The organism is Streptosporangium pseudovulgare, from assembly GCF_014648055.1.
GTDB lineage: Bacteria > Actinomycetota > Actinomycetes > Streptosporangiales > Streptosporangiaceae > Streptosporangium > Streptosporangium pseudovulgare.
Genome location: NZ_BMQJ01000005.1, coordinates 57414 through 285619, shown reverse-complemented (window position 1 = coordinate 285619; position 228206 = coordinate 57414). Strand labels below are relative to the sequence as shown.

At 73.3% G+C, this 228206-nt stretch carries 196 protein-coding genes (2 of these 196 cut by a window edge); 120 read left to right on the top strand and 76 right to left on the bottom strand.

What is annotated here, in order from left to right:
- Positions 1-141: the 3' portion of a DUF885 family protein gene (locus IEZ10_RS13050; RefSeq protein WP_189246758.1), read on the top strand. It extends 1374 nt beyond the left edge of the window; 141 of the gene's 1515 nt are visible here — the last part of the coding sequence; its start codon lies off the left edge, out of view; it ends in the stop codon at positions 139-141.
- Between the two features lie 227 nt (positions 142-368).
- Positions 369-1919 carry a glutamine-hydrolyzing GMP synthase gene (guaA, locus tag IEZ10_RS13045; protein WP_229811221.1) on the top strand — a complete coding sequence of 517 codons (1551 nt, stop codon included), beginning with the start codon at positions 369-371 and terminating at the stop codon, positions 1917-1919.
- A 123-nt stretch (positions 1920-2042) separates the two neighbouring features.
- On the opposite strand, the gene IEZ10_RS13040 is transcribed toward guaA, so the two are convergent.
- A complete protein-coding gene (locus tag IEZ10_RS13040; protein WP_189246756.1) occupies positions 2043-2408 on the bottom strand; it encodes a nuclear transport factor 2 family protein in 366 nt (121 codons plus the stop codon).
- 196 nt (positions 2409-2604) lie between these two features.
- Between IEZ10_RS13040 and IEZ10_RS13035 the strand changes: the two genes are divergently transcribed.
- The gene (locus IEZ10_RS13035) at positions 2605-3879 is read left to right on the top strand and encodes an acyltransferase family protein (RefSeq protein WP_189246755.1); all 1275 of its coding nucleotides are present in this window, start codon (positions 2605-2607) and stop codon (positions 3877-3879) included.
- Here IEZ10_RS13035 and IEZ10_RS13030 read toward each other — a convergent pair.
- A complete protein-coding gene (locus IEZ10_RS13030) occupies positions 3783-4667 on the bottom strand; it encodes a polysaccharide deacetylase family protein (protein WP_189246754.1) in 885 nt (294 codons plus the stop codon). The genes IEZ10_RS13035 and IEZ10_RS13030 overlap by 97 nt on opposite strands.
- Positions 4668-4967: 300 nt before the next feature.
- On the opposite strand from IEZ10_RS13030, the gene IEZ10_RS13025 reads away from it, so the two are divergent.
- The gene (locus IEZ10_RS13025) at positions 4968-6506 is read left to right on the top strand and encodes a hypothetical protein (RefSeq protein ID WP_189246753.1); all 1539 of its coding nucleotides are present in this window, start codon (positions 4968-4970) and stop codon (positions 6504-6506) included.
- A 111-nt stretch (positions 6507-6617) separates the two neighbouring features.
- Here IEZ10_RS13025 and IEZ10_RS13020 read toward each other — a convergent pair whose 3' ends face one another.
- The 3 genes from IEZ10_RS13020 to IEZ10_RS13010 form a co-directional block, all read right to left on the bottom strand.
- Positions 6618-7760 carry a glycosyltransferase gene (locus IEZ10_RS13020; RefSeq protein ID WP_229811220.1) on the bottom strand — a complete coding sequence of 381 codons (1143 nt, stop codon included), beginning with the start codon at positions 7758-7760 and terminating at the stop codon, positions 6618-6620.
- Positions 7761-7816: 56 nt separating this feature from the next.
- Positions 7817-10696, bottom strand: a complete 2880-nt coding sequence (locus IEZ10_RS13015) for a CDP-glycerol glycerophosphotransferase family protein (RefSeq protein WP_189246752.1) — start codon at positions 10694-10696, stop codon at positions 7817-7819.
- A 181-nt stretch (positions 10697-10877) separates the two neighbouring features.
- Complete coding sequence (locus IEZ10_RS13010) at positions 10878-12368, bottom strand: NAD(P)/FAD-dependent oxidoreductase (RefSeq protein ID WP_189246751.1); 1491 nt, start codon at positions 12366-12368, stop codon at positions 10878-10880.
- Positions 12369-12766: 398 nt separating this feature from the next.
- On the opposite strand from IEZ10_RS13010, the gene IEZ10_RS39915 reads away from it, so the two are divergent.
- The 4 genes from IEZ10_RS39915 (at position 12767) to IEZ10_RS12990 (ending at position 19301) form a co-directional block, all read left to right on the top strand.
- Positions 12767-16180, top strand: a complete 3414-nt coding sequence (locus IEZ10_RS39915) for a bifunctional glycosyltransferase/CDP-glycerol:glycerophosphate glycerophosphotransferase (protein WP_189246750.1) — start codon at positions 12767-12769, stop codon at positions 16178-16180.
- Between the two features lie 210 nt (positions 16181-16390).
- The gene (locus IEZ10_RS13000) at positions 16391-17218 is read left to right on the top strand and encodes a CDP-alcohol phosphatidyltransferase family protein (RefSeq protein ID WP_229811219.1); all 828 of its coding nucleotides are present in this window, start codon (positions 16391-16393) and stop codon (positions 17216-17218) included.
- Positions 17219-17243: 25 nt separating this feature from the next.
- Positions 17244-18254: a sulfotransferase family protein gene (locus IEZ10_RS12995; protein WP_189246748.1), complete on the top strand. Its 1011-nt coding sequence runs from the start codon at positions 17244-17246 to the stop codon at positions 18252-18254.
- 3 nt (positions 18255-18257) lie between these two features.
- Entirely contained in the window at positions 18258-19301 is a 1044-nt protein-coding gene (locus IEZ10_RS12990) for a sulfotransferase family protein (protein ID WP_179819597.1), read from the top strand.
- A 73-nt stretch (positions 19302-19374) separates the two neighbouring features.
- Here IEZ10_RS12990 and IEZ10_RS12985 read toward each other — a convergent pair whose 3' ends face one another.
- From IEZ10_RS12985 to IEZ10_RS12975, 3 genes are all read right to left on the bottom strand, one after another.
- Positions 19375-20541: a glycosyltransferase gene (locus IEZ10_RS12985; RefSeq protein ID WP_189246747.1), complete on the bottom strand. Its 1167-nt coding sequence runs from the start codon at positions 20539-20541 to the stop codon at positions 19375-19377.
- Positions 20538-23732 (bottom strand): bifunctional glycosyltransferase/CDP-glycerol:glycerophosphate glycerophosphotransferase, encoded by a 3195-nt coding sequence (locus IEZ10_RS12980; RefSeq protein ID WP_229811218.1) that lies wholly within the window; start codon positions 23730-23732, stop codon positions 20538-20540. The genes IEZ10_RS12985 and IEZ10_RS12980 overlap by 4 nt, the downstream gene beginning before the upstream one ends.
- Before the next feature lie 113 nt (positions 23733-23845).
- The gene (locus IEZ10_RS12975) at positions 23846-24364 is read right to left on the bottom strand and encodes an SgcJ/EcaC family oxidoreductase (RefSeq protein WP_189246746.1); all 519 of its coding nucleotides are present in this window, start codon (positions 24362-24364) and stop codon (positions 23846-23848) included.
- 66 nt (positions 24365-24430) lie between these two features.
- Here IEZ10_RS12975 and IEZ10_RS12970 point away from each other — a divergent pair, with 66 nt between their 5' ends.
- The 6 genes from IEZ10_RS12970 to IEZ10_RS12945 all read left to right on the top strand — a co-directional run bounded on the left by IEZ10_RS12970 (position 24431) and on the right by IEZ10_RS12945 (position 29006).
- Positions 24431-24889 carry a MarR family winged helix-turn-helix transcriptional regulator gene (locus IEZ10_RS12970; RefSeq protein WP_189246745.1) on the top strand — a complete coding sequence of 153 codons (459 nt, stop codon included), beginning with the start codon at positions 24431-24433 and terminating at the stop codon, positions 24887-24889.
- A gap of 94 nt (positions 24890-24983) precedes the next feature.
- Positions 24984-25538 carry a GNAT family N-acetyltransferase gene (locus tag IEZ10_RS12965; protein ID WP_189246744.1) on the top strand — a complete coding sequence of 185 codons (555 nt, stop codon included), beginning with the start codon at positions 24984-24986 and terminating at the stop codon, positions 25536-25538.
- Between the two features lie 132 nt (positions 25539-25670).
- Positions 25671-26264: an RNA polymerase sigma factor gene (locus IEZ10_RS12960; protein ID WP_189246743.1), complete on the top strand. Its 594-nt coding sequence runs from the start codon at positions 25671-25673 to the stop codon at positions 26262-26264.
- Entirely contained in the window at positions 26264-27217 is a 954-nt protein-coding gene (locus tag IEZ10_RS12955; RefSeq protein ID WP_189246742.1) for a CU044_5270 family protein, read from the top strand. The genes IEZ10_RS12960 and IEZ10_RS12955 overlap by 1 nt, the downstream gene beginning before the upstream one ends.
- 113 nt (positions 27218-27330) lie before the next feature.
- Positions 27331-27870, top strand: a complete 540-nt coding sequence (locus tag IEZ10_RS12950; protein ID WP_189246741.1) for an RNA polymerase sigma factor — start codon at positions 27331-27333, stop codon at positions 27868-27870.
- The gene (locus IEZ10_RS12945; RefSeq protein ID WP_189246740.1) at positions 27867-29006 is read left to right on the top strand and encodes a CU044_5270 family protein; all 1140 of its coding nucleotides are present in this window, start codon (positions 27867-27869) and stop codon (positions 29004-29006) included. The genes IEZ10_RS12950 and IEZ10_RS12945 overlap by 4 nt, the downstream gene beginning before the upstream one ends.
- A gap of 137 nt (positions 29007-29143) precedes the next feature.
- Here the strand turns inward: IEZ10_RS12945 and IEZ10_RS40400 are convergent, their stop codons facing one another.
- The 8 genes from IEZ10_RS40400 to IEZ10_RS12905 all read right to left on the bottom strand — a co-directional run bounded on the left by IEZ10_RS40400 (position 29144) and on the right by IEZ10_RS12905 (position 36888).
- Positions 29144-30445 (bottom strand): SRPBCC domain-containing protein, encoded by a 1302-nt coding sequence (locus IEZ10_RS40400; protein ID WP_373287392.1) that lies wholly within the window; start codon positions 30443-30445, stop codon positions 29144-29146.
- Between the two features lie 305 nt (positions 30446-30750).
- Positions 30751-31635, bottom strand: coding sequence for an FAD binding domain-containing protein (locus tag IEZ10_RS12935; RefSeq protein WP_189246739.1), 885 nt, complete (start codon positions 31633-31635; stop codon positions 30751-30753).
- Complete coding sequence (locus IEZ10_RS12930) at positions 31632-34157, bottom strand: xanthine dehydrogenase family protein molybdopterin-binding subunit (RefSeq protein ID WP_229811235.1); 2526 nt, start codon at positions 34155-34157, stop codon at positions 31632-31634. The genes IEZ10_RS12935 and IEZ10_RS12930 overlap by 4 nt, the downstream gene beginning before the upstream one ends.
- A gap of 53 nt (positions 34158-34210) precedes the next feature.
- Positions 34211-34732 (bottom strand): (2Fe-2S)-binding protein, encoded by a 522-nt coding sequence (locus tag IEZ10_RS12925; RefSeq protein ID WP_189246737.1) that lies wholly within the window; start codon positions 34730-34732, stop codon positions 34211-34213.
- Between the two features lie 102 nt (positions 34733-34834).
- Positions 34835-35263, bottom strand: coding sequence for a nuclear transport factor 2 family protein (locus IEZ10_RS12920; RefSeq protein WP_189246736.1), 429 nt, complete (start codon positions 35261-35263; stop codon positions 34835-34837).
- A complete protein-coding gene (locus IEZ10_RS12915; protein WP_189246735.1) occupies positions 35260-35451 on the bottom strand; it encodes a ferredoxin in 192 nt (63 codons plus the stop codon). Before IEZ10_RS12915 ends, IEZ10_RS12920 begins: the two co-directional genes overlap by 4 nt.
- Positions 35448-36401, bottom strand: coding sequence for a pyridoxamine 5'-phosphate oxidase family protein (locus IEZ10_RS12910; RefSeq protein ID WP_189246734.1), 954 nt, complete (start codon positions 36399-36401; stop codon positions 35448-35450). The genes IEZ10_RS12915 and IEZ10_RS12910 overlap by 4 nt, the downstream gene beginning before the upstream one ends.
- A gap of 43 nt (positions 36402-36444) precedes the next feature.
- Entirely contained in the window at positions 36445-36888 is a 444-nt protein-coding gene (locus IEZ10_RS12905; RefSeq protein ID WP_189246733.1) for a VOC family protein, read from the bottom strand.
- Between the two features lie 320 nt (positions 36889-37208).
- Between IEZ10_RS12905 and IEZ10_RS12900 the strand changes: the two genes are divergently transcribed.
- On the top strand, positions 37209-37916 hold the full coding sequence (locus IEZ10_RS12900; RefSeq protein ID WP_189246732.1) for a hypothetical protein: 708 nt from the start codon (positions 37209-37211) through the stop codon (positions 37914-37916).
- Between the two features lie 188 nt (positions 37917-38104).
- Here IEZ10_RS12900 and IEZ10_RS12895 read toward each other — a convergent pair whose 3' ends face one another.
- From IEZ10_RS12895 to IEZ10_RS12885, 3 genes are all read right to left on the bottom strand, one after another.
- Complete coding sequence (locus IEZ10_RS12895) at positions 38105-38770, bottom strand: CGNR zinc finger domain-containing protein (RefSeq protein ID WP_189246731.1); 666 nt, start codon at positions 38768-38770, stop codon at positions 38105-38107.
- A gap of 166 nt (positions 38771-38936) precedes the next feature.
- Positions 38937-39143 carry a hypothetical protein gene (locus IEZ10_RS12890; protein WP_189246730.1) on the bottom strand — a complete coding sequence of 69 codons (207 nt, stop codon included), beginning with the start codon at positions 39141-39143 and terminating at the stop codon, positions 38937-38939.
- Positions 39133-41067, bottom strand: coding sequence for a PspC domain-containing protein (locus IEZ10_RS12885; RefSeq protein WP_189246729.1), 1935 nt, complete (start codon positions 41065-41067; stop codon positions 39133-39135). The genes IEZ10_RS12890 and IEZ10_RS12885 overlap by 11 nt, the downstream gene beginning before the upstream one ends.
- A gap of 143 nt (positions 41068-41210) precedes the next feature.
- Here IEZ10_RS12885 and IEZ10_RS12880 point away from each other — a divergent pair, with 143 nt between their 5' ends.
- Together IEZ10_RS12880 and IEZ10_RS12875 are read left to right on the top strand one after the other, a co-directional pair.
- Positions 41211-42428, top strand: a complete 1218-nt coding sequence (locus IEZ10_RS12880; RefSeq protein ID WP_189246728.1) for an ATP-binding protein — start codon at positions 41211-41213, stop codon at positions 42426-42428.
- 64 nt (positions 42429-42492) lie between these two features.
- Complete coding sequence (locus IEZ10_RS12875) at positions 42493-43131, top strand: response regulator (RefSeq protein ID WP_179819578.1); 639 nt, start codon at positions 42493-42495, stop codon at positions 43129-43131.
- A 257-nt stretch (positions 43132-43388) separates the two neighbouring features.
- On the opposite strand, the gene IEZ10_RS12870 is transcribed toward IEZ10_RS12875, so the two are convergent.
- The 3 genes from IEZ10_RS12870 to IEZ10_RS12860 form a co-directional block, all read right to left on the bottom strand.
- Complete coding sequence (locus tag IEZ10_RS12870; RefSeq protein WP_229811217.1) at positions 43389-44993, bottom strand: heparinase II/III domain-containing protein; 1605 nt, start codon at positions 44991-44993, stop codon at positions 43389-43391.
- A 234-nt stretch (positions 44994-45227) separates the two neighbouring features.
- Positions 45228-46124, bottom strand: a complete 897-nt coding sequence (locus IEZ10_RS12865) for a CU044_5270 family protein (protein ID WP_189246727.1) — start codon at positions 46122-46124, stop codon at positions 45228-45230.
- Positions 46117-46728 (bottom strand): RNA polymerase sigma factor, encoded by a 612-nt coding sequence (locus IEZ10_RS12860; protein ID WP_189246863.1) that lies wholly within the window; start codon positions 46726-46728, stop codon positions 46117-46119. The genes IEZ10_RS12865 and IEZ10_RS12860 overlap by 8 nt, the downstream gene beginning before the upstream one ends.
- Positions 46729-47070: 342 nt before the next feature.
- On the opposite strand from IEZ10_RS12860, the gene IEZ10_RS12855 reads away from it, so the two are divergent.
- The 4 genes from IEZ10_RS12855 (at position 47071) to IEZ10_RS12840 (ending at position 51138) form a co-directional block, all read left to right on the top strand.
- A complete protein-coding gene (locus IEZ10_RS12855; RefSeq protein WP_189246726.1) occupies positions 47071-48540 on the top strand; it encodes a glutamate-cysteine ligase family protein in 1470 nt (489 codons plus the stop codon).
- Positions 48541-48851: 311 nt separating this feature from the next.
- Positions 48852-49544 carry a neutral zinc metallopeptidase gene (locus IEZ10_RS12850; RefSeq protein WP_189246725.1) on the top strand — a complete coding sequence of 231 codons (693 nt, stop codon included), beginning with the start codon at positions 48852-48854 and terminating at the stop codon, positions 49542-49544.
- A gap of 306 nt (positions 49545-49850) precedes the next feature.
- A complete protein-coding gene (locus IEZ10_RS12845) occupies positions 49851-50114 on the top strand; it encodes a WhiB family transcriptional regulator (protein WP_189246724.1) in 264 nt (87 codons plus the stop codon).
- A gap of 247 nt (positions 50115-50361) precedes the next feature.
- Positions 50362-51138, top strand: coding sequence for a CPBP family intramembrane glutamic endopeptidase (locus IEZ10_RS12840; RefSeq protein WP_189246723.1), 777 nt, complete (start codon positions 50362-50364; stop codon positions 51136-51138).
- Here the strand turns inward: IEZ10_RS12840 and IEZ10_RS12835 are convergent.
- Positions 51128-51847, bottom strand: a complete 720-nt coding sequence (locus IEZ10_RS12835; RefSeq protein ID WP_189246722.1) for a PIG-L deacetylase family protein — start codon at positions 51845-51847, stop codon at positions 51128-51130. The genes IEZ10_RS12840 and IEZ10_RS12835 overlap by 11 nt on opposite strands.
- Before the next feature lie 142 nt (positions 51848-51989).
- Here IEZ10_RS12835 and pcrA point away from each other — a divergent pair, with 142 nt between their 5' ends.
- Positions 51990-54248, top strand: a complete 2259-nt coding sequence (gene pcrA / locus IEZ10_RS12830; protein WP_373287394.1) for a DNA helicase PcrA — start codon at positions 51990-51992, stop codon at positions 54246-54248.
- A 131-nt stretch (positions 54249-54379) separates the two neighbouring features.
- Here pcrA and IEZ10_RS12825 read toward each other — a convergent pair whose 3' ends face one another.
- The gene (locus tag IEZ10_RS12825) at positions 54380-55138 is read right to left on the bottom strand and encodes a hypothetical protein (RefSeq protein WP_189246721.1); all 759 of its coding nucleotides are present in this window, start codon (positions 55136-55138) and stop codon (positions 54380-54382) included.
- 235 nt (positions 55139-55373) lie between these two features.
- Here IEZ10_RS12825 and icmB point away from each other — a divergent pair, with 235 nt between their 5' ends.
- The 5 genes from icmB to IEZ10_RS12800 all read left to right on the top strand — a co-directional run bounded on the left by icmB (position 55374) and on the right by IEZ10_RS12800 (position 61324).
- Positions 55374-55781, top strand: coding sequence for a coenzyme B12-dependent isobutyryl CoA mutase small subunit (gene icmB, locus IEZ10_RS12820; RefSeq protein WP_179819570.1), 408 nt, complete (start codon positions 55374-55376; stop codon positions 55779-55781).
- A 333-nt stretch (positions 55782-56114) separates the two neighbouring features.
- Complete coding sequence (sucC, locus tag IEZ10_RS12815; RefSeq protein WP_189246720.1) at positions 56115-57296, top strand: ADP-forming succinate--CoA ligase subunit beta; 1182 nt, start codon at positions 56115-56117, stop codon at positions 57294-57296.
- Complete coding sequence (gene sucD, locus IEZ10_RS12810; protein WP_189246719.1) at positions 57296-58171, top strand: succinate--CoA ligase subunit alpha; 876 nt, start codon at positions 57296-57298, stop codon at positions 58169-58171. The genes sucC and sucD overlap by 1 nt, the downstream gene beginning before the upstream one ends.
- A 230-nt stretch (positions 58172-58401) precedes the next feature.
- On the top strand, positions 58402-60150 hold the full coding sequence (locus IEZ10_RS12805) for a cell division protein PerM (protein WP_189246718.1): 1749 nt from the start codon (positions 58402-58404) through the stop codon (positions 60148-60150).
- A 208-nt stretch (positions 60151-60358) separates the two neighbouring features.
- Entirely contained in the window at positions 60359-61324 is a 966-nt protein-coding gene (locus tag IEZ10_RS12800) for a hypothetical protein (protein WP_189246717.1), read from the top strand.
- Positions 61325-61510: 186 nt separating this feature from the next.
- Here the strand turns inward: IEZ10_RS12800 and IEZ10_RS12795 are convergent, their stop codons facing one another.
- Positions 61511-61921 carry a hypothetical protein gene (locus IEZ10_RS12795; RefSeq protein WP_189246716.1) on the bottom strand — a complete coding sequence of 137 codons (411 nt, stop codon included), beginning with the start codon at positions 61919-61921 and terminating at the stop codon, positions 61511-61513.
- A 112-nt stretch (positions 61922-62033) separates the two neighbouring features.
- On the opposite strand from IEZ10_RS12795, the gene purN reads away from it, so the two are divergent.
- From purN to IEZ10_RS12775, 4 genes are all read left to right on the top strand, one after another.
- Positions 62034-62621, top strand: a complete 588-nt coding sequence (gene purN, locus IEZ10_RS12790; protein WP_229811214.1) for a phosphoribosylglycinamide formyltransferase — start codon at positions 62034-62036, stop codon at positions 62619-62621.
- Between the two features lie 82 nt (positions 62622-62703).
- On the top strand, positions 62704-64248 hold the full coding sequence (gene purH / locus IEZ10_RS12785) for a bifunctional phosphoribosylaminoimidazolecarboxamide formyltransferase/IMP cyclohydrolase (protein ID WP_189246714.1): 1545 nt from the start codon (positions 62704-62706) through the stop codon (positions 64246-64248).
- 264 nt (positions 64249-64512) lie between these two features.
- The gene (locus IEZ10_RS12780; protein ID WP_179819563.1) at positions 64513-64695 is read left to right on the top strand and encodes a hypothetical protein; all 183 of its coding nucleotides are present in this window, start codon (positions 64513-64515) and stop codon (positions 64693-64695) included.
- Positions 64696-64738: 43 nt separating this feature from the next.
- Positions 64739-65596 (top strand): bifunctional methylenetetrahydrofolate dehydrogenase/methenyltetrahydrofolate cyclohydrolase, encoded by an 858-nt coding sequence (locus IEZ10_RS12775; RefSeq protein ID WP_189246713.1) that lies wholly within the window; start codon positions 64739-64741, stop codon positions 65594-65596.
- A gap of 7 nt (positions 65597-65603) precedes the next feature.
- On the opposite strand, the gene IEZ10_RS12770 is transcribed toward IEZ10_RS12775, so the two are convergent.
- Positions 65604-66257, bottom strand: a complete 654-nt coding sequence (locus IEZ10_RS12770) for an FHA domain-containing protein (protein WP_189246712.1) — start codon at positions 66255-66257, stop codon at positions 65604-65606.
- A 180-nt stretch (positions 66258-66437) separates the two neighbouring features.
- Here IEZ10_RS12770 and IEZ10_RS12765 point away from each other — a divergent pair, with 180 nt between their 5' ends.
- The 3 genes from IEZ10_RS12765 to IEZ10_RS12755 all read left to right on the top strand — a co-directional run bounded on the left by IEZ10_RS12765 (position 66438) and on the right by IEZ10_RS12755 (position 69258).
- Entirely contained in the window at positions 66438-67559 is a 1122-nt protein-coding gene (locus IEZ10_RS12765) for a citrate/2-methylcitrate synthase (protein WP_189246711.1), read from the top strand.
- Positions 67560-67626: 67 nt separating this feature from the next.
- On the top strand, positions 67627-67911 hold the full coding sequence (locus IEZ10_RS12760; RefSeq protein ID WP_189246710.1) for a DUF3017 domain-containing protein: 285 nt from the start codon (positions 67627-67629) through the stop codon (positions 67909-67911).
- A 129-nt stretch (positions 67912-68040) separates the two neighbouring features.
- On the top strand, positions 68041-69258 hold the full coding sequence (locus IEZ10_RS12755; RefSeq protein ID WP_189246709.1) for an NADP-dependent isocitrate dehydrogenase: 1218 nt from the start codon (positions 68041-68043) through the stop codon (positions 69256-69258).
- Positions 69259-69517: 259 nt separating this feature from the next.
- Here the strand turns inward: IEZ10_RS12755 and IEZ10_RS12750 are convergent, their stop codons facing one another.
- On the bottom strand, positions 69518-71059 hold the full coding sequence (locus tag IEZ10_RS12750) for a sigma factor-like helix-turn-helix DNA-binding protein (protein ID WP_189246708.1): 1542 nt from the start codon (positions 71057-71059) through the stop codon (positions 69518-69520).
- 312 nt (positions 71060-71371) lie between these two features.
- Here IEZ10_RS12750 and IEZ10_RS12745 point away from each other — a divergent pair, with 312 nt between their 5' ends.
- Positions 71372-73726 carry a serine/threonine-protein kinase gene (locus IEZ10_RS12745; RefSeq protein WP_189246707.1) on the top strand — a complete coding sequence of 785 codons (2355 nt, stop codon included), beginning with the start codon at positions 71372-71374 and terminating at the stop codon, positions 73724-73726.
- 10 nt (positions 73727-73736) lie between these two features.
- Here the strand turns inward: IEZ10_RS12745 and IEZ10_RS12740 are convergent, their stop codons facing one another.
- Positions 73737-74276 carry a PadR family transcriptional regulator gene (locus IEZ10_RS12740; RefSeq protein ID WP_189246706.1) on the bottom strand — a complete coding sequence of 180 codons (540 nt, stop codon included), beginning with the start codon at positions 74274-74276 and terminating at the stop codon, positions 73737-73739.
- Between the two features lie 55 nt (positions 74277-74331).
- On the opposite strand from IEZ10_RS12740, the gene IEZ10_RS12735 reads away from it, so the two are divergent.
- The 3 genes from IEZ10_RS12735 to IEZ10_RS12725 all read left to right on the top strand — a co-directional run bounded on the left by IEZ10_RS12735 (position 74332) and on the right by IEZ10_RS12725 (position 77915).
- Complete coding sequence (locus IEZ10_RS12735) at positions 74332-75855, top strand: MDR family MFS transporter (RefSeq protein ID WP_229811213.1); 1524 nt, start codon at positions 74332-74334, stop codon at positions 75853-75855.
- Between the two features lie 40 nt (positions 75856-75895).
- Positions 75896-76873: a malate dehydrogenase gene (locus IEZ10_RS12730; RefSeq protein ID WP_189246705.1), complete on the top strand. Its 978-nt coding sequence runs from the start codon at positions 75896-75898 to the stop codon at positions 76871-76873.
- Between the two features lie 199 nt (positions 76874-77072).
- Positions 77073-77915 carry a DUF11 domain-containing protein gene (locus IEZ10_RS12725; protein ID WP_189246704.1) on the top strand — a complete coding sequence of 281 codons (843 nt, stop codon included), beginning with the start codon at positions 77073-77075 and terminating at the stop codon, positions 77913-77915.
- A 17-nt stretch (positions 77916-77932) separates the two neighbouring features.
- On the opposite strand, the gene galE is transcribed toward IEZ10_RS12725, so the two are convergent.
- The gene (gene galE / locus IEZ10_RS12720; protein WP_189246703.1) at positions 77933-78892 is read right to left on the bottom strand and encodes a UDP-glucose 4-epimerase GalE; all 960 of its coding nucleotides are present in this window, start codon (positions 78890-78892) and stop codon (positions 77933-77935) included.
- A 122-nt stretch (positions 78893-79014) separates the two neighbouring features.
- Here galE and IEZ10_RS12715 point away from each other — a divergent pair, with 122 nt between their 5' ends.
- From IEZ10_RS12715 to IEZ10_RS12705, 3 genes are all read left to right on the top strand, one after another.
- Positions 79015-80382 carry a hemolysin family protein gene (locus tag IEZ10_RS12715; RefSeq protein WP_189246702.1) on the top strand — a complete coding sequence of 456 codons (1368 nt, stop codon included), beginning with the start codon at positions 79015-79017 and terminating at the stop codon, positions 80380-80382.
- Between the two features lie 14 nt (positions 80383-80396).
- Positions 80397-81401, top strand: coding sequence for a tryptophan--tRNA ligase (gene trpS / locus IEZ10_RS12710; protein ID WP_189246701.1), 1005 nt, complete (start codon positions 80397-80399; stop codon positions 81399-81401).
- A 158-nt stretch (positions 81402-81559) separates the two neighbouring features.
- The gene (locus IEZ10_RS12705) at positions 81560-82624 is read left to right on the top strand and encodes a YihY/virulence factor BrkB family protein (protein WP_373287391.1); all 1065 of its coding nucleotides are present in this window, start codon (positions 81560-81562) and stop codon (positions 82622-82624) included.
- A gap of 79 nt (positions 82625-82703) precedes the next feature.
- Here IEZ10_RS12705 and IEZ10_RS12700 read toward each other — a convergent pair whose 3' ends face one another.
- A complete protein-coding gene (locus tag IEZ10_RS12700; protein ID WP_229811212.1) occupies positions 82704-83918 on the bottom strand; it encodes a D-alanyl-D-alanine carboxypeptidase family protein in 1215 nt (404 codons plus the stop codon).
- Between the two features lie 87 nt (positions 83919-84005).
- On the opposite strand from IEZ10_RS12700, the gene IEZ10_RS12695 reads away from it, so the two are divergent.
- Positions 84006-84269, top strand: coding sequence for an SCO4848 family membrane protein (locus IEZ10_RS12695; protein WP_189246699.1), 264 nt, complete (start codon positions 84006-84008; stop codon positions 84267-84269).
- On the opposite strand, the gene IEZ10_RS12690 is transcribed toward IEZ10_RS12695, so the two are convergent.
- Positions 84228-85574 (bottom strand): peptide ligase PGM1-related protein, encoded by a 1347-nt coding sequence (locus IEZ10_RS12690; RefSeq protein WP_229811233.1) that lies wholly within the window; start codon positions 85572-85574, stop codon positions 84228-84230. The two genes, IEZ10_RS12695 and IEZ10_RS12690, sit on opposite strands and share 42 nt — an antisense overlap.
- A gap of 732 nt (positions 85575-86306) precedes the next feature.
- On the opposite strand from IEZ10_RS12690, the gene IEZ10_RS12685 reads away from it, so the two are divergent.
- From IEZ10_RS12685 to IEZ10_RS12650, 8 genes are all read left to right on the top strand, one after another.
- Positions 86307-87557 (top strand): amidohydrolase, encoded by a 1251-nt coding sequence (locus IEZ10_RS12685; RefSeq protein ID WP_189246697.1) that lies wholly within the window; start codon positions 86307-86309, stop codon positions 87555-87557.
- An 880-nt stretch (positions 87558-88437) separates the two neighbouring features.
- Positions 88438-88671, top strand: coding sequence for a hypothetical protein (locus IEZ10_RS12680; protein ID WP_189246696.1), 234 nt, complete (start codon positions 88438-88440; stop codon positions 88669-88671).
- A gap of 339 nt (positions 88672-89010) precedes the next feature.
- Positions 89011-90081, top strand: coding sequence for a BMP family lipoprotein (locus tag IEZ10_RS12675; protein ID WP_229811211.1), 1071 nt, complete (start codon positions 89011-89013; stop codon positions 90079-90081).
- 223 nt (positions 90082-90304) lie between these two features.
- Positions 90305-91753, top strand: a complete 1449-nt coding sequence (locus IEZ10_RS12670) for an ABC transporter ATP-binding protein (protein ID WP_229811232.1) — start codon at positions 90305-90307, stop codon at positions 91751-91753.
- The gene (locus tag IEZ10_RS12665; RefSeq protein ID WP_229811210.1) at positions 91750-92898 is read left to right on the top strand and encodes an ABC transporter permease; all 1149 of its coding nucleotides are present in this window, start codon (positions 91750-91752) and stop codon (positions 92896-92898) included. The genes IEZ10_RS12670 and IEZ10_RS12665 overlap by 4 nt, the downstream gene beginning before the upstream one ends.
- Positions 92895-94184: an ABC transporter permease gene (locus tag IEZ10_RS12660; RefSeq protein ID WP_189246694.1), complete on the top strand. Its 1290-nt coding sequence runs from the start codon at positions 92895-92897 to the stop codon at positions 94182-94184. The genes IEZ10_RS12665 and IEZ10_RS12660 overlap by 4 nt, the downstream gene beginning before the upstream one ends.
- Entirely contained in the window at positions 94184-94582 is a 399-nt protein-coding gene (locus IEZ10_RS12655; protein WP_189246693.1) for a cytidine deaminase, read from the top strand. Before IEZ10_RS12660 ends, IEZ10_RS12655 begins: the two co-directional genes overlap by 1 nt.
- A 2-nt stretch (positions 94583-94584) precedes the next feature.
- On the top strand, positions 94585-95865 hold the full coding sequence (locus IEZ10_RS12650; protein ID WP_189246692.1) for a thymidine phosphorylase: 1281 nt from the start codon (positions 94585-94587) through the stop codon (positions 95863-95865).
- Positions 95866-95986: 121 nt separating this feature from the next.
- On the opposite strand, the gene IEZ10_RS12645 is transcribed toward IEZ10_RS12650, so the two are convergent.
- Both IEZ10_RS12645 and IEZ10_RS12640 read right to left on the bottom strand, forming a co-directional pair.
- The gene (locus IEZ10_RS12645) at positions 95987-97165 is read right to left on the bottom strand and encodes a hypothetical protein (RefSeq protein ID WP_189246691.1); all 1179 of its coding nucleotides are present in this window, start codon (positions 97163-97165) and stop codon (positions 95987-95989) included.
- Positions 97162-97500 carry a PadR family transcriptional regulator gene (locus IEZ10_RS12640; RefSeq protein WP_229811209.1) on the bottom strand — a complete coding sequence of 113 codons (339 nt, stop codon included), beginning with the start codon at positions 97498-97500 and terminating at the stop codon, positions 97162-97164. The genes IEZ10_RS12645 and IEZ10_RS12640 overlap by 4 nt, the downstream gene beginning before the upstream one ends.
- Before the next feature lie 169 nt (positions 97501-97669).
- Here IEZ10_RS12640 and IEZ10_RS12635 point away from each other — a divergent pair, with 169 nt between their 5' ends.
- The gene (locus tag IEZ10_RS12635) at positions 97670-98395 is read left to right on the top strand and encodes an ABC transporter ATP-binding protein (RefSeq protein ID WP_189246690.1); all 726 of its coding nucleotides are present in this window, start codon (positions 97670-97672) and stop codon (positions 98393-98395) included.
- Positions 98392-99033, top strand: coding sequence for an FtsX-like permease family protein (locus tag IEZ10_RS12630; protein WP_189246689.1), 642 nt, complete (start codon positions 98392-98394; stop codon positions 99031-99033). The genes IEZ10_RS12635 and IEZ10_RS12630 overlap by 4 nt, the downstream gene beginning before the upstream one ends.
- Before the next feature lie 23 nt (positions 99034-99056).
- Here IEZ10_RS12630 and IEZ10_RS12625 read toward each other — a convergent pair whose 3' ends face one another.
- Positions 99057-99476: a MarR family winged helix-turn-helix transcriptional regulator gene (locus IEZ10_RS12625; RefSeq protein WP_189246688.1), complete on the bottom strand. Its 420-nt coding sequence runs from the start codon at positions 99474-99476 to the stop codon at positions 99057-99059.
- Positions 99477-99562: 86 nt separating this feature from the next.
- On the opposite strand from IEZ10_RS12625, the gene IEZ10_RS12620 reads away from it, so the two are divergent.
- The 5 genes from IEZ10_RS12620 (at position 99563) to IEZ10_RS12600 (ending at position 104178) form a co-directional block, all read left to right on the top strand.
- Positions 99563-101002, top strand: a complete 1440-nt coding sequence (locus IEZ10_RS12620; protein WP_229811208.1) for an MFS transporter — start codon at positions 99563-99565, stop codon at positions 101000-101002.
- Positions 101003-101121: 119 nt separating this feature from the next.
- Positions 101122-101766, top strand: a complete 645-nt coding sequence (locus IEZ10_RS12615; RefSeq protein ID WP_189246686.1) for an AMIN-like domain-containing (lipo)protein — start codon at positions 101122-101124, stop codon at positions 101764-101766.
- An 89-nt stretch (positions 101767-101855) separates the two neighbouring features.
- Positions 101856-102209, top strand: coding sequence for a cupin domain-containing protein (locus IEZ10_RS12610; RefSeq protein WP_189246685.1), 354 nt, complete (start codon positions 101856-101858; stop codon positions 102207-102209).
- A gap of 144 nt (positions 102210-102353) precedes the next feature.
- A complete protein-coding gene (locus tag IEZ10_RS12605) occupies positions 102354-103433 on the top strand; it encodes an adenosine deaminase (RefSeq protein ID WP_189246684.1) in 1080 nt (359 codons plus the stop codon).
- 28 nt (positions 103434-103461) lie between these two features.
- Positions 103462-104178, top strand: coding sequence for a PH domain-containing protein (locus IEZ10_RS12600; RefSeq protein WP_189246683.1), 717 nt, complete (start codon positions 103462-103464; stop codon positions 104176-104178).
- Positions 104179-104277: 99 nt separating this feature from the next.
- Here IEZ10_RS12600 and IEZ10_RS12595 read toward each other — a convergent pair whose 3' ends face one another.
- The 4 genes from IEZ10_RS12595 to IEZ10_RS12580 all read right to left on the bottom strand — a co-directional run bounded on the left by IEZ10_RS12595 (position 104278) and on the right by IEZ10_RS12580 (position 109032).
- Positions 104278-105744: an ATP-binding protein gene (locus IEZ10_RS12595; RefSeq protein WP_189246682.1), complete on the bottom strand. Its 1467-nt coding sequence runs from the start codon at positions 105742-105744 to the stop codon at positions 104278-104280.
- Positions 105745-105911: 167 nt separating this feature from the next.
- Positions 105912-107606 (bottom strand): phospho-sugar mutase, encoded by a 1695-nt coding sequence (locus IEZ10_RS12590; RefSeq protein WP_189246681.1) that lies wholly within the window; start codon positions 107604-107606, stop codon positions 105912-105914.
- Between the two features lie 74 nt (positions 107607-107680).
- A complete protein-coding gene (locus IEZ10_RS12585) occupies positions 107681-108484 on the bottom strand; it encodes a purine-nucleoside phosphorylase (RefSeq protein WP_189246680.1) in 804 nt (267 codons plus the stop codon).
- Between the two features lie 95 nt (positions 108485-108579).
- Positions 108580-109032 (bottom strand): gamma-glutamylcyclotransferase family protein, encoded by a 453-nt coding sequence (locus tag IEZ10_RS12580; protein WP_189246679.1) that lies wholly within the window; start codon positions 109030-109032, stop codon positions 108580-108582.
- Between the two features lie 141 nt (positions 109033-109173).
- On the opposite strand from IEZ10_RS12580, the gene IEZ10_RS12575 reads away from it, so the two are divergent.
- Positions 109174-110568: an NAD(P)H-quinone dehydrogenase gene (locus tag IEZ10_RS12575; RefSeq protein WP_189246678.1), complete on the top strand. Its 1395-nt coding sequence runs from the start codon at positions 109174-109176 to the stop codon at positions 110566-110568.
- 33 nt (positions 110569-110601) lie between these two features.
- On the opposite strand, the gene IEZ10_RS12570 is transcribed toward IEZ10_RS12575, so the two are convergent.
- Both IEZ10_RS12570 and IEZ10_RS12565 read right to left on the bottom strand, forming a co-directional pair.
- Positions 110602-111576 carry a pentapeptide repeat-containing protein gene (locus IEZ10_RS12570; protein ID WP_189246677.1) on the bottom strand — a complete coding sequence of 325 codons (975 nt, stop codon included), beginning with the start codon at positions 111574-111576 and terminating at the stop codon, positions 110602-110604.
- Between the two features lie 120 nt (positions 111577-111696).
- On the bottom strand, positions 111697-113649 hold the full coding sequence (locus IEZ10_RS12565) for a beta-galactosidase (protein WP_229811207.1): 1953 nt from the start codon (positions 113647-113649) through the stop codon (positions 111697-111699).
- 172 nt (positions 113650-113821) lie between these two features.
- Between IEZ10_RS12565 and IEZ10_RS12560 the strand changes: the two genes are divergently transcribed.
- The 13 genes from IEZ10_RS12560 to IEZ10_RS12500 all read left to right on the top strand — a co-directional run bounded on the left by IEZ10_RS12560 (position 113822) and on the right by IEZ10_RS12500 (position 128966).
- Positions 113822-116110: a TIM-barrel domain-containing protein gene (locus IEZ10_RS12560; protein WP_189246676.1), complete on the top strand. Its 2289-nt coding sequence runs from the start codon at positions 113822-113824 to the stop codon at positions 116108-116110.
- 203 nt (positions 116111-116313) lie between these two features.
- Positions 116314-117327: a LacI family DNA-binding transcriptional regulator gene (locus tag IEZ10_RS12555; protein WP_189246675.1), complete on the top strand. Its 1014-nt coding sequence runs from the start codon at positions 116314-116316 to the stop codon at positions 117325-117327.
- Positions 117328-117416: 89 nt separating this feature from the next.
- A complete protein-coding gene (locus tag IEZ10_RS12550; protein ID WP_229811206.1) occupies positions 117417-118256 on the top strand; it encodes a carbohydrate ABC transporter permease in 840 nt (279 codons plus the stop codon).
- A 1-nt stretch (position 118257) separates the two neighbouring features.
- Entirely contained in the window at positions 118258-119076 is an 819-nt protein-coding gene (locus IEZ10_RS12545) for a carbohydrate ABC transporter permease (protein ID WP_189246673.1), read from the top strand.
- An 81-nt stretch (positions 119077-119157) separates the two neighbouring features.
- A complete protein-coding gene (locus IEZ10_RS12540) occupies positions 119158-120465 on the top strand; it encodes an ABC transporter substrate-binding protein (protein WP_189246672.1) in 1308 nt (435 codons plus the stop codon).
- Complete coding sequence (locus IEZ10_RS12535) at positions 120465-121424, top strand: ADP-ribosylglycohydrolase family protein (protein WP_189246855.1); 960 nt, start codon at positions 120465-120467, stop codon at positions 121422-121424. Before IEZ10_RS12540 ends, IEZ10_RS12535 begins: the two co-directional genes overlap by 1 nt.
- 38 nt (positions 121425-121462) lie before the next feature.
- Entirely contained in the window at positions 121463-122434 is a 972-nt protein-coding gene (locus tag IEZ10_RS12530) for an ADP-ribosylglycohydrolase family protein (RefSeq protein ID WP_189246671.1), read from the top strand.
- Positions 122431-123603, top strand: coding sequence for an ADP-ribosylglycohydrolase family protein (locus IEZ10_RS12525; protein ID WP_189246670.1), 1173 nt, complete (start codon positions 122431-122433; stop codon positions 123601-123603). Before IEZ10_RS12530 ends, IEZ10_RS12525 begins: the two co-directional genes overlap by 4 nt.
- On the top strand, positions 123600-124964 hold the full coding sequence (locus tag IEZ10_RS12520; RefSeq protein WP_229811205.1) for an ADP-ribosylglycohydrolase family protein: 1365 nt from the start codon (positions 123600-123602) through the stop codon (positions 124962-124964). Before IEZ10_RS12525 ends, IEZ10_RS12520 begins: the two co-directional genes overlap by 4 nt.
- On the top strand, positions 124961-125836 hold the full coding sequence (gene rbsK, locus IEZ10_RS12515) for a ribokinase (RefSeq protein WP_189246669.1): 876 nt from the start codon (positions 124961-124963) through the stop codon (positions 125834-125836). The genes IEZ10_RS12520 and rbsK overlap by 4 nt, the downstream gene beginning before the upstream one ends.
- Before the next feature lie 199 nt (positions 125837-126035).
- A complete protein-coding gene (locus tag IEZ10_RS12510; protein WP_189246668.1) occupies positions 126036-127208 on the top strand; it encodes a CaiB/BaiF CoA transferase family protein in 1173 nt (390 codons plus the stop codon).
- Entirely contained in the window at positions 127208-128020 is an 813-nt protein-coding gene (locus IEZ10_RS12505) for an HpcH/HpaI aldolase/citrate lyase family protein (protein WP_189246667.1), read from the top strand. Before IEZ10_RS12510 ends, IEZ10_RS12505 begins: the two co-directional genes overlap by 1 nt.
- Positions 128021-128099: 79 nt before the next feature.
- Complete coding sequence (locus IEZ10_RS12500; protein ID WP_189246666.1) at positions 128100-128966, top strand: aldo/keto reductase; 867 nt, start codon at positions 128100-128102, stop codon at positions 128964-128966.
- Between the two features lie 67 nt (positions 128967-129033).
- Here IEZ10_RS12500 and IEZ10_RS12495 read toward each other — a convergent pair whose 3' ends face one another.
- Genes IEZ10_RS12495 through IEZ10_RS12485 form a run of 3 tightly spaced genes read right to left on the bottom strand, consistent with a single transcriptional unit; the run spans position 129034 to position 132639 of the window.
- Positions 129034-129933 (bottom strand): carbohydrate ABC transporter permease, encoded by a 900-nt coding sequence (locus IEZ10_RS12495; RefSeq protein WP_189246665.1) that lies wholly within the window; start codon positions 129931-129933, stop codon positions 129034-129036.
- Positions 129930-130952 carry an ABC transporter permease gene (locus IEZ10_RS12490; RefSeq protein ID WP_229811203.1) on the bottom strand — a complete coding sequence of 341 codons (1023 nt, stop codon included), beginning with the start codon at positions 130950-130952 and terminating at the stop codon, positions 129930-129932. Before IEZ10_RS12490 ends, IEZ10_RS12495 begins: the two co-directional genes overlap by 4 nt.
- Positions 130945-132639, bottom strand: coding sequence for an extracellular solute-binding protein (locus tag IEZ10_RS12485; protein ID WP_189246664.1), 1695 nt, complete (start codon positions 132637-132639; stop codon positions 130945-130947). The genes IEZ10_RS12490 and IEZ10_RS12485 overlap by 8 nt, the downstream gene beginning before the upstream one ends.
- 212 nt (positions 132640-132851) lie before the next feature.
- On the opposite strand from IEZ10_RS12485, the gene IEZ10_RS12480 reads away from it, so the two are divergent.
- From IEZ10_RS12480 to IEZ10_RS12470, 3 genes are all read left to right on the top strand, one after another.
- On the top strand, positions 132852-134057 hold the full coding sequence (locus IEZ10_RS12480) for an ROK family transcriptional regulator (RefSeq protein ID WP_189246663.1): 1206 nt from the start codon (positions 132852-132854) through the stop codon (positions 134055-134057).
- Between the two features lie 162 nt (positions 134058-134219).
- Positions 134220-137093 carry a glycoside hydrolase family 3 protein gene (locus tag IEZ10_RS12475; protein ID WP_189246662.1) on the top strand — a complete coding sequence of 958 codons (2874 nt, stop codon included), beginning with the start codon at positions 134220-134222 and terminating at the stop codon, positions 137091-137093.
- A gap of 145 nt (positions 137094-137238) precedes the next feature.
- On the top strand, positions 137239-138243 hold the full coding sequence (locus IEZ10_RS12470) for a LacI family DNA-binding transcriptional regulator (protein WP_189246661.1): 1005 nt from the start codon (positions 137239-137241) through the stop codon (positions 138241-138243).
- A 227-nt stretch (positions 138244-138470) separates the two neighbouring features.
- On the opposite strand, the gene IEZ10_RS12465 is transcribed toward IEZ10_RS12470, so the two are convergent.
- A complete protein-coding gene (locus IEZ10_RS12465) occupies positions 138471-139841 on the bottom strand; it encodes a hypothetical protein (protein ID WP_189246660.1) in 1371 nt (456 codons plus the stop codon).
- A 137-nt stretch (positions 139842-139978) separates the two neighbouring features.
- Positions 139979-141733, bottom strand: coding sequence for an acetyl/propionyl/methylcrotonyl-CoA carboxylase subunit alpha (locus IEZ10_RS12460; RefSeq protein ID WP_189246659.1), 1755 nt, complete (start codon positions 141731-141733; stop codon positions 139979-139981).
- A gap of 362 nt (positions 141734-142095) precedes the next feature.
- On the opposite strand from IEZ10_RS12460, the gene IEZ10_RS12455 reads away from it, so the two are divergent.
- The 3 genes from IEZ10_RS12455 (at position 142096) to IEZ10_RS12445 (ending at position 143588) form a co-directional block, all read left to right on the top strand.
- Complete coding sequence (locus IEZ10_RS12455; RefSeq protein ID WP_179819513.1) at positions 142096-142368, top strand: WXG100 family type VII secretion target; 273 nt, start codon at positions 142096-142098, stop codon at positions 142366-142368.
- A 125-nt stretch (positions 142369-142493) separates the two neighbouring features.
- Entirely contained in the window at positions 142494-142748 is a 255-nt protein-coding gene (locus IEZ10_RS12450; RefSeq protein ID WP_189246658.1) for a hypothetical protein, read from the top strand.
- A gap of 117 nt (positions 142749-142865) precedes the next feature.
- Complete coding sequence (locus tag IEZ10_RS12445) at positions 142866-143588, top strand: YqjF family protein (protein ID WP_189246657.1); 723 nt, start codon at positions 142866-142868, stop codon at positions 143586-143588.
- 140 nt (positions 143589-143728) lie between these two features.
- On the opposite strand, the gene IEZ10_RS12440 is transcribed toward IEZ10_RS12445, so the two are convergent.
- Positions 143729-148492, bottom strand: a complete 4764-nt coding sequence (locus tag IEZ10_RS12440) for a type VII secretion EssC family protein (protein ID WP_189246656.1) — start codon at positions 148490-148492, stop codon at positions 143729-143731.
- Between the two features lie 769 nt (positions 148493-149261).
- On the opposite strand from IEZ10_RS12440, the gene IEZ10_RS12435 reads away from it, so the two are divergent.
- The 12 genes from IEZ10_RS12435 to IEZ10_RS12380 all read left to right on the top strand — a co-directional run bounded on the left by IEZ10_RS12435 (position 149262) and on the right by IEZ10_RS12380 (position 160633).
- Positions 149262-149969 (top strand): CpaB family protein, encoded by a 708-nt coding sequence (locus IEZ10_RS12435; RefSeq protein ID WP_189246655.1) that lies wholly within the window; start codon positions 149262-149264, stop codon positions 149967-149969.
- A gap of 1 nt (position 149970) precedes the next feature.
- Positions 149971-150726 (top strand): CpaE/TadZ family protein, encoded by a 756-nt coding sequence (locus IEZ10_RS12430; protein WP_189246654.1) that lies wholly within the window; start codon positions 149971-149973, stop codon positions 150724-150726.
- A complete protein-coding gene (locus IEZ10_RS12425) occupies positions 150723-152024 on the top strand; it encodes a TadA family conjugal transfer-associated ATPase (RefSeq protein ID WP_179819507.1) in 1302 nt (433 codons plus the stop codon). Before IEZ10_RS12430 ends, IEZ10_RS12425 begins: the two co-directional genes overlap by 4 nt.
- A complete protein-coding gene (locus tag IEZ10_RS12420) occupies positions 152021-152905 on the top strand; it encodes a type II secretion system F family protein (protein ID WP_189246653.1) in 885 nt (294 codons plus the stop codon). The genes IEZ10_RS12425 and IEZ10_RS12420 overlap by 4 nt, the downstream gene beginning before the upstream one ends.
- Positions 152902-153837 (top strand): type II secretion system F family protein, encoded by a 936-nt coding sequence (locus IEZ10_RS12415; RefSeq protein ID WP_189246652.1) that lies wholly within the window; start codon positions 152902-152904, stop codon positions 153835-153837. Before IEZ10_RS12420 ends, IEZ10_RS12415 begins: the two co-directional genes overlap by 4 nt.
- Before the next feature lie 2 nt (positions 153838-153839).
- The gene (locus IEZ10_RS12410; protein WP_229811202.1) at positions 153840-154103 is read left to right on the top strand and encodes a hypothetical protein; all 264 of its coding nucleotides are present in this window, start codon (positions 153840-153842) and stop codon (positions 154101-154103) included.
- A 106-nt stretch (positions 154104-154209) separates the two neighbouring features.
- Positions 154210-154668, top strand: coding sequence for a TadE family protein (locus tag IEZ10_RS12405; RefSeq protein ID WP_229811201.1), 459 nt, complete (start codon positions 154210-154212; stop codon positions 154666-154668).
- Positions 154665-155213 (top strand): TadE/TadG family type IV pilus assembly protein, encoded by a 549-nt coding sequence (locus IEZ10_RS12400; RefSeq protein WP_229811200.1) that lies wholly within the window; start codon positions 154665-154667, stop codon positions 155211-155213. Before IEZ10_RS12405 ends, IEZ10_RS12400 begins: the two co-directional genes overlap by 4 nt.
- A 116-nt stretch (positions 155214-155329) precedes the next feature.
- The gene (locus tag IEZ10_RS12395; RefSeq protein ID WP_189246651.1) at positions 155330-155731 is read left to right on the top strand and encodes a pilus assembly protein TadG-related protein; all 402 of its coding nucleotides are present in this window, start codon (positions 155330-155332) and stop codon (positions 155729-155731) included.
- Positions 155732-155865: 134 nt separating this feature from the next.
- On the top strand, positions 155866-158859 hold the full coding sequence (locus tag IEZ10_RS12390; RefSeq protein ID WP_189246650.1) for a BTAD domain-containing putative transcriptional regulator: 2994 nt from the start codon (positions 155866-155868) through the stop codon (positions 158857-158859).
- A gap of 173 nt (positions 158860-159032) precedes the next feature.
- Complete coding sequence (locus IEZ10_RS12385; protein WP_189246649.1) at positions 159033-159710, top strand: hypothetical protein; 678 nt, start codon at positions 159033-159035, stop codon at positions 159708-159710.
- Positions 159707-160633 carry a hypothetical protein gene (locus tag IEZ10_RS12380; protein ID WP_229811199.1) on the top strand — a complete coding sequence of 309 codons (927 nt, stop codon included), beginning with the start codon at positions 159707-159709 and terminating at the stop codon, positions 160631-160633. Before IEZ10_RS12385 ends, IEZ10_RS12380 begins: the two co-directional genes overlap by 4 nt.
- Positions 160634-160751: 118 nt before the next feature.
- On the opposite strand, the gene IEZ10_RS12375 is transcribed toward IEZ10_RS12380, so the two are convergent.
- The 5 genes from IEZ10_RS12375 to IEZ10_RS12355 form a co-directional block, all read right to left on the bottom strand.
- Entirely contained in the window at positions 160752-161264 is a 513-nt protein-coding gene (locus IEZ10_RS12375; protein WP_189246647.1) for a methylated-DNA--[protein]-cysteine S-methyltransferase, read from the bottom strand.
- Complete coding sequence (locus IEZ10_RS12370) at positions 161261-162772, bottom strand: DNA-3-methyladenine glycosylase 2 family protein (RefSeq protein ID WP_189246646.1); 1512 nt, start codon at positions 162770-162772, stop codon at positions 161261-161263. The genes IEZ10_RS12375 and IEZ10_RS12370 overlap by 4 nt, the downstream gene beginning before the upstream one ends.
- Before the next feature lie 195 nt (positions 162773-162967).
- On the bottom strand, positions 162968-163909 hold the full coding sequence (locus IEZ10_RS12365; protein ID WP_189246645.1) for an NYN domain-containing protein: 942 nt from the start codon (positions 163907-163909) through the stop codon (positions 162968-162970).
- A gap of 100 nt (positions 163910-164009) precedes the next feature.
- On the bottom strand, positions 164010-164207 hold the full coding sequence (locus tag IEZ10_RS12360; RefSeq protein ID WP_179819495.1) for an acyl-CoA carboxylase subunit epsilon: 198 nt from the start codon (positions 164205-164207) through the stop codon (positions 164010-164012).
- On the bottom strand, positions 164204-165796 hold the full coding sequence (locus IEZ10_RS12355) for an acyl-CoA carboxylase subunit beta (RefSeq protein WP_189246644.1): 1593 nt from the start codon (positions 165794-165796) through the stop codon (positions 164204-164206). The genes IEZ10_RS12360 and IEZ10_RS12355 overlap by 4 nt, the downstream gene beginning before the upstream one ends.
- Positions 165797-165928: 132 nt before the next feature.
- On the opposite strand from IEZ10_RS12355, the gene IEZ10_RS12350 reads away from it, so the two are divergent.
- The 3 genes from IEZ10_RS12350 (at position 165929) to IEZ10_RS12340 (ending at position 171201) form a co-directional block, all read left to right on the top strand.
- The gene (locus IEZ10_RS12350) at positions 165929-166708 is read left to right on the top strand and encodes an ABC transporter ATP-binding protein (protein ID WP_189246643.1); all 780 of its coding nucleotides are present in this window, start codon (positions 165929-165931) and stop codon (positions 166706-166708) included.
- Positions 166684-168357 (top strand): hypothetical protein, encoded by a 1674-nt coding sequence (locus IEZ10_RS12345; protein WP_229811198.1) that lies wholly within the window; start codon positions 166684-166686, stop codon positions 168355-168357. Before IEZ10_RS12350 ends, IEZ10_RS12345 begins: the two co-directional genes overlap by 25 nt.
- Positions 168358-168531: 174 nt before the next feature.
- Positions 168532-171201, top strand: coding sequence for a phosphoenolpyruvate carboxylase (locus IEZ10_RS12340; RefSeq protein WP_189246642.1), 2670 nt, complete (start codon positions 168532-168534; stop codon positions 171199-171201).
- Between the two features lie 24 nt (positions 171202-171225).
- Here the strand turns inward: IEZ10_RS12340 and fdhD are convergent, their stop codons facing one another.
- Positions 171226-172164, bottom strand: coding sequence for a formate dehydrogenase accessory sulfurtransferase FdhD (fdhD, locus tag IEZ10_RS12335; protein WP_189246641.1), 939 nt, complete (start codon positions 172162-172164; stop codon positions 171226-171228).
- 170 nt (positions 172165-172334) lie between these two features.
- Here fdhD and IEZ10_RS12330 point away from each other — a divergent pair, with 170 nt between their 5' ends.
- The 7 genes from IEZ10_RS12330 to IEZ10_RS12300 all read left to right on the top strand — a co-directional run bounded on the left by IEZ10_RS12330 (position 172335) and on the right by IEZ10_RS12300 (position 179300).
- Positions 172335-173159 (top strand): biotin--[acetyl-CoA-carboxylase] ligase, encoded by an 825-nt coding sequence (locus IEZ10_RS12330; RefSeq protein WP_189246640.1) that lies wholly within the window; start codon positions 172335-172337, stop codon positions 173157-173159.
- Positions 173160-173356: 197 nt separating this feature from the next.
- On the top strand, positions 173357-173938 hold the full coding sequence (locus IEZ10_RS12325) for a PH domain-containing protein (protein WP_189246639.1): 582 nt from the start codon (positions 173357-173359) through the stop codon (positions 173936-173938).
- A gap of 221 nt (positions 173939-174159) precedes the next feature.
- Positions 174160-175137 carry an adenylate/guanylate cyclase domain-containing protein gene (locus IEZ10_RS12320; RefSeq protein WP_189246638.1) on the top strand — a complete coding sequence of 326 codons (978 nt, stop codon included), beginning with the start codon at positions 174160-174162 and terminating at the stop codon, positions 175135-175137.
- A gap of 191 nt (positions 175138-175328) precedes the next feature.
- A complete protein-coding gene (locus IEZ10_RS12315) occupies positions 175329-176414 on the top strand; it encodes an S-(hydroxymethyl)mycothiol dehydrogenase (protein WP_189246637.1) in 1086 nt (361 codons plus the stop codon).
- Positions 176411-177052, top strand: a complete 642-nt coding sequence (locus IEZ10_RS12310; RefSeq protein ID WP_229811197.1) for an MBL fold metallo-hydrolase — start codon at positions 176411-176413, stop codon at positions 177050-177052. The genes IEZ10_RS12315 and IEZ10_RS12310 overlap by 4 nt, the downstream gene beginning before the upstream one ends.
- A gap of 301 nt (positions 177053-177353) precedes the next feature.
- On the top strand, positions 177354-178022 hold the full coding sequence (locus IEZ10_RS12305; RefSeq protein WP_012888073.1) for a response regulator transcription factor: 669 nt from the start codon (positions 177354-177356) through the stop codon (positions 178020-178022).
- 3 nt (positions 178023-178025) lie between these two features.
- Complete coding sequence (locus IEZ10_RS12300) at positions 178026-179300, top strand: ATP-binding protein (protein ID WP_189246636.1); 1275 nt, start codon at positions 178026-178028, stop codon at positions 179298-179300.
- A 99-nt stretch (positions 179301-179399) separates the two neighbouring features.
- On the opposite strand, the gene IEZ10_RS12295 is transcribed toward IEZ10_RS12300, so the two are convergent.
- Positions 179400-179879: a GtrA family protein gene (locus IEZ10_RS12295; protein ID WP_189246635.1), complete on the bottom strand. Its 480-nt coding sequence runs from the start codon at positions 179877-179879 to the stop codon at positions 179400-179402.
- Positions 179880-180331: 452 nt separating this feature from the next.
- Between IEZ10_RS12295 and IEZ10_RS12290 the strand changes: the two genes are divergently transcribed.
- The 3 genes from IEZ10_RS12290 (at position 180332) to IEZ10_RS39910 (ending at position 182507) form a co-directional block, all read left to right on the top strand.
- A complete protein-coding gene (locus IEZ10_RS12290) occupies positions 180332-181489 on the top strand; it encodes a 5-(carboxyamino)imidazole ribonucleotide synthase (RefSeq protein ID WP_268246302.1) in 1158 nt (385 codons plus the stop codon).
- Positions 181490-181586: 97 nt separating this feature from the next.
- A complete protein-coding gene (purE, locus tag IEZ10_RS12285) occupies positions 181587-182090 on the top strand; it encodes a 5-(carboxyamino)imidazole ribonucleotide mutase (RefSeq protein ID WP_189246634.1) in 504 nt (167 codons plus the stop codon).
- 291 nt (positions 182091-182381) lie between these two features.
- Positions 182382-182507: a hypothetical protein gene (locus IEZ10_RS39910; RefSeq protein ID WP_268246301.1), complete on the top strand. Its 126-nt coding sequence runs from the start codon at positions 182382-182384 to the stop codon at positions 182505-182507.
- Positions 182508-182691: 184 nt separating this feature from the next.
- On the opposite strand, the gene IEZ10_RS12280 is transcribed toward IEZ10_RS39910, so the two are convergent.
- Both IEZ10_RS12280 and IEZ10_RS12275 read right to left on the bottom strand, forming a co-directional pair.
- The gene (locus IEZ10_RS12280) at positions 182692-182853 is read right to left on the bottom strand and encodes a hypothetical protein (RefSeq protein WP_189246633.1); all 162 of its coding nucleotides are present in this window, start codon (positions 182851-182853) and stop codon (positions 182692-182694) included.
- Between the two features lie 422 nt (positions 182854-183275).
- Entirely contained in the window at positions 183276-183830 is a 555-nt protein-coding gene (locus tag IEZ10_RS12275) for a hypothetical protein (protein ID WP_189246632.1), read from the bottom strand.
- Between the two features lie 606 nt (positions 183831-184436).
- Here IEZ10_RS12275 and IEZ10_RS12270 point away from each other — a divergent pair.
- Entirely contained in the window at positions 184437-184670 is a 234-nt protein-coding gene (locus IEZ10_RS12270) for a DUF397 domain-containing protein (RefSeq protein ID WP_189246631.1), read from the top strand.
- Positions 184671-184836: 166 nt separating this feature from the next.
- Here IEZ10_RS12270 and IEZ10_RS12265 read toward each other — a convergent pair whose 3' ends face one another.
- Positions 184837-185655: an alpha/beta fold hydrolase gene (locus IEZ10_RS12265; RefSeq protein WP_189246630.1), complete on the bottom strand. Its 819-nt coding sequence runs from the start codon at positions 185653-185655 to the stop codon at positions 184837-184839.
- 284 nt (positions 185656-185939) lie between these two features.
- On the opposite strand from IEZ10_RS12265, the gene IEZ10_RS12260 reads away from it, so the two are divergent.
- Positions 185940-186629: a hypothetical protein gene (locus IEZ10_RS12260; protein WP_189246629.1), complete on the top strand. Its 690-nt coding sequence runs from the start codon at positions 185940-185942 to the stop codon at positions 186627-186629.
- Positions 186630-186782: 153 nt separating this feature from the next.
- Here IEZ10_RS12260 and IEZ10_RS12255 read toward each other — a convergent pair whose 3' ends face one another.
- Positions 186783-186941 (bottom strand): hypothetical protein, encoded by a 159-nt coding sequence (locus IEZ10_RS12255; RefSeq protein ID WP_189246868.1) that lies wholly within the window; start codon positions 186939-186941, stop codon positions 186783-186785.
- 216 nt (positions 186942-187157) lie between these two features.
- Here IEZ10_RS12255 and IEZ10_RS12250 point away from each other — a divergent pair, with 216 nt between their 5' ends.
- Positions 187158-187466 (top strand): antitoxin, encoded by a 309-nt coding sequence (locus tag IEZ10_RS12250; RefSeq protein WP_189246628.1) that lies wholly within the window; start codon positions 187158-187160, stop codon positions 187464-187466.
- Between the two features lie 160 nt (positions 187467-187626).
- On the opposite strand, the gene IEZ10_RS12245 is transcribed toward IEZ10_RS12250, so the two are convergent.
- Complete coding sequence (locus IEZ10_RS12245) at positions 187627-188946, bottom strand: UDP-glucose dehydrogenase family protein (protein ID WP_189246627.1); 1320 nt, start codon at positions 188944-188946, stop codon at positions 187627-187629.
- Positions 188947-189093: 147 nt separating this feature from the next.
- Here IEZ10_RS12245 and IEZ10_RS12240 point away from each other — a divergent pair, with 147 nt between their 5' ends.
- Positions 189094-190257, top strand: coding sequence for an acyl-CoA dehydrogenase family protein (locus IEZ10_RS12240; RefSeq protein WP_189246626.1), 1164 nt, complete (start codon positions 189094-189096; stop codon positions 190255-190257).
- 296 nt (positions 190258-190553) lie between these two features.
- Here IEZ10_RS12240 and IEZ10_RS12235 read toward each other — a convergent pair whose 3' ends face one another.
- The 4 genes from IEZ10_RS12235 to IEZ10_RS12220 all read right to left on the bottom strand — a co-directional run bounded on the left by IEZ10_RS12235 (position 190554) and on the right by IEZ10_RS12220 (position 194792).
- Positions 190554-191021: a hypothetical protein gene (locus tag IEZ10_RS12235; RefSeq protein ID WP_189246625.1), complete on the bottom strand. Its 468-nt coding sequence runs from the start codon at positions 191019-191021 to the stop codon at positions 190554-190556.
- 362 nt (positions 191022-191383) lie between these two features.
- Complete coding sequence (locus tag IEZ10_RS12230) at positions 191384-193015, bottom strand: pyruvate, phosphate dikinase (RefSeq protein WP_189246624.1); 1632 nt, start codon at positions 193013-193015, stop codon at positions 191384-191386.
- Positions 193012-193629 (bottom strand): transcriptional regulator, encoded by a 618-nt coding sequence (locus IEZ10_RS12225; protein WP_189246623.1) that lies wholly within the window; start codon positions 193627-193629, stop codon positions 193012-193014. The genes IEZ10_RS12230 and IEZ10_RS12225 overlap by 4 nt, the downstream gene beginning before the upstream one ends.
- On the bottom strand, positions 193626-194792 hold the full coding sequence (locus IEZ10_RS12220) for a TetR family transcriptional regulator (RefSeq protein ID WP_189246622.1): 1167 nt from the start codon (positions 194790-194792) through the stop codon (positions 193626-193628). The genes IEZ10_RS12225 and IEZ10_RS12220 overlap by 4 nt, the downstream gene beginning before the upstream one ends.
- A gap of 365 nt (positions 194793-195157) precedes the next feature.
- On the opposite strand from IEZ10_RS12220, the gene IEZ10_RS12215 reads away from it, so the two are divergent.
- Positions 195158-195502 carry a hypothetical protein gene (locus IEZ10_RS12215; protein WP_189246621.1) on the top strand — a complete coding sequence of 115 codons (345 nt, stop codon included), beginning with the start codon at positions 195158-195160 and terminating at the stop codon, positions 195500-195502.
- A gap of 119 nt (positions 195503-195621) precedes the next feature.
- On the opposite strand, the gene IEZ10_RS12210 is transcribed toward IEZ10_RS12215, so the two are convergent.
- Entirely contained in the window at positions 195622-196350 is a 729-nt protein-coding gene (locus IEZ10_RS12210) for a helix-turn-helix domain-containing protein (RefSeq protein ID WP_189246620.1), read from the bottom strand.
- Positions 196351-196654: 304 nt separating this feature from the next.
- Here IEZ10_RS12210 and IEZ10_RS12205 point away from each other — a divergent pair, with 304 nt between their 5' ends.
- The gene (locus IEZ10_RS12205) at positions 196655-197638 is read left to right on the top strand and encodes an ArsR/SmtB family transcription factor (RefSeq protein WP_189246619.1); all 984 of its coding nucleotides are present in this window, start codon (positions 196655-196657) and stop codon (positions 197636-197638) included.
- A 110-nt stretch (positions 197639-197748) separates the two neighbouring features.
- Here the strand turns inward: IEZ10_RS12205 and IEZ10_RS12200 are convergent, their stop codons facing one another.
- Positions 197749-198108 carry an STAS domain-containing protein gene (locus tag IEZ10_RS12200; RefSeq protein ID WP_229811196.1) on the bottom strand — a complete coding sequence of 120 codons (360 nt, stop codon included), beginning with the start codon at positions 198106-198108 and terminating at the stop codon, positions 197749-197751.
- A gap of 56 nt (positions 198109-198164) precedes the next feature.
- Positions 198165-199718, bottom strand: coding sequence for an LCP family protein (locus tag IEZ10_RS12195; protein WP_189246617.1), 1554 nt, complete (start codon positions 199716-199718; stop codon positions 198165-198167).
- A gap of 71 nt (positions 199719-199789) precedes the next feature.
- Here IEZ10_RS12195 and IEZ10_RS12190 point away from each other — a divergent pair, with 71 nt between their 5' ends.
- Entirely contained in the window at positions 199790-200821 is a 1032-nt protein-coding gene (locus IEZ10_RS12190) for a glycosyltransferase family 2 protein (RefSeq protein ID WP_189246616.1), read from the top strand.
- A 180-nt stretch (positions 200822-201001) separates the two neighbouring features.
- Here IEZ10_RS12190 and IEZ10_RS12185 read toward each other — a convergent pair whose 3' ends face one another.
- The gene (locus IEZ10_RS12185; protein WP_189246615.1) at positions 201002-202795 is read right to left on the bottom strand and encodes a CDP-glycerol glycerophosphotransferase family protein; all 1794 of its coding nucleotides are present in this window, start codon (positions 202793-202795) and stop codon (positions 201002-201004) included.
- 177 nt (positions 202796-202972) lie between these two features.
- On the bottom strand, positions 202973-204385 hold the full coding sequence (locus tag IEZ10_RS12180) for a bifunctional cytidylyltransferase/SDR family oxidoreductase (protein WP_189246614.1): 1413 nt from the start codon (positions 204383-204385) through the stop codon (positions 202973-202975).
- Positions 204386-204540: 155 nt separating this feature from the next.
- On the opposite strand from IEZ10_RS12180, the gene IEZ10_RS39905 reads away from it, so the two are divergent.
- From IEZ10_RS39905 to IEZ10_RS12150, 6 genes are all read left to right on the top strand, one after another.
- Positions 204541-206457 carry a CDP-alcohol phosphatidyltransferase family protein gene (locus IEZ10_RS39905; RefSeq protein WP_268246300.1) on the top strand — a complete coding sequence of 639 codons (1917 nt, stop codon included), beginning with the start codon at positions 204541-204543 and terminating at the stop codon, positions 206455-206457.
- Between the two features lie 91 nt (positions 206458-206548).
- A complete protein-coding gene (locus IEZ10_RS39900; RefSeq protein WP_268246299.1) occupies positions 206549-207181 on the top strand; it encodes a DUF5941 domain-containing protein in 633 nt (210 codons plus the stop codon).
- A gap of 104 nt (positions 207182-207285) precedes the next feature.
- The gene (locus tag IEZ10_RS12165; protein WP_189246613.1) at positions 207286-208020 is read left to right on the top strand and encodes a phosphocholine cytidylyltransferase family protein; all 735 of its coding nucleotides are present in this window, start codon (positions 207286-207288) and stop codon (positions 208018-208020) included.
- A gap of 5 nt (positions 208021-208025) precedes the next feature.
- A complete protein-coding gene (locus tag IEZ10_RS12160) occupies positions 208026-209066 on the top strand; it encodes an iron-containing alcohol dehydrogenase family protein (RefSeq protein WP_189246612.1) in 1041 nt (346 codons plus the stop codon).
- Positions 209044-209811 carry a CDP-alcohol phosphatidyltransferase family protein gene (locus IEZ10_RS12155; RefSeq protein ID WP_189246611.1) on the top strand — a complete coding sequence of 256 codons (768 nt, stop codon included), beginning with the start codon at positions 209044-209046 and terminating at the stop codon, positions 209809-209811. Before IEZ10_RS12160 ends, IEZ10_RS12155 begins: the two co-directional genes overlap by 23 nt.
- A gap of 239 nt (positions 209812-210050) precedes the next feature.
- The gene (locus IEZ10_RS12150) at positions 210051-210932 is read left to right on the top strand and encodes a glycosyltransferase family 2 protein (protein ID WP_189246610.1); all 882 of its coding nucleotides are present in this window, start codon (positions 210051-210053) and stop codon (positions 210930-210932) included.
- Positions 210933-211023: 91 nt separating this feature from the next.
- Here the strand turns inward: IEZ10_RS12150 and IEZ10_RS12145 are convergent, their stop codons facing one another.
- The gene (locus IEZ10_RS12145) at positions 211024-211350 is read right to left on the bottom strand and encodes a hypothetical protein (RefSeq protein ID WP_229811195.1); all 327 of its coding nucleotides are present in this window, start codon (positions 211348-211350) and stop codon (positions 211024-211026) included.
- A gap of 162 nt (positions 211351-211512) precedes the next feature.
- A complete protein-coding gene (locus IEZ10_RS12140; protein WP_189246609.1) occupies positions 211513-212265 on the bottom strand; it encodes an SDR family NAD(P)-dependent oxidoreductase in 753 nt (250 codons plus the stop codon).
- 117 nt (positions 212266-212382) lie between these two features.
- Between IEZ10_RS12140 and IEZ10_RS12135 the strand changes: the two genes are divergently transcribed.
- Positions 212383-212769 (top strand): VOC family protein, encoded by a 387-nt coding sequence (locus IEZ10_RS12135; protein WP_189246845.1) that lies wholly within the window; start codon positions 212383-212385, stop codon positions 212767-212769.
- Positions 212770-212788: 19 nt separating this feature from the next.
- On the opposite strand, the gene IEZ10_RS12130 is transcribed toward IEZ10_RS12135, so the two are convergent.
- A complete protein-coding gene (locus IEZ10_RS12130; RefSeq protein WP_189246608.1) occupies positions 212789-213946 on the bottom strand; it encodes a sensor histidine kinase in 1158 nt (385 codons plus the stop codon).
- Positions 213947-214013: 67 nt separating this feature from the next.
- The gene (locus IEZ10_RS12125; protein WP_189246844.1) at positions 214014-214670 is read right to left on the bottom strand and encodes a response regulator transcription factor; all 657 of its coding nucleotides are present in this window, start codon (positions 214668-214670) and stop codon (positions 214014-214016) included.
- A 172-nt stretch (positions 214671-214842) separates the two neighbouring features.
- Here IEZ10_RS12125 and IEZ10_RS12120 point away from each other — a divergent pair, with 172 nt between their 5' ends.
- On the top strand, positions 214843-216288 hold the full coding sequence (locus IEZ10_RS12120) for a hypothetical protein (protein ID WP_229811194.1): 1446 nt from the start codon (positions 214843-214845) through the stop codon (positions 216286-216288).
- Here the strand turns inward: IEZ10_RS12120 and IEZ10_RS12115 are convergent.
- From IEZ10_RS12115 to IEZ10_RS12095, 5 genes are all read right to left on the bottom strand, one after another.
- Positions 216285-217022 (bottom strand): acetoacetate decarboxylase family protein, encoded by a 738-nt coding sequence (locus tag IEZ10_RS12115; RefSeq protein ID WP_189246607.1) that lies wholly within the window; start codon positions 217020-217022, stop codon positions 216285-216287. The genes IEZ10_RS12120 and IEZ10_RS12115 overlap by 4 nt on opposite strands.
- 177 nt (positions 217023-217199) lie before the next feature.
- Positions 217200-218318, bottom strand: a complete 1119-nt coding sequence (locus IEZ10_RS12110) for a glycosyltransferase (RefSeq protein WP_189246606.1) — start codon at positions 218316-218318, stop codon at positions 217200-217202.
- A 49-nt stretch (positions 218319-218367) separates the two neighbouring features.
- A complete protein-coding gene (locus IEZ10_RS12105; RefSeq protein ID WP_189246605.1) occupies positions 218368-220437 on the bottom strand; it encodes an acyltransferase family protein in 2070 nt (689 codons plus the stop codon).
- Positions 220438-220751: 314 nt separating this feature from the next.
- A complete protein-coding gene (locus IEZ10_RS12100) occupies positions 220752-222326 on the bottom strand; it encodes an LCP family protein (RefSeq protein ID WP_189246604.1) in 1575 nt (524 codons plus the stop codon).
- Positions 222327-222482: 156 nt separating this feature from the next.
- A complete protein-coding gene (locus IEZ10_RS12095) occupies positions 222483-224024 on the bottom strand; it encodes a hypothetical protein (protein ID WP_229811193.1) in 1542 nt (513 codons plus the stop codon).
- A 219-nt stretch (positions 224025-224243) separates the two neighbouring features.
- Here IEZ10_RS12095 and IEZ10_RS12090 point away from each other — a divergent pair, with 219 nt between their 5' ends.
- The 3 genes from IEZ10_RS12090 to IEZ10_RS12080 all read left to right on the top strand — a co-directional run.
- Positions 224244-226436 (top strand): hypothetical protein, encoded by a 2193-nt coding sequence (locus IEZ10_RS12090; protein ID WP_229811192.1) that lies wholly within the window; start codon positions 224244-224246, stop codon positions 226434-226436.
- Between the two features lie 151 nt (positions 226437-226587).
- Positions 226588-227520 carry a glycosyltransferase family 2 protein gene (locus tag IEZ10_RS12085; RefSeq protein ID WP_229811191.1) on the top strand — a complete coding sequence of 311 codons (933 nt, stop codon included), beginning with the start codon at positions 226588-226590 and terminating at the stop codon, positions 227518-227520.
- A protein-coding gene (locus tag IEZ10_RS12080; protein ID WP_189246603.1) for a glycosyltransferase family 4 protein crosses the window boundary here: on the top strand, positions 227521-228206 show its 5' portion. It continues 388 nt past the right edge of the window; the window shows 686 of its 1074 coding nt (coding positions 1-686); its start codon is at positions 227521-227523; its stop codon lies off the right edge, out of view.

Here is a 228206-nt window from a genome sequence, read left to right as displayed (position 1 = left end):
ACCTGGGGCAAGCTGGAGATCCTCGACCTGCGTGAGCGGGCGCGGGCGGCCTGGGGCGCGGGGTTCTCGCTCAAGCGCTTCCACACCGCCATGCTCGACCTCGGCTCCCCGCCGCTGGGCCTGCTGCCGAACATCCTCTGAGCGTCCTCCCGGACCTCCCGGACCTCCCGGACCACCCGGAGGTCCCCGGACGTCATCTGCCCGACCGCCGCGGGCCCGCCGTGGAGACACGGCCCGCGGCGGTCCCGCCCCGTCCGGAGCCCGTACGGTTTCCGGGACCCCCGAAGCCCCCTTTTCGGGCTCGGCGCAGGTGTGCCGACGAGCGCCGATAGACTGAAGACACCGCTGTGGTTTCTTTGGGGGTCTTGGTGTCTGATTTCGACACGGTCCTGGTCGTCGACTTCGGCGCGCAGTACGCGCAGCTGATCGCGCGACGGGTGCGTGAATGCCACGTCTACTCCGAGATCGTCCCGAGCACGATGCCGGTCGAGGAGATGCTGGCCAAGAAGCCCAAGGCCGTCATCCTGTCCGGCGGCCCCTCGTCGGTCTACGCCGAGAACGCCCCCGCCGTTCCCGCGGGCCTGTTCGAGACCGGGGTGCCGACCTTCGGCATCTGCTACGGCTTCCAGGCCATGGCCCAGCAGCTCGGCGGCACGGTGGCCCACACCGGCCTGGCCGAGTACGGCGGCACCCCGCTGGAGGTGCGGCAGGAGGGCGTGCTGTTCGCCGGGCTGCCCGTCGCGCAGGCCGTGTGGATGTCCCACGGCGACAGCGTCTCCGCCGCCCCCGAGGGGTTCGTCGTCACCGCCGCCACCGCGCAGACGCCGGTCGCCGCCTTCGAGAACCCCGAGCGGGGCCTGTACGGCGTGCAGTTCCACCCCGAGGTGCTCCACTCCGAGCACGGCCAGGCGGTGCTGAAGCGCTTCCTCGACGCGGCCGGCTGCCGTCCCTCCTGGACGATGCTCAACATCGTCGAGGACGCCGTCGAGGCGGTCCGCGCCCAGATCGGCCCGGAGGGCCGGGCCATCTGCGCCCTGTCCGGCGGGGTCGACTCCGCGGTGGCCGCCGCCATGGTGCAGCGGGCCATCGGTGACCGTCTGACCTGCGTCTTCGTCGACCACGGTCTGCTGCGCAAGGGTGAGGCCGAGCAGGTCGAGCGCGACTTCGTCGAGGCGACCGGGGTCAAGCTGCGCGTGGTCGACGCCCAGGAGCGCTTCCTGAAGGCGCTCGACGGGGTCACCGACCCCGAGGAGAAGCGGAAGATCATCGGCCGGGAGTTCATCCGGGTGTTCGAGGACGAGCAGCGCGCCATCCTCGCCGACGGCCCGGTCGACTTCCTCGTGCAGGGCACCCTCTACCCCGACGTGGTCGAGTCCGGCGGCGGCACCGGCACCGCCAACATCAAGTCCCACCACAACGTCGGCGGCCTCCCCGAGGACCTCCGGTTCACGCTGGTGGAGCCGCTGCGCACGCTGTTCAAGGACGAGGTCCGCCGGGCGGGCGAGGAGCTGGGGCTGCCCCCGGCGATGGTCTGGCGCCAGCCGTTCCCCGGGCCGGGGCTCGGCATCCGGATCGTCGGCGCGGTCACCCGCGAGCGCCTGGAGATCCTCCGCGAGGCCGACGCCATCGCCCGCGAGGAGCTCTCCCGCGCCGGGCTCGACCGGGATATCTGGCAGTGCCCGGTGGTCCTGCTGGCCGACGTCCGCTCGGTGGGCGTCCAGGGCGACGGCCGCACCTACGGCCACCCGATCGTGCTGCGCCCCGTCTCCAGCGAGGACGCCATGACCGCCGACTGGTCCCGCGTCCCCTACGACGTGCTCGCCCGGATCTCCACGCGGATCACCAACGAGGTCCGCGAGGTCAACCGCGTCGTCCTCGACGTGACGAGCAAGCCGCCGGGCACCATCGAGTGGGAGTAGACGGATACGGCGCGGCCCCGCGGAAGAATCTCCTTCCGCGGGGCCGCGCCGTGTCCGCCGCCTAGAGGGCGGGGCCGCGCCGTGTCCGCCGCCTAGAGGGCGGGGCCGCGCCGTGTCCGCCGTCTAGAGGGCGGGGACCCGGTCGAGGAAGCCGTGGACCTCCCGGAACCGGCCGTCCTCGGTCAGGACCGCGACGTCGAAGCCGACCACGATGGCCTCGCCGCCCTCGGGGCCGAGGTGCCAGGTGAAGCGGGCCACGTCGTGGTGGGCGTCGACGTCGCCGGCGAGGGTGAAGACCATGCCGGGGAACTGCCCCTGGACGGCGGTGATGACGGCGTCGATCGCGTCGCGGCCGGTGACGTCGGCGAGCGGGTCCACGTAGCGGGCCTCCTCGGCCCAGATGGTGTCGATCTCCGCGCGGCGCTCGGCGGCGTCGGTCATGTTCCAGGTGGCCAGGTAACGCTCGACCAGCTTGGCGACGTCGTTCATCTCGTTCTCCTTCGTGTTTCCCGCGGTTGTCCTCGCAGGTCACCAAGTTACGGAGAACGGCGGATCGTGGAATCCGTCACGTACCGGTACTTACCGGCACCGCTATCCGTCTACCCGCCGGGCCCGTCGCCGGCCGCACTCGGGAATTGTGGGGTTTTATCCTTTTTCTGACAGGTGAGCCGGTAAGTTGGGACGGGTGTCAACGAGCGCCGCCCTTCCCCCGCCCCCGCGACCCACCTCGGGGGCCCGGCTCGCGTGGCTGGACGCGCTGCGCGGCCTGGCCGCCGTCGCGGTCCTGCTGGAGCACCTGCTGCCGTGGTTCATGCCCGCCCTGCGACCCTACTGGTTCAACCTCGGCATGTACGGCGTACTGGTCTTCTTCCTGGTCAGCGGCTACATCATCCCGGTGTCGCTGGAGGGCCGGGGTGACGTCCGGGCGTTCTGGATCGGCAGGGGGTTCCGGCTCTACCCGGTCTACCTGCTGGTCGCGGCCGTCGTCCTGGTGATGGCGGTGTGGCTGCCGGTCCGCGAGCAGGTGCCGCGCGACCTGGCGGGCGTGCTCGGGCACGCCACGATGCTGCTGGACGTGCTCCACATGGGCGGCCTGGCCGACACCATGTGGACGCTCTCCTACGAGATGGTCTTCTACCTCCTGGTCACCGCGCTGTTCACCGGCGGTCTGCACCGCCGGAGCGGGACCCTGGCGGTGGGGTTCGGCGTCGTGGCGGTGGTGGCCGGGCTGGTGTTGTCCGCGCCGCTGCTGAAGGGCTCCTGGCCCGCCTACGCGGCCGGCGCGGTGTTCGCCGTGGGGATGTTCTGCCTGATCAGCGGCAAGTTCCGGGTCGCCGCCGCCTGGGTGCTCGGCGTGACGGCCGTGCTGCTGACGGTCTTCAGCAGCTTCGTGCCGTGGCTGGGCGCGGCGATCCTGGCCGTGATGTTCACCGGGACCGCGATCCGCCGCTGGGAGCAGGGCTCCGGCCGGCTCTGGCCGGTGGCCGCGGCCACCGTACTGGTGGCGCTGGCCCCGGTGTGGTCGCCGCAGGCGGGCTGGTGGTGGGTCCAGCCCGGCGTGTGGTTCACCACGATCGCGCTCGCGGGGGCGACGTTCGCGGGCGCGATGGCCCTGCGCGAACGTCGCCTGCCCCGCTCGCTGGTCAGGCTGGGCCTGATCAGCTATTCGCTCTACCTCCTGCACCACCCCCTGCTGAAGGCCGTCTCGGCCGTCGCCGGGGACGTCCGGGCCATGCGGCCGGCGGTGCAGGTGGCGGTGTCGGTGGCGACCATCGCCGCGGCGGTGGTGCTGAGCCTGCTCACCTACCGCTACGTGGAGGTGCCCATGCAGCGGCTGGGCAGGCGGGTGGCCCGGAGATGGTCTCAGAGGCCGTCGGCGGGCGACTCGGCGTACTCGCCGCTGTCGCCGAGCGGCGCGTCGGACGAGAGGTCGTCGTCCTTCTCGCTGCCGACCGGGTAGATGTCACCGGGCTTGAGGTCCTTCACGCCGCGCATGGCGGAGACCCCCACCATGTGGTAGCCCTGCTTCTTCAGCGCCGCGAGCAGCTTGGGCATCACCGTGACGGTCTGCGGGACCCAGTCGTGCATCAGGATGACGCCGTCGCGCTTGGCGTTCTTGAGCACCTCGTCGTAGATGGCCTTCTCGTTCTTGGTGGCCCAGTCGCGGGAGCCGCCGTTCCACAGGACGATGGGGAGCCCCATCTCCTTGGCGATCTCGACCACCCGGTTGTCCAGCTCGCCGTACGGCGGGCGGATCATGGCAGGCGCCTTGCCGGAGGCCTTCTTGACGACCTCGACGGTCTTGTTCAGCTCCTCGCGGATCCGGTCCTCGGACAGCTCGCGCAGGTGCGGGTGGGTGTAGCTGTGGTTGCCGATGTCGTGGCCCTCGGCCACCATCCGCTTGACGAACGCCGGGCGGGACTTCGCGTACTGGCCCTCCAGCATGAAGGTGGCCTTGGCGTCGTACTTCTTGAGGGTGTCGAGCAGCTTGTCGGCGTACTTGCCGGGGCCGTCGTCGAAGGTCAGCGCGATGCACTTGACCTTGGCGCAGTCCACCGGCGCGGACTTCGGCTTGGCCGAGGGCTTGGGCGAGGGCTTGGCTGTCGGCGTGGGCGAGGGCTTCGGCGTGCTCGCCGGCTTCGCCGTGATGTCGGAACCGCTCTGCGTCGCGCTCCAGGCGACGGCCGGGACGGAGGTCAGGGCCAGCGCACATGACGTGGCCAGCAGCATGCGGGCGGGAGACTTCATGAGGGGAGCTCCGGGTCAAATTGACGTCGGTTGAATGGGAATCTTATCGAGGCTTCCGATGGCTTCTGGGACCTATGCGTCACGATGTCCTGTGAAAAGCCCGGTTTTATGTCGCCAAATAAGTGTTTTGTGGTGATTTGGTGAGCAGGTATGCCGGGAGACAACGGGCGGACGAGCCCGTCCCCGTCCAACGGCAAACTTGACAACTCATGCGGTCACGGCCGGGTATAACGGCCCGAACGGACCCCCGGCGTGCCCCATGATGGGCACGGCCCCCCGCCTCGACGCGCTGGGAAGACGATGACGATCACTACGGCGGGGCCGCGTCCGGCCGGGGAGAGCGGGCCGGACGGCGGCGGGGACGGCGGGGACGGCACGCCGGCCCGGGACCGGTGGTTCCCGCTCGCCTGCTACGCGACCGGCCAGCTCGTGCTGCTCGGCTGGTGGCTAGCCCTCCACCCCGGGCTGATGAGCCCCGACACCGTCTCCTACGTCCGGCACGTCACCACCGGGCCCTGGACCGCCACCCACTCGGTCGCCTACGACGCCCTGCTCCGGCTGTCCCTGAGGGTCACCGGCGACCTGTCCCCGGTGACCCTCCTGCAGACGACGGCCATGTCCGCCGCGCTGGCCCACCTCGCCGGCGCCCTCCGGCCGTACGGCCCGCGCCGGCGGTGGCTGGTCGCGGCGGTGGGCTGCGCGGCGCTGCTCCCGCCGCTCGGCGCCTTCACCGTGACCATGTGGAAGGACGTGCCGTTCACCATCTGCGTCCTGCTCGCCGCCGGGACGGCCGCCGGGATCGCGGCCCGTCCGCGCGCCGGGACCCGGCACGGAGACGGAACCCCGCCGGGAGCCACGGTCCCGGACGGCGCCCCGGCCCCCGCCCGCCCGCGCGGCCGGGCCTGGGACCCCCGCCTGGCCGCCCTGGGCGCCGAGCTGCTCGGGGCGGGCCTGTTCCGCAACAACGGCTTCGTCGTGGCGCTGGTCGCCGCCGCCCTGCTGGTCCCGCTGCTGCCGGTCGCGCGCCGGTGGACCGCGGCGGTCGCGGCCGTCGCGGTGGCGACGCCTCCGCTGCTGCTGAGCATCGGCTACCCGGCCCTCGGCGTCGCCCCGCCGCCGCGCGTCTTCGCCTACCAGACGGTCTTCGGCGACCTCGCCGTGGCCTACGCCGAGCGCCCCGGACTGTTCGACCGCGGGCAGCGGGAGCTGCTGACCGGGATCGCCCCGATCGACACCTGGCTGCGCGGGGCGACCTGCCACACCGTGACCCGCGTCTACTTCGACCCGGACTTCGACGGCCGGGAGGCCGAGCGGCGCGTCTCGGAGGTCATGGACCTCTGGCGGGGCCTGCTGGTCCGCGCGCCGGGCGTGATCCTGGACGCCCGGCTCTGCCGCGCCGCGCTCGCCTGGCAGGTCGGCTCGACCGCCGGCGAGCCCGGCGGGGAGCTCTACCGGTTCTCGCTGCGCGACCCGGTGCTCCCGCCCGGCTGGGAGGGCACCCCGGTCGCCGCGGTCATGCGCGGCCGGCCGCTCTCCGAGGGGCTGCGGGCCGCCGCGCTGTCCGCCCTGGACGCGGCCGGGGCCCACCGGCTCGAATGGCTGCTGTGGCGGGGAGCCCTCTGGTGCTACCTCTGCTACGCGACGGCCGCGTTGGCCCGGCGGCGCACCGGAAGCCGGGCCGTGGCCGCCGTGGCCGCCGTGGTCTGCGCCCAGCAGCTCGGCGTGCTCCTCACCAACACCGCCCAGGACTTCCGGTTCATGGTGACGCCGATCATCGCCGGGGTGCTGCTGGTCCCCACGTTCCTGCGGGAGGCGCGGGCCCTGCTGTCACCCCGCTGACCCCCCGCCGATCCCCCGGCCCTCGGCGCCCTTCGCCGTGCTCCGGTGATCCCCCGGGCAGCCCGCGCCCCGGTCCCCCCGGTGTACGGCACGGCCCGCGCCCCGGCCCCCTCAGCGGTCGATCTCGTCGAACAGCGCCTCCCACCGGTCCAGGACGCGCGGCAGGAGATACCCCCGCATCCGCTCCCGGCTCCGGGCCCCCATCTTCCGGCGCAGCTCCCCGTCCGACATCAGGCGTTCCAGCGCGGCGGCGAACCCCCGCGCGTCGCCCGGCCCGACCAGGAGGCCGTTGTCCCCGTCGGCCACGAGCGCGCGCACCCCGGCCGAGACGTCGCAGGCCACGGCGGGCAGGCCGCAGGCGGCGCCCTCCGCCAGCACCAGCCCCCAGCTCTCGGCGTCGCTGGTCAGCGTGACGACGGAGGCGCCGAGATACTCGGCCTCGACGTCCGCCACCTGGCCGCGGAAGACGATCCGGTCACCGAGCCCCGTGGCGCGGGCCTGCTCCTCCAGGGCGGCCCGCACCGGGCCGTCGCCGACGATCCGCAGCTCCCACGGCTCGGCGGCGGACGGGGCCGCGGCGGCGAAGGCGTCGATCAGCAGGTCGATCCGCTTGGACCTGACCAGCCGCCCCGCCGAGACGATCCGCGGGGCGCGGAGCGGGGCCGGCTCGTCCGGGAAGACGCCGACCGGGTTGGGCATGACCCCGCAGTTGGCGAGCCGGTGGCGGGTGAAGGCCGCGGCGTACTCCTCGCACAGGAAGAGGGCCTTGTCGTAGTGGGCGTAGTGCTTCCTGATCAGCCGCAGGTGCGGGGTGCCGGCCGCGTCCTCGTAGGTCTGGTGGTACTGGCCGATCATGGCGAGGTGCGGCATGGGCACGTCGGAGATCCAGTGGGCGGCCCACGGCGAGGCGACGACCATGTAGCCGCCGGTGACCTCCTCGGCCAGCCCGGCCAGCTTCCGCTTGGCGGCGGCCACCTCGTCCGGGGACCGCCGGGGCCTGCCCGCGCGCCGCGGGAACGGCAGCCGGCGGGCGGGCGTCTCCGGGGCGGGCGCGCCGTACAGCGTGACGTGCCGGTAGGCGGGGGCGGCGACGTAGGACTGCGGCTGCCGGGAGGGGTTGATGCTGACCAGCGTCACCTCGTGCCCGCGCTCGGCGAGCCCCTGCGCCAGGGTGTGCAGGACCCGCTGGGAGCCGCCCATGGAGTCCCCGTCGGTGCTGACGAAGAAGACGCGGCGCGGTCGTGCGGTGCTCATCGGGTGGCCTCCGGGAGGCGTGCGGTCCATCGAGCGGTCTGCGGTGGAGGCGTCGTTCATCGGGCGGCCTCCGGGGATCGGGGGGCTTCGGGGAAGAACGCGTCCACGACCGCGCGGGCGGCCTGCCCGTCGTCCAGGGCGCACCAGCGGGCGCGGAAGTCCGCGTAGCGCTCGCCGTACCGCTCGGTGACCGTGTCGAGCCGGTTCAGCGCGGCGACGAGCTCGCCGGGGTTGCGCAGCAGCGGTCCCGGGGCGAGCCGTTCCAGGTCGAAGCAGACGCCCCGCCGGTCCGTGGCGTAGTGCTCGTAGTCGTCGGCGTAGTAGAGGATGGGCCGGCCCAGGCAGACGTAGTCGAACATGATCGAGGAGTAGTCGGTCACCAGGACGTCGGAGGCCAGCATCAGGTCGTTGACCTCGGGGTAGGACGAGGCGTCCCGGACGAGGTGGCCGAGCGGGTCCGGCACGGTGAAGCGGTCGAAGGGGTGGGCGCGCACCAGGATCACCCAGTCGCGGCCCAGTTCGGCGGCCAGGACCTGCGGGTCCAGCCGGATCGACTCCCCGCTGAAGCGCCGTTCGTCGCGGTAGGTGGGCGCGTAGAGGATCACCCGCCTGCCCTCGGGGACCTCGAAGAACTCCCGCGTCCGCCGCGCCCGCTCGCGCTGCTCGGGCTCGTCGTGCCGGACGAGCACGTCGGTGCGGGGGTATCCGGCGTGCAGCGCCTCGCCGGTGAACCCGCTGGCGTCGCCGAAGTCGCGGCGGAAGTCCGGGCCGGGGGTGAGCAGGACGTCCCAGCGCGCCACCGCCTCGGCGTACCTCCTGGCCATGGCCGGCTGGGCGCGCAGCCGGGGGTCGTCCAGGCCCATCTTCTTGAACACCTGGCCGTGCCAGGTCTGCAGGTACCGGGTGGCCCGGCGCTTGCGGTAGCAGTACGGGAGGTTGTGGCTGTCCACCCAGTAGCGGGCGCGGGCCAGGAACCATGCGTGGCGGAAGGTGTTGCGCCTGACCAGTACGGCGTCGCGGGGGAAGTGCGCGGCGTCGCCGGTGTGCGACCAGACGACCCTGATGGGGGCGTCGCGCCGCCGCAGCTCCTCGTAGACGTAGCGGGGGTTGCCGGTGTAGGCGCCGCCCTCGGCCGACTCGAACACCGCCAGCCGCCGGTCCACCGGCGTCAGCGCGGCGGCCAGCCGGTAGAAGCGGCCCAGGTTGCGCGGGGTGGCCAGGCGCAGCGGGAGGTCCCGCCACAGGCCGGCCGCCCGCGCGAGCCGTCCCCGCCGGGGGGACGGGCCGATCCGGCGCGCGGTCAGGCGGAACGGGACGTCGGCCGACGCCTCCAGCACCAGACGGCCGGCGGACAGGGTGCCGGTGGAGGTGAACGACAGGTCGGGGAAGGCCAGCACGGGCCGGGAGCAGGAACGCCCGCCCTCGGCGAGCGACAGCTCGACCGACTGGGGTTTCACCGCGTCCTCCGGCCAGTCCAGCGCGGACAGGTCGATCGTCACCTCCCACTCCCGCGTCCCGTCAGGCGCGGATCCGTCAGGCGCGGATCGGGCGGACGCGGATCCGGCGGGCGCGGGCTCACCGTGCGGCGCGGCCGGTTCGGACGCGGGCCCGCAGCGCGGCGCGGCCGGCACGGGTTCGGCCGGGAGTGCGGCGATCGTCCGTTTCCGGCCGCCGATCCGCAGCCGGGCGGTCGGCGCGCGGCCGTCGAGCACCCGGCCGGGGTCGTAGGTCCGCAGGCGGAGCCGTACCCGGTCGCCGGACGCCTCCAGGTCGGCGAGTTCGTGCCGGAGCAGCGCGGAGGCCAGCGGCTGCTCACCCAGGTGCGCCTCGGTGACGTCCAGCTCCTCGCGGCCCCGCTCGGTCGCGGGGACCGTCTCCCCCCAGAAGACGCGGCCGCCGTGCCGGGTGACGGTCCGGGGCGGGACCCACCTGCCGCCCAGCTCGACGGCGGCGGCGGCGACCTCCTCGTGGCGGCCCTCGCGCAGCAGCTGCACGCACACCCGCTCGGCCCGGCTCGACCGCCGGACGGCCGCCGGTTCCAGCGTGTCCACGTACGGGACGACGATGTCGGCGAACGCGGCGATCCACCCCGGGTCGCGCCGGGGCAGGTCGCCGAGGTAGAGGCGCAGGTCGTGGGAGAGGAAGCGGAAGTCCTTGTCCTCCTTCAGGTCGAGGGAGCCGGTGGCGGCCAGCACCCGGTCGGTGAGCTCGGCCGCCGCGATCCGCTGCCGCACGTTCTCCAGCTCGTGCCGCCGGGAGGAGATCGACGTCGTCGCCGGGGCGGCGGCGAGCAGCCACCGGTAGACCGGCCAGGGGACGACGGCGAACAGCTTGCTGTGGCAGAACAGCTCCGTGGACCAGACGATGTCCTCGTGGTGGATGCCGGTGGGGAAGCGGATGCCGGTCGCCTCCAGGAAGGCCCGCCGGTACAGCTTGTTGGTGGCCAGGCAGTTGAACAGCAGCTCCGGCTCGGCGCGGACGCCGTGCACGACCCGGCGCTCGGCGAAGAGCCGGGGGTACCAGAGGGTGGTGTTCCCGGTCCCCTCGTCGACGCGCTCCACGGTGCCCATGACGAAGTCGGCGCCGGTCGCCTCGGCCTCCAGCAGCAGGCTCTTGCAGGCGTGGCGGGGCAGCTCGTCGTCGCTGTCGAGGAACATCACGTACGGCGCCGCCGCGGCGTCCATGCCCGCGTTGCGGGGGGCGCCGCAGCCGCCGCTGTTGGCCGGCAGCCGGATGCAGCGGACCCTCGGGTCCTCCCGGGCGAGCGCCGCGACCACCGCCGGGGTGTCATCGCCGGAGCAGTCGTCCACGACGATCACTTCGAGGTTCTTGAGGGTCTGGCTGAGGACGGATCGTACGGCTCGCGGCAGCCGGGGCGCGTCGTCGTAGGTGATGACGACCACACTGACGTCCGGAACCGTGGAACGCTGTGTCATGGATGCGAACTCCGGTCGGATGTAAGGGGGTTTGCAGGGGTCCTGCGGGCGTCCCGACGCGCGGGGCCCGCCGTCCGCCCGTCGGAAGGGCCGGGCCGGGGACGGGACGGAAGGCCCGGGACGGGCCGAAGGGCCCGGGACACGGCGGAAGGCACGGGAGGAGCCGGGGACACGGGGCGGATCACGGATGCGGGGCGGCCGTCTCCACCAGGACGGGGGCGGCGCGGCCGGTGCCCGCGGGGACGGCGCCGCCGGAGGGGCCGGGGCCGGAGCGCTCCTCGTGGTAGTCGGCGTCGACGTTGACCTCCCACACGTCGTGCCGGGCGCCGTCGGCGACGTTCTCCACGGCCAGCATCGCGGTGAGCATGGAGTGGTCCTGGTTGTTGTAACGGTGCATGCCGTTGCGGCCCACCGGGTGGACCTCCGGCCACTCCACGTCGAGATACTTCCTGATCGTCTCGACGTGGCCCGCGTAGCGGGCGTCGTAGACCGGGTACGCCTTCGGCATCCGCACCACGTAGCCCTGCCGGACCGCTCCGGGCGTGACCAGGCCCAGCCGTTCCAGCTCCCCGGTGCCGAAGGCCACGAGGTCGTCGTCGGGGGCGTCCCACAGGTCGTCGCCCTCGTTGACGAAGTACTCCAGGCCCAGGCACGTCAGGCCCTCCCGCACCAGGTAGGGCGACCAGGAGCCGTAGTTCTGCACGCGGCCCAGCCGTACCTCGGGGGAGTGGATGTAGATCCAGTTGTCCGGGAAGGAGAACCGCTCGGGCACCACCAGCGCGACCGTCAGGAAGTCGCGGTGCCGCAGCCCCGCCGCGGCCTCGGCCACGACGTCCGGCACGTCCGGGCCGAACGTTCGGACGAGGTCGCCGAGCGGCATGGAGGAGATCAGCGCGCCGCAGCGGACCTCCCGGCTGACGCCGTCGCCCACGGCGGTGACCACCAGCCCGCCGGAGCCGCGGCGCACCCGCCCGACCCGGACGCCGAGACGCACCGGGCAGCCCCGCTCGCGAACCCGCTCGGCGCAGGCCTCCCACATCATGCCCGGCCCCAGACGGGGGTAGCGGAACTCCTCGATCAGGCTGGTGACCTCGGTGCCGCCCCGGCCCGGCCGCAGCGCGGCGAGCACGGCCCGGCCCAGAGAGAGGTTCCTGATCCGCTGCGCCGCCCAGTCGGCCTGGATGCTCGCCGCCGGGACGCCCCACACCTTCTCGGTGTAGGTGCGGAAGAAGATCTCGTACAGCCGGCGGCCGAACCTGGCGGTGACCCAGCCCTCGAACGTCGACTGGTCGGCGGGCGGGCGCAGCCGGGCCCCGGCGTAGGAGGCCACGCAGCGCGCCGACTCCAGCGGGCCGAGATTGCGCAGCGCGTTGGACGCCCGGAGCGGGTAGTCGAAGAAGCGGCCGCCGTAGTGGATGCGGCTCATCCTCGGCCGGAGCAGGAAGTCCTCCTCGCCGAGGATCTCGTTCCAGAACTCCTCCACCCGCGCCACCTTCGTGAAGAAGCGGTGGCCGCCGATGTCGAAGCGCCAGCCGTCACGCTCCACGGTCCGGCTGATCCCGCCGACCACGTGGTCGGCCTCGAAGACCTCACACGGCAGGCCCCGCCGGGTCAGCTCGTAGGCGGCGGTGAGCCCGGCGGGCCCCGCCCCCACGACGACTGTCGACTCCATGCGCTTCCCCCCGCGGACGATTTCCCCGTTCCCGGCCGTTTCCGGTTCCCCGTTCCCGGTCGATCCCGGCCGTTTCCGGCGACCGGCGGCCCGGCGAGTCGATCGTGTCGGACCGGGGGGCGATTACGGAGGGTCATCGCGACTTGCTAGGGAGTGTGCATTCCCAGCCTTGACCCGTCACTGGGGAAGCGGTGCCTCTCCGTTGGGAGACGCCCGCGGCCACCCGCCCGCCCGGCGGTCCCGCCGGACCCCGCGCGCGGCCGCACGGAGACGCGAGGGACGGTCAAGACTCGGTCAGCTCGTTCCATCGCGGCCGCATTCCGGTGCCCGCCGGACTGCGGGCGCGGCCATGCTGGGCCGGGCGATTTCCGACTACCGGAGGACCGATCGTGGCCCTAGTGAGCGTCATCGTGCCCATCTACGACGTGGAACCGTACCTTGAGGCGTGCCTGGCGTCGGTGGCCGCGCAGACCTGGAGCGACATCGAGGTCGTCATGGTGGACGACGGCTCGCCCGACTCCAGCGCGGAGATCGCCGCCGCCTTCGCCGCCCGCGACGGGCGGTTCCGGCTCGTCCGGCAGGAGAACGGCGGCCTGGGCACGGCGCGCAACACCGGTGTCCGGCACGCCTCCGGCGAGTTCCTCGCCTTCCTCGACAGCGACGACCTGCTCCCGCCGACCGCGATCGAGACGATGGCGTGCGCCCTGCTGGAGAGCGGCTCGGACCTGGCGACCGGCAACGTGCTGCGCTTCAGCGGCCACGGGGTGCGCCAGTCACCGATGCACCGGGCCATCTTCACCCGCCCGGCCAGGCGGACCCACGTCACCCGCGACGACATCCTGCTCAAGGACCGGCTGGTCACCAACAAGCTGTGGCGCCGCGCCTTCTGGGACCGCAACGACCTGCGCTTCCCCGAGGGGGTGCTGTGGGAGGACATCGCGGTCGCGCTGCCCGCGCACTTCCTCGCCGAGGCCGTGGACGTGCTGAGCGTCCCCGTCTACCTGTGGCGGGAACGCGAGGGGGAGAGCACCTCGATCACCCAGAACCGGGCGCACGTCAAGGGCGTCGAGGACCGCTTCGCCGCGGTCCGCTCGGTGCGGGACTTCCTCATCAGGACCGGCCGCGCCCGCCACCTGCCCGCCTGGGACCGGATGGTCCTCGACAGCGACCTGCCCAACTTCCTGCAGGTGCTCGACCAGGCCGACGACGACTTCCGGCGGCGCTTCCACGACCTGGCCCGCGCCTACCTGGAGGAGGCCGGCCCGAAGGTCCTCGCCTCCGTCCCCGCGCCGCGCCGCGTCAAGTGGGAGCTGGTACGGCAGGACCGGGTGGACGACCTGCTGCGGGTGCTGGAGTGGGAGCGGACCGCCAAGGCGAACACCCGCGTCACCGGCGGCGGCGTGCGCGGCTACCACCTCAACTGCCCGGTGCCGCTGCCCGGGGCCGTCACCCGGATGCGCAAGGAACTGGACCTGCGCCAGCGGGTGGACGAACTGCGCCGGCAGGACGACCGGCTGGTCGTCGACGGCCGCATCTCGCCGCGTCACCTGCGTCCCCGCAAGCGGATCCAGCAGCACGTCGCCGCCTGGCTGGTCGAGGAGGACACCGGCCGCCGGGTCCGGCTCCGGGTGCGCAGGCGGCGCGGCCCGTCGCTGGTGGACACCGGCCCGCGGCGCCGTAAGGACTGGTGCGGGTTCCGCCTGGCGATCGACACGGCGGAGCTGCCCGCGGGCTCGTCGTGGCGGGTCGAGCTGCGTGTCCTGCACCGCGGCCTGGTACGGCGCGCCACGCTGGGCCAGCCCGGCCCGGCCGCGCGGCGGCCGGTGTTCGCCGAGCACGACCGGGGGACGGCGGTGTGGACGGAGTGGACGGCCGCCGACGAGCTCAGGCTGCGGGTCGACCGGCCGGCCGCCCGGGTCACCGGGCACCGGGTGGTCGACGGCAGGCTGTGGATCAGCGGCCGGTGCGAGGACGACCTGGGCGCCGGCCCGCACCTGCGGCTCACCCGCCCCCAGGGCGGGCGTGAGCGCCGCTACCCGATGATCATCTCGGACGGCGGGACGTTCGACGCGATGATCGACCTCGACGGGGTGCTGTCCGAGCGGTGGCCGGACCTGGACCCGTCGAGCCTGGAGATGAGCGCCCTGAACCCCGGGGCCGAGTGGCGCTTCGACGTCGTCCCCCAGGAGGGGCCCGCCCGGCCGCTGGTCGTCGACGACGGCGTGGAGCGCGGCCTGCACCGCCGGCACGGCCGCGACGTGGTGGTGAGCCGGTCGGCGTCGGGCGGGCTGGTGCTGCGCGAGCAGCGGCCGACCTTCCACGTCGAGCGGGTCTGGTGGAGCGAGCGGGGCCACCTGGAACTCGCCGGCGCGCCGATGCGCCCGATCGACGGCCCGGCGTGGCTGGTCGTCACCTCGCGCGGCCGGTTCAGCGAGCGGCTGTTCCCGATCGACGGCGAGCGCGTCACCGTGACCCCCGAGGCGTCCGAGACCCTCGGGGGCCGCCTGCCGCTGCCGTCGGGCGCGCACGGCTTCACGGTCCGCACCGCCGCGGGCGACATGCGGGTGGAGTTCCACCAGGCCGAGCCGCTGGAGCACGCCACCGGCAACCGCACCTTCACCTTCGACACCGACCTGACGGCGGAGGCGGTGCTCACGGTCGGCGGCGACCTGGGCGCCGAGGGGCGGCCCAAGCAGCAGCGGCTGCTGCGCGAGGAGTTCTACCCCACCCGGCGCGCCGAGCCGCCGCGGGACGCCGTCCTGTTCGACAGCCACGGCGGGCGGCAGTTCTCCGACAGCCCCCGGGCGATCTACGAGGAGCTGCGGCGGCGCGGCGCGGACCTGGAGTTCCTGTGGTGCGTCCGCGACGGCCAGGTGGAGCTGCCCGAGGGGGTCACGCCGGTCCGGCGGTACGGGCGCGAGCACTACGAGGCGCTGGCCCGCTGCCGCTACGTCGTCACCAACGTCGACCTGCCCGGCTGGTTCGAGCGCCGCCCCGACCAGGTCGTGCTGCAGACCGGCCGCGGCACGCCGCTCAAGCGCGTCGGCTTCGACGTCGAGCGGATGCCGCTCGCCCGGCCCGACCACCACGAACGGCTGACCTGGAAGGTCGCCCAGTGGAGCCACCTGGTCTCGCCGAGCCCGTGGTGCACCCCGGTGCTGCGGCGCGCCTTCCGCTTCGACGGGGAGATCCTGGAGACCGGCCTGCCCCGCAACGACGTGCTGCGGCACGGCGACGCCACCCGGATCAGGGCGCGGCTCGGCCTGCCCGAGGGCCGCCGGGTCGTCCTGCACCTGCCGACCTGGCGCGACGACAAGCTCTACGCCAGGGGCCGCTACCGGCTGGACCTGCGGCTCGACCTCCAGCGGATGCACGAGGAACTGGGCGGCGACCACGTGCTCCTGATCCGCCGCCACCCGAACGTGGTGGACCGGGTGCCCCGGGCCGGCGGGGACTTCGTCCGGGACGTCTCCGGCTACCCGGACGCCACCGAGCTGTACCTGGTCGCCGACACGCTGGTCACCGACTACTCGGCGGCGATGTTCGACTTCGCGGTGACCGGCCGGCCGATGGTGTTCCACGTCCACGACCTGGAGCACTACCGCGACGAGTTGCGCGGCTTCACCTTCGGCTTCGAGGCCGACGCGCCCGGCCCGCTGGCCCGCACGACCGAGGAGGTGACGGCGGCGATCAGGGGCTCCGCCGAGGCGGAGGCGAAGTACGCGGCGCTGTACGAGGAGTTCCGGGCGAGGTTCTGCCCGCTCGACGACGGCGGCGCGGCGGCGCGGGTCGTGGACCGCGTGTTCGGCTGACGGCGCGGGGCGCCTCCCCGCCCGGCGGGCGCCTTCCCCGCGGCGGCGGGGGAGGGACGCGGGCCGCGTGTCCGGCGGGCCGGTCCGGTCTCTCCCTTTCCCAAAGCCGCGGATCTCAACGGCGCGGGACGGTCAAGAACTGGCATGGACATCGTCCGGTAGTTACAGAGCGTAGATGTGAAGCGACCATGTGTCGCCATGCTTGGACGCATGAGGGCCTATTCGTTGAACGACGTTCACGCGACCCGCAAACGAAGAGACTCCTGGTGGACGGTGTTCCTGGTCGATCCGGTGGCGTGCAGGCTCACCCTGTTCGTCGCCAACCGCACCTCCGTCACCCCCAACGGGCTCACTCGTCTGTCGCTGGCCCTCGGGATGGGATCGGCGGCGTGCTTCGCGCTCGGACAGCTCGTGGCGGGGGCCGCGCTGTTCTACGTGAGCTTCACGGTCGACTGCATGGACGGCAAGATCGCCCGTCTCAAGGGGACGGGGACCGCCTTCGGCCTCTGGCTCGACTACGTCGGCGACCGCATCCGGGTCGTCTGCTGCGCCGGGGGACTGGCGTTCGGGCAGTACACGGCGACGGGGGATCTGGCCTACATCCTGCTCGGCGCCGGTGTCGCCGTACTCGACCTGTTCCGCTATGTGAACGCACCGCAGATGAAGCGGGTGCGCGAGGTGGTCAGGGAGAACCGGGCCGAGCGCCGGGCCGAGCTCCAGGCCGGGCTCCAGGCGGGGCCCCACCCGGTGGAGCGCCGGCCGCCCAGGTCCGCCAGGAGACCCACGCTGCGCCGCAGGGCCGACCGGTTCCTCGCCCGGCACCGGGTGCGCAGCCACCTCATCAGCGGCATCGAGTTCCACGCGGCGGTGTTCGTGGTCGCCCCGCTCATCGGGGTGGTGGCGCTGCTGCCGGTCGTCGCCGTGGCGGGGGGGCTGCTCCTGCTGAACGAGGTCTTCCTGATCCACCGAATGTGGCTTTTCGCCCGGGCGGTGCCCTCCGCGCCGCGCCCGGAGAGCATGCAGCGCGTAGCTGTCTGATCATCTTCTACGGGGGTTCGTCGTCATGCAGTCAGACCGACCTGTGTTCGTCATCGGGTGCCCGCGCTCGGGCACCACCATGCTGCAACTCATGTTGCACTCGCATCCGCGCATCGCGGTGCCTCCCGAGACGAGGTTCGTGGTGCCCGGCTACTACCGCAGGTTCGTCTTCGGCGACCTGCGCGAGCCGGGGAACCGGCGCCGGCTGGCCAAGTGGATCGTCAACGACAAGGACACCAAGTTCAAGGAGCTCAAGCTCGACGGCGACAAGCTGATCGAGGACATCGTCGCGGGCCCGCCGACGCTGGGCTCGGCGATGGGCATCGCCTTCCGCTCCTACGCCGAGCAGTACGGCAAGTCCCGCTGGGGCGACAAGCGGCCCAGCTACTACCACCACGTGGACCTGCTGCTGCGGCTCTTCCCCGACGCCCAGTTCATCCACCTGATCAGGGACGGCCGCGACTGCGTGGCGTCGCTGAAGGAGATGCCCTGGTACACCAAGGACATCTTCCACGCGGTGGTCAACTGGGCCGAGGCCATCGACTACGGCCGCCGCCACGCGAAGAACCTCCCGGCCGACTCCTACTACGAGCTGCGCTACGAGAACCTGACGGCCGACCCCGCGACCGAGCTGGCCGGGCTGTGCGAGTTCCTCGGCGAGGACTACGACCCGGCGATGTGCGAGCCGTCCCACGTGGCCCGGGTGGCGATCCCGCAGCACAAGGTCTGGCACAGCAACACCCACGGCGAGGTGACCACCGCCCGGTCCGGTTCCTGGCGGACCCGGCTGGAGCCGTGGGAGGTCTCGGTCTGCGAGACCGTGCTGGGCGAACGGCTCCAGGCGTTCGGCTACGAGCTGTCCGGCGCCCCCGAGGCCGAGAAGGCGCACGTCGAGGCGTGCGAGAAGGCGGCGTCCAAGCGGCGCTGGGCACGCCGCCGCAAGGAGTTCCGCGACCGCGTCAACCGGCTCCGCGAGCCGAGCCCGGTGGCCGCGCAGCTCACCACCCGGCAGCTCGGCGAACTGGCGAAGGTCTGACCGATGGAATCCGACCGGCCGATCTTCATCGTGGGCTGCCCCCGCTCGGGCACGACGCTGCTCCAGCTCATGACGCACGCCCACCACCGCATCGCGATCCCCCCGGAGACCCGGTTCATGGTCACCGCCTACCAGCGGCGGCTGCACTTCGGTGATCTGGAGGACCCGGCGCGCAGGCGCGAGCTGGCCGAGTGGGTGGTCAACCGCCGCCAGTCCCGCTTCCACGAGCTGGGGCTGGACGGCGAGAAGGTCGTCGAGGAGATCGTCGAGGGCCCGCCGACGCTGGGCTCGGCGCTGGGCACCGTGCTGCGCGCCTACGCGGCCCGGCACGGCAGGCCGCGCTGGGGCGACAAGCGGCCGTCGTACTTCCAGCACGTCGAGGTGCTGCTGCGGCTCTTCCCGGACGCGCAGTTCGTCCACCTGATCAGGGACGGCCGCGACTGCGTGGCGTCGCTGAAGGAGATGCCCTGGTACAACGGCACCGTCTACAGCGCGGTGGCGGCGTGGGCCGAGGCGATCGACTTCGCCCGGCACGGCGCCCCCAAGCTGCCCGCGGGCAGCTACCACGAGCTGCGCTACGAGGACCTCACCTCGGCGCCGGAGGCCCAGCTGCGCAGGCTGTGCGAGTTCCTCGGCGAGGACTACGACCCGGCCATGTGCGAGCCGCAGCGGGTGGCCGACATCGCCGTCCCGGAGCGCAAGACCTGGCACTCGCGTACCCACGACGAGGTGACCACCGCCAGGACGGGCTCCTGGCGCGACCGCCTCGACCCGTGGGAGGTGTCCCTGTGCGAGAGCGTCCTCGGCGAGCGGCTCCAGGCCTACGGCTACGAGCTCAGCGGGGCGCCCAGGACCGACGCCGCGCGGATGGTCGCCTACGAGCGCACCGCCGCCAAGCGGAAGCTGGCCCGGGTCAAGCGGGTGGCCTTCGACCGGCTGATCCGGCTCCGCGAGCCCAACCCGCTGGGCGCGCGGCTCACCTCGGCCCAGATCGTGCTGGCCGGGGTGCCGCAGCCGCGCACCGAACCCGTCTCGGTCAACGGGTGACCCGTACGGCCCGCCGCCCCGCCCGCGCCGACGGCCGCCGGGTGCCGGGACCGGACGGTGGCCGGTCGATCGGTCAACGGGTGACCTGCGCGAACAGGGCCTCCCAGCGGTCCAGGACCCGCTCGGGGCGGAACGCCTCGGCGTGGGCGCGGGCGGCGGCGCCCAGCCGCCGCCGCTCGTCCCCGGAGGTCATCAGCCGGGCGAGCGCCGCCGCGAGGGCCGGCACGTCGGCCGGGGGGACCAGCAGCCCGGTGCTCCCGTGGACGACCAGCGACCGCACCCCGCCCGACACGTCGAACGCCACCGCCGGCACGCCGCAGGACGCGGCCTCGCCCACGACCAGCGGCAGCCCCTCGTGCTCGCTGGAGAGGGCCAGCAGCGACGCGGCGAGGTACTCGCGCTCCATGCCGGACGCGGGCACCGCGCCGCGCAGGACCACCCGGTCCGCCACCCCGCACGCCGCCGCGTGCCCGCGCAGCCGTTCCCGCTCCGCGCCGTCCCCGACCAGGTGCAGCTCCCACCGCCCGTCGGCGGCGCCGCCGACCGCCGGGTCGTGCGCCGCCGTCTCGCCGTACGACGGCCCGCAGGGACGCTCGCCTTCCACGGCCCGGACGGCCTCGGCGAAGGCGGAGATCAGCCGGTCGAACCGCTTGACCCCCTCCAGCCTGCCCACCCCCAGCACCCGACGGCCGTCCAGGCCGGAGGCCCGGTACGGCCGGCCGGGCAGCGGGTTGGGGATCGCCCACGTGTTGGGCAGCAGCGCCTGCTCGGCGAACCGCCGCGCGTCGTCCTCGCTGAGGAACACCGCCGCCTCCAGCTCGCCGTAGCGGTCACCGACCGCCCGCAGGTGCCAGGAGCCCCGCGCGTGCTCGTAGGAGCCGTGGTACTGGCCGATCGGCAGCAGCCGGTCCGGCAGCACGCCGGTGACCCGGGGCACCACACCCGGCGAGGTGAGCACCGCGAAACCGGGCCCCGCCTGCCAGAACACCTCCCGCAGCCGCCGGCGCTCCCGCCGGGCGGCCGCCCGGGAGATCCGGCCCGTGCCCGCCGGCGTCGCGTGGATCACGTGGTGGCGGTAGCCGGGCCGGTCCACGTAGCGGACGGGCGCCTCGGCGCGGTGCAGCCCCACCACGTGCACGTCGTAGCCCCGGCCTGCCAGGCCCTGCGCCACCGTGTGGGTGACCCGCTGGATCCCGCCGAGCGTGTCGGCGTCCAGGCACGCGAACACCACCGACGTCATCGGCCCGCCCCCCGAAGCCACGCCCCGGCCGCCCGGAACGGGCCGCTCCGAACCGAGAGCCGCGCGGGCGCGCCGCTCCGGGCCAGGAGCCGCGCGGGGAACGGCCGGCGGGCACGCCCGTCCCCGCCGGGACCGTCCTGCCCGGGGCGGGGCTTCGGCGGGACGCCGAAGAAGGCGTCGACGACCCTCGCCGACGCGTTCCCCTTCTCCTCCGCGCACCACAGCGCGCGGAACTCCGCGTACCGGGCGGCGAACGACGCCGACACCGACGGCAGGTCCCGCAGGGCGTCCACCACCTCCCGCGTCGTGGTCAGGCAGGGTCCGGGGGCGATCGCGGGCAGGTCGTGGCGGACGCCCCGCTCCAGACGCCGGTACTCGTCCCAGTCGTCGATCAGGAACAGCATCGGCCGCCCGGTGACCGCGTAGTCGCACATCAGCGACGAGTAGTCGGTCAGCAGCGCGTCCGAGGCCAGGATGAGGTCGTTGACCTCCGGATACGACCCGGCCGGGCGGACGAAGTGGAGCAGGTGCCGCGGCACCGTGTATCGCTCGACGGGGTGCGGGCGCAGCACCACCACCCACTCGCCGGCCAGTTCCCGGGCCATCAGGTCCAGGTCGGCCCGGACCGACCGGCCGGAGAACAGGTCGTGGTCCCGGTAGGTCGGCGCGTACAGCAGCACCTTCCGCCCCGGCGGGATCTCCAGCTCGTCCCGCGCCCGCCGTACGGCCTCGTCGTCGCCGCGCACGAGCACGTCGCACCGGGGCGAGCCGTACCGCAGCACCGGGCCGCGGTAGTCGTTGGACGGCAGGAAGATCCGCTCGAACTCCGCGCTCGGCGAGACCAGCGCGTCCCACCGGGCCACCGCCGCCCGCCACCGCGCCCGCGGCCCGGGGAAGTCGGCCCGCAGGTCCGGGGCGTCGAAGCCGACCGTCTTGATGCCCTGACCGTGCCAGGTCTGCAGGTAGCGGGTGCGGGCCGGCTTGGGGAAGTCCAGCGGCATGCCGTGGCTGTCCACCCAGTACCCCGCCCTGGCCATGGTCCACAGGTGGCGCCAGCTCAGCCGCCGCACCAGGCGCGCGCCGGCCGGGAAGTTCCGCCGGTTCCGCGCCACCGACCACACCATGGTGAACGGTGCCCGCCGCCGCAGCAGCTCCTCGTAGACGTAGCGGGGGTTGCCGGTGCAGCCGGCGCCGACGTCCGACTCGAACAGCACCAGGTCCCGGCGAGGCGGGATCACCCTGATCAGGCACCGGTAGACGCCGAGCTTGATCCGCGGGTCCCCGGCCCGCCGGATCGCCCGCCGTACGGCCGCGCGACCGGCCCGCGCCACCCGGGCCGCGGGCCGCAGCGCGCTCCGCCTGCGGCGGCGCACCCGCAGGAACCCGGCCCGGCCCTCCATTCCGAGGACGACCGTGTACCAGGGGAGGGTGACGGCGACCGGCCGGGTCCCCGGGTCGGCGAGCAGCGGGCCGGCGGTGGACCGGCCGTCGGAGCGGACCACCACGACCCGCGGATCGTGGCTGAGCTCGCGGAACACGCCGAGCCCGCGGAGCCCGCCGAGTCCGCGGAGCCCGCGGAGTCCGGCGCCGGGACGGCCGCGCCCGAGCGCGGCCAGGTCGACGATCACCTCGCTGACGTGGGCGCCGTCGTCCGGCCGCGGGGACAGCCGTACCCGGCGGCCCGCGACGTCGAGGTACGCGCGCCAGCCGGGGTTGGCGGCCAGCACCCCGAACGGGTCGTAAGTGCGGATCGTCAGGGTGACCCACGCGCCCGCGCGGGTGCCCGTGCCCGTGCCCGCGTCCTTTCCCGCACGCGCGCCCGTCCACGCACGCACGCCCTTTCCCGCACGCGCGCCCGTCTCTGAACCCTCGCTCGCGCCCGTCGCCGAGCTCGCAGGGCTCACAGAGCTCACCGGGCTCACGGGGGTCACGGTCGCCTCGTGGCGGAGCCGGGAGGAGCCGAACGGCAGCTCGGCCATCCGCAGCGCGGTGATGTCCATCTCCTCCGGAGGGATCACCCCGCCCGGCTCCCGTTCCCCGGCCGGTGCGGCGGCGTCCGGTTCCCCGACCGGCACCGGCTTCCCTGAAGAAGCCCGTTCGAGGCCCCCGCCGGATGTCCCGTCCGCCCCCGGTGGCCCGAGGACCCAGTAGGTCCGCCCGTCCCGCCGTACGGCGAAGCGCGGCGGGATCTCCGGCTCGCTGAGCGACCGGGTGGCGACCATCAGCTCGTCGGCACGTCCGGTGACGATGAGACGGCAGCAGACCCGCACGACCGGGTCGATCCCCGCGAACTCCCGCGGCCCGAACTCCGCCAGGTAGGGGCCGACGACCGCGGCGAACTCCGCCGCCCACGCCGGATCGCGGCGGGGCAGCGGGTCGAGGTAGACCCGCAGGTCCTGCCGGAGGAACCGGCGCCGCCGGTTGGGCACCAGGTCGCCCAGGCCGTTCCCGCGCAGCACGTCGTCGCTGAGCCGGGCCGCCCGGACCCGGTGCCGGACGTTGTCCATGTCGGTGACGCGCAGCGAGATCGACGGCTTCCCCGGGTCGCCGGCGGGGACCCGGTGCCACAGGTAGACGACCCACGGCACCACGGCGAACCGGCGCGCCGCGCAGTACAGCTCGGCGCTGAAGACGTGGTCCTCGTAGTGCAGGTCCTCCCGGAACGGCAGCCGCCGCAGCAGCTCGGCCCGGTAGAGCTTGTTGGTGCTGAAGGAGTCGAGGAACATCTCGGGTTCGCGGGTGATCCCCTCGACGGTCCTGCGCCGGGCGAACAGGTGCGGGTAGTAGGGGCGCGTCCGGCCGCTCGCCTCGTACAGCCGGGAGATCTGCCCGGTGACGAAGTCGGCGCCGGTCCGCTCGGTCTCCAGCAGCATGCTCTTGCAGGCGTGCCGGGTCAGCCGGTCGTCGCTGTCGAGGAACATCACGTGGCGGGCGCGGGCCGCCGCCACCCCCTGGTTGCGCGGCGCGCCGCAGCCGCCGCTGTTGACGTCGCGGCGCAGGTAGCGGACCCGGGCGTCCGCCCGCTGGAGCTCGCGCGCCACCCGCTCGGTGCCGTCGGTGCTCGCGTCGTCCACGATGATCACTTCGATGTTCCGCAGCGACTGGTCGAGCGCCGACCGCACGGCCCGGGGCAGGCGGGCGGCGTCGTCGCAGGTGATGACGACCACGCTGCAGTCCGGCGGATTGATCACATTTCGAGATGTTCCCTGGACTCGGAGAGGGTTCGTCGGGTTTGCGCATTGCGCACCGGAGTTTTTACCCGCGCCCGGCCGGCGCCGTCCCGGGGCCCGCCGGGTCCGCGGGGTCAGCGCCGGCCGAGGCCGAGCCGGTGGGCGACGCGCGCCATCAGCTTGGACATCCTGGAGGGGAACGCATCGGGACCGGGAACGGTGACGGGGCGGACGCGGCCGTTGTGAATGGCGCCGATCTTCCAGCCGGCTTCTGTCCGCACCACGACGATGGTCTGCCGTGACAGCCGTCGCCTGGGGAGCGTGGATCGCCAGGGCATCAGGACGGAGGCCGTGCCGTGCACGATCGCCACGTCCGGCGTGAGGTGGCGGACCGACTCCAGGTCGCCGACCAGCGCCGAACCGGCCAGGACGCCGCGGAAGAGTTTGTCGTGGTTGTGCTGGTGGGCCCGGCGACCGCGGGCGATGGTGCCGTCGTAGGAGACGTACTCGGAGTCGTCGGTGAACAGCGCGCCGAACGCCTGGGCGTCACCCGCCGTCCAGGCCGCCATGAAGTCGGTGAAGAGCTTTTCGATCTGAGCGGTGTCGCCGGTTCGCGTGCCGGAGGCGGATCCGGTGGGGGCGGTCGAGTGCATGGTGGTACCTCCACGAGTGATATCTTCGTTTCGTTCAACGAAATGTACGATAACAGAAAGATTCGAATGTCGAAACATAATGTCATCGGAGAGATCGCCATGGAGCTCCGGCGACTGCAGCAGAGCTTCGACGCCTTCGACGAGGCGGCCGCCGCCCGGCTCGGCCTCAACCGCACCGACCTGCGCTGCCTCGACGTGGTACTGGCCGAAGGCCCGGTGCCCGCGGGCCGGATCAGCGTCGCGCTGAAGCTGAGCCCTGCGGCCACCACCACGGTCATCGACCGGCTGGAGCGCGCGAGCATGGTGGTCCGTTCCGCCGATCCGGGCAACCGCCGCCGCGTCCTGGTCGCCGCGACCGACGCCGCCCGGTCGGCCGAGGCCGAGATCTTCGTTCCCGTCGGTCAGGCGGGCGCCCAGGCGCTGCGGAAGTACGGGCCGGACGATCTGGCCGTCATCCTCGACTTCCTGCGTACCGCCCGCGGGGTCCAGGAGGAGCAGGCCGCCCGGGTCAGGGCCGTGTCCTGAATCGGGGCCGGTGACACGAGACTTCCTGCCCGTCCCGCGCCATGCCGCGCGATATCCCGTTGCCCGTGCCAGCCGGACACCGGATCATTCCGCCATGGAATTCAAGATCCGTCATGGTGTCCCGGAGGACGTGGCGGCCGTGGAACGCGTGCGGGTGGCGACGTGGCGGGCCGCCTACCGCGGCCTCATGCCCGATGACTACCTCGACGCGCTCGGGGTCGATCCGGACCGGGTGGTCCAGATGGAGCGGGGGCTCGCCGACGCCCTGGCCGAGGGACGCACGCCGCTCGTGGTCGCCGAGACGGAGGGCGGGATCACCGGCTTCGTCAACTTCGGCCGCTGCCGGGACGAGGAGATCGGCGGCGGCGAGGTCTTCACCCTCTACGTGCTGCCCGAGGCGCAGTCCGCCGGGCTCGGACGGGCCCTGCTGGCGGACGCGGTGACCCGGCTGCGGGCCGCCGGGCACGAGGAGATCGGCCTGTGGGTCGCGACCGGCAACGGCCAGGCCCGCCGCTTCTACGAGCGCTTCGGCTTCGTCCCGTCCGGCCGCACCGACACCCATCCGCTGCCCGAGCCGTACCCCCCGATCGAGGACACCCACTACCGCCTCACCCCGGCGACGCCCGGCGACGCGCCGCTCCTGCCCTGAGGACCGTCCCGGGAAGCCGTCGATCCCCGGGAGACGGGGGCCGCCCGCCGCGGGCCGGAAAGGTCACGAACCGGCACGGGGCGGGACCGGACCCGGCGAGAACCGGGTCCGGCCCATCGGGAGACAGCAGGCATGACACGAACAGAATCGGTCGAGAGGGTGGAGGAGGATGGTGATGCGGAACTCATCCGTCGCTCGCACGACGACCCGGAGTGGTTCGCCGGGATTTTCGATCGCTACGTCCGGCAGATCCACCGTTACGCGGCCCGTCGGCTCGGCACCCAGGCGGCCGACGACATCGCGGCCGAGACGTTTCTGATCGCCTTCCGGCGACGCGCGTCCTACGACCTGGCGCAGCGGCTGGCCAGGCCGTGGCTGTACGGCATCGCCACCAGGCTGATCGCCAGGCACCGGCGCAGCGAGGAACGGTTCCTGAGGTCGCTGTGCCGTACGGGCCAGGACCCGCTGCCGGAACCGATGGCGGACGCGGTCGTCGACCGTGTGGCCGCCCAGGAGAAGGACCGCGTGCTCGCGAGGGCGCTGGCGGGCCTGTCTCGGGGCGATCGTGACGTGTTGCTGCTGGTGGCGTGGGGCGACCTGTCGTACGAGGAGGTCGCCGAGGCGCTCGGCATCCCGGTGGGGACCGTGCGCTCGCGCCTGCACCGGGCCCGGAGGAAGACCAGGGCCGCCCTGGGAAATGACGATCCGACAAGACAGGACGCGTGATGGACGAGATCAAGGACTTTCGCGGCTCCGCCCCTGTGATCACCCGCCAGGCGGAGGACGCGGCACGTGCCCGGTTGCTGCGGGCGATGCGTGAGCCGGCCCCCGCACCTCGCCGGCGTCTCATGCCCCGTCCGGTGTGGCGCCTGGCCTTCGCCGCGTCGCTGTCGGTGGCCGTGGCCGTGGGAGGGGGCATCGCTCTCACGGGCGACGACGGCGGCCGATCGGCCCTCATCCCCGTGGCGAGCGTCCAGCAGCTCGGCGAGCGGGCCGCGAGGGCCGCGGCGACGAACCCCTACGAGACCGTTCCCTCTCCGGGCAAGTGGCTGTACGTCAAGGAGACGATCGCGCCGCTTCGCGAGGAACCCGAACCCGAGGTGGACCGGAACAAGCGGACCACCTTGGAGCTGTGGAACAGCGTGGACGGCAGGCAGACGGCCCTGGACGACGGCAAGGGCAGGCTCGTCATCCACGAGGCCGGTCCCGGCGTCACCGCCGCCGATCTGGCCGAGGCGCCCGTCACCCCGGAGCGGGTGCTCGCCCGGATCAGGACGGCCGTCGCCGAGACTCCCGCGCCGCCCGGCGACGACGGGCCGGACGAGCAGCGGATCGTCGAGACGATCTCCCGGGTCATGAACGAACAGGCGCTCGAACCGGAAGTGCGGGCCGCGCTGTTCCGTGCACTGCCGATGATCGAAGGCGTGTCGGTCAAGCAGGACGCGGTGGACGCCGCCGGCCGGCACGGGGTCGCGTTCTCCTACGTGGGGCGGTGGGAGCGCTTCGAGATCATCCTGAGCCCGAAGGAGTACACCTACCTGGGGACGTACGGCGAGACCGTCGCCACCCGCACCTACACCACCCCCGCCGGAACACGCGAGGTCAAGGCGGGCACCCCCGTCGTGTGGACCGCGCATCTGCGGGCCGGGATCGTCGGCAAGCCGGGCGAACGGCCGTAGAGCCGTAGAGGTGTGCGGCTGAGAACCCGGAAAGGGCTGAAAAATCCGGGAAGGGGGCGGTGGGTGAAGGGCAAGAAGAGACGTCCTGTCCTTCGGGCAAGGGAGCCCCTTGCATGATCACCGTCCCCGACGCCGCGCCGGTCGCCGACCCCGAGCGGTTCGGCGCCGTCTTCGACGCGCACTACGAGGAGATCCGCCGCTACATCGGACGGCGGCTCGACCTCGACACCGCCGAGGACCTCGCCGCCGAGACCTTCCTCATCGCCTTCCGCCGCCGCCACCGCTTCGACCCCGCCCGAGGCGGAGTCCGCCCCTGGCTGTACGGCATCGCCACCAACCTGATCGGCCGCCACCGCCGGGCCGAGGTACGGCGTTACCGGGCGCTGGCCAGGACCGGCCCGCCACCCGACGACGACGGCCACGACCAGCGGGTCGCCGACCGCGTGACGGCGGGGGTGACGGTCGGCCGGCTCTCGGGGGCGCTGGCGGGCCTGTCGAAGGGCGAGCGCGACGTGGTGCTGCTCGTCGCGTACGGCGGCCTGACCTACGACGAGGTCGCCCAGGCCCTCGGGGTCGCCTACGGCACCGTGGCCTCACGGCTCAGCCGGGCCAGGAACAAGCTGCACACGTCGCTCGGGACGGAGGTCCGATGAACGATTTCAGGCTCGTCGACGCGGTGATGCCCGACGTCGCGCCGCCCGACCCGGCGAAGGTCGCCGAGGCGAGGGCTCGGGTGCTGGGCGGCCCGAAACCCCGGAGGGTTCCCCGGTGGACCGGGGTGCTGGTGGCGGCGACCGCGACCGTCGCGGTCATCGGCACGGTCGCGGTCGTCCCGAGGCTCGGCGGCGACCCGGCCGATCCAGCCGGTCCGGCCGTCGCGGTCACGCGGGCGAGTGCCGGGGAGGTGCTCGCCGCCGCCGCCGACCGGCTGGCCCGGCGACCGGAGGCGACCGGCCGCCGGTACTGGCGCGGGGAGACGGAGCACTCCAACCGGGTGCGGATCAGCGTCGCGGGGCACACGTTCCTCGTCGAGGAACGCGGCGGACAGGTCCTGTGGGTGGGGCCGGGCCGGAAACGGGTCATCGCGGCCAGCGGGCTCGGCACCCGGCCCGTGGCCGCCGCCGACCGGGCCGAGTGGAAGAAAGCCGGCTCGCCCCGGCTCTGCGGTTCGGACACCGACTGCGAGAACGACATGCTCCCCGCCGGGAAGACGCGGTACATCGTCACCGACGCGGAGGAGGTGCTCCAGCGGGCGACCCTGGGGCTGAGCGCGCGGGAGATCCGCGACCTTCCCCACGACCCCGCGGCCCTGGAGGAGAGGCTCCTGTCGTACTGGCCCGCCGAATGGAAGGCCAGGAAGAGGGACGTGCCCGCACAGGTGGTGCGGGCGGAGGCCGCCGAGCGGGACGACTGGCTGTGGGGGATCGGTGAGAGCCTCCTCCTGGACACCCCGGCCACCCCGGGGACCAGGGCGGCCGTCTACCGCATGCTCGCCGGGCTGCCCGGGGCCCGGGTCGTGGACGGGGTCCTGGACGCCGACGGACGGGTGGGGGTGGCCGTCCTGCGCGGGGGCGGGCCCGGCGAGCCGGAGCAGCAGCTCGTGATCGACCGGGAGACGGGTGACCCGCTGGGGGTCCGGGAGGTGCCCCCCGCCCCGCCCGCCGGCCGGAAGACCCTTCCGGGGACCGGCGTGTACTCCAGGGTGGTCAAGCGACTCGGCTGGACCGACGACGAACCGGCCGTTCCGAAGGGCTGCGATCCGGACAGCGGGAAGGGGTGCCTGCGCTGAGCCGGCCGTGCGCCGTCCGGCCCGACGCGGTGGCGGGCGGTGGCGGGGCGCCCGTACGGCGGCGCCCGGCCTCCGCCGCGCCCTCCTCCACACCGTGGGAGGTGTGAAGGAGCCGGCGCGGGTGGGCGGCGGTCGGGTCAGCGGCGACGCAGGGCCCTGCGGGTCAGCCAGGCCGCGACCGCCAGGCCCGCCACGGCCCCCAGCAACGGGGCGGCACGTCTGAGCAGGGGGATGCCGGCGATCTCCATCAGATCGAGGGCCTCCTCGTCCGCGGTGAGGGAGGTCCGGGAGGTGCCGGCCGGGTGGGTGTCCCGGCCGGCGGCCCGCTCGGCCCCGGCAGGGGAGAGCTCCGTGACCGGGGCCAGGTCCCCGGAGGCGCCGGCCGTCTCCGCAGTGTCGGATCTCTCCGGCTCCTTGGAAGCCTCGGATCCCTCGGGCGTCTCGGTCGGGGAGGGCACGGCGGTGAGGTGGCGGGGCGACTCCTTCCGGCCGTCGGCGGCCCGGCCGGCCGTGCCCCGGTCGTCCGCTTCGGGTGTCCTAGCTGCGCCCTGACCGTCCATCCGAGGAGTTCCGCCTGCGCCCCGGTTGTCCGCTTCAGCTGTCCCGGCCGTGCCCTGGCCGTCCGTCCGAGGGGTTCCGCCTGTGCCCTGGCCGTTCGCTTCGGGTGTTCCGATCGTGTTCTGACCACCCGTTCCCGGTGTCCCGGCCGCGCCCTGGCCGTCCGCCCGCGGTGTCCCGGCCGTGCCCTGACCGTTCGTCTCGGGGGTGCCGGTCGTCCGGTCGGGCGGGGCCTGCGCCGGGATGGCGGGCTCCGGTGCGGGGACCGGCGTCAGGGGGACGGTGTCCGCCGTGGCGGGCCCCGCCTCGGCGGCCTCCAGCAACGCGGCGAGGTTGGCCGCGAACCTGTCGATCAGCTTGGCCCCGACCTCGCCCATCACGCCCCGGCCGAACTGCGCGGGGCGGCCGGTCACGTTGAAGGAGGTCTCGACGGTGACCCGGGTGGCCGAACCGGCCGGGCCTCCGGATTCCGCCGAACCCGCCGGACTCGCCGAACCCGCGGTTCCCTCGGAGCCCGCCGAACCCGCCGAACCCGCCGTCCCCTCCGCGCCCGGTCGCCCGGGGCCTCCGGCGTCATCGGGGCGCAGTCGCGCGGTGACCGTCGCGTTCGCCGTGCCGGAGCCGCGGGTCTCCCGGCCCGAGGCCCGCAGGGCCAGGGTCCGGGCGTTCTCGTCCACGCTCTCGAACGCGGCCTCTCCCCGGTAGGTCACCGTGATCGGCCCGACCTTCACCTTCATCCGGCCGGTGAAGGAGTCGCCCTCCGCCTTCTCCAGTGCGGCCCCGGGCAGGCACGGCGCGATCCGTTCGACGTCGAGCAGCACGGACCACGCCTGCTCGACGGGAACCGGAACGGTGAACTCGTGCTCGAACCGCATCGCCATCGATCCACTCCTCGTCGCCGGACCAACCTGGACCAACTTGGACCAACCGCACAACCACATCAACCGCACCGGCCGGATCCGCCGTTCTCCGGTCCGGTGCGGACCTTCCCGCATCGGACAGGTGGCTTCCACCCGTTTGTCTGCCCCGTCCGCCGGGAGACGAACTCCCGGCGGACGGAACGCGAACCCTCGTCCACCGGCACGCGAGCCCCACCCGCCGGCACGCGAGCCCCACCCGCCGGGAGGCGAACCCCGCCCACCGGCACGCGAACTCCCGCCCGCCGGGAGACGGGCTCCCCGGTGGCTCAGCCGAGCGCCGCTCCGACCGCCCGGCGGGTCAGCACCCGGGCCAGATGACGGCGGTAGTCGGGCCGGGCGTGCAGGTCGGCCGGGGGCGAGGTGCCGGCGTCCGCCTGGGCGCAGGCCTCCCGGAGCGGGTCGCTCCCGTTGGAGCCGGCGGGGGAGGGGGCGACGCCGCGCAGCGCGGCCTCGGCCACCCGGGCCCGCACCGGGGTCGGGCCCATGTTGGTCAGCCCGATCCGCGCCTCCTCGATCGCCCCGCCGTCGCCGCGCCGTACGGCCACCGCCACGCCGACGGTCGCCCACGCCTGGGCGGTCCGGTGGAACTTCTCGTAGTGGAAGCCCCAGCCCGACCCGAGCTTGGGCACCCGGACGCCGAGCAGCACCTCGCCCGGCCCCAGAGCCGGCTCCAGATAGTCGACGAAGAACTCCGCGGCCGGGATCTCCCGCTCGCCGTCGCTCGACCGGACGACGAACACGCAGTCCAGCGCGAGGGCGACGGCCGGCAGGTCACCGGCGGGGTCGGCGTGGGCCATCGACCCGCCGAACGTGCCGCGGTGCCGTACGGCGGGGTCGGCCACCGTGGCGGTGGCCAGCGCGACCAGCGGGACGTGCTCGCGGACGACGCCGGAGCGCATCACCTCGTCGTGCGTGGTGAGCGCCCCGATGTACACGTGGTCGCCGCGGTCCGCCACGCCGCGCAGCTCGGGCAGCCGCCCGAGGTCCACCAGCGCGGACGGGTAGGCCAGCCGCAGCCGCAGCAGCGGCAGCAGGGACTGGCCGCCGGCCAGCACCTTGACCTCGTCACCGGCGGCCTCGGCGTCGGCGAGGACCCGGCAGGCGTCCTCCACCGACGCGGGCCGGACGTAGTCGAACGGCGCGGGGATCACCGGGCGCCTCCCTCGGGTGCGGATTCGGACGTGGCCGGGGCGACGAACCCCCGGATGGGCTCGGACGCGGGGGCGGGCGGGGGCGCGGCTCCCGGCGTCGATCCGTGCGTGGGCACGGGCGCGAACCCCGGCACGGCGGCCGGGGCGGGGCCGGTCGCCGGGGCCTGACCCGGGACGGCGGCCTCCGCCTCGGCGAGCGCCCGCCAGATCCGTTCCGGCGTGCACGGCATCCGCACGTCGCGCACGCCGTACGGGCGCAGCGCGTCGGTGATCGCGTTGACCACGGCCGGGGTCGAGGCGATCGTCCCGGCCTCGCCGACACCCTTGACGCCCAGCGGGTTGCTCGTCGCCGGGGTCTCGGTGCGGCCGGTGGTGAACTCCGGCAGGTCCGCCGCGGACGGGATGAGGTAGTCGGCCATCGTCGTGGTGACCAGGTTGCCGTCGGCGTCGTGGACGGCCTCCTCGAACAGCGCCTGGCCGACGCCCTGCGCGATGCCGCCGTGCACCTGGCCCTCGACGATCAGCGGGTTCACCACCGAGCCCACGTCGTCCACGGCGACGTACGACCGGATCGCGCACCGTCCCGTCTCGGTGTCCACCTCGACCGCGCACAGGTGGGTGCCGTGCGGGAAGGAGAAGTTGTCCGGGTCGAAGGTCGCCTCGGCGTCCAGCCGGGGCTCGAAGCCGCCGGGCAGGTCGTGCGCGGCGAAGGCGGCCAGCGCCAGCTCCTGGATGGTCCGCCCCTCGTCGGTCCCGCGCACCCGGAACCTCCCGCCGTCGAACTCGACGTCGTCGGCGGACGCCTCCATCAGGTGCGCGGCCAGCTCGCGGGCCCGCTCCTTGACCTTCTCGCAGGCGGCGAGTACGGCGACGCCGCCGACGACCAGCGAGCGGGAGCCGTAGGTGTCCATACCCCGGTGCGCGACGGAGGTGTCGCCGTGCAGCACCGAGACGTCCTCGAACGGCACGCCGAGGGCGTCGGCCGCGATCTGGCTCCAGGCCGTCTCGTGCCCCTGTCCGTGCGGGCTGGTGCCGGTGACGACCTCGACCTTGCCGGTGGGCAGCAGCCGGACCGCTGCGTGCTCCCAGCCGCCCGCGCCGTAGCTGAGCGAGCCGAGCACCCGCGACGGCGCCAGCCCGCACATCTCGGTGTAGGTGGAGACGCCGATGCCGAGCTGCACCGGGTCGCGCCGCTCGCGCCGGTCGGCCTGCTCGGCCCGGAGCTCGTCGTAGCCGAACATGGCCAGCGCCTTCTCGGTCGCGGCCTCGTAGTCGCCGGAGTCGTAGGTGAGCCCGGCGATCGTGGTGTAGGGGAACTCCTCGCGGGTGATCCAGTTGCGGCGCCGTACCTCGACGGGGTCGATGCCGAGCTCGTGGGCCAGCTCGTCCACGGCCCGTTCGATGGCGAAGGTCGCCTCGGGGCGGCCGGCGCCCCGGTAGGCGTCGGTCGGCATCTTGGTGGTGAAGACGCCCGTGCAGGTGAAGTCGTAGGCGTCCATCTTGTAGATGCCGTTGTACATGAACGCGCCGAGCAGCGGCACGCCCGGCGTGACCAGCATCAGGTAGGCGCCCATGTCGGCGAGCAGCTCCACCCGCACGCCCCTGATCCGCCCGTCGCGGTCCGCGGCGACGGCGATCCGCTGGAGCTGGTCGCGGCCGTGGTGCACGGTGAGGTTGCCCTCCGAGCGGGACTCGGTCCACTTCACCGGCCTGCCGAGCCTGCGGGCCAGCAGCAGGGCGAGGACCTCCTCGGCGGTGACCTGCAGTTTGGACCCGAAGCCGCCGCCCACGTCGGGGGCGACCACGCGCAGCTTGTGCTCGGGGATGCCGGTGGTCATCGCCAGCATGACGCGCAGCACGTGCGGGATCTGCGTGGCGGAGTAGAGGGTGAAGCCGTCGCCGTCGGTGGTCGCGACGACCGCCCTGGGCTCCATCGCGGTCGGGATGAGGCGCTGCTGAACGTAGGTGCGGTCGATCACCACGGGGGCGTCGCGGAACGCCGCGTCGATGTCGCCCCCGGCGAACTTCCAGGTGAAGGCGCGGTTTCCGGCCTCGTGGACCTTCGGGGCGCCCTCGGCGAGCGCCTCGGTCATGTCGAGCACCGGGTCCAGCGGCTCGTAGTCGACCGCGATGGCCTCCAGCGCGTCGGCGGCTCTGTACCGGTCGGTGGCGACCACGCAGGCCACCGCCTCGCCGGGGTAGCGGACCTCGTCCACCGCCATGGGCGGATGGTCGGGGATGACGATGTCCTCGGTGACCGGCCAGGCGCACGGCAGGCTGCCCTGCTCCCCGGCGAGGTCGCGGCCGGAGTAGGCGGCGACCACGCCGGGCCGGGAACGCGCGGCGGAGACGTTGACGCCGGTGATCCTGGCGTGCGCCATGGGGCTGCGCAGGAACGCCACGTACAGCATGCCCGGGAGCTGGATGTTGTCGGTCCACATGGTCCGGCCGGTGACGAGCCGGGCGTCCTCCTTGCGCCTGCGCGCCCGGCCCATCTCGCGTTCGGCGGAGGGCTCGCTCATCTGGTCGCTCTCGGCGATCCGTCCGGCGACCAGGCCGGCGTCGAGTTCCTCGGTCATGACGCGGCCGCCTCCCGGTCCTCCGCGGCGCCCGGCATCCGCTCGTGCGGTGCCCGCGACATCTCCGCCGCGGCGCGCCGTACCGCCCGGACGATGTTGGTGTAACCCGTGCACCGGCACAGGTTGCCCTCCAGGCCCCGGCGGACGGCCTCCTCGGAGGGGTCGGGGTCGTCGCGGAGCAGGTCGATCGCCGCCATGAGCATGCCCGGGGTGCAGTAGCCGCACTGCAGGGCGTGCTCGGCGTGGAAGGCCTCCTGCATGGGGTGCCACCGGCCGTCCCGCGCCAGGCCCTCGACCGTGACGACCTCGCTCCCGTCAGCCTGTACGGCCAGCACCGAGCAGCTCTTGGCGCTGCGGCCGTCGAGCGTCACCGTGCAGGCGCCGCAGTTGCCGGTGTCGCAGCCGACAGGGGTCCCCGTCTTGCCGAGGCGGTCTCTGAGCAGGTGGACGAGGAGGAGGCGCGGCTCGACCTCCTCCTCGTAGGTGACTCCGTCGACGCTGACGGTGATCCGGGGCATACGTCCTCCAGGCAGCCCCTGGCGGGGCGGGAGAGATGGAAGCCGACATGAGTGAACGTACGCCCCTGTCCTGCCCGGTCAAGGTTTTCGCGAAGCCGGGGTTCACGCCAGCGGAAGGTCATCTTCTCCGGTGCGCGGGCCGCGGATGCGGCGGTCGGCCTCGTCGATCCGGACGTCGTTGATGCTCGCCTCGCGGCGCCGCATCAGGCCGTCGTCGGCGAACTCCCACAGCTCGTTGCCGTAGCTGCGCCACCACCGGCCGTCGGCGTCGTGCCACTCGTACTGGAACCGTACGGCGATGCGGTTCCCGCCGAACGTCCACAGCTCCTTGCGCAGCGCGTAGTCCAGCTCCCTGGCCCACTTGCGGGTCAGGAACTCCCGGATCTCCGCGCGGCCGGTGAGGAACTCGTCGCGGTTGCGCCAGACGGAGTCGGGTGTGTAGGCGAGCGCGACCCGCTCGGGGTCGCGGGTGTTCCAGGCGTCCTCGGCGGCCCGCACCTTGGCTCGGGCCGTCTCCTCGGTGAAGTTCACGTCTCCTCCAGGGATATCGCCTGCACGGGGCAGGCCCGCGCGGCCTCCTCGACCGCGCCGATCAGCTCGTCGCCCGGTTCGGCGACGTGAACGAGCCGGTCGTCGTCGTCCAGCTCGAAGACCTCCGGTGCGGCGAACACGCACTGGGCGTGCACCTGGCACAGCTCCCGGTCCACCACGACCCTCATCGGATGTCCCCTCTCTCTTCCGGTTCCGCCTCTCCGGGGCCCGCCGGGTCCGTCCCGGGCGCGGGGCGGACCGGCGGGTTGAAGCGGGAGTGCCTCTCGAACGTCCAGCGCAGCGGGCTCGCCCCGCGGACGTGCACGGCCCGTTCGACGTCGAACGCGACCAGCCGCTGCGCGCCCGGCACGTCGCCCGGGTCCCACTCCACGCGCGCCCGCCCGGTCAGGTGCAGCGCGTCGCCCCCCTCCCAGTCGAGGAAGAGCAGGCCGCAGGTGTCGTCCAGCTCCAGGTTGCCGAGCGTCATGAACATCGCGTTGCCCGCGTAGTCGGGCCAGACCAGCCGCCGCTCGCCGGTCACCCGGACGAACCCGGGGGCGCCGCCCCGGTGCGACAGGTCGGTGCCGAACCCGGTGGCCCGGGTGGCGACGAAGAACGTGTCGGCGGCCTCGATCCACGCCCGGTGACCGGCGGTGAGGGCGCCGGTCGCAGAGGCCTCCGCGGAGGGTCCGGCGACCTCACCGGTGACGGCCCGCGACTGGATGTACTTGGGGCAGTTGGCGTAGGTCTGTTCGGTACGGACCGTCAGCCGCCCGCCGTCCCGGCGCACCGTGCCGTTGACCCGCATCCGCCGCCGGGTGTGCGGCTCGACGGCGAGCATCCCGATCTCACCCTCCGCCAGGCCGGCCAGCGGATCGTGCCCGCCCGGGACGGCGTCGATCACGACGGTTCGGTCGTCCACGGCCCGGATGAACCCCGCCGGGCCGGTCAGCAGGGTCGCCCACGGCCGCCCGTCCCGGCCGGTCGCCCCGATGAGCAGCATCCGCTGCGCGGCGAGGAAGCCGGCCGCCACCGGCGGTATCTCCGGCCGGGTCCCGGCCGATCCCCAGTCGTCGGCGTCGACGCCGGCCCGCCGCCGCACCGCCAGCTCCCCCGGGTGTCTCAGCGCTGTTCTCATGCCCGTTCTCCCCGGTCGTCTCAGCAGGAGTCTCCCCGTCTTCTCAGAAGAATCCGCAGGTCGGGGCACCGGTGGTCGGGGCGGGGCGGTCGCCGGCCCCGTCGGGCGCGAAGATCTCCAGCCGGATGCCGTCCGGGTCCTCGAAGAAGATCCCCCCGGAGGAGGCGCCCTCGCCGTGCGGCACCACGCCGTCGTGGTGGAGCGTGGCGCCGAGCCCCCGGACCACGCTCTCGGCCCGCCGTACGGCCTCGATGTCCGGCACCTGGAAGGACAGGTGGTGCAGGCCGGGCAGGCCGGTGGCGAAGCGGCCCTCGCTCTGCTGCCAGAGGGTCAGCACGAGCGTGCCGTCGAGGCCGAGGAAGGCGAAGCGGCGGTCCTCCCGGCCGGATTCGCCGACGACCTCGAAGCCGAAGACCTTCACGTAGAAGTCCCTCGACCGGTCGAGGTCGGAGACGTTGAGGCCGATGTGGCCGGTCTGGAAGCTCATGGATGCCCTCTCTCATCTTTTCTAACGGATAATTCCGTTAGAAGTTGAGGGCAAATATAACGCATGATCTTTCATCAAGCCGTTAGAAATCGGTGATGTGAGTCACATCTCCATCGGAAAGGGATGCTCGCCTGCCGGGAGGCGACGTCGTTTTTCCTGGTGGATCAGGGGTGATCCTCTCGGCCATGGTGTCCCTGAAGAGGAGAAGGGGGACCGATGGTCATAAAAGAGAGCGGTGCTCTTGAGTCTGTCGCTCCATGGTGAGAGCATTGCTCTCGTAAAGAAGCGCCGTTCCGCCCACTTGGTCTCAGGAGCCCCCCATGAACCGTGCCCGGCTCACCGCCTCGGCCTTCGCCGCAGGCGGCGTCCTCTTCCTGCTCTACCAGGCCGCCCGGCCCTACGCCGACGAGACCACCCTGGAGGGCGCCGCGGCGATGGCCTCCCCCTCCTGGACGGCCGTCCACCTGGCCGCATCGATCGGGTTCGTCCTCGTCTCGCTGGGAATCCTCGGCCTGTACCTCGTGCTCGGCCGGGGCCGCCTCCTGCCCGCGGCGGTCGTGACGTGGCTCGGGGCGGGCCTCACGCTGCCCTACTACGGCGCCGAGACGTTCGGCCTGCGGGTGATCGGGGCGCGGGCCGTACGGGACCGGGACGTCACCCTGATCGAGCTCGTCGACCAGTTCCGCTTCACGCCCGCGGCGGTCACCCTGTTCGCCACCGGACTGGTGCTGCTCGCCGTGGGCGTCGTCATGGCCGCGGTGGAGATCCGGCGATCCGGTGCTCTCCGGCGGTGGAGCGGTCTCCCGCTGGCGGTGGGGTTCGCCCTGTTCATCCCGCAGTTCTACGGTTCCCCGGCGGTCCGGATCGCGCACGGCGCGCTGCTCGCCGCGGGCGGCCTCTGGCTGGCGTACGAGCTGTGGCGGGCCGACGACCGCGCGACGGCTCCGGCCGGGACGACGACCGGGGCGGCGGCCGAGGCGGCGGCCGGGACGGTGGCGGGGACGGCGGCCGTGGGCGCGGCCCGCTGACGGCGGCGGCCGGACGGCCCGGGTGCGGCGGAGGACCGCCGCACCCGGGCGGACGCGTGTCCGCCGGAGGGTGGGATCCGGAGGCGGGGACGAGCGGGCGGTACGCGAACCTGGCGCCGGCGATGACCAGGGTGGGATCCGGAGGCGGGGACGAGCGGGTCATGCCGCGCCCACGGCGGGGCCGCGGGTCAGTCGTCCCGGTGCTGGCGGTAGTGGCGGGCGGCGCGGGCCCGGTTGCCGCAGGCCACGGAGCACCACTCCTGACGGGCGTGCTCCTTGACGAAATAGAGCACGCATCGGGGGGCCGGGCAGGCGCGGAGCAGCTCGCGACGAGGACCGGCCAGGAACGCGATCGCCGCGGACGCGAGCGCGGCGCGGGCTCGGGCGGAGTCGTCCGCCGCCACAGCCGGGACGTTCCGGGCCGATGGCGCCGAAAGAGGTGAAAGGTCCGATGGGGCCGACGGCTCCGGCGGGACCGGAGGAGCCGATGAACCCGACGGATTCGGCAGGGCCGACGGGTCCGGCCCGGCGGGCCACTCCAGCCGGGGGGCCGTCGGGACGGCCAGCGCGGTGGCGTTGACCAGGTCGAGGGACTCGGCGAACCCCGGCAGCCGTCCGGCGTCCGCCCTGCTCGCCGGGCCGGGGGCGACGGCCCGGGCGAACAGGGCCCGTACGGCCTGCCGCAGCTCGACCAGCTCGCGGCGCACCTCCTCGGAGGCGGTGAACCCGGCGGGGAGGTCCAGCTCCGAGGAGTGCTCGCGACACCAGGCGGTCGTGCCCGCGACGTCGGAGAGCGCGTCCGTCGGCCCGGCCCGCGTCGCGCGGATCGTGCTGACGAACTCCAGGATCGGCATCCTCCAACTCTAACGCGTGGCAGCACCCGCAACCGTGAGACGGTGACCGCCGGGTCGCGGGTCCCGGCCGCGGACCGTGAGCCGCGGGCCACGGACCACGGATCGCGGGCCACGGATCGCGGTCCGCCGGGCACCGGTCCATGCCCGGGCCGCCGGGCCGCCCCGGTCAGCGGCGGATCAGCCGGGCGAGGATGGCGACCAGCCCCGCGAGGCCCAGGCCCGCCAGGACGGCCGGAAGCATGATCAGCGGCTCGACCGACGGCCGGCCGATGAGGACGACCCCGGTCACGATGAAGATCATTCCGCTGAGCAGGGCCATCCAGTCCGTGCGGTGCGCCCGCCGCCGGCGGGGCCGCTCCATCTCAGGCCGCACGTCGCACCTCCACGTCTCCGATGCCCGCGCTGACCCGCAGGACGATGGTCGCCGCGTCGCCCTTCGGCGGCACCTCCGGCTTCAGCACCCTGACGTGCCGGATGCCGGTGCCGCCCTGGACCATCTGATCGATCTTCACGTCGCCCAGTTTGGCGGTTCCCTCGACCTCGACCCGCGCCGTCGGCGGCACGATCACCAGCATCTCGCCTATCGCCACCGACGCCTCCACGAGCGTACGCGAGCCCGCCGGGAGCTGCAGCGCGCTCAGATCCACGGTGCCGTCGCCGATGCCGATCGCGTAGTCCCCGCCGCCCTTCCCGGTGACCTCCGACATCGTGGTCGGCGCCCAGTCGTAGGTGCCGAAGCGCCCCGACATCCCGGACAGCAGCGACGCCGTCAGCACGGCGATCGAGACGAGGGTGCCCGCGGCGACGAGGGCCGCGCCGCGGCCGAACCACGCGGCGACGAGGAGACCGCCGCCGATGACGACCAGCACCGCGCCGCCGGCGACCGTCATGCCGGCCGCCCCGGAGGCCGCCTGGGCCGCCAGGGTGATCCCGCCGACGATCAGCGCGAGGATCAGGGTGACGCCCGCCACGAACGACCGGGGCCGCTCGGGCCGTTCGGGCCGCTCGCGCCGGACGGACGTCTCGACCGGCCCGCCGAGCAGGGCGAGGTCGTAGGGGTCGTCGTAACCGCCGGGAGGGCCGCCGTAGGGGCGGTCGTAGGGGCGGTCGTACGGCTGCCGCCTGCCGGGGTCCAGCGGCCGGTAGGGCCCATAGGGGGAGAACGGCTCGCCGGAGGAGTCGTAGGAGGGGGTGAACGGCCCTGCCGGAGAGGCGGCGGAGGGGGCGAACGGCCCCGCGGGAGAGCCGGTGGGCGGCGGCACGGCGGGCCGGTCGTCCTCACCGGGCCACGACCCCGCGGGCCGGTCGTCCTCACCGGACGGTGACGCGGCGGATGCCGCAGCCGCCGGCTCAGGCTCCGGCTCAGATCCCGGGACCCGGGCCGGGGCCGGGTCGGCTGCGGGGAACACCTCGGTCCGCGGCTCCGCGGGGGAGGCCCCGGCCGGCGGCCCGGCGGGGGCGGCTCCGGGGGCGGCTTCGGGCGCGGCTTCGGGCCCGGAGGGCGTGACCCCGGGCGCCGGGCGGCGCTCGGTGCCCCCGGACGGGCCGGGCGTCGCCGCGGGGCGGCTCCCTGCGGGTCCGACCGGCCGGACCGGAGCTGCCGGTTCCGGCGGCGCGGTGTGCGGTCCCTCCGCGAAGGCGGCCGGCCGGGCCGGGTCGAAGACGGCCGTCCCCGCGAGGGGCCCGCCGTACGGGCCGGTGTGCGGCTCGCGGTGTTCGTCCCGGAAACCCCCGTGGGGGCCGCCGTACGGCGTGCCGGACCCGGCGGGGGCGCGGCTGCCGCGCAGCCGCTCCGGCAGGGACCGCATCGTGGCCAGTAGATCGACCCCGCGAGAGTGCGCGGCCATCAGGGCGATGGCGAAGAGCGTGCCGACCACGACCGTGCCGGTGCCGATGCCACCGGAGGACACGTTCACGATCAGGCCCAGGGTGAACACCCCGGCCAGCAGCGCCAGCACGGTCTCGCCGTCGAAGGAACGCCGGGTCCACTGCTCCATGTATCCCGGGCCGCCGTCCGGCTCCCGCATCAGCAGGAACGCCGCCACGTACAGCATGATGCCGATGCCGGAACCGAGGACCAGCATGGCGAAGCCGATGCGGAACAGCAGCGGATCGACACCGGCGTGACGGCCGAGACCGGCGCAGACGCCGGTGAGCATGCGGCCCTCGTCACTGCGCCGGAGCGGCCCCCGCCCGCCGGACGCGAGAGGGGACGACGGGCCGGTCCCGGAGGTGAAGGGAGACGACGAGCCGGTGGGGGTGCTCGCCGGGTCGTGGGCGTTCCCGGAATCGGTCATGTCACCTATCGTGGCCTTCCTGCCTCCCGGGTCGCATCCGGGACACCCCTGAGCCGTCCCCGAGGATGCGGGCCGCCGTCAGGGTCGCCTCAGGGGAACGCCTGATGCGCTGGCAGACTCTCCCATGTGACGATGCAGGCGATATGGCTGACCGAGAGACGATTCGTGACGCGGCCCCGGTGACCCCCGGAGAGCCCGATCCCTTCCCCCGGCTGGTGCGCCCCGTGCAGGGACGCCTGGTCGCCGGGGTGGCCGAGGGCGCCGCCGCCCAGCTGCGGCTCGACCCCGTCGTGTTGCGGCTGGCGTTCGTGCTGCTCACCGTCCTGGACGGGATCGGCGCGGTGGCGTACGCGGCGCTGTGGCTGTTCACGCCGCGCGAGCCGTACGAGGGCAAGGAGCCCGCCCGCGACTGGAGCCAGGTCGCCTCCTACGCGGCGGTCGGGCTGGCGTTGCTGGCGCTGGGCTGGCTCACCGGCGCCCGGACGGGCGGGATCGGCGCCTGGCCGATCGCGGTCGGCGGGATCGGCTCGCTGATCCTGTGGCAGCAGGCCGACCCCGACCGGCGGCGGCGCTGGATGAGCACGACGGTCGGCCAGGTCCGCCGGAACCGGGTGCGCACGTTCGCCGGCCTGGTGCTGGTCGTCGTGGGCGCGATCGGCTTCCTGGTGGCCACCGACGAGCTGGACGCGGCCCGGCCCGGCATCGTGTTCACGCTCGTGGTCGTCGGCGGCGTCGCGCTCATCGCGGCCCCCTGGCTGGCCGGGCTGTGGAAGGAGTTGCAGCGCGAGCGCCGCGAGCGCATCCGGCAGGAGGAGCGCGCCGAGGTGGCCGCGCACGTTCACGACTCCGTGCTGCACACGCTGACGCTGATCCAGCGCAACTCCGAGGACCCCCGCGAGGTGGCGCGGCTGGCCCGCTCCCAGGAGCGTGAGCTGCGCAACTGGCTCTACCAGCCCAAGCAGGACGCCGACGCGTCCCTGGCCGCGGCCGTGCGCCGGGTCGCGGCGGAGGAGGAGGACGCGCACGGCGTGCCGATCGAGGTCGTCTGCGTGGGCGACTGCCCGCTGACCCCCGAGCTGTCGGCGATGATGCAGGCGGCCAGACAGGCTATGGTCAATGCGGCGAAATACTCCGGGTCCTCCGTCATCTCCGTCTACGCCGAGGCGGAGCCGGAGGAGGTCACCGTCTTCGTCCGGGACCGGGGCGCCGGGTTCGACATGGACCAGGTGCCCGAGGACCGGATGGGCATCCGCCAGTCGATCATCGGCCGGATGGAGCGACACGGAGGCGGCGCCCGGATCCGGACCGAACCCGGAGAGGGCACCGAAGTCATGTTGACCATGAAGCTGGAGAAGGCGTGACCGAGCGGTCCGGGAGCGGCGGCGGCCGGTGCGGACGGCCCGCGAGGCGCGCGGGGGAGGGTGCATGAGCGCCATCAGGGTTCTGATCGTCGACGACCACCGGCTGTTCCGTTCGGGAGTCCGCGCCGAGCTGGGCGACTCCATCGAGGTGGTGGGCGAGGCCGAGGACGTGGAGTCCGCCGTCCGGGCGATCGGCGAACTGACGCCGGACGTGGTCCTGCTCGACGTGCACATGCCCGGCGGGGGCGGCCAGGAGGTGCTGCGCCGCGTCCTGGGCGCGGGCTCGCAGGTCCGCTTCCTGGCGCTGTCGGTCTCCGACGCCGCCGAGGACGTCATCGGCGTGATCCGCGGCGGTGCCCGCGGCTACGTCACCAAGAACATCAGCGGCCGCGAGCTGACCGACGCGATCCGCCGGGTGGCCGAGGGCGACGCGGTGTTCTCCCCGCGGCTGGCCGGTTTCGTGCTGGACGCCTTCGCCTCCAGCGAGGCCCCGCCGATCGACCCCGAGCTCGACTCGCTGACCCAGCGCGAGCGGGAGGTCCTGCGGCTGATCGCCCGCGGCTACGCCTACAAGGAGATCGCCAAGGAGCTGTTCATCTCGGTGAAGACGGTGGAGACCCACGTCTCGTCCGTGCTGCGCAAGCTTCAGCTCTCCAACCGCCACGAGCTGTCCCGCTGGGCCACCGCGCGCCGCCTGGTCTGATCGGCCGGCGCCGTACGGCCCGCCGCCCGCCTGGCCCGTCCCGGACCGGTCGCGCGGCGCCGATCCGCCGGCTCGCCGTACGGCGCCGGGCCGCTCGGGCCCGCTCGGATCGCTCGGATCGCTCGGGCCCGCTCGGATCGCTCGGGTCCGCTCGGACCGCTCGGACCGGTCGCGCGGACGGCCGGCGCGGTCTGGAGTCCCCGTCCTGTGCGAGCCATGCCTTGACGGGCGTTCGATCCCTGTATGTGGGTGCCGTTTCACCGTTCGGAGGGCTGGGAGCCGCCCATGGCGCCGAGCAGGGGGACGGGCACGGGCACGCCGTCCACCGTGACCAGGCCGTCACCGACCGTGACCAGCGGCTCGGTCCCGCCCGGCACGATGAGCGTGAGCAGCCGCGGGGCCTCCGGGGAGACGACGGTCACCGACTCGGCGGTGCGCAGGTGGCCGGTGGCGATCAGACCGGGCCGCACGCCCTGCCCGCCCGCCGGCCGCGGCGGCCCGGCCTGCGGGACGGCGAACTGGAGCAGTGTCACCCGCCGCTCGCCGTCGCCCAGCACCACGACGCCGTCGCGCCGGGCGAGCACCTCCAGGGACGGGTCGAAGTGCCACAGGCTCCGCACGGCGGAACCGGCCGGCACCGAGTCGAGCACCGCCATCAGGTCGCGCCGGTGCTCGACCAGCACCTCCCGGGTGCGGACCACGCCGTAGGCGTCGTCGGTGAGCCGGAACACCTGCCGCGACGGCCCCTCCTCCCGCGCGGTCAGCCGCGTGGCCGTACCCGGCCGGAAGCGGGCCCCGGCCACGACGGGCACGTTGTGCGCCTCCGGCGAGCGCGTCCACTCCACGTAGCCGGTCCGCTCGTAGGAGTGGAAGCCTCCCTCGACGAGTACGGGCCGTCCCCGCGCGTGGTAGGTGACCCCCAGGTGGTCCTCGTGGCCGTGCAGCCGCCGCCCCGGCCCGAACCTGATCGAGTAGAACGCCGCCCGGGGGTCGTCCCACGCCGTCCTGCCGAAGACGTAGCCGGCGGCGAACACGCGCACCGGTGGCTCCGCGTGGGCGAACCGGGGTGGCCGCAGGTCGGCGGGGCTGTCGCCGATGGGCGTCAGCCGCCCGTCCGGCTGGGTGGCGTGGGTGACGTACGCCTCCAGCGCGGCGCGCCGGGCGGCCAGCCGGGGCGGGACCGCCAGGCCGCTCCGCTCGATCGCCCGCAGCGCCACCCCGAGCCGCCGGTGAACGTAGTGCCCGTACCTCGGCGCCTGTTCGTGCAGCACCCCCTCCTCGTCGATCGCCAGCTCAGCGGAGGCCGTCATCCGGCGCACCGCCAGGTCGCGCCAGGCGTCCCTGCCCAGCCGGACGCCGACGACCAGCAGCGCGATGTCCTGGTCGAGGCCGTGGTTGTGGCCGTGCCGGTAAAGCGCCGGATCGGCCAGCAGCCGCCCGTGCTCCCGCAGGCTGTCCCGCACCAGCGGGGTGTCCACGTGCTCGCTCAGGCACACCAGGACGGGCGCGCGCAGGGCGACCGCGTGCTCGGCCCACGCCCACGAGCTCGTGCCCGGCCGGTCGCGCGGGTTGCGCCGGATCCAGTCCTCGACGAGGGCGGCGGCCCGGTCGAGCGGGGCCGGGTCGCCGGAACGCTCGTGGGCGGCCACCAGCCCGCCCGCCCAGCGCAGGGCGTGCAGGTTCAGCATCCATGACCGCCTGCCGTACGGGTCGGCCCGCCAGTCGACCTCCTGGCCGAGGTCGGCGGGCGGCAGACCGGCGAGCCGGACCCTGCCGCGCGTCACCTCCTCCACGTCGATCGCGGGGAAGTCGCCGGACAGGCAGACGACCGGGCCACAGGACCGGCGGGCACGTCGGAACACGCGTACTCCCTGGGGCGGCGGGCACGCCGGACACGGCGCGCTCCGGGAGGTTTCCGGGCACGCCGAAGCCGCGCCCGGTCGGATGGAGGAGATCGCGCGCCACGACGGCGCGCGGGCGCGCGAAGGCGCGCCGGGATCACGGGGTCGGGATCACGGAGCCGGGATCACGGAGGTCGGTGTCACGAGGCCGGTGTCACGAGGCCGGGTCACGGGACCGGGGTCACCGAGGCGGCGTCACGAAGGAGGGACGTCGTCGGTCCAGCCCGCGGCCAGGACGACCTCGACCCGCTCGGCGGGCGCGTTCCGGCCGCCGCCGTCCGCCCCGTCGGAGCTGGACAGCACCTGCGAGCTGACCGGGTCGATGACCAGGTGGCGTTGCGCGCCCGAGGCGTCCAGCGTGAACGCGAACAGCCGGCCCGGCCGGCCCGTCGGGTCGGTGGCGTGACCCAGATAGCGGACGTTCGGCAGGTCGGCGAGCAGCCGGTAGGCCGCGGCCCGTACGGCGGGCGGCGAGGGCTTGCTCCACAGCAGCCCGCTCACCGCGTCGGCCAGCAGCCCCTCACCGGCGCCGGGCGGCAGCAGCGCCGCGACCCGCCGCCTGAGCGCGTCCGTCCCGGTGGGCAGCCGCTCGATGTCGCGCAGCGACAGCGCCCTGCCGGCCATGGTGAACGGCTTCGTGACGGGCCGGGGGCCGGCGTCGGCGTCCGGCCCGGTGATCCAGGCGCGGCCGTCGCGCGCCGCCCACAACGTGGTGGTCTTCCCACCGGTCCGCCGCGTGACGCGCCAGTAGGCGCCCCGCGCGGCGGGGTCCGATGCCGCCGTGGTCGCCGCCTCCAGCAGGACCGACCTGCCGGCCCCCGTCGACGGGCCGGCCGTGGGAGCGCCGGACGCCGAACCGCGCCCGGCCGCGACGTCCCGCGCGGGATCGTGCGGCCGGTCCGCCCCCCCGGTGACGCCGTACGTGAGCAGCACCGCGGCCAGCGTCGCGACCGCCCCCGCGAGCGGCATCATCCACGGCGCCCGCCAACGCCGGGAACGCCGGGCGTCCAGCCGTTTCCGGACCCGCGCCCTGGCCGCCGGATCCAGCGGCGGCTCGCCGTACAGGTCGCGGACCCACTCCAGCTCATCCACGCTCGGCCTCCTCCGGCACCAGCATCGGGTTGGTCCCGCCCAGCGACGCGCGCAGCTTCCTCCTGGCCCGGCTCAGCCGCGAGCCGACCGTGCCGTACGGGATGCCGAGCGCCGCGGCGACCTCCTCGTGGCTCAGCCCGGCCAGCGCGACCAGCAGCACCACGTCGCGGTCGCGCTGCGACAGCTCCGCCAGCGCCGCGGCGAGGTTCGGCCGCAGGCTCTGCGCGCTCACCCACGTCGACACCCGGTCCTCCGGACCCGGCGCCTCGGTGTCGGCGCCGTAGCGGCCCATCGCCCGCAGCGTGCGCGCCTCCAGCCGGCGGTGCCTGGCGACGAGCTTCGTGACGATGCCGTACAGCCACACCCGCACGCCGGCGCGGGCGGGGTCGTACTGCGCGCGCTTGCGGAAGGCGACGAGAAACGCCTCGGCGACGACGTCCTCGGCGTGGTCCGGGCCGAGCCGCTGGGCGACGTAGCCGTGGATCTCGTCGAAGTGGGCGTCGAACACCTCGCTGAACGCCTCCCCCTCGGCGAGACAGCCCTTGGCGAGCGCGGCAGGCGCGGCGGATACGGCGGACCCGGGCTCCCCGGCGGCCCACGACATCACCGTCACGATGCTTCCCCCGTCATCTCCAACCTTCCGGACGCGACCAAGCGGACATCTCTTATCTCCCGATCCGCGGGATCGCTTTCACGCCCGCCGGACAAGCGGACATCTCTTATCTCCCGATCCGCCGGATCGCTTTCACGCCCGCCGGAGAGGGGCGCCGCCCCGGGTGGCGCCGACGGCGTGGTGGGTGGGGCGGCGGGGCCACGCGCTCCCAGGGATCGCCGGAGACGAGGCCGGGAAGGAGAGCGGGGGAGGACACGTCGCCGATCCTCCCCGGGGGTGATGCTGACATTCCGCCCATTTTTCAACGAGCCACCATGTGCGACCATGCGAAGTATGGGTCGTGACGTGCCCGCGATGGTGTTCAGCCGGGACGATCGGCGGCGATACCGGGAGAAGGTTCGCCGATGTCTCGACGTCTTCGCGCAGATGCTGCGGGAGTCCAGGTTCGAGTTCGACCGGCCCAGGGCCGGTCTGGAGATCGAGCTCAACCTCGTCGACGAGCGCGGCGAGCCCACGATGAGGAATGCCGAGGTGCTGGCGGCGATCGCGCAGCCGGACTGGGGCACCGAACTCGGCCAGTTCAACGTGGAGATCAACGTCAGCCCGGAGGCCCTGTCGGGGGACGGCGTCGCCCGGCTGGAGAAGGTGGTGCGCGACCGCCTCAACCACGCCGAGGAACGGGCCCGGACGGTCGGCGGGCACCTGGTGATGGTCGGCATCCTGCCCACGCTGCGCGAGAGCGACGTGCACGAGGGCACACTGTCGGCCAACCCCCGCTACAGGCTGCTCAACGAGCAGATCTTCGCGGCCCGGGGCGAGGACCTGCACCTGCTGATCGAAGGCGAGGAGGTCCTCGACGCCTACGCCGACAGCATCACCCCCGAGGCCGCCTGCACCAGCCTCCAGCTCCACCTCCAGATCAGCCCCCAGGCGTTCGCCGCCAACTGGAACGCGGCCCAGGCCGTCGCGGGCCCCCAGGTCGCGGTGGCGGCCAACTCGCCGTTCCTGTACGGCCGCAGGCTCTGGCAGGAGACCCGGATCCCGCTGTTCGAGCAGGCCACCGACACCCGCCCGGTGGAACTGAAGACCCAGGGGGTGCGGCCCAGGGTGTGGTTCGGGGAACGGTGGATCACCTCGGTCTTCGACCTGTTCGAGGAGAACGCCCGGTACTTCCCGGCGCTGCTGCCGCTGTGCGACGACGCCGACCCCCGCGAGGAACTGTCCCGCGGCGTGACCCCGCAGCTCGGCGAGCTGACCCTGCACAACGGAACCGTCTACCGGTGGAACCGGCCGATCTACGCGGTCGTCGGCAACGTCCCGCACCTGCGGGTGGAGAACCGGGTGCTGCCCGCGGGTCCCACGGTCGCGGACATCGCCGCCAACGCCGCCTTCTACTACGGCCTCATGGGGGTGCTGCCGTACGCCGAGCGCCCGGTGTGGACGCGCATGTCCTTCGCCGCCGCCGCCGACAACCTGCACGCCGCCGCCCGGCACGGCCTGGACGCCCGGCTCTACTGGCCGGGGCTCGGCGAGGTGGCCGCCGCCGAGCTGGTCCTGCGGCGGCTGCTGCCGCTCGCCCACGAGGGACTCGACCGGTGGGAGGTGGACCCCGCCGTCCGCGACCGGCTCCTCGGCATCATCGAGAGGCGCTGCGTGACCGGCAGGACCGGGGCCCACTGGCAGGCCGAGGCGATGGAGGCGTACGGCGGCGCCGACCGGCACGAGGCCCTGCGCCGGATGACCCTGAGCTACGTCGAGCACATGCACACCAACGAGCCCGTGCACACCTGGCCGTCCCCCTGACACCCGTCCTGCGCGGCCCGCTCACCCACCGGACCCGTACGACCCGCTCACCTGTCGGACCCGTACCACCCGCTCGTCCCGCCGATCCCGCTCACCTGTCGGTCCCGTACCACCCGCTCGTCCCGCCGATCCCGCTCACCTGTCGGTCCCGCTCACCTGTCGGACCCGCGCGGCCCGCTCGCCCGCCGGCCCCGTTCGTCCCACCCGCCCCACGCCTCCCGCCCGCTCCGCACGCCGTGATCAGCGGACGTGTCGGAACGTAATCGCGTGTGTACCGCGCACACCGCCACCCGCTGGGCCACGATTGGGGTATGAGCACCTTCCGCCGTGTCGTCCTCGCGCTCCTCCTGCTGGCCGTCACCGTGTCCTGCGGCAGCGAACCCACGGAGACCGGCGGGGAGCGGCCCGGCGACGACCGGGGGAGCGTCGAGGCCACGACGCCCGCCCCGCTCGGGGAGGACTTCGAGTCGGACGTCAGCCTGGCCAGGGGGCTCACCGAGCAGTACTGGAAGCAGACCTTCGCCGCCGCCGGGTTGGGCTACCGCCCCATCAGCGCCTTCATCCCCTACACCGGGCAGAACGGCCCCGCCTGCGGTGACCAGCCCGCGGTGCCGAACAACGCCTTCTACTGCCCCTTCGGGCACTTCGTCGCCTACGACGAGAGCTGGATGCGCGACCTGTACGACCGAATGGGCGACGGCTCCGTCTACGTGATCATCCCGCACGAGCTGGGGCACGCCGTGCAGGCCCAGCTGAACAACGCCGGCGGCCTGAGCATCCAGCGGGAGCTGCAGGCCGACTGCTATGCAGGCGGCACGCTGGGCGCCCTGGTCAGGGGCAACGCCCTCCAGGCCGAGCCGGGCGACAAGGACGAGCTGCTGCTCAACCTCGCCGCCGCCGGAGACCCCACCGACGACTGGCTGCGCCCCGACGCCCACGGTACGGCGCAGCAACGCCAGCAGGTCTTCGCCCGGGGCTACAACGAGGGCACCTCATCCTGCTGAGACCCGCATGGGACCCGCTGGACTGAGACCCGCATGGGACCCGCTGGACTGAGACCCGCATGGGACCCGCTGGACTGGGACCCGCTGGGACCCGCTGGGACCCGCTGGGACCCGCTGGGACCCGCTGAGCCGCCCGGCCGCGTCCGGCGCCCTCCGGCGCGCGATCGCGACGGGACGGGACGGCGGACGGAGCGGCGGTCCCGGGGGTACGCCCGCCCGGTTACCTGCGAATCCACCGGAAGGCTGATGCCGTACCACCGCACGCGGCCTACGCTGAGGTCCGGTGATCGACCAGGGGGGTGGGCCATGCGCAGGATGACGCCCGAGATCGGCTGGGCCGTACGGGGCGCCTGCCGCGCGAGCGATCCCGAGCTGTTCTTCCCGCTGACGCAGTCGGCGGAGCAGGAGGCGCGGGCCAAGGCGGTCTGCGCCAGGTGCCCGGTGCTGGCCGACTGCCGGGCCTACGCCGTGCGGAGCGGGGAACCGGAGGGCATCTGGGGCGGCCTGACCGTGCGGGAGCGGCGCGACCTGAGGTTTCCCACGGGATGGCGGCGGCCCGCGGCCGGCTGAGACCTGGGCCGGCTGAGACCTGGGCCGGGACCGGCCCGGGACGAAGGGCGTGGGAGGCGGAAGGGGAGGCATGGGCGAGGCGGCGCGGGGACGGGCGGGACGGCGTCCGGCGGGTTCCGGGGAAGGTCCGGAGACCGGCGCGGCGGACCGGAGAGCGGGCGGCGGAGGCGACGGGGCCGCGCTCGCGGGCGTGGTGACAGGCCGGAAGGCGGGCGATGGAGGCGACGGGGCCGCGCTCGCGGGTGTGGTGACAGGCCGGAAGGCGGGCGATGGAGGCGACGGGGCCGCGCTCGCGGGCGCGGTGGCCGTGCTGGTGGCGGCCAACGTGCTCAACAACCGGGTCGCGCCGCGCCTGGCCCCGCTGACTTCGGCCGCGGCCACCGGCGCGCTGCTGGCCCTGGCCCGGCGCCGCGGGATCGCCTGGGCCGAGATCGGGTTCCGCGACCCCGCCCGGGGCCTGCGGATCGGCGGGCTCCTCGCCTCGGCCGTCGCCGGCGTCTACGCGGCGGGGATCGCCCTCCCGGCCACCCGCCGTCTCTTCCGCGACGAGCGGGCGCTGTCGCTGTCGCGTGCCCGCGTCCTGGAGGAGGCGCTCCTGCAGGTGCCGTTCGGCACGGTCCTGCTGGAGGAGGCCGGTTTCCGCGGCGTGCTGCCCGCCCTGGTCGCCCGTTCGCACGGCCCCCGGACGGCGGCCGCCGTCTCCTCGGCGTTGTTCGGCCTGTGGCACGTGCTCCCGGCGGTGGACATGGCCGCCGCCAATCCCGCGCTGACCCGCCTGGCCGCCGGTGGGACGCAGGCGGGGCCGCGGCGGCCGTCCGGGGCGGAGACGGCGCGGGTGGTGGCCGGGTCGGTGGCGACGACCGCGCTCGCCGGGCTCCTCTTCGGCGAGCTGCGCCGCCGGGGCGGGCTGGCCGCGCCGGCGCTGCTGCACCTCGCCACCAACTCGCTGGGCTACCTGTTCGCCCGCCTGGCCCCCGGCGACCCGCCCGCGGCGGCTCGCGGCCGGGTCGCGGTCACTCGGTGACGACCCGCTGGAAGCCCTCGGCGTAGCTGCCCTCGGGCAGGCCGGCCTCGGCGGCGATCTGGGAGAAGCGCGACCGCAGGAACTCCTCGAAGCCCTCGACGTGGGAGGTCTGGCTCGCGTGGGCCCGCAACGCGGCGATCTTCCGGTCGAAGGTGCCGGTGACGTCGACGAAGTGGTCGGGGGAGGGGCCGCCGTTGAGCCAGACCTCCCGGACCGTCCAGGCGTCCAGTCCCTCGTCGCGCAGCAGCTCGGGGAAGGCGTACGGGTTGCGGGCGTCGGGGTAGACGGCGTCGAGGGCGCTGGCGCCGACCGCGCGGTGGTCGGGGTGGCTGGGGGCGATGAACGAGTAGTTGCGCTCGGGGGTGTGAGTGATCACCAGGTCGGGCCGTACCTGGCGGATGACCCGGGCGATGTCGCGCCGCAGCTCCAGGCCGGGCACCAGCGTGCCGTCGCGGTGGCCGAGGAAGCGCAGGTCGGTCACGCCGACGGCCTTGGCGGCGGCCGTCTGCTCGGTACGGCGCAGCTCGGCCATGCCCGTGTTGTCCAGTTCGCGGTCGAATCCGCCCGCGTCGCCGTCCGTCACGACGCAGTAGACGACCTCCACGCCGCGGTCGGTGAACCGGGCGATCGTGCCCGCGGCGGCGAAGTCGACGTCGTCGGGGTGGGCGGTCACGACGAGCACCCGGCCTATCTCGTTCTCAGACAGCATGCCTGACCCTTCCGCTGCTTTCCGGTTTCCGCTGATATCCGGCTAGTACGTGATTCTCGCAACTTCCTGCGGGCCCGTGGGCATTCCTTCGGGGCGCGGGCCGCGGTTGTCGGCCGGTCGGCCTAATCTAGGTGACGTGTCGATCCCAGCCGCCTCAGTGACCCACCCGTTGCTCGACGGGCTCAACCTCCAGCAGCGCGAGGCCGTGGTGCACCACGGCAGCCCGCTGCTCATCGTCGCGGGCGCGGGGTCGGGCAAGACGCGGGTGCTGACCCACCGCATCGCCTACCTCCTGGCCGAGCGGGACGCGCGGCCGCAGGAGATCCTGGCGATCACCTTCACCAACAAGGCCGCCCGGGAGATGAAGGAGCGGATCGACCGGCTCATCGGGCCGCGCTCGGCGGCGATGTGGGTGATGACCTTCCACAGCGCGTGCGTGCGGATCCTGCGGCGGGAGGCCGGGCGGCTGGGCTTCCCCACGAGTTTCTCGATCTACGACCAGGCCGACTCCCAGCGGCTGATGGCGATGGTCTGCCGCGAGATGGACCTCGACCCCAAGCGCTACCCGCCGCGGTCGTTCTCCGCCCAGGTCAGCAACTTCAAGAACGAGCTGATCGACTACGAGACGGCGGCCGGGCAGGCGGCGAGCCACCTGGAGCGCACGCTCGCCGAGGCGTACCGCACCTACCAGCGGCGGCTGACCGAGGCCGGCGCGATGGACTTCGACGACCTGATCATGATGACGGTCACGCTGTTCCAGCTCTTCCCCGACGTGGCCGAGCACTACCGCCGCCGCTGGCGGCACGTCATGGTCGACGAGTACCAGGACACCAACCACGCCCAGTACACGCTGATCCGCGAGCTGGTCGGCACCCCGGAGCTGCGCACCGCCGATGGCGAGCTGGTCAGGGAGGGCACGGCCGGGATCGCCCCGGCGGAGCTGTGCGTGGTCGGCGACGCCGACCAGTCGATCTACGCCTTCCGCGGCGCGACGATCCGCAACATCCTGGAGTTCGAGCGCGACTACCCCGACGCCAAGACGATCCTGCTGGAGCAGAACTACCGCTCCACCCAGACGATCCTGAGCGCGGCCAACGCGGTGATCGCGCGCAACGAGAGCCGCAAGCCGAAGAACCTGTGGTCCGACCAGGGCGCCGGCCCGAAGATCGTCGGCTATGTCGCGGACAACGAGCACGACGAGGCCATGTTCGTCGCGCAGGAGGTCGACCGGCTCTCCGACGACGAGGGCGTCACGCCCGGCCAGGTGGCGGTGTTCTACCGCACCAACGCGGCCTCACGCGTGTTCGAGGAGGTGTTCATCCGCACCGGCCTGCCGTACAAGGTGGTCGGCGGGGTGCGCTTCTACGAGCGCAAGGAGGTCCGTGACCTGCTGGCCTACCTCCGGGTGCTGGCCAACCCGGGCGACGTCGTCTCGCTGCGCCGCATCCTCAACGTGCCCAAGCGCGGTATCGGTGACCGGGCCGAGGCGATGGTGGAGGCGTTCGCCGCCCGGGAGCGGATCCCCTTCGCCGAGGCGCTCCGGCGGGCCGAGGAGGCGCCGGGGATGGCGACCCGCTCGGTCAACGCCATCAAGGAGTTCCTCGCCCTGCTGGACGACCTGACCGCCAAGGCCGCCACCATGCCGCCGTCGGAGCTGGCCCAGGAGGTGCTGGAGGCCACCGGCTACCGCGCCGAGCTCGCCGCCTCCGGCGACCCCCAGGACGAGAGCCGCCTGGAGAACCTCGACGAGATGATCTCGGTGGCGTCGGAGTTCGAGGAGGCCAACCCCGAGGGCACCCTCGTGGAGTTCCTGGAGCAGGTCTCACTGGTGGCCGACGCCGACCAGATCCCCGCCGACGACGGCGGCCAGGGCGTGGTCACGCTGATGACCCTGCACACCGCCAAGGGCTTGGAGTTCCCGGTGGTGTTCCTCACCGGCATGGAGGACGGCGTCTTCCCGCACGTGCGCTCGCTGGGCGAGCCCAAGGAGCTGGAGGAGGAGCGCCGCCTGGCCTACGTCGGCATCACCCGGGCCCAGCGGCGGCTCTACGTCTCCCGGGCGGCCGTGCGCAGCGCGTGGGGGGCGCCCGCGTTCAACCCGGCGTCCCGGTTCGTCTCCGAGATCCCCGGCGAGCTGGTCGACTGGCGCACCGACCCGGGCAAGAACGCCTGGGGCGCCGCCACCCGCCGGGATTCGCGCGCCGCCGTGCCCGCGAAGAAGCCCGGCGGCCGGCAGATCCCCAGCCTCACCCCCGGCGACCGCGTCACCCACGACAAGTTCGGCCTCGGCACGGTCGTGTCGGTGGACGGCGTCGCGGAGAAGACCAAGGTGAAGATCGACTTCGGTAGCGGCGGCGAGAAGACCCTGCTCCTGGCCTACGCGCCGGTGGAGAAGCTCTGACGGCCCTCCCCGGGCGCCGGGCGCCCGGGGAAGGCCGGATGTCTCGAATGTCCGTGATGCCGCCGGGATCGGACGTCCGGGGCCGGTGACCCGGCCTCCGGGCCGGCGGTTCGGCCTCCGGGACCGGAGGATCAGCTCCCCGCATCCCCGGGTGCGGGTGCGGGGGCGGGCGCGGTGAGGGTGACGGGGGTCCCCCAGGAGGCGAAGCGCACGTCGCTGACGCGGGTCACGCGCATGTCGCGCGGCGGCACCGCCCAGGAGGTGACCAGCCGGGCGGGGAGCCGGTCGCGGCCGAGCCACAGACGCCAGCTCACCTTCGTGGCCGCCACGGCGGCGGCGGGCCGCTTCCCGCCGAGAGAGGCGCGGTAGGACGGCGAGACGCGGTAGAGCGCGCCGAGGGTGGTCGTCCCCTTGAACGTCGACGGGCCGGCCTTCTTCCCGGCCGAGCCGCCCTTCTTCGCGGCCGGCAGCAGCGACTTCAGCGTGGCCGGCTCCAGGAGCATGACGGGGGTGAAGAAGGGGGAGGCGGCGCGGGTGGAGGACCTGACCCATTTCCTGCCGATCATTCCGCCGCTGAGGTAGGTGTCCCCGCCGACGGTGCGCGTGCGCAGCGGCGTGGCGTCGTCCCCGGGGAGGTCGGACTTCGACAGGACGTCGTGGCCCGCGACGCCGGAGGGGCCGAACTCCACGGTGCCGCGGCGTTTCTGGGCGGAGAGGAGCTCCCGGCCGGAGTAGGTCCGGCCGCTCTCGACGATCCGCACGCCGTGTCCCGCGACGAACCGTGCCTCCAGCGCGGCCACCGGGTCGGCGGGCGCGGCCTTGGCGGCGGCGGGAACGGCGGCGGTGGGCACCGCCAGCGCGGTGGCCGCCACGATGATCCATCGCTTCATGGGGGTCTTCCTCCTGAGGATAGAAGATCAGAAACCTTATGGCATGTCATGTTGAATGCAGGTATTCGTAACAATAAAAGTGGTGAAAAGCACTTTCGGTGGGAAAGATCCGCCAGAAAGCGCGGCCCCGGAGAACCGTTACGGGCACGCGCCCCGGAGCACTCCGGGCGCGGCCGTTAGGCTGCCGTCAGCTCAGCTCCCACGTCACGCGTGGGACACGGACAAGGAGGTCTGGATGGACGCCGAGCCGAGGATCCGCGTCGTCATCGCCAAGCCCGGCCTGGACGGGCACGACCGAGGTGTGAAGATCGTCGCGAGGGCGCTGCGGGACGCCGGGATGGAGGTCGTCTACACCGGCCTGCACCAGACGCCCGAGCAGATCGTGCGCACCGCGATCCAGGAGGACGCCGCGGCGATCGGGCTGTCCATCCTCTCCGGCGCGCACATGACGCTCTTCGCCAAGGTGATCGAGCTGCTCGCGGAGAACGACGCGAGCGACATCGTCGTCTTCGGCGGCGGGATCATCCCGGAGGCGGACCTGCCGGAGCTGGAACGGATGGGCGTGGCCCGGGTCTTCACCCCCGGGGCGACCACCCAGGAGATCGTGGAGTGGGTGCGGGGCGCGATCCCCACGCGGGTCTGACCCGCGGGGCGGGACGCGGCCCCCGGCGACCCGGTGGCCCCCGGCGCCTGGCATCGGGACGGCCTCCGGTGTCCGGTCGGCCCTCGGCACCCGGGCGGCTCCACCCGCCGTTTTCGCGGACGCTTCCCCGCCGCGTCCCGATATGATCCCCAGGACGTTCGCCACCCCCGCCCCAGTGGCCCCGCCCGTAGCCGTTCGCGGACCCGGTGACCTGGTCATGCGTGCGGGGGGCTAGGCTTCATTGGCGCAAAAACCGCCGGGCTCCCCTCACACCACGGAGCCGGCCCGCAGACATTTTCAGTACACCAGCCGGACAAGCAAGGACGGACCCTCGTGGACCTGTTCGAACATCAGGCGAAGGAGCTCTTCGCGGAGTACGGCATCCCGGTGCCGCGCGGTATCGTCGCGCACACCGTGGAGGAGGCGCGCGCGGCAGCCGAGCAGCTGACCGGCCGTGTCGTCGTCAAGGCTCAGGTCAAGACCGGTGGCCGCGGCAAGGCCGGTGGCGTCAAGGTCGCCGACGACGCCGCCGACGCCGAGCAGAAGGCCACCCAGATCCTCGGCATGGACATCAAGGGCCACACGGTCCACAAGGTCCTGATCGAGGAGGCCAGCGCGATCGCGGAGGAGTACTACTTCTCCTTCCTGCTCGACCGCGCCAACCGCACGTTCCTCGCCATCTGCTCCGCCTCGGGCGGCATGGACATCGAAGAGGTCGCGCACACCGCTCCCGAGAAGGTCGCGAAGGTCCCCGTGTCCCCGCTGGACGGCGTGACCCGCGACAAGGCCCGTGAGATCGCCGCGGCCGGCGGCCTGCCGGAGAAGGCGCTGGACGGCGCCGCCGAGATCATCGAGAAGCTCTGGGCCGTCTTCGTCGACGAGGACGCCTCCCTGGTCGAGGTCAACCCGATGATCCTGGCCGCCGACGGCCAGGTGAAGGCCCTCGACGGCAAGGTCACCCTCGACGACAACGCCACCTTCCGCCAGGCCGAGCACGAGGCCTACGCGGACAAGGCCGCCGAGGACCCGCTGGAGGCCGCGGCCAAGGCCAAGGACCTCAACTACGTCAAGCTCGACGGCAGCGTCGGCATCATCGGCAACGGCGCGGGCCTGGTCATGTCGACCCTCGACGTCGTCGCCTACGCCGGTGAGGCGTTCCCCGGGCAGCCCAAGCCCGCCAACTTCCTCGACATCGGCGGCGGCGCCTCCGCCGAGGTCATGGCGGCCGGCCTGGAGATCATCCTCTCCGACCCGTCGGTGAAGTCGATCTTCGTGAACGTCTTCGGCGGCATCACCGCCTGCGACGCGGTCGCCAACGGCATCGTCTCGGCCTTCCAGCTCCTGGAGAACCGCGGCGAGACCGTCAGCCGCCCCCTGGTCGTCCGGCTGGACGGCAACAATGCCGAGCTCGGACGCAAGATCCTGGCCGACGCCGCCCTGTCCGGCGTCGAGCTGGTCGACACGATGGACGATGCGGCCAAGCGTGCCGCCGAGCTCGCCGCGGTAGGTGCGTAATGGCCATCTGGCTCAACGAGAACAGCAAGATCATTGTTCAGGGCATGACCGGCGGTGAGGGCACCAAGCACACCCGCCGCATGCTCGCCTCCGGCGCCAAGGTCGTCGGCGGCGTGAACGCCCGCAAGGCCGGCATCACCCACGAGGGCCTGCCCGTCTTCGGCACCGTCGCCGAGGCCATGGAGAAGACCGGCGCCGACGTCTCGGTCGTCTTCGTGCCGCCGGCGGCCACCAAGGCCGCGGTCAAGGAGGCCATCGACGCCGAGATCCCGCTCTGCGTGGTCATCACCGAGGGCGTCCCGGTCCACGACACCACCGAGTTCTGGGCCTACGCCGTCGCCAAGGGCAACAAGACCCGCATCATCGGCCCGAACTGCCCCGGCATCGCCTCGCCCGGCGCCTCCAACGCCGGCATCATCCCGGCCGACATCACCACCGCCGGCCGCATCGGCCTGGTGTCGAAGTCGGGCACGCTGACCTACCAGCTCATGTACGAGCTGCGGGACTTCGGCTTCTCCACCGCCGTCGGCATCGGCGGTGACCCGGTCATCGGCACCACGCACATCGACGCTCTCCAGGCGTTCCAGGACGACCCGGACACCGACGCGATCGTCATGATCGGCGAGATCGGCGGTGACGCCGAGGAGCGGGCAGCCGCCTACATCGAGCAGCACGTGACCAAGCCGGTCGTCGCCTACGTCGCGGGCTTCACCGCCCCCGAGGGCAAGACCATGGGTCACGCCGGCGCGATCGTGTCCGGCTCGGCCGGCACCGCCCAGGCGAAGAAGGAGGCTCTGGAGAAGGTCGGCGTCCGCGTCGGCAAGACCCCGAGCGAGACCGCCCGCCTGATGCGCGAGATCATGCAGAACCGCTAGCCGGTCCGCGGGCCGTGCCGCGGCCCGCCCGGTCCGGTGGCCCGTCCGGCTCACCGGTGAGAGGCGCCCGCCGTCCGCGGGCGCCTCTCCCGTTTTCACGGCCCGGCCGCCCCACCCCGCCGTACGCACCACCCGCGCCGTACGGCTCGCCTTCCCGTTTTCCGTACGACCCGCGACACGCGGGGCGATGAGTCTCGTCCGCGCGGAAGATCCTGAGACCATCGGTTATCGTGACGGCCCTTCTCGATCAGCTCCGGACGGCTCCCCGTAACGTCCTCAGCCGCCTCCCCCTGCCCGGCGTCACGGGTGACGACGACGACGTCCGCCGCCCGCTTCCCGTCTCCGGGATGCTCGCCGCCGCGTGGACCCTGGGCGTGGGACTGGCGGTGCTCACCACGCTCACCCTGGTCGGCTGGGTCGCCTCCCCCCGCGGCTCGCTCGGCCCGGGGCTGCCCGGGGTGTTCCGCGCCGCGGCGCAGCTCTGGCTGGCGGCCCACCACGCCGGGTTCGCGATCCCCGGCGGCTCGATCGGGCTGCTCCCGCTCGGCCTGACGGTCCTGCCGGCCTTCCTGCTGTACCGCGCCGGGATCTGGATGGCGCGCGACGCCGACCTGCGGCTGCGGCTGCCCGCCCGGCTGCCGAGGAACAGCCCCAAGGAACAGGCCGACGCCCGCCGCCGGGCGCAACTGGTCCTGATCGCCCAGGCGGGTGTCTCGCTGGCCGCGCCGTACGCGCTGCTGGCCGGGGTGATCGCGCTGGTCACCCGGAACGAGATCACCCAGCCCTATCTCGGCGACACCCTGGGCAGCCACCTGGTGCTGGCCTTCCTCGCGGGCTCGGCGGCCGTCGCCCGGACGATCGGGCCGTGGCGGTCGATGCTGCGCCTGCTGCCCGAGCGGGTGCGCTCGGTCGTGGTGAGCTCGGCCGCGGCGCTGGGGATCATGCTGGTCGCGGGGGCCGCCCTGGTGCTCGGCGCCGTCGCGGTCAACTTCGACCAGGTCCGGGAGCTGTCGGACGTCCTCGCGCCCGGGTTCGTCGGCGGGCTGCTGCTCCTGCTGCTGCAGGGCCTCTACCTGCTCAACGCCTTCGTCTGGGGCATGGCCTACATCGCGGGGCCGGGCTTCAGCCTCGGCGCCGGCACGCTGGTCGCGCCCACCGGCGTCCAGCTCGGCACGGTGCCGAGCCTGCCGATCCTGGGCGCGCTGCCCGAGGCGGGCCCCACCCCGGCGTGGGTGATGGCGGTGATCGCGTTGCCGTTCGCCGCGGGGACGGTGGCCGGCGTGCTGGGGGTGCGGATCGCCCCCTCGCCCTCCTACGAGGGCGCGCCGCTGTGGGGCTTCGTCTCCGGGGTGGTGACCGGCGTGGCGGCCGGGGCGCTGGCCGCGCTGTCCGGCGGCTCGCTCGGCGGGGCGCGCCTGTCCGCGATGGGGCCCGCGGGCTGGGAGGTGATGCTTTCGGTGACGCTGGAGGTCGGCGTCGCGGCCGGCATCTCGGCGGGCCTGACCAACTGGTGGCTGATCTTCCGGGGGCACAACGCGGCCGTGGTCCGGGCCGCGGCCAGGGTCGGCACGGCCACCGCGCCGGTCCGCCGGGCCGGGGCCAGGCTGTTCCGGGCCGCGGGGGCGGTGGCCGGCCGGGTCGGGCTGGCCGAGCCGGACGAGCCCCGCGCGCTGCCCGGCCACTGGCTGGACGCCACCGAGTGCGACACCCAGCCGATCCCGGTGATCAGGGACGACTGGGAGGACGAACACGCCTCGGCGGCGGACCCGCAGGAGCCCGCGGAGACCACGAAACCTGTGAAGACCGCGAAGGCTGCGAAGGCCGTGAAGGCCGTGAAGCCTGTGAAGCCGGCGGAGGCCGGTCCCAGGGTGCCGCGCCCCGCGCCGCCGCGCCCGCCCCGGCGCGACATCGTCGACGAGTCGGACGACCGCGGCGGCCACGTGATCTACGTGGACCCCTACGCCTGGGACCGCGACTAGGAGGTCCTCAGCGGCCTCCCAGGGGGCGGGCACCGCCCGGCCGGGTTCGGCGACGCTCCTCCTGCCGGCCTCATGTTCTGCTTTGTTCTGATCTGTTCAGAGGGGATTTTCCGACGTACGGTTCGGTTGTCGTGTACCGGACGGTCGCCTCGCCGTACCTCCATCGATGCGCGTCCGGGGAACGAGCTGGGACGCGGAGGAGGCCGTCATGGTGTCGATGCAGGACATCGCCAAAGAGGTCAAGGCGACCGCCGAGATCATCGACACGGTGTCCCGTATCCTGGCGGACGCGTCACGCTCGGCGGTGATCGAGGTGAACAACGCGACGAGCCGTACGCTCAGCCGATTACGCGGTACCCACGCGCACGGCGCCTTCGCGAAGCTGCCCGCCGACTCCATCGGCCCCTTCCAGTCCGACGCCTTCGGCTCCAGAAGCAGCGAAGGGGGCATCGCGACGGGGACGACCGGGCTGGTCGTCTACGGCCTCGACGACGAGGGAACGGCGCTCAAGATCTCGTGGGTGGTCCCCTTCATCGGTGGCAACGAGGCCAGAGCCGAGGTGACGGGGCCGAACGCCTCCTTCTACGTGTGCCGGGGCGAGATCCTCGGCGGCAACAAGAAGGTGGCCGCTCGCTTCGCGATAGGAGAGAACGCGGCCCTCGGCCCGCGTGTCCCGGACTGGCGCGCCTGCGGAGAGTGCAAGGCGCTGTTCTTCGGGCTCGACGCCGGCCGCTGTCCGGGCAACGTGGCGCGGGGGCGGCGTCCCGCGATCGTTGTGGGCGAGGACGGGCGGCTGCTGAACGAGCCCGGGTACGGCGCCCACCAGGCCGCGGGGCTCGTCCTCTGCCTGCCGTTCGGGGTCCCCGGGCCGAACCGCGAGTCCGGATGGCGCAAGTGCGTCCGGTGCAAGGCGCTCTTCTACGACGGGTACGAGGACAGGAAGGGTGTCTGCCCGAAGTGGTCGGCGCCCCGGCCCGGTCACGTGGCGGAGGCCGGTGGGCACGACTTCTTCCTGCCGTTCGACATGCCGCTCAGGCCGCGGCAGCAGAACGACTGGCGCTTCTGCGACCGGTGCTTCGTGCTGTTCTACTGGCCGCACAACGCGGACGGCGACTGCGCGGCAGGGGGGAGACACCACCCGCACCCCTTCAACTACGTGCTCGACCATCTGTGAGCGTCCATCCCGGGTGAGGCCGTCACACGCCGTGCCAGGTGCTCCGTCAGGGCCGGACGACCTCGCGGAAGGCCCGCGATCCCGTGATCCGGCTCCGGGCCGGGCGCCGGCCCCGCTCCGGGAGTCTCCACCCGGCGGGGCCGGCGCCCGGCCCGGGGACGACGCGGACCGGGGCCGGCGGCCGGGTCAGGGGGCGATCGGCAGGTGAAGCTCGCCGGGCTGGACGAACGGGAGCTTCTTCTCCATCGCCCGCTCCAGGCGCTGCACGCACTCGTTCTGCGCGGCGACGGTGCCCGCGCCCGTGCGGCAGTCGGTGTAGGCGGCCAGCTCGTCGCGGAAGTAGAACTGCGTGGCCGCCAGCGCCAGCGCCAGCAGCAGCGCCAGGGCCGACACGACCACTCCGGTCACGCCGGTGCCCGTGGGCCTGGTCTCCGAACGGAGGGTCCGGACCGCGCGGATCGAGACCACGAGGGCGATGGCCGACATGACGATTCCCGCGAGGGGGAGCAGAATCGTCAGGATCACCGCGGCGACGGCGAGCCAGAGTGCCCGCCGTCCCGCCCCCTCCGTCGGACGTGCCTTGACCGGTGTCGTCACCTGACCTCCTTGCATAGCGGCTGCGGACAGGCAGATACCCTTGCAGCGGCGTGAATCCCCGTCCGAATGGAGTGTGTCGGTGTCATCCCAGGCCGTTCGGCTTGTGGTTCTCGTGTCCGGTTCTGGAACCAACCTACAGGCCCTTCTGGACGCCGCGGCCGATCCGGCGTACGGCGCCGAGGTCGTCGCCGTGGGCGCCGACCGCGACGGGATCGAGGGGCTGGCCCGCGCGGAGCGGGCGGGCGTCCCGACCTTCGTCGAGAGACTGGCCGATCACCCCGCGCGCGACGACTGGGACCGCGCCCTCGCCGGCCGGATCGCCGGCCACCGTCCCGATCTCGTGGTCTGCGCGGGGTTCATGAAGATCCTCGGCACGCCGACGCTCTCGGCCTTCCCCGTGCTCAACACCCACCCCGCCCTGCTGCCGGCCTTCCCGGGCGCGCACGGCGTCCGCGACGCCCTGGCGTACGGCGTGCGGGTCACCGGCTGCACCGTGATGCTCGCCGACGCCGGCGTCGACACCGGGCCGATCATCGCCCAGGAGGCCGTGCCCGTGCTGGACGACGACGACGAGGCGGCCCTGCACGAGCGCATCAAGACCGTCGAGCGCGGCCTGCTCGTCGGCGTCGTCGGCCGGATGGCCCGCGAGGGCTGGACCGTCACCGGCAGGAACTTTCGCTTCGGACGTGCCGGCCGGTGAGCCGGGCGCGCCGGAAGAGGACGACCCGGCACATGAGCCGGGCGCCCCGGACAAGACCGGAATCGATCAGGAGGACCAGGAAGTGAGCCGCATCGCCATCCGGCGCGCGTTGATCGCCGTTTATGACAAGAGCGGGCTGGAGGAGCTGGCTCGGGGGCTGGACGCCGCGGGGGTGGAGATCGTCTCCACCGGCGGCACCGCCACCAGGATCGCCTCGTTCGGTGTTCCCGTCACCCCGGTCGAGACGCTGACCGGCTTCCCCGAGTGCCTCGACGGCCGCGTCAAGACCCTCCACCCGCGCGTGCACGCGGGCCTGCTGGCCGACGGCGGCAACCCGGCCCACGTCAAGCAGCTGGAGGAGCTGGAGATCGAGCCGTTCCAGCTGGTGGTGGTCAACCTCTACCCGTTCCAGGAGACGGTCGCCTCCGGCGCGTCCGACGCCGAGTGCGTGGAGCAGATCGACATCGGCGGCCCCGCGATGATCCGCGCCGCGGCCAAGAACCACGGCACCGTCGCCGTCGTGGTCGATCCGGGCGCCTACGGCGACGTGCTCGCCGCGGTGGCCGAGGGGGGCTTCACCGTGACCGAGCGCCGCCGGCTCGCCGCGGCCGCCTACGCCCACACCGCCGCCTACGACACCGCGGTCGCCTCCTGGTTCTCCGACGTGTACGCGGCGGAGGAGGGCGCCTGGCCGCGCTACATGGGCGCCGCCTGGAGGCTCAGGACGCCGCTGCGCTACGGCGAGAACCCGCACCAGGGCGCGGCGCTGTACTCCGGCGGGCGGGACGGCCTGGCCAACGCCGAGCAGCTGCACGGCAAGGAGATGTCCTACAACAACTACCTCGACGCCGACGCCGCGTGGCGGGCGGCCTGGGACTTCGCCGAGCCCGCCGTGGCGATCATCAAGCACCAGAACCCCTGCGGCATCGCGGTCGGCGCCGACGTCGCCGAGGCGCACCGCAAGGCCCACGCCTGCGACCCGGTCTCCGCCTACGGCGGCGTGATCGCGGTCAACGGCGAGGTCACCGAGGAGCTGGCCGGGCAGATCGCCGAGGTGTTCACCGAGGTCGTGGTCGCGCCGTCGTTCAGCGCCGGGGCGCTGGAGACGCTCACCCGCAAGAAGAACATCCGGCTGCTCGCCTGCCCGGAGGGGCCGGGCAACCGTACGGAGTTCCGCCGGATCGACGGCGGCCTGCTGGTGCAGACCGCCGACCGGGTGGACGCCCCCGGCGACGACCCCGCCGCCTGGGAGCTGAAGGCCGGCCCCGCGGCCTCCCCGGAGGTCCTCGCCGACCTGGCCTTCGCCTGGAAGGCGTGCCGATCGGTGAAGTCCAACGCGATCCTGCTCGCCGCGGACGGCGCCAGCGTCGGCGTTGGCATGGGCCAGGTCAACCGGGTGGACTCGGCGCAGCTCGCCGTGACCCGGGCCGGCGACCGGGCCCGCGGCTCGGTGGCGGCCTCCGACGCGTTCTTCCCGTTCGCGGACGGCCCCGCGGTGCTCATCGAGGCCGGGGTGCGGGCCATCGTGGAGCCCGGCGGGTCGATCAGGGACGACGAGGTGATCGCCGCGGCCCAGGCCGCCGGGGTCACCCTCTACTTCACCGGGACCCGTCACTTCTTCCACTGACGTCTCCGCCCGCCGCGCCGTACGGCCCCGTGTTCCGCCCGCGGGCCGTACGGCGCGTCGGGGCGGCGTCCGGACGCCGCCCCTACGGTGCTCGTGCGATGCTCACGCGGTGCCCGTGCGGTGTCCGTGCGCGGGCGTCGCGGTTGGGGCGGCCGCGCACCGGAGACAAGGAAGTGGCCAAGAAGACAGAAACTTCTGGTCAAAACAGGTTTAGGGCGCGGCTAATGTGAAGCGATTCGTGTCGCCTGCGCGTGGAGATCGCTCATGTCGCTGCTTGCCGTCATCCTGAACGCTTTTGTGATCATGAGCGGACTCTGGCAGAGCCCCTGGCTCCTGCTGATCGTCGCCGCCGGTGCCGCGTACCTGGGCGCGAAGATCGTGGAGGTCATCCCCTTCACCCGCCGGATCATCGAGCGCCGGGAGCGGGCGGCCGACGACCTCACCTGAGGCGGGAGCGGGCCGCGGGCCGCCTCGTGGAAGGATGGGGCCCATGAGCGCGCGGACTATGGACGGCAAGGCCACGGCGGCGAAGATCAAGGCGGACCTCGCGCGGCGGGTGGCCGCGCTGCGGGAGCGGGGCGTCGTCCCCGGTCTCGGCACGGTCCTCGTCGGCGACGACCCGGGCAGCCAGATCTACGTCGCGGGCAAGCACCGCGACTGCGCCGAGGTCGGCATCGCCTCCATCCGCAGGGACCTGCCGGCGACCGCCACGCAGGCCGAGGTCGAGGCCGTCGTCGACGAGCTCAACGCCTCCCCGGAGTGCACCGGCTACATCGTCCAGCTTCCGCTGCCGCGCCACCTCGACACCATGGCGCTGATCGAGCGGATGGACCCGGCCAAGGACGCCGACGGCCTGCACCCGATCAACCTCGGCCGCCTGGTCCACACGGTGGACGCGCCGCTGCCGTGCACCCCGCACGGCATCGTCCTGCTCCTGCAGGAGTACGGCGTGCCGACCAAGGGCGCCGAGGTGGTGGTGGTCGGCCGCGGCATCACCGTGGGCCGCTCACTCGGCCTGCTGCTGACCCGCCGGACGGAGAACGCCACCGTCACCCTCTGCCACACCGGCACCCAGGACCTGGCGGCCCACACCCGGCGCGCCGACATCGTCGTCGCCGCGGCGGGCGTGCCGCACCTGATCACCGCCGACATGGTCAAGCCCGGCGCCGCCGTGCTCGACGTCGGCGTCTCCCGCGTCGAGGGGAAGATCGCCGGTGACGTCGCCCCCGGCGTCGCCGACGTCGCGGGCTTCCTCACCCCCAACCCCGGCGGGGTGGGGCCGATGACCCGGGCCCTGCTGCTCAGCAACGTGGTCGAGGCGGCCGAGAAGCAGGCCGCCGCGGGCTGAGCCGGGCTCAGGACGCGCGGCGCCCGCCGGGGGTGCCCGCGGCCTGCGACTCCGCCGCGCCGCCCGAACGCTGGGGCGGCACCACGGGGGTCGGCCTGACCAGCCCCAGGGCGACGACCTCGTTGGCCAGCCTGGTGCGCCGGTTGGTCCCCTCCGGGATGCGGAACTTCTGGTAGAGGCGCAGGAGGTGCTGCTTGACCGCCGCCTCCGTCACCACCAGGTCGTCGGCGATCTCCCGCGCGGTGGCCGGCGCGACGAACGCCTCGTCGGAGAGCGCCGGACGGCACAGCGACGTCAGCACGTCGACCTCCCGCCTGGTCAGCTCCGGGGCCGCGGCCCTGCGGAGCTCGACCTCCGGGACGAAGTCCTCGCGCGGGACCCCGCCGATCCGGCCGCGCGCGGCGCCGAAGGAGACGACGTCGCCGTCGTCGAGGACCCTCCGGGCGATCGGCCTGCCGTTCACCCGCGTGCCGTTGCGGGACAGGCCCAGGTCAACGACGTACAGGTAGGGTCCGCGCCGGACGAATTCCGCGTGCAGCCGGGACACGCTCGGATCGGTGAGCCGGATGTCTACTCCCCGGCCACGTCCGATGGTCGTGATCTCGGGGCGCAACGGGACCACCTCGCCTGTGTCCTCGATGCGTATGAACGGCCCCTCCACGGCAGTTCCTCCCCAGGTAGCCCGCCGTAACTATTCCTACAGCCTCGGCTTACCCAGACGAGGTGATGGGGAATCTCCTTTGCCAGAAGGAGAATCGGCTTTGGAATTCGTCTTGCCCTCCTGAGAGGGTTTCCCCTGCTCACAGGTAGACTCCGTACAAGATAAGCGGAGGAAACACTTATGGCGGACAAGCCCACCAAAGGCCTCGCCGATGTCGTGGCCGCCTCCACGGCGATCAGTGACATCGACGGTCAGGCCGGTCGCCTCTTCTACCGTGGCTACGACATCCACGACCTGGCCGGCCGCACCACCTTCGAAGAGACCGCCCATCTGCTGCAGTACGGCAGGCTCCCGAACGCCGGGGAGCTCGCGGCCTACGGTGCGGAGCTCGCCGGGAGCCGGAGCCTGGGCGAACTCGCCGAGTCGTGCCTCCCGCGGGTCGCCGGGCGCCAGTCGCCAATGGAGGCGCTGCGCACGCTGGTCTCGCTGGCCGGCGGCGACGACCCCGACAAGGACTCCAACGCCCCCGAGGCCAACCTGCGCAAGGCGGCCCGGCTGACCGCGCAGCAGCCGGTGCTGGTGGCCCGCTACCACGCCGAAAGGACGGGCGCCGACCTCCCCGAGCCCGACCCCGAGCTGGGGATCGCGGCCAACTTCCTGCTGCAGATCACCGGCCGCGTCCCCGACCGGCGCGCGGTGGAGATCTTCGACACCTGCCTGGTGCTGCACGCCGACCACACGATGAACGCCTCGACGTTCGCCGCCCGCGTCTGCGCCGCGACCCTGTCGGACATGCACTCCGCCATCGTGGCGGCCATCGGCACCCTCAAGGGCCCGCTGCACGGCGGCGCCAACGAGCAGGTCATGCGCACCCTCCAGGCCGTCGACCCGTCCGGGGTCGCGCGGGCCGTACGGGAGAGGCTCGCCGCGGGCGAGAAGATCATGGGCTTCGGGCACCGGGTCTACAAGACCGAGGACCCCCGCGCCACGCACCTGCGCCGGATGTCGCGGGAGCTGGCGGAGGCGTCCGGCGACGACACCCTCCACCGCATGTCGAAGGAGATGGAGGAGGTCGTCTTCGAGACGAAGGGCCTCTATCCCAACGTCGATTTCTACGCCGCCACCGTCTACCACTACCTTGGCATACCGACCGACCTGTTCACCCCGGTCTTCTCGGTCAGCCGCATGTCGGGATGGACGGCGCACGTCATCGAGCAGCACTCCGACAACCGTCTCATCCGCCCCGACAGCGAGTACGTCGGCGAGCGCGACCAGAAGTGGAAGCCGATAGGCGAGCGATGAGCCGGACGCACGTGACGACGAACGAACCGGCCGCCCCCGGACAGGGCGGCGGCCACGGGGGCGAGCGATGAGCCGAAGCAGACCGCGGCAGGAGCGGTGGGGGGCCTACCCGATCGTCCTGCTGGGCGCAGTCCTGGCCGTGGCGTCCACGGCCGTGGTCGGCGACCCCCGATGGGGCGGGTTCGCCCTCGGCGTGATCATGGTGCTGGCCGCCCTCGTCCGGCTCTCGGGTGGCGGCGGCCTCCTGGCCGTGCGCCGCAGGGCGACCGACACCCTCACCCTCGCCGTCTTCGGCGTCGCCCTGATGGGCGGCGCCGTGGCGCTCGCCTGGACGGAGCTCACCTCGCGATGAGCGCGGAAGCGGCGGTGCCCGAGCGATGGGCGGAACGCGGGGCGTTCCCGCCCGTCCGATAGCCTCAACGGCCAGTGAGCCTCAAAAGGACTTCTGGCCCGTGATCAGTTCAGAAGGGGAACCACACGCATGCCCAAGATCAAGGTAGAGGGTCCGGTCGTCGAGCTTGACGGCGACGAGATGACCCGGATCATCTGGCAGTTCATCAAGGACCAGCTGATCCTTCCCTACCTCGACGTCGACCTGAAGTACTACGACCTCGGGATCGAGCACCGCGACGCCACCGACGACCAGGTGACGATCGACGCGGCGAACGCGATCAAGCAGTACGGCGTCGGCGTCAAGTGCGCCACCATCACGCCGGACGAGGCCCGGGTCGAGGAGTTCGGCCTGAAGAAGATGTGGAAGTCCCCGAACGGGACCATCCGCAACATCCTCGGCGGAGTCATCTTCCGCGAGCCCATCATCATGTCCAACGTGCCGAGGCTCGTCCCCGGCTGGACCAAGCCGATCGTCGTCGGCCGTCACGCGTTCGGCGACCAGTACCGCGCCACCGACCTGAAGGTCCCGGGCGAGGGCACGCTGACCCTCACCTTCACGCCGAAGGACGGCTCGGAGCCGATCGAGCTGGACGTGTACGACTTCCCCGGCCCCGGCGTCGCGATGGCGATGTACAACCTGGACGAGTCGATCCGCGACTTCGCCCGCGCCTCCATGCGGTACGGCCTGTCCCGCAACTACCCGGTCTACCTGTCGACGAAGAACACCATCATGAAGGCCTACGACGGCCGCTTCAAGGACATCTTCGCCGAGGTCTTCGAGACCGAGTTCAAGGCCGACTTCGAGGCCGCCGGCCTGACCTACGAGCACCGCCTGATCGACGACATGGTCGCGTCGGCGCTCAAGTGGGAGGGCGGCTACGTCTGGGCCTGCAAGAACTACGACGGCGACGTCCAGTCCGACACCGTCGCGCAGGGCTTCGGCTCGCTGGGCCTGATGACGTCGGTGCTGATGACCCCCGACGGCCGTACCGTCGAGGCCGAGGCGGCCCACGGCACCGTGACCCGCCACTACCGCCAGCACCAGCAGGGCAAGCCCACCTCCACGAACCCGATCGCCTCGATCTTCGCGTGGACCCGGGGTCTGGCCCACCGCGGCAAGCTCGACAACACCCCCGCGGTCATCGAGTTCGCCGAGAAGCTGGAGCAGGTCTGCATCGAGACCGTCGAGGGCGGCCAGATGACCAAGGACCTCGCCCTCCTCGTCGGCGGCGACGCCCAGTGGCTGACCACCCAGGACTTCCTGGCGGCCCTGGACGAGAACCTCAAGAAGAAGATGGCCGTTTAAGGACGCGTCGGGATCCGTCAGGGTCCGTCGGGATCCGTCCAGCGCCCTTCCCGGATGCGGAGGGGCGCGGAACCACGGAGAGGGCCGCCCCCCGCGGGGCGGCCCTTCTGCGTCCCCGGCCCGGAGTCCCGTCCCGGGCCTTCCGGAGTTCCGGACCCGAACCCCCGGCGGTTCCGGTCCCCGTGGCCTTCCAGAGCCCCGGTCGGCTCCCGGACGGCGGATGCCCGGAAAGGGCGCCCGGGGAACGCCCAGGAGGCCGTCAGGAGGCCGTCAGGGCGCCGAACACGATGGGTTCCCCGTCGGGGAGGCCCTCCACCGGCCGGGTCCGGCCGGTGACGGCGTCCACCCGGTAGAAGGCCGTCCGGCCGCCGTCCTTCTCCTTCAGCCTGACGACGACCTCCCGGGTGCCCAGCCAGCCGACGACCTCGGGCTCGGCCGGCCGCTTCGCGGCGGGCAGCGGCAGACGCCTGACCACCTGCCGCGACCCGGCGTCGATGATGTGCAGGTCCCCGGCGCCCGCCCGCTCCCCGGCGGCCTTCACCGCCGCCGAGTGCCGGCCGTTGGGGGAGTCGCACCAGACGCGGTAGTTCTGCCGGAGCCACCCGGCCGCCTGGACGGTGGCCGCCCGCCGCCCGTCCGGCAGGGACGTGGACCTCCCGGTCGCGAAGTCGGTCCGCAGCCGCCGCCCGCCCAGCTCCACGATGAACCGGCGGCCGTCCGCCGAGACGCTCACCCGGGTGCCCGCCGCGACGTCGGAGGGCGCCAGCACCGGGGACAGGTACCGCTTGACCCCGGTCCGCAGGTCGTGGGCGACGTACCTGCGCTCGGCGGCGCTGAGATAGGCCACGCGGTGGCCGTCCGGGCTGACGGCCGGCTCCACCCGCAGGCCCTTCTCGCCGCCGCCCGCCAGCTCCTGCGCCGCGTCCCCGACGCGCAGCGTGGACTCGCAGTGGCCGGGCCGCCCGCACGTGGCGGACGCGAGTTCCGAGCGGCCCGCGTCGGACAGCTCCAGCGTCCAGCCGGCGCAGGTGACATCACCCGCGCCGCCCGCCGGCACGGCGCCGCCCGGGCACTTCGCGGGGACGGCGTAGCGGATCGCGAGGGGGGTGCGCGGCGGCTTCCACGGCTCCGGCGCGGGCGTGGGGGCCGCCCGCATGGTGCGCGGGGTGGGCGTGGCCGCCGCGCTCTCCCCGGCCTTCGGGGCGGAGTGCCCGCGCAGCGACGAGGTCCACGCCATCCCCGGCGGCAGCAGGACGAAGGCGGCGATCATGCCGATCGGCACCAGGACCGCGGCCATCGCCAGGAGGGTGCCCCGGCTGCGGCGGCGCCGCAGGGCGCGCAGGGCCCGCGTGGTGAGGTCGGGCACCGACGCCTCGCCCGCCTGCGTGGCCAGCCGCTTGGTGAGACGCGCCACGTCACCCTTGGTCAGGGTGTCCACCGCGTCGTCGAGCTCCTTCTCCACGGTCTCCACGGGCAGGCCGAGGAGGTCCGCCATCTCGGCGCGGGACCGGCCGTCGTGCAGGCAGGCGACGACCAGGACGCGCTGCCGGGGCGGGAGCCGTACCAGGGCGGTGTTGCCCGCCGCGCTCGGCTTGCGGAGGAACCGGCGGTACAGGGTGACCTGGGCGTGCGTGGTGGGGTTCTCCCATGGCGTGGGCGGCCAGGTGAGGCCCACGGTGTGGAAGGACCACAGGGTCAGGCGGATGGCCTGGTCGTGACTGCCGGTCAGGAGAAGTGCCGTGCCGACCAGGGAACGCTGGTCACGCTCGACGAAGTCACGATAACCGATATATCGGCGCATGGGGTTTTCTGCTCCGGCCTTGCCTGAGGGGACGGTCAACGGTAGCGATCTAAGCGGTTTCCGCGCCATCTCGGGGCGATATGGCGATCAACGGACGAGTGGTCATGCCCACACCCCCGTCCGGGGCCCGCCCGGGGAAGGGGCGACGGGCCATGACGGCGTGGCCGTCCGTCTCCCGGTCCCGGGGTCCGCGCGGGGAAGGGACGGCGGGGTCCGCGCCGGGAAGGGCGGGGAATCCTGGGTCACTTCGGGGGAGGCCCGGGACACCGTAAAGTTCAGCTGGTCGGGCATTCACGAAATCATGGGGACGGCATGCCGGAGATCGCGCCACTGGAGGCCTGGGAGCCTCGACGGCTCGGTCGGTTCCGTGTCGTCGGCCGCGTCGGCGAGGGCGGCCAGGGGATCGTCTACCTCGGCGAGAGCGAGTCGGGGGAGCGGGCGGCGATCAAGCTCCTGCACGTGAAGTTCTCCGGCGACGCGATCGCGCGGTCCCGGTTCGCCCGGGAGGCGCGCGCCGCGCGGCGGGTCTCCTCGTTCTGCACGGCCGCCGTGATCGAGGTCGACGTCGAGGGCGACACCCCCTACATCGCGAGCGAGTACATCGAGGGCAGGTCGCTGAGGGAGACCGTGGAGAGCGACGGCCCGCTGCGCGGCACCGCGCTGCAGCGGCTGGCGGTCGGCACGGCCACCGCGCTCACCGCGATCCACCACGCGTCGATCGTGCACCGCGACTTCAAGCCGGACAACGTGCTGCTGGCCGCCGACGGGCCGCGCGTGGTCGACTTCGGCATCGCCCGCATCCTCGACTCCACCGGCACGATCACCAGCCGCGCCATCGGCACCCCGGCCTACATGGCGCCCGAGCAGATCTCCGGCGACGACGTCGGCCCGCACAGCGACGTCTTCTCCTGGGGGGCGACGATCGCGTTCGCCGCGACCGGCGAGACGGCCTTCGCCGGGAAGTCGCTCGCCATGGTGCTCAACCGCATCCTGAACCACGAGGTGGACGTCACCGCCATGCCGGAGCCGCTGCGCGGGGTGGTCCGCTCGGCGCTGGCCAAGGCTCCGTCCGAGCGGCCCTCGGCCGACCAGATCCTGCTGCGCCTGCTCGGCCGCCCGGAGTCAGGGAACGTCTCCCCGGCCCTGCTCAGCAGCGGCGTGCGGGCCGCCGACCCGGTCTCCGGCCCCCTCCCGGCCACGGGGACCGGCCCGTCCCCCGCCACGGGTGCGGACGGCGGCCCGGCGTCCGGCTCGCCCGAGGGCGCGGCCCCCGGTCCGGGTACGGCGGGCGGCCCGGCCCCCGGTTCCGGTCCCATCCCGGCGTACGGCCCGGCCTCCGAGCCGGGCGCGGTGCCCGGGCCGGGTACGGGGCCGGTGTCAGGGCCGGGTACGGCCTCCGGAGCGGGTACGGCGCCGGGGCCGACGACGGCCTCCGGGCCGGGAACGGCTCCCGGGTCGGACGCCGGCTCCGGCGCCGACGAGTCCACCAGGCCCATGCGGCTGCCCACCCCGGGTGTCACGCCCGTGCCGCCCGCCGCGCCCCGGGGAGCCGCGCCCCGCGGAGCCACGCCCATGCCGCCCGCCGCGCCGCAGGGCCGGCGGGCCACCGTCCCGTCCGGCTCCGCCACGGGCCCGCCTCCCATGCCCGGCCCCGGTCCCGCCGTCGTTCCCGCTCCCGGTTCGGACTCCGGAGCCGGAGCCGGAGCCGGAGCCGGTGTCGGTGTCGGTGTCGGCGTCGGAGTCCCGGTTCCGGGCTCCGGCGGGTCCGGGCGGCCGTCCGGGCGGCGCCGGGCCGTCATCGCCGTCCTCGCCCTGGTCGTCCTGCTGGGCGGGGGCGCGGTCGCCGCCACCGCCGCCGGCTGGCGTCCCTGGGCCGCCTTCCGGACCGGGCCCGTACCCTCGTCGTCCCCGTCGCCGACGAAGTTCGCCTCGGTGGCCGACAAGGCGGCCCGGACCCGCAGGCTCTCCGTGGGGCTGCGCGACTACCTGCCGGGCATCGCGCTGAACAGCGGCGGCGGGTGGAGCGGTTTCGAGGTGGACCTCGCCGTCGAGATCGCCAGGGCGCTGGGGGTGCCCCGGGGGAACATCGAGTTCCGGGCCACGAGCCGGCAGGAGCGGCCGGCCCTGCTGGCCTCCGGCGACCTCGACCTCGTCATCTCGACCTATCCGATCACTCCGGGCGACGACGTCACGTTCGCCGGGCCCTACTACGTCGCCCACACGGACGTGCTGGTCAAGGACTCCTCCCCGGTCACCTCCGCGGCCGGCCTGGAGGGCGGGCGGCTGTGCGGTCCCGACGGCGCCGCGGCCGAGCGGGTGCGCAAGGAGGCGGGCCGGCTCACGGTCGTCCCCGCCCAGAACTACACCGAGTGCGTGAACATGCTCGCCACCGGAAAGGTCGACGGGATCGCGGGCGACGACCTGGTGCTGGCCGGGTTCGCCGCCCGGGAGAGCGTCCGCTACCGGGTGCTCGGCCTGCGGCTCACCGACGAGCGCTACGCCGTGGCCATGCGCAGGGGCGACGTGCGCACCTGCGAGGCCGTACGGGGAGTGGTGGCCGACCTGTACGGCAACGGCGCGATCGGCAAGCTGCTCGACCGGCACCTCTCACGGGTGAGGTTCCCCACCCGGGAGCGCCGCATCCCCGCCATGGCCGCCTGCCGCTGATCCCCGCTCGTCACTCCCCGCCGGGCGGGTCCCCGGCGGCGCGTTCGATCTCCGCCGCGGTCTCCTCGGCCCAGTCGCGCACCACCCGGGTCTGGCGGATGCCCAGCTCCAGGGCGTGCTCCCCGAAACCGGGCCGTTTCCACGACGCCTTCGCCGCCTTGAGCGCCTCCAGTTCGGCCAGCCGGGCGGTGTAGACCTCCGCCTCGGCGCGGAGCCGCGCGGCGGCCTCGTGCGGCTCCAGCGTGGGCAGCAGGAACGCCCGCAGCGCGCCCTCGCTGCGGATCGACCGCGACGGAGTCCCCTCCAGGAGCCATTCGCGCAGCTCCCGGCGGCCCTCGGCGGCGATCGTGTAGGTCTTGCGGCCCCGGGGGCCCTCCTCCTCCACCGTGACGAGCCCGTCGGCCGCCATCTTGTTCAGCTCCGGATAGATCTGGCTGTGCCGGGCCTGCCAGGCGTGGTTGATCGAGCTCTCGAACCGCTTCGCCAGGTCGTAGCCGCTCGAAGGGCCGGAGGTGGTCAGCAGGCCGAGGAGGGCGATCCGGAGTGACATGCCCTCATCGTACTTAAGAATTGACATGTAAAAACTGACACGTCACCATCGACGTGTGGCTTCTGACATATCCTCGCCCCCGTCCCAGGCCCCCTCTCCTTCTTCGGATCCCTCGGCCCCCGCCGCGACGGCCCCTCCGGCCTCCTCCGCCCCGGACCGCTCCGGGAACGGCCTGTTGCTGGTCGCCGTGCTCGGCGGCATGTTCCTCGCGATGCTGGACCAGACGATCGTCGGCACCGCGCTGCCCCGGATCGTCCAGGACCTCGGCGGCGGCGACCTGTACACCTGGGTCGTCACGGCCTACCTGCTGACCGCCACGATCACCGTCCCGCTGTACGGCGGGCTCTCCGACACCTACGGCCGCAAGCCGCTGCTGCTGACCGGCATCGGGCTGTTCCTGCTCGGCTCCGTCCTGTGCGGCCTCGCCCAGGACATGGGCCAGCTCATCGCCTTCCGGGGGCTGCAGGGACTCGGCGCCGGGGCGCTGCTCCCGCTCTCCCTGGCCCTGGTCGCCGACCTGTTCCCGCCGGAGAAGAGCGGCCGGGTGCAGGGCGCGCTGGGCGGGGTCATGGCGCTGAGCTACGTCGCCGGGCCGTTCCTCGGCGGGCTGTTCACCGACCACACCGGCTGGCGCTGGGCCTTCCTGGTCAACCTCCCCGTCGGCCTGGGCGTCGCCGCGATCATCGTCGCCAGGCTGCCCCGGGTCGCCGGGCAGGGGCGCGGCGTCCGCCCGGACTACCTGGGCATCGCGGTGTTCAGCGCGGCGATCGGCGCGCTGCTGGTCGGCCTCACCGAGAAGGGCGCGGACGGCCACACCTGGACCAGCGGGCCCGTGCTGTGGCCGATCGTCGCGTCCGCCCTGCTCCTGGTCGTGTTCGTCCTCGTCGAGCGCCGCGCGGCGCAGCCGATCGTCCCCCTGGCGCTGTTCCGGGTGCGGACCTACACGCTGGCCAACGCCGCCTCGTTCGCCACCGCGTTCTGCCTCTACGCCGCCGTCGTGTTCCTGCCTCGGTACTTCCAGGAGGCCCTGGGGATCAGCGCCACCGAGTCGGGCGTGCGGGTCTACCCGCTCATGCTCGGCATGGTCGCCGGCAGCGTGGTCACCGGCGCCCTGATGACGAGGACCCGCCGGTACAAGCCGTGGCTGCTGGCGGGCGCCGTCCTGATCGCCCTGGGCGCCCTGCTCTGCGGCGGGCTGACGCCCGCCACCTCCGCCCTGACGCTGGCCTGCTGGATGGGCCTGCTGGGCCTGGGCATGGGGCCCATGCTGTCGGGCCTGACCGTGGCGGTCCAGATGTCGGTCCCGCCGCGTTTCATCGGCACCGCCACCGCGAACCTGACCTTCTTCCGGCAGATCGGCGGCGCCGTCGCGCTGGCCCTGGCCGGAACCCTCTACACCGCCGTGTTCGCCGCGGAGGCGCCGATCCGCGGGATGGCCGCCGCGCACGCAGCGGCCACCGCGAGCGTGATCCCCTGGCTGGCCGCCGGCGGGTCGGTCGTGGTGCTCGCCGCGCTGGCCGCGCTGCCCGGGGGGCGTATCCGGATGGGCGCCTCAGGGCCGGGAACACTCGACGGGTAACATCCGAGCGTCACAGTTCATCCTCGAGTGGGGGAAGGTCATGGCCCAGACTCCCGTAAAGGTCACCGTCACCGGCGCCGCCGGTCAGATCGGCTACGCGCTGCTGTTCCGCATCGCGTCGGGCCAGCTGCTGGGCGCCGACGTCCCGGTCACGCTGAGCCTGCTGGAGGTCCCGCAGGCGGTCAAGGCGGCCGAGGGCACCGCGATGGAGCTCGACGACTGCGCGTTCCCGCTGCTGCGCGGCATCGAGATCGCCGACGACCCGAACGTCGCGTTCGACGGCGCCAACGTCGCGCTGCTGGTCGGCGCCATGCCGCGCAAGGCGGGCATGGAGCGGGGTGACCTGCTGGAGGCCAACGGCGGCATCTTCGGCCCGCAGGGCAAGGCCATCAACGACCACGCCGCCGACGACATCCGCGTGCTGGTGGTGGGCAACCCCGCCAACACCAACGCGCTCATCGCCCAGCAGCACGCCCCGGACGTCCCGGCCGAGCGCTTCACCGCGATGACCCGCCTCGACCACAACCGCGCGCTGTCGCAGCTCGCCGCCAAGCTCGGGGTCCCGGTCACCGAGATCAAGAAGATGACCATCTGGGGCAACCACTCCGCCACCCAGTACCCCGACCTCTTCCACACCGAGATCGGTGGCAAGATCGCCGCCGAGCAGGTGGACGAGTCGTGGCTGCGTGACACGTTCATCCCGACCGTCGCCAAGCGCGGCGCGGCGATCATCGACGCCCGGGGCGCCTCCTCCGCCGCGTCGGCCGCCAACGCCGCGATCGACCACGTCCACGACTGGGTCAACGGCACCGAGTGGACCTCCGCCGCGATCGTCTCCGACGGCTCGTACGGCGTGCCCGAGGGCCTCATCTCCTCCTTCCCCGTCGCCTCGCGCGGCGGCCGGTGGGAGATCATCCAGGGCCTGGAGATCGACGCCTTCTCCCGCGAGCGCATCGACGCCTCGGTGCGCGAGCTGGAGGAGGAGCGCGACGCCGTCCGCAAGCTCGGCCTCATCTGAGCCGCGCGACCACCTCGCCGGGCCGTGCCCGGCGAAGCCCGTGAAAGGGGCCCCGGCCGTCCGGGGCCCCTTTCGCTTTTCCCGTGATCGCGACGGTACGGCGGTTCCGTGCCGGACCAGGCCCGTGACGTGCCGAAATCCGTCCCGGCGGCGTGTCATTCCCGCGGGAAGGCGGCACACCGGCGTTAAATGATCATTGATGCTCGGGGGATCGGTGGTCATGGCGCGTGGTACGGCGGGGGTCGTCGCGGGATTCATCAGTCTTGCCCTGCTGGGGGCGTGGGGAATGACGCCGTCGTTGTCCCGCCAGGAGAAGAAGACGATCGGGGCGGACATGTCCGTCCGGCTGGTGTCGTCGCCCAAGCCGGCGCAGCCCGGCCAGATCCTGGTCTACCGGGCCGAGGTGCGCAACAACGGCCCCGAGGACGCGGTGCTGCCCCTGCTGACCGTGCGCCTGCCCCGGGGGGTGGACGTCCTGCGCGTCGACGTGGCCGAGTGCCGGCCCGGGGCCACCGCCCGGGAGGTGGTCTGCCCCTCCCAGCGCGACGTCCTGGCCGGCGAGACCGGCGGCGTGACCGTCAGCGGCCTGGTCCGCCCGGGCGCCGGCGGCCCGCTGACGGCCACCGCGACGCTCTCCTCCGAGGTCGTGGACGCCAACGAGGCCGACAACGTCGCCAGGGCGGTCACCCCGGTGGACGAGGGCGCCGACCTCGCGGTGCGGCTGTCGGGCGAGCGGCGGGCCGGGCGGCGGGTCACCATGGGCGCGGTGGTCCGCAACCGGGGGCCCCGGACGGTCCGCGACGCCACGGTCTTCTTCGACACCGGCGCGGCCCGCCTGCTGTCGGTGCGGGGCGCGCGCTGCCACCCCTCCGAGGGGCACGTCGGCTGCCGGCTGGGCGCGGTCGGCTCGGGTGAGCGGGTGGGCCTGCGGCTCGCCCTGCGCGCCGCGGGGCGGGCGCCGCGGGCCAGGGCGACGGTCTACTCCCCGCACGTGGGCGACCGCCGTCCCGGCAACAACATCGCCCGCATCGACCTTCGCTGAGGCCCATGCCGGGGTCGTCAGCGGGGCAGGGCGGCCCAGGCGTCGGCGACGATCTCGGGAAGGGTCGTGCGCTCCGGCTTCCACCCCAGCTCGCGCTGGATCTTCGCGGAGGAGGCGACCAGCACCGCGGGGTCCCCGGGCCGGCGCTCGCGGACGACCGCCGGGATCGCGTGGCCGGTGACGTCGCGGCAGACCTCGATGACCTCCCGCACCGAGAAGCCGGCGCCGCTGCCCAGGTTGTAGACCTTGTGCTCGCCCGGCGCGCAGGCGTCCAGCGCCAGCAGGTGCGCCCGCGCGAGGTCGGCCACGTGGATGTAGTCGCGCACGCATGTCCCGTCGGCGGTGGGGTAGTCCGTGCCGAACACGTCGACCGACTCGCGCCCGCCGAGCGCGACGGCGAGAACGTTAGGGATCAGGTGGGTCTCCACGGTGTGCCGCTCGCGATAGGAGCGACCGTCGCGGGCGGTGTGGGCGCCGCCCACGTTGAAGTAGCGCAGGCTGACCGCGGCCAGGCCGTACACCCCGGCGAAGGCGGTCAGCGCGGTGTCCACCGCGAGCTTGGAGGCACCGTAGGGGTTCGTGGGCCGGGTCGGGTCGCTCTCCTCGATCGGGGAGCGCTCGGGCTCGCCGTACACGGCGGCGGTGGAGGAGAAGACGATCCGGCCGACCCCGGCGGCGCGCATCGCGTCCAGCAGGGCCAGGGTGCCGCCGAGGTTGTGGTTCCAGTAGAGGGCGGGCTCGCGCACCGACTCGCCCACCAGGGACCTGGCCGCGAAGTGCAGCACGCCGTCCATGCCCGCCAGCGCGTCCGCCGCGTCGGTGATCGAGCCCTCGACGAAGCGCGCGCCCGCCGGCACCGCGTCGGCGTGCCCGGTGGAGAGGTCGTCGAGAACGGTGACCTGGTGGCCCGCCTCGACGAGCTGGGCCGCCACGACGCTTCCGATGTATCCGGCCCCCCCGGTGACCAGCAGCTTCACAGACCCTCCTGTTTGGTGGTGTTTGTAATTGTTTATTTATGTACGCCTGGTGCCAGCATATGCTGTCACATCAAATATCGGGCACAGTCGGAACGGGCGACGGTCATGATGGAGACGTACTCATGAACGGCGTCGTGGCGAACATCGCCCTGGTGCTGCTCTTCATACTGATCGGCGGCTTCTTCGCGGCCGCCGAGATGGCCATGGTCTCCCTCCGGGAGAGCCAGGTGCGCAGGCTCGACTCCCGGGGGCGCAGGGGGGCGCGGGCGGCCCGGCTGGCCCGCGACCCGAACCGCTTCCTGTCGGCCGTGCAGATCGGCGTGACCGTGGCGACCATGCTGTCGGCGGCGTTCGGCGCCGACACCCTCGCCCGGGACCTGGTCCCGGCGGTGACCGGCTGGGGGGTGCCCGCGACCGTCGCCGCCCCGCTGTCCCTGGTGCTGGTCACGCTCGCCATCTCCTACTTCTCCCTGGTGCTGGGCGAGCTCGCGCCCAAGCGGCTCGCCCTGCAGCGCGCCGAGGGCATCTCGCTGCTGGTCGCGCCGTTCCTGGACCGCATGGCCGCGTTGTCGCGGCCGGTCATCTGGGCGCTGTCGAAGTCCACCGACGGCGTGGTCAAACTGCTCGGCGGCAACCCCGAGGAGGACCGGGAGGCGATCACCACCGAGGAGCTGCGCGACATGGTGGTCGGCCACCAGGAGCTCACCGCGGACGAGCGCCACCTGATCGCGGAGGTCTTCGCCGCCGGCAAGCGGCAGCTCCGCGAGGTGATGCTGCCCCGCACCGAGGTGGAGTTCATGTCGGCCGACACCCGGCTGGCCGAGGCCGCCGTCCTGGCCGCCGCGATGCCGCACTCCCGCTTCCCCGTCTACCGCGACTCCTACGACGACGTCGTGGGGTTCGTCCACATCCGCGACCTGCTCGACCCCGTGCTGACCGGGTCGATCGAGCCGATCAGCGAGCTGGTGCCGATCCGCCCGGTCAAGCTGGTGCCCACCACCAAGCGGCTGATGGCCACCCTGTCGGAGATGCGCCGCGAGGGCCACCACCTGGCCATCGTGGTCGACGAGTACGGCGGGACCGCCGGCATCGTCACGATGGAGGACCTGGTCGAGGAGCTCATCGGCGACATCCGCGACGAGCACGACGTGGAGTACAAGCCGGTCGTGCTGCCGGCCGGGGAGGTCGAGCTGGACGGCCTGGCCAACCTCGACGTGGTGGCCGCCGAGACCGGGATCCGCCTGCCGGACGGCCCCTACGAGACCCTCGGCGGGTTCGTCATGGCGACCCTGGGCCACCTTCCGGCGATGGGGGAGCGGGTGGAGATCCCCGGGTTCGAGCTGTCGGTCACCGGCATGGACGGCCGCAGGGTCTCGCGGGTCCGCGTCAAGCGCCGCCTCCCTCCGGGGGAACCGGCGGGAGCGGCGGAACCGGCGGGAGCGGCCGGGCCGGCGGGGGCGGTGGAGGCACCGACCACTCCCGACAGCTGACAGAATTGCATGCTATGGCCAGTCCTCGTGTCCTGTCCGGTATCCAGCCCACCGCCGACTCCTTCCACCTGGGCAACTACCTGGGTGCGGTGCGGCAGTACGTCGCCATGCAGGAGGGCTACGACGCCTTCTACTGCGTCGTCGACCTGCACGCGATCACGGTGGAGCACCAGCCGGAGGTCCTGCGCAGGCGCTCCCGCGTCGCCGCCGCCCAGCTCTTCGCCGCCGGCCTGGACCCCGAGCGCTCCACCGTCTTCGTCCAGAGCCACGTCCGCGAGCACACCGAGCTGGCCTGGGTGCTGATCTGCCTCACCGGCATGGGCGAGGCCGCCCGGATGACCCAGTTCAAGGACAAGTCGGCCCGGTACGGCGAGAGCTCGGCCGGGGTCGGCCTGTTCACCTACCCGATCCTTCAGGCCGCCGACATCCTGCTCTACCAGGCCGACCAGGTCCCGGTCGGGGCCGACCAGAAGCAGCACCTGGAGCTCACCCGCGACCTCGCGCAGCGCTTCAACCACCGCTTCGGCGAGACGTTCACGATGCCCGCGGCGCACATCGTCAAGGGCGTCGAGAAGATCACGGACCTCCAGGACCCCACGGCCAAGATGTCCAAGTCCTCCTCCTCGCCCACAGGCATCCTCGACCTGCTGGAGCAGCCCTCCACGCTCCGCAAGAAGGTCATGCGGGCGGTCACCGACACCGGTTCGGAGGTCGTCGCCGACGAGGAGAACAAGCCCGGCGTCACCAACCTGCTGCGGATCCAGTCCGCGCTGACCGGCACGCCGATCCCCGAGCTGGAGGCCCGGTACGCCGGGCAGGGCTACGGCGCCTTCAAGAAGGACGTCGCCGAGGCCGTCATGGAGACCTTCACGCCGATCCGGGAGCGGACCGAGAAGCTGCTCGCCGACGAGACCGAGCTCGACCGGATGCTCGCGGCCGGCGCCGCGCGCGCCCGCGCCGTGGCCGCCGAGACGATGGCGAAGGTCCGCGACCGCGTCGGCTTCCTGCCCTCTCTCTGACCGCCTCCCCGCCCTCTCCCGGACCGCCGCCGGACGAGGGGGAACCCCGGGCGCGGCGCTCCCGCGCCCGGGAGGACGCTCCCGTACGGTGACCCGGGCGGGACGCCCGCGCCTGGTGGCGTGTCCGCGCGCTGCACCGCGGTGATCGGGGTAGGGAGATGCACGTGAAGAGCGTGCAGGAGCGGATCCGGGTGATCCGTGAGCGGGGCCGGGGCGTCATCGAGGACAACCGGATCAGGTGGCCCTGGTTCGATCACCTCATCCGGAGCGTGCAGCGCTACCAGGTGCAGTCCGGCGACCGGCTGGCCGGGGCGGTGACCTACTTCGCGTTCCTGTCGTTCTTCCCGATCATCGCGCTGGCCTTCGCGGTCTTCGGCTACTTCCTGGCGCTGGACGTCAACGCCACCGAAGCTCTGGAGAAGGCCATCGACGCCTATCTCCCCGGCCTGTCGTCGAGGCTTCCGATCAAGCAGATCGCCGACTCGCGGGCCAGCGCCGGGATCATCGGCCTCATCGGCCTGCTCTACGCCGGGCTCGGCGCGATCGACGCGCTGCGCGGCGCGCTCCGCCAGGTCTCCATGACCACCGAGCCGCCGCTGAACTTCCTGCTGGCCAAGCTCCGCGACCTGGCCGCCTTCGTGCTGATCGGCGTCACCGCGATCACCTCGGTGCTGGTCGGCGGCTTCGCCACCCAGGCGGGCGGGACGGTGGCCGGGTGGCTGGGGCTGGGAAGCTCGCCGGTCGGCTGGACGGCGGTCCGGCTCGCGGGCCTCGCGGTCAGCCTGCTGGCCGACGTCGTCCTCTTCCTGATCATCCTGCGCTGGGTGGGCCGCTCCCGGCAGCCGGCGAAGGCGCTGCTGCGCGGCGCGCTGCTGGGCGCGATCGGTTTCGGCCTGCTCAAGCAGCTCGCCACCTTCATCCTGGCCCGGACGCTGAACAACCCCATCTACGGGGTGTTCGCGGTGATGGTGGGACTGCTGGTGTGGATCAACCTGTCGGCCAGGGTGATCCTCTTCGCGGCGGCCTGGACGGAGACCGCCATGTTCGGCCCGCCGCCCGAGCCGACGCCCGTCCCGTCCGGCGCCCTGCCCGCCGGTGCCCTGCCCGGCGCCGATCAGCCCGGTGGTGATCGGACCGACGGCGAACGGTCCGGCGGCGACCGGCCTGACGGCGAACGGCCTGACGGTGAACGGTCCGGTGAGGACCCGCGGGACCGGGCCTGACGGGCGCCGGCGTCCTCTACCGGGCCTGATCCCCCTCCAGCCGGCTTCGATCCGCCCGGGACGGTCCCACGGGCGGGTCTCAGTCCGCCCGGCGCCGGCGGCGCAGGCCGTACGCCAGCCAGGCCGTGCCGCCGAGCAGGACGGCGCCCAGCGCGTACCAGAGGGCCGGGGAGGGGCCGTCCGCGGGCTCGCGGGCGGCGGCGGCCGGGGCGGCGCTCGCGCGCACCTGCGGCGCGGCCGGAACGACCGGGGTCGGAGCGGCCTCGGGGACCGGGTCCACGAGCCGCCCGACGGGCGTGACCCTGCCGCGGGCGGAGAAACCCCAGTCGAGCAGCTCGGCGACCTCGTCCCAGAAGTAGCCGTCGTGTCGCATGATCGACACGATGATCGTGTGGCCGTCGCGGCGGGCCGCGCCGACGAAGCTGCCCAGGGCCTTGGTCGTCCAGCCGTTCTTGATCCCGATCATTCCCGGGTAGCGCCAGAGCAGCCGGTTGTGGTTGCCGATCTCGTAGTAGCCCTTGGGCGCGGGGAATTTGTCGGTCTTCAGGCTGACGTAGCGCCGGAAGTCCCGGTCGGCCAGCCCGGCGCGGGCGATCAGCGCCAGGTCGTACGCCGAGCTGCTCTGACCCGGCTTGTCCAGCCCGCTGGGCGTCTTGGCCACCGTGTCGTACGCCTGCAGGCGCTTGGCCTCGTCGTTCATCTCCCGCAGGGTCTTGTCCAGCCCGCCGTTCGCCTCGGCCAGCGCCATCGCGCAGTCGTTGCCCGAGACCAGCATCAGGGCCTTGAACAGGTCCTCGGCGGTGTAGAGCGGCTTTGTGACCAGGCCGACGGCGCTGCCCTCCTGGTTCACCGCGTTCCGGCTCGGCCTGATCTTCAGTTTCTTGTCGATCTTCGGGATGAGGGTGAGCGCGGTCAGGGTCTTGAGCGTGCTCGCCGGGAGGAACCGGCCGTGGGGGTCCTTGGCCGCGAGCACCTCGCCGGTGTCGGCGTCGGCGATCACGTAGGACCGGGCGGCCGTCTTGGGCGGGGCCTTCACCCCGAGGGGCGCGATCACGCCGTGTCTGCCGAGGTCGGCGCCGCCGACCGGCCCGTTCTCCGCGCGGCCGGGCGCGGCCGGCGCGTTGTCCGTACCGGCGGCCGTGACCGGCGCGTCGCCCGTGCGGGCGGGCGCGACCGGCCCGCTGCTCGCTCGGGCCGGAGCGGCCGGAGGGGCGGCCTCCGCGTGGGCGGGAACGCCGAGGAGGGCGGTCGCCGCGATCAGCGCCCCCGCGGGCGCGGCATGTCTCATCCCCATAGTGATCTCAGGGTAGCTTCGTCCGGATTCGGAGAAGCCCACCCACGCCCTGACCAGGGGTGAATGTCGCACCGCGATACTGAAGCCATGCAAATGTCGCGAAAGATCGCCGGATTCCTGGTCGGCGTCGCCGCTTTCATGATCTTCGAGTGGATCAATCTTGGCTTCAACCTCGCCGACGGGCACCCGACGTCCTTCTACGTGGTGCACGGCGTGCTGGTGGCCGTCAACATCCTCCTCGCGCTCGTCATCGGCACGATCGGCGTACGGGGCCTGCGAGGCCCGCGCGGCTCCTCGGACCCGCGCGGACTACACGGCCCGGCGGAGGGCGTCCAGCGTCCGCAGGTGTAGCTCGGCGGCCTCCTCCGGCGAGTCGCCGATGCTGGTGAAGCCGAGCTTGCCGTACCGGGAGATCGCTCCCATGAGGTGCAGCACGTTGCCCGTGCGCCGCTCGCGGTCGAACCCCAGCCCGAAGTCGTGCACCAGCTTGACGACGTCCCCGGGGGTACGGCCCCGCAGGCTCTCGGCGTCGCAGTTGTCGGTCGCCACGTAGTGCTTGGCGCGGTCCCCGCACCGCAGCGTGCCGGAGGCCGGGTCGTAGACGGCGCCGGTGCTGAGCATCGCCGCGCCCAGGGGGTGCGTGGTGCCGCCGATGCGCAGGTTGACCTCGCACAGCAGCGCCCGGTAGCCGCCGTCGGTCTTGACCGCGAAGAAGTCGACGCCGAACAGCCCGACCACCCCGCGGGCGGCGAGGACCCCGGCGATCCGCTCGGCGCAGGCGGCCACCTCGGCGCGGTACTCCGGCCGGGCCGGGAAGACGCAGCCCTTGTAGACGTCGCCGTTCGGGCCGCCGAGAACCTGCTCGTGCGTGGCGATGACGCCGTGGTCGCCGCCCGGTGTGACCATGGCCAGGGCGCTGGGGGAGTGCAGCGGCCGGCCCTGGACGAACTCCTCGATGACAGCGCCCCGTTCGGCGATCTTCTCGGCGAACGTGGTCCAGGTCTCGTCCGCCGCCGAGAAGCTCGTGGGGCAGGCGGTGAGCGGCCGGTCGTCCTTGATGACGATCGCGTTCCCCAGCCCGGAGTAGCTGTTGTTGAGCTTGACCATCAGCTTGGAGGCCGGGGCCAGTGCGCGGGCCGCGTGCTCGACCTCGGTCAGCGACCGCAGGTCGGAGAAGCCCCGGGCGGTGGGCACCCCCGCCTCCTCGGCCAGCATCCGCCCGCCGCTCTTGGAGCCCAGGTGGGCCAGCGAGGTGGCCGGGCCGTAGACGGGCAGGCCGAGCAGCCCGGCGAGCCGTTCCTCGTACTCGCTGACCACGAACGGCACCAGGCACGCGCCGCCGGGCCGGCCGGCGGTCCGGTCGAGGATCCGGTCGAGGAGGTCGGGGCGGTCCAGCAGCGCCGCGCTCAGCGGCCGGGTGTCCGGATCGTCGAGGCTGATCATCTGCAGGCGCGTGCGGGCCTCGTCCGGGTCGTCGAGGAAACCGAGGTAGTAGTCCACGATCGCGGTGTCCACGGGCATCGAGGTGACGTAGACGATCTCGACGGAGGGGCGCCGGAGTGTCAGCAGCAGGAACAGCAGCCGCTCCTCGTAGCAGAGGGCGCCGGTGATCCTGCGCAGCTCGTCCTGGGGCAGGGACAGCGATGGGATGACCACCAAGGTCCCCTCATCCGGTTCGAAGATGCTCAATCTGGAGTGATTCTCCCCAAACGGGATGTGAGCGATCATATGCGGAGTGAAGCACGCATTCCTATCGGTAGCATCACTCCGCCGGGTTCGATCACTGGCACCTGAGGTGACGTAAATTGCCAGTTCGTTGATGTTTCAAGGGAGCCGATACGGGCCACTCCCCCCGGCGCGGGCGGCGGCCCGGCATGCCGGGGCTCTCGCCGGGGGCCGTCTCTCCGCTCCGCTTCCCCGGATCGCCCCCCTGTCACCTCCGGCGGCCGATCGCCGGAATCGCCTCCGGCACCCACCTCTCCGGGCCGCTCCCGGCGTCCCCCGGCCGTCTCCGGCGTCCAGGCACCCCCCCTCACACCCCCCGGTACGGCTACCGGCATGGCCAATACGAGTCACCACTCCTGGTTCGAACGGGTCAGAAGGTGCCCGAGAAGGCCATGGGGCGACAAAACATTTGGTCCAGATGGCGGCGAGGTGCCGCGTGGGAGGGATAAAGTCGATGTCATCGTCGGTACGCCGGTCGCCTCACACTGGCTCGCTCCTCCGTGTCGGCGTTCCTTGGTTCGCGCCGGCGCGGCCCACGCATCCACTCCGGCCCATCGGCGCGACGACCGTTTTCAGGCTGCCCGTTGGATCACATGATTCCGGGGCAGTTGTTCATGATTGCCGCGACGTTCGAAGCCGCTGACGCGGATGGGAAGGTGCACAATGCGGGGGCGTAATCTCCGGGGAGAGCTCGACGCGTTTCTCGCCGGGTCCGAGCAGGAGCTCATTGACTTCCGCCGCGACCTGCACATGCACCCGGAGCTCGCCTTCGCCGAGTACCGCACCACGCAGCGGATCGCCGACCGCCTGATCGCGGCCGGCCTCGTCCCCTCGGTGCTCCCTCGCGGCACGGGCGTGATCTGCGAGGTCGGCAGCGGCGACGGGCCCACCGTGGGGCTGCGGGCGGACATCGACGCGCTGCCCGTGCCCGACGAGAAGGACGTGCCCTACAGCTCGACGGTCCCCGGCGTCTGCCACGCCTGCGGTCACGACGTGCACACCACGGTCCTGCTCGGCACCTCGCTCTTCCTGGCCCAGCAGGCCGAGGCCGGGCTGCTGCCCGGCAGGGTCCGGCTGATCTTCCAGCCGGCCGAGGAGCTCCCCGGCGGGGCGCTGGAGGTCATGGCCTCCGGCGGCATCAGCGGCGTCGACCGCATCTTCGGCCTGCACTGCGACCCGCGCCTGGACGTCGGCAGGGTCGGCCTCAAGTCCGGGTCGATCACCTCCGCCTGCGACCGGGTCTCCATCCGGGTCAGCGGCCCCGGCGGCCACACCGCCCGCCCGCACCTCACCGCCGACCTCGTCTTCGCGCTCGCCAAGATCCTCACCGAGCTGCCGGCCGCGCTGTCGCGCCGGGTCGACCCGCGCTCGTCGCTGAGCCTGGTCTGGGGCCGGGTCGAGGCGGGTTCGGTGGCGAACGCGATCCCCGACGACGGCGTGGCCGAGGGCACCGTGCGCTGCCTGGACGAGGACGCCTGGCACGCCGCCCCCGACCTGATCAAGGGCCTGCTCGACTCGGTCGCCGGCGCCTACGGCGTCGAGGCGCACATGGACTACATCCGGGGCGTCCCGCCGGTGGTCAACGACCCGGTCAGCGTGCAGATGCTCACCGAGGCCGCCCAGGGCGTGCTCGGCGACGGGGCTCCCGCGCCGACCCAGCAGAGCCTGGGCGGCGAGGACTTCGGCTGGTACCTCGAGTCGATCCCCGGCGCCTACGCCCGGCTCGGCACCCGCACCCCGGGCTCGCCGCACCTGGCCGACATCCACCAGGGCACCTTCGACGTGGACGAGGACTGCATCGGCGCCGGGGTGCGCTTCCTCGCGGCCACCGCGCTCACCGCCCTGTGGGAGGGGCAGCGGCCCAGCAGCGGCGAGCCGCTCGTGGGAAGTGAGTCCGGGCAGATACTGCGGTAGCCGCCGCGGGCGATTCGGGGCGGCTGTCCCGGCGGCGCCACCGTGGCGCCGCCGTGGTGCCACGGCGGACGGTGCCGACGGCCGGCGCTTCGGGTGGGATCGGACGGCGTCCTCCCGCCTGAGGACGGATCGTCGTCCGCCCCACCCCGGGATTCCTCCGTCGGAAGAACTGATGACCGCACTCGACGGAACCGCCGCCCGCTCCGGCACGCCGTAAATGTGTGGAAGCGTCCATCCGGCCCGGGTGGAGTGACATTCTCCCGCGGTTTCTCCTCGCATGGGACAGAGAACCGAGGTGGGTTCCGGCTTTCCCGGTCGTCTTTCCGGGCCGGGGCATGCGTGCGAACGGCTCCCTCTCCTCCGGCCGGGGAAACGTATGTTCTCGCGCGTCATCGATCGCTCGTCACATGGTGTCGCGGCCGGCTTCCGGAGTTGATTTCGCGTGCTCGGAGGCGGTGTCCCGGCACTCGGCGACGTGCTCGCGCGGCTTGGCGCGGTCATGCGATGCGGATCGAGAGGCGTGTTTTCTCCGTCCGGATAACGGCCCTCGCCTTATGCGGAATCCGGTCTGCGCCCTTCCCGGGCGGCTCGTGACGCGTATCCGTCCGCGGCAATGGGCCGCTTCGGTTCCGGGCGAGGTCCAGGTCGCTTTTCCCGGTGCCGGAAGTGCCGCGTCGCGATCCCGGCTTCTCCTTTGCGCGGCCCCTCACAATGCATTCCCGGAGTCGTCGGGGCAGAGAGTCGGTCTCGGTGGCCCAAGTGACGGATCTTGACGTCAACTTGTCATCTATTATACGGTCAAATTGACCAGAAAATACCGCTCGGGCTATTCGAATATAGCCCGAGCGGTGTTATGTGGCCCATCGGCAAAGGAGAAGAAATGTCGTTTGCCAGGCGTATCACCGTGGGAGCGGCGCTGGCCGCGGTCGCCGTTCTGGGAGTGGCCGTCCCCGCTTACGCGGGTCCCTGGGTGAAGGTGGGTTCGGGGTACAGCTGGCTGCCCGACTGTGAGGAGCAGGGGCGCAACATGGTCCATTACCAGTCCGAGCTGTACTCGGCCTACAACTGCACCCGGGCCGTCGACGGCTACCAGCTCTGGGTCCAGCTGCGCTGACGTCCGCCAGGACCCATCGGCGAGGAGACCCCGGAATGCGGGGGTCTCCTCGCCGCCGTGTTCGCCACCGTTCGCTCATGGTTGATCACGATCACCCCTCGTCAGAGGTTTCCCGCCGGGAGGTCCGCCGGTTCTCGCCCCCGAGCCGGATCTCCGGGGGAGGATGGACGCGCAGTCCTCTCTGGTCACAGTCTCGCTTGAGGTCGGTAACAGGCAGGTTGCGGACTTGTGTGCTGGTTTGGAGTGGTCTATCCGACCAACTACATTCCGTGCAGGGTTGCCGTGCGTTTCTTCGCGCGTGCACACGACTTGGTACGGCGGAGAGACAGAGGAGTCACCTTGCTTCGCAGGCGGTTCGGCAAGATGGCAGTGACCACCGTGGCGGGAGCCATGCTCATGGCTGCGGCCGCGTGTGGCGGCAGCGGTGGTGACGAGGGGACGACGGCGAACAGCGCCTCCGGGGCGAGCGAGGCGCCCAAGGCGTCCGGCCTGAAGGTCGGGCTCGCCTTCGACGTCGGCGGTCGCGGCGACAAGTCCTTCAACGACTCCGCCTACGCGGGTCTGGAGCGCGCGAAGACGGACCTCGGTGCGGAGATCAAGGACCTCAGCCCGGCGGCCGACGGTTCGAACCGCGGTGAGCTCCTCCGCCAGCTCGCCGAGGCCGGCTACAACCCGATCATCGGCGTCGGCTTCGCCTACGGCGAGGACATCAAGAAGACCGCCGCCGAGTACCCGGACATCCAGTTCGCGGTGGTCGACTCCGCGTCCAACGGCCCCAACGTGACCGGTCTCCTCTTCGCCGAGGAGCAGGGTTCCTACCTGGCGGGCGTGGCCGCGGCGGACAAGAGCAAGACCGGCCACCTGGGCTTCGTCGGCGGTGTCGAGAACGACCTGATCAAGAAGTTCCAGGCCGGGTTCGAGGCCGGCGCCAAGTCGGTCAAGTCGGACATCAAGATTGATGTGAAGTACCTCACCCCGGACGGTGACTTCAGCGGCTTCAAGGCCCCGGACAAGGGCAAGATCGCCGCGGAGAAGATGTACCAGGACGGCGCGGACATCGTCTACCACGCCTCCGGCGACTCGGGCCTGGGTGTGTTCCAGGCGGCCGCGGCCGCCGGCAAGCAGGCCATCGGCGTCGACTCCGACCAGTACGAGACCGTCAAGGAAGCCGACCTCAAGAAGGTCATCATGACTTCCATGATCAAGCGTGTCGACGTCGGCGTCTTCGAGTTCATCAAGGCGTTCAAGGACGGCACCGCCAAGGGCGGCAGCGACAACGTCTACGACCTGAAGGTCGACGGCGTCGGCCTGTCCACCTCCGGCGGGTTCATCGACGACATCACCGCCAAGGTCGACGAGGCCAAGAAGAAGATCGTCGATGGTTCGGTGACCGTTCCGGCCAAGCCGTAAGCCGGTTCCCGTCGTTCTCCGTGAGCGATGGGAACGCGCCCGAGAAGCCCGGGGCATGCTCCGGGCTTCTCTCCATCTCCCTCCCGATCCGCGAGCCGTCCAGGCTCTCCAGGAGAACGCATTGTCGACGAGCTCGGACACCCCGGCCACGGTGCCACCCGCCGTGGAGCTCGACGGGATCACCAAGCGCTTTCCCGGTGTCGTCGCCAACCATGACATCCGGATGACCATCCGGGCAGGGTCGGTGCACGCCATCGTGGGTGAGAACGGCGCGGGCAAGTCCACCCTGATGAAGATCCTGTACGGCATGCAGCGACCCGACGAGGGCAGGATCCGGATCAACGGCGAGGACGTCGCCTTCCGCACACCCAGTGACGCGATCGCCGCCGGGATCGGCATGGTGCACCAGCACTTCATGCTGGCTGACAACCTGACCGTGCTGGAGAACATCGTTCTCGGCTCCGAACCCGGCAAGGGCGGCATCCTTGACACGGCGGGGGCCCGCAGCCGTATCACCCGGCTCGGCGAGAGCCACGGCCTGCGGGTCGATCCCGACCGCCTGGTCGAGGACCTCGGTGTCGGCGACCGGCAGCGGGTGGAGATCCTCAAGGTCCTCTATCGTGGCGCGCGCATCCTGATCCTGGACGAGCCCACCGCGGTCCTCGTGCCCCAGGAGGTCGAGGAGCTCTTCGCGAACCTGCGCGACCTCAAGGACCAGGGCTTCACCGTGATCTTCATCTCGCACAAGCTCGACGAGGTGCTGAGCATCGCCGACGCCATCACGGTCATCCGGCGGGGCACCACCGTCGCCAGCGTCGATCCCGGCTCGGTGACCGCCAGGCAACTCGCCGAGCTGATGGTCGGCAGCGAACTTCCCACTCCGGAGACCCGGGAGTCCACGGTCACCGACCGCGTCGTACTCGACGTGCGTGACGTGACGGTCCGGGGAACCGCGGGCAGGCCGCTCCTCTCGGACGTCACCCTCTCCGTGCACGCCGGCGAGGTCGTCGGCATCGCGGGTGTCGAGGGCAACGGCCAGACCGAGCTGATCGAGGTCATCATGGGCCTCCTGCCGTTCGACGAGGGCCGGATCCTGCTGGGCGAGGAGGACATCACCACCTGGTCCACACTCCGCCGCCGCGAGGCCGGCATCGGCTACATCCCGGAGGACCGGCACCGGCAGGGCCTGTTGCTGGAGGCGTCCCTCTGGGAGAACCGGGTGCTCGGTCACCAGACGAGGAAGCCGGCCCGCAAGGGCATCTGGGTGAACCGCGCGGCGTCGCGCAAGGACACCGAACGCATCGTCCGCGAGTACGACGTCCGCACACCGGGCATCGACACCCTCGCCCTGGCGCTGTCCGGCGGTAACCAGCAGAAGCTGATCGTCGGGCGGGAGATGAGCGGTGAGCCGAGGTTCCTCATCGCCGCCCACCCCACCCGGGGTGTGGACATCGGCGCCCAGTCCGCCATCTGGGACCACCTGCGGACCGCGCGGGCGGGCGGCCTCGCCGTACTGCTGATCTCGGCGGACCTCGACGAACTGATCGGCCTGTCGGACAACCTTTACGTCATCTACGGCGGGCGCATGGTCGCCCGCCTCGATCCGGGCCAGGTCACCCCCGAGAAGCTCGGCGGGTACATGACCGGGGCCATCGCGGAGGAGCGGTCATGATGCCCGCGGGTCTGCAACGCACGCTGCTGACGCTGGCGGGTGCGGCGGTGGCGGTGCTGCTCGCCGTCGCCGTGTCGAGCGTCGCGATCCTCGCGGCCGGGGCCAGCCCCGTCACCGCGCTGGAGGCGATGTTCGACTTCGGCGACACCCAGAACCAGGTCGTCAACGCCATCGCCTTCATCCTCAACCGCGCCGTCCCGCTGTTCATCGCGGGGCTCGCGGTCGCGATCGGCTTCCGGATGAACCTCTTCAACATCGGTGTCGAGGGCCAGTACCGCCTCGCGGCGATCGTCGCCGCCTTCGTCGGGTCGCAGTTCGTGCTCCCCGCCCCCATCCAGCTCACCGTCATCGTCGTCGTGGCGATGCTGGTCGGCGGTCTCTACGCCCTCATCCCCGCGGTGCTCAAGGTGACGCGCGGTGTGAACGAGGTGATCGCCACGATCATGCTCAACTACATCGCGACCAACATCGCCGCCTTCCTGGTGCGGGGCCCGTTCACCGGGGAGCGCGCGGCGGGCCAGCTGACCATCTCCACGCCGGAACTGCCGGAGTCGGCGTGGTTCCCCAACCTGAACTTCCTGTTCGAGATGTTCGGCCTGCCGGCGCCGCGCAGCGGCCTGTGGGGCTTCCTCGCCGTGGCGGTCCTGCTGGGCGTGGTCGTCTGGGTGGTGCTCGAACGCACCCGGTTCGGGTTCGAGGTCAAGGCGAGCGGTCTCAGCGCCTCGGCGGCCCTCGCGTCGGGGGTCAACCCCAAGCGCATGGTGATCTCCGCCATGGTCCTCTCCGGCGCCGTGGCCGGCCTCATCGGGTTGCCGGAGATCCTCGGCCGGACCCACTCCTACGGCTCGAACTTCACCGCGGGCCTCGGCTTCCTGGGCATCGCGGTGGCGCTGCTGGGCAGGAACAAGCCGGTCGGCATCGCCGTGGCCGCGCTGCTCTTCGGCTTCCTCGACCGCGCGGCGGCCCCCCTGCAGTTCGCCGACATCCCGCCGTCCGTCGTCGCCATCATCCAGGGCACGATCGTGCTCATGGTGGTGATCGCCAACGAGATCACCAACCGGATGTCGCTGCGGCACGAGGAACGGCGGGCCGCCCGTCAGCTCGCCGCAACCCCCAGCCAAGCAAAAACAGAGGTGGCCGCATGACCACGTCCGTGGCAGCACCTGAGGCGCGCCGGGTGCGCCGTTACCACCTGGCGCTCCTGGGCGTGGCGCTGCTGATCCTGCTCCTGTCGCTCGCCCGCGTCGTCGCGGACGCTCCCGAGCTGACGTCCTCCGGCACGTTCGGGGCCGCGCTGCTGCTGGCCGTACCGATCGCGCTGGCCGGCCTCGGCGGTCTGTGGTCCGAGCGCGCGGGCGTCGTCAACATCGGCCTCGAAGGAATGATGGTGCTCGGCACCTGGTGCGCCGGCTGGGCCGGCTACCAGTGGGGCGCCGCCGCGGCCCTGGTCGCCGGCCTGCTCGGCGGGGCGCTCGGCGGTCTGATCCACGCGGTGGCGACCGTGACGTTCGGCGTCGACCACATCATCAGCGGCGTGGCGATCAACCTCCTCGGCCCCGGCATCACCCGGTTCCTGTCGGAGGTGCTGTACGCCCAGGGCACGGCCGCCGCCGACAAGGGCGCGGGCATCACCTCCTCGCCCGGCCTCGCCTCCCAGGCGCCGAGCGTCAGCCTGCCGCTGCTGTCCGACGGCCCCGACCTGCTCGGGAAGCTGGAGGCCACGCACTGGTTCCTGCTCTCCGACGTCGCCGGAGTCCTGCGGGGCCTCACACACGACGTGAACGTGCTGGTCATCCTGGCCGTGGCGCTGATCCCGCTGACGTTCTTCATCCTGTGGCGCACCACCTTCGGCCTGCGGCTGCGCTCCTGCGGTGAGAACCCGTGGGCGGCGGAGTCCCTGGGCGTCAACGTCTACCTGACCAAGTACATCGCCACGATCATCTCCGGCGCCCTGGCAGGTCTGGGTGGCGTGTTCCTGGTCTTCGTCACCACGAAGTACGTCGAGGGACAGACCGCGGGGCGCGGCTTCATCGGCCTGGCGGCGATGATCTTCGGTAACTGGCGGCCCGGCGGCCTCGCCGTGGGAGCCTCGCTGTTCGGCTACGCCGACGGCCTGCAGCTGCGCAGCTCCCACGCGGTCACCGGCCTGCTGCTCTTCGGTGCGATACTGCTGCTCATCTACACCGGCGCGCAGGTCCGCAAGGCTCTGGCCGTGAACGGCCCCGGGGTCAGGCAGTACACCGCCGCCGCGGTGGCCGCGCTGGCCGCGGTGATCCTGCTCTGGCTCTGGGTGACCGTGGACAAGCTCCCCAACGAGTTCGTCTTCATCACACCGCACGTGCTGACGCTGCTGGTCCTTTCCGCGGCGTCGCAGAGTCTGAGAATGCCCAAGGCCGACGGCGTACGGTACCGACGAGGGGAACAGCACTGATGGACACGATCGACTGGGTGGCGCTCAGGACCGCGGCGGTGCAGGCCATGACCAACGCGTACGCGCCCTACTCCAAGTTCCCGGTCGGCGCCGCCGCCCTGGTGGACGACGGGCGGATCGTGTCCGGCTGCAACGTCGAGAACGCCTCCTACGGCGTCGGCCTGTGCGCCGAGTGCGGCCTGGTGTCGGCGCTGCAGGCGGGCGGCGGCGGCCGGCTCGTCGCCTTCACCTGCGTCGACGGGCACGAGGAGCTGCTCATGCCGTGCGGCCGGTGCCGCCAGCTGCTGTACGAGTTCGGCGGCGACGAGCTGCTCGTGGAGACCGTGGACGGTCCGAAGCCGATGGCGGAGATCCTGCCGTACGCCTTCGGTCCCGACAACCTCAGCCGGGGGGACTGACCGTGGACGCCATCGACGTCATCGTCACCAAGAGGGACGGCCGCGAGCTGTCCACCGCGCAGATCGACTGGGTGATCGACGCCTACACCCGGGGCGTCGTCGCCGACGAGCAGATGTCCGCCCTGGCGATGGCGATCCTGCTCAACGGCATGACCCGGCGGGAGATCGCCGAGTGGACCGCCGCGATGATCCGCTCGGGGAACCGGATGGACTGGTCGGCGCTGCCCGGCCGTACCACCGACAAGCACTCCACCGGCGGCGTGGGCGACAAGATCACGCTGCCGCTGGCCCCGCTGGTCGCCGCGTGCGGCGGCTACGTGCCCCAGCTGTCCGGCCGCGGCCTCGGCCACACCGGCGGCACGCTGGACAAGCTGGAGTCCATCCCGGGCTGGCGGGCCTCGCTGTCCAACGCCGAGATGCTCGACGTGCTCGGCAAGTCAGGCGCGGTCATCTGCGCGGCGGGCGACGGGCTGGCCCCGGCCGACAAGAAGCTCTACGCGCTGCGCGACGTCACCGGCACCGTCGAGGCGATCCCGCTGATCGCCTCCTCGATCATGTCGAAGAAGATCGCCGAGGGCACCGGCGCGCTGGTCCTGGACGTCAAGGTCGGCTCCGGCGCGTTCATGAAGACCCCCGAGCGGGCCCGTGAGCTGGCGACCACCATGGTCGAGCTGGGCACCGACGCCGGGGTCACCACGGTCGCGCTGCTCACCGCCATGGACCGCCCGCTGGGCCTGGCCGTGGGCAACGCGCTGGAGGTCACCGAGTCCGTCGAGGTCCTCGCCGGCGGCGGCCCCGCCGACGTGGTCGAGCTGACCGTACGGCTGGCCCGCGAGATGCTCGACGCCGCCGGTCTCGGCGGGGACAAGGACCCCGCCGAGGCGCTGAAGGACGGCTCGGCGATGGACGTCTGGCGGCGGATGATCAGCGCCCAGGGCGGCGACCCCGATGCCCCGCTGCCCGTCGCCGCCGAGACCACGCAGGTCCTCGCCCCCGCCTCCGGCGTGCTCGCCACGCTGGACGCCTACGGCGTGGGCCTGGCCGCCTGGCGGCTCGGCGCGGGCCGGGAGCGCAAGGAGGACCCGGTGTCCTTCGGCGCGGGCATCACGCTGCACGCCAAGCCGGGCGACGAGGTCCGCGAGGGGCAGCCGCTGATGACCCTGCACGCCGACGACGCCGCCCGCTTCGAGCGGGCGCTGGCGGCGCTGGAGGGCGCCTACACGGTCGGCGAGACCGCCGACCCGGGCCTGCTCCCGCTGGTCGTCGACCGCGTCACCGCCTGAGACCCGCCACCGCCTTCGGGGCCGCGCCCGAGACCCGTCACCCGACGCCCGCCGTCCGGTTCGCCGCCGGACGGCGGGCGTCGGCGTGCCCGGATCTTCCCCGAGTTCCTCGCCGGTGCGCTCAGGCGGCGCTCTCCGGCGGGGACGTGACCGCCGCGGGCGGCGGGGCGGGCATCGAACGGACGGCCAGGACGGCGGACACCAGGCCGCACAGCGCGACCGCGGCGAGCTGGCCGATGTCCACCGCCACCATCGTGGCGGTGGCCGGGTCGGGCCCGGTGACCAGGTCGAGGAGGCGGATGAGCGCCACCGGCACGGACAGGATCGCCAGCGCCAGCGGCCAGGCGGGGTTCCTGCCCGCGCCGCCCACCAGCCACATCACGGCGCGGATCAGGCTCGTGACCAGGAGCGCCAGGCAGGCCAGCCCCGGCTCGCCCCACCACGGCCAGATCCACGACCAGACCTCGAAGTCGGTCTGCGCGGCCAGCGCGATCGGGCCCAGGGCGTTGAAGGCGAGGTTGAGCACCGCCGCGGCGGGCAGCGCCCACAGGACCGGCCGCCAGGACGGCGTCCGCGGCGCGTCGCGGTGGAACCCGGACAGGAGTGCCAGCACGGGGACGAGGAGCAGCAGGAGGTGCGGAGCCGTGCTCCGGGCGAACACGTCCCAGAACAGAGCGTCCGGCGCCTGGAGGCCGGGGTCGTAGGACAGGGCCGCGGAGAGCGGCGCCAGGACCGCGGTGAGCAGCGCCGTGACCTTCGCGACGCGGGGGCGGCCCCGGACGAGCGCGACGAGGGCCGCGATCGGCAGCAGCGCGCCGAACAACCCGACGATGTCGCGGACCCGCTCCGCCGTCCCGGGGTCCCCCGGGGAGATCGGGACGGCGGGCGGCGTGCCGAAGACCCCGTACGACCTCAGCAGGTCGATGAGCCAGTCGCAACTCCTGATCGCGAAGAAGGCGAGGCCCAGCACGGCCGTCAGGCGGACCGCCTCGCCCCGGACGAGCTGCCGCGGCCCCGCGCCGCCCCCGCCGAGGCGCACCCGTACGGCCAGGGCGGCGACGCTGGCGACCTCCGACCAGCGCGGCCGGGGGTCGTCGGCGTCGGTCAGGCCGCCCGAACCCTCCAGGAAGGCGTCGACCATCTCCTCCTCGCGCTCTGCGCGGTAGGGGGCGGGCAGCAGCCGCAGCACGCGGCGGTAACGCTCTTCGAGCAGGCCGCTGTACTCGCTCACGCCTTCTCCCTCGTCGGTCGCGTTCACGGGGCCGCCGTGCCAGCCGGTTCGCTCGTCGCGCTCGCTCACGCCATTCCTCCCGCGTGCCGGGCGCGTAACCGGGTGCGGGCGGCCTCGACGTTCCCGGCCAGCCGTACGGCCTCGGCCTCCAGGGCGCGGGCTCCGGGCTCGGTGAGGCGGTAGTAGCGGCGCAGCCGCCCCCGCTCGGCCTCCTCGCGGTCCAGGGCCACCAGCTCGTCGGCGGCCAGCCGGTCCAGCACGCCGTACAGCGTGCCGATCTTCAGCTCGACCCGCCCCCCGGACAGCCTCTCGACCTCCTGGACGATGCCGTAGCCGTGGCGGGGCTCGTCGACGAGGGCGGTGAGGACGAGGAACGCGGGTTCCGTCATCGTTCGGGGACTCATGAAAGAAATCATATCTTGCCTAGCAAGATATGGGGCGAATCGATATCGAATGGCGGGGGTCGCCTGGAGCGCCGCCCCGGGGGGTGGAGGTGCCCCGGCCGGAGCGGCTCAGGGGGAGACCGGGGCGATCCCCGATGGAGCGCGGGGGCGTGCCCGGCAGGCTGGGGTCATGAATGATCATGTGGTTCTCCTCGACGGGGTGACCAGGACGTACGGCACGGGTCCCAGCGCGGTGACCGCGCTGCGCCAGGTCGGCGTCGGATTCCCGCGCGGCACCTTCACCGCCGTCATGGGCCCCTCGGGATCGGGCAAGAGCACGCTGCTGCAGTGCGCTGCGGGCCTGGACCGGCCCCAGGCGGGCGTCGTCCGCGTCGCCGGGCAGGACATCACCCGCCTGGGGGAGAAGGAGCTCGCCGTGCTCCGCCGCGACCGGATCGGAGTGATCTTCCAGGCTTTCAACCTGGTGCCGTCGCTGACCGCCTGGCAGAACGTGATCCTGCCCGGCAGGCTGGCCGGACGGCGGCCGGACCGGGCCCGTGCGCGCGAGATCATGCACCGCGTCGGCCTGGCCGGCCGGGAGGGGCACCGGCCGGCGCAGCTCTCCGGCGGACAGCAGCAGCGGGTGGCGATCGCCCGCGCGCTGCTCGGCAGGCCGGAGGTGCTCTTCGCCGACGAGCCGACGGGCGCGTTGGACCGGAGCGCCGGGCAGGAGGTGTTGGCGCTGCTGCGCGAGGCGGTCGACGAGTCCGGTCAGACGGTGGTGATGGTCACGCACGATCCGGAGGCGGCGGCCCGGGCGGACAGCGTCCTGTTCCTGACGGACGGGCGGATCACCGACGTCATGGACAGGCCGTCGGCCGACCGGATCGGCGCGCTGCTGGGCGGCCGCCGATGACGCTCGTGCTCGCCTGGAACAACGTCCGGACCGCTCCGACCGGCTTCGCCGCGTCGTTCGCGGCGGTTCTCATGGCGGTGATGCTGGTGGCCTCCAGCGGCCTGCTGGTCGCCGGGGCGGGCGGTGACGAGACGCTGGAGGGGATCATGGGGCTGCTGGTCCTGTCCGCTCTGGTCTCGGGGTTCGTGTCCGTCTTCGTGGTCTCGGGGACGCTGAGCCTGTACGTGCTGCGGCAGCGCAGGCTCTGGGGTCTGCTGCGGTCGGTCGGCATGACGCCGCGGCAGGTGCGGCGGCTGGTCACGGTGGAGGCGCTGGTGGTGGCCGCGGCGGCGAGCGTGGCGGGCTGTGCGCTGGCCGTGCCGTACGCCTGGGCGGTGGCGGCGTTGTTGCGGGCGGTCGGGCTGGCGCCCGCGGACGTACCGATAGAGGTCGTTCCGGGGCCGTTCGTCCTGGCGCTGCTGGGGACGGGCATCGCCGCCGCCTCCCTGACCGCGCTGGGGGCCGCGATGACCGGTGAGCCGTGGTTCGCCTTCTCGGTTCCGCAGTATCTGGGGCTGGTCGCGGTCTGTGCGATGAGCGGCCTGGCCGGAGGACTGGTCTCGACGCGGAGGGCGCGACGCGGTCCACTGGTCTCCTGACGCGCGGTTCGCGGGGTCGTGGCTCAGGCACGCAGGGGGGACCGCTCCTCGGAGCGTTTCCCCGGACTCCCCTCGGATGAGAAGACGGCCGACAGCACGGCGCGGTGGGTGGGCCTGGCCTCGGCGTGGCGGGCGCGGCCCTCGTCGGTGATGAGGACGAAGACGCCCCGCCGGTCGGCCTCGCACATCCCCCGGCGCACCAGCCCGGCCTTCTCCAGGCGCGCGATGAGCCGCGAGCAGGCGCTCTGGCTGAGGTGGACCGCGTCGGCCACCTCCTGGACGCGGTACTTCTCCTGGCCGCCCTCGACCATGCGCTCCAGCACCTCGAACTCGCTCATGCCGAGCCCGTGCCGCTCGGAGAGCTCGCGCTCCAGTGCGCAGGTGGTCGTGGCGTGCTTGGCCAGCAGCTCACGCCAGGCGCAGACCAGGGACTCCTCGCTCATGCGCGGATCGTACCATGCGTGAACATTTAATGCACAAGAATTTAATTCGTTTGCATTAGATGCATCTGCATGGAAAAGTGTGCGGCATGATCCATTCCTCCCCCGACGAACGCTGGGACGCGCGCCTCTGGGCCGCGCTCACGGTGCTCTCCGCCGTGGTGTTCCTCGACGCCCTGGACGTGTCGATGGTCGGCGTGGCCCTGCCGTCCATCCAGGCCGACCTGGGCCTTTCCACCTCCGCCCTGCAGTGGGTGGTCAGCGGCTACGTGCTCGGCTACGGAGGGCTGCTCCTGCTGGGCGGCCGCACCGCCGACCTGCTCGGCCGGCGCCGGGTCTTCCTGGCCGCGCTGGCCGTCTTCGCGGTGGCCTCGCTCCTCGGCGGCCTGGTCAACGACGGGACCCTGCTGATCGCCGCCCGGTTCGTCAAGGGCGTCAGCGCCGCCTTCACCGCCCCCGCCGCGCTGTCCATCATCACCACGACCTTCGCCGAGGGCCCGTCCCGCAACCGGGCCCTCAGCGTCTTCACCGCCGCGGGCGCCAGCGGCTTCTCCCTGGGCCTGGTCATCTCGGGCTTCCTGACCCAGCTCGGCTGGCGCTGGACGTTCCTCATGCCGGTCCCCGTCGCCGTCATCGCGCTGGTCGCGGCGCTGCGATACCTGCCCAGGCGCGAGGAGGAGCGGGCCGAGGGCGGCCACGACCTCATCGGCGCGATCACCATCACCGCCTCCATGCTGCTGCTGGTGTTCACCGTGGTCCAGGCACCCGAGGCCGGCTGGGGCTCGGTCCGCACCGTCGGCTCGCTGGCCGGGGTGGTGGCGCTGCTGGCCGCGTTCGTGGTCACCGAGCGGCGGGTCAGGCACCCGCTGGTACGGCTCGGCATCCTGCGGTCCGGCCCGATCGTCCGGGCCAACCTCGGCCTGGTCATCCTGTTCGGCTCCTACGTCGGCTTCCAGTTCGTGGCCATGCAGTACTTCCAGAACTTCCTGCACTGGTCGGCCCTCGCGACCGCGCTGGCGTTCCTGCCCGCCGGGCTGCTGGTGGCGGTGACCTCCACCAAGATGGGCGACCTGGCCGACCGGTTCGGCACCGCCCGGCTGATCGTCATCGGCTCGGCCGCGCTGGCCGGCGGCTACGCCTTCTTCCTCCGGGTGAACGCCGACCCGGACCTGTTCACGCTGGTCATCCCCGGCATGGTCCTGCTGGGCATCGCCTTCGCGCTGTCCTTCCCGTCGCTGAACATCCAGGCGACCAACGGCGTCGCCGACGACGAGCAGGGGCTGGCCTCCGGCCTGCTCAACACCTCCGGGCAGGTCGGCGGAGCGGTCGTGCTGGCCGTCGTGACGGCCGTGCTCACCTCGAACACGAGCGCCGACCCGCTCGACGGCTTCCGCGCGGCGATCACCGTCTCGGCGATCCTCGGGCTGACCGGGCTGGCGATCGCGCTCACCGGTCTCCGCCGTGCCCGTGCGGCCGTCCCCGCGGCGGACGGCGGGACGCCGGACGACAGGGTGCTGGAGACCGTCTGACGTGGTTCCGGAGCTTTCCCCCACCTGACCTGCGATGATCGAAGCGGTGCGGCGGCCGGTGCCGTCCACGGGGTGAACCGCCCCCGCCCCCGGGGCATCTAAGACGTAGGAGGCCCACCATGAAGCGCATCCGCGTCGCCCTCACCCTCGTCCTTCTCGGCCTGCCGGCCGCCGGTTGCGGCGCCGCCGCGCGGGACACCGGTTTCACGCCGGCCGACCCGCCGGCCGCCACGGCGACCTCGGACGCCCCCGGGGCGCCGGGCGCCTCCTCGGCCCCCGCCGCGCCGCCGTCCTCCCCGGCCGCCACATCCGCCGCGCGGCCGGGGCGGAAACCCCCGACCGGGACCGCGGAGGTCGAGGTCGAGCGCGACCTCGACGAGTCGCCGATCGTCACCGGCGCGCGGTTCGCCGAGCACGACGGGTTCGACCGCGTGGTGATCGACGTGAAGGGCGCCCTGCCGGGGTACACCGTGCGCTGGGTGCCCAAGCTGGTCCAGGAGGGGTCGGGCGACCCGATCGACGCCACCGGCGGGGCCTACCTGGAGGTCAGGATGCGGCCGGCCGTGGCGCACGGCGACTCCGGGAAACCCACCTGGACGGGCGGGCCGATCTTCCAGGCCGGGCTGGGCAACGTGCAGAACGTGGTCAAGACCGGCGACTTCGAGGGCGTGGTGGGCGTCGGCATCGTCCTGGACCACCGGGCGGGGTTCCGGGTGACGGAGCAGCGGAACCCGAACCGGCTGGTCGTCGACGTCGCCCACTGACCGCTTCCCGACCGCCTCCCGGCTGCTTTCCGCCGGCTCCCGGCCGATTCACGACCGGTTTCCGGCCGGGAAAGTGACAAACTGGTCGGATGGTACGCAGAATCGACAGCGCGACGCGGATCCCGGTCCCCGGCGGCAAGGTGATCGACGAGTACGTCGGCCGGGTCAACAGCGGTGACGAGACCCTCTCGATCGCCCACATGAAGGCCCCGGCGGGGTGGGAGGAGCCGGCCCAGACGCCGGAGTTCACCGAGTACACGCTGGTCCTCAGGGGAACCGTCGTCGTCGAGCACGCCGGGGGCACGACCGAGGTCGGCGCCGGGCAGGCGTTCGTGAGCGAGCCGGGGGAGAAGATCCGCTACAGCAGCGGCCCCGAGGGCGCCGAGTACGTCGCGGTCTGCCTGCCCGCCTTCTCGCCCGAGGGCGCCGGGCGCGAGGAGTAGGCCCGGTCCCCGGATGGCGCCTCTTCTCGTGTCCACGGCCCCACGGCTCCTCCCACGTGGGCGGGGTCCCCGCCGGGCCTTCCGGCGGGCGGGATCGATCCGCCCGCAAGATTTCCGTTCCGACCTGCGACGTAAGATGGCGAGATGAGTCAGCTACCCACCCTTGAGGAGATCCGCCGGGCTCCGAAGGTCTTGCTCCACGATCACCTCGACGGTGGTCTGCGGCCGGAGACCATCGTGGAGCTCGCCCGCGAGACGGGCTACGACCGGCTGCCCACGACCGACCCGGAGGAGCTGCGGACCTGGTTCCGCGAGGCGTCCGACTCCGGTTCGCTGGAGCGTTACCTGGAGACCTTCGACCACACGGTCGGCGTCATGCAGACGCGCGAGGCGCTGGTCCGCGTCGCCGCCGAGTGCGCCGAGGACCTCGCGGCCGACGGCGTCGTCTACGCCGAGGTGCGCTACGCCCCCGAGCAGCACACCTCCGCCGGGCTCAGCCTGGAGGAGGTCATCGAGGCCGTACTGGAGGGCTTCAGGATCGGCTCCGAGGGCCGCGACATCCGGGTGGGCACCCTGCTCACCGCGATGCGCCACCAGGCCAGGTCCATGGAGATCGCCGAGCTCGCGGTCCGCTACCGCGACGTCGGCGTGGCGGGCTTCGACATCGCCGGGGCCGAGGCGGGCTACCCCCCGACCCGGCACCTCGACGCCTTCGAGTACCTCCAGCGGGAGAACGCCCACTTCACCATCCACGCCGGCGAGGCGTTCGGGCTGCCGTCGATCTGGCAGGCGATCCAGTGGTGCGGCGCCGACCGCCTCGGCCACGGGGTGCGGATCATCGACGACGTCACGGTGACGGGCGACGGCGAGGCCAAGCTCGGCCGGCTCGCCGCCTACGTCCGCGACAAGCGCATCCCGCTGGAGATGTGCCCGACCTCCAACCTGCAGACCGGCGCGGCGCCGTCCATCGCCGAGCACCCGATCGGCCTGCTGCGGAGGCTGAACTTCCGGGTCACCGTCAACACCGACAACCGGCTGATGAGCGGCACCAGCGTCTCGCGGGAGTTCGCCAAGCTGTCGGAGGCGTTCGGTTACGGCTGGGACGACCTGCAGTGGTTCACGATCAACGCCATGAAATCGGCGTTCCTGCCGTTCGACGAGCGCCTCGCGCTGATCAACGGCGTCATCAAGCCCGGTTTCGCGCGGCTCAAGTGGCAGGCGTGAGCGGGGCTCCGGGAGTGGGGTCGGTGGTATGAAGCAGGTGTTCCGGTCGAGGGCCGCGCTGATCCTCGGCTGGGTCTGGATGGTGTTCGCCGCGCTCAACGCGGTGGACCTCGTCGTCCGCTACAGCGGGCCGGAGTCGATGGTCGCGGGCGCGGTGCTGGCGGTCATCACCGCGCTGGTCTACATCACCTGCCTGCGGCCCGGGGTCGTCCTGGCCGAGGACGGCGTGCTGGTGCGCAACCCGTTCAGGGACACGTTCCTCCCCTGGACGGCCGTGGACGACGTCACGGTCTCCCACGCGATCAAGATCACCTCCGGCGACACGGTCGTGCGCTGCTGGACGCCGCAGACCTCCGGCCGCGAGCGGGCCTCGGCCACGCGGCGGGCGCGGCCCGCCCGCACCGGCGGACGGTTCCGCACCGAGGCGACGCCCACCAAGGGGGAGCAGGCCGCGGCCCAGCTGCTGGCGGGCAAGACCCACGCGGACTGGGTGGCCGAGCAGATCGCCGAGCGGGCCGAGTCGGCCCGCCGGGCCGCCGCCTTCGCCGCCACGCGGACCGCCGGCACGGCAGGGGCCTCCGGTACGGCCCGCACGGCGGGGACCCCCGGCTCCGGTACGGCGCCGGCCGCCGGGGACACGGGGGACGCCGGGCGAGCCCCGGTCAGACTCACCTGGGCGCCGGCCGCCATGATCGCCCTGCTGGGCGCGCTCGTCGTGGTGGTCGCCGCCGTGGTGGTCTCCTGACGGGAGACACCGGGTCGTTCCGACCCGACAGGCCACGGGCGGGGACGGCCGACGTGCCGTCCCCACCCGCCGCCACGGTGCGTATGGGACCATCGCCGGTCACGTGTCGGAGACCGGTTCGCCGGGTGCCTCGGTCTTCGGTGTGCCGTCTTCGAGTCGCCATGCGCCGATCAGGTCCTCCGGGGTGATCAGCCTCACCTCGCCGGTCGTGGCGCCACTGCGCGAGACGGCCAGCAACGGGGTGGAGACGTCGGCGCCCGGGAGCTTGGACCGGTGGACGATCAGCTCGTTCAGGTCGTGCCGGTCGAACGGCCGGTTCTCCAGCCACTTGATCGACCCGACCAAGGTGATCTTTTTGGCGATCGGTTCGCGGTCCGCCCCGACGATGTCGATCTCCGGATCGTTGGTGCGGGTCCAGTAGCCGCCGACGGCTCCTGTCTGTTCGGGCAGCCCGTCCATGCGTCGCAGGGATTCCCGGATGACCGGTTCGACCGCGGTTCCTCGCCAGGACGTCCACGTCCGTTGGAAGTGGGCGAGGGCCAGGTCACCCCTGTCCCTTTCGATCTCCGGAAGCCACGGGCCGACGAAGGCCAGCCAGAATCGCAGGTGCGTGTCCGCGATGTGGTACCGGGTCTCGCGTGAGGGCCGGGTGGAGAGGGGAAGCTCCGCGGTGACCAGCCGTTTCTCCAGCAGGAGTTGCAATGCCCGGTTGAGCGAGGCCCTCGGGACGCCGGGGACCGCACGCTCTATCGAGGAGCGGGTGCGCTGCCCCGAACCGATCGCGCCGAGCACGGTCCGCGCCTGGGCGTCTGGCGGCAGCTCGGCGGAGAGCGCGCGCTCGCCGCTCACGATCAGGGACGACGTGGAGTCCGTCAGGGCCTCCCGGAGGTACTCCTGGACGGAGAGTCCCGGCTCCCATTCCTCGCAGAGCATCGGCAGCCCTCCGGACACCAGATGGGCGTCCATGGCGGTGGCCGCGGGCAGCTCCAGCTTGTCGGCCACGTCCGCCGGGGTGAGCGGATTGACCACCATCTCGGTGGCCCGCATGTAGAAGGGCCGGTCGTACTGGTTGATCGCCTCCATCATCGACAGATCGGAACCGATCAGGATGAGCAGCACGGGCAGGCGGGAGAACTCCCGGTCGAACAGCACCTGAAGGACGCTTTCGAGGTCGGGGCTGCTCGCGATCAGGTAGGGCAGTTCGTCGATGACCACGACGCTCGGGGAGTCCGGGGGGAGGGAAGCGGCCAGGAGGCGCAGCGCGGAGTCCCAGGAGTCCGGTGACTGCCCGGCCAGCAGATGGGCGGCGGGGAGGTCGGACGTGGCGGCGGCCTCGACGAACCTCCGGATCTGCTGGGCCGCAGGTCCGCGGGCGGCGGAGTAGAAGAAGTGGGGCACGCCGGCGCGTCGGATGAACTCCTCGGCCAGACGCGACTTGCCGACCCGGCGACGGCCGCGGATGAGGATGGCCCGGCCCGGCCTGCCGACGCGGCCTCCCGCCTCGACCCTGACCAGCAGCCGACGCAGCTTGCCGAGCTCTCGTGATCTCCCGATGAAACCGTCCACGACCCGATGGTCTCATTTCTGAGACACTCATTCCTGAGCGTCTCAGAAATGAGACTCTCAACTTTGAGATGCTCAGAAATGAGACCATCGTCCGCGGCGGTCACCGAGAACTCGGACGCCGGTTCCGGGGACGGAGCGGAACCGGGCCCCACGGGGGACCCCGGTCCCTACAGGCCCAGGGCGGCCGACAGGTCGGCGCGGAGGGCGTCCAGGTCGGCGGCGGCCCGGGTCCGCGCCTCGGAGACCTCCCCGGTGACCGGGACGACGACCTCCAGATAGCACTTGAGCTTGGGCTCGGTGCCCGACGGGCGGACGACGACGCGGGCGCCGCCGGACAGCCGGTAGCGCAGGCCGTCGGTGGGCGGCAGGCCGCCCGCGCCCTCGCGCAGGTCGTCGGCGGACTCGACCATCCGGCCGCCCAGCTCGGCCGGCGGCGTGGCGCGCAGCCCGGCCATCGCGTCGGCGATCAGGGACAGGTCGTCCACCCGGACCGAGAGCTGGGAGGTGGCGTGCAGGCCGTACCGGCGGGCCTGGTCGTCGAGCAGGTCGAGCAGGGTGCGGCCGTCGCGCTTGGCGCGGGCGGCCAGCCCGGCGACGGTCAGCGCCGCCCCGATGCCGTCCTTGTCCCGGACCGGCAGGCCGTCGCCGGTGCCGACGCTGTAGCCCAGCGCCTCCTCGTAGCCGAAGACGAGGTCGCCGCCCGCGGCCCGCATGATCCACTTGAAGCCGGTGAGGGTCTCGGCGTGGCGCACGCCGTACCCGGCGGCGATCTTGCCGAGCAGGGACGACGAGACGATGGTGGTGGCGACCAGGCGTTCGTCGCCGGAGGTGTTCCGGATCACGTGCTCGCCCAGCAGGGCGCCGAGCTCGTCGCCGGTGAGCATCCGGTGGCCGCCGTCCGGCAGGGGAACGCCCACCGCGCAGCGGTCGGCGTCGGGGTCGTTGGCCAGCACGATGTCCGCGCCGATCCGCCCGCCGAGCTCCAGCGCGAGGTCCATCGCGCCCGGCTCCTCCGGGTTGGGGAAGGCGACGGTGGGGAAGTCGGGGTCCGGGGCGGCCTGGGCCTCCACGACGACCGGGGCCTCGAACCCGGCCGCCAGGAAGGCGCCGGTCAGCGTCACCGCGCCCACGCCGTGCAGCGGCGTGTAGGCCACCCTCAGGTCGCGGGCGTCCCCGATCGGCAGCGCGGTGACCGCGTCCACGTAGGAGGCCACGATCTCCTCGCCCAGCGCGGTCCAGGCGTCGTCGTCGGGGGAGCCGAGCGGCAGCCCGGAGACGTCCCCGACGGCGTCGATCGCGTCGGAGATCTCCCGGTCCACCGGCGGCACGATCTGCGAGCCGTCGCCCCAGTAGACCTTGTAGCCGTTGTCCCGGGGCGGGTTGTGGCTGGCGGTGACCATCACGCCGGCGTCGGCGACGAGGTGCCGCACGGCGAAGGCCAGCACCGGGGTGGGCAGCGGGCCGGGCAGCACCGAGACGCGCAGCCCGGCGCCGGTGAGCACGGCGGCGGTGTCGCGGGCGAAGATGTCGGAGTTGTACCGGGCGTCGTAGCCGATCACGACGTGCCCGCCCGGCCCGAGCACCCGGGCCAGGCCCGCGGCGGCGCGCATGACGGTGACCCGGTTCATCCGGTTGGGGCCGGCGCCCAGCTCGCCGCGGAGCCCCGCGGTGCCGAACTCCAGCTTGGCCCCGAACCGCTCGCGCAGCGCCGCCTCGTCGCCGCCCTCCAGCAGCGCGCCGAGCTCGGCGCGGGTCTCCGGGTCGGGGTCCTGGGCCTGCCAGTCCCGCGCGCGCCGTACGAGATCGCTGTTCAACGTCGCCTCCTGCCGGCGGCGGCCCGCCGCCTCCGCCGGGTCCGTCATCGGGCCGGCCCGCCTCGCGGGCACCGCCGGGTGGTTTCTCGGCGTCCCGGCCTCCTCGCGGGCCGGGACGGGGGTCAGAGCTTGTCGACGACCTTCGACAGCAGCGCGCCCATGCGCGCGGCGGTGGCGCGGCCGACCTCCAGCACCTCGTGGTGGTTCAGCGGCTCGCCCACCAGCCCGGCGCCCGGGTTGGTGACGAGCGAGATCCCCAGCACCTCGGCCCCGCCCTCGCGGGCGGCGACGGCCTCCAGCACGGTGGACATGCCGACCATGTCGCCGCCGAGGGCCCGGCACATGCGGACCTCGGCCGGGGTCTCGTAGGTCGGGCCGCGGAACGCGATGTAGACGCCCTCCGCCATCGACGGGTCCACCTCGCGGACCAGGTCGCGCAGGCGCGGGGTGTAGACGTCGGTGAGGTCGATGAAGGTGGCGCCGGTGATCGGGTTGGCCCCGGTCAGGTTGATGTGGTCGCTGATCAGGACGGCCTCGCCGACCGCCTGCGTCTCCGGGCGCAGACCGCCCGCGGCGTTGGTCAGCACGACCGTGCGGGCGCCGGCGGCGATCGCGGTCCGCACGCCGTGCACGACCGGCTCCACGCCGCGGCCCTCGTAGAGGTGGGTACGGCCCAGGAAGATCAGCGCGATCTTGCCCAGCGCGGTCCGCACCGCGCGGATCCGGCCCGCGTGGCCCGCGACCAGGGGCGGGGCGAACCCGGGCAGATCGGTCACCGGGACCTCGGCGATCGTCTCACCGATCGCGTCGGCGGCCGGGACCCAGCCCGAACCCATCACCAGGGCGACATCGACGGACTCGACTCCCAGGGCGTCCTTGAGAGCGGTCGCGGCGTCCTCGGCGAGTGCATAAGGGTCATTCGTCACGCATCAGAGGTTACTCGCCGTCAGGACGGCGACGCCGCACCGTGGAACGGGCACGGTCCGTGCCGCCCGCGAGAGCGCTCGTGCCCTCCTACGGCTCAGCTTCCCAGGGACGAGCAGGGGCGCTCGCGCAGCGCCCGGACGTAGTCGTCGGGCGCCCCGGCCTTCTCCGCCGCCTCGGCCAGGATGCCGAGGTAGCGGGCGGAGGGCAGCCCGCCCTCGTAGCCGTCGAGCACGTAGAACCAGGCCACGATCTCGCCCTCCAGGGTCTGCACCCGGAGCCTGACCTTGTGGTAGAGGCCGGCCGCGGCCCCCTCCCACTGGTCGAGGGTGGTCTCGTCCCACTCGGGCACGTCGTAGAGGACGACGAAGACCTGCTCGCCGGCCTCCTCCACGATGGTGGCGAGCGCGCCCTCCCAGCCGAGGTCGTTCCCGCCGAACGTCAGGCGCCAGCCCTGGAGCCAGCCCGATCCCCGCATGGGGGAGTGGGGGGCCCGCTGGGCCATCTGCTTCGGGTCCATGTTGCTGCCGTAGGCGGCGTAGACAGGCACGGCACCAAACACTAATCGAAGAACCGCCCGGCGATCACGCAGGCTCGGCCGGTGTCGATTTTCCCCGCCGTCGCCGTGGGTTCCGAGGCTTTCCCGGGGTACGGCGAGCCGACCGGTCCGGTAATGCGGAAGAATAGGGATGTGACAAGGATCGTTATCATCGGCGGCGGACCCGGCGGTTACGAGGCGGCACTCGTGGCCGCGCAGCTCGGCGCACAGGTCACGGTCGTCGAGCAGGACGGTCCCGGCGGGGCCTGCGTGCTCACCGACTGCGTGCCGTCCAAGACGCTGATCGCCAGCTCCGTGCGCAAGCAGGCGCTCCTCGACGCCAGCATGCTGGGCGTCCACTACACCGGCGGCCCCGACGGCGACGCCGGCGGCGTCATCGCCGACATGCCGGAGGTCAACCGGCGCGTCAAGGAGCTGGCCCGCGCCCAGTCGGCCGACATCGCGGCCAGGCTGGCGGCCGAGGGGGTCGAGGTGGTCCGGGCACCCGGGCGGCTGGTCGACCCGCAGGTGGTCAGGGCCGGCGACCGGACGATCCGCGCCGACGTGGTCATCGTGGCGACCGGCGCGACCCCGCGCATCCTCGCCGGCGCCGAGCCCGACGGCGAGCGCATCCTCACCTGGCGCCAGCTGTACGACCTCAGGGAGCTGCCCGAGCACCTCATCGTGGTCGGCTCCGGCGTCACCGGCGCCGAGCTCGCGGGCGCCTACCGCTCGCTCGGCTCGGAGGTCACGCTCGTGTCCTCGCGCGACCGGATGATGCCCAACGAGGACGCCGACGCCGCGGAGGTCCTTGAGGAGGTCTACCGCCGGCGCGGGATGAACGTCATGGGCCGCTCCCGCGCGGAGTCGGTCAAGCGCACCGCCGACGGCGTGGTCGTCACGCTGGAGGACGGCCGCACCGCCGAGGGCAGCCACTGCCTGATGACGGTCGGCATGGTGCCCAACACCGCGGGGATCGGGCTGGAGGAGGCCGGGGTCACCCTCGACCGGGGCGGCTTCGTCCAGGTGGACAAGGTCTCGCGCACCTCGGCGCCCGGCGTGTACGCCGCCGGTGACTGCACCGGCGTGCTGATGCTCGCCTCGGTCGCGGCGATGCAGGGCCGGATCGCGGTCTGGCACGCGCTCGGCGAGGCGGTGCAGCCGCTCCGCCTGGCCACCGTCGCCTCCAACATCTTCACCGACCCGGAGATCGCCGCGGTGGGCGTCACCCAGAAGTCGATCGAGGCCGGCGAGATCGAGGCCACCGTCGTCAAGCTGCCGCTGGCCACCAACGCCCGGGCGAAGATGCAGGGGTTCAACGACGGCTTCGTGAAGCTGTTCTGCCGCCCGCACACCGGCATCGTCCTCGGCGGCGTGGTGGTCGCCCCCCGCGCGTCCGAGCTGATCCTGGCGGTCTCGCTGGCGGTGCAGCAGCGGCTCACCGTCGACCAGGTCGCCCACACCTTCGCGGTCTACCCCTCGCTGTCCGGCTCCATCACCGAGGCGGCCCGCCGTCTGATGCAGCCGATGACCCCCAGCGGCATCTGACCCCGCCGGCGGTGGTGCGGGCCGCGCCGCGGCTCAGTCGCGCCGCCGGCGCCGCCACCGGGTCCGTACGGCCCAGCCCGCCAGCAGCAGGATCATGCCCGCCGCGCTGAAGGCCACCATGACGGGCCCGACGGCGGGCCGTTCCGGCAGGAGGTTCGTCTCCGGCGGCCCGACCCGGGGGTTGGACGTCGCGGACCTGGGCCGCCGGTTCCACGGGTCGCGGAGGCCGGCCGGGAAGCCCCGGGCGCCCGCCAGGTCCACGCCGCGGGCCTGGTCGAAGGTGGTCCCCTCGATGACCGCCCCGGTGAAGTCGGCGCCGCGCAGGTCGGCCTGGCCGAGGTCGGCGCCGGTGAGGTCGGTGCCGGTGAAGGTGGCGTCGCCCAGTCCGGCCTGGTTCAGGTCGGTCCCGCCGAGCCTGCCCCGGGTGAAGTCGGCCCCGACCGCCGCCACCTGCTCCGCGTTGCTCTCCTCCAGGTTGGCGCCGACCAGTTTGGCCCCGGTGAGGTCGGCCTGCCCCAGGTTGGCGCGGACCAGTTTGGCCCCGGTGAGGTCGGCGTGCGGGAACCTCGCCTGCACGGCCTCGGCGTCGGCGAGGTACGCGCCGCGCAGGTCGGCGTGGTCGGCGCGCACCTCGCCGAGCTGCGCCTCGGTGAGGTCGGCGGCGCGCAGGTCGGCGTAGCGGAGCGAGGCCCCGGTGAGGTCGGTGCCGCGCAGGTCGGCGCCGCGCAGGATCGCCCCGGTCAGGTCCTCGTGGGCGAGGGTCACGCCGCTCAGCACGGCCCTGCTCAGGTCGGCGCAGCGCAGGCCGGCCGGGAGCGGGGCGCGGGTGAAGTCGCCGTCCCGCAGGTCGTGGCCCTCTCCCGGGCGGCAGGGACCGTCCCGGCCCCCGGGCGCGGCGGCCGCGGCGGCCGGGGGGAGCGGGGCGCAGGACGGCGTCACCGCCGCGGCGACGAGGGCGAGGGCCGCGACGGCGGTCGCCGGGGACGGGCAGACGCCGGGGACGGGCATCGGCGGCGCGGGAGCCCGGAGTCCGGGTGCCGGGGGCACGGGACGGCGACGGCGCACGGGGAACCTCCTTCGGGCGGTCCCGGCCGCGCGGCGGGCCGTCGTGCCCGCCCCGGCGCCCGCTCACCCCTGCCGCGCCCTCCGTACGGCGTAGCCGCCGGGAGGAAGCAGCGGACCGTCCGGGACCTGCTGTTCATCGTCTCCGTGGTTGACCGCGAACACCCATTCGCCACGCCGTACCAGCTCAAGGGGGGACGGTTCCAGGCCCAGCAGGCGGGAGAGGTCCGCGTCGGGGAGGCGGGTGGAGACGTAGAGGGCGGTGCCGGCGCCGTACCGGTGGCGGGTGATCGCGGGCAGGCCGTGGAGCGCGGCCCCGGCGCCCCACCCGGCGTCGTGGGGCCCGATCCCCGGGGCCGGGACGGACGCGCCGTAGCGGGCCAGTGCCTCGGCGCCCTCCAGGTGGACGTGCTCGCTCCAGAACGTCCCGGTGCCGAGGTCCTCGCCGCCGGGCCCGGTCAGGGCGAGGGCGGCGCCCGGGGGCAGCGGGTGGAACTCCTCGACCCGGACGCCGAGGAGGTCGCGCAGCGCGCCGGGGTAGCCGCCCGTCCGGACCCTGGCGCAGGGGTCGGCGACGCCGCTGAGGTAGGTGACCACGAGGGTGCCGCCGCCCTCGACGTGGCGGCGCAGGTTCGCGGCGTCGTCGTCGGAGATCAGGTACAGGGCGGGGACGAGCACGAGCCGGTACGCCGACAGGCCGGCCGACGGGTGGACGACGTCGGCGGTGACGCCGCCGCGGTAGAGCACCCGGTGCGCCCGCCGTACCTCCTCGGTGTGGTCCAGCCCGGCGGACGGCAGGCCCGGCGCCTGTAGGGCCCAGCCGGCCTCGGCGTCCCACAGGACCGCCGCCTCGGCCTCGACCGGCGCCCGGCACGCCTCCTCCAGGGAGGGCAGCAGCGCGCCGAGCTCGGTGATCTCGCGGAAGATCCGGGAGTCCTCGCCGGCGTGCGGGACCATGCCCGCGTGCCACAGCTCGGCCCCGCCGCGTGAGGCCCGCCACTGGAAGAACATCACCCCGCGCGAGCCCCGCGCGACGTGCGACAGGCTCAGCCGGGTGATCTCCCCGGGCCGTTTGGCGATCATTCGGTGTCCGGTGTAGGTCACCACCGCCTGCTCCATCAGCAGCCAGGGCCGCCCGCCGGCCCAGCCGCGCGCCAGGTCGGCGGCGAACGCGGTCTCCTGCGGCGGGTCGGCGGTGGGGTAGTGGTCGACGGCGACCAGGTCGGTCTCGGCGGCCCAGCGCCGGTGGTCCACCGGAACCCAGTCGCCGAAGACGAAGTTGGTGGTCACCGGGACGTCGGGGGTGTGCTCGCGCAGCACCGCCTTCTGCTCGCGGAAGTGCGTGAGCATCTCGTCGGAGAGGAACCGGCGGAAGTCGAGCGTCTGCGCCGGGTTGGGGAGGTACCGGGTGGCGCGGGGCGGCATGACCTGCTCCCACGCGGAGTGGTGCTGGCTCCAGAACGAGCCGGTCCAGGCGTCGTTCAGGGCGTCCAGCGTGCCGTACCGGTCCCGGAGCCAGGTGCGGAAGGCCGCGGCGGCGTGGTCGCAGTGGCATCCGGTGCCGTACTCGTTGTGCACGTGCCACATGGCCAGGGCCGGGTGGCCGCGGTAGCGGCGGGCCAGCTCGCCGGCGATCCGGACCGACGCCTCCCGGTACGCCGGCGCGCTCACGCAGTAGGTGTCGCGGCTGCCGTGGGTGAGCCGGGTGCCGTCGGCGGTGACGGTGAGCGCGTCGGGGTGGGCCAGGCCGAACCAGGGGGGAGGGGAGGCCGTGGGGGTGGCGAGGTTCACCCGGACGCCCGCCCCGTGCAGCAGGTCGAGGACCCGGTCCAGCCAGGCGAAGTCGTGGGAACCGGGTGACGGCTCCAGCCGGGCCCAGGAGAAGACCCCCACGCTGACCAGGTTGACCCCGGCCCGGCGCATCAGCGCGACGTCCTCCTCCCACACCTCCTCGGGCCACTGCTCGGGGTTGTAGTCGCCGCCGTAGCACAGTCCGCCGATCCCCTTGGGCCAGTCCACGTCACGTCCCTTATTTCGGATGGAAACTAAACTAATCCTGCTGCATTCCCTCCTCCCGCCTCAAGGGCCGGCCGGGCAGGCCGTTGACGTTTGTTGGGCTGGACGCCAAACTAATTCGCGAGCCGGAACGCGCCGACCCGCGGACCGGGAGCACCGAAGCGCTGGAGCCCCCATGCCCTACCGCCCTCCCCTGATCGCGCACGAGTACTTCGTCGCCGACCCCCCGGAACTCCCGGTGCGCGTCCGGGGGGAGGCGGGCCCGGCGACGCTGACCGCCGCCGAGGCGGTGGCGTCCGGCGACGCCTCGGTGACGCTGAAGGCCGCGACCTCCACCGGCGAGACGCTGGTGGCCCAGGTGGGCGTGGCGGGCGAGGGGGTGATCCGGGTGCGGCTCGGCCAGGACGCGGACGCGCGGACCCGGTCGGCCGCCGCGATCTCCATGGTCACCCCGGGCGGGTTCGCCGGGGCGAGGGTGGAGACCGGCGACGGCACGATCACCGTCGACGCCGGCTCGCTGCGCGCCGAGATCACCCTGTCGCCCTGGCACCTGAGGTTCACCGACGCCTCCGGGGCGACCCTGCTGGAGCAGGACCGCGGCCACACCGACATCAGCGGCCGGATGCGCACGCTGCCGTTCGGCCGCTCCAGCGCGGACGGCGCGGTGGCCGCCTACCACGAGAGCTTCGCCGCCCCCGCCGACGAGGCGTTCGGCGGGTTCGGCGAGTCGTTCACCCCGCTGGACAAGCGCGGCCAGCGGCCGGTCATGTGGAACTTCGACGCCTTCGGCGCCGAGTCGCAGCGGGCCTACAAGAACGTCCCGTTCTACCTGTCCAGCCGCGGCTACGGCGTGATGGTGGACAGCGGCACGCCGGTGGAGTTCGACGTCTGCCAGTCCACGCACAGCTGCGTGCAGATCGTGGTGCCGGACGACCTCATCGACTACTACGTGATCGCCGGGCCCGCCCCCGCCGAGGTGCTCGACCGGTTCGACCGGCTGACCTGCCGGCCGCTGCTGCCGCCCAAGTGGGCGTTCGGCACCTGGATCTCCTCGGGGTTCTTCGTCGACACCCAGGAACGGGTGCTGAACCGGGCCCGGACGATCCGGGAGCGGGGCATCCCGTGCGACGTGCTGCACCTGGACACCTACTGGCAGACCGACGGGCACTGGTCGGACCTGCGGTGGGACGCGGAGAACTTCCCCGACCCCGGCGCGATGCTCGCCGAGCTGGACCGGATGGGCTTCAAGGTCTGCCTGTGGATGAACCCGTACGTCTCCCACCTGAGCCCGGCGTTCGCCGAGGCGGCGGAGAACGGCCACTTCCTGAGGAACCAGGACGGCGAGGTCTACGTGGCCGACTGCTGGCACGGCTCCTACCCGCCCTGCGGCATCGTGGACTTCACGAACCCCGCGGCCGCCGAGTGGTTCCGGGGGCTGCTGCGGCCGCTGCTGGAGCAGGGCGTCCAGGTCTTCAAGACCGACTTCGCCGAGGGCGTGCCGCACGACGCGGTCGCCTCCAACGGGATGACCGGCGCCGACCTGCACAACGTCTACGCGCTCCTGTTCAACGACCTCGTCTCCGAGGTGACCAGGGAGGTCGCCGGGCACGGCATGGTGTGGGCGCGCTCGTCCTTCCTCGGCGGCCAGCGGCACGCGGCGCAGTGGGGCGGCGACACCTACACGAGCTATCCGGCGATGGGCAGCACGCTGCGCGGCGGGTTGTCGCACGGCCTGTCCGGCGTCCCGTTCTGGAGCCACGACGCGGGCGGCTTCACCGGCCGCCCGACCGACGACCTGTACGTCCGCTGGATGCAGTTCGGCGCGCTGTCGCCGCTGGTGCGCCTGCACGGCACCACCAGCCGGGAGCCGTGGGAGTTCCCCGAGGTCGAGGCGGAGGCCGTCGCGGCGCTGAGGCTGCGCCACCGGCTCATGCCGTACATCTACACCGCGGCGGTCGAGGCCGCGCGCACCGGGGCGCCGATGATGCGGGCCCTGTGCGTGGACCACCCCGGCGACCCGGTGGCCTGGCAGGCCGACCTGGAGTACCTCCTCGGCCGCGACCTGCTGGTGGCCCCGATGACCTCGCCGGACGGCGTGCGGAAGGTGTACCTGCCCGAGGGCGACTGGGTGGACCACTGGACGGGCGAGGTGCTCTCCGGTGGCCGGTACGTGACGGTCTCCGCGCCGCTCGACCGGATCCCGCTGTTCGTCCGGTACGGCGCGCTCATCCCCGTCCTGGCCGATCCGGGGGAGGCCGTGGGAGACGGGCCGTTCGGGGAGATCACGCTGGTCGCCTACGGGGTGGGCGAGAGCGGCGCCGTCGTCTCCGACGTCGACGGGGACACCGTGGTCACCGCCGTCCCCGAGGGGGACGGGCTGCGGGTGACCGTCTCGGGGGACGCGCGCGTCACGGGCGTCGAGCTGGTGGGCGCCGACGTCCCGGTCGTCATGACCATCGTCTAGGGGACGGCCCCGCCCACGGCGGGAACGGCCGCCGCGGCCCTGCCGGTCCGGGCGGGGCTGACCGGGTTTTTGTCCGGTTTATCCGATTGTGACTTGACGTTGCCGGAAACATGGGCGTTACATGTCCTCCATCCGTAAACGTTTTCAGAGACGTGACGCCACCAACTGAAAACGTTTACCGTCTTTGGGGACCGAGGTGGGACATGAGTGACGAGCCGACGATCACGACGATCGCCCGGCGGGCGGGCGTGTCGATCGCCTCGGTGTCACGCGTGCTCAACGGCCTCCCCACCAGGGCGGAGACCGAACGCCGCGTGATGAGCGTGGCGCGCGAACTCGGCTACGTGCCGAACTCGGCGGCGAGGTCGCTGAAGTCACGGCGCAGCAACCAGATCGGCTTCGCGATGGCCGACATAGGGAACCCGGTCTACCTCGCGATGGTCCGGGAGATCCAGCCGGTGCTCAAGGCGGCCGGTTACCGGCTCGTCCTGCACTCCACCAACGCGGACGTGGCCGACGAGATCGACGTGCTCCGCGGCCTCGGGGAGCGGTACATCGACGGGCTCATCATGATCCCGCTGAGGGTGACCGACGGGCACCTGGAGATGTTCGCCGCCGCCCGCGCGCCCATCGTGGTCATCGGCTCCGTGCCCGAGGGCACCCCGGTGGACAACGTGCGGGTCGACTCCAGGGCCGGCGTGCGGCTCGCCGTCCAGCACCTCCACGGCCTGGGCCGGCGCCGCATCGGCTTCGTGAACGGCCCGCTGGACACCGTTCCCGGCGCGGCCCGCTCCGCCGCCTACGCCGAGGCGCTGGAGACGCTCGGCCTGCCGTACGACCGGGACCTCGTCGAGGTGGGTGACTTCTACCGCGCCGACGGCGCCCGGGCGGCGGCCCGCCTGCTCGAACGCGTGCCGGACCTCGACGCGCTGCTGTGCGCCAACGACCTGATCGCCCTCGGGGCGCTCGACGTCCTGCGGCGCGCGGGACGGAGAGTGCCCGAGGACGTCGCCGTGGCGGGCATGGACGACACCGACCTCGCCACGATCGCCTGGCCGCCGCTCACCAGCGTCTCGCTCGGCTCGGCCGAGCGCGGCCGGGCGGCCGCCGAACTCCTGCTCGACCACCTGGACCGCGACGGCCGGGCACCCCGCACGGTCACCGTCGAACCCCGCCTCGTGACCCGCGCCTCGACCATGGGGGAGGAGACTCCATGACCCTGACGGCCGAAAGAACACGGGGACCCGCGGCGGGTCGCCGCGGCAGGCCCGGAAGGAGCCGGCAGGGGCGCGAGACGCTCCTCCTGATGCTGCCGGCGCTGATCCCGGTGCTGATCTTCAGCGTCGGCCCGCTGCTCTACGGCATCTACCTCGCCTTCACCGACGCCAGGTCCGGGCGCAACTCCGTGACCTCGTTCGTGGGCCTGTCGAACTTCGGTGACCTCCTCACCGACGGGGACTTCTGGGCGTCGTTCCGCATCGGCCTGATCTGGGCGGTCTCGGTCACCGTGCTGCAGTTCGTGGCCGCGCTGGGGCTCGCCCTGCTGCTCAACGAGAACCTGCGGTTCCGGGCGTTCACCCGGGTGCTCGCCATGGTGCCGTGGGCGATGCCGCCGGTCGTCATCGGGCTGATGTGGCGGCTCGTCTACCACCCCAACGCCGGCATCCTCAACAGCACGCTGCAGGGGGTCGGGCTGCTCGACCACAACGTCGACTGGCTCAACGACTTCTCCATCGCGCTCCCCGCGGTGATCGTCGTCGGGATCTGGACCGGCATGCCGCAGACGACCGTCGTGCTGCTCGCGGGGCTGCAGGGCGTGCCCAGGGAACTGCACGAGGCCGGCCACGTGGACGGGGCCACGACGTGGCGCCGCTTCTGGAGCATCACGCTGCCGCAGCTCCGCCCGGTCATCGTGACGATCACCTCCCTCGACTTCGTCTGGAACATCAACCAGTTCGGCCTGGTCTACGTCCTCACGCAGGGCGGCCCGGGCGGGCAGACCCGGCTGCCGATGCTCTTCGCCTACGAGGAGGCGTTCCGCTACGGCTTCTTCGGTTACGCCGCCACCCTCGGGGTCGCGATCGTGATCGTCGTGCTGGCCGTACTGGGCATCTACATCGGCCGCCAGATGCGGGAGGTGAGCTGACATGCGCAGGCCGCTGCAGTACCTCGCCCTCCTCGGGTACATGGTCTTCCTGGCCTTCCCGCTGCTCTGGCTGCTGTCCACGGCGCTCAAGACGTCGCAGGAGATGGCGAGCCTGACCCCGACGTGGATCCCGCGTCACCCGGTCCTCACCAACTTCGCCGACGCGTTCACCGAGCAGGACATCGTCGGCAGCGCGCTGCGCAGCCTGGTGGTCGCGGTCGCGAGCTCCGTGCTGACGGTCGTGCTCGCCCTGCCCGCGGCCTACTCCATGGCCCGCCACCGCTCGCTCGTCAACAAGATCGCTATCGGATGGGTGCTGGTCAGCCAGGTCTTCCCCTTCATCCTGATCATCATTCCGCTGTTCATGGTGCTGCGCAGCCTGGACCTGGTGAACACGCTGCCCGGCCTCACGGTCGTGCACGTCACCTTCACGCTGCCGTTCGCGCTGTGGATGCTCCAGGGATACGTGCGGTCCGTGCCGCGCGAGCTGGAGGAGGCGGCGGCGGTCGACGGCGCGGGCCGGATCCGCGCGCTGGTGAAGATCGTGGCGCCGCTCCTCGCCCCCGGTGTGGTGGCCACGCTGCTGTTCGCCTTCATCTCCTCGTGGAACGAGTTCCTCTTCGCCCTGGTCGTCCTCAAGGACCCCGACGTGGCCACGCTGCCGCTGACCCTCGTGAAGTTCACCGGAGCCGAAGGGGTCGTGCGTCTCGGCCCGCTCGCCGCGGCGTCGCTGCTCGCCACGATCCCGAGCCTGGCGTTCTTCGCGATCATCCAGAGACGGCTCAGGTCCGGCCTGCTGGCCGGCGCCGTCAAGGGATAGCCGATCTTCAAAACCCCCCGACACCAGCGGGGCGAGCCGAGCCGGACCCGGCGGAGCCGTACCCCTCGATAGGAGAGTCCGTTGCGTACCAGAACCGCACTCGTGGCGGCCGCCACCGCGATCGCCGCCCTGACGGCCGGCTGCTCATCGGGCGACGGTGGTGATGGCGGCAAGGCCGGTGAGCCGGTGAGCCTGAAGTTCCTGAGCCTGGCCTGGCAGAAGGAGTCCGTCGCCGCCAACAAGGAGATCGTCGACGAGTGGAACAAGGCCAACCCCGACATCAAGGTCGAGTACGTCCAGGGCAGCTGGGACAACGTCAACGACCAGCTCGTCACGTCGTTCGAGGCCGGTGACCCGCCGGACGTCATCCACGACGACTCCCCGGCGCTGGCCGGCTTCGCCTCCCGCGGCTATCTCCTGGACCTCTCCGGGAAGGTGCCCGCCGACCTGAAGAGCGACATCCCGCAGGCCGCCTGGGACACCGTGACCTTCGGCGACGGCAAGGGCGGCCAGGGCGTGTACGGCGTGCCGTTCCTGCAGGAGTCGCAGGTCATCATCGCCAACAAGAAGCTGCTCGACAAGGCCGGGGTGTCCGTCCCGACCCCCGAGGACCCGTGGACCTGGGACGAGTTCGAGGAGATCAGCAAGAAGCTCACCAAGGGCGACACCTTCGGGGTGGCCTGGCCGCTGAAGTCACCGGTCAACAAGGCGCTCAACCTCGCGCTCAACTTCGGCGGCACCTTCTTCCAGACCGACGGCGCCAAGGCGACGGTCAAGGTGGGGCCCGAGGAGCGCGAGGTGCTGCAGCGCATCCACGACCAGCTCTACAAGGACAAGACGGCCGACCCGTCCGCGCTCGGCATGGGCACCGCCGACCCGCTGCCGGGTTTCTACGCGGGCAAGTACGCCATGCTCCCGGCGAGCGTCTACCTGCGGCAGCAGGTCGTCGAGCAGGCGCCGTCCGGCTTCGAGTGGGTCACGATCCCGCCGCTGAAGGGCACCAGCGCTGACCAGGGAGCCGCCTCGCAGACCCTGTCCGTCGCGGCCGACAGCAAGTACCCCGACCAGGCGACGAAGTTCATCTCCTTCTTCCTCAACAGCACCAACCAGGCCAAGCTCGCCAAGGGCGACTGGCTGCTCCCGACCAGCGTCAAGGCCGCGAGCGACCCCTCCATGACCACCGAGGAGAACGGCTGGAACGTGGCGACCGCCTCCGCCAAGAACCTCGTGGTCGCGCCCTACCTCAAGGTGAACGGGTTCGACGAGTGGAAGAGCAAGGTGGCCACCCCCGCCCTGCAGCAGTACTTCGCCAACAAGATCACCCTTGACGAGGCGGCCAAGACGCTCGTCGACGAGGGCAACAAGGTGCTGGAGCGGTACAACAAGTGATGCTGACCCGCGCCCGGGGGTGCCTGCTCGGCCTCGCGGCCGGCGACGCCCTCGGGCGCCCCGCCGAGAACCTCGCCCCGGAGGAGATCGCCCGCCGCTGGGGCCGTCTCACCGAGATCGAACCCGGCAAAGGCGGCACCGACGACACCGAGTACACCCTCTTCGCGGCCTCCCTGCTCTGCCGGTACGGCGCGGCGATGACCCCCGCCGACGTGGCCAGGGAGTACCGCGAGCAGATCATCCCGGGCATCGACGGCCCGATGCGGGGCGCTGGCTTCTCCGAGCTCGGCGCGATCCAGGCGCTCCGCCGGGGCCTCGCCCCGCCGCTGTCCGGCCTGTGGCACCCGCACGGATGGTCGGACGGGCTGGCCATGCGCGCCGCGCCGTACGGGATCTTCGCCGCCGGCCGTCCCGCGGAGGCGGCCCGGCTGGTGGCGGTGGACGGCGTGGTGAGCAACAGCGGCGAGGGCGTGTACGGAGGCCAGGCGGTCGCGGCGGCGGTGGCCGTCGCGATGACCGGCGCCGCCCCCGGCGAGGTCGTCCGGGCCGGGATCGCCGCCGTCCCCGAGGACTCCTGGACCTCCCGCAACCTGCGGGCCGCCGTCGAGGCCGTCGCCACCGGCTCGGTGGAGAGGCTGTACGCGGCCGTGGTGGTGCGCCACTACCCCTGGACGGACCTCGCGCCCGAGGCGGTCGCCCTCGCCTTCGCCGGCTACCTCATGGGAGCCGGCGAGGTGGAGGAGTCCGTCGTCTCCGCCGCCAACCTCGGCAGGGACGCCGACACGACCGCGGCCATCGCGGGCGCCCTCGCGGGGGCGGGGCGCGGCGAGGCCGCCGTTCCGGAACGCTGGGCCGCGGAGATCGGCCCGGCCACGGGAAGGTGCCTCCCGGTCGTCGCCGGGCGGCACGTGCTCGACGCGGCCACCGACCTGGTGGCGGCGTCGGGGAAGGCGGCGTGAGCGTGTCCGCGGGCCGGTACGAGAAGTAGAGGAGAGACATGTCATCGGGGGACAGGATCCGCGGCGCCTTCGTCGGCCTCGCGATCGGCGACGCGGCCGGCTGGCCGGCGGCGCGGCACCGCTCCACCCTGCTGGCGCCCTGGAGCAGGCGGCTGGAGCGGGAGCTGGACGCCTTCGCCGAGGAGCACCGGGTCACCACGCTGCCCGTGCCGTTCTCACTGAACCAGCCGGTCGAGCCGCTGGCGATCGGGCCGTCCGACGACGCCGAGTGGCTGGCCTGGACCGCGCTGACGATCCACGAGGACCGGGCGGAGGCGTTCGGCAGGCTCGCGGAACGCTCCGACCTGCGGGTACGGATCTCGGTGCGCTCGGCGCTCGACAACCTGGCCGCCGGCAAGCGGCCGCCCGCCAGCGGGCACGACAACCCGCACTTCTTCGACGACGCGGCGGCGATCCGGGCCGTCGCCTTCGGGGCGGCCGGCGCCGACCCGCGGGCCGACGCCTCGGTCACCAACGCCGGGGACGGCGTCCACGCCGCCGCGGCGATGGCGGCGGCGATCGCGGAGCTCGTCGCGGGAGGGCCGATGCCCTCGGCCGTGGAGGCGGCCCTGGCCGAGCTGCCCGAGGACACCGCGATCGGCCACATGACCCGGACGGCGCTCGCGGTGGCACGCGAGGCGGGCGACCCCTTCGCGGCGGTCCCGGCCCTCGACGCGGCCCTGCTGGACCACGTCTACAGCTACGGCGTCGCGGCCGCCCAGACGGTCGCCGCCGCCCTGGCGCTCGCGGAGGTGTCCGCGGGCGCGCTGAGCGCGGCCGTGCCCGCCGCCGCGTGCCTGCCGTCGCTCGCCGACTCCGCTCCGGCGCTGGCCGGAGCTCTCACCGGGGCGCACACCGGCTACCAGGCCCTCCCGGAGGGCTGGTGCGCCGCGGCACGCACACTGGTCGGCTGCGGCATCCCCGATCTGGCCGGAACGGATCTCATCGACATCGCTGGAGGACTGGCATGACGCCGCTGGAGGACCTGCTGACCGACAAGGCCGTCGGATGCGTGACGGGCGCCGCGGTCGGCGACGCGATCGGCGGCGCGACCGAGGGCTGGACGCCCGAGCAGATACGCCGGCGCTACGGCGGCAACGTGACGGGCATCGTCCCGCCGTACTTCGAGGACTGGCGCAACGCCCGGCCCATCGCGCCCTACCACAAGGGCGACGGCCACGTCACCGACGACACCCTCATGACCCACGCCCTCATCCGCGTCTACGAGAAGGTGGGCGGTCATCTCGACGCGTACGCGGCGGCCGAGCACCTGGTGCCCGAGATGATGGGCGAGAAGCGCTGGATCCCCGAGCTGGAGGCCGAGGCGCTGCCCCTGCAGCGGGTCTTCCTCGCCGAGAAGTGGCTGGTCCTGCGCCTGCACTACGGCCATGTGGATCCGCGTGAGGCCGGCGTCGGCAACATCGTCAACTGCGGTGCCGCGATGTACATGGCACCCGTCGGCGTCGTCAACGCGGCCGACCCGGACGGGGCGTACGCCGAGGCGATCGACCTGGCCGGCGCCCACCAGTCCAGCTACGGCCGGGAGGCCGCCGGAGTGCTGGCCGCCGCCGTCGCCGAGGCCATGCGCCCGGGCGCGACCCCCGACTCGGTGGTCGCGACCTGCCTGCGGCTCGCCAAGGACGGCACGCGGACCGCCATCGAGGCCGTCTGCGACCGCGCCCGCGACCTCGACCACTGGGAGGGCTCCTTCGACGCCCTGCGCGAGGCCGTCGCCCCCTACGACACCGTCGCCGACACCTACCGCGACCAGGGACTCGGCGCCCGCCGGCCGAGCCGCCTGCACAGCATCGAGGAGCTCCCGCTGGCGCTCGCCTTCCTGCTCATCGCGAAGGGCGACTACCGCGAGACCGTGCTCGGCGGGGTCAACTACGGCCGCGACGCCGACTCGATCGCCAGCATGGGCGGCGCGATCGCCGGGGCGCTCGGCGGAGCCGGCGTGGTTCCGTCCGAGTGGCTCGATCCGGTGGCGGAGGCCAGCAGGATCGACCTGGTGGCCCCCGGCGTGTCCATCGCCGAGGTGGCCCGGCGGGTCCACGCGGACGACCTCGCCGCACGGCGGGCGCACGAGGCCGCCTTCGCCTCCCTGACCCGGGACGTCCCGGCGGGAGGGACGGCGTGACCGACCGCCTGATCCGGCTCACCTGGGTGCAGCCGGAGGACCTGGTCGGCCACGAGCTGCGTCAGGCGGCCGAGGACGGCCGCCTCCCGGAGGCCGCCGCGATCGCCGCCCGCTGGCACGCCGCCGGAGGGCACGACGCGCCGCCCAGGGCGGGCGCCTCCCCGCGGCCGGCCGGCCCGGAGCTGCGCGGCCTGGCCGGTGAGCTGCTGGACGAGCTGGCGGCGATCCCGTCCCCGCTCCCCGAACCCACCGGACTCGCCGAGATCACCCTGGGCGCCCCCGGGGGCTTCCCCCGCGTGGCCGCCGACCCGGCCCGGCTCCCCGACCGGGTGCTCGGCGCCTGGCTGGGACGCGCCGCCGGGTGCGTGCTCGGCAAACCGGTGGAGAAGATCCCCCGCGAGGGCATCAGGGAGATCGCCGAGGCCACGGGCAACTGGCCGATCCGCGGCTGGTTCACCGCGGTGGGCCTGCCGGACGAGGTGGCGGCCCGCTGGCCGTGGAACAGGCGCAGCGCCGTCAACTCGCTCGCCGAGAACATCGACGGCGTGCCCGAGGACGACGACCTGAACTTCCCGCTTCTCGGGCTCGCCCTGCTGGAACGCTTCGGCCGCGACTTCACCACCGCCGACGTGGCCGCCATGTGGCTGGACGAGCTGCCCGCGGGCCGGGTCTTCACCGCCGAGCGGGCGGCGTACCGCAACCTGCTCGACGGGATCGAGCCACCCCGCACCGCGACGCACCGAAACCCGTTCCGGGAGTGGATCGGCGCCCTGATCAGGGCGGACGTCTACGGCTGGGTCAATCCGGGTGATCCGGCGGCCGCCGCCGCGCTCGCCTGGCGGGACGCCCGCCTCAGCCACACCGGCAACGGCGTCTACGGCGCGATGATGGTCGCCGCCATGTGCGCCCATTCCCTCGTGGCCTCCTCGGTCGAGGACGTGGTCGCCGCCGGGCTCTCCGTCGTGCCGGCCGGGTCGCGACTGGCCCGGGCGGTACGGGACGCCGTCGAGGACGCCTCGTCGGAGCCGGAGTTCGAGCGGGTGGTCGACCGGCTGTACGAACGCCACGGCGACCTGCACTGGGTCCACACGATCAACAACGCGGCGCTGATCGCGGCGGCGCTGGTCCACGGGCGCGGCGACTTCACGGCGTCGATCGCGAGGGCCGTCGCCGGCGGCTGGGACACCGACTCGGCCGGGGCGACGGTCGGCTCGATCGTGGGCGGGCTGCTCGGCGCCTCCGGCGTCCCCGATCAGTGGAAGCCGGGGAACCGGCTGGCCAGCAGCCTGAGGGGCTTCGACGGCATCGGCTTCGACCGGCTCGCCGCCCGCACCCTGGCCGTCGCGGAGGAGAGGGCATGATCTCGGTCTTCGGCAGCGCCAACATGGACCTGGTGGCCTACACCCCGATCGTGCCGAAACGCGGCGAGACGGTCACCGGCCGGGCGTTCGCCGCCGTCCCCGGCGGCAAGGGGGCGAACCAGGCCGTCGCCGCGGCCCGGGCCGGCGCCGACGTCGCGTTCATGGGCGCGGTCGGGGACGACGCCTTCGGGCCCGTCGTACGCGAGACGCTCAGATCGGCGGGCGTCGACGTCGGCCGCCTCCGGGTCGTGCCGGGTTCCTCCGGCGTCGCCCACATCGTCGTCGACGACGACGGCGGCAACTCGATCATCGTGGTCCCCGGTGCGAACGGCGCCGTCACCGCCCCCTCGGCGGAGGACCTCGCGGTCATCGCCCGCTCCGACGCGCTGCTGCTCCAGCTCGAACTGCCCATGGAGGCCGTGGTGTCCGCCGCCCGCCAGGCGCGGGTCCCCGTCGTCCTCACCCCGGCCCCCGCCCGGGAACTGCCCCGGGAACTGCTCGACGCCGTGGACCTGATCGTGCCGAACGAGCACGAGGCCGAGGCGCTCACCGGCCTCGCCGATCCGCGGGAGGCGCTGGAGGCGCTGCTGGAACTCGTCCCCGAAGCGGTGATCACCCTCGGCGCGGAAGGGGCGCTGTACGGCTCCCGCGCGGGCGGGCGGCTGCGCGTGCCCGCCGTACCGGTGCGGGCGGTCGACACCACCGCCGCGGGGGACACCTTCGTCGGCGCGCTGGCCGTGGCGCGCGCCGAGGGCAGACCGCAGGAGGAGGCGCTGCGTTTCGCCGCCGCGGCGGCGGCCCTGTCGGTCCAGCGGGAGGGGGCCAGCACCTCCATGCCCGGCCGCGCCGAGATCGACGCGGCGCTCCGATGACCCCCGCCGGAGCCCGCCCGCGGCGCCCGGAAGCCCCGCCCGGACGCCGGACCCGCCGCTGAACGCCCGACCCCGCCGCTGAAAGCCCAACCCGTCGCGCTCCCGGGCCCGGACGGCCACCGGACACCGGTTCCGGCCGCCCCGGCCGGGGGACGCGCCGTGATCCTGCGTGAACCTGCGTGAACCTGGAGGAACGACAGTGAAAGCCCTGGAAGGGATCCGCGTCCTCGACCTCGCGACGCTGTTCGCGGGGCCGATGGCGGCCATGATGCTCGGCGACTTCGGCGCCGAGGTCATCAAGGTGGAGCATCCCGCCAAACCGGATTCCTCGCGGGGGCACGGACCCGGCGGCCTGTGGTGGAAGATGCTGGGCCGCAACAAGCGGACGGTCACCATCGACCTGTCGGCGCCCGAGGGACAGGACCTGCTCCTCACGCTGGCGCGCGACGCCGATGTGATCATCGAGAACTTCCGCCCGGGAACGCTGGAGCGGTGGAACCTCTCCTACGACCGGCTCCGCGAGGCCAACCCGCGCCTGGTGCTCGCCCGCGTCACCGGGTTCGGCCAGTTCGGCCCGTACGCGAGGCGGCCCGGCTTCGGCACGCTGGCCGAGGCGATGAGCGGGTTCGCCGCGATGACCGGCGAGCCGGACGGGCCGCCGACGCTGCCGCCGTTCGGCTTGGCCGACGGCATCTGCGCGCTCGCGACCGCCTACGCCGTGATGACGGCGCTCCACGCGCGCGGGTCCGGGGGCACCGGGCAGGTCGTCGACATGTCGATCATCGAACCGATCCTCACCGTGCTCGGCGCGCAGCCGACGATCTACGACCGGCTCGGGATCGTGCCACCCCGCACCGGCAACCGGTCGGTCAACAACGCGCCGCGCAACACCTACCGGTGCGCGGACGGCTCCTGGGTCGCGGTGTCCACCTCGGCGCAGAACATCGCCGAGCGGGTCATGCGCCTCGTCGGGCGGCCGGAGTACATCGCCGAGCCGTGGTTCGCCACCGGGGCGGGACGGGCCGAGCACGCCGCCGAACTGGACGAGGCCGTCGCCGCGTGGGTCGGCGCGCGCACCCGCGAGGAGGTGCTCGCCGCCTTCGAGGAGGCGCAGGCCGCGGTGGCGCCCGTCTACGACGTGCGCGACGTGCTGGCCGATCCGCAGCTCGCCGCCCTGGACGCCGTCACCACCGTGGAGGACCCCGAGCTGGGACCGCTGCGGATGCAGAACGTCATGTTCCGGCTGTCGGACACCCCCGGCGAGATCCGCTGGACCGGCCGCGCCCACGGCGCGGACACGATCGGCGTCCTGACGGAGGCGGGGCTCTCGCCCGCCGAGATCGAGGCGCTGCGCGACAGGGGAGTGGTGTGATGCTGACCTGGTTGTACGCGCCCGCCGACCGGCCGGACCTCGTGGCCAAGGCGCTCTCCGGCCCGGCCGACGTGGTGATCGTCGACCTGGAGGACGCCGTCGCCCCGGGCAACAAGGACCTGGCCAGGGCCGAGGTCGTGGCGCTGCTCGCCACCCCGCGGCCGCGCGTGCAGGTCCGGATCAACGACACCCGCACCGCCTGGGGCCAGGCGGACCTGCGCGCCGTCGGCGCCCTGGCCGCGGGTACGGCCGGCATCCGCGTGCCCAAGGCCGAGTCGGCCGGTCAGATGCGCGACGTCGCCGCCGCCGTGCCGGGCGCCGAGCTGCACCCGCTCATCGAGTCCGCTCTCGGCCTCGAACGGGCCTACGAGATCGCCTCGGCCGACCCGGCGGTGGCGGGCATCGGCCTGGGGGAGGCCGACCTGCGGGCCGACCTGGGCGTCAGCGACGAGGCGGGGCTGTCCTGGGCGCGGTCGCGACTCGTGGTCGCCGCCCGGGCCGCCGGGCTGCCCGCGCCGGCGCAGTCGGTCTACACCGACTTCCGCGACCTCGAAGGTCTGGCCGAGTCGTGCCGCGCCGGCCGGGCCATGGGCTTCCGGGGACGGGCCGCCATCCACCCGGCCCAGCTCCCGGTGATCCGCGCCGCCTACCGCCCCGGCGAGGAGGAGGTCGCGGCGGCCCGCGAGGTCGTGGCGGCGGCCGGGGCCGGCGCGGTCGCCCTTCCCGACGGCCGTTTCGTCGACGAGGCCATCGTCCGCCAGGCCAGACGTGTCCTCGACGACCAGCTCATCCATGGTGAAAAGCCGATTTAGCGGGTAACGCCCCCAGGTAGCCCTTTATAGGGCGAAAGCGATGAAAAATGCACACTTCGCTTCCTGGGGGAGACAGCATATGACCACCACGACCCGTCCCGCGGACGCCTCCGGCCGGTTCGCCATCGGGGGCGACCTCACCGTCAACCGCCTCGGCTACGGCGCCATGCAGCTCACCGGCAAGGGGGTCTGGGGTGAGCCGCGCGACCCGGAGGAGGCCGTACGGGTGCTCCGTCGCGCGGTCGAGCTGGGCGTGAACTTCATCGACACCGCCGACTCCTACGGCCCGTTCGTGTCCGAGATGCTCATCAGGAAGGCCCTGCACCCCTACCCGGACGACCTGGTGATCGCCACCAAGGCCGGCCTGACCCGCGCCGGCCCCGACGACTGGCGCCCGGTGGGCCGGCCCGAGTACCTGCGCCAGCAGGTCGAGCTGAGCCTGCGCCACCTCGGCGTCGAGCGGATCGACCTGCTCCAGCTGCACCGCGTCGACCCCATGGTGCCCCTGGCCGACCAGGTCGGTGAGCTGGCCGCGCTCCAGCGGGAGGGCAAGATCCGCCACATCGGCCTCAGCGAGGTCGGCGTCGAGGAGCTGGAGCGGGCCGGTGAGACGGCGACGATCGTCTCGGTGCAGAACCTCTACAACCTCGCCGAGCGCGCCGCCGACCCGGTCCTCGCGCGCTGCGAGGCGAACGGCCTGGCCTTCATCCCGTGGTTCCCGCTCGCGACCGGCGAGCTGGCCAGGGAGGGCGGCCCGCTGGACGCCCTGGCCAAGCGGCACGACGCCACGCCGTCGCAGCTCGCGCTGGCCTGGCTGCTGCGGCGCTCGCCGGCGATGCTGCCCATCCCGGGCACCTCCTCGGTGGCGCACCTGGAGGAGAACGTCGCCGCGGCGACCCTGGAGCTGAGCGACGAGGAGTTCGCGGCGCTGACGGACGCGGTCTGACCCGCGCCGGCGGACACGGCCGGGCCCGCCGTACCCGGAGGGGATCCCGGTACGGCGGGCCCGCGGCTCAGCCCTTGACGGCGCCCACGATCACCCCCTTGGTGAAGTGGCGTTGGACGAACGGGTAGACGAACAGGACCGGGACCAGCGCGACCACCACGATCGCCATCTGGACGGCCAGGCCGGGCGGCAGGGCCTGCCCGGGGATCGTGCCGGTCCCGCTCTGGCCGACGAACAGCGACTGGCCCTGGAGCACGTACTGCCGCAGCACGACCTGCAGGGGCCACTTGGCGTTGTCGTTCAGGTACAGCACGGCGTTGAAGAACGAGTTCCAGTAGCCGACCGCGTAGAACAGGCCGATGACCGCGGTGACGCCCTTGGACATGGGCAGCACGATCCGCCGCAGGATGCGGAACTCGCTCGCGCCGTCGATGCGCGCGCTGTCGGTCACCTCGCCGGGGATGCTCATGAAGAACGACCGCATGACCACGAGGTTGAACGCGGTGACCGCGGTCGGCAGGATCAGCGCCCAGTAGCTGTCGACCAGGCCGAGCGAGCTGACCAGCAGGTAGCTCGGGATCAGCCCGGGGCCGAACAGGAACGTCAGCAGGACGAGGAACAGCAGCGGCCGGTGCATCAGCGAGCCGGGCCGGGACAGGCCGTAGGCGGCCAGCACCGTGACGCCCAGGCTGATCGCCGTGCCGGCCGCGGTCACGCCGAGGCTGACCAGGACCGCCCGGGTGACCACGCCGCCCGCGAACAGCTGCCGGTAGGCGGCGAGGGACAGCTCGCCGGGCGCCGTGACCAGCCCGCCGGCCCTCGACACGGCCTCCTGGGTGGACAGGCTGGTCAGCACGACCATGTAGATCGGGAAGAGGACGGCCGCCACGACGAACGTGAGCACGAGTCCCTTGGCGAGCCCGCCGGCGCGGCCGGGCCGTTCGGCCCAGGGGGGTGAGGTCATCATGATCGTTTGTAGATCCCCTGCTCTCCGAACCGGTGGGCGACCTTGTTGGCGATGACGATCAGGATCAGCCCGGCCACGCCCTTGACCAGCCCCGCCGCCGCGCCGTAGCTCCACTCGCCGGTCAGCAGCGTGCGCCAGTAGACGAAGGTGTCCAGCACCTCGGCGGCGTCCCGGCCGACCGCGTCGCGCTGCAGGAAGAACTGCTCGAAGCCGACGTTCAGCGCCTCGCCCAGGCGCAGGATCAGCAGCAGGACGATCACCGGGCGCAGGCCGGGCAGCGTGACGTGCCACATCCGGCGCCAGCGCGAGGCGCCGTCCACCGCCGCGGCCTCGTAGAGGTTCTGGTCGATGGCGGCCAGCGCCGCCAGGAAGACGATCGCCCCCCAGCCGGCGTCCTTCCAGACCGTCTCGGCGGTCACCAGCAGGATGAAGGTGTCCGGATCGGTCATGATGTCGAAGCCGCTGTGGCCGTGGTCCCGCAGGATCTGCGAGAGCAGCCCGGCGCCGCCGAACATCTGCTGGAACAGCGTGACGACCAGCACCCACGAGAAGAAGTGCGGCATGTAGACGATGCCCTGGATGAACACGCGCAGGCGGGGCCGTACCACGCTGTCGAGGAGGATGGCCAGCGCGATCGGCACCGGGAAGTAGAAGACGAGCTGGAACGCGGTGATCGACAGGGTGTTGAGCGTCGCGTCCCAGAAGCCGTCGTCGAGCAGCAGCCACTGGAAGTTGGACATCCCGACCCACGGGCTGTCGGCGATGCCGACGTAGGGCGAGTAGTCCTGGAAGGCGATGACGTTGCCGAGCAGCGGGACGTAGTGGAAGACGATCAGCAGCCCGATCGCGGGCAGCGTCATCAGCAGCAGCTGCCAGTCGCGGCGCAGCCGGTCCCGGAAAGGGACACGGGCACCCGGGCTTGTCGAGAAGGCCCTTTTACCGACATGCTTGGAGGCGCCGGTGCCGGCGGGTGAGGTCAGGTCACCCGCCGGCCCGGTCCTCGGCGCGTTCCTAAGCACGGCCGTTGTCCCGCAGGATCTTCATGTAGAAGTCCCTGGCCTCGTCGCCGCCGTCCCGCCGCCACTCCGCGACGATCTGTTTGACGTCGCTCACCGGGCGCCGCCCGCGCATGATGTCGGTGAACTTGTCCTCGGTGGGCACCTGCAGGCCGGAGAACCTCGACGGCCGCTGGATCCGGATCCCGTCGAACGGGGTCTTCTCGACGTGCGGGAAGGTGGCCTGCTGCCACTCCATGTTGGCCTTGACCGCGTCGGGGTAGGCGACCCAGTCCACGAAGATGGGGCGCCCGCCGAGGAAGAGGTAGGTGGGGGCGACCTCCTTGCGGCCGAGGTCGTTCAGCTGCGGGACGTTCTTGTCGTCGCGGGTGAAGTGCTTTCCCTCCACGCCGAAGTTGGACAGCTCGTACTCCTTGGTCCCGTACGGCGCCGCGCACCAGTTGAGGATGGAGAGGATCTCCTCCACCTTCTCCTTCGGGGTCCCCTTCTTCACGAAGGTGAAGATCCCCGCCGCGTTGTTGTGGTACATCAGCGGCTTGCCGCCGTCGTGGGCGAAGACCGGGAAGGCGTCCAGCGCGAAGTCGGGGTTCTTGCCGCGGTGCTGCTGCAGCAGTTCCTTCCAGCCGCCGAGCCCGTCGCGGTAGACGGTGATCTGCCCGCCCCCGATGAGGTCCTTCTCGTTGGCGCCCTTGCTGCTCACCACGGAGGGGTGGATCAGCTCCTCGGCGAAGAGCCTCCGCATGAACTCCAGCATCTGCTCGTACTCGGGGGTCTCGTACTTGTGGACGAGCCTGCCGCCCTCGTAGCGCCACTCCTGCGGGATCCGGAAGATCGTCCAGACCATCTCGTGGATGTCGCCGAACGCCCAGCGCTTGCCCTTGGGGTCGGTGATCTCCTTGCCCAGCCGGTACAGCTCGTCGGCGTTCTTGGGCGCGGTGTTCCAGCCGTTCCTCTCGAACAGGTCCTTGCGGTAGAGCAGCGCGAAGGGGAAGGGCTCGGTGGGGAACGGCACCGCCATGAGCCTGCCGTTCCAGACCGACCACTCCCACGCGGCGGTCGGCAGGTTGGCCAGCAGGGGGTACGGCGTGACCTTGTCGCCCTGCAGGTACGGGGTGAGGTCCTCGAACGCCTTGTCGACGGCCTGGTTGAAGTCGGCCATCTTCTCGATCTCCCAACTGGGGATGACCATGATGTCCGGGATGTCGCCCGAGGCGAGGCGGGCGATCGCCTTGTCGACGTACACCGTGCCGTCGGTGATCTGGAACTCCACGGTGGCGCCGATGTCGGCGTTGGCCGCCTGGAAGTAGGAGTTGTCCGCCAGGCCGGGCGGCACCGGTCCCCACAGCGGCGTCATGGCCTTGTAGGAGCCGCCCCGGCCGGCCTTCCGGGTGAGCGCGGGGACGGGGGAGGTGGGGTAGGTGGTGAAGCCGCCGCCGACGCCGGGGATGCCCGGCAGGTCGGAGACGATGCCGGGGATGTCCGGCCGGACGCCGGGGAAGGGCGTGTAGGCGGGGGCGAGGGAGGTCAGCTTCTCCGCCGCGGCGGCGGTGGCGCCTCCGCTTCCCGGCCGGGGGCCGCTCGGAGTGGAGCAGGCGCCGAGCAGGCCGCCTCCGGCGGCCATCGCGGCGCTGAGCCCCACCAGGCCGAGGAAGCCTCGGCGGGTGGTCGTCGCGCCCGGGGGTCGGTTCATGGCGCTTTCCCTTCGTCGGTTCGGGGGGTCAGGGGGGTGTCCGCGGAAGAGGGGTAGCGATAGAGTTAGTTCGTCTGATGGCCAAACAAATTAGTCGAGGCTGACCCCCGCCACAAGGGAGCGCCGACCCGGCGTCCGCAGGGGGCGGTCACGGATCGGTGAACGATGGTGCATGATGGGGCCAGCCTGGCCGAGCCGGAACGGGACTGACCTTGATCACATCTACGAGCGACCCGCAGCCGGCCGACTTCGCCGACGTGCGGGCCACCAACCTCGCCGTCGTCCTGCGGTTCGTGCGTGAGCACGCCCCCTGCTCGCGGGCGGACATCGCCGCCTCCACGGGCCTGAACAAGGCGACGGTCTCCAGCCTGGTCGCCGACCTGATCGACCGCAGGCTGGTCCGGGAGACCGGGCTGACCGGGAACCGCGTCGGCCGCCCGGCGACCATGCTGGTGCTCGACGGCTCGCCGTACGCGGCGATCGGCGTCGAGATCAACGTCGACTACGTCACCGCCGTGGCGGTGGACCTGTCGGGGGAGCGGCTGCTGTCCTGGCGGCGTTCCTTCCAGGGGCCGGACGTCACGGTGTCGCAGGCGATGGCGGTCGTCGCCGGGCTCGTCCGCCGCGTGACGACCCGGATGGCCCGGGAGGAGCGGCAGGTCCTGGGCCTCACCGTGGCCGTGCCCGGCCTGGTCGGCACCGACGGGGTCGTCCGCGTCGCGCCGAACCTCGGCTGGCGCGACGCCGACCTGTGCGGCGACCTCGCCAAGGCGCTCCGCGACCCCGGGTTCCCGGTGCAGGTGGACAACGACGCCAACCTCGCGGCGCTGGCCGAACACCGCTTCGGCCCGTGGGCGGGGACCGCCGACCTGGTCTATCTCGCCGGCGGGATCGGGGTGGGCGCCGGGGTCATCCTCGACGGGCGGCTGCGGCGCGGCGGGCAGGGCTACGGCGGCGAGATCGGCCACATCCAGCTCGACCCGCTCGGCGCCGAGTGCCGTTGCGGCCGCCGGGGCTGCCTGGAGGCGGTGGCCGGGATCGGCGCGGTGCTGGAGCACGCGGCGCTCTCGCCCGCGGAGGTGGAGGTCGAGCTGGAGGAGACGGTCCGGCTGGCCCGGGCCGGCGACGCGCACACCCTCGCCGTCCTGGCGGGCGTCGGCCGCGACCTCGGCCGGGGCGTCTCGATGATCGCCAATCTCCTCAACCCTGAAGTGGTCGTCCTCGGCGGCTACTACGTGCCCCTCGCCCCCTGGCTGCTGCCCGAGATCGAGGCCGAGGCGCGCGGGCGGGTGATCGCGCCGGACACCGGCGGCTGCCGCGTCGTGGCCTCGGCCCTCGGGTACGGCGCCGCCGCGCTCGGCGGCGCCGCCCGGGTGCTCGACCTGGTGGATTCAGGGCGTTTGCCGCGGCTCTCTTGACCTGGGTCGCACGGGCGTGCACCCTCGGGGAAGCTCCGTTCGAAACGCGCGTGTAATGAGCGGAGCTTTCCCGGATCAATCATCGAAGCGCTTCGACGAACCGGAGCGCCTCCCCCGACCGGTTTTCGAAGCGCTTCGATATCCCCAGAGGACGGTCCCCCCATGAACGAACCCTTCCGCGACCCCGGACTCCCGCTCGCCGCGCGCGTCGCCGACCTGCGGGACCGCCTGACCCTGGAGGAGAAGGTCGCCCTGCTGCACCAGTACCAGGCGCCGGTCCCCCGGCTGGGCGTGGAGGGCTTCCGCACCGGCACCGAGGCCCTGCACGGCCTGGCCTGGCTCGGCCCGGCGACGGTGTTCCCGCAGGCCGTGGGGTTGGCCAGCACCTGGGATCCGGAGCTGGTCAGGCGGGTCGGCGAGGCGACGGGCGACGAGGTCCTGGCCTTCCACCGCAAGGACCCCTCCGGGGCCGGACGCAACGTCTGGGCGCCCGTGGTGAACCCGCTGCGCGACCCGCGGTGGGGCCGCAACGAGGAGGGCTACTCCGAGGACCCCTGGCTGACCGGCGTCATGGCGGCGGCGTACGCCTCCGGCCTTCGTGGGAGCGATCCCACCGTGCTGAAGACCGCGCCCACCCTCAAGCACTTCCTGGGCTACAACAACGAGACCGACCGCTGCGTCACCTCCAGCGACCTGCCTCCCCGGGTGCTGCGCGAGTACGAGCTGCCCGCCTACCGGCCCGCCCTGGAGCAGGGCGCGGCGGTGGCCGTGATGCCGTCCTACAACCTCGTCAACGGCCGCCCGGCGCACCTCAGCCCGCTGATCCGCGAGGCGCTGCGCGCGTGGGCGCCCGACGACATCCTCGTGGTCAGCGACGCCTACGCCCCGGGTAACCTCGCCGGCCTGCAGGCTTATCACAAGGACCCGCCCGCGGCCTACGCCCACGCGATCAGGGCGGGCCTGGACAGCTTCACCCAGGACGACGACCGCTCCGGCGAGACCCTCGGGCACATCCGCCGGGCGCTGGAGCGGGGCCTGCTCACCGAGGGGGACGTGGACGAGGCGGTACGGCACGCGCTGTCCGTCCGGTTCCGGCTCGGCGAGTTCGACCCCGCCACGCCGTACGACGGGATCACCGAGGCGGTCGTCAACTGCCCCGAGCACCGGGAGCTGGCCCGCGAGGCCGCCCGGCGCTCGATCGTGCTGCTGAGGAACGACGGGATCCTGCCGCTGGACGCGCCCGGCCGGATCGCGGTCATCGGCCAGCTCGGCGACACGCTGATGGAGGACTGGTACTCCGGCACGCTCCCCTACGCCGTCACCGCCCGCGCCGGGCTCGCCGAACGGTGCGAGACGGTGTTCTGCGAGGCCGTGGACCGGGTCGCGCTGAGCGTGGACACCGGGGCCGTCGTCGCCGACCCCGACGGCGGGCCGCTCTCCGTCGCGCCCGGCGGCGGAGGCGACGCGGCCCTGTACGACCTGTTCGACTGGGGCGGCGGATCGTACGCGCTGCGGGCCGTGGCGACCGGCCGCCACCTGTCGGTGGACGACGACGGCGTGCTGGTCAACGACCAGCCCGGCCCCAACGGCTGGGAGGTGCGCCAGACCTTCCGGACGGAACGCCGCCCGCGCGGAACACTCGCCCTGCGGCACATCTCCACCGGCCGCTACGTCGCCCTGGACGGCGGGACGTTCCGGCTGGCCGACGACGCCGACGCGGCGGCCTGGCTCACCGTGGAGCGGGTGGTGGACGGCGCCGAGGCCGCCGCCGCCCTCGCCGCGACGGCGGACGTGGCGGTCGTCGTGGTCGGGGACCACCCGCTGGTCAACGGCCGCGAGACCGAGGACCGCCTCGACCTGGACCTGCCCGCCGCCCAGCAGGCCGTCGTCCGGGCGGTACGGGCGGCCAACCCCCGGACCGTCATGGTGATCAGCAGCGGCTACCCCGTCGCCTGGGCCGACGAGGACCCGCCGGCCGTGCTGTGGTCGTCGCACGGCGGCCAGGAGTACGGCCACGCCCTGGCCGAGGTGCTCTTCGGCGACGCCGACCCCGAGGGCCGGCTCACCCAGACCTGGTACCGCTCGGCGTGCGAGCTGCCCGACCTGCTCGACTACGACATCATCGCCTCCGACGCCACCTACCAGTACTACCGGGGCGAGCCGCTCTTCCCCTTCGGGCACGGCCTCGGCTACACCACGTTCGGCTACTCCGGCCTGGCCGTCTCGGTGGAGGACGGCACCGACGGCACCGACGGCGCGGAGAGCACGGAGGGCACGGCGGGCGCGGAGAGCACGGAGGGCACGGCGGGCACGGTGGGCGCGGAGGGCACGGTCACCGTCACGGCCACGGTCGCCAACACCGGTCCCCGCGCCGGAACCGAGGTCGTCCAGCTCTACACCCACCAGCGGAGCTCCCGGGTCAAGCAGCCGCTGCGCCGGCTGCGCGGCTTCACCAAGGTACGGCTCGCACCCGGCGAGAGCACCACGGTGAGCTGGCGCCTCCCCGTCCGCGACCTGGCCTTCTGGGACGTGACCCGCAACCGGTTCGTCGTGGAGGACGCCCCGCACCGGGCCATGGTCGGCCGCTCCGCGCGGGACATCCGGCTGTGCGCCTCCTTCCACGTCGCGGGGGAGCGCATCCCGCCCCGCGAGGCCCTGGCCGGGCCGATCCGCGCGGTGGACCACGACGAGTACGACGCGGTGGCCTTCGTGGACGCCGACCGGGTCTCCGGCGACGCCGTGCGGTCCACCGCGGCGGGGGCGTGGATCTCGTTCCGCTCGACGGACTTCGGCGCCGGGGCCGCCTCGGTCGCGGCGCACGTCACCGGCGCCGAGGGCGGTGTGATCAGCCTGCGGCTGGACGACCCGCTGCACGGCCCGCTCATCGGCGACCTGCCCGTCCCCCGGGCGGGCCGCTACGACTTCACCGAGGTCCGCGCCGGGCTCGCGGACGTCCGCGGGGTCCGCGACCTCTATATGGTGTTCGAGAACGCTGGGATCACCCTGGCCGGCCTCACCTTCGGAGAGCGTGCGTGAGCGAGTGCGGCGAGCGGACGGCGCGGCGCGCCCGCGGGCGCGTCCCCCGCGCCCCCGGCCGGAGCGAACGGGACGACGGAGGTGTCTCCCCGGGCGGCGGGCGTGTCCTCCCGGCCTTCGGGCGGGGCGGCGGGCGAGGAGGCGCATGAGCGGCCGGACGGTGACGATCGCCGAGGTCGCCCGGCACGCCGGGGTGGCGGTGAGCACGGTCTCCTACGTGCTCAGCGGGAAGCGGTCGATCTCCGCCGACACCCGGCGGCGGGTCCTCGACAGCGTGCGGGCGCTCGGATACCACCCCAACGCCGGGGCCAGGGCGCTGGCCAGCAGGCGGGCGAACGTCATCGCGCTGGTGCTGCCGCTGCGGGCCGGGATGCACGTCCCGGTGCTGATGCAGTTCGCCACCTCGGTGGTCACCGCGGCCCGCGGCTACGACCACGACGTGCTGCTGCTGACCGCGGACGAGGGGGCCGAGGGGCTGCGCAGGGCGGTGGCGAGCGCGCTGGCCGACGGCCTGGTGCTGATGGACGTGGAACTGCACGACAGCAGGGTGCCGCTGCTGCGCGAGCTCGCCGAGCCGAGCGTGCTGATCGGCTTCCCGGCCGACGCGGCCGGGCTGACCTGCGTGGACCTCGACTTCCACCGGGCAGGCGCGCTCTGCGTGGAGCACCTGGCCGAGCGCGGGCACCGGGAGGTGGCGCTGCTCGGCGCCCCCTCGGTGGTCTACGAGCGCGGCACCGGGTTCGCCCGCCGTACCAGGGAGGGGTTCACCGAGGCCGTCGCCGGACACGGCATGACCGGTACGGCGCTGCCGTGCGAGGAGGGCTTCGGGGAGGCCGCGGAGACGGTGCGGCGGCTGCTGGAGACACGGCCGGGACTGTCGGCCCTGGTCGTGCACAACGAGGCGGCGGTCGGCCACGTCCTCGGGGCGCTGCGCCAGTACGGCAGGCGGGTCCCCGAGGACGTCGCGGTGGTGGCGATCTGCCCCGACGACATCGCCGAGCGAGCCGGCCCGGCGCTCACGTCGGTGCTGGTCCCGGCCGAGGAGGTGGGCCGCGAGGCGGTGCGGCTGCTCATGGCCAAGCTGGAGGGCGCCGCCGTACCGGACGCCACCCTGCTCGCCCCCCGGCTGACGGTGCGCGGGAGCACCTGACCGTCCGGCGGCGCGGACGCGCCCGGCCGTCCGACGAATCCGGCGGTGCGGCGCCCGGCCGTCCGGCGGGCGGGGAGCCCGGCCGCCCGGCGAACCCGGCGCCGCGGACGTGTGCCGGGCGGAGACGGGCGGGTGAGGTCCGGACATGGAGACGGGCGCGTCCCCACGCGGGGAACGCGCCCGTCTCCACCGTCTCAGGAGGCGGTCGTCAACCGGTCACCGGCGGGTCACCAGTCGCCGCCACCGAAGTCGCCGCCACCGAAGTCTCCGCCGCCGCCGAAGTCACCCCAGCCGCCGCCGCCGAAGTCTCCGCCGCCGCCGAAGTCGGCACCGCCGCCCGCGTCGGCGACGCCCTGCTCGTAGCCCATGCCGTAGCCGCCCATGCCCCAGCCGCCGCCCATCATGCCGCCGAGCATGGTGCCGACGAGCATGCCGGTCATGATGTCGCCGAAGCCGCCGTAGTAGCCGTAGGCGTAGGGCTGGTAGGCGGGGCCGGCCTCGTAGTACGGGCGGTAGCCGCCGTTGACCATGACCTGGCGCGTCTGCGGCTCGAAGCCGCGCTCGACGGCCTCGGCGTCGGCCGCGCAGGCCGGGACGTCGCGCACCGCGCCGCCGGGCGGGGCCCAGCGCACGTCGCGGGCGGACGGACCGTGCTGCGGGTTGAAGAAGCACGGGGAACGCCGCTCGGGCAGCGGCTGGTGGTTGACGCGGGCCTTGACGCAGGCGAGGGCGTAGCGGCCCTCCTCCAGCGTGGAGGTCACGTTGCGCAGCTCGTCGGGGCGCTTGACCGCGTCCAGCTCCACCTTGGCCCGCTCGTAGGAGTCGAGGGCGCGCTGCCAGTCCTGCTGGTGCTGGGCGCCGTCGCCGAGCAGCTTGACGTCGGTGTCGAGGTCGGTGATCTCCTCGCCGAACTTGGTGACGTCCTCGTCCACGGTCTGCTTGACCGCGGCCAGCTCCGCCGCCTCGCGGGCCTCGCGCTGCTGCTTCTTCTTACGGGAGTAGAAGAAGATGCCGAGACCACCGGCCAGGGCCAGCACCAGGATGCCGACCAGGACGCCGCCCCCGCCGCCTCCGGAACCGGAGGAGGAGCTGGAGCCGGAACCCGAGCCGAGCCCGGCGCCGGTGGCCGCGTCGCCGGCCAGCTTGACGAAGTTGACCACGTTGTCGGTGGGGCTGGAGCTGGTCTTGGCCCGGCCCAGCAGCTCGTCGACGTCGACGCCCTTGATGTTGGAGACGCCGAACGGGGTCTTGCCGCTCATCAGCAGGATGGTGGACTTGCCGCCGACGTCCTTGCGGATGGAGGTCAGCAGGGTCCTGGCCTGCGAGGCGCTGGTGACGGACCCCTCCGGCAGCAGCCCGACGTAGACCGAGGGGTTCTGCTCGACGGTGCCGCGGATCTTGTCGGCGGCGTTCCCGGGGATGTCTGCGGCGGGGTCCGCGTAGAAGCGGTCGCCGTCTGTCAGACCCGCGGCGATCGTGCCAGGGTCGGGCGCCGCGGCGTGGGCGGCCGGGGCGATCATAAAGACGGCCAGCAGCCCGGCGAGCATCGCGACGAGCGCGGCGCCGAGTCGGCCCGGTGCGGTTTTTGTCGTGGTCACGGCAAGAAAGCCTCCTTCGCCCTTCAGGACGAACAAGCGGACGTCAGAGTTCCCCACTTCCCGACCGTATCCCTTCCAGGCGTCCCGCGGGGCGCCCGAGGCGGCGCGGCGTCCTCCGCGCCGCCGGCGGACCCCGGTCAGGCGTCCTTGATGTCGCAGATCACGGCGCCCGCGGTGACGGTCTGGCCGGGCGTGGCCGACAGGCCGGTGACGGTGCCCGACTTGTGCGCGGTCAGCGGCTGTTCCATCTTCATTGCCTCCAGCACCACGACGGTGTCGCCGGCCGCGACGGTGTCGCCGTCGGCGGCCACCACCTTGACGATGGTGCCCTGCATCGGGCTGACCAGGCTGTCGCCCCCGACCACGGTCTTCTTGCCCGACCCGCCGGGGTTCCCCCGCCGCGGCGGCCTGACGCCGCCCCGGGCCGGGGCCGGCGCGGCGAACCCGGCCGGCAGCACGACCTCCAGGCGCTTGCCGCCGACCTCGACGGTGATGTGCTCCCGCTCGGCGGGCGCGCCGGAGTCGGCCACCGGGCCGGAGTACGGCTCGATGGGCGTGGCGAACTCGGTCTCGATCCAGCGGGTGTGCACCGAGAACGGATCGGAGGTGAAGGCCGGGTCCTCGACGACGGCGCGGTGGAAGGGCAGCACGGTCGGCATGCCCTCGATCTCGAACTCCGCCAGCGCCCGGCGGGCGCGCTGCAGCGCCTGCTCGCGGGTCGCGCCCGTCACGACCAGCTTGGCGACCAGGGAGTCGAAGGACTGCGGCACGGTCATTCCGGCCTCGTAGCCGGCGTCCAGCCGCACGCCCGGCCCCGACGGGACGCGCATCGCGGTGATGGTGCCCGGCGCGGGCAGGAAGTTGCGCCCGGCGTCCTCGGCGTTGATCCGGAACTCGAACGAGTGGCCGCGCAGCGGCGGGTCGTCGTAGCCCAGCGGCTCGCCGTCGGCGATCCGGAACATCTCGCGCACCAGGTCGACGCCGGCGACCTCCTCGGTCACCGGGTGCTCGACCTGCAGGCGGGTGTTGACCTCCAGGAAGGAGACGGTGCCGTCCTGCCCCACGAGGAACTCGCAGGTGCCCGCGCCGACGTAGCCGGCCTCGCGCAGGATCGCCTTGGAGCTCGACCGCAGCAGCTCGACCTGCTCGCCGGTCAGGAACGGCGCGGGGGCCTCCTCGACCAGCTTCTGGTGGCGGCGCTGCAGCGAGCAGTCGCGCGTCGAGACCACCACCACGTTGCCGTGGGCGTCGGCCAGGCACTGGGTCTCCACGTGGCGGGGGCGGTCGAGGTAGCGCTCGACGAAGCACTCGCCCCGGCCGAACGCGGTGACGGCCTCACGGACGGCGCTGTCGTACAGGTCGGGGATCTCCTCGGCGGTCCTGGCCACCTTCAGGCCGCGCCCGCCGCCGCCGTACGCGGCCTTGATCGCGATGGGCAGGCCGTGCTCGGCGGCGAAGGCCAGCACCTCCTCGGGGCCGGAGACCGGGTCGGGGGTGCCGGCGACCAGCGGCGCCCCGACCGCCTGGGCGATGTGACGCGCCTGGACCTTGTCGCCGAGGGCGGTGATCGCGGACGGCGGCGGGCCGATCCAGGTCAGGCCCGCGTCGATGACGGCCTGGGCGAAGGCGGCGTTCTCGGCGAGGAAGCCGTAGCCGGGGTGGACGGCGTCGGCGCCGCTGTCGCGGGCGACGCGCAGCAGCTTGTCCACGTCCAGATAGGTCTCGGCCGGGGACTGGCCGCCCAGCGCGTACGCCTCGTCGGCGACCCGCGCGTGCAGCGCGTCGAGGTCCTGGTCGGCGTAGACCGCGACGCTGGCCAGTCCGGCGTCCCTGCACGCGCGGGCGATCCGCACCGCGATCTCACCACGGTTGGCGATCAGGACCTTGTGCACCGACGTATTCCCTTCGTGCGTTCGTACGGCCTGGCGGGCCTTGTCGATGGAGCATCGGCCTGGCGGGCCTTCAACGGAGTGTAAGCGTCATCTGATCGCCGGGTCTCGTCCGGGTTGCTCGGTCCGGTGACCGTTTCGCCGGCCGCCGGCCGCCCCGCCGTCCGGCGGCCGTCCCCGGGACACGCGAACCGGTGTGAGAAACCGGGTGAGAACCGCGGCGGCCATTCGGGGGGCTTTCGGGTGGCTTTCGGGTGGGAAGGAAGATCCATAGCCGCTGCGCATATTCGGGAAATCATTGTGGTCCGGTCGCTTATCGTGATTTCGTTTGGTGATCCCCGACACCGATCCCGAAGGAGACGGGCATGAGCCAGAACTTGCTCGGCGGAAATCCCGCGGAAATGCAGCAGATGGCCACCCAGTTCACCCAGCAGGCGGACCAGGTGAGGGCCACGATGGCCGCGTTGGACCGGGAGGCCGGCAAGGTCGGCACCGCCTGGACCGGTCCCGGCGCCCAGCGGTTCAGCGAGGCCTGGCAGAACTACCGCGCGGCCTTCCAGCGGATGTCCGAGGAACTCGCCGAGGCGTCCCGGGTCATCAACACCTACCGCGGCAACATCGAGTCGGCCACCCGCTGATCCGACCCGGCCTCGGCGCCGTTCCCCGGACACCACGGCACAGGGAGCGGCGCCGCGGCGTGTCGGCCACCTGCCGGCCTGGTCGTCATAGCGCTGCTTCAGCGCTTCTGCGCTGAAGCAGCGCTATGACGACCATTCAGCTCCGTAACGTTCCGGACGAGGTCTACCTCACCTACAGGGGGCAAGCCATGCGCGCCCAGCAGTCCCTGCAGGAGTACCTGCTGAGCAGGCTCGTCTCCGACGCGGGCCGCCCCAGCCTGGAAGGGATCCTGGACCGTGCCGCCGCCGACGCGGTCGACACCTTCTCCGCAGAGGACGTCATCGAGGAACTGGACAGAGGGAGAACATCGCGCTCGCGGAGACGCTCTCCTGCCCGCTGAGCACCGGTGACGCCCGTCTCGCCCGGGAGAACACCGCCCGCTGCGAGATCGAGCTCTTCGTCTGACAGCGTCGCGGCGCGCCGGACAGAACGGCCCGGATCGGGGTAGGAACCGGCCATGTCCCCTTCACCGCCTCCGCCCCCGCGAGTGGACCGGCCGGTGATGTACCACCGCTGGTCCCACATCACGTTCCTCCACTGGCGCTACCCCGCCGAGCTGATCCAGGCGACACTGCCGCCCGGCCTGAAGGCCGACACCTTCGACGGCGCGGCGTGGGTCAGCCTGACCCCATTCCTGCTGGAGGGGGTGCGGCCGCCGGGGATCCCGGCCCTGCCGTGGCTGTCCCGCTTCCCGGAGACCAACCTGCGCACCTACGTGCGCGACGAGCGGGGCCGCGCCGGGATCTGGTTCTACTCGCTGGACGCCGGCCGCCTCCCGGCCGCCCTCGGCGCCCGCCTCACCTACGGGCTGCCCTACTTCTGGTCGGACATGGCGGTGCGGGTGGACGGCGCGTGGCGCCGCTACCGTTGCCGCAGGCACCGGCCGCTCCAGCCGGGCGGGCACTGCGACGCCGACGTGGAGACCGGGCCGCCGCTGGACGCCCCGGACGAGGCCGCGATCTTCCTGACCGCCCGCTACCGGCTGTTCACCCTCTTCGCGGGCACGCTGGCCTCGGCCGAGGTCGAGCATCCCCCGTGGCCGCTGCGCGAGGCCCGGCTGGAGCGCCTGGACCAGAGCCTCGTCCGGGTGGCCGGGCTGCCCGCCCCGGACCACCCGCCGCTCCTGCACTTTTCTCCCGGTGTGCCGGTGGCCGTCGGAATGTGGCACCCGGTCCGCTGACGCGCGCCGACCGGCTGCCTCCCGGGGCTGCCCCGGCCGAACCGCCGGACGTGTCCCGACGCCGCCGGGAGCGGACCTCCGGACGTCTCCAGAGCCGCCGGAGCGGACCGCCGGACGCGTCCCGGGCCGCCCGGCCGGGCTCAGCCGGGCAGGGCGGTCTGGATCGGGGTCGTCGAGCCGAGTGTGACCAGCAGGCCCCGGCCGGGCGGGCCGCCGACCGCGCCGCGCGGAAGCCGGATCGTGAACAGGTCGCCGTCGGCGGGGCTCTGCACCGCCAGCAACAGGCCGGTCCGGGACTTGCGGGCCTCGGCGACGAAGCCCCGGTAGGCGGTGGTCAGGTCGCCGGTGGCCCCGCCGACGATCAGCCCGTGCTCGCCGTCGCGGCCGGTGCGCAGCACCTGCTCCAGGGCCGTGCCCAGTGGCGAGTCGGGGGAGACGAGCTCGGCGTCGTCGACGACGACCACGTAGCGTTCCCGCCCGGCGACGGCCCCCTCCAGGTCGCCGTCCGCGCCGAGGACGGCCACCACGCCGGGGACGTCCGCCAGGTCGCGCAGCGGGCTGCGCCGCGGGGCGACCGCGATCACCGGTGTGCCGCGCCCCAGCAGTGAGCGGGCGGCGGTCACCAGCGCCGAGGACCGGCCGGACCGGGGCGGGCCCGCGACGACCGCGCCGGGGCCGTGGGCCAGCAGGTCGAAGCCCATGGGGGTCAGCGAGTCGCCGCCGGCGCCGAGCAGGGCCCACAGCGGTGAGGGCGGCTCGTGCGACGGCGCCAGTGCCATGGCCTGCGCCGCGGTGATCCGGGTCGGCAGCGCGTCCACCCGCAGCGGCGGCTCGCCGTCCCAGACCCATCCGGCGGGCCCGGCCGCGACGGGGGCCGGGCCGGCGCCCGCCGCGGTGGCCGCCGGGGACACAGCCCGGTCGCCGCCGAAGCGGGCGGGGATCGCGCGCGACAGCGCCTGGAGCTCGGCGACCTGGGCCGGACCGGACGGGTCGTCGCACAGCAGCCCGATCTGGTGCTCGACGACGCCGTGCTCGCCGGCCGACACCGCGCGGCCGGGGGCGAGCGCGGCGGGCAGGTCCTTGACCGGCAGCCCGGCCAGGCCGTAGTCGGCCGGATCGGCCAGCCGCAGGATCAGCCGGTCGTCGAACACCGTGGAGATCTGGCCGATCAGCGCCGACCGGTCGCCGGTCACCACGGCGCGCAGCCCGACCGCCGGGCCCTCGCGCAGCAGCTGCATCATGGCCTCGACGAGCCGGCCGTAGTCGTAGTTCTCGAACGCGGCGACGAACCCCTCCCACCGGTCGAGCATCAGCACCAGCCAGGGCGGCCGCTCGCCGGGAGGAGCGGGGAGGCCGGGGGAGGCCGTGGAGCCGGTGGAGCCGGTGAAGCCGGCGCGCAGCTCGGCCAGCGAGGCGTGACCGGCCTCGGCGAGGAGCTGCTGGCGCCGCCCGACCTCGGCGCGCAGCCGCGTCAGCAGCCGTTCGACCCGGTCGAGCTGGTCGCGGGTCACCACCGCGCCGCAGTGCGGCATCGTCATCAGCGGCAGCAGCGCCCCCGAGCCGCAGTCGATCACGTGCAGGTGCACGTCCTCCGGGGACGCGCCCGCCGCGATCGCCCCGGCCAGGGTGCGCAGCGCGGTGGAGCGCCCGCTCCGGGGGGAGCCGGCCAGCAGCAGGTGCCCCCCGCGGGCGAGGTCCAGCGTCAGCGCCCGCCGGTCCTGCGCCCACGGCAGGTCCGTCACGCCGAAGGCCAGCGGCGGCACCTCCTCCTTCCCCGGCCGGTACGGCGCCGCCCCCTCGGGCTCCGGGAGACCCGGGGCGACCACCAGGTCGGGGAGCGGCTCCAGCCAGGGGCTCGGCTGCCGGGGGACGCCGGCGACGCGGGCGGCGTCGGCCAGGGCGTCGGCGAGCACGGACAGGTCGGTGACGGCCGCCCCCTCGGCCGCCGCGTCCGGGACGGCCGGCGGGTGCCCCAGGGCCCGCCAGCCGACCTCGGTGACCCGGGCCCTGACCTCGCTCGTCGCGCCGGGTCCGCGCCCGCCGATCCGCGCGGTCTGCACGGCGACGGCCGCGCCCGCGCCCGACTTGACGTAGCACCGGCCGGGGGCCGACTTGGGGATGTGCGCGGCGTCCGGCCGGTCGATGACGTCGGAGGACTCGGCGGCCTCGGTCACCCGCAGCGCGATCCGCAGCGAGGTGTTGGCCTGGATGTCGGCGGTCACCACGCCGCCGGGCCGCTGGGTGGCCAGGACGAGGTGGATGCCGAGCGAGCGGCCCCGCCTGGCGATGTCCACCAGCCCGGTCATGAAGTCGGGCAGCTCGGTGACCATGGCCGCGAACTCGTCGATGACCAGCACCAGCCTGGGCAGCGGGGGCAACTGCGCGCCCCGGCCGCGCAGCGGCGTGGGCGGGGTGAGCGGGGCGCCGCCCCCGGCGACGAGCAGGTCGCGGGAGGCGCGGGCCGTCTGGGCGTCGCGCAGCTCGTGGTAGTCCTCGATGTCCTTGGCCCCGGCGGACAGCAGCAGCCGCTCGCGCCGCCGGATCTCCGCGGCGAGGGAGGCCAGGGCCCGCTGGGTCAGGTGGCCGTCGAGGTCGCTGACCATGCCGACGGTGTGCGGGAGCCGTACGCACTCCTTGAAGGCGGCGCCGCCCTTGTAGTCGATCAGCACGAACGTCATCTCGTCGGGCCGGTTGGCCACCGCGAGGGAGCAGATGAGCGTCTGCAGCAGCTCCGACTTGCCCGCGCCGGTGGTGCCGGCGATGAGGGCGTGCGGGCCGTCGACGCGCAGGTCGACCGAGAACGGCCCGTCGGGGCCGACGCCGATCAGCGCCTCGGTGGACCGGCCCCAGCGCCCGGCCAGGGCCTCGCCCGACACCGACGGCAGCCGCAGCACGTCGAGCAGCCGCGCGAAGCCGGGCAGGGCCGCGGCGGAGTCGTCGCGGCTGACGTCGCGCAGTGGCGCCAGGGCCCGGGCCAGCCGGTCGCACCAGGTGGCCGTGACCTGGTCGGCGAGGATCCCGCCGATGCCGTCCAGCCCGCCGCCGCGCAGCCGTACGGTGCCGTCGGCGGCCACGTCGGCGACGGTGGCGCACTCCTCGGGCAGCAGCCGCTGGTCGTCGTCGATCGCCAGGGTGTACACGCCGGCCCGCGGGCCCTGGCGCAGCACCTGCGGCATGCCGGGCAGGGCGCGCAGGACCTGCGCGCCGTCCAGGACGACCAGCACGTCGTAGGGGCGCTCGTCGTAGACCGGGACCGGCTCGTCCCGCCCGGCCCCGGCCCCGCCGCCGAGGTCGGCCCAGCCCGCCGGGGCGCGGCCGATCCGGGCGGCCGGGTTGTCCTCCTCGCCGAGCCGTTCCTCGATCAGCGTGACCAGCTCGCTCACCCGCCGGGCCGCGGCCTCGGGGTCGGCGCCGACCAGCGCGACGCAGTCCTCGCCGCCGTGCGGGGCGCAGTGGGGCAGCCAGCGCACCCAGTTCCACCGCTCCTCGCCGTCGCCGTGCGCCGACAGCACCACGATCGCCAGGTCACGTGGGCTGTGCAGGACGGCGGCCTGGCCCACCAGCCAGCGCGCCAGCCCGGCGGCCCGGGGCCGCGGACCGGTCAGGCCGGCGACGCCCAGCCGCCGCATGGCCAGGGCCACCGGCACGGCGTGGCAGGCCGGCGGGTCGGGCGGGACGAAGTCGGCGGGCGCGGACCGTTCGGGGACGAACTCCAGGCCGGCCGGCAGGTCGGCGAGGCCGACGCGCAGGCGCAGCGCGTCGGGGTCGTGGTCGCGGCGCTCCCACAGCCGCCGCCGGGGGCCGGTCGCGGTGAGCAGGACCTCCGCGGGGTCGGGCGCGGCGGCTCGGCGCTCGGCCTCGTCGGCGGCGCGGGCCGCCTCCACGGCGGCCTCGAACTCCCGCATCCGCTCCCGGTACCGCTTGAGCTCCTTGCGGTACTGCCTGCGGCCGTGCCGCCGGTCGCTCACCCACTGGCCGACCATGATGAGCGGGGTCATCAGCGCGATCAGCAGGTAGTACCACTGCTTGAGCGCCCAGGCCATGCCGACGCCGAGCACGAGGGGCAGGAACGCGGTGAGCAGCTGCAGCCGCATGCCCTCGGCCCGTTTCGGCTCGGCCGGGACCTCGAAACGCCGCTCGCCGCCGGGGGAGCGGAGCCGGGGCGGCCGGTTGTAGGCGAGGCCGCCGTCGGGCTGGGCGTCCAGGTGGGCGTCGGGGGGTTCCACGGCGGTCAGCGTCAGCACGGTCGTGCCGCAGGTCAGCAGGGCGTGCTCCGGCCAGGGCGCGGGGCCGTCGAGGGGCTCGCGGTCCAGGCGCGGCGCGGCGCCGGCCCCGCCTCCCGCGCGCGGCCCGCCTCCCGCGCGGGGCCCGTCTCCCGCGCCGGACGCGGAGCGGTCTCCCGAGGCGGGCTCCACGGTGATGGCCTCGGGGGTGAGGCGGATCACCGCGGCCTCGGCGGGCAGCCCCGGATCGGGGACGGACACCGCGCAGGCGGGGTCGGAGCCGACGACGTGGACGCCCAGGCCCAGCCGGTGCACCGACCCGGCGGCCGGACCGCCGACGACGCGGATCTCCACGATGCCGCCGGGTTCCTCGGCGATCGTGGCACCGGCCAGGTCGCGGTCGAGGGTGACGAGGTCGCCGTCGCGGAGCAGGCCGAGGACGGGGGCTCCGGGGTCGAGGGCGCGGCCGTCGAGCCAGAGGTCCGGCGGCTCGGCGGCGGCCGCGTCACGGCCCAGGCCGTACGGTGCCTTCGTGCGGGTCAGCCGGACCACGTTGGTCGGCCGCTCGCCGCCCTGCCCGGAGAGCGACTCCGCCAGGCGGCCCACCGTGGTGGTCTCGTCCGCCTCGATCACGACGTCGCGGTCGGCGTGCTCGCCGAGCACGGTGAGCATGATGCGCATCGCCGCTCTCCTCGGTCAGGGGCCGGGTCCACGGTACAGAGCGGGAACCGCCCGGGACGAGGTGTTTGCGGCAATGCCGCGGGTCCCGGGGCGGTATGTGGAAAACGTGCCCGCCTGTGGACAACCGTCGGGTGTTACCGGCCGGTCATGGCGTCTCTAATGGGAGATTCGATGTTCCTCGGGGTGGGAGCGGGTTGGGGACGGGTCGTGCCTTCCTGTGGATAACCCGGCGGTTTCCCTCGCTCCCGGGGGGGGGCGCTACATCCGACAAAAGGGATTTTTCCCTTTAAATCCGTCAAACCAGGCGTAATGTTCGGGTGGCCCGGACGGCCGGGCGGGCCGGCGGCCGGAACGGCGTCCGGCGCGGCGCCCGGCGATCGGGGCGGAACGGTACTGCTTTCGGCGCGGTGACCCGGTGATCGAAACGGAGCGGCGCGGCTTTCCGCGTGGCTTTCGGCGCGGTGGCCCGGCGGCCGGGACGGAACGGCACGGCGCCCGGCGATGGAACGGTGCGGCCGGGACCACAGAGACTGAGGGGAATATTGGGACAGTAGATATGCGCATTAATTCATGTCCTTATCACCCGGATATGCCCTCTGTCATGTGGCGAAAGGGATAGCTTCTCCGGAGCCGCCGTTGACAGACCTGTTCCTATCAAACGAGCATGGGACCCGGCTTTTGTCCGGCGCTTCATCGGCATGGTGCGCATAATGGCGTAAATTCGACCAGTAGTCCCAACGCGTTAATCACTCTGGGAGTCCCCCTGCCCATGAGGACCAGTGAGAAGCCGGCGAGCCGCGTACCGCTGAACGCCGAGCGGCCGGGGTCGGCGAGTTCCCTTTCCGGCCCGGCGTCGCGCAAGCTCCCCGTGCCCCCGCGCGAGCGCAAACCCGCCCTCGCGGCCCTCGCCGTACTGCTCATCCTGGGCGGCGCGCTCGCCACGACCCTCCTGGTCATGCGCAGCGGAGACCGGGTCTCCGCGATCGTGATCTCCCAGCAGGTCGGCGCGGGCCAGCCCTTCACCGAGGCCGTGATGCGCGAGGCGCAGATCGCCGACACCGGCGTCGGCTACGTCGCCTGGGCCGACCGCGCCCTCGTCGCCCGCAACTTCGCCCGCGTCACCCTTTTGCCCGGCACCCTCCTGACCCGCGACATGGTCGTCTCCGCCAGCAGGGAGCTGGGCCCCGGCAAGGCCCAGGTCGGCCTCTCCCTCAAGCCCGGCCAGATGCCCGGGACGCTGGAGCGGGGCGACCGGGTCCAGGTGATATACGTCCCGAGCCGGGGCGGCGGCGGCAACGCCGCCAGCCGGGTGCTGGCCCCCAACGCCCTGGTCCACCAGGTCGGCGGGTCCGGCCAGACCCAGGGCAGGTCGTCCGGCCTGGTCACGGTGATCGTGGACAGCTCCATCTCCCCGACGGTCGCCTCCTACGCCTCCAGCGGCGAGATCGCGCTGGCCGAGCTGCCCGGAGCGCGCTGAGGTGGCGCTCATCGTGCTGGCCGCGGACAAGGGCGCCCCGGGCGTGACCACGGCGGCCACCGCGCTCGGCGCCGTCTGGCCGCACCCGGTGCTGCTCGCCGAGTGCGACCCGGCCGGGGGAGACCTCGCCTACCGCCTCCCGGCCGCCGACGGCGGGGTCCTCAACCCCGCCCGGGGGCTGCTGACCCTGGGCGCCACGGCCCGCCGCGGCCTGCGTCCCGAGCAGATCCACGAGCACACCCAGAAGATCATCGGCGGCCTCGACGTGCTGGCCGGGCTGACCCACGGCGAGCAGGCCGCCGGGCTCACCTGGCTGTGGGGACCGCTCGGCCGGGCACTGGCCGCGGTGCCCGGCGCCGACGTGCTGGCCGACTGCGGCCGCCTCGGCGGGCACCCGCAGACGGCCGAGCTGGTCGCCGAGGCGGAGCTGGTGCTGCTGTTCACCCGGGCGAGCCTCGACCACGTCGCCCACCTCCGTGAGCGCCTGCACGTCATGCCCCGTGACCCGCAGATCGCGGTCGTGGTGATCGCCGACCCCCGCCAGTACCGCACGGCCATCGAGGAGGTCCGCCGGATCGTCACCGCCACCGGCCGCCAGGTCGCCTTCGTCAGCGGCCTCGCGCACGACCCCAAGGGCGCCGAGCTGCTGCGCGGCCAGTGGGGCGGCCGGCTGGACCGCTCTCTGATCATCCGTACGGCGCGCGAGCTCGCCGCCCGCGTCGCCGCCACCGTCCGAGCCCCGGAGCCGGCCGTATGACCGTCGACCACACCCTGGTGAAGCGCTTCCGGCAGGAGGTCGGCGACCGCCTGGCCCACCAGCGACGCCTCGACCAGGCCAGCGGCCTGGCGCCGATGACCGGCGAGGACGAGCGCCAGTTCGCCCGGGCGCTGATCGCCCAGGTGCTGGAGGAGTTCGCCCGCGGCGAGATCGGCGTCGGCCGTACCCCGCCCACGGCCGAGGAGGAGGAGGCGCTCGCCGCCGGCATCCACGCGGCCCTGTTCGGCGTCGGCCGCCTGCAGCCGCTGCTGGACGACCCCGAGGTCGAGAACATCGACATCAACGGCTGCGACCGCGTCTTCGTCGGCTACGCCGACGGCCGGGAGGGCCTGGCCGAACCGGTGGCCGACAGCGACGACGAGCTGGTCGAGCTGATCCAGATCCTCGCCGCCTACAGCGGCCTGTCCAGCAGGCCGTTCGACACCGCCAACCCCCAGCTCGACCTGCGCCTGCCGGACGGCTCCCGCCTCTCGGCGGTCATGGACGTCACGGTCCGCCCGGCGGTGTCCATCCGCCGCGCCCGGCTGGGCAAGGTCTTCCTCAGCGACCTGGTGGGCAACGGCACGCTCACCCCGGAGCTGGGCCGCTTCCTGGCGGCCGCGGTGGCCGCGCGGAAGAACATCATGATCTCCGGCTCGACCAACGCCGGGAAGACCACCCTGCTGCGCGCGCTGGCCAACGAGATTCCGGCCACCGAGCGCCTGATCACGGTGGAGCGGGCCCTGGAGCTCGGCCTCGACCAGTTCCCCGAGCTGCACCCCAACGTGGTCGCCTTCGAGCAGAGGCTGCCCAACTCCGAGGGCCAGGGCGAGATCAGCATGGCCGAGCTGGTCCGCCGCTCCCTGCGCATGAACCCCTCGCGGGTGATCGTCGGCGAGGTCCTCGGCGACGAGATCGTCACCATGCTCAACGCGATGACCCAGGGCAACGACGGCTCGCTGTCCACCATCCACGCCAACTCCTCGATGGAGGTCTTCAACCGCATCGCCACCTACGCCCTGCAGGCGACCGAACGGCTGCCGATCGAGGCCACCCACATGCTCATCGCGGGCGCGATCGACTTCGTCGTCTTCATCGAGAAGCGCAACGAGTACGCCGCGGGCGGCCGGCTCCGCCGGTTCGTCTCCAGCGTGCGCGAGGTGGCGGGCGTGGACGGCCGGGTGCTGTCGTCGGAGGTGTTCGCCCAGGCGCCCGACGGCAGGGTCGTGCCGCACGCCCCCCTGTCGTGCGCCGAGGAGCTGGCCCGGCACGGCTACGACCCGGGAGGCTGGTCATGACCGCCGTCCCGCCCGGGCTGCTCGACCCGCTGGTGATGCTCGCCGGCGCGGCCGTCGGCGCGGGCCTGTTCCTGCTCGGCCTCGCCCTGTACGGCGTGCGCCCCCGCCCGGCCGTCCCCGGCCGCGGCCCCCGCCGCAAGGAGGTCCTGCGCGCCCTGTCCACCCGCTCGGCGGTCGGCGCGATCGCCGGGGTGGTCGTACTCGTGGTGACCGGCTGGCCGGTCATGGCGGTGGGCGCCGTCCTGCTCGCCCTGGGCTGGCGCGGCCTGTACGGCGGCGCGGCCGAGGAACGCACCGCGATGCGGCGGCTGGAGGGGCTGGCCGCCTGGACCGAGTCCCTGCGCGACACCATCGCCGGGGCCGCCGGACTGGAGCAGGCCATCCCCTCCTCCATCCGGGCCGCGGCCCCCACCCTCCGCCCGCACCTGCGCTCCCTGGTGGACCGCCTGCACACCCGCATGCCGCTGCCCGACGCGCTGCGGCTGTTCGCCGACGAGCTCGACGACCCCTCGGCCGACCTGGTGGTGGCCGCGCTGATCCTCAACTCCAAACTGCGCGGCCCGGGTCTGCGCGACGTGCTGGGCGCGCTGGCCGTGTCGGCCCGCGAGGAGCTCGACATGCGCCGCCGGGTCGAGGCCGAGCGCCGCTCCACCCGGCGCAGCGTGCAGATCGTGGTCGGCACGGCCGTCGCCTTCGCCGTCGCCCTGGTGGTGTTCAACCCCTCCTACGTCGAGGAGTACGACAGCACCCTCGGCCAGGCCGTGCTCGTGGTGGTCGCCGGGTTCTTCGGAGCCGGGTTCGCCTGGATGCGCCGCCTGGCCCGCTTCGACAAACCGGCCCGGCTGCTGGGCCTGCCGTCCACGGGGGAGGTGCACGAATGACCGAGGGCGTACTCGCCGGGGGCGTGCTGGGGCTCGGCCTGTTCCTGCTGCTCAGGGCGCTGTTCCCGGCCCGGCCCGGCCTGGTGACGCGGCTGCTGGCGCTGGACGCCGCCCGGGAGGGCACCGACGCGCCGCGCGCCCGGCTCGTCCTGCCCGACGAGGAGGTCAGCGCCTTCCGGCGCTCCCTGGGGGAGCGGCTGGCGCGCTTCTACGCGGCGCGCGGCTGGGAGGCCCGCTCGGCCCGGGCCGACCTCGCGCTGCTCGGCAGGTCGTTCGAGGGGTTCCTGGCCACCAAGGCGCTGCTGGCCGCCTCCGGGCTGCTGGCGTTCCCGCTGCTGGTGGGCTGGCTGGTGCTGATGGGGTGGGGCGTCTCGCTGACCGTGCCGCTGTGGGCCGCGCTCGCGGTCGCCGGGGTCTTCTTCGTGCTGCCCGATCTGCAGACCAAGCGGGACGCCGCCCGGATGCGCCGTGACTTCCGGCACGTCGTCGGGGCCTTCCTCGACCTGGTCGCGATGAACCTCGCGGGCGGGCGCGGCGTGCCCGAGTCGCTGATGATGGCGGTCTCGGTGGGCAGCCCGAACGCCGACGACGACGGCGCCAACTGGGCGATGGCCCGCATCCGCGAGGCCCTGGGCAACGCCCGGATCGTCGGCATCACCCCCTGGCAGGCGCTCGGGCAGCTCGGCGACGAGATCAACGTCGACGAGCTGCGTGACCTGTCCGCCGCGCTCGGGCTGGTCGCCGACGACGGCGCCAAGGTCCGCACGTCCCTGACCGCCCGCGCCGCGACCCTGCGGCGCCGCGAGCTCGCCGAGGTGGAGGGGCAGGCCGGCGAGCGCTCGCAGTCGATGCTCGTCGCCCAGCTCCTGCTCTGCGCGGGCTTCGTGATCTTCCTGAGTTACCCGGCCGCTATGAAGATGTTGGGGTCCTGACCATGCTGAGCAACCATCCGTGGATCGTCTATACGGCCGCGTTCCTGAGCACGAGGATCGAGCGGGCCCGCAACGCCCCCACCCGGGGCGCCTCGGCCGTCGAGTGGGTCATCATCACGGCGATCATCGCCGGGGTCGCGCTCGGCCTGGCCACCCTCATCAAGACCCTCGTCGAGGGCAAGCAGGCCGAGATTTCCAACCAGTTCGGCGGGGGCGGAGGAGGAGGCGGCGGGGAGGGGACCGGCGGTGGCTTCGGTGACGGCTGAGCGCAGCCGGAAGCCGGTCACCGGAAGCGACGCCCGGCGGCCTGCCGGGAGGGGCCGCGGCCGCCCACGGGCCGCCGCCGGGGGACGTGGTCCGGAGCGGACCGCCGTGAGAGGCACCGTACGGGCCGACGTAAGAGGCGCCGTAAGGGGCGCCGTACGGCACCGCCGTGAGCGAGGGGCCGCCGCCGTCGAGCTGGCGATGATCATGCCGGTGGTGCTGGCGATCATCCTGCTCGTCGTGCAGTTCGCCCTGTGGTTCCACGGGCGGCAGGTCGCCGACGCCGCCGCCCGGGAGGGGGCCCGCCTCGCCCGGATCGACACCGACTCCTGGGAGTCGGACGCCACCTCCCGGGCCGAACAGGTGCTCCGGGCGGTCGGCCCGAAGCTCCTGGAGGGCGCCGCCGTGACGGCGTGGGACGAGGACGGCCGGCGCGGCGTCGAGATCACCGCCACCGCGGTCCAGGTGGTCCCGTTGCTGCCGGAAAGGACGCTCACCATCACCGCGCGGTTCGGCGGCCCCGTCGAGTGCTTCCGGCCCGACGACGGGAGCGAGGGATGCCCGTGAGCGCCTTCGCGCGGTTCGGCGGACGGCCGTCGCCCCGGGCCGGCGGCTCTCGGGCCGGTGATTCCCCGGCCGGCGGTCCGCGGTTCGGCGGTCCGCGTCACGGCCGGCGCGGCGGGACACCCACGGTTCGGTACGGCCGATACGGCCGGCGCGGCGAGCGCGGCTCGCTGACCGCCGAGACGGTCCTGCTGGCCCCGGTCTTCCTGCTGTTCCTGCTGCTGCTCGTCGGCGCCGGGCGGCTGGTCGAGGCCCAGGGCGAGGTCAACGGAGCGGCCAGGGACGCGGCGAGGGCCGCCTCGGTCGAGCGCTCGTTCGCCGACGCCGAGTCCGCCGCGGAACAGGCGGCGCAGGACTCCCTGTCGGGGCAGTGCGAGCCGCAGGTCAGCCTGGAGGGCAGCCAATGGGAGATGGGCGGCCGGGTCCGGGCCGCGGTCACCTGCTCCCTCGACCTGAGCTTCCTCGGCTTCGGCGCGGCCAAGGAGATCAAAGGCGACTCGGTGGTCCCGCTGGAGGAGTTCCGGAGGGTGGAGGAGGACGGCGGGTGAACGCCATGCGGCGGCGGGCGCCGTACCTCGGGCACGCGGAGCCTCCCGGTCACCGGTGGCCTCCCGGGTGTTCAACGCATCCCGGACCGGTCCGGCGAGCGGGCGAGCGGGGGTCGATGTCGGTCTTCACGGTGGTCTTCTCCGTGGCGGTCTTCCTGCTCGCCGGGCTCCTGGTGGACGGCGGGGCCGCCATCAACGCCCGGCTGCGGGCCGCCGACATCGCCGAGCAGGCGGCCCGGGCCGCGGCCGACCGGATCGACGAGGAGACGCTGCGCGCCACCGGTCAGGTCCGGCTCATGGACGAGGGCGAGGTCTGCGCGGAGGCCGAGGAGATCGTCTCCGCCCACGCCACCGGCGACGTCCGGATCGCCGGGTGCTCCGTCGGCGCCGGGCAGGCGGAGGTCACCGTGGGGGTCACCGTCGCCTGGAAGGCGGTCTTCCTCGCCGCGCTCGGTTTTCCGGGCTCCGACATGAAGGCCGAGGCCACCGCGGGCCCGGACGCCGGGGACGACGCCTGATGGCCCGCCCCGCCCCACCCGGGCACCGCCCCGGCCCGCCGCGACCGGCGGGCCATACCGATCGGGGCGTACCGCCCGCCCGGCCGGCGGGACGGGGCGAACCTGGACGAGGAGGGGAACTGAGAGGGAGAGGCATGCCACCGCGACAGCCCGTGCGCATCAGGCCCAGGCGCACGCCGGGCGACGTGCTCGCCGGACTCGGCGCGCTGGTCCTGCTGGTCGCGCTCGTCGGCGGAGTCCCCTACGCCCTGCTGCGGCTGGCCGGGCCGCCCCTCCCTCCCGAACTGCTCGACCTGGACGTGCTGACCAGCCAGGTCGGCACCAGCACGATCATCGCGATCCTGGTGCTGCTGGTCTGGCTCGCCTGGCTGCAGCTGACCGTCTGTGTGATCGTCGAGGTCTACGCCGGGATACGCCGGGTCGGCATGCCGGCCCAGGTCCCGTTCTCCGGCGGCACCCAGGCGCTGGCCAACCGGCTGGTCTCGGCGGCGCTGCTGCTGTTCACCGTGTCGGCGGTGGTGGTGCCGATCGCCCGGCCCAGCGGCCCGCCGCCCCGTCCCCCGGTCGCCGCGGCCGCCGCGGACGCGCTGTCGGCCCTGTCGGCTCCGGTCTCCGAGGAGCAGCGGGCGCCGCTGGTGCCGGTCGCGAAGGCCAAGAAGGTGTACGTGGTGCAGCCGCCGCACGGCCGCCACCACGAGAGCCTGTGGGAGATCGCGGAGAAGTGCCTGGGCGACGGCCGCCGTTACCCGGAGGTCTACCGGCTCAACCAGCACAAGGAGCAGCCCGACGGCAGCCGCCTGCACATGGCCGACCTGATCAGGCCCGGCTGGGTGCTCGACATGCCGGACGACGCGAGGAACGTGCACATCGTCCCGGTCGACCAGTCGCGCGACGAGACCCTCAAGGACCATCCGTACAAGCCCGCCGAGCTCGACGGACGCACCCAGCACGTCACGCCCGGCACCCGGGACCTCCCGGCGGGGGAGGAGGCGGGGACCGGGAGGCACGCGGAGGTCTCCCCTCCCCAGGACACCTCGGTCCTGCCCGGCGACGGCTCCGGCGACCGCCGGACCGGCGAGGGGACCGTCACCACGCGGCCCGGCGACCCAGGCCGTACGGAACGGCCCGGCGACTCCGGCCGTGCGGAACGGCCCGCGCCCGCCGAGACCGGCCGCGGCACCGCGGAGCCGTCCCGGACCGGTGAGCACGCCAGCGGGCGGGAGCACGCGCCGGGTGACCCCGGTCGGGGGAGCGCCACGGAACGGCCGGTCCCCCCGGACTGGGCCGCCGAGCCCGAGACCGGGGCGCCGCTGCTCGACTACCTCGCCGGGGCCTCCCTGCTGGCGGCCGGGGTGCTGGCCGCACTCGGCGGCAGGCGCAGACGGCAGCTCTGGGAGCGGGCGTTCGGCCGCCGGGTCGTCCGGCCGCGCGACGACGCCGCCGAGGCCGAGGTCGCGCTCCGGATCGGGGCCGACGCGCCGGGCAGCCGGATGCTCGACCTCGGGCTGCGGCTCCTCGGCAGGTCGCTCGCCGAGCAGCGGCGCGTCCCGCCGACCGTCTACGCCGCGTACCTGTCCGCGCAGACCCTCGACCTGTGGATCCACCCTCCGCAGGAGGACGCCCCCGCCCCCTGGGTCTCCTGCGACGGGGGCCAGGTCTGGCGGCTGCCCGCCCAGGAGGGCCGGATGATCGACGAACGGTCCCTCGCCGACGCGCCCGCGCCGTACCCGGGACTGGTCTCGCTCGGCTCCAACGGCGAGGGCCGGGTGCTCGTGGACCTGGAGGCGGCCCACGGCCTGATCAGCCTGAAGGGGGAACGGACCACTTCGGCGCTCGCCGCGCTCGCCGTGGAGCTGGCCACCAACCGCTGGTCCGACCGGATGCGCGTCACGCTGGTCGGCTTCGGGGAGGAACTGGCCGTGATCGCCCCCGACCGGATCCGGTGCGCGGGCGCCCTCGCGGACGTCCTGCCCGAGCTGGAGGCCACCGCGAACGAGCGCGGCCACGGCGACGACGTGCTCACCGGCCGGATCCACGGCCGCGCCGCCGACCCGATCTGGCCTCCGCACTACGTGCTGTCCGCGGTCGCCCCCACCGCCGAGGAGGGCCGCCGCCTGGCGCTGCTGGCCAGGAAGGGCGTCCGGACGGCCGCCGGGTACGTCGTGGCGGGCGAGGTGCCGCACGCCACCTGGAACTGGGAGATCACCGAGGACGGCCGGGCGCTCGTCGACGCGCTCGGCTTCGACGTCACCGCCCAGCTCCTGCCCCGCCGCCACTACCGCTCCCTGGTGGAACTGTTCCGCACGGCCGAACGACTCGACGGCGAGCCGCTGCCCGACGAGCCGGAACCGCAGCCGGCCGCGGGGGCGCCCTCGGTCGAGGTGCGGATCCTCGGGCCGGCCGAGGTGCTCGGCCCGCCGCCGATGGAGGAGGGCCGCGCCGCCCTGGCCGTGGAGCTCGTCGTCTACCTCGCGACCCACCCGGGCGGCGTCCACCCGGTCGTGCTGGGCGGCATCCTGTGGCCGCGCGGCGTGCAGTCCGCGGTCCGGGACGCCACCATCGCCCGGGTCGTCGACTGGCTGGGCACCGACCGTTCCGGCCGGCCCAACCTCCACACCGACGACGCGGGCCGGCTCCGGCTGGGCCCGGAGGTGCGGACCGACTGGTCGCTCTTCCGCGCGTTCGCCCGCCGGGCGCAGGCCGACCCGACCATGCGCGCCGTACTGCTGGAGAAGGCCCTGGGCCTGGTGCGCGGCCCGCTGCTCGCCGACCGCCCGCGCGGCCGGTACGCCTGGCTGGCCGCCGACGACCTGGAGTACGACGTGACCGCCGCCGTCGCCGACGCCGCCCACCGGCTCTGTGAGGCACGGCTGGCCCGCGGCGAGGCCGACCGGGCCGTCGGCGCGGCGCGGGCCGGGCTGCTGCTCGCCCCCGACGACGAGGGGCTCTGGCGCGACCTGCTGAGGGCCACCCACCTCACCGGCGACTCCGCCAGGCTGCGGGCCGTGGCGGACGGCCTGCACCGGCGCTCCGCCCGGCCCGGCGGGGGCGGGATGGCGCCGGAGACCGAGGCGCTCATCGACGAGCTTCTGCCCTCGTGGCGGGTGCGCTCGGCGCCGTCGGCATGACCGCGCGGAAGCGGTACGGCGCCGCCGGGCGGGGAGCGCGGTGGCGTCCGGGAAGAGCCGGAGACGCGGAAGGACGAAGGACGGGGATGACCGGGGACGGAGGGAGGAGCGGAACCATGCTGATTCGTGCATACCGGTGGTTCCGTGCGGCGGGCGCTCCTAACGTGGCCGTCATGCGAGCGTTGGCCGCGCTGGCCCTGGCCGCGCCGGTGGGCTGCTCCTCGCCGCCCGCCCGGCCGTTCACCCCCGTCGATCTCCCGGCCGACCCGCCGGGCGCGTCGCGGAACGCGGCGGGGAGCCCCGCCCCGGAGGGCACGGACGGTCCCCGGCGCACCGACGGCGCCGTCTCCGGGCCGAAGGAGGAGACCATCGTGATCTCCCCCGAGGTGCGGGTGGTGGTCGAGTGGCCCGCGGTGTCCGACCCCGGCACCGCGGAGATGATCAACGCCTTCCGTGACTACCGCGCCGGGTCGTACAGCGCGGTCGTCACCCGGGGCGCCGACGCCGCCTACCTGAACGCGATGCGGGACGAAGGGGTCTGGCAGGGCCGCGAATGGGTGGGACGGTTCCTGGAGCACCACACGTCGCTGCGGGGCGTCTCCCGGATCTACGCGATGAACGTCGCCGCGGTCGACGGCCGCGGGGCGACCTTCAAGGCGTGCGTCGACGAGACCGGCATGCGGCTCCTGGACGCCGACACGGGGAAGGCGGTCCGCCGGCAGCCGTCCTGGACCAGGGGCCCGTTCCTGCAGACCGCCGGGATGCGCCGCGGCGACGACGGCGTCTGGCGGATCGTGCTGCTCCAGTACGAGGAACTGCCCGGCGAACCCGCGAAGGGGTGTCTTCGATGATCATAAATGTGACCGTCGCGGGCCTGCTCCTGCTCGCCCCCGGCCCGCAGCCGGACGGCGGCGGTGGCGGGGTCCGGACCAGCCAGAGCGGCAACACAAGCAGGATCGAGCTGTACAACTCCCAGATCCGCCTGTCCGGGTCCGGTCTGGGCGCCAAGAGCGACGGATACCAGGTCAAGCGCCACTGCTGGTACGAGCCGGGCAACAACGCCGAGGACGAGCTGAAGTTCCGCACGGACCGGCAGAACAGCGCGGAACGCACCTGGGGGGAGACCCCCGATGACGCCTACCTGGACAAGTACAAGGACAAGGAGGGCCAGGAGGGCCGCTGGTGGCACGTCGCGCACGACGGCACCGACGCCGGAGTCGCCTGTTTCGGCGGCATGGAGCCCGAGATCTGGGTGCCGCCGAACACGACCCCGCCCAACGGGATCACCATGCAGGAGCTCCTCGACATCGCCCGCGCCGCGCTGACCGTGCCCGAGCCGAAGATCAAGCTGAACCCCGACGTCAAGAGCTACGTCAACCTGCCGACCTGGGTCTGGCTCGACGACGCGGGCCAGACCACCAGGTCGGTGACGGCCACGATCCCGGGCTACATGAGCGCCACGGTGACCGCGAACCTGCACGACATGACGATCAAGTCCGGGACGACCGACGACCGGGCCAAGGTCATGACGGACTGCGGGCCGACCGGCAAGCCGTACACCAAGGGCGGGGAGTTCACCTGCGGCGTCCAGTACCTCCACGCCTCGGTCGACCAGCCGCGTCGCGTCTACGAGCTGACGGTGACCTCGGTGTGGGAGGTGACGGCCCAGGGGCAGGGCGGCGTCGCGCCCTTCGCCTACGACCCCATCCAGGTCGGCGCGACCCGCGACGTCGAGGTGGGCGAGGTGCAGAGCACCGTCACCGGGACCGACTGAGGGCCGGGGCACGTCGCCGGACCGGCCGGGATCGCGGAACGGGCACGGGCGGCGGGCCGTACCGCGTCCCGGCGAGTCCCGTCCCCGCCGGTCCGGGTGGTGCGGGTGGTGCGGGTGGTCAGCCGAGGGCCTTCTCGTGGGTGAGCAGCCACTGCTTGACCGGGGTGCCGTAGTAGTAGCCGCCGAAGCCCCCGGTGGACGGCAGGACGCGGTGGCACGGGACGAACGGCGCGATCAGGTTCCCCGCGCACGCCCCGCCGGCCGCCCGGGCGGCCGTCCTCGGCATGCCCGCCCGCTCGGCGAGCTCGGCGTAGCTGACCGTGGTCCCGGCCGGGACCTCCCGCAACGCGGTCAGCAGCCGCTGCCGTCCGGGCGACCCCGGCTGGGACACCTCGACGGTGTCGAGGGCCGTCAGGTCGCCGTCCAGATAGTCGCGTACGGCCCGCGCCGCGTGGCCCAGGTCGTCCACCCTGGTCAGGCCGTGAGCCCGCATCGCGGGTGAGAGCCTGGCGAACATCTCCTCCGGGTCGGCGGTGAAGCCGGCCGCGACGAGGGTCCCCCCGTGCGAGAGCAGCGACAGCGGCCCGGCCGGGGTGGGCAGGACCTGCGCCTCGATCGTCGTAGTGGTCATTCTGAACTCCAAAGGTGCAGCGCGGCGTAGGCCCGCCAGGGCCGCCACCGCTCGATGTGATCTTCGGGAATGCCCAGGCTCACCATGGCGCGCCGCAGCCCGAGGTCTCCGCGGGGCCAGGCGTCCGGGTCGCGCAGGGCACGCAGCGCGATGTAGCCGGCCGTCCACGGGCCGATCCCCGGCACCTCCAGCAGCCGGGCCACCGCCTCGGCCGGTTCCTGCGCGCCGTCCAGGTCGATCTCGCCGTCGGCGACCTTCGCGGCGAGCGCACGCAGCGTGGTCACCCGCCGCCCGGTCAGCCCGAGCCCGGCGAGGTCGGCCTCGGCGAGGTCGGCGGCGGTGGGGAACAGGAGGTTCGGGCCACCCCCGTCGGTGCCGCCCGCGCCGGTGCCGTTCGCCTCGCCCGCGCCGCCGCCGGCCGTACCGCCCGCGCCGGCCGTACCGCCCGCGCCGCCGAACTCGCCGCCGAACTCGCCGCCGGCCGTACGGCCGGCGCGCGCGGTGAGGCGGCCCAGGATGGTGCGGGCGCCCGCGACGGAGATCTGCTGGCCGATCACGGCGCGGACGGCGGCCTCGAAGCCGTCCCAGGCGCCGGGGACGCGCAACCCGGGCCGGGCGGCGACCAGCGGGGCGAGGGCGGTCGCGCCGAGGGCGCCGGAGATGGCCGCGGGATCGGCGTCGAGGTCGAGGAGGCGGCGGGCACGGGCGACGACGCGGGCCAGATGGCGGGTGTCGTCGAGGGTGACGTCCAGCCGGACGTGGTCGGGGAGCGGGGTGAGGGTGATCGTCCCCTGGGGCACCGCGCGGCTGTAGGAGGTCTCGTCGGCCCGTTCCAGCCCGGGGATCGCCCGCGCCGCCAGGAACCGCATCAGCGCCCCGGCCTCGTACGGCTCGCGCCGGTGCAGCCGGAGCGTCAGCGCGTTGCCGGAGGCGGCGCGGCCCGCGGTGGCCCGCAGCTCGCCGGGGGTGAAGCCGTAGGTCTCCTTCATGGTCGCGTTGAACTGCCGGACGCTGCCGAAGCCCGCGGCGAAGGCCACGTCGCTGATCGGCAGCCCGGTCTCGGTCAGGAGCTGCTTGGCCAGCAGCAGGCGCTTGGTCCTGACCACGGCCAGCGGCCCCACGCCGAGCTCGGCGGCGAACAGCCGGTGCAGGTGCCGCTCGGTGATGTGCAGCCGCCCGGCCAGCCGGGTGATCCCGCCGTCGTCGGCCGCCCCCTCGTCGATCAGGCGGAGCGCCCGGCCCACCAGGTCGCCGCGGTGGTCCCAGCCGGGGTCGCCGGGGCTGAGCTCCGGCCGGCAGCGCTTGCAGGGCCGGAACCCGGCGGCCTCGGCGGACGCCGCGTGCCGGTAGAAGCGGACGTTGCGCGAGGTCGGGGTGCGCGCCGGGCAGACCGGGCGGCAGTAGATGCGGGTCGTGGTGACCGCCGTGTAGAAGCGCCCGTCGAAGCGGGCGTCCCGGGCGGCCACCGCTCGGTAACAGGAGTCGAAGTCGAGCTCTGTCGTGGACACACCTGAAACGCTAGTCCCAGCGCAGACGGGATGGCTGGCGGGAATCGGACGCGACCGTGGACCGGGCCCGGGAGGCGGGCCCAGGAGGCGGGACCAGGCCGGAGCCGGGGCCGGCGGGGCCGGGATCGGCGGGGCCGGGTTCAGCGGGAGGAGACGCCGACTCCGATCTCGAACCCGCGATCGGCGGGGCCGGGTTCAGCGGGAGGAGACGCCCACCCCGATCTCGAACTCGCGGTAGACGCGGGCCCAGAAGCCGTCGCGGAGCCACACCCGGGCCTCGGGGTAGGGGCGCAGCGAGTGGCCGAGCTCCTTCTCCGCCTCGATCAGCAGCTCGGTGTCGATCACCGTGGGCAGCAGCGGGCCCGGCAGCAGGTCGCGGATGTTGTCGCGGCCGCGGGTGAGGATCCACTTCTGGGCCACGTGCTCGCCGACCTCCTCGACCCGCGGGCGGCTGGGCCCGAGTTTGGCGGCCTGGCCGGGGGAGACCTTCGGCTTGATCGAGGCGGGCGTCCGCCCGGCGAAGACCTGGGCGGGGGAGGGGGTGGCCGGGACGACCGGGACCGGGGCGGGGGCGCGGCTGAAGAAGGAGCGCAGGAAGTCGGCGCTGATGATCTCGACCGTGTCGGCCTCCCAGACCAGGCGCTCGGCCTGGTTGGTGCCGTACGGCGGCTCCACCCCCCACAGGTGGATCCGCACGCCGTACGCCTGGGCGGCCTCGACGGCGGGGACCATGTCCTCGTCCCCGGCGAGCAGGATCGTGTCGCTCACCGCGTGGTGGCGGGCCAGCGCCTCCAGGTCGCTGCGGATCTGCGCGTCCACGCCCTTCTGCTGCCCGCGCGCGTTGAGGTTGCCCAGGCGCACCTTGACCCACGGGAGCTGGGCGATGACGCGCTGGTCGACGGTCGGCACCCGGTCACGGGCGGCGTCGTACCAGTAGATCCGCAGCAGCTCGCCGTGGATGCGCGTCTCGGCGTGCTTCTGCAGCGCCTGGATCAGCTCGTCGGCCGCGACGCGGTATTCCTTGCGCTCCTTGGCGCCAAGCAACACCTCCCCCGCCGCGGCGTACAGGTATCCCACGTCGACCAGGACGGCGTACTTCGCGATGACGGGGTGCGAGGTGAGGTCCAGGATGGTCATGTCGTCCTCCAGGCCTCGGACTAGCTGATCGGCTGGCTATATGCGCCCATTTCTTAGATAGTCCCAACTCTCGTGCGGCTTGACACCCTGTTCCCGAGATCTATCGCGGTAATCCGCTCGATCGCCAGGCGCCTTGTCCGGTGGGGAGCGGCTTTCGCAGTCGGTAAGCAGGATCGCGCCAGTTTCCAGGCTTTCGTACGGTTTTACCCTCCGGTGCGGTCCGCGAGGTGATCGCGATCACCAGCGCCGCGACCTCCTCGGGTCCGGGCTCACCATGGACGATCTTCAGCTCGGTCACAGCGGAATGTTCCCATGCTTCTTCGGCGGAAGGGTGGCGCGCTTGTTGCGCAGGGCGCGCAGCGCGCGGACGATCTGCACGCGGGTGTCGGAGGGGCGGATCACGGCGTCGACGTACCCGCGTTCGGCCGCGAGGTAGGGATTGGCCAGTGTGTCCTCGTACTCGGTGACGAGCCGGGCGCGCTCGGCGTCGGGGTCGCCGGCCGCCATCAGCTCGCGCCGGTAGAGGATGTTGACCGCGCCCTGCGCGCCCATGACGGCGATCTGCGCGGTGGGCCAGGCCAGGTTGACGTCGGCGCCCAGGTGCTTGGAGCCCATGACGTCGTAGGCGCCGCCGTACGCCTTGCGGGTGATGACGGTGACGAGCGGGACGGTCGCCTCGGCGTAGGCGTAGAGCAGCTTGGCGCCGCGACGGATGATCCCGTTCCATTCCTGATCGGTTCCAGGAAGGAATCCGGGAACATCCACAAATGTCAGGACGGGAATGTTGAAAGCATCACAAGTACGGACGAATCTCGCGGCTTTCTCCGACGCCGCGATGTCCAGCGTGCCGGCGAAACTCATCGGCTGGTTGGCGACGATCCCCACCGGGTGCCCCTCGACGCGGCCGAAGCCCACCACGATGTTCGGCGCGAACCGCGCGTGCACCTCCAGGAACTCCCCGTCGTCCAGGACGTGCTCGATCACCGTGTGCATGTCGTAGGGCTGGTTCGCCGAGTCGGGGATCAGCGTGTCCAGCTCGCGGTCGGCGTCGGTGACCGACAGCACCGGCTCGGTCTCGAAGACCGGCGGCTCGTCCAGGTTGTTGGACGGCAGGTAGGAGAGCAGCGCCCGCGCGAACTCCAGGCAGTCCTCCTCGTCGGACGCCTCGTAGTGCGCCACGCCCGACCGGGAGTTGTGCGTGTGCGCGCCGCCCAGCTCCTCGAACGTCACCTCCTCGCCGGTGACGGTCTTGATGACGTCGGGGCCGGTGATGAACATGTGCGACTTCTCCGACACCATCAGCACGAAGTCGGTGAGCGCCGGGGAGTAGACCGCGCCGCCCGCGCACGGGCCCATGATCAGCGAGATCTGCGGGATCACGCCGGAGGCGTGGACGTTGCGCTTGAAGATCTCGGCGTACAGGCCGAGGGAGACCACGCCCTCCTGGATGCGGGCCCCGCCGGAGTCGTTGATGCCGACGACCGGGCAGCCGGTCTTCAGTGCGTGGTCCATGACCTTGACGATCTTCTCGCCGAAGACCTCGCCCAGCGAGCCGCCGAAGACCGTGAAGTCCTGGGCGAACACCGCCACCGGACGGCCGTCCACCGTGCCGTGGCCGGTCACCACACCGTCGCCGTACGGGCGCTCGCGCTCCAGGCCGAAGTTGCCCGACCGGTGCCGGGCCAGCTCGTCGAACTCCACGAAGCTGTCGTCGTCCAGGAAGGCGAGGACCCGCTCCCTGGCCGTCATCTTGCCCTTGGCGTGCTGCTTGGCCACCGCGCGCTCGGAACCGGCGTGCTTCGCCTCGTCCAGACGCCGCTCCAGGTCGGCGAGTTTGCCCGCCGTGGTGTGAATGTCGATTCCGGTGGCCACCGGCTCAGCGCTCATCGGTCCCTCACCCTTGTCGTCAACTCCCTGCGAGGGTAACCGTCCCGGGCCCCGTCGAACTATCGGGGGCGCTTGTTCGTTCAGTGCCTGGGATAACTTTCTTCAAAGGCTTGAAACGGCAGAGCAGGGGTCATGGCGGACATCGTCGAAGCGGTACGCACCAGGCAGCTCGTCAAGAGATTCGGCCAGCAGGTCGCGGTGGGAGGCGTCGATCTCATCGTGCCCAGGGGCGGCTTCGCCGGCCTGGTCGGACCGAACGGCGCGGGCAAGACCACCACCCTGAGCATGGTCACCGGCCTGCTGCGCCCGGACGGCGGAACCGCGCACATCGACGGCCTCGACGTCTGGCGCGAGCCGATCGCGGTGAAGAGCCGCATCGGCGTCCTGCCCGAGGGCCTGCGGCTGTTCGAGCGGCTGTCCGGCCGGGAACTGCTGGCCTACAACGGCCAGCTCCGCGGCATCCCCAAGGAGGAGGTCGAGCGGCGGTCGGCGGAGCTGCTGCGGGTCATGGACCTCGTCGACTCGGCCGACAAACTCGTCGTCGACTACTCCACCGGCATGCGCAAGAAGATCGGGCTCGCCGCGGCGCTCCTGCACAACCCCGCGGTGCTGTTCCTCGACGAGCCGTTCGAGGGTGTGGACCCGGTCAGCGCCAACACGCTGGTCGAGGTGCTCCGGCGCTACACCGCCTCCGGCTCGACCGTCGTCTTCTCCAGCCACGTCATGGAGCTGGTCGAGCGCCTGTGCGACTGGGTCTCGGTGATGAGCCGCGGGCAGATCGTCGCGCAGGGCCCGCTGGACGAGGTGCGGGCCGGGCGGAGCCTCAACGAGGCGTTCCTCGGCCTGGTCGGCGCCCACGGTCACGGTGGCGGGGAGGAGGGCCTGTCATGGCTGGGCGCGACCTCGGCGTGAACGGCGGCGTGAACGGCGGCGCGGACAGTGGCGTGAGCGGCATGAGCGGCGTGGGCACCGGGGCCACCGGCGCGGTGCGGGTGGGGCCCGGCGTCTTCGTCCGGCTCAAGCTCCGGCTGGTCGCCGGCGGCCTGCGCGGCAGCGGCACCCGCCTGGCCGGGTTCGTCTTCTCGGTGATCGCCGCGGTGGTCGTGGCCGGCTTCGGGTTCTTCCTCCTGGCCGCGCTCCGCGCGGCGCCCGCCGACGTCGCGCGGGACCTCACGACCGTGCTGTTCACCATGCAGCTGCTGGGCTGGGTGTTCGTGCCACTGCTGGCGTTCGGCCTGGACGACACCCTGGACCCGTCCCGGCTGGCGCTGTTCCCGCTGCGCACCGGGCAGCTCGCGACCGGCATGTTCGCCGCCTCGATCACCGGGGTCTGGCCGCTGGCCACGCTGGTGGCCGCGTTCGGCGCGGTCGTCGGCCTGGCTCCGGGGGCCGGCGGCGCCGTGGTGGGCGTCGTCGCGGTGCTGTTGCAGTTCGCCCTGTGCATCGTGCTCTCGCGGCTGGTCACCACGGCCCTGTCCGGCGTGCTGCGCACCCGCCGGGGCCGCGACGTGCTCGCCGTTTCCGCGATCTTCGTCGTCCTGGTGGCCCAGCTGCCCAACCTGCTGGTCAACGGCGGGCTGGCCGCCGACCCGCTCGCCATGCTGGGCGGCCTGGCGTCGGCGCTGCGCTGGACCCCGTCCGGGATGGCCGCGCACGCCGTCGCCGACGGCGGCCCGGCCGCCCTCGCCGAGCTGGCCGTACTCGCCATCCTGGTCCTCGTGATCGGCCGGCTGTGGATCGCCGCGCTCCGCCGGGCGCTGGTCACGGCGGACGCCTCCACCGAGGCGTCCGCCGTCCGCAGCTCGCGGGGCCTGCTGGCCCGCGTCCTGCCGGACGGCCCGCTCGCCGCGGTCGCGACCAAGGAGCTCAAGTACGCCCGCCGCGACCCGCGCGGCCGGGTCGGCTGGTTCGCCGCCATCGTGGTCACCGGCGTCCTGGCGTTCACCATGAACGGCGACGGCCGCGCTGCGCCGAGCCTCGCCGTCCTCGCGATCGCCCCCGGCTGCATCGGCGCGCTGATGATCGCCCTGCAGGCGGTCAACATCTTCGGCATCGACGGCCGCTCGCTGTGGATGAACTCCGTCGCCTACGGCTCGGCCCGTGACTGGCGGACCGACATCGCCGGGCGGCACCTCGCCGTCGCGACGATCGCGGTCCCGCTGCTGACCGTGCTGGCGGTCGTCGCGGCACTCCTCGCGGGCGAGCTCCCGTGGGCCGTCCCCGCCGCGCTCACCGCCTGGGGCGTCCTCGGCGCCGGGCTCGGCGTGGGGGCCCTGACCAGCGTGCTGATTCCGTACACCGTGCCGGAGCGGCTGAACGCCTTCACCGGCGCCGCGCCGGGGCAGGGCGGCGTCGCCTTCGCCGCCTCCTTCGGCGGGCTGATCGCCGGCGGCGTGCTGTCCCTGCCGATCGTGCTGCCGGTGCTGCTGGGGTCCCCCTGGTTCTGCGTCCTGGCGGTGCCGTACGGCCTGCTGGTCTCCTGGGGCGGGCGGCGGCTCGCCGGCGGGCTGGCCTTCGGCCGCTACCCGGAGATCCTGGCCGCCACCTCCCGGGCGAACTGACCGCCCGGCGCGTCCGGTTCCGCGCCCACCTCGGCGCGTGCCCGCTCCGGCCCCGCACCCGCCCGCCCGCCTCCCGCGCCGGGCGGGCGGCCCGCGCCGGATTCCGTCAGTGGTCTAGTCCAATAGGTGAGACCGCTCCTCACGGGAGATAACGGACTGGATACGCTGGCGAGCATGCCCGCCATCGCGAACGAACAGGCAGAACGCTCAGCGCAGGCCGCGCAGCAGGCAGAGCGTTCCTCCGCCGTCACCGAGATGCCCGAGGAGCTGCGCGCGGACGTGCGGCTCCTCGGAGAACTCCTGGGGCAGGTCATCGCCGAGTACGGCGGCGACGACCTGCTCGCCGACGTCGAACGCCTCCGCAAGGCCGTCATCGCGGCCCGCCGCGGGGAGATCTCCGGCGACGAGGTCACCGCCCTGGTCGCCGAATGGCCGATCGATCGGGCGGTGCAGATCGCCCGGGCGTTCACCTGTTACTTCCACCTGGTCAACCTCGCGGAGGAACACTTCCGCATCCGCACCCTCCGGGTCCGCGACACCGGGAAGGAGCCGCTGCCCGACTCCATCGCCCAGGCCGTGCAGGAACTCGGCGAGGAGAGGGTCGCCGAGCTGGTGGAGGGGTTGCGGCTGCACCCGGTGCTGACCGCCCACCCCACCGAGGCCCGCAGGCGCGCGGTGGTCACCGCGATCCAGCGGATCAGCGGCCGGCTCACCGACTACAACAGCCCCGGCCGGGGCGCCGCCGAGCGGGCCGAGACCCGGCGGCGGCTGCTGGAGGAGATCGACCTGCTGTGGCGGACGGCCCAGCTCAGGTCCACCAAGCTCAACCCGCTCGACGAGGTCCGCACGGCCATGGCCGCCTTCGACGAGACCCTGTTCCGGGCGGTCCCGATGGTCTACCGCTCGCTGGACGCCGCCCTCGGCGTGGACACCGGCGCCCGCGCGCCGAAGGCCCGCGCCTTCATCCGCTACGGGAGCTGGATCGGCGGCGACCGCGACGGCAACCCCAACGTCACCGCCAGGGTGACCAGGGACGCCATCCTCATCCAGGCCGAGCACGTGCTGATCGCCCTGGAGAACGCCGCCCAGCGGATCGGCCGGACCCTCACCCTGAACGCCGGCCAGACCCCGCCCTCGGCCGAGTTGCGCGCGGCGCTCGCCGCCGCCGAGGACCACCACCCCGAGCTGGTCTCGGAGATGGCCACCCGCTCGCCGCGGGAGCCGCACCGGCAGTGGCTGCTGTTCGTCGCCGCCCGCGTCGCCGCCACCCGGCAGCGCGGCCTCGACCTGGCCTACCGCTCCCCCGAGGAGCTGCTGGCCGACCTGAGGCTGGCCCAGGAGTCACTGGCCGGCGCCGGAGCCGCCCGGCAGGCGTACGGCGAGCTGCAGCACCTGATCTGGCAGGTGGAGACGTTCGGCTTCCACCTGGCCGAGCTGGAGGTGCGCCAGCACTCGCAGGTCCACGCCGAGGCGCTGGCCGAGATCGAGGCCGGGCGGACCTCCGAGCGGACCGAGGAGGTGCTGGCCACCATCCGGACCGTCGCCTGGATCCAGGAGCGGTTCGGCGTGACGGCCGCCTCCCGCTACGTCGTCTCCTTCACCCGCTCCGCCGACGACATCGCCGCCGTGTACGAGCTGGCCCGGCACGCGCTCGGCGACCGGGCGCCCACGCTCGACGTGATCCCGCTGTTCGAGTCCGGGGCCGACCTGGCGAACGCCCCGGCCGTGCTGACCGGCATGCTCGACATCCCCGCCGTCCGGGACCGCCTGGCCGCGGGCGAGCGCCGCCTGGAGGTCATGCTCGGCTACTCCGACTCCGCCAAGGAGCTCGGGCCCGCCGCGGCGACGCTGAAGCTGTACGAGGCCCAGGAGGCGCTGGCCGCCTGGGCCGTCGTGCACGACGTGCGGCTGACGCTGTTCCACGGCCGGGGCGGGGCCCTGGGCCGCGGCGGCGGACCGGCCAACCGCGCCGTGCTCGCCCAGGCGCCCGGCTCGGTCGGCGGCCGGTTCAAGGTCACCGAGCAGGGCGAGGTCATCTTCGCCCGCTACGGGCACGACGCCATCGCCCGCCGCCACATGGAGCAGGTCACCTCGGCGGTGCTGCTCGCCTCCACCCCGTCCGCCGAGGCCCGCACGGCCAAGGCCGCCGCGCGCTTCCGCGGGGTGGCCCGGCAGGTCGCCTCGGCCTCGGAGAAGGCGTACCGGGCGCTGACCGAGGCGCCCGGCTTCCCCGAGTGGTTCTCCCTGGTCAGCCCGCTGGAGGAGATCGGCTCGCTGCGGCTGGGCTCCCGCCCGGCGCGGCGCGGCCTCGGCGCGCCGCGCTCCCTGGACGACCTGCGGGCCATCCCGTGGGTGTTCGCCTGGGCGCAGACCCGGGTCAACCTGCCCGGCTGGTACGGCCTGGGCAGCGGCCTGGCCGCGGTGATCTCCGAGATCGGCCTGGACGAGCTGCGCGCCGCCTACCGCGAGTGGCCGCTGCTCGCCTCGCTGCTGGACAACGTGGAGATGTCGCTGGCCAAGACCGACCGTGACATCGCCGCCCGCTATCTCGCGCTGGGCGGCCGGGACGACTTCGTCCGGCAGGTCCTGGCCGAGTACGACCTCACCCGCCGCCTGGTCCTGGAGGTCACCGGCCACACCCGCCTGCTGGAGAACCGCCGGGTCCTCTCCCGCGCCGTCCAGCTCCGCGACCCGTACGTGGACGCGCTGTCGCACCTCCAGCTCCGTGCCCTGTCGCGGCTCCGCGCCGACCACGAGGTGTCGGAGGAGGAGCGCGAGAGGCTGTCCACCCTGCTGCTGCTGTCGGTCAACGGCGTCGCCGCCGGCCTGCAGAACACCGGCTGATCCGCCCGGCCCCGGAGCGGATCCTCACGGTGTGGCGATCCGCTCCGGGGCCGAGTAGACGTTGAACCGCTCGTCGCGCAGGAAGCCCACCAGCGTCATCCCGAACTCCCTGGCCAGATCGACGGCCAGGGAGGAGGGCGCCGAGACCGAGCAGACGACCGGGATCCCGGCGCTGAGGGCCTTCTGCATGATCTCGTAGCTGCTGCGCCCGCTGACCAGCAGAACGCTGTCGCGCAGCGGCAGCCGCTCGGTCATCAGCGCCCAGCCGACCAGTTTGTCGACGGCGTTGTGCCGCCCCACGTCCTCGCGGACCGCCACCAGGTCGCCGGCGGCGGTGAACAGGCCGGCCGCGTGCAGGCCCCCCGTCTTGCCGAACACGCTCTGGGCCGCGCGCAGCCGGTCCGGCAGGCCGTACAGGACCTTCGGGGCGACCTGTACGCCGGTGCCCGCGGGCAGCGGCGCGCACCGGTCATGCAGGACCTCCAGGCCGGCGGAGCCGCAGACGCCGCAGGCGCTCGACGTCATGAAGTGCCGGTCGAGGGCGGGCAGCTCGGGCAGCCTGCCCTGGCGCAGCCGTACGGTGACGGTGTTGTAGCGGGCCTCCTGCGGCAGGTCCTCGTCGGTGCAGTAGGCGATCGAGGACAGGTCGCCGGGGGTGATGATCCCCTCCCCGTACAGGAACCCGGCGGCCAGCTCGAAGTCGTGGCCGGGGGTGCGCATGGTGATCGCGACGGTGCGGTGGGCGCCCCCGGGGGCGCCCGTGGACGTGGAGGCGGACCCGTCGGCCGCCCGGGGCCGCGGGGTGGCCGAGCCGACGTGGCGGGAGGCGCTCAGCCGGATCTCCAGCGGCTCCTCGGTGGCCAGGTCGTCTCGCCGCTCCCTGGCGGTGTCGCCGGACACCGCGAGGACGCGGGCCCGGGTGCTCGGCCCCGGCCGAGGCAGATCGGCGCGACTTGTGCTCATGTCTCTCATCTTCCCCGCCCCCGCGGAGCGGCGCCGGCAACCGGTGGAGTCTCTGACTTCCCCGCCGCGCCCACGGTATTCCCCGGCATTCCCCGGTATTCCCCGGCGTCGTTCCCGGTCGTCGCCACGGTCCGGTCACGGGCGGCCGGGGGGAGGGGGATGATGGACGGGTGCCCGACTCGCCCTTCACCGACCTCGACCGGCCGCCGCTCTCCGAGGCGGCGCTCAACCGCGCCCTGGTACGGCCCGGCGGCCTGTGGTCCGGCGTCACCGTCGTCGAGCGGACCGGCTCCACCAACGCCGACCTCGCGCAGGCCGCCCGCGACGGCGCCCGGCAGGGGACCGTGCTGATCGCCGAGGTCCAGTTCGCCGGCCGCGGCAGGCTGGGCCGGGCCTGGACGGCGCCGCCACGCTCCGGCCTGGCGCTCTCGGTGCTGCTGCGCCCCGACCCGCCCGTCGCCCGGCACGGCTGGCTGCCGCTGCTCGTCGGCCTGGCCGCGGCGTCGGCGGTGCGCCGGATCGCCGAGGTGGACGCCCGTCTGAAGTGGCCCAACGACCTGCTGATCGGCGAGCGCAAGCTCGCCGGGGTGCTCGCCGAGCGCATCGACGGCGCCGTGGTGGTGGGCATCGGGCTCAACGTGAGCGCCCGCCCCGAGGAGCTGCCCGTGGAGACCGCGACCTCCCTCGCCGTCGAGGGCGCCGCGTGCGTCGACCGCGACCCGCTCGTCCGCGCGGTGCTGCGGGAGATCGAGGCCCACTACCGCGACTGGTCCAAGGCCCAGGGCGACGCCGACGCCTGCGGGCTGCGGGCCGCCTACCTCGCGGCCTGCACGACCGTCGGCCGCGAGGTCCGGGTGGAGCTGCCGGGGGAGCGGGTGCTCGCCGGGCGGGCCACCGGCGTCGACGCCTCCGGGCACCTGCTGGTGGAGTCGGGGGGCGAGGAGCACGTGCTGAGCGCCGGCGACGTGGTGCACGTCCGCCCGCGCGCCTCCTGAGGGACCTCGGGGAGTTCCCGGGGGCTCAGGGAGCATCCCGGCGGGGGTCTTCGAGCCGGGGGACGCGTCCGGGTCCGGTCGAGGTCCGTGTCATCCCGCCGGGGAACGGCGCGAAGTCCGTGGGCGTGTCCGGGTCCGGCCGAGGCCCGTCCTCGCGCCTCCTGACGGCCGGAGGCCGGACGTGCCACGATTTGCCCATGGGTCTCCCGGATCACCACCTCACGGAGGGCGAGCAGCGCATCCGCTCGTTCCACCCCCACTGGCGGCAGCTCGTCGTGCCGTTCCTGGCGCTGGTCGTCATCGTCGTCGCCTCCGGCGCCGCGATGTTCTACATCCCCGACTTCGAGTACGCCGGCTACGCCCGGATCGCGGTCGCGGTGATCTCCGTCGGCCTGCTGGCCGTCTGGTCGTTCGTGCCGTACCTGAGGTGGAAGAACACCTCCTACCTGATCACCTCGCACCGCCTGTCCATCGGCACCGGCGTGCTGAGCAAGTCGCACGACGACATTCCGATGACCAAGGTCAACACGGTCAGCGCGGAGCAGACGCTGGTGGAGCGGATCCTCGGCTCCGGCACGCTCCACGTCGAGTCGGCCGGCGAGCAGGGCCGGATCGAGCTGCGCGACATCCCCCACCTCCAGGAGGTGCGGGCCGAGCTGTTCCGGGCGATCGACGAGGCCGACGAGCCCGACGAGGACGACGAGGACGGCGGCGCGGGCGGGGCGGGCGGCCCGGAGGCGAAGGGCGACCTGGACGGGACGGGCCGCCGGAGGCGGTAGGGGCCTCTGGGGGCCGTCGTACGGGCCGGGGACCGCGCGGGACCGCCGTACGGACCGGGACCGCCGTACGGGCCGGGACCGCAGTGCGGGCCGGAGGCCGCGCGGGACCGCAGTGCGGGCCGGAGGCCGCGCGGGACCGCCGTACGGCCGGGGGCCGCGCGGCGGGCACGACCGCGTGGCGTAACCTCCTGGGCGGGGAGGCGAGAAGGGGGCGAGGGGAAGTGACCGGACGTCCGACGGCCGAGCAGATCGAGAGCGTCTTCGCCGGAGACCGGCCCCGCTACACCCGTATCCAGGTGGCCGAGCTGGCCGGGGTGCCGCAGAGCCTCACCGAGCGCATCTGGCGGGCCCTGGGGTTCGCCACGCTGCCCGACGACGCGGTGGCCTTCACCGACGCCGACGTGGAAGCCCTCCGCCGGGTCAGGACGATGATGGACGACGGGTCCATGGACGACGAGACCACCGTCCGGATGGCCAGGGCGCTCGGCCAGACGACGGCCAGGCTCGCCCAGTGGCAGGCCGACATCCTGATCGGCGCCATGCTCGACCCGGGGCGGACGCCCACCGACGACGACCTCGCCGCGGTCCTCGACACCTCGCGCCGCATGCTGCCGGACCTGGAGCGGATGCTGGTGCACGTGTGGCGCGCCCAGCTCGCCGCCGCCGGGACCCGCCTGCTGGCCGTCGCCGACATGGCCGAGGAGATCGCGCCGGCCCGGCGGACCCTCGCGGTGGGCTTCGCCGACCTGGTCTCCTTCACCCGCCTGTCCCGCTCGCTGGACGAACGGGCCCTGGCCGGGCTGGTCGAGGGGTTCGAGTCCCGCGCCTCCGACATCGTCGCCGCGAACGGCGGTCGCCTGGTCAAGACGCTCGGCGACGAGGTTCTGTTCACCGCCGTCGACCCGCGCCGGGCCGCCGCGATCGCGCTGGAGCTCGCCGAGACGACGGACCGGGACGGCCCCGGCGTGCGGATCGGCCTGGCCCACGGCCCGGTGCTGCCGGTCATGGGCGACGTCTTCGGGACCACCGTGAACCTGGCGGCCCGGCTGACCGTCATCGCCCGTCCCGGCACGATCCTCGCGGACGAGGGGATGGCCGCCGCCGTCGAGGGCGCGCCGGGCGTGGAGGTGGTCCGCATGCGCCGCCGGCCGATCCGCGGCCTCGGCATGATCCAGCCGTACGTGCTGCGGGGGAGCTAGCCCGTACGTGCCGCGGGGAGGCCGGCCGTGCGTGCCGCGCGGGAGCCGGGCCGTCCGGGCGAGGCCACGGTCCGTGCGGGGGCGTGCACGTTTCGCGGGGACTGATAAGGATTGAGACGTGGGCGTCCCGTGAGGACCACTTCGTGGGCGCCGACCGACCGGTACGAGCTCGAAGATCTGAGGTGCATGACATGCCGTACACCGTTCAAGGCGTGGTCGCGCGGGCGAAGGGTGAACCCGTCTCGCTGGAGACGATCCACGTCCCCGACCCCGGCCCCGGCGAGGCGGTGGTGAACGTCCAGGCGTGCGGCGTCTGCCACACCGACCTCCACTACCGCGAGGGCGGGATCAACGACGAGTTCCCGTTCCTGCTCGGCCACGAGGCCGCCGGGGTGGTCGAGGCCGTCGGCGAGGGCGTCACCGAGGTGGCTCCCGGCGACTACGTGATCCTCAACTGGCGGGCGGTCTGCGGCGAGTGCCGCGCCTGCCGGCGGGGCCGCCCGTGGTACTGCTTCAACACCCACAACGCCACCCAGAGGATGACGCTGGAGGACGGCACGCCCCTCACCCCGGCCCTCGGCATCGGCGCGTTCATCGAGAAGACCCTGGTCGCGGCGGGCCAGTGCACCAAGGTGGACCGGCAGGCGCCCGCGACCGCGGCCGGCCTGCTGGGTTGCGGCGTGATGGCGGGCATCGGCGCCGCGATCAACACCGGCGCGGTGACCCGCGGCGACAGCGTGGCCGTCATCGGCTGCGGCGGCGTGGGCGACGCCGCCGTCCACGGCGCCCGGCTGGCCGGCGCGACGAAGATCATCGCGGTGGACGTCGACGACCGCAAGCTCGGCTGGGCGAAGGAGTTCGGCGCCACCCACACGATCAACTCCCGCGACGCCGACCCGGTGGAGGCCATCCGCGAGCTCACCGGCGGCAACGGCGCCGACGTGGTGATCGAGGCGGTCGGCCGCCCGGAGACCTACAGGCAGGCGTTCTACGCCCGCGACCTGGCCGGGACCGTCGTGCTGGTCGGCGTGCCCACCCCGGAGATGACGGTCGAGCTGCCGCTGCTGGACGTCTTCGGGCGCGGCGGCGCGCTGAAGTCGTCGTGGTACGGCGACTGCCTGCCCAGCCGCGACTTCCCCATGCTCATCGACCTCTACCTCCAGGGCCGGCTCGACCTCGACCGGTTCGTCTCCGAGACGATCGGCCTCGGCGACGTCGAGGAGGCGTTCGCCAAGATGCACCGCGGCGAGGTCCTGCGCTCGGTGGTGGTCCTGTGACCGCCGCCGGAGAGGGCACGGCGATCGGCAGGGTCGTCACCTCGGGGACGTTCTCGCTGGACGGCGGCACCTGGGAGGTCGACAACAACGTCTGGCTGGTCGGCTCGGGCGACGAGGTCGTCGTGATCGACGCGGCGCACGACGCCGAGGCCATCGCCGCGGCGGTCGGCGACCGCACGGTCCGGGCGATCGTCTGCACCCACGGGCACGACGACCACGTCGGCGCCGCCCCGGCCCTCGCCGCGCGGACCGGCGCCCCGGTCATGCTCCACCCGGCCGACCAGGTCCTGTGGGACATGGTCCACCCCGGCACGCCGTACACGCCGCTGGCGGACGGGCAGGTGATCTCGGCGGGCGGGGTCGAGCTGACCGTCATGCACACGCCGGGCCACGCGCCCGGCGCGGTCTGCCTGTACGCCCCCGCGCTCGGGACGGTCTTCACCGGCGACACGCTGTTCCGGGGCGGACCGGGCGCGACGGGCCGGTCGTTCTCGTCGTTCGAGACGATCGTCGAGTCGATCCGCGGGCGGCTGCTGACGCTGCCGCCGGAGACGGTCGTGCGCACCGGGCACGGCGACTCCACCACGATCGGCGAGGAGGCCCCGCACCTGGAGGAGTGGCTGGCCCGGGGGCACTGAGCCCGCCCGGCCCGCCCGGCCCGCGGCGCGTCGGACGCCGCGGGCCTTTTCGTGTTGATCGCCGGGACGCGCCCGTCGAATCCCTTACAGGGGGATTTACGGGTTCTGTTATCCGGGTCATTGGGAAGACTGCCCTTTCGAGGTTCTTCCGATGCGGGAGCCGTACCACGCGACCGCGGGGCGTTGCGGCGTGACTATCCGGGATTTATCAGTGTTTGCCCAGGTCAATGGATAGGTCAATGACGAGTCAAACCGCGCGCTGTACCGGGGAAACGATCCTCTAAGGTCCTACGATCGCGTTATGACCTGTGTACTTCTCGCCGAGGATGACACCTCGATCTCCGAACCGCTCGCGCGTGCGCTGCGCCGCGAGGGTTACCAAGTCGAGGTGAGCCCCGACGGCCCGCAGGCCCTGGAGCGGGCGCTGTCGGGTGGCATCGACTTGATAGTTCTTGACCTCGGCCTGCCCGAGATGGACGGCCTCGAAGTCGCCAGGCGCATTCGCGCGGAGGGGCACGGCACGCCCGTGCTCATCCTCACGGCCCGCGTCGACGAGGTCGACACCGTCGTCGGCCTCGACGCCGGAGCCGACGACTACGTCACCAAACCCTTCCGCCTCGCCGAGCTCCTCGCCCGGGTGCGCGCCCTGCTGCGGCGCGGCACGTCCGAGACGCCCGTCGTGCAGGGCGTCCGCATCGACGCCGACTCCCGTCGCGCGTGGATGGGCGACAAGGAGCTCCACCTCACGACCAAGGAGTTCGACCTGCTCCGGGTCCTCGTCCGGGACGCCGGAAAGGTGGTCACCCGCGAGCAGATCATGCGCGAGGTGTGGGACACCAACTGGTGGGGCTCCACCAAGACCCTGGACATGCACATATCGTGGCTGCGCCGCAAGCTCGGCGACGACGCCGCCAAGCCGCGGTACATCACGACCGTCCGGGGGGTCGGCTTCCGCTTCGAGCGAGAGTAGGGGATGCGCCGCCGGCTCCTCTCCTCCACCCTGCTCGTCGCGGTCATCGCGGTGCTGCTGCTCGGCATCCCGCTCGGCGTGGCCGTGAACCGGCTGATCGAGGAAGAGGCGACCCAGGGTCTCGTCTCGCAGGCCAAGAGCCTGCTGAACGAGGTCGAGTACGCCCGGCTGCAGGACCAGCCCATCGATCCCGTGCAGCTGGCGCGCAAGTATCCCGACCGGTACATCCAGATCTACGTCAAGGGCACGCCGCCGCAGGTGACGACGGTGGGAACCGAGCCCTCGGACAGTCGCAAGATGACCGAGGACGCCCAGTCGGAGAACGGGGTGTACGTCGCGGTCACCCGGGACCGCACCGCGGTGGCGCGGGAGGTCCGGGCGTGGCTGCTGCTCATCCTCGGGCTGGCCACGGCCGCGCTCGCGGTGGCGGTCGGGCTCGCCATCGTGCAGTCGCGCCGCCTGACGCTTCCGCTCAGCGACCTGGCGATGATCGCTGAGCGGCTCGGCTCGGGGGACGCCCGGCCGAGCAAGCACCGCTACGGGATCCAGGAGCTCGACCGGGTGGCCGAGGTGCTCGACCGCAGCGCCACCCGCATCTCCGACCTGCTGGCCAGGGAACGCGAGTTCGCCACCGACGCCTCCCACCAGCTCCGCACCCCGCTCACCGGCCTGACCATGCGGCTGGAGGAGATCGTCGCCGCCGCGCACGACCCGTCGGTCGTCAAGGAGGAGGGTGAGGCCGCGATCGTGCAGGCCGAGCGGCTCACCGCCGTGATCGACGAGCTGCTCGCCGCGGCCCGGCGTCAGCGGCACGCCCAGGCCGAGGCCGTCAAGCTCGACCGGATACTGGAGCAGCAGCTCACCGAGTGGGGTCCGGCGTTCCGCCGGATGGGGCGGGACATCCGGCTGGAGGGCACGCGCGGCCTGCGCCCCCTGGCCACCAGCGGCGGCATCAGCCAGGTGATCTCCACGCTGCTGGAGAACTCGCTGCGGCACGGCGACGGCACGGTGACGGTGACCACCAGCGAGAAGGACACCTCCGTCGTGGTCGAGGTGGCCGACGAGGGGGAGGGCATCGCCGACGACCTCGCCGGCCGGGTGTTCGAGCGGAACGTCAGCGGCAAGGGCGGCACCGGCCTGGGGCTGACCCTGGCCCGCGCGCTGGCCGCCGCCGACGGCGGCCGCCTGGAGCTCGTACGGCCCCGCCCCGCGGTGTTCGCGCTGTTCCTGCGCAAGGCCGAGACGCCGAGGAACCGGGTGGTCAGCGGGCCCGCGTGAGGCCGGGAACGGCCGGCGCGGGACGGATTCCGGGCGTGCGGGGCCGGCTCCGGGCGGATGAGGCGGACGAGGCGGACGCCGGGCGCGGGGAGACGGGCGTCAGCGGGCCCGCGTGATGTCGTCGGGCAGTTCCTTCGGCACCTCTTCGGTGGCCGCCAGGAAGACCCACTTCTTGTAGGACCAGAAGCGGAACAGCGTGCCCAGGCCGATGCCGACGAGGTTGGCGAGGTTCATGCTCAGCGGGTCGGTCAGCTTCAGGGTGTAGTGGGTGAAGCCGAGGCAGAGCAGGCCGATCAGCAGGGCGACGGCGTTGAGCAGGAAGAACAGGAAGTACTCCCGGGCCAGGCCGCTCTGCTCGTGGTGGCGGTAGGTCCAGTAGCGGTTGCCGAAGTAGGCGAAGGTGGTCGCCACGACCGTGGAGGCCACCTTGGAGGTCAGCGGGCCCTGGTGCAGGCCGTACTGGACGAGGTTGAAGCCGCCGGTGTCGATGAGGAAGGCGATCCCCCCGATGGTCCCGAACTTCGCCAGTTCTTTCGCCAGGTCGGCGAACCGCAGGTAGGCGCGTCGTAGAAACTCCACGTCTTTGCCTGGTCCTTTCGGTCGGCTGAGGACCCGCCGCTCGGGGACCCCGGACACTTGCGCTGTCAGGGTACCGGGATACCTGCCCGTTCCGCGTCCCGGTGGATCGGTGGGGGCGTCAGTGGTCGGTTAACACATTCCACGAAATAGCGGGATAAGTCGGATAAATCAGTCAAAATCACGTTACTCCGATCGAGGGCCGCCGGACATACATGATCATCTTTTTCCATGGCCGGCACGGGCGGAACCGGTCCGGGGACGTCGCGTGGCAGGCCGCCCGGACGGCCTCGGCGGCCGGGTCCCGCCCCGGAACCGGACCCCGCGCCGGGCGTCCGGGGCTCGCGTCCGGGCCGGGCCCCGCGCGCCCGGCGTCAGGGGTCCGGACCCGGGCCGGGCCCCGCGCTCCGGGGCTCGCGGCGGTCGGCCGTACCGGGCCGGTAAACTCGACCGACGTGAGCAGCCCTTCCTCCGCACGTTCCCTCGGTCCCGTCGTCGGCATGATCGGGGCCGGTCAGCTGGCCCGGATGACCCAGCAGGCGGCGATCGCCCTCGGAGTGGAGCTGCGGGTGCTGGCCGGCAGCCCCGGCGAGAGCGCCGCCCGGGTGATCTCCGACGTACGCCTGGGCGACTACCGCGAGCTGGCCGACCTGCGCGACTTCGCCAAGGGGTGCGACGCCGTCACCTTCGACCACGAGCACGTCCCCACCGAGCACGTCCGCGCGCTGGCCGCCGACGGCCTCGCCGTGCACCCCGGCGCCGACGCGCTGGTGCACGCCCAGGACAAGGCCGTGATGCGCGAGCGGCTGACCGCGATCGGCGCCCCCTGCCCGCCCTGGCGGCGGATCGAGACCGCCGCCGACGTCGAGGCGTTCGGCGCCGAGCACGGCTGGCCGGTCGTGCTGAAGGCGGTCCGCGGCGGCTACGACGGCCGCGGCGTCTGGGTCTGCCGGTCCGCCGAGGAGGCCGCCGAGGTGCTGGCCTCCGGGGTGCCGCTGATGGCGGAGGCGTTCGTGTCGTTCGAGCGCGAGCTGGCCGTCCTCGTCGCCCGGTCCCCGCACGGCCAGGGCGTCAGCTATCCGGTGGTGGAGACCGTCCAGCGCGACGGCATCTGCGTGGAGGTGCTCGCCCCCGCGCCGGGCCTCGACCCCGAACAGGCCGCGGTGGCCCAGCGGATCGCCCTGAACATCGCCCACGAGCTGGGCGTGACCGGGCTGCTGGCCGTCGAGATGTTCGCCACCCCCTCCGGGCTCGTGGTGAACGAGCTGGCCATGCGCCCGCACAACAGCGGCCACTGGACCATCGACGGCGCCCGCACCTCCCAGTTCGAGCAGCACCTGCGCGCCGTGCTCGACCTTCCCCTCGGCTCGCCCTCGATGGCGGCCCCCGTCGTGGTGATGGCCAACCTCCTGGGCGGCGACGACCCGGACGTCTTCTCCCGCTACGAGCACGTGATGGCCCACGATCCGGGGATCAAGGTCCACTTCTACGGCAAAGAGGTACGGCCCGGCCGAAAGATCGGCCACGTCACGGCCCTCGGCACCGACCTCGACGAGGTCCGGGCCCGGGCCAGGCACGCCGCCGTCTACCTCTCCGAGGGCGTCTACACCTGAGCGTCCACGGCACCGAGAGCCCCACGGCGCGGTCCGCGAGACGGCGAGACCGTTGAAGCCACGAGACCACGAGAACATGAGATCGCGAGGAGAAGGCATGGCCGACGTCGGCATCGTCATGGGCAGCGACTCCGACTGGCCGGTGATGAAGGCCGCCGCCGAGGCGCTGGCCGAGTTCGGGGTGGCGTTCGAGGCCGACGTGGTCTCCGCGCACCGCATGCCCGAGGAGATGATCTCCTACGGCGCGGAGGCCGCCGGGCGCGGACTGAAGGTGATCATCGCGGGCGCCGGGGGAGCCGCCCACCTGCCCGGGATGCTCGCCTCGGTCACCCCCCTTCCGGTGATCGGCGTGCCCGTCCCGCTGAAGTACCTCGACGGCATGGACTCCCTGCTGTCGATCGTCCAGATGCCCGCCGGGGTGCCGGTGGCGACCGTCGCCATCGGCGGCGCCCGCAACGCGGGGCTGCTGGCCGTACGGATCCTCGCCGCCGCCGATGAGGAGCTGCGGGTCAGGATGGAGGCGTTCCAGGTGACGCTGAAGGAGCAGGCCCACGCCAAGGGCGCCAGGCTCCGCGCGGAGGCCGCCGACCTGGGGGCCTGAGCGCGCCGGGCGGGCGGTTCACCCCGGGTGATCCGGTCCCGGCGGGCGGGACCTGAACGTGCGCGGGACGGGCGGCTCCGGGGTGCCGGCGCGTGCCGAGCCGGCCGGCTCATGAGTTCCCGGGGCGTGCCGAGCCGGCCGGCTTCGAGGCGGGAGAATCGGCCGGCACCAAGATTGGAAGGCCGCAAAAAGGCGCAATATGGTGCGGATGCAGCGATATCTCGGTAGCGCCGGGGATAGCCGATCGCATCCAGGGAAGAGACAGACCTCCATGCTCTGGAGGTGAGAATCATGCGGAACGCGATACGCGCCGCCCTCGGGCTCACCGTGGCGGTGACGGCGGTCTTCGGAAGCCTGGGAGCGGGAGACCACTCCCAAGACGCCGGTGCGGAGAAGCGGTCCGTGTCCACCCGCTGAGCCGCCCGTTTCCGGAATGCGTCCGGCCGCCCGTGGAGCCGGAGGAACGTCAGGAAAGCACGGGAGGACGTCCGGAGGGGACGGCGACGGCCGTCCCGCGACGCCGGTGCGGTGTCCGGGCGGCGGGGCACACGAGCCGGACGGTTCCGGCCGCTTCCCCTGGCCGGCCGTCCCTCACATGCTGCTAGCCGGTGGGTTCCCGCCGGTGAGCGGCGTCGGCGGCCTCGGTCTCCGCCATCAGGGAAAGCAGGTCACCGGCCCGCCTCGCCTCGACGGGCCGGGGGTCGTCGGTGATCCAGCAGGGGAACGCCCAGAACGAGCGGGCCCAGGGACGCCAGAGGACCACCCATCCGGGGCGGCTGGCCTGCAGCGCGCGGGCCAGATCGTCCGGGTCGGGCCCCGGGGACGCGACACCGGCTCCGGAACGATGCCCGGCTCCGGCGCCATGACCGGCGCCGTCCGCACCGGGACCGCCGGAAGCGCCAGGACCGCCGGAATCGCCAGGACCGTTGGGAGCGCCGGGAACGCCGTCCGCGCCGGGGCCGTCGAAGACGCCGCCCGCCCCGGGACCGCTGGGAGCGCCGGGGCCGCCGGAGATCTCACCTGCGCCGGGGCCGCCAGGACCGCCGGGGGCGCCGTCCGCGCCGGGAACGCGGACGGGACCGTCCGGACCGCTGCCCCTCGGGGCCCCTGTTTTCCTGGGGGCCACCGGAGTCCCGGGAGCGCCGGACGGGCCGGGGCGGGCCGCCCGGTCCGGGCGGGGGTCGCCTACCGCGACCGCGGCGTCCGTGAGCTGTCCTCGTCCCGCCGCTGCGCGGGCAGGAGAGGGCGGATCGCCTCGGCGGAGGTCGGCTCGGCGGCGGTGCTCGCCTCGTCTGCCGGCGCGATCGGTTCTGTCCAGGACCATTGCTGCCACCAGCTTTCTTCACGGGATGCGGCGCGGACCTCTTCGGTGAGGGCGCGCAGTTCGGGATCGGTCCTCACCGGCTGGGGAGGACGGCGGTAGGCCACACGGACCCGGCCGAGCAGCCCCCGCCGCTCCAGGAACTCGGCCAGCGCCTCCAGGTCGCCCGTGGGGTCGAGGCCGGGCCCGGTCCTCGGGGCGCCCGCCGTTCCCAGGTCGCCGGGGGCGGGCGTCGCCTCCGGGTCGCCCGGGCCGTCCGGGTCGCCGGGCGCGAGGGCCGTTCCGGGGAGGCCGGGGGCCGGCGTGGTCTCCGGACCGTCGTGGACGTGCGAATCCGGAGCGTCCCCCCGATGGACCGCGGCTCCGGGACGGGGCGCCGCGGCCGTCGCGGCCGGGGCGTCGTCGGTGATGATGGTCATGATCTTCTCCGTGCGGAAAGGGATGGGCGTCGGGTTCGCGTGCCGCCGCCCGTCTCGGGGGCGCGTGGACGGGGCACGTCGCCGGGTGGATCTCCGCTGGGTGGGGGACTCCATCGGGGACGGTCCGGCCGGGCGGTGGTGGAGGGCACCCGGCAGGACGCATGGGGGTGACTCCGCCCCCTCCCTCCTCCGGTGAGGGAGCGGAGTCACCCGCTTCTCCGGAAGGGGTGGCCGACGGTCGTCCGCGCCGTGCCCTCCCGGGCCGTGACCCGCGCCGCCGCCATCACCCGGAACCCGGCGGCGCGGGCGGTTCATGATCGGAAGGCTCGGTCAGCCATTTCGGGCATGCTCGCCGTCCTTCCGGTCGCTCGTCGAACTGCGCTTCACAGCGTGGCACGAGTTGATTACTTTGCGTGAGAGATTGGCCGCAAAGCGTTCGGGCGTGGTCCCGACGGGCCATCCCGGGGCTGGTCGTTCCACCCTGTCCCCGGCGTACGGAAGATTCACGGCAAGCCGTTGCGGGCGAGGGAGACGGCCCGGATACTGGCCGGGATACCGAGGAGCGCCCCGGGCGGGCGGCCGGGCCCACGGCGAAGGCGGTGTGACATGGAGGCGGATCTGAGCGGCGCCGTCTGGCGGAGGGCGACCTCCGGGGACGACGGCGGCGAATGCGTCGAGGTGGCGGTGGTGGACGCCCCGGCCACCGGTCACAAGGCCGACCTCGGCCCCCTTTACGTGCTGCGCGACTCCAGGGACCCTGACGGGCCGAAGCTGTTCTTCACCCGCGCGGAGTGGGACGCCTTCGTGGGCGGCGTGAAGCTCGGCGAGTTCGACGACTGACCCGCCCGGAACGCCGAAGGAGGGCCCCACCGAGGTGGGACCCTCCTGCCTTCGCGGGCACGGGTGACCTTCCGTACGGCCCGCGACCGGCCCTCCGTACCGTGGCCGGTCCGTACGGCGGGCGGGGCCGCCGGCCGAGCCGGGACGAAGGCCGGGCGGAACCCGGTCAGCCCTTGATCAGCTCCAGGATGTCGGCGTTGAGCTGATCCTTGTGCGTCACGTACAGACCGTGGCCCGCGGTCGGGTACTCCTTGTAGACGGCGTTCGGCATGAGCTCCGCCGTACGCCGGCCGGTCAGCTCGACGCGGGCCGACTGGTCGGCGGCGCCGTGGACGATCAGCGTCGGGACGGTCATCGCGCGCAGCGCGTCCCGGTGGTCGGCGGAGAACATCTCCCGCCAGACGGCGGTCGTGGCCCAGGGGGACGCCTCCAGGCACTGCCGCATCGTGAGGTCGATCAGGGCGGGGGAGACGTCGTTGCCCAGGTGGGTGGCGAAGAAGCCCTGCGCCCGGTCGGCGAACCACTTGGGCCGGTCCTTCCGGAACTGGGCCACCGCGGCCTCGCTCAGCGCCTCGGGGACGCCGCCGGGGTTGTCGTCGGTCAGCTTCAGGAACGGCAGGACCGCCGCGACGAACGCCACACGCGCGACGCGGTCCTCACCGTGCCGGGCCAGGTAGCGGGCGATCTCACCGCCGCCGGCCGAGTGCCCCACCAGCGTGACCTCCCGCAGGTCGAGGTGCTCGATCAGGGCGGCGAGGTCGTCGGCCCGGGTGTCGGTGTCGTACCCGGTCGAGGGGCGGTCGGAGCGGCCGTGGCCCCGCCGGTCGAGAAGCACGCAGCGGTACCCCCGCTCGGCGAAGAACGGCACCTGGTACTCCCACATGTCGCCGCTCAGCGCCCAGCTCGAAACGAACACGATCGGCGCGCCGGCGCCGTAGTCCTCGTACGACAGGCGGGTGCCGTCGGCGGTCTCGAAGTACGGCATGTCGGTCTCCTCACTGGCCGGGGTGTCGGGGGACGCGCTCGCCCCGCCGTCGGAACGCTCCGGGGGCGCGCTCGTCGCCGCCGTCCGGAACACTCCCGGGGGCGCCGTGTTCGTCCCCGTGGCTCAGAACGTTACGGAAGACCGGTATCCCGCCGAATCAGTCACCCATCGGCAATTCCCCCGTCGCCCTTCAGTCGGCTCGACCGCTCCTTCGGCCGGCCGTACGGCGAGGCCGTCAGGCCGGCCGCCTCGCGGCTCGTGACGAGTGCGGTAGAAAGGCACCCGTGACTGAAGACCACCGAGACAGCCATCGGCGGCGGGACCGACCGGGTACGGCACGCCTCGCGAAGATCCTGGCGGGTGCCCTGGCGGCCGGAGCGGGCTTCGGTGCGGCGACCTCCCTGACCAACGCCGTCTCCGATCACTACGCGGATCTCGAAAGCCGGGCCGCCACCACCGGTGGGATGTCGGCGCTGGAGATCGTGAGCGTGCTGGTGGACTCCGGCTGGGCGTGGGCGGGGTTCGCGGTCCTCATGGGCTGGCTGGTCGCGCGCGCCGACGACGGTCGTTCCGGGATGACGGTCCCGGCCGCCGCCGGCGCCCTGGCCCTCCTCGCGGCCACGGCGGCCTACAGTTTCGTGGACACCGTCCGGGGCGGTGGGCCACTGTCCTCCTGGTACGAATCCGAACCCCTCGTGTGGTGGGTCACCAGCGTCCTCTTCGGCGCGCCACTAGGGGTCGTGGGCGCCTGCGCCAGGCGGCCGGGAGTGGCCGGCCTGCTGGCGAGGCTGACCGTGCCGGTCGGCGCCGCCGTACAGATGGTCGTGCTCCCACCTGGCAGGAACGAGCGGATCGAGGCCATGGGACAGGCGATCGTGTGGACGGCGGCTGCCGCTGCCGTCGGCTTCGTCATCGTCCGTTTCCTCGGCGCGCGGCGGCACCGGCCCGCGACGGTGGGCGTGGAGTCGCCGTGACGTGTGCGGCTCCGGCGGATGCGCGGAGCCGGCCGGCGCCGTACGCGAGGCGGGCGGGGCGACCCGTGCCGGAGACCGTGAGAGCGGGCATTCCGCCTCAAGGCGCCCACGAAGAAGATCGACGGCGGGTGCGGGGAGTTCGCCGGGGCGCGGTCAGGTGGTGTCACCCAGCTCTTCGGCCAGCCGCTCCAGGCCGTCTTTGATGAGCCGCCCGTACTCGTCGTCGCCGAGCGCGCCGATCGTGGCGCGCGCCTGCCGGAGGTGTTCACGGGCGCGATCGACATCGCCCAGCTTGCGATAGCAATCGCTCACGTTGAGCGGTGATGACGGCTGGGAACCGCTCTCACGCTCATGAAAGACCGTCGCGGCCCCACGCGCACCCGGCTGGTGATCGCGTGGTGGACGGTGAGACCCGCGGGACACCCCGGTACACGAGGCGAGCCGTGCCGGAGGCGGAGTGTTTCGTCGCCGGAGGCGGGTAGGGCCCGGCTTGAGCACGGCCGTACAGGACGAGAGGGAGGGGTCGTCATGAGCGGGATCGGAGACTGGGCGAAGAAGGCCGAGGACCTCGCCAGGGAGCATCCGGACCAGGCCGACCAGGTGCTCGACCGGGGTGAGGAGTTCGCCGGCGAGCGGACCGGCCACAGGTACGACGAGCAGATCGGCAAGGGCGTCGACGCCGTTCAGCGACGCTACGGCGGCGGTGACGCGGGCCCCGAGGCCGACCCCCGGGGCGGCACCGAACCCGTGGACCCCCGCGGTGACGCCGGCCCCGAGGCCGAGCCCCAGGGCGGCCGGAACGACGCGGGCCCCGAGGGGCGCGTCCAGGGAGGCTGACGCCGCCTGACCGCCCGGGGTGAGGTCCCGTCCGCGGAACCTCACCCCGGGCGGTCAGGACGTGCAGCCGTGCTGATACGCCGTGACGGCGGCAGTGATCGCACCGATGGGGCCACGGCGTCCTGCCCGGCGAGCGTCGCCTCCGGTCGGCGGGCTGCCGCTACGGGCGGCCGAGGGCGCGGTAGTGCCAGCCGGCGTTGCGCCAGACCTCGGCGTCGAGGGCGTTGCGGCCGTCCACCATCTTGCGGGAGGCCACGACGGAGCCCAGCGCCTCGGGGTCGAGCTCGATGAACTCCCGCCACTCGGTGAGCAGCAGCACGACGTGGGCGCCGCGGGCGGCCTCCAGCGCGGACTCGCCGTACGACAGGTGCGGGTGGGCCCGGCGGGCGTTCTCCTGGGCGACGGGGTCGTAGACGGTGACCCGGCCGCCCTGCTCGCTGATCTTGACGGCGACGTCGAGCGCGGGCGAGTCGCGGATGTCGTCGGAGTTGGGCTTGAACGCGGCGCCCAGCACGGTCAGCGAGCAGCCCCGGAAGGAGCCGCCGGCCAGCTCGCGGGCGAGGTCGACCATGCGGGCCCGGCGGCGCATGTTGATCGCGTCCACCTCGCGCAGGAAGGTCAGCGCCTGGTCGGCGCCGAGCTCGCCCGCGCGGGCCATGAAGGCGCGGATGTCCTTGGGCAGGCAGCCGCCGCCGAAGCCCAGGCCGGCGTTGAGGAACTTGCCGCCGATGCGGTCGTCGTAGGACAGCGCCTGCGAGAGCTGCTTGACGTCGGCGTGCGCGGCCTCGCAGACCTCCGCCATCGCGTTGATGAAGGAGATCTTGGTGGCGAGGAAGGCGTTGGCGGCCACCTTGACCAGCTCGGCGGTCGGATAGTCGGTGATCACCATCGGGGTGCCGGCCTCCAGCATCGAGGCGTACACCTCCCGCATGACCTTCTCGGCCTTGTCGGAGGCCACGCCCAGCACGATCCGGTCGGGCTGCAGGGTGTCCTGGACGGCGTAGCCCTCGCGCAGGAACTCCGGGTTCCACGCCAGCTCGGCCCCGGCGCCGATGGGCGCCAGCCGGACCAGCTTGTCGGCCAGGCGCTGGGCGGTGCCCACCGGGACGGTGGACTTGCCGACGACCAGGCACTCGCGTTGCAGGTGCGGGGCCAGGGCCTCGATCGCGGCGTCGAGGTAGGAGACGTCGGCTCCGTACTCGCCGGCTTTCTGGGGGGTGCCGACGCACAGGAAGTGCACGTCACCGAAGGCGGCGGCCTCCTCGAAGGAGGTGGTGAAGCGCAGCCTGCCCGCGGCGAGGTTGCGCCGCAGGATCTCCTCCAGGCCGGGCTCGTGGATGGGCAGATCCCCGGCCTGCAGCCGAGCGATCTTCTCGGCGTCGACGTCGACGCCGAGGACTTCGAAGCCCAGTTCCGCCATGCACGCGGACGTCGTCGCACCCAGGTATCCGGTTCCCACCATCGTGAGGCGGTAGGCCACTGGCGTTCCTTTCGGTTCTGCCCGATTCTGTGCCGTCAGAGTATCGGCATCCTAGGAGACCACTTTGCCACCTGCATAAACGGGCAGCGATGCATCTCACATGGGATGGATCGGTCCACGCATTGTTGGACGTCCTACTATTTGCCCATGAGCTTCCCTCTCTACGCCCTGCCCGAAGAGCACCAGATGCTCAGGGAGACCGTCCGCGCCCTCGCCGACGAGAAGATCGCCCCCCGTGCGGCCGAGGCCGACGAGACGGGGGAGTTCCCCTGGGACGTCTACAAGGCGCTGGTCGCCGCGGACCTGCAGGCCATCCACGTTCCCGAGGAGTACGGCGGGGCGGGGGGCGACGCCCTGGCGGCCGTGATCGTCATCGAGGAGGTGGCGCGGGCCTGCGCGTCGTCCTCGCTGATCCCCGCGGTCAACAAGCTGGGCACCGTACCGCTGCTGCTGTCGGCGTCGGAGGAGCTCAAGCAGCGCTACCTCGCGCCGGTCGCGCGCGGTGAGGCGATGTTCTCCTACGCCCTGTCGGAGGCCGAGGCGGGCAGCGACGCCGCCTCGATGAAGACCCGCGCGGTGGCCGACGGCGACCACTACGTGCTCAACGGCGCCAAGATGTGGATCACCAACGCCGGGGTGTCGGAGTACTACACGGTGATGGCCGTGACCGAGCCGGGCGCGGGGGCCCGCGGCATCTCCGCGTTCGTGGTGGAGAAGAGCGACGAGGGCGTCAGCTTCGGGCCCAAGGAGAAGAAGCTCGGCATCAAGGGCTCCCCGACCCGCCAGGTCATCCTGGAGGACGTCCGCATCCCGGCGTCCCGCATGATCGGCGCTCCGGGCACCGGTTTCAAGACCGCCCTGGCCACGCTCGACCACACCCGCGTCACGATCGCCGCCCAGGCGCTGGGCATCGCCCAGGGCGCCCTCGACTACGCGATCGGCTACGTCAAGGAGCGCAAGCAGTTCGGCAAGGCCATCGCCGACTTCCAGGGCGTGCAGTTCATGCTCGCCGACATGGCGATGAAGCTGGAGGCCGCCCGGCAGCTCACCTACGCCGCCGCCGCCAAGTCCGAGCTGGCCATGCACGGCGAGCCGCAGGCCGATCTGACGTTCTTCTCCAGTGCCGCCAAGTGCGCCGCCTCCGACGCGGCCATGGAGATCACCACCGACGCCGTTCAGCTCCTCGGCGGGTACGGCTACACCAGCGACTACCCGGTGGAGCGCATGATGCGCGACGCCAAGATCACCCAGATCTACGAGGGCACCAACCAGATCCAGCGCATGGTGATGGCCCGGCAGCTCCTGAAGTAGCTGTTGACCAGCGAAGACCCCGCCTTCCGGTTGCCGGAGGCGGGGTTTCCCGTCTCGTGATCCAGCTCTTGTTCCGTGAGAAGTCCGGATCGGGGTGGTGCCGGCAGTCCGTGGAAATGCCGGGGGGCTCCGCTCGGAGAAGGCTGCCGAGCACCGGTGCGCCGTACGCGGTTACCTGTCCACCGCACTCGAACACGGCCTCGACGTCATGACCGTCCTGCGCGACGCCCTCCTCGGCGGCCTCCGGACGCCGCCCCCCCCGGTTACCGCCTGACGTGTGGACGATCTCGAACCGGCTACGGATCAGAAGGTGCCCGACCGGTGCTCTGTCCGTCCCGGCTCCAGATCTCGGTGCATCGAGGGAGGTCCCTGATGCCTCCGCCTTCAGGGATCATGCCCCAGAGGAAGGGGACCATGTACTGAGGCGGTTCGCCCAGGAGCACGGTCAGCTCGTCCTCGGTGACGGTGAGGGTGAATGCCGAGCCCGGTCGCCCGGGGTTCCATCCCTGTTCGATGGCTCGCCGGATGCATCCGGCGACGAGGGCGGGGCGGACCGCGATCGTCCGTTCCCCGCGCCAGTTGTCCGGCCGGGCGCAGGGGAGCGACACCACGAGAACACACCCCGGCTCCTCGGCCCGCTCGATGGTGACGGTGAGGGGACTCCGGTTTTCGTCCCGCCAGTGGGCGGGCCTGCGCCGGATCCTCCAGCGGAAGGCGGCGCCGTCGACGTTGATGAGCCGTGAGCCCTTCCGGGGCATCGCCACGGGCGCCTCCAAGCTTCTGCTCTGTTCCGTCGCTGTTCTGTGGGAGTACCGAAAGCAGCGTGAATCGACGTGAGACGCCCGCAAGCGTAACCGCTGCTCATCACCATGATCGAGCTATTTTCGCAAATGGCCTGATCATGCGTCGGAGAACACCCGGATCTACGAGGGCACCAGCCAGATCCAGCGCATGGTGACGGCCCGCCGACTGCTGAAGCAGCCGCCGGCATGTGTGTGGACCCCGCCGCCGCGGTCCGGGCGGCGGGGTTCGTCATGTTCGGACCGGTCGTCCACGGCGGCGCGGCCGCTCGCCCGGCGCCCGGAGCCTGTTCAGCCCGAGACCCGTCGGATCCTCCTCGGCCGCGTCAGGGGTGCCGCCGGAGGGCGGCGTGGGCCGCGTGGAGGCGCTGGTCGGCGGGGCGGCCGGAGGTGTCGCCCGAGACCTCGTCGGCCCATTCGAGCAGGCGGAGCAGATGGGGGTCGGTCGCGGCCGTGGTGACGGACGGGCTGCCGAGGACGACCTCGCCGCCGGTCCCGTCGATGGAGATGAGCGTCCCCTCGGGGAGCACCTGCCCGCCGGCCCGCACGGAGGCGCCGGTGACGGTGAGGCCCGCGACACCCACGACGGCCGGTTTGCCCATCGTCCGAGCGACGATCGCGGCGTGGCTGGCCGGGCCGCCGCGGGCGGTGACGATCCCGGCGGCGACGGCGATGCCGCGCATGTCGAGCGGTGAGGTCTCCGGCCGCACGAGGATGACGGGGCCCTCCGCGGCCATCCGGACCGCACCGTCCGCGGTGGTCGCCACGCGGCCGGCCACGACGCCCGGACAGGCCCCCAGCCCGCGGGCGAGGACGCCGGCCCCGCCGGTCGCGGCCAGGCGGCGGGTGCGGGCGTGCCGGAGATCGTGGGGGGAGACCCTGAGCAGCGCCTCGTGGCGTCCGATCACGCCCTCGTCGGCGAGATCGGTCGCGAGACGGACGGCGGCGGCGCCGGTGAACCGGCCCGGCCGGGCCTGCAGGAGCCACAGCTCACCGGCCTCGAAGGTGAACTCCAGGTAGCACGTGTCGCGGTGGTGCGCCTCCACGCGGTCCAGGGCGTCCAGAAGGGCGGTCCACACCTCCGGCTCCCGGTCGGCCAGGTCGCGCAGGGGGAGGGTCGACGATCTGCCCGAGACCACGTCCTCACCCTGGCGGCCGAAGAGGACCTCGCCGAACGGGACGGGTTCGCCGGTGTTGGGGTCGCGGCTGAACGCGACACCGGTGCCGCTGCGGTCGTCGCGGTTCCCGAACACCATCGCCTGCACGATCACGGCCGTGCCGAGGTCGTGCGGGATGGCGTGCAGCTCGCGGTAGGTGGTCGCGCGCGGCGTGTCCCACGAGGAGAAGACCGCCGCGACGGCCAGCCTGAGCTGCTCGGCCGCGTCGTCCGGAACGGGCCGGCCGGCGCGCCGCCCGATGGCGGCCTCGACCTCGTGGATCGCACGGGACAGGCGCCGGGCGTCGCCGGGATCGTGGCCGGTCGCCTCGTTCACGACGGCGTCGAGGGCCTCCGCGGTCAGGTCCGTGGTCGCGGTGGCGAAGCCGTACAGGAACCTCAGCCGCGCGTCGAGCGCGAACCGGGTGTCGTCCGTCTCCGTCTCCGTCTCCAGCGCCGCCGTGGCCGCGGCGGTGAGGCCGAGATTGAGGATCGTGGTCATCATGCCGGGCATCGACTCGCGCGCGCCGGAGCGGACGGACACCGCCAGTGGTCTCCCCGGCCCGCCGAGCCTGCGATCCGTGGTCTCTTCGAGGGCGGCGACGGCGACCGCGAGCTCGTCGTCGAGGCCGTCGGGCAGTCGCCCGTCACGGAGGAAGGCGCGGCACGCGTCGGTGCCGATGACGAACCCCGGCGGCACGGGCAGCCCGAGCCGCCGCAGCAGGACGAGGCCGTACGCCTTGCCGCCGATGACGTCGGCCGTCTCCCCGGTGTCCGGCGAGAGCGGGTGGATCCACCTCATCGGGGGATGCCCAGGGTGGCGAGCAGGTCCTCGTGGAGCTGGAACCACACCGTGTGGTACGACGCCATGTCGTCCGTCACGTAGTCGAGGTCGCCCGAAGCCGCCCGCGCGAGCGCGTCGGCGAGGCGGATGCGGTACCGCCCGAATCGCGGCAGCGCCGCGGACAGGTCCGCGCAGACCGCCTGGGCACGCCGGTCGAGGTCGGCGAGCCGGCCGAGAACCCGGGCGTCGTAGGCGGGGTCGGTGTGGTCGTTCACCGTCGTCGCCCCGCCGACGGGGCGCAGCTGCCAGGCCCCGCAGATGTCGAGCAGCTCCGGGTTGAGGACGAGGAAGCGTTCGTACGCGCCGGCCACGGCGGTCCGGGCGCCGGCCGCCTCCAGCTCCTCGGTGATCCGCCGGGCGTCGGCGGCCCGGCCGGCCTCGGTGAGGCCCCACCCGCCGAAGACGCCCGCCGTGTACGTGACGTGGCCCGCGGTGGCGAGGGTGATGAGCTCGGACTCGGCGTCGGACTCGCCGAGTCCCGTCACCGCGGCCACCCTGGCCAGGTCGGTGAACCCGGCGCAGCGGAGGGCGTGGAGCACCAGCAGGTCGTCACCGGTCGGAGAGGCCGTCATGCCCCGGGCCCGCCGTGTCGCGTGGCGTCCGGAGCACCGGCGGCCGCCGCGGCGTGGGCCGCGCCCCGGCCGTCGGCCCGGGCGACGATCCTGCCGTCCCTGACCCGCACGGCGGTCTCGGTCGCGTCGCCGACGCCCGGCAGACCGAGGGCCGTGGCGACCAGGGCGCGATCGTCGAGCACCAGGCGGAGGGGCGGCCACGCGCCGGGGGCGAACACGCGCCGCAGGCACGCGGTGAGGTCGTCGACCCTGAGCCGTACCAGACGGCCGATCTCGGCCGGGTCGCCCGTCACGACGACCACCGTCACCCGGTCGCCCGGGAGGGCGCCGCGGACGGCCTCCTCCGCCGCGGCCAGCCGCCCGGCCCCCAGGACCGCGATCACGCCGTCGTCGCCGAGGTCGATCCGGCGGCCGGTGATCCGGTCGGACATCCCGGCCGGCGGTGCCCAGGGGTCGTCGCAGGGGCGCGCCGGGGAGACGTAGGGCAGGTGCGGCGGGTCCCAGGCGTCCGCCAGGTCGATCCCGGCCAGATGGTCGCAGGCGCGCACCACGTCGAACGGGTCGCCGAACCCGGGCGCGGTCTCGGCCAGGCCCGCCGAGCCGTTCAGCAACGTCAGCACCAGCTCGGCCAGCCGTACCCGCCGGACGCTCGGCGGCGGGTACGACTCCAGTGCGAGGGCGAGCAGCAACGCCTCCAGCCGGGCGGTCTGGGCCAGCGCGGTCCGGGCCGGTTCGTCGTCGAGCACGCCGGTCAGCGAGCGCAGCCGCAGGTGGCCGTCGGCCGGTGAGTCGCCGGTCAGCGGCAGCCGTTCGAGCCAGGCCCGGGCGAAGGAGCCCAGCGCCCCGGCCACCGAGCCCGGCGACGGACGCGGGGCCTGCCCGGCGGCCCCGGCGGTCCCGGCGGTTCCGGTGATTACATCGGTCCCGTCGGTCTGGCCGGCCTCGTCGGCGGAGCGTTCGACCAGGTCGGCCAGTACCGCCAGGTACAGCGCGCGCTTGGTCGGGAAGTTCGAGTACACCGCGCCGCGGGTCATCTCGGCCCGCTCGGCGATCCGGTCCACCTTCGCCCCGGCGTATCCGTGCTCGGCGAACTCGCGCCCCGCCGCGGCCAGCACCGCCGCGCGGGTGCGCTCCTGCTGTTGCGCCCGGGTCAACCGCGCCATCACCACTCCTCACCCGTCATCACGGCATCAGGATACTCACTGAATCCAGATTATGTGAACATCCCAATGGGAAGGGTCGGGGTCCGCGCGCCGCGCGGTGCCTGCCGGGCACCGCGCGGTGGTGCAGGTCCTGCACGTACGGAGCCGCCGCGACCTTGTACGGCGAGGCCACCGCGGTCACGGCGGCGCCGTTCCGGGCGACCGGCGCAGGGGCGGCCCGCTCCCGGGATGCGCGGATGTGCAAGACATCGTTCGCGGAGAGGCAACATTGCGGGATCTCGCCCGTGTCACCATCGCCTGGACCCGAAAGCCGTGAACCGGAATGGGTCAGGCCGAAGTGCTGTGACAAACAGGGAGGCATGTTCATGAGGCGTATGGCGAAGCTGATGACCATGATCGCGGCGGCGGGTATGGCGGCCGGGATCGCCCTCACCCCCGGGTCGGCCTCCGCGTCGCAGGCGGCGAGCACCGACCTGAAGTACTACTACGAGTGCGGTACCAGCATCTGCGTGAAGACCTACAACAACTGGGGCAGCTACGGCCTGAACTCCTACGGCGACCACCTCTACGCGGGCGGGTGGTCCGGGTACGTGAAGGTCAGCAGCGGCAAGAAGATCTACTTCTGCGACTGGCAGACCATCCAGCTGCAGCTGGAGCCCAAGGTGACGGAGCTCTTCGTCTCCCGGCTCAAGGCGTCGTGGTGCCAGTGACGGCCGCGCCGGTGGGAGCGACGTCGAAGAGGCCGAGTCCGCTGTGATCCGCCGACGACCGCCGGGCGTGCCGCCGGGCCCCTCCCCGAGGGCCGGCGGCGCGCCCGGCAGTCGTTTCGTCAGGTGGTGGTTCGAGGGTCTCCCGACTCCCGCAGGCGGCGGCGGTAGGTCGCGGGCGGTGCGCCGTACGCCGCGCGGAACGCCCGGTTGAAGTGCGACTCGCTGGTGAAGCCCCACCGGGCGGCGACGGCGCGGACCGGCAGGTCGTTCCGCGCGGGGTCGGCGAGGTCGCGGCGGCAGCGTTCGAGCCGGCGCCGCCGGATCCAGTCGGCCACGCTCAGCCCCTGCTCCTCGAAGAGCTTCTGCAGGTGGCGGACGGAGACGTGGTGTTCGGCGGCGACGAGCGCGGGGGAGAGACCGGGGTCGGCCAGCCTGTGCTCGATGAACGCCTGGACGCGCGCGACCGTGCTCGCGTGGGAGGTGTCCGCCGGGGGCCGGTCCGCGCCCGGCTCCTGGGTCAGGAGAGCCGCGAGCAGGTCGAGGACGGCGGTGACGACCCGTGCGTCCACGCCGGGGACATGGGAGGCGCGCTGCGCGGAATGGTCCCGCAGGAGGTCGGCGAGGAGCGCGCCGACGCCCTCATGACCGGGCAGCCTCCGCGCCAGGAGGCGCTCGACCTCCGCGCGGGAAAGCGGCAGCGCCCCGTGGGGGAACCGCAGGATCAGGCCGTCGGCCTCGGGGCTGGACGTCTCCACCGAGACCACCGACCGCCCGTCGGCCTCCCGCCAGGCGTCGAAACGGTTGCGGGCTGGAAGGTCATCCAGCCGGAGCGTGTGAGAAAGCGTCATCTCTTCCCCGTCGAGTGATCGCGAAGTCCACCGGGACCGGTGCGTCCCGGCTCCCGGGCCCCGAAGCCGCCGGGCCGGACGGCCTCCGGGGCGGGGGAGCGATCCCCTTCCGGAAGCCGTCCGGCCCGGTATCGTCGAGGCGCATGATCTCCTCCTGCCGGTCGCCGCGGTGTCCCGGCGTGCACCCCGGGCCCCGGCCTGGCACGTGCTCCGGGCACGCCTCCAGAGCATCATTCGGGCGGCCGCGGGAGGCAACGCCTTTCAGCTCTGGTCGAAAAGGGGTTCCGGACGGGAGGTAACCGGCATGATCCGCCTGCACTTCACCGAGACGGACCTGCGCAGGGTCACGCTCGCCCCGGCCCCGGACGCGCTGCTGGAGATCGGCCTGAGCCTGCGCCGGCTCCGTGGCGCGCCGGGCGGCACGGGCTGGTCCCGGCCCGCCGTCCTCGAATGGAACAGGGAGATGGTCACCGGTCAGGGGGCCCGCGTCGGCAGACTCCTCGACCTCGTCTCCTGCGACGCGGCGATGCCGGCCTTCCTGTGCCAGCCGGACGCCGGTGACTTCTCCGCGGGCATCGAGCGGATCAGGCGGACGCCCGGCGCCGAGCTCGCCGTCGATCTGAGCCATCTGACCCCCTCCCGGGAGGTCTCCGGGTGGTACCGGGAGCTCGCCGACGGCGGCGCGGCGGCGCGGCGGACCCTCGTCAGCGAACTGGACGACTACTTCACCGCGTCGGTGGAGCCGCTGTGGCCGCGGATCCGGTCGGCCGCCGCGGCCGACCGCGCGCTCCGCGCCGAGGCGCTGATGCGGGGCGGCGTCGACGCCCTCCTCGCCACCCTCGGCGTCGCCTGCCGGTGGGAGCCGCCGACCCTGCACGTCGGTACGGCCGGCACCCACGACATCCCGCTGTGCGGGCGCGGGCTGACGCTGGTCCCGTCGTACTTCGCGTCCGCTCCTGTGGTGGGCTATCGGCCCGGCGGGACCGTCGCCCTGGTGTACCCCATGGCCCCGGAGGAGCGGCCGGACGGCGCCTCGGCCGTCCTGGGGCCGCTGCTCGGCCGTACCCGGGCCGCCGTGCTCGCCGCCCTGCGCAGGCCCGCCACCACCACGGCGCTGGCCGAGCGGACCGGCGTCTCACCCGCCTCCGCCAGCCAGCACGCGGCGGTCCTGCGCAACGCCGGGCTCGTCTCGACGGTGCGGACGGGCAGCGCCGTGCTGCACACGCTGACCCCGCTCGGGGAGGCCCTGCTGCGCGGCGGTCCGGCCCGCCACGGTTCCGGCCGCTGAGCCGCTGAGCCGCCGAGGTCCCAAAGCCCCCGGGGTCCCAAAGCCCCCGAGAGGGCCGCCTGACCGGCCGGGCCGGGAACGCCACCCGGCGACCGGTCCGGCCGGAACGGTCAGGCGGCGGCCTCGTAGGCCTCCCGCAGAGAGGAACGGGTCTCGAAGTAACGATCCAGATTGGTGATCGTCAGAAGATGTGTGATCATTCCCGGGCCCACCACCAGGATCAGACGGCCCTGGGCGTCCCTGACCCGGGCGAGCGCGTTCACCAGGACACCCAGGCCCACGGAGTCGCAGAACGGCACCTGCGTCAGATCCATCACCAGGCAGGGACGGCCGGGGGCGTCCAGGACGCGGTCCACCTCGGCTCGCAGCCGGGGTGCGACCGCCATGTCCAGCTCGCCCGCCGCCCGCACCACCGCGCACGGGCCCTGGTGCCAGCTCTCCACCTCGAACGTCGGATTCGAAAGAACCACGGTCATCACCTCCGTGCGTGGTTTCTGCCCGGGGCGGTGGTTTTCATGTGGAGAAATTACTTTTTACAGATGTTCTCCGTCGCCGTCCTGGCCGTCGGGGTGGCGCTGGGCGCGGGCGCCGCGGACGGTCCCGCGGACGGCGCGGCGGACGAGGTGGCCGACGGCGCCGCGGCCTCGTCGACGGTGACCTTCCGGACCCCCGGGTACCGCCGGCCGACGACGACCTCGATCCGGTCGCCGAGGGTGTCCACCGGGCGCGTCTCGGCCCCGTGCAGGGCGGCGGCCACGGTCCGGGCCGAGTCCTCGCGGCCGGGGCCGTACCGGACCACCGTCCCGTCGTGGTCCTTCTCCGGGGTGTTGCCGGCGGCCTCGGGGACCATGAAGCCGGCCTGCCGCAAATCGCCCCTGACCCGCGCGCCGAGGCCGGTGGTCGTGGTGCCGTTGAGCACCTTGACGGAGATCCGCGAGGGCGGCACGGTCAGCGCGCCGGCCGTGGACGAGGGGGAGGGCGAAGGGGAGGCCGTCGCCGGGGCGGACGCGGCGGGGGAGGCGGGCTTCGAGGGCCTGACGAGCGGCTCGTCGGCGGCGATCCGGCGGAACAGCTCCCTGGCCGCGTCCTTGTCCCACAGCACGGCCGACTCGCCCGTCGGGGTCCTGTAGTCGACGTCGGCGAGCGGGACGGTGGCGAAGGCGACGTCGTCGGTGGAGACGCCCTTGATCTGCTGGGCCAGGCCGAGCAGGTCCCCGCGGAGCGCGTCGTCCACCCGGAGCGTGCCGAGGGTGCTGTCGACGAACGAGACGAGCCTGGCCGGGTTGGTCAGCGTGCCGCCGCTGAGCGCCTGGTGCAGCAGGGCCGAGACCACCTGCTGCTGACGGTCGATCCGGTCGAGGTCGGAGCGGGCCGTGGCCCGGGTGCGGGCGTAGGCGAGGGCCTTGACGCCGTTCAGCGGGTACGTCCCCGGCTGGAGGTTCAGCCCGGTCTTGGGATCGTTGATCGGAACCGGCGTGCAGACCGAGACACCGCCGAGCGCGTCCACCACGTCGATGAAGCCGAGCACGTTGACCTCGACGTAGTGGTTGATCGTCAGCCCGGTCACGGCCTGCACCGCGCGTACGGCGAGCTTCGGGCCGCCGAGCTGGTACGCCGCGTTGATCTTGTGGTCGCCCTTGCCGGGGATCGTCGTCCAGGTGTCGCGGGGAAGGCTGACCACGGTCGCGCTGCCGTGGTCCTCCGACAGGTGGACCACCATCATGGTGTCGGTGCGCTGCCCGGACTCGCGGCCCAGCTTCAGCGCGTTCTGCTTCTCCCTGGAGAGGTCGTCGCGCCGGTCCACGCCGACGACGAGGATGTTCATCGCGCCGGTGGGCCGCGACCCCGCCACCCCCGCGTCGACCGCCTGGATCTTGCCGGCCGCGTAGTTCGGCAGCGCCCACATCACCCCCGAGCCGCCCAGCACCAGGGACGACAGCGCGCCCGCGACGAGCAGTCCGCGCCGCCGGGACCGCGCCCTCCCTGCCGGCCTGCGCTCACGCCGGGGGGCCAGCCGTACCTTGCCGTAGGCGTCGCCGCCGATCTGCACACCCGAGTCGTCGTCTTCCGGGTCGCGCATCCATGGCCCCCTAGGCTCCGGCTCGGCTGGGTCGATGAGGTACCGCTCCGTACAGTAGCGTGAGCCACGCCATGAAGCAGTTTCCCGACTCGCCCGCGCCGGCGTCGTCCCCCGAGACACGTGTCTGGCCCCCCATCTCCGTCGTCATCCCGGTGCTGAACGAGGAGCGCCACCTGCGGGAGGCCGTGCGGCAGGTCCTGTCGCAGCGGTACGCAGGCCCGATCGAGGTCGTGCTCGCCATCGGCCCGTCCAGGGACCGCACGCAGGAGGTCGCCGACGCGATCGCCGCCGAGGACCCCCGGGTCGTCGTGGTGCCGAACCCGACCGGCCGCACTCCCAACGCCCTCAACGCCGCCATCGCCGCCTCCCGCCACGGCATCGTCGCGCGGGTGGACGGTCACGCCATGCTCCCCGACGACTACCTCAGGGTGGCCGTGGAGACCCTGGAGGAGACCGGCGCCGACAACGTCGGCGGCGTCATGGCCGCCGAGGGCGTCACGCCGTTCGAGCAGGCCGTGGCCCGCGCCATGACGTCCAAGATCGGCGTCGGCGGCGCCCGGTTCCACACCGGCGGCACCGCGGGCCCGGCCGACACGGTCTACCTCGGGGTCTTCCGCCGCGAGGCCCTGGAGCGGGTCGGCGGCTACGACGAGCACTTCCAGCGCGCCCAGGACTGGGAGATGAACCACCGCATCCGCGAGACGGGCGGCCTGGTGTGGTTCCAGCCCCGGATGCGGGTCTCCTACCGGCCCAGGCCGACGGTCAAGGCCCTCGCCAAGCAGTACTTCCACTACGGCCGCTGGCGCAGGGTGGTGGCCAGGACCCACGAGGGCACCATCAACCTGCGCTACCTCGCGCCCCCGGTGGCGGTGGCGGCCATCATCGCGGGTTTCGTCGTGTCCCCGTTCTTCTGGCCCGGCCTGCTGGTCCCCGGAGGGTACGCGCTGGCGATCCTGGCCGGGTCGGCCGTGACCGGCAGCGGCCTGCCGTCGGGCGCGCGCCTGCGGCTGCCCCTCGTCTACGCCACCATGCACATGTCGTGGGGCTGGGGGTTCCTGACGAGCCCCCGGCGGCTGAGCAGGCCCGGCGCGGCGTCCGGCTGAACGGCGCGGCGTCCGGCTGAACGGCGCGGCGTCCGGCTGAACGACCCGGCGCCGGTGTACGGCCGGGCGGATCGGTGACCGGTCCGCCCGGCCGGCCCGCGGACCGGGCCGCCGCGCGGTTCATCCGTGGCGCGCACGGCCCGCGCATCCCGGCGTCGGAGAGGTCGCCGGCGTCCGGGTTCATCCGTGCGCGCGCACGGCCCGCTCGCAGGCGTCGTTCACCGCGTCGTTGAAGCGGGTCATGGCGTCCGGGTGGTCCGGGCCGAGCAGGTAGGTCCGCAGCTTGCGCCGCGTGGCCGCCAGGGCGTCCTCCCCGTCCTCCTCCATGGCCCGCAGCACGACGGGCAGCTCCCGCAGGTCCGCGGAGAGCAGGTAGCCGCCCTCGGTGCTCGGGTAGCGCTCGCGGAACGCCTGCTCCGGCAGCCCCGCCACGTTGGTCACCGCGTACGGCTTGCCGCTGGCGACGAAGTCCGCCACCACGCTGGAGATGTCGGCGACCAGCAGGTCCGACTGGTTGAAGCAGTCGTAGAGGGCCGGTTCGGGACCGGTGACGACCAGGTGCCTGACCCCCCCGGCGCCCGGGAGACGTCCCCCGCCCGAGGGGTGGCGGGCCATCGACCGGTGCAGCTCCGCCCGGTCCAGCAGCGCGCGGACCTGCTGGTGGGCGCGGTACGCGGCCGGGTTGCGGTAGCCGGTCAGCGGGTGCGGCTTGTAGATCACCCGGATCGCCGGGGAGCAGGCCAGCAGGGCCCGGACGATCGCCGGGCCCATCGTCATGATCGAGGTGTGGAACAGGTCGTCGGTCCACCCCTCCCAGGTCGGCGCGTACAGCACCGTGCGGTACGGCAGGCCCGGCCCACCGGTGCCGACCCCGCTGAGCTGGGGGCGGCCCACCTCGTGGACGTCCTCGTCGCGCACGCCCACCCGGGCGCGGAGGTAGCGGTCGCGCCCGGCCTGCCCGGCCACCCACACCTCGTCGTAGACCTTGGTGAACGGGTTGAACGACGCCTCCTTGTCGCTGTCGCCGTGCCCCACGAAGACGCTGCGCATCCCCCGGATGCGGAGCATGTGGATGTTCTTGCCGACGTTGGCCGGATACAGGCACACCCGCACCCCGGTGAGGGCCTCGAACCCCATCAGGTCGGCCGCCGAGGGGACGCACACCACGGGCAGCGAGGTCTCTCCCAGCAGCCGCAGCATCTCCCGCTCCCGCAGCACCACCACGGCCCGCCGGTCGATCCGCTCCAGCGGGCGCAGCCACATCCGGGCCTGGTAGGCCGAGTCGGGGGGACCGGAGAAGTAGAGGGCGACCTCCGGCCGGTGGGCCGCCAGGCGCTCTCCGGCGGCCCGCAGCACCGCGGCGCCGTCGCCGAGCGGCCGGACCCGGCGCAGGTGCGGCAGCAGGCACAGCGCGCCCGCGCCCGCGACGGCCAGCGCCCCGGCCGCCCCCGCGGCGCCCGGCAGGGCGGTGCCGGACAGCGCGCCCAGGGCCGCGCCGCCCACCGGGAACACGTCCAGGTACAGCGGCCGCATGCCCCGGTGGTCGGTCAGGACGCGCCACGGCGGGGGCGGGACCCGCACCGCGTCGAGGTTGCGGGTCAGCACCGGCATCCGGTTGAGGGTGCGCTGGTGGAGGATCGCCAGCCCGGCCAGCAGCCCCCGCGCGCCGTGCACCGCGAAGATCCCCAGGACCAGGCCCGCGAACCAGGGCGACGCGGTGCCCGCCGTACGGGCGACCAGGACGATCACCGCCGTTTCCCGCGTCACGAACCGGAGCGTGACGCCCAGGTGCGCCTTGGCCATCAGGTCGACCAGGGGGCGCGCCCGGTACCGCGCGACGACCTCGGCCGCGTAGGACACCGCGCACAGGGCCAGGAACAGGCGCGGCCGGGGCCACAGCGCGGTCACGAGGAGCGCCGGGTACGAGCCGAGCACGGCGGCGACCGCCACCAGTGCGCGAAGGTCACGCTTCATCCTTAGAAGGTAACTTTGACCAGGCTGTTTGCCCTGGTAGGCGCGCTGTGCCGCGTTCCGCCGGGATGCGGCGGAAGCCCCGGGAGGACACCGGGACGCGGGGGAGGACCGATGGGACGCCGGGGCGTGGGGAGGGGATGAGACGCCGGGACGCGGGGAGGACCGATGGGACGCGGGTCAGCCCGCGTCGACGCGGACGTCGATCACGTGCCCTGTGATGTCGGAGATCAGCACGTCCAGCGAGGTCTCGGCGACGGCGCGCGGCGACAGCAGGGTGTGCGCGGGCTCCTCGCCGAACGCGCGCACCCGCATCGGGGTGCTGGTCCGCTCGGGGTTGACGCAGTTGACCCGCACGCCGTCCTCGGCCCACTCGTCGGCCAGCGCCTGGGTCAGGTTGACCACGGCGGCCTTGGTGGAGGAGTAGAGGCTGTAGCCGGCCCGGCCCCGGGTGTAGGAGGACGAGGTGTACAGCAGCAGATGGCCCCGGGTCTCGCGCAGGTGGGGCAGGGCGGCCCGGGCGATGTTGACCGGGCCGAGGTAGTTCACCCCGACGGTCTCGGCGATCGTGGCGTCGTTCGTCTCGCCGAGGTCGCCCATGTGCAGCACCCCGGCGGTGTTGACGACGTAGTCGATCCGGCCGGTCTCCTTGGCCGCGAGGTCGAGCGCGTCGCCCACCGCCTGCGGGTCCTCCACCCGCACCCCGTTCAGCGAGCGGGAGAAGGGGAACACCTGGGCGCCGTGCCGCCCGGCCAGCTCCACGACCTCGGCGCCGATGCCGTAGCTGCCGCCGAAGACCACCACGGTCCTGCCCTGCAGCGCCTGCCGGTGGGCGAAGGCGGAGTGGTGCGGGGCGGCGCCGGCGGCGAGCTGGAAGAGCTTGTCGGCGATGAACACGTCCACCGGGTGGGTGACCTTCATGTTGTGCTCGCTGCCCGGCACGATGTAGATCGGCACGTCGGGCAGGTAGCGCAGCACCACGCCGCAGTCGTCGGTGGGCGGCTGCCGGTCGAAGTCGGGGTCGGCGAAGGCACGCTCGTACGCCTCGCGGACCACCGAGAGCCGGAAGCACTGCGGCGTCTGGCCGCGCCGCAGCCGGGACCGGTCGGGGACGTCGCGGACGATCTCCCCGCGCGGGCCGGGGGCGGCCACCACGATCGTGTCGGAGCTGGGGATCGCCACGTCGACGGCCGAGTACATCTTCAGCGCCTCGACGCACTCGGTGATGATCCGCGGCTCCAGCAGCGGCCGCACGGCGTCGTGCAGCAGCACGTCGCACTCCCGCGTGCCCAGCGCCTGCAGCGCCCGCCACGTGGTCTCCGGGCGGGTCGCGCCGCCCTCCAGGACCTTGCTGACCTTGCGGAAGCCGTTGCGGGCGACGAGCCGCTCCACGTCGGCGGTGAAGCCCGGCGTCATCAGCACCACGATCTCGTCGATCTCCGGCGCCGCGTCGAACACCGACAGCGTGTGTTCCATGATCGTCCGGCCGGCGACCTTGATGAGCTGCTTGGGGGTGTTCAGCCCGACCCGCTGGCCGACACCTCCGGCGAGAACGACGGCGACGGTGCGGAGGCGTGGTTCGAGAGCGGCCAAGGTCAGCTTCCTTCGACGGTGCGGTTACCGCGAGCGTAATGGGTGCGTACCCGATCGCAGGCCGCGCTCCCGTGCTATCCGGTCAAGATCTCGCTACGCTAAGTGCGCACTCCCGATTCGCACGGTCATCCCGTCGGATACGAAGGAGCCCGGTCTTGCACGACTCCCACGCGCCCGCGCCGTCCGGCCCCCGCGCGTCCGACGACCTCCCGCCCCCGCCGCGCGGCGGTCTCCGCGAGCCGTACGGCGGACCGCCCGAGTCGGGTGACCTGCCGTTCGACGACCTCCCGGCCGCGCCGCCGGGCGGTCCCCACGCGCCCGGCGGCCCGCCGCCCGGCCGCGCGGGGGCCTCCGGGCGGTCCGCCCCCGGCACGGCCGCCGCCGTCGTGCTCGCCACCACCGCGGGCGCCGCGCTGCGCTGCGGCGGCGGCACGCTGCTCGACCGGCTGACCGACCAGCTCGTCGCGCTCTCCGTCGGCGAGGTCCACGTGGTGGCCCGTTCGGGCGACATCACCCGCGCCACGGACGGGGCCTACCTGATCGGGGCGGAGGGGTCGCACGGCCTGGCCGACGACCTGCGCCGGGTCGCCCGGGTGGCCCGCGCCGCGACCGGCCCGGTGGCCGTGCTCGCCGGGGACCTGGTGGCGCACACCGAGGCGCTGGCCGTACTCCTGTCCGCCCCGGGCGGCGGCACGACCGCGCTGGTCGTCACGGACGGTGACGAGTCGGGGCCACTGCGCCCGCCGGTCCGGGTCGAGGGCGGCAGGGTCGCCGCCGCCGGCACCTCGCTGCACGAGGTCGCCGGGGCCGACGGCACCTTCCGGGGGGCGCTGCGGGTGGGCGAGGCCGATCTCGGGCGGCTGGCCGAGACCGCCGAGACGCTCGCCGGCCTCGCCGAGACCGGTGTGTTCGGCGCGATGGGCGGCGCGGAGGCCGGCGACCTGCTGCTGGCCGGGCTGGTCCGCTACGGCGTCCACGTCCGCGCCCGCGGGCTCGGGCGGCTGCGCTGCGAGCGGGTCGCCGGGCAGGAGGACGCCGACGCGGCCGTGCGGCGGCTGAACGAGGTGGACGTGGCCCACGCCCGGCTGGACGCCGCGGTCAAGGCCGACGACGGCTTCTTCGCCACCTACGCCGTGAGCTCCTGGTCGGGGCACCTGGTCCGGCCCGCCGCCGCGCTCGGGCTGACGCCGAACGCGGTCACCTGGTTCTCGGGAGGGCTGGCCCTCCTGGCCGCCGCCTGGTTCTCCGCGGGCACCCGCCCCGCGCTGGTCGCCGGGGCCGTCCTGGTCTACCTGTCGTTCGTGCTCGACTGCGTCGACGGCCAGCTCGCCCGCTACACCCGGACGTTCTCCCCGGCCGGCGCGTGGCTGGACGCCACCTTCGACCGGGCCAAGGAGTACGTCGTCTACGTGGGGCTGGCCGTCGGCTACGCGGCGGGGCACGGCGCCGTGGGCGGCGGCCCGGAGGGCATCTGGGCGCTGGCGGTGGCGGCGATGATCCTCCAGGCGCTCCGCCACATGATCGACTTCTCCTACGCCGGGTCGCGCGCCGACGCCGGCGCCGCGCGGGCCCGCTCCGCCGGGCCGTCCGCCGCGACCGGCGGGCCCTCCGGCGTCCCGGCCGACGCCGCCGCGCGGCTGGCGCCGTCCCGTCCCGCCCCGCCCTCCGGGGCCTCCGCCGAGAGCACGGACGCGGGGAGCACGGACGTGGGGAGCACGGACGTGGGGAGCACGGACGTGGGGAGCACGGACGTGGGGAGCACGGACGCCGGGAGTACGGCCGCGGGGAGCACGGGCGGGCCGGAGCCGGGGGAGCGGGCGCGGGCCGTGCCGCCGGGGAGCCCGCCGCCGGGGAACCCGGTCGTGCGGCTGTCGCGGCTTCTGGAGCGGAGCTCGATCACCCGCTGGCTCAAGAAGATCATCGTGCTCCCCATCGGGGAGCGGATGGCGCTGATCGCGGTGACCGCCGCGCTGTTCAACGCGCGCGTCACCTTCCTCGCACTGCTGACCTGGGGCGGCGTCGCCGCCCTCTACACGCTCACCGGCCGGATCGGCAGGTCGCTGAGCAAATGACCATGACCACGAGTGACAGGTCCCGCGGGGGCGCCGCCCGGCCGCCGGGCGGGGGACGGGCCGCGACGCGGGCGGTGAGGCGGATGCGATCGTGACGACCGTGCAGATGACGACGGCGCCGCGCGGCACCCTCGCCGCCTACCGCGACGACGGGGTGCTGTCGCGGGCGATGGGCGCGCTGGTGGCCGGGCAGCTCCCGCCGCTGCCGCCCGTGCTCGCCGGCACGTTCGTGACCGCGGTGCTGCTGCTGGTCGGGGTGGCCGGCGCCGACGGCCTGGCGGTGTTCGCCCCGGCGGTGGCGCTGCTGCTGGCCGGTCCCGGCAGCTCCCACCCGCACGACGGCCGGCTCGACTGGCTGGTGCCGCCGATCCTGCGCCTCACCGAGTACGGCTTCGCGGCCGCGGTGGGGTTCGCGCACGGCGTGCCGTACTGGCTGATCTTCCTGCTGCTCGGCGCGATGGCCTTCCACCACTACGACCTCGTCTACCGGCTGCGGCAGCGGGTCTACCCGCCGGTCTGGCTGGCCACCGCCGGCTTCGGCTGGGACGGCCGGATGCTGCTGATCGCGCTGGGCGGCCTCGCCGGGCAGGTCACGCTCCTGTTCGCGTTGCTCTCCCTTTACCTGTGGGGGCTCTTCGGGTGGGAGAGCGTCACCTGCTGGCTGGCCGCGCCGGGCCCCGGGGCGGACGCCGCCGAGGCCGGTGAGCCCGCCGACGCCGGATGAGGAACCTCCGGTGAACCTCCGAATACACCATCGGGGCGTAAAGGCAACTAACCTTTGGGGCCAGGAGCGCCCGAGGAGGGGCTCATTCGGATGAGGAGTGCACGTTGCTGGGAATGGTGCTGGCCGCCGGGGCCGGACGACGCCTGCGGCCGTACACCGACACGCTGCCCAAGGCGCTCGTGCCGGTCGACGGCGACACCACGATCATGGACATCTCGCTGCGGAACCTCGCGGCGGCGGACCTCCGTGACGTCGTGGTCGTCGTCGGCTACCAGGCGCAGGCCGTACACGAGCGCAAGGCCGAGCTGGAGCGGCGGCACGGCGTGAAGCTCACCCTCGTGCACAACGACAAGGCCGAGGAGTGGAACAACGCCTACTCCCTGTGGTGCGCCCGCGATTACTTCGAGCAGGGCGTGCTGCTGGTCAACGGCGACACCGTGCACCCGGTCTCCGTGGAGCACACCCTGCTGTCGGCGCCGGAGACGAGTGACATCCTGCTCGCGGTCGACGACGTCAAGAAGCTCGCCGACGAGGAGATGAAGGTCACCCTCGACGGCGACGGCCACCTCGCGCGGATCACCAAGCTGATGGATCCGGCCACCGCCGCCGGCGAGTACATCGGCGCGACGCTGATCCGCCCCGGCGCCGCCGAGCGGCTGGCCGACGCCCTGCGGACCACCTTCGAGCGCGACCCGCAGCTGTACTACGAGGACGGCTACCAGGAGATGGTCGACCGCGGGGAGAAGATCGCGATCGCCCCGATCGGCGAGGTCTCCTGGGTCGAGGTGGACAACCACGACGACCTGGCCAAGGCGCGGGAGATCGCGTGCCGATACTAGCCAGGATGCTCCCCGCCCCCCTGACCATGGAGGTGCGCCGGGGGGCGATCGCCCAGCTCGGCTCGCTGCTGGCCGACAGCCGGGTGGCGACCTCCGGGCGGGTGGCGGTGGCGGTGGGCGCCGGCCAGGGTGACAAGATCACCTCGATCGTCGCCCCCTCCCTCGGCGAGGCCCGGGTCTTCCGGGTGCCCGACGGCTCGGTGGACGCCGCGGTCACGCTCGGCGCCGACCTGCGCAAGGGCGCCTACGAGGCGGTCGTCGGCATCGGCGGCGGCAAGACCATCGACGCCACGAAGTACGCCGCGTCGCTGGCCGGCATCCCGATGGTGGCGGTGGCCACCAACCTGTCGCACGACGGGATCTGCTCGCCGGTGGCGTCGCTGACCCACGACGGCGGCAAGGGATCCTTCGGCGTGCCGATGCCGCTGGCCATCATGGTCGACCTCGACTTCGTCCACGACGCCCCGTCGTCGCTGGTCCGCTCTGGCGTCGGCGACGTGGTGAGCAACCTGTCGGCGATCGAGGACTGGCAGCTCGGCAACGCCGAGCGCGGCGAGCCGATCGACGGCGTGGCCTGCGCGATGGCCCGCACCGCGGCGGAGGCGGTGATGGGGCGGTCCGACTCCATCGAGTCCGACGCGTTCCTGACCGTGCTGGCCGAGGCGCTCATCCTCTCGGGGATGTCGATGGTGATCGCCGGTTCGTCCCGTCCTTCGAGCGGCGGAGATCATGAGATCCTTCATGCCGTGGACCAGCTCTTCCCCGGCACCTCCAACCACGGCGAGCTCGCCGGGATCGGTGCCGCCTTCTGTTTCTTCCTGCGCGAGGACGAACGGCGGCTCGGCCAGGTCGCCGAGTGCCTGCGCGCGCACGACCTCCCGGTCAGCCCCGCCGACGTCGGGCTGAGCGTGGAGCAGTTCACCGAGGCGGTCGTGCTGGCCCCGGCGACCCGCCCGGGCCGCTACACGATCCTTGAGCACCTGCGCCTGTCCGAGGCCGAGATCCGCGATCGGGTGGAAGATTATGTCCGGACCATCGGTCGCTGAGTTCCGCGCGGTCGCCCAGCCGCACTCGACCATGGGCCGCAACAGCGGTGAGCACTGGGCCGGCGCGCTGTACATGCGCAAGCTGTCGATCTACGTCACCTGGCTGCTGGCCAAGACGCCGATCACCCCCAACCAGACCACCTGGCTGATGATCCTCACCGGGCTGCTGGCGGGCGCGGTCCTGGCGGTGCCCACCCTGTGGGCCGCCGTGCTGGCCGCCCTGCTGGTCCAGCTCTACCTGCTGCTCGACTGCTCCGACGGCGAGCTGGCGCGGTGGACCGGGCGGACCTCCATCACCGGCGTCTACCTCGACCGGGTCGGCCACTACTTCGCCGAGGCGGCCATGCTCATCGGGCTGGGCTTCCGGGCGTCGGAGGTCCGTCCCGACTGGTACACCGTGATGGGCTTCGCCGCGGCGCTCGGCGCGATCCTGATCAAGGCGGAGACCGACCTGGTGGACGTGGCGCGCGCCCGGTCCGGCCTGGTCGCGGCCACCGAGGCGTCGGCGGAGCACTTCCGCTCACGCGGCCTGGGAATGGCCCGCAGGGCCGCCGCCGCGCTGAGGTTCCACCGGATCGTCCAGGCGGTCGAGCTGTCCCTCCTCGTGGTGGTCGTCGCGATCTGGGACCAGATCGCCGGCGGCCTGGCCGCGACCAGGGTGCTGACGGTGGCCTGCGTCGTGGTGGCCGTGCTGCAGATGGCGCTGCACCTGGTCAGCATCCTGGCCTCCCGGCGGCTCTCGTGAGCGCCGGGCGACCGGAGGACGGATGCCGGGGAAGTGAACGGCGCGGAACCGGACGGCGTCGCGGTGCGTCGTAGGTGCGGAGATCCCGCGTCGTTTGGCGGGTGTCCGCCGTCGGTTCCGATACGCTTGTCCCCCGTACCAGAGGGCTCCAGCAATGCCACAGCCGCCCGACCCAGCAGACTCGGTGATCATGACAGTATGTTCCGCACGTGCTCTCGACGCGTCAGGACGATGACCCGTTGAAGATTTCGTGCGTCATCCTCACCATGGGCACCCGGGTCCCCGAGCTGGGCCGCGCGGTCGAGTCCGCGCTGAACCAGGTCGACGGCGACGTCGAGGTGGTCATCGTCGGCAACGGCGCGGACGTCCCCGAGCTGGCGGTGACCGTGCCGCCGGGCTCGTCGGCGTCGATCAAGACGATACGGCTCAGCCACAACACCGGCATCCCGGCCGGCCGCAACCGCGGCGTCGAGGAGTGCTCGGGCGACGTCGTGCTCTTCCTCGACGACGACGGCTGGTACGGCGACACGAACCTCGTCTCCCACCTGCGCGAGCGCTTCTCCACCGAGCACGACCTCGCGGTCGTCTCGTTCCGGGTGAAGGACCCCGACGGCGGCGCCGGGCAGCGCCGGCACGTCCCGCGGCTGCGCGCGGGCGACCCCGAGCGGTCCTCCCCGGTCACCACCTTCCTGGGCGGCGCCTGCGCCATCCGGCGGTCGGCCTTCCTGCAGGTCGGCGGTCTCCCCGAGCGGTTCTTCTACGCCCACGAGGAGACCGACCTGGCCTGGCGGCTGCTGGGTGAGGGCTACCGGATCGAGTACGACGCGCAGACCGTCATGTACCACCCGCAGGTCCCGCCGACCCGGCACGCCGACTTCTACCGCCTCAACGCGCGCAACCGCGTCTGGCTGGCCCGGCGCAACCTGCCCTGGGCGCTGGCCGTGCCGTACCTCGTCAACTGGATCGTGCTGACCCTGGTCCGCGAGCGTTCCGGCACGGCGCTGCGCGCGTGGTTCAGGGGGTTCACCGAGGGTCTGCGCGAGCCGGCCGGGGAGCGCCGTCCCATGGGCTGGAAGACGGCCTGGCGGATGCTCCGCCTGGGCCGCCCGCCGATCGTCTGACCGCTCGCACGGGGCCGCACGGCGCACGCGGAACCGGGGACCGGCGGCGTGCGCCGCACGACGTCCGCGTTCCCGGTTCCGGGTCGGCGTATCAGTCGCTGGTCATCGTGGGGGCCGGTGAGCCCGTCGTGGGCTTGGGCACCTTGATGGTCTTGCCGGGCCGCTGGTCGCTGGTGCGGGCCTGCAGGGTCGGGTAGCAGTCGTAGTAGCAGTAGTAGTCGTCGCAGTAGCGCAGGAAGCAGATCCAGCCACTCGCGGCGGCGTCGGCGGTGCAGGCGACGGCGGGCGCGGCCTGCGCCACCCGTGCCACGAGCGGGGCCGAGGCCGCGTGGGCGGCCGTGGGCAGCGAGGCGAGCAGGCCGCCGGCGAGCAGCGCCCCGGTCAGGGCCGCTCCGGTGCTGCGGATGAGGGTGTGCATGGTCCTCCTCGATCGGGCGTGACATTCGACGAGAAAGAACGTAGTTCTTTCGTTACGGAGAGTCACGAACCGTGCGGCGGCGCGGTGCCCCCGGAAGGCGATGAGAGGGTCTCTCGGAGCCGCCCGTCGCGCTGGGCGAGGCGGGCGGCCTCCGTTCGGGGTTCAGGCGGTGGCGCCGCCGTCGAGGACGAGGTCGAGCCCCACGGCGTAGCCGGCCTCGTCGGAGGCGAGCCAGAGCACGGTGCCGGTGATCTCCTCCAGGGAGCCGACCCTGCCGATCGGCGACTGCTCCTTCATCCGGGCGGCCCGGTCGGCCTCGGTCTCGCCGGGCCGCATCGACATCGGGGTGTCGAACGGGCCGGGGCTGACCGCGTTGACGCGGATGCCCTCGCCGACGCACTCCAGGGCCGCGGTCCGGGTCAGCGCGCTGACCGCGGCCTTGGACGCCGCGTAGGCGCCGAGCCCGGGGAGCCTGCGGTGCGCGCCGATGTTGGAGGCGATGTTGACGATCGCGCCGCCGCCCCGGGCGCGCATCGCCCTGATTTCGTGCTTCATGGCGAGGAAGACGCCGGTCGTGTTCACGGTGAGGACCCGGGTCCACTCCTCCTCCGGGGTCTCCGCGACCGGGGCGGCGGTGAAGGTCCCGGCGCTGTTGACCGCGATGTCCAGGCCGCCGAACCGGCCGGTGATCCCGTCGACGAGCGCGGCCACGTCCGCCGGGTCGGTCAGGTCGGCGGTGAACGCGGCGGCCCTGGCGCCCTCGGCCTCGGCGAGCTCGACGGTCCGCTCCAGGGCCTCCCGGCGGCGGCCGGCCACCGCCACGGTCGCCCCCTCCCGCGCGAACCCCAGGGCGACGGCCTGCCCGATGCCGGAGCCTCCGCCGGTGACCAGCACGACCTTGTCGGTGAATCTCATCTCTTCCACACCTCTGCCGGATATCCGGACGCCGCGGTCCCGCCGCGCGCCCAAGTTTTGGACTGATCGTTACTTAATCATGGCACACGTGATCTCTTCTAGGCTCGCGGGGTGCACATGGACCTTTTCACGATCATCGTCGAGGAGTACGACCCGGCCATCGAGTTCTTCACCGGGGTCCTGGGGTTCGACCTGGTGGAGGACTCGCCGTCGCTGACGAACGACGGGCGCCCCAAGCGGTGGGTCGTCGTGCGGCCGCCCGGCGCCCGGACCGGCGTCCTGCTCGCCCGGGCCGACGGGGAACGGCAGCGCGCCGCCGTCGGCGACCAGGTGGCCGGGCGCGTCGGGTTCTTCCTGCGTACGGACGACTTCGACGCCGCCTACGAGCGGATGACCGCCGCCGGGGTCGAGTTCGTCACGCCGCCGCGCGCCGAGCCGTACGGGCGCGTCGCGGTGTTCCGCGACATCGCCGGCAACCGGTGGGACCTGCTCGGCCCCGCCTGACCCCGCGCCGGCCCCGGGATCAGACGTTCACCTGCGGCAGCTCGACGGCCACCGTGAGCCCGCCCTCCTCGCGGGGCTCGGCGGTCACGGTGCCGCCGTGCGCCTCGGCGACCACCCGGACGATGGACAGCCCGAGGCCGCTGCCCCGGTCGGAGCGCAACCGGTCGCCGTGCAGCCGCCGGAACGGCTCGAAGATCGTCTCGACCTCGTACGACGGCACGGGCAGCCCGGTGTTGGACACGACCACCTCGACCCGGTCGGTCCGCCGCCGGGTGGACACCCACAGCTGCCCGCCCTCATGGTTGTGCCGGATCGCGTTCTCCACCAGGTTCTGGACGAGCCGCTCGACCAGCACCGCCTCACCCGCGGTGGGCGCCGGGTCGAGCAGCCGGTGGACGGTCACCCCCTGCTCCTTCGCCTCGTCGGCGGCCAGGTCGAGCACGTGCTCGGCCACGTCGGCCAGGTCGAAAGGACGCCGGTCGAGCACGGCGCGCTCACCCTCGGCCAGGGCGAGCAACCCGTTGATCAGCCGCTCGTGCCGGGTGTTGACCACCAGCAGGGACTCGCCGAGCCGCTTGACGTCCTCGCTCGCGTCCGGACGCCGGACCGCCACGTCCACCAGGGTGCGGTTGATGGTGAGCGGTGTGCGCAGCTCGTGCGAGGCATTGGCGATGAACCGGCGCTGCCCGTCGAAGGAGCGGGACAGCCGGGCCAGGACGACGTCGATGGTGTCGGCGAGCTCCTTGATCTCGTCGGTCGGTCCCTCGTGCGCGACGCGTTCGGTGAGGTCGTGGCTCTGGGAGACGCGCAGCGCGCTCGCCGTGACCGCCCGGACGGGGCGCAGCGCCCAGCCGCCCGCCCGCCAGCCGGTCGCCGCCGCCAGCCCGCCGCCCGCGAGGACCGCGGCACCGCCCCAGGTCAGCACGCTTCTGATCGTGTCGGCCTGGTAGACGCGCCTGACCTGCGCGACCCGCTGGCCGGCGATGTAGTACTCCTCGCTGCCGGGCCAGTGGGTCTTCCCCGCGACCTGGATCCCGCCCTGGGGCCGCCGGAGTCCGTCACGCGGCTCCAGGCTCTGCCGTACGACGAGGGCGAGCGCGGCGACCAGGACGATCCCGACGAGGATGAACACTCCACCGCAGGCGAGGGCGAACCGGAGCCTGACACTGCCCTTCATCGGTTCCTCCGGTGTGGGGACCCCGCCTCCGGAGAGGCTCCGGCGGGGCTTCGGGAATGGGGGGAGATCACGGGATCCGGTATCCCGCCCCGGTGACGGTCTCGATGACCGGCGGGTCGCCGAGCTTGCGGCGCAGTTTCATCATCGTCGTGCGCACCGTGTTGGTGAACGGGTCGATGTGCTCGTCCCACACCTTCTCCAGCAGCGTCTCGGCGGAGACCACCGCCCCGCGGGCGCGCAGCAGCTCGGCCAGCACGCCGAACTCCTTCCGGGCCAGCGGCACGTAGCGGCCGTCCCGGAACACCTGCCGGTGCGCCCAGTCCAGGCGGACGCCCGCCCGTTCCAGGATCGGCGGGTCGGCCGCCCGGACCCGCCGGCCCAGCGCGTGGACCCGCGCCACCAGCTCCTCGAACGCGAACGGCTTGGGCAGGTAGTCGTCCGCGCCGAGCGACAGGCCCGCCACCCTGGAGCGCACGTCCCCCGACGCGGTGAGCATGAGGATGCGCACGGCCGCGGCGTCGGCCACCACGGCCCGGCACACCTCGTCGCCGTGCAGGCCCGGCAGGTCCCGGTCCAGGATCAGCACGTCGTAGTCGTGGACCCGCACGCGCTCCAGCGCCGCCTCGCCGTCGTAGGCGACGTCCACGGCGAGCGCCTCCCCGCGCAGCCCCTCCGCGATCGAGTCGGCGAGCATCCGCTCGTCCTCGGCGATCAGTACCCGCAACGTGCTGCCCCCCATGCCATCAACGCCGTGCGATGCCGTCGGATCGCGCCACCATGCCATCAACGCCATAACGCGGACGTAACCGGATCAGGTGACGACGAGTTTATCGATCAGCCGTTTCAGTTCTCCTTCGACGCCGGGAACCGCCCGGCCCCGAATCGGGGGACCTGCCGTGCTCACCTCACCTGGCGACGTCCGGACCGAATCCGTCGTCTCCGAGGGCGGCGCGCGCCGCCGTCCGCGCGGGGCGCTCCTCGCCGGCCACGTCCCGTTCGCCGTCGTGATCACCCTGGCGGCGGCGCTGCGCGTGGCCGTCATGCTCGGCTACGACACCGCCCAGCTCTACTGGTACGACTCGTTCACCTACCTGGACACGGCCGTCCACCTGAAACCCGGCGGCGCGTTCCATCCCGCCGGCTACTCGCTGTTCCTGTGGCTGCTCCGGCCGTTCCACAGCGTCGAGCTGGTGGTGGGCGCGCAGCACGTCATGGGGCTCGGCATGGGCCTGATGATCTATCTCCTGCTGCGCCGCCGTTCGCTGCCCGCGTGGGGCGCGACCCTGGCGACGCTGCCCGTGCTGTTCAACCCGGCGTTCCTCCGGCTCGAACACGCGGTGCTCTCCGACACCCAGGTCACGTTCCTCGTCATCGCCGCGCTGACGGTCCTCATGCGGCGGGCGAAGCCCTCCGTGCGGTCGGCCGCCGCGGCCGGGGCGCTGCTGGCGGCGGCCGGGCTCACCCGGACGGCCGCGGTGCCGCTGCTCGCCCTGTTCGTGCTCCACCTGCTCCTGCGGCGGGCCGGATGGCGGCGGGTGGTGGCGCTGGTGGTCGCGGGAACGCTTCCGCTCGCCGCCTACGCGGGCTGGTACCGCCAGCACCACGGGCGCTTCGCGCTCAGCGGCTCGGACGGGGTGGCGCTGTGGGCGCGCACCATGACGTTCGCCGACTGCTCGCAGATCAGGCCACCGGCCGCCGAGGCGCGTCTCTGCCCGAACGGCACCGTCGTCGACGCGGCCTCGGAGTACGTGTGGGCCGCGGATGCCTCACTCAACCGCCTGCCGGGGGACCGGTTCTCCCACAACGACCTCGCCAGGTCGTTCGCGGTGCGCGCCATCACCGCCCAGCCGCTCGACTACCTGCGCGAGGTCGCCTCCGACGCGTCGCTCGCGTTCGCGTGGACGCCCGTGCGCCACCCGAAGCGGATCGTCCCGGCCCTGACGCTCCCGGTCGGCTCCTGGCCGCTGCCGTCGTTCCCGCTGATCGACCAGGTCCGGAGGGAGTACGACCCCGCCATCCGCGGGATGTCGTCCGTCGCGCCCTATGACGCGTTCTTCACGGCGTACCGCTACCCGAACGTCCTGCACGGCCCGCTGTTCGGGGCGCTCCTGCTGCTCGGCGGACTCGGCGCGATCGGGCGGCGGCGCGCCGCCCTGCTGCCGTGGGCCGTGGCGATGTTCCTGTTCCTCGGGCCGATCGCCGCGCTCGACTTCGACCACCGCTACATGCTGCCCGCGATTCCGGTGGCGTGCGCCGCCGCCGCCCTGGGTGCGGCGAGCCTGTGGCGCACCCGCTCCGGCCGCCGCTGGGCTCTCCCGCGCCACCGCCGCCCCGGACCCTAGAGGGTCTTGGCCTCCTCGAAGCGCATGGTCACGTGCGAGGCGGTGGCGGTCAGGAAGGCGCCGCCGGGCAGGCCCAGCTCGCTCAGCTCCCTGGCGACGGGGTGGTTGCCCAGGCGGATCAGGGCGCCCGCCGGACGCACCCGCCCGCCGCGCGGCGCCACCGACCAGGGGACGCGGCGGGTGACGCCGTCCAGGTGGGTGTAGGCGTCGGTGCGGGCGGTCAGGCCGGGCGCGGGCACCGGCAGGCCGGGCCGCAGCAGGAGGTCCAGCACCAGGCGGCCGTCCTGGCGGACGACGCACCGCTTGTAGGGGGACGACAGGCGCAGGTCGATGTCGGCCAGCTCCTTGGGGAAACCCCAGATCGTACGGCCGGCCTCCAGGGTGAACCCCTGGTCGACGGGGAGCCAGTGGACGAACACCCCCGCCCCGTCCCGCAGCAGCCCGGAAAGGCCCCCGCGCAGGCCGCGGCGGGGCACCGGACCCGCCTCCGGCGGCCGGACCAGGAAGGTCACCCCGAACTCGTGGTAGGCGCCCAGGTCTCCCTCGGTGTAGTCCAGGAACGCCAGCGTGCACAGCGCCTTGCCGGGAAGCACCTCGACGACGTCGAGCCCCGAGTAGGCGATCACGGCGCGGGCCGCGTCGGCACGGACCAGGTAGGAGGCCGTGCAGGCCATGGCGTCCCGGATGCGGACCGGCGTGGCGACCTCGCGGCCCTGGATCAGATGGTGTGCCATGGCTCCTCTAGACCAATCTTCGGCTCTCCCGTCACTGTGGTTTGACGTACCCCCGAAGAACGCGGCATTCACGTGCCGGGAGGGGAACTCGGCGGGCTCCACGAACTTCGCGGGTTCCGGCGGCGGGCGGGGGCCCGCCCGGACCGGGCCGGCACGCGCGGAAGTCCGGGCGGTCCGTCAGGCGGGCAGGGGGCGGGGACGGGCGGGTGCCGGGGCGGCGCCTGTCGCGGCCCAGCCCTCCAGCAGTTCGACGAACCCGCCCGCGTGGTCGGCCCAGTTGTGATGGCGCAGCGCCTCCCGATGGCCGCGCGCGCCCATGTCCGCCGCCCGGACGGGGTCGTCCCGCAGCGCCAGCACGGCGCGCAGCGCGGCGTCCACGTCGCCGAAGGGCACGACCACGCCGCAGCCGGTCCGTTCGACCGCCGCGGCGGCGGCCGGGGCCGGGGTGGTGATGACCGGGAGTCCCCTGGCCATGTACTCGACGACCTTGGCCGGCATGGCCCGCCCGGCGCCGGGCAGGTCGTGCGGGAGCGCGAGCCCGGCCAGGGCGCCCTCGGCCATCCGCGTCGCGTGCCGGTCGGGCACGTGGCCGTACCAGTCGAGCAGGCCCGCCCGCTGCGCGTCGCGGACCGCCGGGCGGACCGCCGGGTCGGCCTCGCCGATCAGGTCCGTCCTGATCCCGTACGGCGCCAGCCGCCGGGCCAGCTCGACCAGCTCGGCCACGCCGCCGTCCGCGCGGAGCCTGCCCAGGTGGACGATCCGCCCGCCGGCGGGCGGCCGCGGCGGCCGCTCGGGCACCCGGGCGGCGCGGGGGATCACGGGGTGGGACAGTTCGAACCGCTCCCGGTGGGAGGCATCGGCCAGGATCAGGTGGACGCGGTGCTCGGCGCGGGACTCGGCGAGGCGGAGCAGCGGCCGCGGGAGGCGGAGCGGGGGGCCGGGGAACGAACCGGCCGCCCACGGCCCGGAGGCGTCGTCGCGGACGTCCCAGACGGTGACGGGGCGGTGGCGGGGCAGCCGGAGCAGCGACGCGAGGTCGCAGACGAGGAGCAGGTCGGCGTCCTCGGTGCCGCGCCGCAGCGCCCCGCGCACGGCCCGCAGCGCCCGGCCGCGGTGGGCGCCGAGCGCGCGCGGGACGTCGATCGCGCGGATCCCGGGGGCCGGGGTGACGTTGCAGTCGGTGAAGGGGGCGACATAGGTGACCTCGTGCCCCGCGTCGAGGAGGGCCCGGATCTGCCTGTGCATGATCCGGGCGTCCTCGGGATGGTGGACGATCGTCCCGACACATACCCTCATACGCCGATGTTGGGCGGAGGTTCGGTCCTCACCGGGTGTGCCGGGTTAATCACCGGGGAAGCGGGGCTGAACTCTCCCTGCGGGCGGGCCCGGCGGCCGGGTCGATGGGCGTCGCGGCGGCGGGCATGTCCGCGGCGGGCACCGTCGTGGGCGGGCGCGCCGCCTCCCCGGCCGGGCGTCGGTAGAGCCACACCAGGCGCGGCTCCAGCAGCCACTTGAAGGCCGTACGGGTCACCGGCAGGCAGAGGATGATCGCCAGCACCAGCGCGCTGCAGGTGATCGCGATCACGCCCAGCGGGCCGTACAGCCAGGGGAGGCTCAGCCACTTCTGGTCCTTGGCGATGAGCACGACGACACCGTGCAGCAGGTAGGCGTAGAGGGTGCGGGTGCCGAGGTCGGAGAACCACGTCTGGCGCCGCGGCACCACGGCCAGCAGCGCCACCGACAGTGCCAGCCCGGCCAGCAGCATCGCGCCGCGCACGCCGAGGCCGAGCCACCAGCTCATGTCCATGGACTTGAAGCTGTAGCGGTAGTAGACCGGCTTGAGGCTGATGTGCGGGGCGATGAAGATCGCCACCGCGGCGCCCGCGGCCAGGACGACCCCGCCGGTGATCCGCACCCACAGCGGCTTGAGCAGGTCGAAGTGCTCCGGCTTGAGCACCAGGCCGATCACGTAGAAGGGGAGCAGGCCGAAGAAGCGGTCGATGCTGAAGTCACCGGAGATCTCCGAGAAGCCGGCGACCATGGAGACGACGAGCGCGACGAGCACCGGCTGCCGCATGCGGTTCCAGATGGGCGTGGAGATCCGCCACAGCACCAGGGCGACGAGATACCAGTTCAGCCACGCCGGATCGATGATCGTCAGGGACCACTTCTGGCCGACCGCGTAGCGCAGCAGCGCGTACCCCAGCTCCACGACCGCGTACGGCACCAGCATGGTGTCGACCAGCTTGTTGATCTTGGCGTTGGAGTTCCAGAAGTTGCGCCCGAGATAGCCGCTGACCAGCACGAACGCGGGCATGTGGAACGTGTAGATGAAGAGGTACGCGGCCTTGGACGAGTGCGCCGCCAGGGTGGGCACCAGCGAGTGGCCGGTCACCACCAGGACGATCAGGACGAACTTGACGTTGTCGAGGTACGGCTCGCGCTTCTTCTTGGCCGGAGGGGCGGGCGGCTCCTCCTCGGGCCGCGGCTCCTCGTCCGCCTCGGGGTAGTGGCCCCAGCGCGACGACTCGGTCTGGGGCTTGTCCCAGTAGGAGAACGGCCGCTCGCCGGTTCCGCTCTCCGGCCGGGCCGGGGCGGGGGCGGCCGACGCCCACGCCGGGATGTGCGCGCCCGTGGGCGCCGGCGTCCACGCCGGGTCCAGCGGGTCCGGCGTCCGCCCGGCCGGGGCGCTTCGCGTGCTCCGGGGGCCCCGGGGGTCCGGGACACCGCCCCGGGGGGCGGCGGCGCCCGGCGCCCAGGGGTCCTGGGCCGTCCGGTCGTGGTACGGCGCCCGCGCCCGAGGCGGGTCCCACGGCTCCTCGACGCCGGCCGGCGTCCACGGTTCCTCGACCCCGGACGGCGCCCAGGGCTCCTCGGCCCGGGACGGCGCCCAGCCGTCCCGCGGGGTGGGCGACTCGGCCCCCCAGCCGGGGGTCTCGCCGCGGCCGGACGCCGGAGCGTGCCGGCCCGGGGCCTCGTGGAAGCCGTGAGCCTCCCGGCGCGGGGCCTCGTGCGATCCGTGGGCGTGCCGGCCCGGGGCCTCGTGCGAGCCGGGCGCCGGGGAGTCCCAGGGGGAGGCGGGCGCGGGGGAGTCCCAGGGGGAGGCGCCCGATTCCTGGGCGGGCTCACGGTAGGGCGGATAGCCCCACGCGGTGACCTCGCCGGGCCCCTCGTCCCTGTCCCGGCCGTCCCCGTGGCGGTCCCCGTCCCCGCGGTGGTCCCGGCCGTCTCCGCGGTGACCCCGGTCGCCGCCACGGCGGCCCCGGCCGCTCTCTCCCGGCGGCTCCGGCCAGGAGGGCTGGGGCGCCTCGGACGCCGGCCACCGGTCGGGCGTCCGGTCCTGCCCGCCTTCGGACCCGCCGGGGCCGTCGTCTCGGGGAGGCGGTACCTGGAAGGGGAATCGGGGATCACTCACGGGGCAAACGCTCGGCTATCTCTCGGAAGGCGGAAGGTGGGCTCGATCATCTCTCTGAAACGGGACCGGTGGGTCGCGCCGGCGGGACGCCCGGGGATCGCCGAGGGATGCGGCAGAGTGAGGTCCGCCTCGCCGACCCGACAACCCTAGACCGGGAACGCGGCCGATGTCGCACAACGGCTCCGGCGGACGCCGGGTTCCCCGGAAAACGTGACCTGGTGCCCAGCCCGCCGTGATCCGGCGCCCGGCGTCCGGGGCGGCGACCGTCGCGGTCGCCGCCCCGCGCGCCGGGCGCGGGCCCCGGGCTTCGCGGATCACTGGCAGGGGTCGGTCTTGCTGTCGACGACGTTGCCCTTGAGGGAGTCGGGGATCTTGGTGGGGACGCGGACGCCCTTCCAGTCGTTGCCGATGACCAGCTGGATGATCGGGCCCTTGGGAGGCGCGGTGACCGGGATGGTCGGCGCGTAGTTCTGCACGTTGGTGGCCCGCATCTTGCCCGCGACGGGGGTGAGCTTGTCGCCGGAGAGCCGCAGGGCCAGCGCGTCGCCGTACGCGGCGCCCTCGGTCTCGGCCTTGGCGTAGCGGACCGAGGTGGTGGGCACGCCGGTGGCCGGGCCGGCGTTGCCGGTCTGGGTCACCACGAAGCCCTGGTCGGCCAGCTTGGCGGCCGCCTCGCCGGCCACGCCGGCCCTGCCGGTGCCGTTCAGCACCTGGACCCGGACCTGCTCGTTCTTGACGGCCGGCTTGGCCGACTCCTTGGCCGGCTGGGTCACCTCGGTGTCGGCGCGGATCGCCTCGAACAGGTTGGCGGCCTCGGGCCGCCAGACGACCCGGTTCTTGTCGGCCGGGTCGGGCATCCAGGGGACGGTGATGGCCTGCAGGCCCTTGGCGGTGAGCTTCTTCGCGCTCTGGGCGATCTCCAGCATGCGGTTGACGGTGAGATGGTTGTCCATGGTGAGCGAGCCGGCCGCGGCCTTCAGGAAGGAGTTCAGCTTGATCGGGTCGGTCAGCAGGTCGGAGCCGGTGGCCTTCTTCATCACCTGGTTGAGGAAGACCTGCTGCCGTTTGATCCGGCTGAGGTCGCTGCCGTCGCCCATCGAGTATCGGGCCCGGACATAGGCGAGGGCCGTCTCGCCCTTCACGACGTGGTTGCCCGCCTTGAGGTTCAGCTTGGCCTGCCTGTCCACCACGTCCTTGGAGACGCAGATCGGGACGCCGCCCAGCGCGTCCACGATGTTCTTGAACCCGGAGAAGTCGACCTTGACGAAGTGGTCGATGTGGATCTGGGTCAGCGACTCGATCGTCTTCCAGGTGCAGGCGATGCCGCCCTCGTTGAACGTCGCGTTGATCATTCGGGGGCCGGGGGGAATGACCGCCTTGGTCTGGGGGTTCTGGCACTGGGGCACCTGGACCACGGAGTCCCGGGGGAAGCTGATCAGGGTCGCCTTGTCGCGGTCCGGGGAGATGTGGAGCAGCATGATCGTGTCGGTCCGCTCGCCCAGGCCCTGCATGTGCTGGCCGTATCTCTTGTTGCCGGCGCCGTCGCGGGTGTCGGAGCCGACGACGAGCACGTTGAGCGCGCCGGTCTCCGGGGGGCGGTTGTTGCCGAGCTGGCCGTCGAGGTCGACCTTCTTAAATTCGCCCTCGATGTCGTGGTAGACCTTGTAGCCGCCCAGCGTGCCGAGGACCAGCAGGCCGGTCACCCCGATGCCGATCCAGCGGCTCAGGCCCAGCCCGCCGCGCCGCGGTGACCTGGACGAGCGGCGGGACGCCGGGGGCTCCTCGGGCGGGGGCCGGTCGTCGCCGCCCGCGCGCCGCGCGGCCCTGCGGCCGGGCCCGGTGGGCTCGGCCCGTCGGTCCTTCACAGCGACTTGCCGATGGTCGCTCATGCGATCTCCTCGCCTGGCGGCAACGTCCGGTGCTGTCTCAGCTCGCTCATTGCGCCCAAAGAGTAGGTCACGAGACGAGTGCCGGACGACATGATGATGCGAACTTGGTCATGACAGCCCTGACAGCCCCCGTGAATGATCCGGCGGCCAGCATACTCAGATACGGACATTTCTTGGAATGTTATGTAACGAAGGTTTAGGCGCCATAAAAGCGGCAGCAAGGCAGGCCGCCGGTACGGCGGGCAGCACGTAGCGGTAGTCGAACTCCGCCACCGCGGGGGGCATGACCAGCAGCAACACCGCCGTCGCCCACGGCAGCGGCCAGGCCGCCGACCCGGCCCCGGCCGGTCCGCCGCTCACCCCCGCGGGCCCCCGCCGGAGCCGCCGAGCCGCCGCCGTCACCGGCGGGACGAGGACGATCACCAGCACCGCCGTGCCGGGCAGCCGGGCGACGCCCTGGTAGGCGCGCATCCAGCCCGCGTACGGCTCGGCGATCCGGACGTCGATCGGCCCCTGTTCGTAACGCCGGGCGAACTTGGCGCCCTCCGTGGCCGGGTAGCGGCCCGGGGGCAGGGGCGGCGTCGCGGGGAACTCGTAGTAGCCGTAGACCTCCGCGTCGGGGTAGACCGGGCGGTCCGGGGTGAAGGACCGGGCCAGCTCCGACAGCACCGAGCCGAGGTAGTCGAGCGGCTGGCGGGTGATGGCCAGCGACGCGAACCGCCCGGCCAGCGCGTCGTTCTCCTCGGTGAAGGTGATGCCGGGCAGTTTGACCAGCGGCGAGTCCGTGCTCCAGACGTACTCCTGGGCCGGGGGCCGCGCCGCCGGAGGGCGCGGGTCGCACAGCACGGCCAGGTCGGGCGACGGCCTCATCACCGCGCAGTCGGCGAAGGTCATCGTCTTGCCGTACAGGAAGACGCCGTTCGCGCCCACCAGGCCGAACCGCTGGTAGGTGGCGTGGAACCAGAGGGCGTACCCGGCGATCGGCACCAGCGCCGCCGCGATCATCACCCCGGCGGCGAGCACCCGGCCCCGCGCCCGGTAGACCAGCCAGGCCGCGAAGAGCGCGACCAGCGGCAGGCCGACCGTCCTGGTCAGCGTCGCCGCCGCCACCAGCAGGCCGATCCCGCCCGCCGCCACCAGCCCTCCGGTCCGGCTCGGAGCGGACGAACCTGGAGAAACCGGTCCGGTCGCCCGGGACACGGCGAGGCATACGGCCGACATGACCAGGGTGGCGAACAATGTGTCTGAGACAAGCAGGTGCTCCAGCTCGATCTGGTAGGCGTCCAGCAGCGGAGGGACCGACGCGAGCACCGCCGCCCAGCCGGGGGCGCCCAGCCGCCGGGCGGTGAGGTAGACGAGGACACCGACCAGGAGACCCAGCAGGTGCTGGACCGACGCGACGAGGGCGAAGCTGTGGAAGGGCTCGAACAGCCGCAGGAACATGGAGTACCCGGCCGGCCGGACCAGGTCGGGCCGGGGCTTGATGGCGGTGACGACGTAGGTGTAGGAGTCGGGGAACCACAGCGCGGGCCGGTATCCCAGCACGGTGACCACCCGCAGGGCGGCCCCGAGGCCCAGCACCCCCAGAAACCACCGGTGACGCCGCACCCCTCCGGCCACGCCGCGCGGGAGCCGTCCACGCGCCCACGCGCCCGCGTCCCGCAGGAACCGCCGGTATCGCCGCACCCGCCCGCCCACGTCCAGCCCCCTTCGCGCGCTGCGTACGCTACCGGCTCCGGCCCGGGCCCCGCGCCGGACGCGGCTCCCGGCCCCGCGTCGGTTCCGGTCCCGGTCACGGCGCCCGGCCCCGCATCGGACACGGCGTCCGGCCCCGCGCCCGTTCCGGCCCCGGACGCGGTGCCCGGCCCGGCCGCCCGTCGCCGCCGGTTCCGGCCGCCGCTACGCTCGGGTCCAGCTATGAGGCCGTCACCACCCTCGACGCCGGCCGCCGAGGCCGGTTCACGAGACCGCGCGCGCGGGCCCTCGGCGGGCACCGTGCTCGCCGTGCTGTCGGCCGCGCCCGCGCTCGTGCTGGTCGGCTGGCTGCTGGCCGGGCTGCCGCTGCTGCTGCTCGGCTGGTTCCGGCCGTTCGTCGCGGTGCCGCTGGGCCTGCTCGCGGCGGCCGCCCTGTGCCGGTACGGCCTGCGCCGCCTGCCCGAGACGGTCGAGGCGACGGCCCGGCAGACCGGCGCGGTCGTCGCGGTGGCGCTGGGCTCGGCGGTCTTCAACGCCGTCTTCCACAGCGAGCAGCTCGTCGTCCGCCGCGACCCCGCGACCTACGCGCAGACCACGATCTGGCTGGCCCGACACGGCTCGCTGCCGATCCCGCGGGACATCGCGGCCCTCGGCGGGCCCGACCCGGCGCTGCTGTTCGAAAGCGCGGGCTTCTACAGCTCAGGCGGCGCGGTCGTGCCGCAGTTCATGCCGGGTCCGCCGCTGCTGTACGCGTTCGGCCACTGGCTGGGCGGCCTGACCGGGCTCCTCCTCGCGCCGCCCGTGCTGGGGGCATTGGCGGTGCTGGCCGTCGCCGGGCTGACCGCCCGGCTGGCGGGCGGGCGCTGGGCGCCGGTCGCCGCCCTGCTGCTCGCGGTCAGCCTCCCGTTCCTCTACACCGCCCGCACGACGTTCAGCGAGATCCCGTCCCTCATCCTGATCTTCGGCGGGCTGATCCTGCTGCACGACGCCCGGGCCAGGCTCCGCGCCGGCGTCACCGGCCTCGGCTACCTGCCCGCCACGCCCTCCGCCGAGCCGCCCGGGGAGGTCCGCGAGGCCCAGCCGCGCGCCGCGCTGGCCGGAGCCGCACTGGCCGGTCTGGTGTTCGGGCTGGCGGTCCTGGTCAGGATCGACGGGCTGCGCGACGTGCTGCCGGTGCTCGTCTACGCCGGGCTGCTCATCGCCATGGGCCGGACCGGCCTGCGCGAGGAGGGACGGCTCGGCCTCCCGCTGCTCGGCGGGCTCATCGCAGGCACCGGGCTGGGGGTCGCCGCCGGCTACCTGCTGTCGCGGCCGTACCTGAAATACCTGTCCAGCTCGCTCACGCCGCTGCTGCTCATCTGCGGCGCGGTCGTGGCCCTCACCGTGGTGGCCGCGCTGCTGGCCCGGCCGCTCGCCGCCGCGCTGCGCCGGGTCGCGGCGCTGCGGTGGCTGCCGGAGATCGTCGCCGGCCTGGCGGTCGCGGTGATGGCCGTCTTCGCCGCCCGGCCGTGGCTGCAGCAGGTCACGAGGGTGCCGACCACGCAGGCCGACCGGCTGAACGCCCTGTTCATCACCAACACCCAGCGGGCCAACGGCCTGCCGGTGGACGGCGCCCGCCTGTACTACGAGGACTCCCTGCACTGGGTGATGTGGTACATCGGCGTGCCCGCCGTGGTGCTCGCCACGCTGGCCGCGGCCGTCCTGGCCCGCAGGCTCGCCCGCGGCACCGGGTTCGGCTGGCTGCTGCCGCTGGCCGTGATCGGCTGGACCACCGTCACGACCCTCTACCGCCCGGCCATCACCCCCGACCACCCCTGGGCCTCCCGGCGGCTGGTCCCGGTCGTCCTGCCCGGCCTGATCGTGCTCGCCGTATGGGGCCTGCGCTGGTCGCGCGACAAGATCCGCCGGATGGGCTACGGCCCGGCCGCGCAGCGGAACCTGACCGCCGTAGGCGCGGCGCTGCTCGTCGTCCCCGCCGCCGTGACCTCGATCGGCACGGCCTTCACCCCGGTCGAACGGGGCGAGCGCGCGGCCGTCGAGGCGATGTGCGCGGCCCTGCCCGAACAGGCCTCGGTGCTCATCGTCGAGCGGGTCACCGGCGAACGGCTGACCCAGGTGGTCCGGGGCGCCTGCGGCGTCCCCACCGCGAAGGTCGCCCCGCTGTGGGGCTCCGACGTCGCCGGCAAGGCCGACGTGCTGCGCCTGGCCTCCCGGATCCGCGCCGCCGGCCGCGTCCCCGTCCTGCTCGCCGTCAAGGGAAGCCAGCTCACCCGGTACGGCGAGCCGGTCCAGGTGATGGCGCTGCGCACCCGCCAGGACGAACGCTCCCTCGTCAGCCCCCCGGACGGCACCTGGTCCACCGCCATCGACGCCTGGATGACCATCCCCGCCGAGAACCCTCCTCCCGGGTCCTGACGGCCCTCACCACCGGCCCGCTCGGCGGAGCCGCTCCCCCCGCCGCCCGCCGCGTGACCCCCTCCCGAAGGGTCAGGGGCGGTCCCCTCGGGGATCCCGGACCGGGGCATGTGGCCACGGGGCTCGGATAGGCTGAGTATCCTCGCCGGACGTGAGTACGACCGAGACGACCTCCGAGAGTGGACCAGCCGTGGACGCAACGCCGTACGTGACGATCGTTCTGCCCTGTTACAACGAGCAGGACCACGTCATCGACGAGGTCGAGCGCATCTGCGCGGCCATGGACGCCAGCGGGTACACCTACGAGCTCGTGGCCGTCGACGACTGCTCCACCGACCAGACCCTGGCCAGGCTGCAGGAGGCCGCGCCGCGGTTCCCGAACATGCGGATCAGGGCGTTCCACCGCAACGGCGGGTCGGGCACCGTCCGCCGGATCGGCACCCAGGAGGCCCGCGGCGAGATCGTCGTGTGGACCGACGCCGACATGACCTACCCCAACGAGCGGATCCCCGAGCTGGTCCAGCTCCTGGAGAAGGACCCCACGATCGACCAGGTCGTGGGTGCGCGGACCACCGAGGAGGGCTCGCACAAGATCCTGCGGGTGCCGGCCAAGTGGTTCATCCGCAAGGTGGCCGAGCGGCTGGCCGGGCAGAAGATCCCCGACCTCAACTCCGGGCTGCGGGCGTTCCGCAAGTCCGTCGCCAGGCCCTACCTGCGGCTGCTGCCGCCCGGGTTCTCCTGCGTCACCACGATCACGCTGTCGTTCCTGTCGAACCAGCACGACGTCTACTACCTGCCGATCGAGTACAGCAAGCGGGCCGGGAAGTCGAAGTTCAGCTTCATCTCCGACGCCTACCGCTACATCCTGCAGGTGCTGCGGATGGTGATGTACTTCAACCCGCTGAAGGTCCTGATGCCCCCGGCCATCTGGCTGATCGTCATCGGCCTGGTCAAGGGTGTCGTGGACATCGTCCGGTACGGCTTCTACCTCACCAGCAACACCATCGTGATCTTCATCTCCGGGTTGCTCATCGGCTCGCTGGCGCTGCTGGCGGACCTCATCGTGCGGTCCAGGAGCGAGTAGATGCGCATCGCGATCGTCGGGCCGGTCCACCCGTACAAGGGCGGCGGGGCCGCGCACACCGCCGAGCTGGCGCATCGGCTGCGCGACGCCGGGCACGACGTGGTGGTCGAGTCGTGGCGGGCGCAGTACCCCTCGTTCCTGTACCCCGGGCAGCAGACCGTGGACACCCCGGACGAGCGGCCGTTCCCGAACGTCCGCCGCGACCTCGACTGGCGGCGGCCCGACGGCTGGTTCCGCGCCGGCCGCCGCCTCGCGAGCGCCGACCTGGTGATCCTGGTGCTGCTCAGCTCCGTGCAGGTGCCGCCCTACCTCGGCATCCTGTCCGGGCTGCGGCGGCGCACCCGGGTGGTGGCGCTGTGTCACAACGTGCTGCCGCACGAGCGCAAGCCGTACGACGAGCCGCTGGTGCGGGCGCTGCTGCGCCGCGTGGACGGCGTGCTGACGCACTCGGAGAAGCAGGCCGGGCTGGCCCGCGGGCTGACGTCCGCCCCGGTGAGGGTGGCCGAGATGGCGCCGCACCTGCCGCGGGGACTGCGTGAGCACGACCACGTCGAGGGCGTGACGAACCGGCTGCTGTTCTTCGGCCTGGTCCGGCCGTACAAGGGGCTCGACCTGCTGATCCGCGCGCTGCCCGAGGGCGTCTCGCTGCGGGTGGCCGGGGAGTTCTGGGGGGTCCGCGAGAAGAT

What these genes read in the sequence shown, in the direction of transcription:
- IEZ10_RS13040 (WP_189246756.1), bottom strand. Translation starts at nt 2,408, where the DNA reads ATGAACGACGTCGCCAAGCTGGTCGAGCGTTACCTGGCCACCTGGAAC.
- IEZ10_RS13030 (WP_189246754.1), bottom strand. Translation starts at nt 4,667, where the DNA reads ATGAAGTCTCCCGCCCGCATGCTGCTGGCCACGTCATGTGCGCTGGCC.
- IEZ10_RS13025 (WP_189246753.1), top strand. Translation starts at nt 4,968, where the DNA reads ATGACGATCACTACGGCGGGGCCGCGTCCGGCCGGGGAGAGCGGGCCG.
- IEZ10_RS13020 (WP_229811220.1), bottom strand. Translation starts at nt 7,760, where the DNA reads ATGAGCACCGCACGACCGCGCCGCGTCTTCTTCGTCAGCACCGACGGG.
- IEZ10_RS13015 (WP_189246752.1), bottom strand. Translation starts at nt 10,696, where the DNA reads ATGACACAGCGTTCCACGGTTCCGGACGTCAGTGTGGTCGTCATCACC.
- IEZ10_RS13010 (WP_189246751.1), bottom strand. Translation starts at nt 12,368, where the DNA reads ATGGAGTCGACAGTCGTCGTGGGGGCGGGGCCCGCCGGGCTCACCGCC.
- IEZ10_RS13000 (WP_229811219.1), top strand. Translation starts at nt 16,391, where the DNA reads ATGAGGGCCTATTCGTTGAACGACGTTCACGCGACCCGCAAACGAAGA.
- IEZ10_RS12995 (WP_189246748.1), top strand. Translation starts at nt 17,244, where the DNA reads ATGCAGTCAGACCGACCTGTGTTCGTCATCGGGTGCCCGCGCTCGGGC.
- IEZ10_RS12990 (WP_179819597.1), top strand. Translation starts at nt 18,258, where the DNA reads ATGGAATCCGACCGGCCGATCTTCATCGTGGGCTGCCCCCGCTCGGGC.
- IEZ10_RS12985 (WP_189246747.1), bottom strand. Translation starts at nt 20,541, where the DNA reads ATGACGTCGGTGGTGTTCGCGTGCCTGGACGCCGACACGCTCGGCGGG.
- IEZ10_RS12975 (WP_189246746.1), bottom strand. Translation starts at nt 24,364, where the DNA reads ATGCACTCGACCGCCCCCACCGGATCCGCCTCCGGCACGCGAACCGGC.
- IEZ10_RS12970 (WP_189246745.1), top strand. Translation starts at nt 24,431, where the DNA reads ATGTCGAAACATAATGTCATCGGAGAGATCGCCATGGAGCTCCGGCGA.
- IEZ10_RS12965 (WP_189246744.1), top strand. Translation starts at nt 24,984, where the DNA reads ATGGAATTCAAGATCCGTCATGGTGTCCCGGAGGACGTGGCGGCCGTG.
- IEZ10_RS12960 (WP_189246743.1), top strand. Translation starts at nt 25,671, where the DNA reads ATGACACGAACAGAATCGGTCGAGAGGGTGGAGGAGGATGGTGATGCG.
- IEZ10_RS12955 (WP_189246742.1), top strand. Translation starts at nt 26,264, where the DNA reads ATGGACGAGATCAAGGACTTTCGCGGCTCCGCCCCTGTGATCACCCGC.
- IEZ10_RS12950 (WP_189246741.1), top strand. Translation starts at nt 27,331, where the DNA reads ATGATCACCGTCCCCGACGCCGCGCCGGTCGCCGACCCCGAGCGGTTC.
- IEZ10_RS12945 (WP_189246740.1), top strand. Translation starts at nt 27,867, where the DNA reads ATGAACGATTTCAGGCTCGTCGACGCGGTGATGCCCGACGTCGCGCCG.
- IEZ10_RS40400 (WP_373287392.1), bottom strand. Translation starts at nt 30,445, where the DNA reads ATGGCGATGCGGTTCGAGCACGAGTTCACCGTTCCGGTTCCCGTCGAG.
- IEZ10_RS12930 (WP_229811235.1), bottom strand. Translation starts at nt 34,157, where the DNA reads ATGAGCGAGCCCTCCGCCGAACGCGAGATGGGCCGGGCGCGCAGGCGC.
- IEZ10_RS12925 (WP_189246737.1), bottom strand. Translation starts at nt 34,732, where the DNA reads ATGCCCCGGATCACCGTCAGCGTCGACGGAGTCACCTACGAGGAGGAG.
- IEZ10_RS12915 (WP_189246735.1), bottom strand. Translation starts at nt 35,451, where the DNA reads ATGAGGGTCGTGGTGGACCGGGAGCTGTGCCAGGTGCACGCCCAGTGC.
- IEZ10_RS12910 (WP_189246734.1), bottom strand. Translation starts at nt 36,401, where the DNA reads ATGAGAACAGCGCTGAGACACCCGGGGGAGCTGGCGGTGCGGCGGCGG.
- IEZ10_RS12905 (WP_189246733.1), bottom strand. Translation starts at nt 36,888, where the DNA reads ATGAGCTTCCAGACCGGCCACATCGGCCTCAACGTCTCCGACCTCGAC.
- IEZ10_RS12900 (WP_189246732.1), top strand. Translation starts at nt 37,209, where the DNA reads ATGAACCGTGCCCGGCTCACCGCCTCGGCCTTCGCCGCAGGCGGCGTC.
- IEZ10_RS12895 (WP_189246731.1), bottom strand. Translation starts at nt 38,770, where the DNA reads ATGCCGATCCTGGAGTTCGTCAGCACGATCCGCGCGACGCGGGCCGGG.
- IEZ10_RS12885 (WP_189246729.1), bottom strand. Translation starts at nt 41,067, where the DNA reads ATGACCGATTCCGGGAACGCCCACGACCCGGCGAGCACCCCCACCGGC.
- IEZ10_RS12880 (WP_189246728.1), top strand. Translation starts at nt 41,211, where the DNA reads ATGGCTGACCGAGAGACGATTCGTGACGCGGCCCCGGTGACCCCCGGA.
- IEZ10_RS12875 (WP_179819578.1), top strand. Translation starts at nt 42,493, where the DNA reads ATGAGCGCCATCAGGGTTCTGATCGTCGACGACCACCGGCTGTTCCGT.
- IEZ10_RS12860 (WP_189246863.1), bottom strand. Translation starts at nt 46,728, where the DNA reads ATGTCGTGGGCCGCCGGGGAGCCCGGGTCCGCCGTATCCGCCGCGCCT.
- IEZ10_RS12855 (WP_189246726.1), top strand. Translation starts at nt 47,071, where the DNA reads ATGGGTCGTGACGTGCCCGCGATGGTGTTCAGCCGGGACGATCGGCGG.
- IEZ10_RS12850 (WP_189246725.1), top strand. Translation starts at nt 48,852, where the DNA reads ATGAGCACCTTCCGCCGTGTCGTCCTCGCGCTCCTCCTGCTGGCCGTC.
- IEZ10_RS12845 (WP_189246724.1), top strand. Translation starts at nt 49,851, where the DNA reads ATGCGCAGGATGACGCCCGAGATCGGCTGGGCCGTACGGGGCGCCTGC.
- IEZ10_RS12835 (WP_189246722.1), bottom strand. Translation starts at nt 51,847, where the DNA reads ATGCTGTCTGAGAACGAGATAGGCCGGGTGCTCGTCGTGACCGCCCAC.
- IEZ10_RS12825 (WP_189246721.1), bottom strand. Translation starts at nt 55,138, where the DNA reads ATGAAGCGATGGATCATCGTGGCGGCCACCGCGCTGGCGGTGCCCACC.
- icmB (WP_179819570.1), top strand. Translation starts at nt 55,374, where the DNA reads ATGGACGCCGAGCCGAGGATCCGCGTCGTCATCGCCAAGCCCGGCCTG.
- sucD (WP_189246719.1), top strand. Translation starts at nt 57,296, where the DNA reads ATGGCCATCTGGCTCAACGAGAACAGCAAGATCATTGTTCAGGGCATG.
- IEZ10_RS12800 (WP_189246717.1), top strand. Translation starts at nt 60,359, where the DNA reads ATGGTGTCGATGCAGGACATCGCCAAAGAGGTCAAGGCGACCGCCGAG.
- IEZ10_RS12780 (WP_179819563.1), top strand. Translation starts at nt 64,513, where the DNA reads ATGTCGCTGCTTGCCGTCATCCTGAACGCTTTTGTGATCATGAGCGGA.
- IEZ10_RS12775 (WP_189246713.1), top strand. Translation starts at nt 64,739, where the DNA reads ATGAGCGCGCGGACTATGGACGGCAAGGCCACGGCGGCGAAGATCAAG.
- IEZ10_RS12765 (WP_189246711.1), top strand. Translation starts at nt 66,438, where the DNA reads ATGGCGGACAAGCCCACCAAAGGCCTCGCCGATGTCGTGGCCGCCTCC.
- IEZ10_RS12760 (WP_189246710.1), top strand. Translation starts at nt 67,627, where the DNA reads ATGAGCCGAAGCAGACCGCGGCAGGAGCGGTGGGGGGCCTACCCGATC.
- IEZ10_RS12755 (WP_189246709.1), top strand. Translation starts at nt 68,041, where the DNA reads ATGCCCAAGATCAAGGTAGAGGGTCCGGTCGTCGAGCTTGACGGCGAC.
- IEZ10_RS12750 (WP_189246708.1), bottom strand. Translation starts at nt 71,059, where the DNA reads ATGCGCCGATATATCGGTTATCGTGACTTCGTCGAGCGTGACCAGCGT.
- IEZ10_RS12745 (WP_189246707.1), top strand. Translation starts at nt 71,372, where the DNA reads ATGCCGGAGATCGCGCCACTGGAGGCCTGGGAGCCTCGACGGCTCGGT.
- IEZ10_RS12740 (WP_189246706.1), bottom strand. Translation starts at nt 74,276, where the DNA reads ATGTCACTCCGGATCGCCCTCCTCGGCCTGCTGACCACCTCCGGCCCT.
- IEZ10_RS12730 (WP_189246705.1), top strand. Translation starts at nt 75,896, where the DNA reads ATGGCCCAGACTCCCGTAAAGGTCACCGTCACCGGCGCCGCCGGTCAG.
- IEZ10_RS12725 (WP_189246704.1), top strand. Translation starts at nt 77,073, where the DNA reads ATGCTCGGGGGATCGGTGGTCATGGCGCGTGGTACGGCGGGGGTCGTC.
- IEZ10_RS12715 (WP_189246702.1), top strand. Translation starts at nt 79,015, where the DNA reads ATGAACGGCGTCGTGGCGAACATCGCCCTGGTGCTGCTCTTCATACTG.
- trpS (WP_189246701.1), top strand. Translation starts at nt 80,397, where the DNA reads ATGGCCAGTCCTCGTGTCCTGTCCGGTATCCAGCCCACCGCCGACTCC.
- IEZ10_RS12705 (WP_373287391.1), top strand. Translation starts at nt 81,560, where the DNA reads ATGCACGTGAAGAGCGTGCAGGAGCGGATCCGGGTGATCCGTGAGCGG.
- IEZ10_RS12700 (WP_229811212.1), bottom strand. Translation starts at nt 83,918, where the DNA reads ATGGGGATGAGACATGCCGCGCCCGCGGGGGCGCTGATCGCGGCGACC.
- IEZ10_RS12695 (WP_189246699.1), top strand. Translation starts at nt 84,006, where the DNA reads ATGCAAATGTCGCGAAAGATCGCCGGATTCCTGGTCGGCGTCGCCGCT.
- IEZ10_RS12685 (WP_189246697.1), top strand. Translation starts at nt 86,307, where the DNA reads ATGCGGGGGCGTAATCTCCGGGGAGAGCTCGACGCGTTTCTCGCCGGG.
- IEZ10_RS12680 (WP_189246696.1), top strand. Translation starts at nt 88,438, where the DNA reads ATGTCGTTTGCCAGGCGTATCACCGTGGGAGCGGCGCTGGCCGCGGTC.
- IEZ10_RS12670 (WP_229811232.1), top strand. Translation starts at nt 90,305, where the DNA reads ATGACCATCCGGGCAGGGTCGGTGCACGCCATCGTGGGTGAGAACGGC.
- IEZ10_RS12665 (WP_229811210.1), top strand. Translation starts at nt 91,750, where the DNA reads ATGATGCCCGCGGGTCTGCAACGCACGCTGCTGACGCTGGCGGGTGCG.
- IEZ10_RS12660 (WP_189246694.1), top strand. Translation starts at nt 92,895, where the DNA reads ATGACCACGTCCGTGGCAGCACCTGAGGCGCGCCGGGTGCGCCGTTAC.
- IEZ10_RS12655 (WP_189246693.1), top strand. Translation starts at nt 94,184, where the DNA reads ATGGACACGATCGACTGGGTGGCGCTCAGGACCGCGGCGGTGCAGGCC.
- IEZ10_RS12640 (WP_229811209.1), bottom strand. Translation starts at nt 97,500, where the DNA reads ATGAGTCCCCGAACGATGACGGAACCCGCGTTCCTCGTCCTCACCGCC.
- IEZ10_RS12635 (WP_189246690.1), top strand. Translation starts at nt 97,670, where the DNA reads ATGAATGATCATGTGGTTCTCCTCGACGGGGTGACCAGGACGTACGGC.
- IEZ10_RS12630 (WP_189246689.1), top strand. Translation starts at nt 98,392, where the DNA reads ATGACGCTCGTGCTCGCCTGGAACAACGTCCGGACCGCTCCGACCGGC.
- IEZ10_RS12625 (WP_189246688.1), bottom strand. Translation starts at nt 99,476, where the DNA reads ATGAGCGAGGAGTCCCTGGTCTGCGCCTGGCGTGAGCTGCTGGCCAAG.
- IEZ10_RS12620 (WP_229811208.1), top strand. Translation starts at nt 99,563, where the DNA reads ATGATCCATTCCTCCCCCGACGAACGCTGGGACGCGCGCCTCTGGGCC.
- IEZ10_RS12615 (WP_189246686.1), top strand. Translation starts at nt 101,122, where the DNA reads ATGAAGCGCATCCGCGTCGCCCTCACCCTCGTCCTTCTCGGCCTGCCG.
- IEZ10_RS12610 (WP_189246685.1), top strand. Translation starts at nt 101,856, where the DNA reads ATGGTACGCAGAATCGACAGCGCGACGCGGATCCCGGTCCCCGGCGGC.
- IEZ10_RS12605 (WP_189246684.1), top strand. Translation starts at nt 102,354, where the DNA reads ATGAGTCAGCTACCCACCCTTGAGGAGATCCGCCGGGCTCCGAAGGTC.
- IEZ10_RS12600 (WP_189246683.1), top strand. Translation starts at nt 103,462, where the DNA reads ATGAAGCAGGTGTTCCGGTCGAGGGCCGCGCTGATCCTCGGCTGGGTC.
- IEZ10_RS12590 (WP_189246681.1), bottom strand. Translation starts at nt 107,606, where the DNA reads ATGACGGACCCGGCGGAGGCGGCGGGCCGCCGCCGGCAGGAGGCGACG.
- IEZ10_RS12570 (WP_189246677.1), bottom strand. Translation starts at nt 111,576, where the DNA reads ATGCCCGTCCCCGGCGTCTGCCCGTCCCCGGCGACCGCCGTCGCGGCC.
- IEZ10_RS12560 (WP_189246676.1), top strand. Translation starts at nt 113,822, where the DNA reads ATGCCCTACCGCCCTCCCCTGATCGCGCACGAGTACTTCGTCGCCGAC.
- IEZ10_RS12555 (WP_189246675.1), top strand. Translation starts at nt 116,314, where the DNA reads ATGAGTGACGAGCCGACGATCACGACGATCGCCCGGCGGGCGGGCGTG.
- IEZ10_RS12550 (WP_229811206.1), top strand. Translation starts at nt 117,417, where the DNA reads ATGCTGCCGGCGCTGATCCCGGTGCTGATCTTCAGCGTCGGCCCGCTG.
- IEZ10_RS12545 (WP_189246673.1), top strand. Translation starts at nt 118,258, where the DNA reads ATGCGCAGGCCGCTGCAGTACCTCGCCCTCCTCGGGTACATGGTCTTC.
- IEZ10_RS12535 (WP_189246855.1), top strand. Translation starts at nt 120,465, where the DNA reads ATGCTGACCCGCGCCCGGGGGTGCCTGCTCGGCCTCGCGGCCGGCGAC.
- IEZ10_RS12530 (WP_189246671.1), top strand. Translation starts at nt 121,463, where the DNA reads ATGTCATCGGGGGACAGGATCCGCGGCGCCTTCGTCGGCCTCGCGATC.
- IEZ10_RS12525 (WP_189246670.1), top strand. Translation starts at nt 122,431, where the DNA reads ATGACGCCGCTGGAGGACCTGCTGACCGACAAGGCCGTCGGATGCGTG.
- rbsK (WP_189246669.1), top strand. Translation starts at nt 124,961, where the DNA reads ATGATCTCGGTCTTCGGCAGCGCCAACATGGACCTGGTGGCCTACACC.
- IEZ10_RS12505 (WP_189246667.1), top strand. Translation starts at nt 127,208, where the DNA reads ATGCTGACCTGGTTGTACGCGCCCGCCGACCGGCCGGACCTCGTGGCC.
- IEZ10_RS12500 (WP_189246666.1), top strand. Translation starts at nt 128,100, where the DNA reads ATGACCACCACGACCCGTCCCGCGGACGCCTCCGGCCGGTTCGCCATC.
- IEZ10_RS12495 (WP_189246665.1), bottom strand. Translation starts at nt 129,933, where the DNA reads ATGATGACCTCACCCCCCTGGGCCGAACGGCCCGGCCGCGCCGGCGGG.
- IEZ10_RS12485 (WP_189246664.1), bottom strand. Translation starts at nt 132,639, where the DNA reads ATGAACCGACCCCCGGGCGCGACGACCACCCGCCGAGGCTTCCTCGGC.
- IEZ10_RS12475 (WP_189246662.1), top strand. Translation starts at nt 134,220, where the DNA reads ATGAACGAACCCTTCCGCGACCCCGGACTCCCGCTCGCCGCGCGCGTC.
- IEZ10_RS12470 (WP_189246661.1), top strand. Translation starts at nt 137,239, where the DNA reads ATGAGCGGCCGGACGGTGACGATCGCCGAGGTCGCCCGGCACGCCGGG.
- IEZ10_RS12455 (WP_179819513.1), top strand. Translation starts at nt 142,096, where the DNA reads ATGAGCCAGAACTTGCTCGGCGGAAATCCCGCGGAAATGCAGCAGATG.
- IEZ10_RS12450 (WP_189246658.1), top strand. Translation starts at nt 142,494, where the DNA reads ATGACGACCATTCAGCTCCGTAACGTTCCGGACGAGGTCTACCTCACC.
- IEZ10_RS12445 (WP_189246657.1), top strand. Translation starts at nt 142,866, where the DNA reads ATGTCCCCTTCACCGCCTCCGCCCCCGCGAGTGGACCGGCCGGTGATG.
- IEZ10_RS12440 (WP_189246656.1), bottom strand. Translation starts at nt 148,492, where the DNA reads ATGCGCATCATGCTCACCGTGCTCGGCGAGCACGCCGACCGCGACGTC.
- IEZ10_RS12435 (WP_189246655.1), top strand. Translation starts at nt 149,262, where the DNA reads ATGAGGACCAGTGAGAAGCCGGCGAGCCGCGTACCGCTGAACGCCGAG.
- IEZ10_RS12425 (WP_179819507.1), top strand. Translation starts at nt 150,723, where the DNA reads ATGACCGTCGACCACACCCTGGTGAAGCGCTTCCGGCAGGAGGTCGGC.
- IEZ10_RS12420 (WP_189246653.1), top strand. Translation starts at nt 152,021, where the DNA reads ATGACCGCCGTCCCGCCCGGGCTGCTCGACCCGCTGGTGATGCTCGCC.
- IEZ10_RS12415 (WP_189246652.1), top strand. Translation starts at nt 152,902, where the DNA reads ATGACCGAGGGCGTACTCGCCGGGGGCGTGCTGGGGCTCGGCCTGTTC.
- IEZ10_RS12410 (WP_229811202.1), top strand. Translation starts at nt 153,840, where the DNA reads ATGCTGAGCAACCATCCGTGGATCGTCTATACGGCCGCGTTCCTGAGC.
- IEZ10_RS12395 (WP_189246651.1), top strand. Translation starts at nt 155,330, where the DNA reads ATGTCGGTCTTCACGGTGGTCTTCTCCGTGGCGGTCTTCCTGCTCGCC.
- IEZ10_RS12390 (WP_189246650.1), top strand. Translation starts at nt 155,866, where the DNA reads ATGCCACCGCGACAGCCCGTGCGCATCAGGCCCAGGCGCACGCCGGGC.
- IEZ10_RS12385 (WP_189246649.1), top strand. Translation starts at nt 159,033, where the DNA reads ATGCGAGCGTTGGCCGCGCTGGCCCTGGCCGCGCCGGTGGGCTGCTCC.
- IEZ10_RS12380 (WP_229811199.1), top strand. Translation starts at nt 159,707, where the DNA reads ATGATCATAAATGTGACCGTCGCGGGCCTGCTCCTGCTCGCCCCCGGC.
- IEZ10_RS12375 (WP_189246647.1), bottom strand. Translation starts at nt 161,264, where the DNA reads ATGACCACTACGACGATCGAGGCGCAGGTCCTGCCCACCCCGGCCGGG.
- IEZ10_RS12365 (WP_189246645.1), bottom strand. Translation starts at nt 163,909, where the DNA reads ATGACCATCCTGGACCTCACCTCGCACCCCGTCATCGCGAAGTACGCC.
- IEZ10_RS12355 (WP_189246644.1), bottom strand. Translation starts at nt 165,796, where the DNA reads ATGAGCGCTGAGCCGGTGGCCACCGGAATCGACATTCACACCACGGCG.
- IEZ10_RS12350 (WP_189246643.1), top strand. Translation starts at nt 165,929, where the DNA reads ATGGCGGACATCGTCGAAGCGGTACGCACCAGGCAGCTCGTCAAGAGA.
- IEZ10_RS12345 (WP_229811198.1), top strand. Translation starts at nt 166,684, where the DNA reads ATGGCTGGGCGCGACCTCGGCGTGAACGGCGGCGTGAACGGCGGCGCG.
- IEZ10_RS12340 (WP_189246642.1), top strand. Translation starts at nt 168,532, where the DNA reads ATGCCCGCCATCGCGAACGAACAGGCAGAACGCTCAGCGCAGGCCGCG.
- fdhD (WP_189246641.1), bottom strand. Translation starts at nt 172,164, where the DNA reads ATGAGCACAAGTCGCGCCGATCTGCCTCGGCCGGGGCCGAGCACCCGG.
- IEZ10_RS12325 (WP_189246639.1), top strand. Translation starts at nt 173,357, where the DNA reads ATGGGTCTCCCGGATCACCACCTCACGGAGGGCGAGCAGCGCATCCGC.
- IEZ10_RS12315 (WP_189246637.1), top strand. Translation starts at nt 175,329, where the DNA reads ATGCCGTACACCGTTCAAGGCGTGGTCGCGCGGGCGAAGGGTGAACCC.
- IEZ10_RS12305 (WP_012888073.1), top strand. Translation starts at nt 177,354, where the DNA reads ATGACCTGTGTACTTCTCGCCGAGGATGACACCTCGATCTCCGAACCG.
- IEZ10_RS12300 (WP_189246636.1), top strand. Translation starts at nt 178,026, where the DNA reads ATGCGCCGCCGGCTCCTCTCCTCCACCCTGCTCGTCGCGGTCATCGCG.
- purE (WP_189246634.1), top strand. Translation starts at nt 181,587, where the DNA reads ATGGCCGACGTCGGCATCGTCATGGGCAGCGACTCCGACTGGCCGGTG.
- IEZ10_RS39910 (WP_268246301.1), top strand. Translation starts at nt 182,382, where the DNA reads ATGCGGAACGCGATACGCGCCGCCCTCGGGCTCACCGTGGCGGTGACG.
- IEZ10_RS12275 (WP_189246632.1), bottom strand. Translation starts at nt 183,830, where the DNA reads ATGACCATCATCACCGACGACGCCCCGGCCGCGACGGCCGCGGCGCCC.
- IEZ10_RS12270 (WP_189246631.1), top strand. Translation starts at nt 184,437, where the DNA reads ATGGAGGCGGATCTGAGCGGCGCCGTCTGGCGGAGGGCGACCTCCGGG.
- IEZ10_RS12265 (WP_189246630.1), bottom strand. Translation starts at nt 185,655, where the DNA reads ATGCCGTACTTCGAGACCGCCGACGGCACCCGCCTGTCGTACGAGGAC.
- IEZ10_RS12250 (WP_189246628.1), top strand. Translation starts at nt 187,158, where the DNA reads ATGAGCGGGATCGGAGACTGGGCGAAGAAGGCCGAGGACCTCGCCAGG.
- IEZ10_RS12240 (WP_189246626.1), top strand. Translation starts at nt 189,094, where the DNA reads ATGAGCTTCCCTCTCTACGCCCTGCCCGAAGAGCACCAGATGCTCAGG.
- IEZ10_RS12230 (WP_189246624.1), bottom strand. Translation starts at nt 193,015, where the DNA reads ATGAGGTGGATCCACCCGCTCTCGCCGGACACCGGGGAGACGGCCGAC.
- IEZ10_RS12225 (WP_189246623.1), bottom strand. Translation starts at nt 193,629, where the DNA reads ATGACGGCCTCTCCGACCGGTGACGACCTGCTGGTGCTCCACGCCCTC.
- IEZ10_RS12220 (WP_189246622.1), bottom strand. Translation starts at nt 194,792, where the DNA reads ATGGCGCGGTTGACCCGGGCGCAACAGCAGGAGCGCACCCGCGCGGCG.
- IEZ10_RS12215 (WP_189246621.1), top strand. Translation starts at nt 195,158, where the DNA reads ATGAGGCGTATGGCGAAGCTGATGACCATGATCGCGGCGGCGGGTATG.
- IEZ10_RS12210 (WP_189246620.1), bottom strand. Translation starts at nt 196,350, where the DNA reads ATGACGCTTTCTCACACGCTCCGGCTGGATGACCTTCCAGCCCGCAAC.
- IEZ10_RS12205 (WP_189246619.1), top strand. Translation starts at nt 196,655, where the DNA reads ATGATCCGCCTGCACTTCACCGAGACGGACCTGCGCAGGGTCACGCTC.
- IEZ10_RS12195 (WP_189246617.1), bottom strand. Translation starts at nt 199,718, where the DNA reads ATGCGCGACCCGGAAGACGACGACTCGGGTGTGCAGATCGGCGGCGAC.
- IEZ10_RS12190 (WP_189246616.1), top strand. Translation starts at nt 199,790, where the DNA reads ATGAAGCAGTTTCCCGACTCGCCCGCGCCGGCGTCGTCCCCCGAGACA.
- IEZ10_RS12185 (WP_189246615.1), bottom strand. Translation starts at nt 202,795, where the DNA reads ATGAAGCGTGACCTTCGCGCACTGGTGGCGGTCGCCGCCGTGCTCGGC.
- IEZ10_RS12160 (WP_189246612.1), top strand. Translation starts at nt 208,026, where the DNA reads ATGCTCCCCGCCCCCCTGACCATGGAGGTGCGCCGGGGGGCGATCGCC.
- IEZ10_RS12155 (WP_189246611.1), top strand. Translation starts at nt 209,044, where the DNA reads ATGTCCGGACCATCGGTCGCTGAGTTCCGCGCGGTCGCCCAGCCGCAC.
- IEZ10_RS12145 (WP_229811195.1), bottom strand. Translation starts at nt 211,350, where the DNA reads ATGCACACCCTCATCCGCAGCACCGGAGCGGCCCTGACCGGGGCGCTG.
- IEZ10_RS12140 (WP_189246609.1), bottom strand. Translation starts at nt 212,265, where the DNA reads ATGAGATTCACCGACAAGGTCGTGCTGGTCACCGGCGGAGGCTCCGGC.
- IEZ10_RS12135 (WP_189246845.1), top strand. Translation starts at nt 212,383, where the DNA reads ATGGACCTTTTCACGATCATCGTCGAGGAGTACGACCCGGCCATCGAG.
- IEZ10_RS12130 (WP_189246608.1), bottom strand. Translation starts at nt 213,946, where the DNA reads ATGAAGGGCAGTGTCAGGCTCCGGTTCGCCCTCGCCTGCGGTGGAGTG.
- IEZ10_RS12115 (WP_189246607.1), bottom strand. Translation starts at nt 217,022, where the DNA reads ATGGCACACCATCTGATCCAGGGCCGCGAGGTCGCCACGCCGGTCCGC.
- IEZ10_RS12110 (WP_189246606.1), bottom strand. Translation starts at nt 218,318, where the DNA reads ATGAGGGTATGTGTCGGGACGATCGTCCACCATCCCGAGGACGCCCGG.
- IEZ10_RS12100 (WP_189246604.1), bottom strand. Translation starts at nt 222,326, where the DNA reads ATGAGCGACCATCGGCAAGTCGCTGTGAAGGACCGACGGGCCGAGCCC.
- IEZ10_RS12090 (WP_229811192.1), top strand. Translation starts at nt 224,244, where the DNA reads ATGAGGCCGTCACCACCCTCGACGCCGGCCGCCGAGGCCGGTTCACGA.